This window comes from Plastoroseomonas arctica, assembly GCF_018128965.1.
Taxonomy (GTDB): domain Bacteria; phylum Pseudomonadota; class Alphaproteobacteria; order Acetobacterales; family Acetobacteraceae; genus Plastoroseomonas; species Plastoroseomonas arctica.
The window spans coordinates 55401-276179 of the sequence record NZ_JAAEDH010000002.1 but is presented as its reverse complement, the minus strand read 5'-3'; the positions used below and the strand labels follow the sequence as shown (position 1 = coordinate 276179).

Here is a 220779-nt window from a genome sequence, read left to right as displayed (position 1 = left end):
CGCGTGTTCGACGCCATGCGCTTGCCCTCGAGGTCGCGCCCCGAGGCGATGCCGGAGCCCTTGCGCGCGAGCACGGCCATCGAATCGGGCGGCACCGGGCCGGAGCCGGCGGCGCCGCTGATGAAGCGGAACTCCAGCCCCTCGCGGATGCCGAGCATGATGGAGACGCAGTTGGAGAACACCACGCGGAACTGCCCCGCGACCAGGCCCGGCAGGCCGGTGGCACCACCCGCCGTCGTCGAGGTGTCGATCTCGATCCCCTCGGCGGTGAAATACCCCTCGCGAATGGCGGCGTGCAGCGGGGCCACGTCGAGCACGGGAATGACGCTGACGCGCAGCCGCGTCGGCGCCTGAGCAAGCAGGGCGGGGGCGGCAAGTCCGGCGGTGGCGCCCAGTGCGATGCGGCGGGTGATGCTCACGAAAATCCTCCTCTACGGGCGGTTGGCGGGCTGCCAGTGCAGCGCGCGGCGTTCTGCGATGAGGAATAGCGTGTTCAGCGCCAGCCCGACCACCGCCAGAATGACCAGCCACGCATACATCAGCCGCACCTGGAAGCTGCGCTGCATGTCGAGGATGAGGAAGCCCAGGCCCCCCTGGCCGGACAGCATCTCCGACAGGACCGCGAGCACGAGCGCGAGGCCGAGCGCGACGCGCATGCCAGCCAGGATGAAGGGCAGCGCCGCGGGCAGCACCAGGTGCCGCAGCACATGCGCCGTGCCCCAGCCATGCGTGCGCGCACCGTCGAGGATCACCCGGTCCACCCCCCGCACGCCCTGCAGCGTGTTGATCAGTACGGGGAAGAACACCGCGAGCGCGACCGAGGTGATCTTCATCGCCTCGCCAATGCCCAGGAACAGCATCAGGGCGGGAACCAGCGCCGCCTTGGGGATGGGGCGCAGCAACTCCACCAAGGGTTCGAGCAGCCGGTAGGCCGCGGGCCACCAGCCCATCGCGACGCCCGCCGCGATGCCGAGCGCGCTGCCGATGGCGAACCCCGCGAAGACAAGGCGCAGCGTCGCGAACAAGGGTTCGACGAAGTCCCCGCTGGCGAGCAGGTCCCAAAGCGCATCACCGATCGCGCTGGGCGGCGGCATCAGCGCGCGGCGGATCATCCCGGCATTCACCGCCCATTCGAGCCCCGCGACCAGCAAAACCAGCAGCGCGATGCCCGGGAGCCAACGCAGGGCGCTACGCATCGGGGCGCGCGAGGAGCTTCTGCAGCAGCGTCTGGCGCAGCTCCAGGAATTGGGGCAGCGCGCGGGTGGTGATCGGGTCGCGCGGGCGCGGCAGGCCGACCTCGAAGATCTCGGAAATGCTCGACGGGCGATAGGTCAGCAGGGCGATCCGGTCGGCAAGGTAGATCGCCTCCTCCACGTCATGCGTGACCAGCATCACGGTGAGCTTGCGCCGGCTCCAGATGTCGAGGAACAGCGCGTGCAGGTCGAGCCGGGTGAGCGCATCGACCGCGCTGAACGGCTCGTCGAGCAGCAGGATGGCGGGTTCGGCGGCCAGGGCCCGGGCGATGGCGACGCGCTGCTGCATGCCGCCCGAGAGCTGCCAGGGAAAGTGGTCGCCGAAGCCCGAGAGGCCGACCTGGGCGAGCGTCTCCTCGGCGATGGCGCGGGCGCGGCGCTTGCCCAGCCGGTGCTCCGTGGCGAAGGCGACGTTGTCGCGCACGCTGCGCCAGGGCAGTAGGGAGCGGGTGTATTGCTGGAAGACATAGACCGCCTCGGGCGGCGGCGCGGTGATGGCCCGGCCGGCGATGCGGACGGTGCCCGCGCTCGGCGGCAGCAGCCCGGCGGCGATCTGGAGCAGGGTGGATTTGCCACAGCCCGAAGGCCCGAGCACCGCCATGAACTCGCCCTCGCGCACGGCGAGCGTCGCGTCGCGCATGACCGGGACGCCGGCGAAGGATTTGTTGATGGCATCCAGCGAGAGGAAGGACATCAGAAAGCGCCGGGAGAAAGAATTCTCCCGGACCCTCTTCTTTTATTTTTATCCTTGGGTGCGGTTGCGGGCGCGCGGATCATCCTGGGGGCGTAACACGGGCGGCAGGGGATCGGGAGAGGGACCGGCCTAGAAGCCAAGCGCGGCAGCGGCCTCGGCATAGGCGGCGCGGCGCGCCAGCGGCAGCGGGTGGCGCGCGGCGGCGCGTTCCAGCAGCAGCACCGCGTCCGGGCGGCGGCCGGCGCGAATCGCGCTGTCCAGGAAGAGCTGGGCCAGGACATCCTGCTGCGCGTGGCTGCCGCCCAGTCTCGGCAGGGCGCCGAGCGCGGGGCGCAGCGCCTCGACCGCGGCAGCATGCGCGCCGCGCGCGCGGTGCAGCACCGCGGCGCAGGCCGGCAGCGCGGCCTCGCGCAGCGTCACGCCCGGACCGTGCGGCGTGGCGGCGGCGGCATCGCGCAGCGCATCCAGCATCCGTTCTGCGGCGGCGAAGCGGCCGGCGCCGGCGAGCGCCATCATCCAGTGCGGCAGGGTGAAGGCGGAGGCGGTGTCGCCGATGCGCGCCTCGGCGCGGTCGGCCAGCTCCTCCCACCGGGCGCCGGCGTCAACGCCGCGCAGCTGCAGGCGGAACAGCATGGAGCACGCATTCTGCACGTCGATGTAGAGATCCGGCAGGGCCGCCGTCAGCGGGCTCGCCAGGTCGCGGAAGCCCGTGTCGTAGAGCGCGAGCACGCGCCCATGGTCGCCCTGCTCCAGCGCGTAGAGCGCCTCATGCCACCACAGATGGTGCTTGAGGTTGTTGCCGGCCGCCCAGTGCGGCTGCAGGCGCACGATCCATGCGGTGCCCTCGGCCCGCCTGCCCTGCATCTCGAAGACATGCGCGACGGCATGGGCCGCCCAGAGGTCGCCGGGCGACGCGTCGATCGCCGCGCGGCCGTATTCCTCGGCCGTGGTGTAGAGGCCGGCTTCCTCATGGGCGAAGGCGCGGCAGCCGAGCAGCAGGGCGGCGCCGGGCATGGCCGGGTCGATGCGTGGCAGCACCTGTTCGGCATTCGCCAGCATCCGCGCGCCGGCGCCGCTCCAGAAGGCGACGAAATGGTGAAGACGGAAGGCCAGGATATCCTGCGGATGAGTGGCCAGGATCGCCTCCCAGCGGGCGAGCGCCTGCTCCGGCGCGCCGCCCGCCCAGGCGGTCAGCGCCGCGGCATGGGCCTGCTCGCGCGCGGTGCCTGGCAGCGCCGCGGCGCGAGCGGCGGCGGCCGCGGCGCCTGGGACGGCATCGGCACGGAAGGCGAGCATGGCGAAACTGCCGGCCAGCACCTGCGCCATCGGTGCCGCGGGGTCGGCCTCCAGCAAGGGCTTGATCCGCGTCCCGGCATCGGCCGCGTAGCGGAGGTAGCCCTCCACCGCATGGTCATAGGCGCCCGCCGCCGCGGCGGAGGCGGTGGTGAGCGGCAGGCCCTGGGCATCGCGGTGCATGGTGCGGCTTCGCCTCCGCCGAGCGGGTGGTTAGGTCGTGCCGGTGGAGCCGAAGCCGCCCGCGCCGCGTTCGGTCGGCAGGGAGAACTCCTCCACCACCGCGAAGCGTGGCCGCAGGATCGGCACGAACACCATCTGCGCGAAACGCTCGCCGGGTTCGAGAATGACCGGCTCCGAGCCCGGCGCACCGCGGTTCCAGGCGCTGACCATGACCGGGCCGGTATAGTCCGGGTCGATCAGCCCCACGAGATTGCCCAGCACCAGCCCCTTGCGATGGCCGAGCCCCGAGCGCGGCAGCACCAGCGCCGCCATCCCGGGCTCGGCCATGTGCACGGCGATGCCGGTGGAGATCAGCGTCGGCGCGGCGCCCGCGGCAATGGTGAGCGGCGCGTCGATGCAGGCGTGCAGGTCGATCGCGGCGGCCATGGCGGATTGATAGCGCGGCAGGCCCCAGCCATGCAGGCGCGGATCGAGCACCTTCAGTTCCACGGCGAGATCGGTCATGCGCAAGCGCCCCCCTGAAGCGCCGCTTTAGCCGAAGCCCGGGGCGCTTGGCGAGGACAGTCAGGGGGCGAGACGTCGCTGCCCCTGCGTCAGGGCCGAGAAGAAATGCAGGTCCTCGGCCACCAGTTCGTTCACCAGCCCGCTGCCCTTTTCGGTCAGGGCGAGGCAGACGCGCCGGCGATCATGGCCGTGCAGGTAGCGGCGCACGAGCCCGGCGGCCTCCAGCGCGGCGAGCTTGCGCAGCGCGGTGCTCTGCGGCGCACCGGAGGAGATGCAGATCGCCGAGACGGAGACGTGCTTGCCCTCCGCGGTGACGGTCGCGAGGTCGAGCAGCATGTCCCAGGCCGGCCATTCGAGGAAGCTGCCGACCGACGAATTGCGTCGGCGCGCGCGCAGGCGGAGCAGCAGCTTCAAGGCATCCGGCTCGGGCGCCGCAATCCCGCCTGCTGGCATGGCAGAGGCTGGCTTCGGGCCACCGCGATCCCGGTACAACTCCGAGAGCAGCGAGGACAGATTGCTGCTGGCTTCTTGTATGCGGAGATAAATCTCACGATTGGACGCCGTGCTCACATTCGCCGAATCCATCTGGTTCTCCTGCTTGCACAACGCGTGCCGGACGCAAACCGAGCGGCCTCGGCCGCCCCGGCCCGAACATCCGTTTTTGTTTTCGGGTTAAGGATGATTTTCGAGATAATGGGTCTCCGCCGCCCAAGGGAAGCGCGTAAACTCGGATCGTCGTCACATCGGTGTGAAATGCGGCCGCGGCTGCGCTTCGCTGGCCACACGACATTGGGATGCCGATGACGCGGCAAGCGAAGCCGCGACATGCTAGTGCGACACCGCCGCGCATTGGAGCAGCGGATGCAGGAGGTTGTAGTCCCGCTTCCGAACCATGCTGCATCCGGCGCCATGCCGATCATCGCCATCGGTGCGTCCGCCGGCGGGCTGGAGGCGTGCCGCCTGTTCCTCGCCAGGCTGCCCGATCCTGCCGGCTTCGCGTTCATCCTCGTGCAGCATCTCGACCCGCACCATGACAGCCAGCTGGTCGCGCTTCTTGCGACGCACACGAAGCTCGTGGTGATGCCGGCCATCGACGGCACGCTCATGACAGCGGAGCACCTCTACGTCATAGCGCCGGGCACCGCGCTGACGGTCCAGGCCGGACGCCTCGTGGTCTCGACGCCGGACGAACCGCACGGCGCGCGGCTCCCCTTCGATCGGCTGTTGCAATCGCTCGCGTCGGGCCGCGACCCGGCGCGCGCCATGGCCGTCGTGCTCTCCGGCACCGGTCAGGACGGCACGCAGGGCGCGCTTGCCCTGCGCGCGGCCGGCGGCTTCGTCATCGCCCAGCTGCCGGCCGAAGCGGGGTTCGAGGGCATGCCGAGCGCTGCCATCGCGGCCGGCGCCGTCGACCTCATCCTGCCGGCCGCCGCGATGCCGGCCGCACTTCTGCATCGCGCGCGCGAGCCCCGGCAGGCCGGCGACCATGATCTGGCCGGGATCGTGACGCTGCTGCGCAACACCACCGCGACGGATTTCAGCCTCTACAAGCCCGGCACGCTGCGCCGGCGCATCGAGCGACGCGTCGGCATGACCGGGACCGCGGGGCTTGCAGGATACCTGGCCCTGCTGAAGGTGGACGCGACGGAAGCGACCCAGCTGGCCAAGGACCTGCTGATCCACGTGACCGGCTTCTTCCGCGATCCGGAGGTCTTCGCCCTGCTCGCCGAGCGGGTCATTCCGGGCATCCTCGCCGCCCACCCCGAAGGCCGCCCGGTGCGCATCTGGGTCGCCGGCTGCAGCACCGGCGAGGAGACCTGGTCCCTGGCGATGCTGTTCCAGGAAGCCCTGGTCGCCCGGGGCGACGCCATCCGGTTGCAGATCTTCGCCTCCGACAAGGACGCCGAGGCGGTCGCGACGGCGCGCCACGCGCACTACCCCGCCGGCATCGAGTCTGCGGTCTCCGCCGCGCGGCTCGGGCGCTTCTTCACGCGCGAAGGCGAGGGCTGGCAGGTGAAGTCGGAACTCCGCGCCCTGGTCGTCTTCACCGTGCAGGACATCCTCGCCGACCCGCCCTTCTCCCGGCTGGACTTCATTTCCTGCCGCAACCTGCTCATCTATCTGAAGCCGCAAGCGCAGGCGCAGGTAGCGGCGATGTTCCGCTGCGCCCTGCGCCCCGGCGGCGTGCTGCTGCTTGGCGCGTCGGAGACCCTGGGACCAGCCGAGGCGGCGTTCTCCGTGGTCGCGAAGTCCGAACGCATCTGGCGGCGTCGCGATACCGAAACTCCGTTCGCGGCTGCCGCCATCACGGCGGCGATCCCGGCGTCGCGCGCCATCCTGCCTGCACGCCCGGCACGGCTGGCCGAGCTGTGCCGCCGCCTGGTGGAGCTGCATCACGCGCCCGCCGCGGTGCTGGTGGATGCACAGGACCGCTGCCTGCACTCGCTTGGTCCCACCGACCGCTACCTGCTGCACGCGGCGGGTGCGGCCACGCAGGATATCCTCGCCGTGGCACGGCCGGCCTTGCGCGCGCGGCTTCGCCGCGCGCTGGCCGCATCCCGCGCATCCGGACACGTGCTCACGCGCGATGTCGAGGGCGTTCCGCATCTGGAGGTGCGCCAGGTGACCGAGGAGGGCGAGGCGCTGCTCCTCGTCTGCTTCATCGAGGCACCCGCTGCCGCCGCCGCGCCCGCGCGCCCGTCGAATGCCGGGGACCGCCCCCGCATCGCCAGTCTCGAACGTGAGCTCGAGACCACGCGTGCCGAGCTGCACGCCTCCCTCCAGGACCTCGAACGCGCGGCCGAGGAACAGCGTGCGGTCAACGAGGAGGCGCTCTCGGTCAACGAGGAATACCAGTCCACCAACGAGGAACTGCTCACCTCGAAGGAGGAGCTGCAATCGCTGAACGAGGACCTGACCGTGCTGAACGGCCAGCTGCAGGAAACGCTGGAGCACGCGCGCACCACCTCGGACGACCTGCAGAACGTGCTCTACAGCACCGACGAGGCGACCATCTTCCTCGACCCGCAGCTGCGCATCCGCTTCTTCACGCCGGTGACGCGGGCGGTGTTCTCGGTGCTGCCCGGGGATGTCGGGCGGCCGCTCGCCGACCTGCGCTCGCTCGCCGCGGATCCGACGCTGCTCGCGGATGCGGCCACGGTGCTGGCCGGCGCCGCGCCACGCCTGCAGGATATCGCGACCGCCGAGGGCGCCTGGTTCAGCCGCCGCGTCATGCCGTACCGGACACGCGATGGCGCGGTCGCCGGCGTCGTCATCACCTTCGTCGACATCACCGCGCGGCTTGAGACCAAGGCGGCGCTGCGCGAGGCCATGCATCGCGCGGAGCAGGCCAGCGCGGCCAAGTCCCGCTTCCTCTCCGCCGCCAGCCATGACCTGCGCCAACCCTTGCAGACGCTGACGCTGCTGCGCGACCTGTTGGAAAAACTCGTCGAGGGGGAGGAGGCCCGCAAGCTGGTGGCGATGCAGGAGCCGACGCTGGCCGCGATGTCGGGCATGCTGGACACGCTGCTCGACATCAACCAGATCGAGACCGGCACGCTCAAGGCGGAGCTGGCGAATTTCCCGGTCGGTCCGCTGCTGGCGCGCCTGCATGAGGAGTTCGGCTATCTCGCGGCCGGCAAGGGGCTCGATCTGCGGGTGATGCCCTGCGGCGGCGCCATCCGCAGCGATCCCCGGCTGCTGGAACAGATGCTGCGCAACCTGTTTTCGAACGCACTGAAATACACCCGCGAGGGGCGCATCCTGGTCGGCTGCCGGCGGCAGGGGGCCATGCTGCGCATCGAAGTCTGGGACACCGGCATCGGCATCGCGGAGGCGGACACCACGGCCATCTTCGAAGAGTACCACCAGCTCGACAACGCGGCGCGCGAGCGCGAGGGCGGGCTGGGGCTTGGGCTGTCGATCGTCCAGCGCCTGGCGGGGCTGCTCGGGCATGGGGTGTCGGTGCGTTCGCAGCCTCACCAGGGTTCGGTCTTCTCGATCACGGTGCCGCTCGGCCCGCCGTGCAACGCCGACGCGGCGCGGGCGACGCCCGCCGCCAGCACTCACCGTGCCGGCGCGATCCTGGTCATCGAGGATGATCCCGACGTGCGCGACCTGCTGGTGCGCGTGCTGACTGCGGAGGGACATTGCGCGATCGCCGCCGCGGATGGCGAGGCGGCGCTGGCGCTGGTCGCGCGCGGCGCCATCCGTCCCGAGATCATCCTGGCGGATTTCAACCTGCCCAAGGGCATGAACGGGCTGCGCCTGGGCGACCTGCTGCGCGAGCGGCTGGGTCTTGCCGTGCCGGTGGTCATCCTCACCGGCGACATCTCGACCGAGACGCTGCGCGACATCGCCGCGCGCCATTGCCAGCGCCTGCACAAGCCGGTGCGCGCCGCCGACCTCGCCGCGCTCATGCAGCGCCTGCTGGCGGAAACGCTCGCGCCGCCGGCGACGGCGCCGGGCGGGACGACCACCATCCATGTGGTCGAGGATGACGCGCAGGCGCGGGCGGTCCTGCTCGATGTGCTGCAAAGCGAGGGCCGCGCGGTGATCGGGCACGCCAGCGCCGAAGCCTTCCTCGATGCCTACCGGGCCGGCGGCGAGACCTGCCTGCTGGTGGACGCGCGGCTGCCGGGGATGAGCGGCTTCGACCTGCTGGCCCGGCTGCGCGAACAGGGCGACCCTCTGCCCGCCATCATGGTCACGGGCCTGAGCGATGTGGGGGCGGCGGTGCAGGCGATGCGGGCGGGCGCGTCCGACTTCATCGAGAAGCCGGTGCGCGCGGCGACCCTTCGCGCCGCGATCGACCGCGCCATGGCGCAGTCGCGCGATGTCGGCAAGCTGGTCGCCTGGCGTCAGGAGGCGGCCGACAGCATGACGAGCCTGACGCTGCGCCAGCGCGAGGTGATGACCCGCGTGCTGGCCGGCGATCCGAGCAAGAACATCGCCGCCGATCTCGGCATCAGCCAGCGCACCGTCGAGACGCACCGCGCCGAGATCATGCGCCGCACCGGCGCGAAATCGCTCCCCGCCTTGGCGCGCCTGGCGCTCGCGGCCGAGTCCGGGACCGGCTGAGGGCGACGCGCCCTGCGTGTTTCCCGAGGCTTCCGGAAGACGACCGGCGCGCGCAGGAGGGAAGGGTTCCGCACAGCCCACTTCCGAGGATGATTGCCCATGACGCGCGCCGTCGAAGCCCGTTCCGCCGACGCCCTGTTCGAGCCGGTGCCACTCGGCGCGCTGCGTCTCGCCAACCGGATCGTCATGGCACCGCTCACACGCAACCGCGCCGGGCCCGGCCTGGTGCCGGGGCCGTTCGCGGCGGAGTACTATGCGCAGCGCGCGACGGCCGGGCTGATCATCGCCGAGGCGACCCAGGTCAGCGCCCAGGCGCAGGGCTATGCCGACACGCCGGGCTGCTACACCGCCGACCAGATCCGCGGCTGGCGCCAGGTGACGGACGCCGTGCACACGAAGGGCGGGCGCATCTTCGTCCAGCTCTGGCACACCGGCCGCGTCTCCCACACCAGCTTCCAGGCCGATGGCGGCGCACCGGTCGGGCCTTCCGCGATCCGCGCCAAGACCAAGACCTTCATCGCCGGCGAAGGCTTCGTCGATGTCTCGATGCCGCGCGCGCTCAGGCTTTCCGAACTGCCCGGCATCGTCGAGGATTTCCGCCACGCCGCCTGCTGCGCCATCGAGGCCGGCTTCGATGGCGTGGAGCTGCACGGCGCGCATGGCTACCTGCTCGACGCCTTCCTGCGCGACGGCACCAACCACCGCGACGACGTCTATGGCGGGTCGATCGAGAACCGGGCGCGGCTGCTGATGGAGGTCACCAAGGCTTGTGCGGATGCCATTGGCGCCTGGCGGCTCGGCGTGCGGTTGTCGCCGGTCTCCACCGCGGGTGACTCGCATGATTCCGACCCGCAGGCGCTGTTCGACCATGTCGTCACGGGTCTCAACGCCTTCGGCCTCGTCTACCTTCACGTCGTCGAAGGTGAGACAGGCGGCGCGCGCGACAGCATCGCCTTCGACTATGCCGCGCTGCGTGCGCGCTTCGACGGCGCCTGGATGGCGAACAACGGCTATGACCGCGCGATGGCGATGCGAATGGTTGCCGATGGCGCGGCCGATTTCGTTTCCTTTGGCCGCCTGTTCATCGCCAACCCTGATTTGGTCGCGCGATGGCGCGCCGACGCGCCGCTGAACCCGCTGATGCCGCAATCGACCTTCTACGGTGGCGGCGCGCATGGCTATACGGACTACCCGACGCTGCCGGCAGCGCCTCGGTAGTTTCCGAACCTGTTCGGCGATACGCCGCGGCGCCTAGCCTACGGCCAACGAGCAGGAGCACACGCCATGGCCAAGCCAATCGCGATCGTCCCCGTGGCATGAAGCGCCGCTTGGCCCTGGCCGGCGCCGGCGGTGTCGTGGCACTTGGCGCCGCGGCGTTCACCGCGCGCGCGATGGGCGGCATGGACGCATACGAACGCGACGCCGCATCACTGCGTGCGCCGCTTCCGGTGCCATCCGGCATGGCGGACCTGGTCCGGCACGCGACGCTCGCACCCAACGGGCACAACACGCAGCCCTGGCGATTCCGGCTGCGCGCGGATGGCGTCGACATGCTGCCCGACCTCACGCGGCGCACAGCGGTGGTCGACCCCGACGACCACCATCTCTTCGTGAGCCTCGGCTGCGCCGCGGAGAACCTCGCACTCGCGGCCGGGGCGAGCGGCCGGCCCGGCCAGGTGCGCTTCGATCCAGCCGAGGGCGGTTCCATCGCCTTCCGCTTCGGCGATGCGCCCGTGTCCGCGCACGAGCTCGCCGCTGCCATCACCCGGCGCCAATCCACGCGGGCGGAGTTCGACGGCAGCACCGTCGTCGGCGCCGATCTCGCCACCCTCGCCGCCGCCGCGGCCGAGCCTGGTGTGGACCTGGTGCTGCTCACCGACCGTCCGCGCATCGACCAGCTGCGCGACCTGGTCGTGGCCGGCAACACAGCCCAGCTCGGCGATCCCGCCTTCATGGACGAGCTCACCCACTGGCTTCGGTTCAACCCGCGCGCGGCGATGGCGCATGGCGACGGGCTGTTCAGCGGGGCGAGCGGGCGCCCCGCGCTTCCCTCCTGGCTCGGGCCGACGCTGTTCCGTACCCTGACCAGTGCTGCGTCGGACAACGACAGCTACGCGCGGCAGATCCGCTCCTCCGCCGGCGTCGCGGTCTTCGTCGGCGCGCGCGCCGATCCCGAACACTGGGTCCGCGTCGGGCGGGCCTGCCAGCGTTTCGCATTGCAGGCCACGGCGCTCGGGCTGAGATGCGCCTTCATCAACCAGCCGGTCGAGGTCGCGGCGTTGCGCCCGGCGCTCGCCGGCATCCTGGGTCTGCCCGGGCGACGGCCGGACATCGTGCTGCGCTTCGGGCGCGGGCCGGTGCTGCCCTATTCGCTGCGCCGGCCGGTCGCGGACGTCGTGCTCGCCTAGCCTCAGGCCATCACGTGCTGGCCGGAATCGACCGGGATGACGGTGCCGCTGATCCGCCGCGCGGCGTCGCTGACCAGGTAAGCGGCGAGCGCGCCGACATCGTCGATATCGACCAGCTCGTGCTCGGGCGCGGCGGCGGCGGCGGTGGCCAGCAGCTCATCGAACCGGTCGATTCCGCTCGCGGCGCGCGTGCGGATCGGGCCAGGAGAGATCGCATTGGCGCGGATGCCCTGGGCGCCAAGTTCGGCGGCGACATAACGCACGGCACTCTCCAGCGCGGCCTTGACCGGGCCCATCAGGTTGTAGTGCGCGACCACGCGCTCGGAGCCATAGAAGGTGACGGTGAGCAGGGAGCCGCCGGCGGCCATCAAGGGCTCCGCCAGGCGTGCCATGCGCAGGAAGGAATGCACCGAGACGTCCATGGCCATGGCGAAGCCGGCCGCGGAGCAATCCACCACGCGGCCATGCAGATCCTCGTGCGGGGCGAAGGCGATGGCGTGCAGCAGGAAGTCGAGCCGGCCCCATTCGGCGGTGAGCTTCGCGAACACCGCCTCCAGCTCGCCCGCCACGCGCACGTCGCAGGGCAGCAACTGCGAGCAGCCGAGCGGCTCGGTCACGGCGCGCACATTCGGCAGCGCCTTGTCGTTGAGGTAGGTCGCGGCGACCTCCGCGCCGGCGGCGGCGAAGGCGCGTGCGCACCCTGCGGCGATGCTCGCATCATTGGCGATGCCGATGATGAGGCCGCGCTTGCCGGCGAGGCTGGGGCTGAGTGTCATGGGGGATCCTTCCAGGCGATGACCGCGCGCGTGTGTTGCGCGACCATCGCTTCCTCGTCCGTGGCGATGACATGGATGGCGACGCGGCTTGCCTCGTTGCTGACCATCGGTGCCCCCGCTGCATTCGCTTCCGCATCGAGGCCGAGGCCAAGCCAGGCCAGGCGCTCGCAGACCGCGGCGCGCACCGGTGCGGCGTGCTCGCCGATCCCGGCCGTGAAGACCAGCCCGTCGATGCCGCCGAGCGCCGTCGCCATGCCCGCGACGTCGAGTGCGATACGGTAGGTGAAGAGCTCGATCGCCTCGCGCGCTTCCGGCGCGGCGGAGGCCATCAGCACGCGGATGTCGCCGCTGATGCCGGACACGCCGAGCAGGCCGCATTGGTGGTAGAGCAGCGCCTCGATCTCGGCGAAGGTTTTCCCCGCTCGGCCGAGATGCAGGATCACGCCGGGGTCGAGGCTGCCGCAGCGTGTCGCCATCAGCAGCCCGTCGAGCGCGCTGAACCCGGTCGTGGTTGCGATGGAGCGCCCGTCGCGCAGTGCGCAGAGGCTGGCACCGGAGCCGAGATGCGCGACGACCACGCGGCGCAGGCCGGGCGCCACCTTCGCGAGTTGCCGAGCGATGTATTCGTAGGAGAGGCCGTGGAAGCCGTAGCGGCGCAGCCCGGCCTCGGTCATCGCGCGCGGCAGGCCGAAGCGTTGCGCCACCGGCGGCAGGGTGTGGTGGAAGGCGGTGTCGAAGCACGCGACCTGCGGCAGCGCGGGGTGGCGCGCCGCCAGCGCCGCGATGGGGGCGAGGTTGCGCGGCATGTGCAGCGGGTCGAGCGGGGCGAGCGTGTGCAGCGCGCGCAGGAGTGCCGGCGTCACGGCTTCCGGTGCGATGTGATCCGCGCCGCCATGCACCACGCGATGCCCCACGGCCCGCAGGGTCAGCTCTGGCGCGCGCCGCGCCACATCCGCCAGAATGTTATCGAGTGAGATCCCCATCGCACCGCCCTCGTCACCGGTCTCGATCTCGCCGCGCAACATGGCCGGGCCGTCGCCCGCATCGCCGAACAGACCAAACTTCACGCTCGATGACCCGGCATTGATCGTGAGGATCGCGCCGCTCACGCCGGGACGGCCGCACGCGCGATCAGCACCGCGAGCGCGCAGGAGGCGAGGCGCGTCGCCGCATTGTCCGCGCGGCTGGTCAGCACGATCGGCACGCTGGCACCCAGCACAACCCCGGCGGCCGCCGCGCCCGAGAGGAAGGTCAACTGCTTGGCCAGCATGTTGCCGGCCTCGAGGTCGGGCACCACCAGGATATCGGCGTGCCCGGCGACCTCGGAGACGATGTGCTTTTCGGCCGCAGCACCCGCGTCGATCGCGTTGTCGAGCGCGAGCGGACCGTCGAGCAGGGCGCCGGTGATCTGCCCGCGATCGGCCATCTTGCACAACGCGGCGGCGTCGAGCGTCGCCGGCATGCGCGCATTGACCACCTCGACCGCGGCGAGGATCGCCACGCGCGGCCGCGCGATGCCCAGCACATGCGCGAGGTCGATGGCGTTCTGCACGATCCCGGCCTTGGCCGCGAGGCCAGGTGTGATGTTGATCGCGGCATCGGTCAGCAGCAGCGGGCGGGGGAATTCGGGCACGTCCATCACGTAGACATGGCTGATCTGCCGGGCGGTGCGCAGGCCGCAGCCGGTGGCCACCACCGCATGCATCAGCACGTCGGTGTGCAGGTCGCCCTTCATCAGCGCGGCGACCTCGCCGGCGCAGGCCAGTGTTACCCCCGCCAAGGCGGATGCGGCGGCGTCCGGCGTGTCGATCACGCGCAGGCCCGCGATATCGGCGGCGATGGATTGCGCCACCGCCGCGATCACCGCCGCCGGGCCGATTAGCACGGGCAGGATGAACCCCGCCGCGGCCGCCGCCAGCGCACCGGAGAGCGACGCGGCGTCCACCGGATGGACGATGCCCATCGACACCGGTGCGCCGCCAGCCGCGCGCTGCAGTAGGGCCACCATCGCCGGATGCCGGCCGATTCGGATCTCCGGCAGTGCCACGCGCGGCAGGCGCAGTTTTTCGCGCGGCGCCCGCGCCTCGGCAGTGCCGCTGATCACCACCTTGCCCGCCTGGTTCGTGCAGACGCAGTCGAGCGTCACGTCGCCCTTCTCGGCGCGTTTCTCGCTGATGGTGAGTGTCGCGGTGATGGTGTCGCCGATCGCCACGGGGTGGCGGAAGCGCAGCGCCTGGCCGAGGTAGATCGTCCCCGGCCCCGGCAGCCTGGTGCCGAGCACGGCGGAGATCAGCCCCGCGCCCCAGATGCCGTGGATGATGATGTGGTGGAACATGTCGCCCGCCGCGTAGACGGGGTCGACATGGGCCGGGTTCACGTCGCCGGTGACGGTCGCGAAGAGGTCGATGTCGCGCTGCGTCACGCGATGCGAGAGGCTGGCGGTCTCGCCGACCGTCAGCTCGTCGAAGGTGCGGTTCTCGATGAAGTCCATGCGCCTAGTGCTCCCGCACATAGGCGCCGGGCGCATCGGCGAGTGCGGCGCCCATGGCCGGCGGCGCGACAGGCGGGCCGGACTGCGCCGCAAGCCAGTCACCCCACGCAAGCCACCAGGAGCCATCCTGCGGTGCGGTCTCCGCGCGCCACTCATCCGGGCCCGGGCTGCGCCCGTCATGCGCGCGCAGGCGCATCCGGAAACTCCGCCGCGGATGGCCGGGCTCGCTGACGATGCCCGCATTGTGCCCGCCCGAGGTCAGCACGAAGGTGAGCGCGCTGTCGTTGAGCAGATGCAGCTTGAACACCGAACGCCAGGGCGCGATGTGGTCGCGCTCCGTCCCCACGGCGAAGATCGGCAGGCGGATATCGGCCAACGCCACGGGCCGGTCGCCGACACGGAACCGCCCTTCGGCGAGGTCGTTGTGCAGGAACAGCCCGCGCAGGTATTCCATGTGCATCCGCGCCGGCAGTCGGGTGCCGTCGGCGTTCCAGGCCATCAGGTCGTTCGGCGCGTCGTGCTTGCCGAGCAGGTAGTCGTGGATGCCGCGCGACCAGACCAGGTCGTTGGCGCGCAGCATCTGGAAGGCGCCGCCCATCTGGTTCGCGCTGAGAAAACCCTGCGCGCCCATGACGTCGCCGAGGAAATCGAGCTGGTCGTCGGTGATGAACAGCTGCAGCTCGCCGGCCTCGGTGAAATCGGTCTGCGCCGCGAGCAGCGTGAGGCTCGCGAGCTGCGCATCGCCGTCGCGCGCCATCGCGGCGGCAGCGATCGCGAGCAGCGTGCCGCCCAGGCAATACCCTGCGGCGTGAACCTTCGCCGGACCGCAGATCGCCTGCACCGCATCGAGTGCCGCCATGATCCCGATGCTGCGATAGTCATCGAGCGTGGTGTCGCGCATCGACGCGTCCGGGTTGCGCCAGGAGATGGCGAACACCGTCCGCCCCTGGCCGACCAGCCAGCGGATCATCGAATTCCCCGGCGACAGATCGAGGATGTAGTACTTCATGATCCAGGCCGGCACGATCAGCACCGGCTCGGCACCCACCATCGGCGTGGTGGGCGTGTACTGGATCAGCTCCATCAGCGCGTTGCGCAGCACCACCTTGCCCGGCGTCGCCGCGACATCGATACCCAAGCGGAAATGCGGGTCGTCCTGCGCCGGACCGCGCGCCGCGGCCTTGTCGGCGAGCAGATTGGAAAAACCTTCGATCAGGTTTCGCCCCCCGGTGGCGCGCGTCGCCGCGACGACCTCGGGGTTGAACCAGGGCCAGTTCGAGGGCGAGACCATGTCGAGGAACTGGCGCGTGTTGAAGCCCATGATCCGGCGGTTGCCGGGGTCCATCCCGTCGGGGGACTGCACCAGGCTCTCGCACCACTGCTCGCCCAGCAGCACGGCCTGCACGACGAGCTTGTAGGGATGCTGCGACCAGGCCGGGTCGGCGAAGCGGCGGTCGCCCTCGGGCAGCGGCAGCAGCGCCTCGGTGCCCAGCGCGATGCGCGCGAGGCGCTGCCAATGCTCGACGGCGGTGCGCCCGAATTCGGCCGTCTCGAACGGCGCGTTAAGCGCGTGCGCCGCCCAGTCGAGGAAGGCGAGGCTCGCCGTGCTCGGCGAGTGGCCGCCGGTGAAGCGGCTCTGCCAGGCGTGCAGCAGCCGGTCGAGATCGGCGGCACTCGTCCTCTGCGGCCCCGGGGGCGCTGCGGGCTGTGTGGCCGCGCGGATCGGAACGACGGTCTGGGGCACGTCGATCACGCCGCGCCCAAGGCGATCACCTCGGGCAGCGCGCCATAGCTGTCCAGGCGCGTGGGCTTGACGGTGCCCAGGATCGCCTTGGCGCGGGCGACCTCCTCGGCGGTGCCGTGCGCCATGACCAGGAAGCCGTCGGCCTTCACCGCGGCCTCGTATTCCAGCACGCTGTTCTTCGGAATGCCGACGCTGAACAGCGCAGCCCCAAGCGCGGACAGCCCGCCCAGCAACACCGCATTCTCGATCGCCACGATTGCGACGGTCGCGACCGCGCCCAGCATGACCAGCGGCCCCGTCACCGGGATGGTGATGAACAGCCCGCCGAAGAACAGTCCCCACAGCCCGCCCCACACCGCGCCGCGCGTGCCCCAGAAGCGCATCCGGTCGCCGGTGTTGTAGAAGCCCACCACCTTCTCCTCGGTGTGGTAGCCCTTGCCTACGACGGAGAGCTGCTGCATCGCGAAGCCGGCATCGGCGAGGTGCTTGACGGCGCTCTCCGCCTCGGCGTGGTCGTTGAAGACGGCAATGACGGTGTCGGTCTTGTCCATGGAAAGCTCCTGACGGATGGGTTCGCGCGCGATCGCCGCGCCGCCCGGTGGGGCAGCGCGGCGCGGCGTGGATCAGACGACGCGCAGGTCGTTCTCGACGGCGGTCGCACCGGGCGCGGCCCATGCCGTGGTCGCGGCCACCTGGCGCTCATAGGGCGAGCGCACCGTGCCGGTCAGGCGGATGTGGCCGCCGGTGGCGCTCACGTTGATTGTCTTGGCGTCGAACAGCCAGGAGCGATGCAGCGCATGGGTGATGTCGTCGCTGATCCTGCCGGTATCGGGCCGCACCTTGATGCTGATCTGGTTGGAGACGCCGACCACGCCCAGCAGCCAGGCGATCTCGCGCTCGGCGGCGGATTTCTGGAAGTACCACTCGACCTCGCCGGTCAGCGTCACCCAGCCCTTCTCCACGCGCACCTTCACGGCATCGCGCGGGATTGAGGCATCCCAGCCCAGCCGGTCGATGACCGCAGCCGCGATGTCGTCATCGCCGCGCTCGGTCTGGAAGGGCAGCCTGACCTCGATCTCCTCGGCGATGGCCGAGACACCCTTCACGCGGCGCGCCGCGGCCTCGGCGGCCTGCTTCTGGCCGTAGGTGGCGACATGGCCCATCAGGGTCACGACGCCATCCTTGGCGGTGACACCGATATGGGCGGAATCGATGCTGGGCTCCCAGTTCAATTCCGAAAGAACGGCCTGCTTCAGCTGAGCGTCGTGCGACATGGTGATTTCCTTGTTCGGCGATGAGCGGCGGATCGGTCGCTCATTCGCCGGCACCCTAGGCGCCACCGGCGCGGCGGCGGCAGCGTCGGAAACTACGCAGACGCCGCGCCGCGCCGACGCCATCAATGCATCATCAGCACGGGCATCGGCGCGCCGCCGAGCACGCTGCGGGTGAAGCCGCCGAACACCATCTCGCGCAGCTCGCCATGCCCATAGGCGCCCATGACCAGCAGCGTCGCGCGCGCCTCGCTCGCCGCCGCGAGCAGCGCCTCGGCACCCTCGCCGTCGCCGGCTGGCACATGCCAGGCGCTCACCGCCGAGTTGTGGCGCGTGAGCGTTTCGACCAGCCTGGCCGCGGAGGCAGCGCCCGGCTCACCCGGATCGCCCGCCTCGCCGATGGTGACCACCAGCACGCGCCCGGCGCGTGCGATGAAGGGCATGGCGGCACTGACGGCGCGTGCCGCCTCCGCGCTGTCCTTCCAGGCGATCACGACGGTGTCCAGCAGCGCCGCGGGTCCATGCGGCGCTGCGACCAGCAGCGGCCGCCCGATGCCGGCCAACACCGCCTGCATGCGGCCGAGCGACACTTCCTCGCCGCCATGTGCGCGCCCGATCACGACGAGGTCCGCGGTGCGGCCATGCGCGACGAGGGCGTCTTCCTCCACGCCGGTCTCCACGGTGAGCGTGGCGCTGCCCTGCCCCGCCATGGGCATCGCATTGGCCAGCCCGCTTTCCGACCGGAACGCGGCGAAGGCGGCGCGCGCCGCATCCTCGGCGGCGACCGTCTCCTGCTCGATGGTGTCGATCATCCGGCCGGCGCCGTAGCCGCCGTAGACGCCGAGGCCGGCCATGTCGATGGCGGCGGTCACCAGGTCCTGGCGGACATGCAGCACGCCGAAATGCACCGGCAAACCCAGGCCGGCGGCGAGGGCCGTGGCATAGACGACGGCGTCGGCAGGCTCGCCGGTGGCGGGCAGCAGGATGTGCTGGAACATGGTGGGGTCCGATCGGGCAGCGCGCCGCGCGAGGTCGCGTGACGCGGGCCGAACCGTCGGTCTACCGCCGCCACAGCCGGGCCGTGCAGCCTCGGAATCTACGCAGCATCACGCCAGCGCGAGGGCCTCGTGGCGCCGTAGTTTCCGCCCCTGCCGCGGCGTGGCGCTGGCGCCTAGCGGTTGCCTTGTACGGCCAACGCCGATGAGAGGCTCCCCTCGATGAAGCAGCAGATACTCGCGGCGATCGGCGAGGCCGACCTCCGGCCCGGCGCCGCCGTGAACGCGGCGCTGGCCGCGAATGACCGGCTGAAATACGCCTTCTCGCTGCTGCAACTGGCGATGGACCAGGCGCAGCATCCACAGCCGCCGGCGGGCAGCCTCAAGGCCGAGCGCATCGCTTGTGGTATCGACGCGGCGGAACTCGACGCGGTGATCGCCGGCGCCGTGATGGCCGGAAAGGATTGCCGCATCCCGCAGGCGGCCGGAATCTGCGCGCGCATCGCCGCGGACCTGCGCGCCATGGCCTCCCCGGTGCTGCCCACCGGCAAGCCGGCGGGGCTGGCAAAGCGGGTGGATGCGGTGCTCGCCGCGCTGCCGGCCGCGGCGGATGGGCTGCTCTCGCCCGCCGCCATCGCAGCGATCACCCAGGCCGGCCATGACAGCCCGCACCAGCTGGTGATGGATCTGCACAAGCGGCTGAACGCGATGCAGGCCGACCTTGCAGAGGAGATCCTCGACGGTGCGGCGGTGTATGGCATCACCGCCGCGGACCGGCCGCTGGTCGCCGCCTTCATGGCGGGGCTGCACCGCACCGCGCCGCTGAAGTTCGACCATCCCGGCCTCGACACCACGGCGACCCGCGCTGGCGCGCGCCTGTCGATCCAGAACGACATCGGCACCACCGACGCGCATGTGCTCGTCGTCCATGTCGAGGCGCTGACCGTCAGCGTCATCTACAGCGACGTGCACACCGAGCGTCTGGCCTTTTTCCAGCAGCTGCTGGCCCCGCGCGGCGTCGCCTGGAGTGCGGCGCGCAGCGCGAGCCTGGCCAGCGGCAGCGCCTTCACCCTGGCCACCGGAACAATCACGGCGAAGGATGCGGCGGGGTGCCGCGACTATCTCGATTTCCTCGGCTCACGGCTGGTCTTCCTGATCGACTGGAACCGCGCCCGCAAGGCGCTGCGCGGCTTCTTGCGCGGGCCGGACCGCATCGCGCTCCTCGCCTGGGCGGCCGAACAGGATATCGGCCATCGCGGCTTCCTCGAGCTCGGCGGCTCGCAGGTGGTGAACCGCGCCATCGAGGCGACCGCCGGTTCGGCGATGCGCTTCGGCGACCGGCTGTGCGACGTGCTGGGCGATGCGGAGAGCGTCGCTTTCCTGCAGGGCGTGCTGCGCACGGCGAGCGAGGGGTTGCGCGCCGGCCAGTCGCCGGGGCTGCTGCGTGACCGCATCCGCGTCGCACTCGCAGGGCATTTCTCCAAGGAGGAGCGCCGGCTGCTGCTTCTCGCGGCCGACCATGCCGGCCTGATCCTCGAACTCGCCGGCCTGGTGCGCGACCGGCTGCGCGACCAGGCCCATGACGGCAAGCGCGCCCATCGCGCCGCCCGCTTCGAACACGAGGCCGACCTGCTGGTGATCGAGGCGCGCGAAGCCGCGCGGCGCCGGCCCGAGCAGCTGGTCTTCCGCACGTTGCTGGAAGCCGCCGACAACGCCGCGGACGCGCTGGAGGATGCGGTGTTCCTGCTCGAGCTCGACCCGCTTGAAGGCCATGCGCTTGCGGCGCTGCAGGACCTCGCGCGTCTGCTGGTCGACGCGGCAGGGGAATGGATCAAGGCGGTCGGACACGCCGCGCAGATCGGCCCCGCGGCGGGGACCGCGGAAACCGGGGATTTCCTCGCGGCCCTCGATGGCGTCTCGGCCGCCGAGCACGCGGCGGACGCAGCGCAGCGAAGCCTCGCTGCCAGCGCCCTCAAGCACGCGAAGGATTTCCGCCAGCTGCATTTGTTCATCACGACGGGCGACCACCTCGAAGCCGCCGCCGATGCGCTGAAGCGCGCGAGCCTGATCCTGCGCGACCACGTGCTGGTGGAGGTGATCGGTGGCTGATCGCTACATCATCGCGCCGGGCACCGCGCTCGCCCCCGGCGGCGCGGCGGAGGTCGGCAACAAGGCATGGAACCTGATGCGCATGGCGCGCGCGGGCCTGCCGGTGCCGCCGGCCTTCGTCCTGCCCACCGGCTGGAGCGCACGTCGCGCACCCGCCGAGGATCCCGCGCTACGGGCCGCGCTGCTGACCGGCATCACCGAGGTCGAGGCCGCTTCGGGCCTGGGCTTCGGTGCGGCGCGTCGGCCGCTGCTGGTATCGGTGCGTTCGGGGGCCGCGGTGTCGATGCCGGGGATGATGGAGACGGTGCTCGATGTCGGGCTGAACGCCACGACGGTCGAGGGGCTGGTCAACCTCACCGGCAATCCACGCCTCGCCTGGGACAGCTTTCGCCGACTGGTCCAGGGATTTTTCGAAGTGGTGGCCGGCCAGGATACGGCGCCCTTCGATGCGTTGATCGCGGCGGCGCTTGTGACCGCCGAGGTCGAGAGCGAGACTGATCTGGATTTCCTCGCCCTGCGCAGCCTCACCCGCGCCTTGCTGGACTGCTACCGCGATTGCGTCGGCAGCCCATTCCCCACCGACCCGCACGAACAGCTGCACGCGGCGATGACGGCCGTGTTCCGCTCCTGGGATGCGCCCAAGGCCGCGAGCTATCGCCGCCTGAACACGCTCGACGATGCCGCGGGCACCGCGGTGACGGTGCAGACCATGGTCTATGGCAATGCCGGCGGCAGCTCCGGCGCGGGTGTCGGCTTCACTCGCAACCCGGCTTCTGGCGCGCGCGAATTCTACTATGATTTCCGCTTCAACGCGCAGGGCGAGGATGTCGTCGCCGGCCGCCAGGCGCTGCACGACAATGACCGGTTGCGCACCGACCTGCCCGCGGTGTGGACGCAGCTCGAAACGGTCTGCCGCACGCTGGAAACCCTGTTCGGCGACGCGCAGGATTTCGAGTTTACCGTGCAGCAGGGCAAGCTGTTCCTGCTGCAGGCGCGCCGCGCCAAGCGCACCGACTGGGCCGCACTCGCCATCGCCGTGGACCTCGTCGCAGAGGGGCTGCTGGCGCCGGCGGCCGGGCTGAAGCTGCTCGATGGCATCGCGCTCGATGCCGTGGTGCACACCAGCTTCGCACCGCCGCTGCCCGCGACCTTGGCTGTAGCGCAGGTGGCGAGCCAGGGCGTGGCCTGCGGCGCGCTCGCGTTCGACAGTGCGGCGGTGCAGCGCTTCCACGCGGCCGGCGAGGCGAGCATCCTGGTGCGCCACGACACCGTGACCAGTGATATCGAGGGCATGGCGCTGGCGGAGGGCATCCTCACCGCCACGGGGGGGCGCACGTCGCACGCCGCAGTGGTGGCGCGCCAGCTCGGCAAGGTCTGCCTGGTGGGATGCCCGACGCTGGAGATCGATCTCGGGTCACGCACCTGCCGCATCGGCGGCACGGAGTTGCATGAGGGGGACGCCATCTCGCTCGACGGCAATGGCGGCGCGGTCTGCGCCGGGATCCTGACGCCGGTCACCGAACGCCCCGAGGCCTTGCTCGCGACGATCGCGCTCTGGCGCAAGGGGACCGCCGCATGAACTGCACCGCATTCGCGCTGGCGCATCCCGAACAGGTGCGGGTAGCCGCGGCAACCGCGCCGCTGGAGATCGCGGTCCGCGGGCTGTATAAAAGCCAATAACGGCAAAGAGTTCATGCGCGGCATATGGTGGAGCTGAGGGGAATCGAACCCCTGACCTCCTCATTGCGAACGAGGCGCTCTACCAACTGAGCTACAGCCCCATATCGCCGCGAGCCGCCGCCTATGCATCTGGCCTCGCGCGAAGTCAAGGCGGGTGCCGTGCGACGCGCCACGGTTTGGGTCGCCTTGCCGCTCAGGGTCGCCGCCGATAGGGTGCGCCGCCATTGCCCAAGGCGGAGATCCATGTTCCTCGACGCGGTGTTCTATGTGCTGCAGGCGCTGCTCGACCTCGCCTGGTGGGCGGTGATCCTGGCGGTCATCATGCAGTTGCTGCTGCAGTTCAACGTGCTCGACACGCGCAACCGCATCGTCTGGACGATCGCGGACCTGCTCTACCGTGTCACCGACCCGCTGTTCCGCCGGGTGCGCCGCGTGCTGCCGAATTTTGGGCCGCTCGACCTCTCGCCCGTCGTGGTCCTCATCGCCATCACCGCCATCGGCATATTGCTGGGCGCGACGCGGCGCTACCTCGTCGTCAACGGGCTGTATTTTTGAGCGCCTGGAACGCCGCGCCCGATGGTGTCGCGCTGCGCGTGAAGGCGCAGCCGCGTGCCCGCCGCCCTGGTGTGGGCGGTCTGGCGCCTGGGGCTGACGGGCCACGGCTGCGCGTCGCCGTCACCGAGGCGGCCGAAGATGGGCAGGCCAATGCGGCAGTGCGCAGCGCCCTGGCCGAGGCGCTTCATGTGCCGCAGAGCGCGGTCGCGCTGCGCCAGGGAGCCTCGTCGCGCCAGAAATCCTTTCATGTGGCGGGCGACGCCGCTGCCCTGATCGCTCGGCTTGAGGCTCTGGCATGAGCGCGCGGGTCATCGACGGCAAGGCGGTCGCCGAGGGGCTGCGTGCCACGCTGGCCGCCCGCGTTCAGGCGCTGCCCTTCCGCCCCGGCCTGCGCGTGGTGCGGGTGGGCGAGGACCCGGCCTCGGGCGTCTACGTGCGCAACAAGGATCGCGCCGCGGCCGCGGCCGGGTTCGACAGCGCGACCATCCACCTGCCGGCCGAGACCAGCCAGGATGCGCTGCTCGCCCAGGTCGCGGCGCTGAACGCAGATCCGGCGGTGGACGGCATCCTGGTCCAGCTGCCCTTGCCGCCGCAGATCGACGCGCAGTCGGTGATCGCCGCGATCGACCCGGCGAAGGACGTCGATGGCTTCCACCCGATCAATGCCGGGCGCCTCGCCAATGGCCAGCCGGGCCTCGTGCCCTGCACGCCCAAGGGCGTGATGTACCTGCTGCGCGATGCCGGCGTCACCCTGGCCGGCGCGCGGGCCCTGGTGCTGGGCCGCAGCACGATCGTGGGCAAGCCGATGGCGCAACTGCTGCTCGCCGCCGACTGCACCGTCACCATCGCGCATTCGCGGACGCGGGACCTGCCCGCCGAATGCCGCCGCGCCGAGATCCTGGTCGCAGCCGTCGGCCGTCCCGAGATGGTGCGGGGCGACTGGATCGCGCCCGGTGCGGCGGTCATCGATGTCGGCATCAACCGCCTGGCCGATGGCCGTCTCGTCGGGGACGTCGCCTTCGCAGAGGCGGCCGCGGTCGCCGGCTGCATCACGCCCGTCCCCGGCGGGGTCGGGCCCATGACCATCGCGTGCCTGTTGGAGAATACCCTCGACGCTGCTCTCGCGCGCCGGGCCTGACAGCAAGGAAAGGGTGCGGGCATCGCCCCGCACGGGTGCCATGGCCGCTGGCCTGCTGTTCGTCCTGATCTGGGCTTCGGCCTTCACCTCCGCCCGGTTCATCGTCCTGGAATGGTCGCCGCTTGGGGCGCTCGCGCTGCGCTTCGTCATCGCTGCACCGCTGATCGCCATCGTCGTGTGGGCGATGGGCCGGCTGACATGGCCCTCGCGCGCCGATGCGCTGCGCCTCGCGGCGATGGGCGTGTTTGGCTCCGGCGGCTATCTCGCCTGCGCCTGGCTGGCGATGGCGACGACGCCATCGGGTCTGGTCGCGCTGATCTCGGCCGTCGCGCCGCTGTTCATCGCGCTCGGCGAGCGGATCTTCTACGGCCGGCGCCTGGGGCTGCGCGCCTGGGGCGGGCTCGGCCTGGGCTGGGCCGGCGTGGCGCTGCTGGGCGTGAGCCGCGTCGGCGACGGTCTTGCGTCGGTCGAGCTCGGCGGCATCCTGCTCGCGCTGGGGGGCGCGATGTCGCAGGCGGTGGGGGTGCTGTGCTTCGCCCCCGCACGCGGCCGGGTGGATGCCTGGACCGCCAATCTGGGGCAGACGCTCGGGGCAGGGGCGATGCTGTCGCTGCTGGCCCTCCTGCTCGGCATCCCATGGCCCGACACGCTCAGCCTGCACACTGGCCTGGCACTCGCCTGGACCATCCTCGTGGTGGGGCTGGCAGGCTATGCGCTGTACTTCCTGATGCTGCGGCGGCTGCCGCCGGCGACCGCCTCGGCCCTGCAGCTGCTGGCCCCGCCGGTCGCGGCACTGCTCGGATGGGCGCTGCTGGATGAGCGGCTGCTGGTCTCCGACCTCGCCGGCGGCGCGGTGACGCTCGCGGGCCTCGCCTTGCTGTTCTCGGCCCGTCAGGCCGGGGTCCCCCCGGTGACCAAGCCCGGCTGAGGCTCAGGCGGCCTTCGCCACCTGCATGAGCAGGCGGCGCAGCCAGGTGTGCCCGGCATCGGCCTCGAAGCGGCGATGGAAGATCAGCGAGAGGCGCGTGTGCTCGATGGCGATGGGGCATTCTCGCACGACCAGCGTCTGCGCCGCCGCCATCCCGCGGGCGAGCCGGGCCGAGAGCGTCATCACCATGTCGGTGTTCTGCAGGATCGCCGGCACCGCGCCGAGATGCGCCACCACCGCGCCGAGGCGCCGCGGGTAGCCTGCCTCGCGCAAGGGCCCGTCCAGCGCGCCGCTGCGCGAGCCGTTGGGCGAATGCAGCAGATGCGGGTAGCGGGTGAAGCGCTCCAGCGTCATCTCGCCCAAGGCCAGTGGATGGTCGCGGCGCATCAGGGTGAGGAAATCCTCCGCCATCAGCATCACCCGGGTGTAGATCGCCGCCGGCTCGCGCAGCACCGCGACCGCGAGCAGCGCCTCCCCGCTTTCGAGCAGCGCATCGGAATTGGTGCGGTCGGCGTGGCGGATGGCGAGCCGGCAGCCGGGCGCCACCTGCGCCATGCGCGCGAGCAGGGGCGGGGCCAGCGTCACCTCGGCGTATTCGGAGAAGGCGACGCTGAAGACGCGGTCGCTGCTCGCAGGGTCGAAGGGCGCGTGCGAGGCCAGCGTCTCGCGCAGGCGCCCGAGCATCTCGCCGACCGGGGCGATCAACGACAGGGCGAGCGCGGTGGGCTCGACGCCGCCCGGCCGGCGGAGGAACAGCTCGTCGCCAAGGGCGGCGCGCAACCGTGCCAGCGCGTTGGACACGGCCGATTGCGACAGGTTCAGCCGCGCGGCCGCGCGGGTGACGTGGCGTTCGCGCGCCACGGCATCGAACACGCGCAGCAGGTTGAGGTCGAGCTTTTCCGGATCCGTCATTCGCGACGGTGATGATGGTCGTTTTGAGCCGGCGTTGGAAGCGGCGCCCGCGCCGGAGGAAAGTGGATCCACATTGATCAAGGAGTTGTTCGCGATGTTCCCCACTGTTTCCCAGACCACGCCCTATGCCGCGCTGCTGCTGCGCGTCAGCCTCGGCACGCTGTTCGTCCTGCATGGCGGGTTGCTCAAGCTCGGCACCTTCGGCCTCGCTGGCACGATGGCGTATTTCGGCCAGCTCGGTTACCCGCCGGTGTTCGGCGCGATCATCGCCTACGCCGAGCTGCTGGGCGGCATCGCGCTGATCCTGGGCGTCTGGACGCGGCTGGTGTCGCTGCTGTTCATCCCGATCATGATCGGCGCCACGCTGCAGCACCTGCCGAATGGCCGGATGTTCGCCTCGCCGCGCGGCGGCTTCGAGTTCCCGGTCCTGTGGACGGTGCTGATGCTGGTCCAGGCCGGCCTCGGCGCCGGCGCCCTCGCGCTGGACCCCGGCCGCCTGTTCGGCGCCCGCCGCGTCGCCACCGCCTGATCCGCCGCACTCAATCACAAAAATAAAAGAAACGGGTCCGGGGGAATTCTTTCCCCCGGCCTTGTCTTGGCGGCCTATCGCCGCGGCGGCTAGACTCGCTGGCAAGAGCAATTGCGAGGAAACGCCCATGATCACCCGCCGGCATCTCGCCGGGCTGGCCGCGTCCAGCCTCGCCGCGCCCGCCCTGGCCCAGGCGCCCTGGTCGCCCACCCGCAGCATCCGGGTCCTGGTCGGCTTCACGGCGGGTGGCGGCACCGACGTCACGACGCGCATCGTCGCGGGCAAGATGCAGACGCTGCTCGGCCAGCCCATCGTGGTCGAGAACCGTCCGGGCGGCGCCGGCAACATCGCCTCCGAGGCGACCGTCACCGCGGCGCCCGACGGCCACACGCTGATGATGGGGACCATCGCCTCGCTGGTGATGAACCCGCTCATCTCGCGCCTGTCCTTCGACATGATGACCGACCTCACGCCGATCGGGCGCTCCGTCGATGTCACGAACTTCCTCGTGGTGCCGGCGGATCGGCCCTGGCGCGACCTTCCCGCGCTGATTGCCGCGGCGCGCGCGCAGCCGGAGGCGGTCGCCTATGGCAGCTCCGGCGTCGGCAGTGCCGGGCATCTCGCCGGCGCGCTGCTGGAACAGCGCTGCGGCATCCGCACCGTGCACGTGCCCTATCGCGGCGGCGGGCAGCTCATCACGGATATTCTTTCGGGCAAGGTCGACTATGCGGTCGCGACCGCGGCGACGACCTTGCAGCATGTGGAGGCCGGGCGCCTGCGTGCGCTCGGCGTGCCGACCCCCGCGCGCAGCGCGCTGGCCCCGGATGTGCCCACCATCGCCGAAGCCGCCGGTCTGCCGGGCTACGAGGTCGCCAACTGGTACGCGCTGATGGGCCCGCGCGCGATGCCCGAGCCCATCGTGACGCGCCTGAACGACGCGCTGGTCGAGGCGCTGCGCGACCCGGAGGTCGCCGCCGGGCTCAGCCGCCACGGTCTGGAGCCGGCGCCGAGCAGCGCCGCCGATCTCGGCCGCTTCATGCGCGAGGAGACCGCGCGTTGGGGCCCGGTGCTGCGCGAGGCCGGCGCCAGCGCGAACTGATCGCGCCGGCTTGCCCGTCTCGCGCGCCGCGCGCACCCTGCGGGCAATGCGACGCGGAGGATGATCCATGAACGGTGCTGAAAGCCTGGTCCACACGCTGCTCAAGGGCGGCGTCGATGTGTGCTTCTCCAACCCAGGCACTAGCGAGATGCATTTCGTCGCCGCACTCGACCGCATCCCGGGCATGAAATGCGTGCTCGGCCTGCAGGAGAATGTGGTGACCGGCATGGCGGATGGCTATTTCCGCATGGCGGAGAAGCCGGCCTGCACGCTGCTGCATTGCGGGCCCGGCCTCGCGAACGGCCTCGCGAACCTGCACAATGCGCGCCGCGCGCGCTCGGGCATCGTCAACATCGTGGGCGACCAGGCGACCTATCACCGCCCGTATGACGCGCCGCTGACCGCCGACACTGAGGGCTGGGCGCGCGGCGTCTCCGCCTGGGTGCGGACCAGCGCGCATGCCACCGAGGTCGGTGCCGATGCGGCCGTGGCGACGCAGGCCGCGCGCACCTCCCCGGGGCAGATCGCGACGATGATCCTGCCCTCCGACACCTGCTGGGATCCGGGCGGGGTCGTGGCAGAGCCGCTGCCGGTGCCCGCCACCCCGCAGGCCGATCCGCACGCCATACGCAATGCCGCGCGCGTGCTGCGCGAGCAGCGCAACGTGCTGGTCCTGCTCGGCGGCCCGGCGCTGCGCGAGGGCGCGCAGAAGCTGGCCCACCGCATCGAGGCCGCGACCGGCTGCCGGCTGCTCGCCGAGGGTTCCAACGCGCGCGTGCAGCGCGGACGAGGGCGGCTGCCGCTCGAGCGCGTGCCCTATCCGGTGGACCAGGCGGTGGCCGCGCTTGCCAGCGTCGAGCACATCATCCTTGTGAACGCGAAGGCGCCGATCGGCTTCTTTGGCTATCCGGGCAAACCCTCCAAGCACTATCCGGAAAACGCCGGCGTGCACGTGCTGACCCGCTACGAACAGGATGCGGAGGTCGCACTCCGCGCTTTGGTCGAGGAGCTCGGCGCGCCCGACGCCGCCATCGCCGATCCCGGCCCGCGCCCCGAACCCGCCCGCGGTGCACCGACGCCCGAGGGCCTCGCGCGCACCATCGCCGCGCTGATGCCGGAGGGCTGCGTCATCGCCGATGAGAGCGTCAGCTTCGGGCGCGGCTTCTACAAGGAAACCTTCGCCGCCCCGCAGCATGACTGGCTGCACATCACCGGCGGCGCGATCGGCTGCGGCTTCCCGCTCGCCACCGGTGCCGCGATGGGCGCGCCAGGCCGGCGTGTTATCGGCCTGCAGGCGGATGGCAGCGGCATGTACACGCTGCAGGCGCTGTGGACCCAGGCGCGGGAGAAACTGCCCGTCACCACCATCATCCTGTCCAACCGCAAATACGCGATCCTGCTCGGCGAATACCAGGGCGTGGGTGCGAACCCCGGCCGCACCGCGATGGACATGCTCGACCTCGGCAACCCCGATATCGGCTGGGTGCAGCTTGCGAACGGCATGGGCGTGGAAGCGGCGCAGGCCACCACGCTCGAACAGGTGGGCGACCTGCTCGCGCAATCCTGCGCGCGGCCCGGACCCTTCCTCATCGAGATGGTGATCTGACCATGGACATGGAGTTGCGCTTCAAGCGCGCGCTCGTCACCGGTGCCTCGAAGGGCATCGGCCTCGCCTGCGCCGAGGCCTTCGCGGCCGAGGGCTGCGACCTCATCATGGTCTCGCGCAACGCCGAGGCCCTCGAAGCCGCCGCCGCCGGTATCCGCCAGCGCCACAATGTCGGCGTCGCGATCCACGCCGCCGACCTCTCCGACGGCGCCGCCCGCAGCGCGCTTGCCGAGGCGCACCCGGCCATCGACATCCTGGTGAACAACGCCGGCGCCATTCCCGGTGGCCGCCTGGCCGACATCAGCATGGAGCGTTGGTCCAGTGCCTGGGCGCTGAAGGTGATGGGCTACATCCACCTGTGCCAGCTCTACCTGCCGCAGATGGAAGCCGCGGCTTCGGGCGCCATCGTCAACATCATCGGCATGGCCGGCCAGGCGCCGCGGGCCGACTACATCTGCGGCGCAGCCGGCAACGCGGCGCTGATCGCCTTCACCCGCGCGCTCGGCGGCGCATCGCCCGCCCACAACGTCCGGGTCACCGGCATCAACCCCGCCGCCACCCGCACCGACCGCATCGTCACGCTCTCCAGGAACCGCGCCCAGCAGAAGTTCGGCGATGAGTCGCGCTGGGAGGAAATGCTGGCCGACCTGCCCTTCGGACGCCCTGCGGAGCCCGAGGAGATTGCCTGGCTCAGCGTATTCCTCGCCTCGGCGCGCGGCGCCTACCTGAGCGGCACGGTGGTGGACGTGGATGGGGGCAACCTGTTCCGGAAGTGAGCAAGCGGGACGCTCCGCTCGTTTCTTGAATTGTGAGGGTTGAGGCTCGCCAGAGAGGCGCCGGGTTGGGGAAGGAGCGCGCCGCGGTTTCTCCTCAAGCCGGAACATCACGACGGCGGTCGACGGATTGGTTCCATCGCCGCCATCGCTGCCGATCCTGCGTCCACGGAAGATCGCAAACCTCGGCGATTCAGCACAGCCGGCGGCGGGGCCGCCGGCTGTCGTTCATTCGACGAAGACTCAGCCCAGCACGCCGTCATCCACCGCGACGCGACCCTCGGCCCGCCCATAGGCAAGAAAGTGCGCCAGCGGGTTGATGTTCGCCGCGGCCACATCCGGGTTCGCCGCGAGATACGCGTCGCCATCGAAATTGGTCGAGGGATCGCGGCCCTCGCGCCAACCATAGATCAGGTAGTGATCAACGGGATTGAGGCCGGACGCCGCAACGTCGCCATAGGTGGCGAGATAGGCCGATGTGTCGAAGTAGGCGTTCGGATCACGCCCCTCGAATCGGCCATAGGTGTCGTAGTGCATCTCCGCATCCATGCCCGCGGTGAAGACGTCCGCGTTCCGGCTCAGATAGAAGAAGTTGTCGACCAGGCCCGCGAGGCTCGTCGGCGCGATTGTGCCGTCGGCGAAGCGCATCGATTCGACGCCATAGGCATAGGTGACGTTGGCGCCGCTGCTGACCGAGGAGAATGCCCCGAGGTTCGAGGCCGTGTAGCTCGCCAAGGTGCCCGAGAAGACCACCACGTCGCTGCCCTCGCCGCCGATCACCACGTCGGTGCCGAGCGTCGCGTGGATCTCGTCATTGCCGCCGCGACCCTGGATGAGGTTGTTCGCCCCGTTGCCGGTCAGCAGGTCGTTGCCGTCGCCGCCGGTGGCGTTCTCGATGACGACGCCATTGGCGATGGTGTAGCCGCCGCCGATGAACGCCGCATAGCTGAGCACGCCATAGCCCGTCTCGCTCATGTCGAGCGTGGCGGCGGTCAGGTCGATGATCGCGTTGGCCTTGCCGGCCACCACGTTGCCGGAGGCGTCGGTCACGTCATAGCGGATCTCGTCGATGCCGCCGGCGTCCCAGAGGCACTCCCAGTAGGCCGTGTCCGGCTGGTAGATGATGGTTTCCTGTTCGCCCACCTCATTGACTGGGCCGCGCACGAACGGGTGCGGGTCATTGCTGTCGGGCAGGATGTAGACGTTGTCGGCGGTGCGATAGGTGGTGTTCGCCCCGTACATGTATTGGATGGCGGCGATGTCGTAGGCCATCGGCGTCGCGGCGAAGCCGTGGTCGAGGAAGAAGTCGTCGGCCACCGGGCGCTGCCGCGTGGCGACAAGGTCGATGCGGCCCTGGTCGTCGAACTCGTAGCCGTGCAGGTAGGACATGACCGAGCCGAACATATGGTTCAGTTCGAGCACGCCGAGGCTGCGCTGACGCACCGCCGCGTCATCCGTCGGGTCGATGCCTGGGAAGAAGTTCGGGTTGAACGCGCCGCTGCCGCTGTCGTGGGGGTGCTTCAGGCCAAGCCCGTGACCGGTCTCGTGGATGAAGGTGCGGTAGAAATTGCCGCCCGGCTCCAGCATGTCCGCGGACCACTGGCGAACGTTCACCGCCTCGAAATTGTACGTCCCTTGCGATTGCGACGACAGGTTCGCCGAGGGAAGGCTGTGCGATGCGGAGACCGTGCCGCCGGCGGTCGCCTGGTTTTCCAGCCGCTCGACGAACAGCGCGTCCGCCTGCAGCTCGACCCGGACGAAGTCGACATTGGCGACGTTCTCCCAACCCTTCACGGCCTTTTCCCAGGCCGCCGTCTCGAACGGGCGCCAGGAATAGGGCACGCCGACGCCGGTGACAGGATTGCCCGGACCGGTGAGCTGTCCGAAATAGTAGTTGATCTGGACCGGGCCCGTGACGCCGGTCGGGTTCACGTAGTGCCGGCCATTGTTAATGAAGGCATCCACGAATTCATTACCGGATTCGCCAATCGATGCTGTCGGTGGACGTCCTACGGCACCGGGTGCAACGGTTCCTGACATGCTTTCTCTTTCCCTTGATCTTGCACACGAAGCACCAAGAAATGGTGCTCCGCCGTCGCGCACTCGCGCGATGGTCGATGCTAGAAAGCGACTGAAACGCGGTGTAGGGCCGAACGACCCACTTTCGTGTGATGTCCGTTACATGACGGTATCGTTATCATATGATGAATCGAGTTACCGGGGATGCAGGTAAGGGTGACATGACCGCCTCGGCACGAGGGCCGAACGCCGAGGTCGAGGCCGCTTTGCGGGAGGGTCTGGCGCATCTTCGTGCGGGACGCCTCGAGGAGGCGGAGACGCAGTTCCGCGCGGCGGCCGCCGCTGACCCGGACAACGCGCCGGCGCATGCGACGCTCGGCACGATCATCGCGGCGCGCGGTCGCACCGCGGAGGCGGAGCCGCATCTGCGCACCGCGCTTCGACTGCAGCCGAATGATCCCGATGCACTCGGCAATCTCGGCAACGCGCTGCGCCAGCTGTGCCGGATGGATGAGGCCGAAGCGTCATTGCGCTCCGCACTTCGTTTGCGGCCAGCCTACCCCTCGGCGCTCGCCAACCTGGCGCTGGTGCTGCGCGATACGGGCCGTGTGCCCGAGGCCGAGGTCTGCCTGCGACAGGCGCTGCATCTGCAGCCGGATTTCGCTACGGCACGGGCCGATCTCGGCGCGTTGCTCCTTGCTGCCGGACGCCTCGCCGAGGCCGAGCCGGAACTCCGCCAAGCGACACGGCTGCAGCCGCAGGACCCGATCGCCTGGCTGGGGTTGGCGACCGTGCTGCGCAAACTCGGCCGCCTCGCTGAGGCCGAAGCGCCCCTGCGCGAGGCGCTGCGTCTGGCGCCGATGGACGATGCGGCGCGGATCGAGTGCGGGAACCTGCTGTATGAACTCGGACAGCCCGACGCAGCGCGGAACGCCTATCTGGCGGCGCTTGAGGTCGCGCCGATGGCGGAAGCCGCGCTGGTCGGCCTGGGCGTGGTCGAGACACAGCGCGGCGCGCACGACGCGGCCGAGGCGGCGCTGCGCGCTGCGCTGCTCCGCCGCCCCGCCATGCCGGAGGCCCTGGTGGCGCTCGGCGACACGCTGCGCAATGCGGGACGCCTCGATGAGGCGGAAACGGCCCTGCGCCAGGCCTTGCGTCTCAGGCCCGGCGATGCCGATGCCGAGGTGAACCTTGCCTTTACCTTGTTGCAGGCTGGCCGCCACGAGGAGGGCTGGGCCGCGCATGAGGCACGCTTTGGCGCGCACGCCTGGCGCGGCCGGGTGCGGCGCTTCGATGTGCCGCGCTGGGATGGCGGCCCGCTCGAAGGCCGCCGGTTGCTCATCCATGCCGAGCAGGGGCTCGGCGATACGATCCAGTTCTGCCGCTATCTTGCATCGCTGCCGTCGGCGGCCGCCATCGGGCTGCAGGTGCAGCCGCCGCTCGTGTCCTTGCTCCGGGGCCAGTTCGCAGGCGTCGCGCTGGTGGCGGAGGGCGCGGACATGCGGGGCTTCGACCTCGAATGCCCGTTGCTGAGCCTGCCGCATCGCCTCGGCGGCGACGCGACGCGCGACGCGTATCTGCGCGCCGACGAGGCACGCGTGGCGCGCTGGCGCGACTGGCTGCGGCCACTGCCCGGCCTGCGCGTCGGTCTCGTCTGGGCGGGGAGCCCGGGACTGGGTGCGGACCGTCGGCGATCGATGCCCCTCGCGTCGCTGCTGCCGCTCGCCGCGATCGACGGCGTCAGCCTGGTCTCGCTGCAGCTCGGCGCCGCCGCACTCGATGCGCCGGTCGCTGGCATTGCCGACCCAACCGCGGCGCTCGTTGATTTCGCGGAGACCGCGGGCCTGGTGGCGGCACTTGACCTGGTCATCGGCGTGGATACCGCCGTCATCCATCTGGCCGGCGCCCTGGGCCAGCCAGCCTGGCTGCTTAATCGGGCGGATACGTGCTGGCGCTGGGGCGCGGCGCCCGATGCGGCGCGTCTGTATCCTTCGTTGCGCGAATTCCGCCAGCCGCACCCCGGCGCATGGTCAGCCGTGCTGGAGGCGGTCGAGCGTGCACTCCGGACTCATGTGGCCTGCATGAAGACGTAGAGCTGGTAGGGATCCTCAAGCGATCGGTCGATGCGGCGGATCGCATAGCCCGGGGCCGCGCGCGCCAGCCAGTCCAGCGTCATGCTCGTGTCGCCATAGGTCAGCTCGCCCTCAACCGGCGGCAGGTCGTGCGGGTGGAAGGCGAAGCCGTCCGTGTCATGCAGCACGCGCATGCGCGCACGGTCCTCCGGACCCGCACCGGAGACATCGAGCGACCAGTATTCCGGCGGGCGGATGGTGATGGCGAGGACTCCGCCGGTGGCAAGTCGCGCGCGGATGGCGGCGAGCGCCAGCCGAGCGGCGTGCTCGGAGAGATGGGTGAAAACGGAGAAGGCGTAGGCAAGCTCGAACGAGCCGGAGACTGGCAGCGACCGGGGCAGGTACGCCGAAAGGGTGAAATTCGGCCCCAACCCGGCGGCCGCGCATTCCTCGATGGAGCGATGCCACGGATCGACGCCGTGCAGATCCTCGGGATCCACGAAGTAGTACATCAGGCGCGCCAGGCGCCCATACCCACAACCATAGTCGAGCACGCGCAGGCGGGTCGCGACGGCCCCGCTGACAAGCGCATGGTTGTAGACGAGCGAGCGGATGAAGTTGCAGCTCTGCCTGAGCAGGACCTCCCCATGGTTCCCGGTCCACTGCATCTGCACGTCGGGCGATGCCATGGCCGGCAGAAGCGCGCTCAACTTCGGGAAATCGGCGTGCGGCATGGCGAGGAGCACCTGGCCGAAATCATCCAATCCGAGCTGCCGCAGGGCCTGGATCGCCGCATTACGCGAGGCCACGCGAGGGTCGTGTTCTGCCGCCGACAGGAGTGCTGCGATATGTGCGAACATCACCGTCAGCCGGCGCCGCGCCGTGAGCGGCCGTCCTGGGCCAGTGCGCTGTGCACGGAGGCGAGCCAGCCTCGCCCGAAATCGCGGTCGGGTTCAAGGCAGGTCCCTTCCGCCCACTCGTTCCAGGCATTGACGAAGATGAGCCGTTCCTGGGCGGGCTGTCGTGCCTGCTCCTCGCGCACCAGCGCGCGCAGCCAGCGGCGGAAATGGTTGGGCGTGGCGCCGTGGAACACATGCGCCGCCGTGCCTCGGCGGGCGGTGTTGTCCCAACCCATCATCGCCGCCCGGTGCGGCGGCGACGCGCCATCGGGGGAACCAAGCCGGGCAAGCACGGCGTCGACCGTCTTGGCGTAGTCGTAGAGCTTGTTCGACATCTCGGCCGGCCGGGCGGTGGCCGGCATCTCGATAGTCGGCATTCCGTGCGGCGGGAACTCGAAAAAGGAATCCAGGCCAAGCGCCTCCGGCCGATCCGGCCGTGGCGGATCCGGATGCATGGCGACGAGCCCGGCCGAGATGTGCACCCGCCCGATGCCGCAATCATCGAGCGCCGCGCGGAGTTCCGCCATCGCCCTTGCCGGGTCGGGCAGATGCATGATGCGGTAGATCATCAACATGGGCGGACCATCGGCGCCGCCGAGCCTGATGTAGCGCCGGTCACGCAGAAGCGGCGCCACGTCCCGTGCGAAGGCGGTCGGCCAGCCCGCCGGATAATCCTGCGCCACCAGGACCTCGCGCTCGGCGCCATCCCAGTTGCGGCTCCAGGGCTCATTCGCCCAGCAGATCATGAAGGGGAAATCCGGCGTGCCGCTCGTCAGCACTTCATCGAGTGGCCGTTGCAGAAGGCGCCGGCCGTCGCCGAACCAGTAGTGATAGTAGCAGAAGCCGGAGACACCATGGGCTCGGGCCAGCTCCGCCTGCGCAGCGCGTGTCTCCGCCAGACGCAGGTCGGTGAAGCCGAGTTCCCCCGGCAAACGCGGCTGCCGATGGCCAGGGAACAAGGGCCGCGCACGCGTGACATTGGTCCATTCAGTGAACCCCGCACCCCACCAGCGGTCATTCTCCGGGATCGGATGGAACTGCGGCAGGTAGAAGGCGATGATGCGCGGGGCGGTCGCGGCCTCCGGCCGCGTCGATGACGCGCTTGCGCCCGACAGGACCGTCGACGTCTGCTCGATCCGCATCCCCGCCGAGTGGCAGGCAACGCTGAACAGGCGCTCGAAGGCGTGGGCCAGCGCGCCATCATTGCCGATCGGCTCGGGCTCGAACGCGTCAGGGTCGATCTTCAGGCCGACGAGGTCGTGCAGCAGGGAAGCGCGCAGCCAGAAGATCGATCCGCCGGCGAACGGCAGATCGACCGCATCCTCCACCGTTCGGCCGAGCAGGGGAAGCAGGTTGCCGAGGTGCGGCAGGTTGGAGAGCCAGAACTCGGGACCGCTGAACACCTGCCCGTCGGCGACGACGAGGCCGAGCTCCGGGTCGGCGGCGAAAGCACCGATCAATGCGCCCGCGCCTTCACGGTCCGGCAGCACGCTCGTCACCAGGTGTTGGCGCCAGACGTCGCCGTCCGGGCGATGCGGGCTGCGCTTGGTGTGAAGCTTGCAGATCAGCTCATGGTCGCGGAATGCGCCGGCCGTTGCGAGCGCCAGGAAAGGGAGGATGTCGCGCCCGCGATTGGGGAAGACCCAGATCTGCGCCTCAGGCATCCGGTCCAGGATATCCGCGCGAAGCATGTCGGAGTGACCTTCGACCAATGTCACGAACAGGTCGAAGGGTTCATCGATGCGTTGCGCGGCCGTCAGCAGTTCGTCGCAGAGCTCGGGGTAGAAGATGTGGGCGACGACCGCGATCCGGGCCTTCGTCGTCCGACCGCGAAGGGCGAACAGATCGGGCATGACGATCGGCCAGCGCTTCGCCGTGCCCGGCTCCACGAGGGTCGGACGTGGCGGTTCATAGACTAGAGGCTGTTCCGTCGCCAACGCCGCCGGTGCCGCAGGCGCAGGCGGCGAGACGGGAGCGGGGCGCTCGCGCCGCAGGAGCCGCGTGATGCGGCGCAGCGGGCCGGTGACGCGCCAGGAGCTGCTGGTGCGGATGGCCGCCAGCGCCGCCTCGAGATGCCTGATCTCTTCGCCTTGCCGTTCCAGCAAGGCGTCGCGCTCAGCGCCCGCCGTGAGGAGGGCGTTCGATCGCCGGACATCGTCCTCGATGCGCGTCAGCTTCATCGCAATCTCGGCCGAACGACGGAGCGCACGTTCTTGTTCCTCGCTCCGGTCGGCCTGCGCGCGCTCGTGGTTGGCGCGTTCGGCGGCGACGGCCGCCGCGCTCGCCTGCACCACCGCGTCGATCTCCGACCGGGCGATCTGGGCTTCCAGGCGCTGGACGGCGGTCGCGCCGCGCGAGGCGAAAAATGCGCGAATGGGCGTCTCCAGCGCTTCGTTGCTGCTGGCATCGAACAAGGCCGTCAGCGGTTCGGGCAGGTTGCTCCCCATGCCCAGGACGCCCAGGCCGTAGGAATGGATGAACTCGAAGCTTGGCCGGTCTCGCGACAGCTCCTCCCAGAGCTTCCACACGCCGAACGGTGCCCGGCGCACATTGGTGTCGTGGAACAGGACCACCGCGCGATCCGAGAGAGCCGGGCGCCAGTTCTCGAAATCATGCTTGACGGCCTCATAGGTGTGGGTGCCGTCGATATGCAGCAGGTCGATCGAGCCCTCCGGGAACACCGTTCGCGCGGCATCGAAATCCGCGCGGAGGAGCGCGGAGAAATGGCCGTATCGCGGATCGTGGTAGGCGGAGAGTTCCTCGAACAGGCCATCCTCGCGTGCCATGTGCGGATCGCCTTCCCAGGTGTCCACCGCATAGGCGCGGGTGCCGCAGCGCTCCGCCTCGATGGCCTGGCAGAAGGCGAGGTAGGAGTTGCCGCGATGGGTGCCCAGCTCGACGAAGACACGCGGACGCAGCTTTGCGGTCAACCAGAAGGCGAACGGGATGTGTCCGACCCAATGCTCGAACGGCTTGAGACGCAGCGGTTCGGCGAGCGTCTCCTCTCCGGCGGCAATCACCGAAAGCGCTTCGCCGAGCGAGACGCGGGCGGACCCTGAAGCACGACGGAACTCTAGTGTATGTGTCATGTCTGCCTCCACTCGCGCGGGTGACCTGTTACGCGAAAGACGTCCAACCTGAAACCCCTGGGATCGCGTCCGTGCTGCGGGAGTTCTGGCGCTCTTCCGCAACGATGATGACCGGTTGGGCAACAGCGTCCGATGCCAATCGACCATTTGAATGGCGGCGACTTGGTCGACACCTCGGCTAGTGTCTTTTCCAGGCCTTGGACAAAAACCCGCAAGCCAATGTCCGACGAGGCTGGGGTCCAAGCGTCGCCGAAATCGGTGATCAGCCGGTCGCGCTCAAACGCCGAAGGCCCCGGCCTTGCCTCCTCCGAACAGCCTGCCACTATCCGCCTCAAGCGCCGGGAAGACACGGTGCGCGGGGGGCGATCGGATGCGGGTGACGCGGCGGGCTTTGGCGTTGGGTGTGGTGCCGTTGGTGGCACGGGCGCAATCCGCCTGGTCGCCGGAGCGGTCGGTGACGATGATCGTGGCGTTTGCCGCGGGCGGGGGTACGGACGTCGCGGCGCGGACCTTGGGGCGCGCGATGGAGAAGGATCTTGGGCAGTCGGTGGTGATCGTCAATCGCGCCGGCGCGGGCGGCGAGATCGGCTGGGGCGAGCTGGCGCGCGCGCGGCCGGATGGCTACACGATCGGGTTCATCAACACGCCGAACATCGTCACCATCCCGATCGAGCGGCGGGCGCGCTACCGGCTGGAGGATTTCTCGCCCATCGCGAACATCGTCGATGACCCCTGCGGCTATTGGGTGAATGGGGACAGTGCGATCCGCACGCTCGATGATCTGGTAAGGGCGGCGCGGGCGGCGCCGGGGACGATCGCCTATGGCACGACGGGCGTGGGCTCGGACGACCATCTCGCCACGCTGGCCTTCGAGCGCATCGCCGGCATTCAGCTGTTGCATGTGCCGTTCGCCGGTTCGTCGCAGGTGCGCAATGCGATCCTGTCGCGCACCATCCAGCTGGCGGCGATGAACATCGCGGAAGGGCTGCCAGACCAACGAGCGGGGCTGTTGCGCGCGCTCGGGCAGATGCGCGATGGACGCTGGAGCGCGGTGCCGGAATTGCCAACGTTTCGCGAGCTGGGGTTCGACATCGTGCAGAGCTCGATGCGTGGCGTCGCCGCACCCGCGGGGATGCCGGCGCCGGTGCTGGCGCGGCTGGCCGGCGCGGTGGAGTTCGCCCTGCGCGACGAGGAGTTTCTGCGCTCCGCGGCGCAGCAGGATCTGCCGCTGCGCTACCTGGGGCCGGACGCCTACCTCACCGCGCTGCGCGCGATGCGGGACGAGTATGCGGCGCTGTGGGCGCAGCATCCCTGGCGGGATTAGAGATACATCGACCGCACGTCGGCGCTGCTCTCTCGCCCGAGCTTGTCGAAGTTGGCCTTGATCCAGCGATCCGCCGCCTCGCGCCCGTACTGGCGCAGCGTGGCGAGGAATTCCCAGTCGCCGTTGAACTTGGTCGAGAGCTTGAAGCCGCGCATGCGGTCCTCATCCTCGACCACATGGATGAATAGGCGCCGGTAGCGCGGCTGTTCGAGGCGTCCGGTGTCGAGCAGGCGCTGCACGAAATCGATTGCCCGCATCTCCGCCATCAGGGAGCCGTTGAAGGTGATCTCGTTCAGCCGGTTCACGATATCGGAGGCGTTGGTGGGGATCTCGTCGCGCACCAACGGGTTGAGCATCACCAGCATCAGGTCCGGCGGGCCGCCCTGCTCATATAGCGGCCACAGCGCGGGGTTGCCGAGGTAGCCGCCGTCCCAATACGGGTCGCCGTCGATCTCCACCGCCTTGAACACCTGCGGCAGGCAGGCCGAGGCGAGCAGCGCATCGGGCGTGATCTCGCGCCGCGAGAAGATGCGCGGCTTGCCGGTGCGCACGTTGGTGGCAGAGACGAACAGCCGCGGCGCCTTCACCGTGCTCTGCAGCATGGTGAAGTCGATGTGCCTCTCCAGCGCCTGGCGCAGCGGGTTCCAGTCGAAGGGGAAGGGGTTCATCTGATAGGGCGAGAGCATCCGCGCCATCACGTCGAAGGTGCGGTAGGCGAGCGAATAGGTGAGGTCGTAGCCCCAGATCGCCTTCTCCAGCGGCGTCGATTGCAACGGGCTCATCGCCAGGCCCGCCCCGATCGCGCGCCAGAATTTGTCGAGCAGCGCGATCGCCCCCGGCGCCCCACCCTCGATCAGGCCCTGGACCACCAACGTTGCGTTGATCGCGCCGGCGGAGGTGCCGGAAACGCCGTCGATCTCCAGGCGCTCCTCCTCCAGCAGGCGCTCGAGCACGCCCCAGGTGAAGGCACCATGCGTGCCGCCACCCTGGAGTGCGAGACTGACGCGCTTCTTCGGCCCCGGCGTCTCGCTCACGCGCCCATCCTCACGCTGAGGTCCAGCCTCCGTCGATGGACAGCGCCGTGCCGGTCACGCCGCCGGAGCCCGGGCCGCACAGGTACAGCGCCATCTGCGCCACCTCGTCGACCTCGATCCAGCGCTTGGAGGGCTGCTTCTCCAGCAGGTAGTCGCGCAGCGCGACCTCCTCGCTGACGCCATGCTCCTTTGCCAGCGGGGCGAGCTGCGCCTCGGCAAGCGGGGTGCGCACGAAGCCGGGGCAGATCGCGTTCACCGTGATCGGCGTCTGCGCGACCTCCTGGGCGACGACCTTGGTCATGCCGACGACGGCGTGCTTGGCCATCACGTAGGCGACCTTGTGGGGGCTGCCGCGCAGGCCGTGGGCGGAGGCGATGTTGATGATGCGGCCCCAGTCGCGCGCCTTCATGCCCGGCAGCGCCGCCTTGATCGCGTGGAAATTGCTGCTCATGTTGATCGCGATGATCGCGTCGAACTTGTCGTCGGGGAATTCCTCGATCGGGGCGACGACCTGGATGCCGGCATTGTTCACCAGGATGTCAAGCGTGCCAAGCGCGGCCTCGGCGTCCTTGATCATCTGGCGCACGGCTTCGGGCTTTGACAGGTCGGCGGCGGAGTAGGGCGCCTCGGCCACGCCCATCAGCGAACCGACCTCGGCGCGGGCCTTCGCGATCTCATCGGGCTTGCCGAAGCCGTTGAGCATGACCTTCGCGCCGGCCTTGGCGAGCAGCAACGCAATGCCGTGGCCGATGCCGCTGGTCGACCCGGTGACGAGCGCGCCGCGGCCGTCGAGGAATTTGTCCATGGTCCTGTTCCTTCAAGCGGGATTGCGATCGGGCGCGATCCGGTCGGGTGACCGCATGCTGTTTGCCCATGGCAGGCCCAGTTCTTGGCGGCCGCCTGCGCGGGCGCGCCAATGCCTTAACGCAGAACCGCGCCGAATGGCTACACGGCCCCAATCGAGGTGCCCTCTCACTCGACCAGGCGGCCGTCGCGGAACACGATCCGGTAGGGATCGATCTCCACGCTCGCGAAGCACCCGGCCAGCGCGAAGGGGTCCTCCGCGCAGAGCCGTTCCGCCGCCGGCCGGTTCTCCGCCTCGACCAGGCGCACCGAGCCGATGGAATTGCCCTCGGCATCCATCACCGGGCCGGCCAGCACCAGCATGGCGGCATGGGCGGAAAGATAGGCGATATGGGCGTCCCGGACGCCGCGCCTGGTGGCGCCCATGCCGGGCTTGTCGGTGATTCGGACGGCGAACAGCATGGGGGACCTTCAAGGATTACGCGGAAGCCCCTAGTTTGACCGCGTGGACGCCAGGACCCAAGACCCAACAGTGACTTCGGCACCCCCGCGCGGCGGCGGGCTGCACCGATTCGCCAATCCGGGCCGCTTCCTGCGCACGACCGGCAAGGTGATGCCCTGGCTTTGGGGAGCCACGGTCTTGGTCCTCGGTATCGGCCTAGCCTGGGGCCTCGCCTTCTCGCCGCCGGACTGGCAGCAGGGCGAGACGGTCCGGATCATGTACGTGCACGTCCCCATGGCCTGGCTTGCGATGGGCGGCTACACGGGGCTAGTCATCGCCTCGCTGATGTCGCTCATCTGGCGCCACCCGCTGGCCGACCTTGCCGCGCGCGAGATGTCGCCGGTGGGTGCTGCCGCCACCGCGCTGTGTCTGGCGACGGGAAGCCTCTGGGGCAAGCCGATGTGGGGCACCTGGTGGGTCTGGGATGCACGTCTCACCTCGGTGCTGATCCTGTTCTTCCTCTGGCTCGGCCACGCCGCCCTGGTGCGCGCCTTCGACGACCCCGAGCGCGGGGCGCGGGCCGGCGCCATCCTCGCGCTGGTCGGGGCGGTCAACGTGCCGATCATCAAATTCTCGGTCGACTGGTGGAACACGCTGCACCAGCCGGCCAGCGTCACACGCCTCGCCGCACCCGGCCTGCACGTGGACATCCTCTATCCGCTGCTCACCTGTGCGCTCGGCTTCACGCTGCTGTTCACGGCGCTGATCCTCGCGCGCACTCGCAGCGCCGTGATGGAACGGCGCATCCGCGGCCTCGAACTCGCCAGCGCCCGTCGCCACGAGGCCGCCCGCGCATGACACTCCATTGGTGGCACGTGACGATCAGCTACGCCCTCGTCGCCTTAGTCTTCGGCAGCCTCGCACTCGGCACAGCCCTCCGCCACCGCGCCGCCCGCGCCCGCCTCGCCGAGCTGGACCCCCGCGCATGACCCGCAAACGCCGCCGCCTGATGATCGTGGGCCTCTGCGCGCTCGGCATCGGCAGCGCCACCGCCCTCACGCTCACCGCGTTCCAGGACAATCTGGTCTTCTTCAAATCCCCCTCCGACATCGTACGCGAAACCCCGCCCGGCGGCCGCGCCTTCCGCCTCGGCGGCCTTGTCGAAACCGGCAGCGTCACACGCGCCCTCGGCACCGACGGACGCCCCGCCGCGACCTTCCGCGTCACCGACGGCGCCAACACCATCCCCGTCACCTACACCGGAGTCCTCCCCGACCTGTTCCGCGAAGGCCAAGGCGTCGTCACCCTCGGGCGCCTCTCCCCCGACGGCACCTTCCGCGCCTCCGAAGTCCTGGCGCGCCACGACGAAGCCTACATGCCCCCCGAAGTGGCGGACGCGCTGCGCCGGAGCGGCCACTGGAACCCCACCCAAGGCCCCGCCCCAGCGGCCAGCACGTGGAACACGCGGAGCGGGTCGTGAGGGGAGGCAAGCAAGGCGGGGGGCTCCGCCCCCTCGACCCCCGCCAGGAGCCTGTGGCCCCTGGACCCCCCTTTGTTGGTCCTGGGTTTGGGGAGGGTGTTGAGCCTCGCCGAAGGCGTGCCGGGTTGGGGAGGGGGCGCGTGGATCGCCCTACGACGAAGCGCGCGCCCTTGATGCGCCCCCTCCCCAACCCGGCCCATCACCGCAAGCACACACTTCCCAATCTCAACAACCAACAAATGGAGGTCGAGGATCGACACGATCCTCGCGGGGTCCAGGGGCGGAGCCCCTGGCCTTGCTTCCTCCCTCACGAAAGCCGCGCCGCATGATCCCCGAGCTTGGCCATTTTGCGTTGGCGTTGGCGTGTGCGCTGGCGTTGTTTCAGGCGGTGGTGCCGGTGTGGGGCGCGCATGTGGGGGCTTCGCGCGCAATGGCGGCGGCGCCGGCGTTGGCGGTGGGGCAGTTGATTGCGGTTGGGGCGGCGTTTGGGGCGTTGTTGTGGTGTTTCGCGGTGAACGACACGACGGTGTCGAACGTGGTGGCGAACAGTCATTCGGCGAAGCCGTTGCTGTACAAGTTGAGTGGGGCTTGGGGGAACCATGAGGGGTCGATGGTTCTGTGGGTCCTGATCCTGGCGTTGTGTGGTGGGGCGGTGGCGGGGTTTGGGCGGAACTTGCCGACGTCGTTGCAGGCGCGGGTGATTGGGGTGTTGGGGTTTATTGCGCTGGGATTTTTGGCGTTCATCATTTTCACGTCGAATCCGTTTGATCGGGTGTGGCCCGCGGCGGTGGATGGGAATGGGTTGAATCCCATTTTGCAGGATCCGGGCTTGGCGTTTCATCCGCCGCTGCTTTACCTCGGCTATGTCGGGTATGCGGTGACGTTTGCCTTTGCGGTGGCGGCCTTGCTCGAGGGGCGGGTGGATGCGGCGTGGGGGCGCTGGGTCCGGCCCTGGGCGCTGGCGGCGTGGTCGTTTCTGACGCTCGGGATCGCGCTGGGGTCTTGGTGGGCTTATTATGAGTTGGGGTGGGGCGGGTTCTGGTTCTGGGATCCGGTGGAGAATGCGTCGCTGCTGCCGTGGTTGGCCGGGGCGGCGTTGCTGCATTCGGCGATCGTGGTCGAGAAGCGCGAGGCGCTGAAGACCTGGACGGTGCTGCTGGCGATTTTGGCCTTTGCGATGTCGCTGTTGGGGACGTTTCTGGTGCGATCGGGGGTGCTGAATTCGGTGCATTCCTTTGCGAGTGATCCGTCGCGCGGCGTGTTCATTCTGGCGCTGTTGATGGTGTATGTCGGGGGCGCGTTTGCGCTGTTTGCCTGGCGCGCGGGGCGGTTGTCGCCGATCGGGATTTTCGCGCCGGTGTCGCGTGAGGGCGCGCTGGTGCTGAACAATCTGCTGCTGTGCTCGATTTTGGCGGTGGTGCTGGTGGGTACGCTGTATCCGATGTTCGCGGATTTGATTCTGGGCGTGAAGATTTCCGTGGGGCCGCCTTTCTTCAACACGGCGACGGCGCCGCTGGCGGCTCCGCTGATCGCGGCGATGGCGGTGGGGCCGATGCTGTCGTGGAAGCGCGCGGGGCTGTGGGGCGCGTTGCAGCGGCTGTGGTGGGCGATGCTGGGCGCGTTCGGCGTGTGGCTGGTCGCGCAGATCGTGCTGGGTGCGCCGGTGTGGCCGGCGATCGGGTTTGGCGCGGCGGCGTGGCTGCTGCTCGGCGCGGTGGCCGATGTGACGGATCGGGTGGGCGTGTTCCGCACCAGCGCGCGCAATGCGTTCAACCGCGCGCGCAATCTGCCGCGCGCGGCCTGGGGCGCGGCGCTCGGGCATGCGGGGTTGGGCGTGACGATCGCGGGGCTGGCGGGGATGGGGCTTGCGACCGATGCGCTTGTCTCGCTGAGGCCTGGGGAGACGCATCGCCTGGCCGGGTATGAATGGCGGCTCGATGAGGTGCGCGACGTGGTCGGGCCGAACTGGTCGGCGCGGCGCGCGACGGTGACCATTTCGCGCGACGGCGCTGTCGTGACGGTGCTGGAGCCGGAGCGGCGCTGGTTCCCGGTGGCGCGCATGAACACGACCGAGGCCGCGATCCACACCAACGTGTTCCAGGATCTCTATGCGGTGATGGGGGATGAGCGCGATGGCGCGGCGGTGCTGCGGCTGCACCGCAACCCGATGGCGCCGTGGATCTGGATCGGCGCGCTGGTGATGGCGCTGGGCGGCGGGCTGTCGCTGTCGGATCGGCGCACGCGCGTCTCGGCACCCGCACCCAAGGGGGCGACGTCGCCCGCATGAGCGAGGTCGCGAAGACGTCGCGCCGGAAGTGGCTATTGTTCGCGCCGCTCGGCGTCGCGGCCGGGTGCGGCGTTGGGTTCTACGCCATGCTGAACGGCATGCGCACGGGCAGCTTTGATCCCCGCGGCGTGCCCTCGACGCTGGTCGGCCGCCCGGTGCCGGATTTTTCCTTGCCGGCGATGGAGGGCATCGACAAGCCGGCGCTTGCGGCCGCCGACCTGCGCGGTCTCGGCCGGGCGGCCGTGGTGAATTTCTGGGCGAGCTGGTGCGTGCCCTGCATCGTCGAGCATCCGCAGCTCATGCGCCTCGCGCGCCAGGGCGTGCCGGTCTTCGGCGTGAACTACAAGGACCAGCTGCCCGGCGCGCAGGCCTTCCTCACGCGCCACGGCAATCCGTTCACGCGATTGGGCGTCGATGCGCCGGGCCGCGTCGCCATCGACTGGGGTGTGTATGGCGTGCCCGAGACCTACTTCCTCGACAAGGAGGGCCTGGTGCGCTGGCGCTGGGCGGGCCCGATCACGCCCGAGGTCTTCGACCAGGACCTCACGCCCCTGCTGCGTCGCTACGCATGATCCGCGCGCTGATCATCCTGCTGCTGTTCACCACGCCCGCACTCGCGGCGGTCGGCAATCCCGAGGACCGGCTGCGCGACCCGGCGCAGGAGGAACGGGCGCAGACCATCGGGCGCGACCTGCGCTGCCTCGTCTGCCAGAACCAGTCCATCGAGGATTCCGACGCGGCCGTCGCCGCCGACCTCCGCCGCATCGTACGCGAACGCGTGGTCGCGGGCGATGACGACGCCCGCATCATCGAATTCGTGCATGCCCGCTACGGGGATTTCGTGCTGCTGCGCCCGCCGGTGAACGCCGCGACCGCGCTGCTCTGGGCAACGCCCGCCCTGGCCCTGCTCGGCGGCATCCTCGCCATCCGCACCATGCGCCGCCGCGCCGCCGCGGCCCCCGAACCCGCACCCCTTACCGAGGCCGAACGCCGGCGCCTCGCGCAATTGGACGAGACGCCGCGGGCATGACCTGGCTGTTGATTCTGGGCCTCGCCGTGGTGGCGCTGGCGCCGCTCGCCTGGGCGCTGCTGCGCCCCGCGAGCACCCGCGGTCGCGCCGAGGCGGACCGCGCTCTCTTCACCGCCCAGCGCGCCGAGATCGACCGTGAGCTGGCCGAGGGCCGCATGGACGCGGCCGCCCATCGCGGCGCCCTGCTGGAACTGCAGCGCCGCCTGCTCGCCGCTCCTGCCGAGGACACCGGCGCCGCGCGCGCTGGCGCATCGCGGCCGCTGGTCGCCGCCATCCTGCTGGTGCCGCTGCTGTCGCTCACGCTGTACCTGTTCGGCGGCTTCCCCGAGATGCCCTCCGCCCCCTACGCCGAGCGCCGCGTGCAGCTGGAGCAGGAGGATGCGCTGGTCGCGACCCTGCGCGACCGTCTTGCCCGCCTGCCGGCCGGCGGCGCGGAGCTGCGGCAGGGCCTGGTACTGCTCGGCAATGCGGAAAGCGCCCGCGGGCGCTTCGCCCAGGCCGCGGAGGCCTGGACCCAGGCGCTGGCGATCCGCTTCGATGCCGGCATCGCCGCCGATGTCGCGGAGATCGAGATCGAGCGCGGCCAGATCGCCGCCGCGGCACGGCTGTTGCAACGCGCTCTCGCCGAACGGCCGGGCGAGGCTCGGCTGCGCTTCCTCGATGGACTCGCAGCCGCGCGCGGCGGCCGGCCGGAGGTGGCGCGCGCAACCTGGCAACGCCTGCTGGCCGATGCGCCGCCGAATGCGCCTTGGCGAAGCGCCGTCGAGGGCCAATTGCAGGCGCTGCCGTAGCCGCGGCCGCGCCACTGAAAGGCTGCCGTTTGTCCCGCCCGCCCGGCATCGAGATCCTTCCCTGGCTCGCCATGGCCGGCTTCGCCTCCGGCTGCGGCATGCGCATGCTGGACCCACTGCTGCCGATGGTGGGTGCGGAGTTCGGCGTGAGCATCGCCGCGGTCTCGGTCGTGATCGCCACCTTCTCCATTGCCTATGGCGCCGGCCAGATCGTGGTCGGGCCGGTCGGTGATCGGCATGGCAAGCTGCGCGTCATCTGCCTCGCGGTCGTGCTCTACGCCATCCTCACGGCGGCGACCGTGCTTGCCAGCAGCCTGAGCCTGATGGCCGCGCTGCGCGCCCTCACCGGGCTCGCCGCCGGCGCCATCATCCCGCTGGCGCTCGCCTGGATCGGCGACACTGTCGCCTACGAAAACCGCCAGGCGGTGCTGGGTCGCTTCCTCACCGGCATGGTGATGGCGCAGCTGCTGGCCGGCCCTGCGGCGGGCGTGGTGGGCGAGTTCTTCGGCTGGCGCGCCGCCTTCGTCCTGCTCGGCGTGTTGTCCTTCGGCTGCGTCGTTCCACTCGCGCTGCGTCTCGGCCCCGACCTGTGGCGGCGGCCGGAGGGGCCCTCGCCGCGCGGGTTCGGCCTGTCGGGCTTTCTGAACATCCTTCGCCGCAAGGCCGGCCGGCGCCTGCTGCTGGCCGCGACACTCGACGGGTTTCTGCTGTTCGGCGGCGCCTTCCCCTTCATCGGCGCCTTCCTCATCGAGGATTTTCACCTCTCCCCCGCCGAGGCCGGGCTCGGCGTCGCGGGGTTCGGCGTCGGGGCCTTCGCCTATACCCGCGCCGCGCCCTGGCTCGTCGCGCGGCTCGGCGAGGGCGGGCTGGTCCTCGCCGGCGGGCTGCTGCTGGCCGCCATCATGCTGGGCTTCGCGGTGGCGCCGCATTGGGGGGTGGTCGCGGCGCTGCAGGTGATCGCCGGGCTCGCCTTCTTCATGTTCCACGGCGTGCTGCAGGCGCGCGCGACCGAGGCGCTGCCCGAAGCGCGCGCCACCGCGGTTTCCGCCTTCGCCATGGCCCTGTTCTTCGGCCAGAGCCTGGGGTCGCTGCTGTTCGGTGCGGTGATCGGCCGCGCCGGCTATCCGGCGGGCTTCATCCTGGCCGCCGTGCTGGTAGCGGCGCTGTCCGTCTGGATCAAGGCGCGGCTGCTCAGGCCTGGGGCTTGAACGCCTCGAAGAAGCCGGTGGGCTTCAGGATGCGGTTCTCCATGTGCTGGATTGCACCCAGCTGCGCCGCCTTGGCGAGGTAGGCCTGCCATTCGGGCGAGGCCGCCATGGCCGAGCGCCGCTTTTCGCGGTCGCCCTGGTCCGCATAGCCCCACAGGTGCACCACGGAGTTCAGCGCGCCTTCCACCGTCGTGTACCAGCCCAGGCAATTGCCCAGATACTGCTTCTGGATCGGCCAGGCCTCGGCCTCGTACAGCGCGACGAACTCGCCCATGCGGTTCGGGATGCAGGTGTAGATCCGCAGGTCGACGATCATGCCGCGCCCACGAAGGCGGTATCGAGGTTGGCGAGCACCGCCTCCTCGGCGGCGGAAACCTTGCCGCCCAGGCCCAGGAAGCCGCCGGTGGCTTCGGCCACGCGCCGCGCGCGACCCAGGATCTCGCGCCGGAGGCTGTCGCGCTCGGTGACCGACATGGTTGCCGCGATCGCCTGCACGTAGCCGCGCCAGGCGACCAACAGCGAGGGCGGCGGCGGGGCGGCGAGCCATGCGTCGAGCAGGCCGCGGGCCTCGGGGTGTTCGTCGAGCCCGCCTTCCTTGGCGCCGGCCAGCACCGCCTCGCGTTCCCGCGCATCGAGGCTGCCATCGGCCCAGGCGATCAGGACCAGCGGCACATAGGCGATGGCGGCCAGCATCTCGGGCCCGATCTTCATCTCGGCGAGCTTGTCCAGCAGCGCCTCGTCGGTGATGCCCGAGGCCGCGGCGATGGCGGCGCGGCGGGTCTTCGCCTGGTCCTCATCGCGCAGCTTCTGCACCAGCGCCTGGTTGTGGCGTGCGAAGAACGCGTCCTCGAGCGCCTTCTCGCGCTCACCCAGAATATGTCCGCCCATGGCTGCTCTCCTCGTGTTGCGGGCAGCTTATCACCGATCCTGCCGCGCGCCTCCAGGGGCATATGGAAGACACCCGGCCCCTTGCCGCGCGGCGTCGCGCGCGCCATTCAAGGCGGGTACAATCCGGATGTCCCCCGTGTCCCTCGACGCCGACCTGCTGACCGACCGTCGCCGCATCAAGCGCCGCCTGTCCTTCTGGCGTGCCCTTGCCATCGTCGCGGTGCTCGGCGCGATCGCCGTGGCTTCCCTGTCCGGGCGCGGCCTCATGGCCGGGGCGCGCGGCGGCGAGCATGTGGCGCGGCTCACCGTCGCCGGCACCATCGGCGATGATCGCCGCGTGATCGAGGCGATCGACCGCGCCGCGCGCGACACGAACGTCCGTGCCTTGATCCTTGAGATCAACAGCCCCGGCGGGTCGATGTCCGGGGGCGAGGCGCTGCACGGTGCCATCGCGCGCTTTGCCGAAACGAAGCCGGTGATCGCCACCATGGGCGGCCTCGCGGCATCGGCCGGCTACATGATCGCGATGCCGGCGCATCGGGTTCTGGCGCGCGAGGCAACGATCACCGGCTCGATCGGGGTGATCCTGCAGAGCTTCAACGTCGTCGAGCTTATGTCCCGTCTCGGCGTGCAGCCGGAGGTGATCGCCTCGGGCCCGCTGAAGGACCAGCCGAGCCCATTCCGCGCCCTCTCCCCCGAGGGTCGTGCCGCGATGGAACGGCTGATCGGGGAGCTGCACGGCCAGTTCATCCGCATGGTCGCGACCGGGCGCCACATGGATGAGGCGCGCGTGCGCGAGCTGGCCGATGGCCGCGTGGTGACGGGGCGCGAGGCGGTGGGCCTTGGGCTGGTGGACGCGATCGGTGGCGAGCGCGAGGCGCGCGCCTGGCTGGCAGCCGAACGCCAAGTGCCGGACAGCCTGCCGATCCGCGCCATCGAGACCCGCAGCCGCACCGAGCGCTGGTTTCAGAGCACCATCGGGTTTGTCGTAAAAAGCCTTTTTTCTGAATGGCTTGGCGTTGACGGACCGCGCGCCATCTGGCAGCCTTTGCTCTGACGCGAGGGGACTGGCCGGATGACCAAATCGGAGTTGATCGCGCAGCTGGCGGCGGAGAACCCGCATCTGCGGCAGCAGGATATCGACCTGATCGTGGCCACCATCTTCGAGGAGGTGACCGCGGCGCTGGCCCGCGGCCAACGGGTGGAGCTGCGCGGTTTTGGCGCCTTCTCGACCAAGCGGCGTGACCCGCGCCTGGGGCGCAACCCACGCACCGGGGAGGCCGTTGAGGTCTCGGCCAAGGCGGTGCCCTATTTCAAGCCGGGCAAGGAATTGCGCGAGCGGGTGAATGAGGGGACCAAGCCCCGCCCGGCCGCTGCGCGCCGCGCGGCGGTGCCCGCCTGAGGGAGGTTTTGTCATGCTGCGCTGGTTGCTGATCGGGCCCTTCGTGCTGGTCATCGTGCTGTTCGCGCTGAGCAATTCCGCGCCGGTGGCGCTGCGGCTGTGGCCCTTCGACCTGGCGTGGCAGGTGCCGCTGTCGCTCGCGGTGCTGATCATCGCCGGGGTGTTCTTCCTCCTCGGTGCGATCATCGCCTGGCTCGCTTCGCTGCCCGCGCGCGGTCGCGCCCGCGACCTGCGCGGGCAGGTCCAGACGCTGGAGATGGAACTGGCGCGCTATCGCGCCGAGGCCGAGACCGAACGGCAGCGGGACGTGAACGGGGCCTCGCGCGCGCTCCGCCCTGTGGCGTGATCGCGCGGCCGCGCAGCGCCCAAGCGAGGATCATCGCGGCTATTGATACCGGGGAAGCTGCACGAGCGGATGCGCTGTCGGCCATGCTCGCGCCCTGCTGTGGGCTGCTGAAGGTCGGGCTGGAGCTGTTCTGCGCGCTGGGGCCGGCGAAGGTCGCGCGCCCACTGCCAGTGTTTTTGGACCTCAAGCTGCACGACATCCCGAACACGGTGGCGGGCGCGGTACGCAGCCTGCTGCCGCTCGCACCCGCGATGCTGACGCTGCACGCCGCGGGCGGTGCGGCGATGATTGCCGCCGCGCGGGAGGCGGCGGAACGCGCCGGCGGCCTACGGCCGATGCTGCTCGCGGTCACGGTGCTCACCAGCATGGATGACGCGGCGCTGCGGCAGACGGGCATCGCCGACGACCCCGCCGCGCAGGTGCTGCGTCTCGCTCGGATGGCCATGGCGGCTGGTGCCGATGGGCTGGTCTGCTCGCCGCGCGAGGTCGCGATGCTGCGCGACGCGCTTGGCGAGGAACCCTTCCTGGTGGTACCCGGCGTGCGCCCGCCCGGCAGTGACGCGGGCGACCAGGCACGCACCGCCACGCCCGCCGAGGCGGTGGCCGCCGGCGCCGACTGGATCGTCGTGGGCCGGCCCATCACCGGCGCGCCGGACCCGGCCGCGGCGGCGCGTGCGATCGAGGCGAGCCTCGCATGATCGTCAAAATCTGCGGCATCAAGGACGCGATCGGCTTCGATGCGGCGTTGGCGAGCGGCGCCGATCTGCTGGGCTTCGTGTTCTTCCCGGCCTCTCCGCGCGCCGTCACGCCGGCCGAAGCGGGCGCGCTGTCCCGGCGCCACGCCGGCGGCCCGGGCCGGGTGGGGCTTTTCGTGGACCCGACCGATGCGGCCATCGCGTCGGTGCTTGATGTCTGCCCGCTCGACCTGATCCAATTGCATGGCGAGGAGGACCCGGCGCGCTGCGCGGCGGTGCGCGCGCGCTTCGGCGTGCCCGTGATGAAGGCGCTGGGCATCGCCGAGGCCGCCGATCTGGATGCCCTGGCCGGCTTCGCGCCAGTGGTGGACCGCTTCCTGCTCGACGCGAAGCCGCCGCCCGGCGCCGCACTCCCCGGCGGCAATGCCGCGCCCTTCGACTGGGGGCTGATGGCGGGGCGCGACGTGCCAAAACCCTGGCTGCTGGCGGGGGGGCTGACGCCTGCCAATGTGGCCGAGGCCATCCGCGCCTCGGGCGCGCCGGGGGTCGATGTCTCCTCCGGGGTCGAGCGCGCGCGGGGCGTGAAGGACCCGCGCCTGATCGCCGATTTCATCCGCGCCGCCCGCGCCGGGTAGCGAAACCGCGCCCGCGACGCTATGTGACGCCTTCGCTGAGGAATCGCCTGTGAACGAAATCCCAAACTCCTTCCGCCAAGGCCCTGACAGCCGCGGCCGCTTCGGCCAGTTCGGCGGCCGCTTCGTCGCCGAGACGCTGATGCCGCTGATCCTCGAGGTCGAGGCCGCCTATGAATCCTCCAAGACCGACCAGGCCTTCCAGGATGAATGGCGCCGACTGCTGACGGACTACGTCGGCCGCCCGAGCCCGCTGTGGTTCGCCGAGCGCGTGACCGCGCATGTCCGAAAGACGGCTGCGCCCGGCAAGGGAGCGAAAATCTACTTCAAGCGCGACGAGCTGAACCATACCGGCGCGCACAAGATCAATGCCGTGCTCGGCCAGATCCTGCTGGCCAAGAAGATGGGCAAGACGCGCATCATCGCCGAGACCGGCGCCGGCCAGCATGGTGTGGCCACCGCCACAGCCTGCGCGCTGTTCGACCTGCCCTGCACCGTCTTCATGGGCGCGACTGATGTCGAGCGGCAGCAGCCCAACGTGTTCCGCATGAAGCTGCTCGGCGCGGAAGTGCGCCCGGTGACCGCCGGCGCCGGCACGCTGAAGGACGCAATGAACGAGGCGCTGCGCTACTGGGTCGCGAACGTCACCGACACCTATTACTGCATCGGCACCGTCGCCGGCCCGCACCCCTATCCGATGATGGTGCGCGATTTCCAGAGCGTGATCGGCGAGGAGACGCGCGTGCAGATGCAGGCCGCCGAGGGACGCCTGCCCGATGCGCTGGTCGCCGCGATCGGCGGCGGGTCCAACGCGATGGGCCTGTTCTATCCGTTCCTCGATGATTCGTCGGTGGAGATGTTCGGCGTCGAGGCCGCAGGGCGCGGTCTGGATACGCATGAGCACGCGGCGTCGCTCTCCAAAGGCCGGCCTGGCGTGCTGCACGGCAACCGCATGTACCTGCTGCAGGATGATGACGGCCAGGTGCAGGAGGCGCATTCGATCAGCGCCGGGCTGGACTATCCCGGCGTCGGCCCGGAGCATTCCTGGCTGCACGAGATCGGCCGCGTCCAATACGTGAGTGCCACCGATGACGACGCGCTGGATGCGTTCCAGTTGTGCTCGCGCCTCGAGGGCATCATCCCCGCCCTGGAACCCGCGCACGCGCTGGCCGCGACGCTGCGCCTCGCCGCGGATATGGATGCGGACAAGATCATCGTGATGAACATGTGCGGCCGCGGCGACAAGGACATCTTCACCGTGGCGAAGCTGCTCGGAGAGCGTCTATGAGCCGCATCGCCGCGCGGTTCGAGAGCCTCAAGGGCAGCCGTGGGGCTCTGGTCACCTACCTCCAGGCCTACGACCCCGACCCCGCGACCTCGCTCGCCATCCTGCGCGGGCTGCCGGGCGCGGGTGCCGATATCCTCGAAATCGGCATGCCCTTCACCGACCCGATGGCCGATGGCCCCTCCATCCAGCTCTCCGCGCAGCGCGCGCTCAAGGCGGGTGCCACGCTGTCGCGCGTGCTTGCGCTCGTGCGCGATTTCCGTGCCGAAGATGCGACGACGCCGGTGGTTCTGATGGGCTACTACAACCCCATTCTCACCTACGGCATCGCGCGGTTCTGCACCGAGGCGGCGTCCTCCGGCGTCGATGGCCTCATCATCGTCGACGTGCCGCCCGAGGAGGCGGATGAGATCGAGCCCGATGCGCGCGCGCATGGCTTGGATCTGATCCGGCTGGTGGCACCCACCACCGATGATGCGCGGCTGCCGCGCGTGCTCGCGGCGACGTCGGGCTTCGTCTACTACGTCGCGATTCTCGGCATCACGGGGACGAAGAGTGCGACGCGTGAATCGCTCACGGCCGAGATTCCGCGCATACGTGCGCATACGGACCTTCCCCTCGTGATCGGCTTTGGCATCCGCACGCCCGCGCAGGCGGCCGAGGCGGCGTCCATCGGCGATGGCGCCGCCGTCGGCACCGCGCTGGTCGATGTGCTGGCCGGCAGCCTCGATGAGCAGGGCCGCGCGAAGCCCGACACCGTGCGGAAGGTGCTGGACGCGGTGCGGGCCCTGGCAGAGGAGATCCGCCGATGAACTGGATCAGCGAATGGGCGCTGCCCAAGATCAAGACGCTGTTCGGCGCGCCGCGGGAGGTGCCGGAGAATCTCTGGCACAAATGCGAAGCCTGCGAGCAGATGATCTTCCATCGCGACCTCGAGCGCGCGCTGCATGTCTGCACGCATTGCGGCCACCACATGCGCATCGGCGCGGCTCGCCGGCTGGAATACACCTTCGACGCCGGCTTCAGCCGCATCGAGCTGCCGCGCGTCCCCACCGACCCGCTGCGCTTCCGCGACCAGCGCCGCTACGCGGATCGGCTGCGCGAGGCGCAGGCGAAATCCGCAATGGATGACGCGATCGCCGTGGCACACGGCACCATCGAGGGCCATCGCGCCGTCGTCGCGGCCTTCGAATTCGCCTTCATGGCCGGCTCGATGGGCGCGGGCGTGGGCGAGGGCATCGTCACCGCCGCGCGCCTCGCCGTGCTTCAGGACGCGCCGCTGATCGTCTTCACCGCCTCGGGTGGCGCGCGCATGCAGGAAGGCGCTGTGAGCCTGATGCAGATGCCGCGCACCGTGATCGCGACGCGGCTGGTGAAGGAGGCCGGGCTGCCCTTCATCGTGGTCATGTGCGACCCGACCACGGGCGGCGTGACGGCGAGCTTCGCCATGCTGGGCGACATCCAGATCGCGGAGCCGGGCGCGCTCATCGGCTTCGCCGGCGCACGGGTCATCGAGCAGACGGTGCGCGAAAAACTGCCCGAGGGATTCCAGCGCGCCGAGTATCTGCTCGAGCACGGCATCCTCGACCTGGTGGTCGCGCGCGGCGCAATGCGCGAGACGCTCGGCCGCATTATTGGCCTTTTGCGTGTGCCGCTGGTGGTGCCGCCCGAGCCCGAGCCGGTGGTCGAGCCGCTGATCGCGCTGCCGCCGCCGGAACCCGCCGCGACCAGCTGACGCGCCATGACCCAGGGCCGCAGCGAGGCCATCCTTGAGCGACTTCACGCGCTGCATCCGCGGCTGATCGACCTCAGCCTGAACCGGATGTGGGGCGTGCTCGCGGCACTCGGTCACCCGGAGCGGCGACTGCCGCCTGTGATCCATGTCGCCGGCACCAACGGCAAGGGCAGCACCTGCGCCTTCCTCCGCGCCATCGCGGAGGCGGCAGGCCTGCGCGTGCACGTCTTCACCTCCCCGCATCTGGTCCGTTTCGCCGAGCGCATCCGGCTCGCTGGTGAGCTGGTGAGCGAGACCGCACTGAGCGACGCCTTCGAGCTGGCGGAACGGGTGAATGCCGGCGCGCCGATCACGATCTTCGAGATCACCACCGCCGCCGCCTTCTGGCTTTTCGCGGAGGTGCCGGCGGATCTGCTGATCCTCGAAGTCGGCCTCGGCGGTCGCTACGACGCGACCAACGTCATCGACACGCCGGTCGCGACCGCCATCACCAGCCTGTCCATGGACCACATGGAATTTCTCGGCGACACGCTCGCAGCCATCGCCTTCGAGAAGGCGGGCATCATCAAGCCCGGCGTGCCCTGCGCCACCGCGCTGCATGCGCCGGACGCCGCCGCCGTGGTCGCGGAGGTCGCGGCGGCACAGGACGCGCCGGTGCTCGCGCGCGGCAGCGCGTGGAGCGCGGAACCCCATAATGGTGGGATGCGCTATCGCGACGCGCGCGCCACTCTGGACCTGCCCGCGCCCGCGCTGCCCGGTCCGCACCAGTTCGAAAATGCCGGCATTGCCATCACGGCCCTGCGTGCCTGGGACCCGCCCTGGCTGACGCAGGTCGAGATCGCGCGCGGGATCGCCTCGGCTACCTGGCCCGCGCGGCTGCAGCGGCTGCACGGGGCGCTCGCGCACATGCTGCCGCCGGGGTGGGAGCTGTGGCTGGATGGCGGACACAATGCCGGGGCGGGCCAGGCGCTCGCCGGGCATCTGCCGGCCTGGCGCGACAGGCCGCTGCACCTCGTCGTCGGCATGAAGAAGGGCAAGGCGAGCGGGGAGTTCCTGCACCCGCTGCTCGGCCTCGCGGACGCGATCTACGCCGTGGCCGAACCCGGGCAGCACCTCGCGATGCCGGTCGAGGATATCGTCGCGGCTTCGGGCGGCGTTGCGCAGGCGGGTCCGCGCATCGCCGATGCGCTGGCGCGCATCGCCGGCCCGCCTGGGCGCGTGCTGATCTGCGGCAGCCTCTATCTCGCCGGCGAGGTGTTGAAGGATGATGCGCAGACGGCCCCGCTGGCGCTCGCCTGAACCGATGAGGCGACGCGCATTCATCGCCGTCGCCGGCGCGCTCTGCACAACGCGCGCCATGGCGCAGGGTGCGGCGATGCAGGACCTGATGCCCGTCTTCTGGGACGTGTTCGACCGGCACGCGGCGGCCGACACCAATGCCCACGCGCTCGCGATCAGGGACGCGTTCTTCGTCCCGCAGATCGCCGCCTATCGCGCGGCGGGGATCGGCCGCGTCGACCTCGCCCAGTGGCTCGTCGCCTTCATGCCGATGGCGCCAGAGGTGCGGCGCCTGTCGCTGGCCTTCCCTTCGCGATGGCGCGCGCATGCGGCGCGCTTCGCGCTGGCGCTGCCGGACGCCGCGCCGGCCTCGGTGACGGTGCTGCCCTCCTTCTTCTGGTTCGATGCGCGGGTGCGCGTCCTGCCCGACGGCCCGGCGCTGTTCATCGGCCCCGACAGCGTGGTGCGTGTGCATGGCCAGAACGCTGACCTCGCGATCCTGCTCGACCATGAATCCTTCCACCTCTACCACCACCAGGTGAATCCCTCCCTGGTGCTGCCCGGCGGCGACCCGTTGTGGCTCGGCATCTGGAAGGAAGGCCTGGCGGTGCAGGCCTGCGCGATGCTGCATCCCGGGGCCTCGCGCCAGGAGGTGCTGTTGGGCGACGCGGCGCTCGCCGCGATTGACGCGGGCCTGCTGCGCCGCGTCGCGCGGGAGGTGCTGCCGCTGCTCGGCGCGACGGGCGGCGAGGCGCGGGCGCGCTATCTCAGCTACGGCTATGTGCGCGATATCCCTGCACGTAGCGGCTATGCGCTGGGCTTCGCCATCGCCGCGCGCCTGGCGGAGCGGCGCGGCCTGGATCTGCCCTCGCTCGCGCGGCTGCCGGCGGCCGAGGTGGAAATCATGCTGCGCGACGAGGCCACCACGCTCGCGGGCTGAGTCCTCGCGGCGCCGCAGCATATGTGTATTCTCGATAGTGAAGAACGGGAGTGCGGCATGGCGATCTGGGTGCGGTATCGGCGCGACGGCGCGGACGGCTTCGGCGTGCTCGACGACGACACCATCGCCGCGCATACCGGGGACCTCTTCGCCGAAGCGGCGCCGACCGGCGAGCAGGTGCCGCTCGCGGATGTGGCGCTGCTGGCACCCGCGCGGCCCCGCCGCTTCGTCGGCCTGTGGAACAATTTCCACGAGGCGGCCGCGAAGAACGGTCTCGCGACGCCTGCCGTGCCGCTGTGGTTCCTGAAGAACCCCGGCTGCGTCGTCGGGCCGGAGGCTACGATCCGCCCGCCCGCCAGCTACGCCGGCCGCGTGGTCTACGAGGGTGAGCTCGGCGTCGTCATCGGCGCGCGCTGCGCCGGCGTGGACGAGGCGAACGCCGAGCGCGCCATCTTCGGCTACACCTGCGTGAACGACGTCACCGCGCTCGACCTGCTGACCGAGGACGCGTCTTTTCCGCAATGGGCGCGCGCCAAGGGCTGCGAGACATTCGGGCCGCTTGGGCCGGGGATCGCGACGAATCTCGATTGGCTGACCGCGCGGGTGCGCGTCGCCATCAATGGGCGCGTTCGGCAGGATTATCCGCTGGCGGACATGATCATTCGGCCTGCGCGCATCATCGCGCTCATCTCGCGCGAGATGGCGCTGGAAGCCGGCGACGTCATCGCCTGCGGCACATCGCTGGGTGCGGTGTCGATGAAGCCCGGCAGCGTGGTGGAAGTCTCCATCGACGGTATCGGCACGCTGCGCAACCGCTTCGAAGCGGCGGCGTGACGGTCAGCCCGGCGGCGGCCCGGGCATCCAGAACACCTCGATGATGTGCCCGTCGGGGTCCGCAAATCCGTGGCTGTACATGAAGCCCATGTCCTTCGCCTCGGCATAGGTCGCGCCGCCGGCGGCCAGCGCCTTGTCGACCATCGCATCCACCGCCTCGCGGCTTTCGCAATCCAGGGCCAGCAGCACCTCGCTCACCTGGTGCGCGTCCGCGATTGGCTTGGGCGTGAAGCCGGCGAAGAAGGGATGCGTCAGCAGCATGATGTAGTTGTGCTCGGACAGCACGATGCTGCTCGCCATCTCGTTGGAGAATTGCGGATTGGTCGGAAATCCGAGCGCATTGTAGAAGGCCGTCGCGCGCGGCAGGTCGGTGACCGGCAGGTTGATGAACACTTTTTGCGTCATGGCATCAGCCTCCGTAGCAGCCGGCGGTGCGGGCGCGCGCGCGCACCAGAGCAAGTGTCGCGGCGCAGATCGGCGCCGACAGACCGGTGAGCTCGGCCAGTTCGATCACGACGCCGAGCAGCGCATCAATCTCCATCGGGCGCCCGCGCTCGAGGTCCTGCAGCATCGAGGTCTTGTGCGCGCCCACCTCGGCGGCACCAGCGATGCGCTTGTCCACATCGACGCCGAAGCGAATGCCCAGCGCCTCGCCGATCGCCTGCGCCTCGATCATCATCGCGCGCGCGACGCCGCGCTGGCCGGGATCGGCGGTGAGCACGTCGAGCGTGGCGCCGGTGAGCGCGCTGATCGGGTTGAAGGCGAGGTTGCCCCAGAGCTTCACCCACATCTCGTCGCGGATCTTTGGGCGGATTGGCGCCTTGAAGCCGGCGGCGATCAGCGCCTCGGAGAGCGCCACGATGCGCGGCGTTCGGGTGCCATCGGGCTCGCCCAGCGTGAACCGGTCGCCATAGGTGTGCTCGATCACGCCGGGTTCCGGCACGTCGGCCGCGGGATAGACGATGCAGCCGATGGCACGCTCGGGCGGGAGCAGCGACCACACCGTGCCATCGGGATCGACGCTGTGCAGGCGATGCCCCGCATGGGGGCCGGGATGAGCGTGGAAATACCACCACGGGATGCCGTTGACCGCGCTCACGATCGCGGTCTCCGGCCCGATCAGCCCCTGCATCTGCGGCGCAGCACCGGGCAGCGCATGCGCCTTGAGCGTGATCAGCACATAATCCTGCGGCCCGGCCTCCTCCGCCGTTGCGACGCAGCGCGGATGGGTCACGATCTCTTGCCCCTCGGAGCGCAGGGTCAGGCCGTTTTCCTGCATCGCCGCGAGGTGCGGGCCGCGCGCGATGACGGTGACCTCCACGTCGCCCTTCGCCGCGAGCTTTGCCGCCATCAGCCCGCCGATCGCGCCGGCGCCGAACACACAAAGCTTCATGACCGTTGCTGCCCGAAATAGAGGATGTGCCCCTGGTCGTCGGTCGCGATCATCTCGCGCATGCCCCAGGGCGTGTCGTGCGGCGGCTCGACGATCGCGACGTTGCGCGCGGCGATCGCATCGAGATCATCGACGGAGACGTAGAGATGGAAATGACTGCCGCGGCGACTTGCTTGATGCTGGGACCGGGTTCCGCGACGTGCTTGATGTGCACCATCTGCCCCGCCGCCTCGATTGCCGCATACCCATCGCCGAAGCGCCAGGCGAGCGCCCAGCCCATGCGCTGCGTGTAGAAGCGGATCGAGGCTTCGCGGTCGGTTGCGCGCAGCTGAGCGACGATGGCGCGCACGCTCATCGCGACGCGAGGCCCAGCTTTTCGGCCAGACCGATGCGCATGAGCTTGCCCGTCGCCCCCTTGGGAATTTCGGCAAGGAACACGATGGTCTTCGGCACCTTGAAATCGGCCAGGTATTTTGAGGCGAAATCGCGCAGCTCGCGCTCGCTCGGCGCGTGACCGTCGCGCAGCACCACCGCCGCGCCGACCTCCTCGCCGAGCTTGTCGTGCGGGATGGCAAAGGTGAGGCACTGCGCGACCGCCGGATGATCGCTGAGGATGCCGTCGACCTCGAGGGGGGACACCTTCTCGCCGCCGCGGTTGATGATTTCCTTCAGGCGCCCTGTCAGCAGCAGGAAGCCATCCTCGTCCAATAGCCCCTGGTCGCCGGTGCGGAACCAACCCTGGTAAAATGCCTTCGCGTTCGCATCCGGATTGGCCTCGTAGCCGAGCGTCACGTTCGGGCCACGGATCACCACCTCGCCGATCTCGCCCTGCGGCAGCAGCGTGCCGTCATCGGCCATGATGCCGACCTCCGGCCCGGCGGCGATTCCGACGAGGCCAGGCTTGCGCGGCCCCGCGAGCGGGTTGGACGCCATCTGGTGCGCGGCCTCGGTCATGCCATAGCTCTCGACCAGCGGGCAGCCGAACACCTCCTCCATCTGGCGCATCACGGGGCCGGGCATCGAGGCGGAGGATGAGCGGATGAAGCGCAGCCGCCGGCGCACGATCACCTCCGCATTGCGTGGCGCGCGCGCGAGGATGGTCTGGTGCATCGTCGGCACCGCCGTGTACCAGCTCGGCGCTTCCTCATCGAGCCAGCGGAAGAACTTCAGCGCGTCGAACCCTGGCGTGCAGACCACCGCACCCCCGGCCGCGATGGAGGACAGCACCGCCGCGATCAGGCCGTGGATATGGAACAGCGGCATCACGTTCAGGCAGGCATCGGCGGGCGACAGCGCCAGCGTCTCGCCGATATGCCGCGCGGAGGCGGTGATGTTGGTCTGCGTCAGCGGCACGATTTTGGGCCGCGCCGTGGTGCCGGAGGTGTGCAGCACGAGCGCGATGTCGCCCGGCTCCGCGGGACCGGGCAGCGCGGCCGCGCCCGGCGTGCCGCCCGCAAGCGTGAAGGCGCCCGCCTCCGGCCCTGCCGTGAGCTCCACGACGGGCACGCCCAGGCGCGCGGCAGCTTCCCGCGCCGGGGTCTCGTGGCCGGCGGCGACGACCAGCGCGCGGGCCTTGAGGTCGGCGATGTAGAATTCGAACTCTTCCGCCCGATAAGCCGGGTTGAGCGGCGCGGTGGTGGCGTAGGCCGCGATGGAGAGGAAGGCCGTCGCCATCTCCGGCCCGTTCGGCAGCACGATCGCGACACGGTCCTGCCGGCCGATGCCATGCGCGTTCAGCCAGGCGCCGGTCTGCCCCGTCAGCGCGCGCAGCCCGGCATAGGTGAGCGCGGCGCGGCCTTCCGGGGCGCGGATTGCGGCGGCATCGGCGGCGCCGGCGGCGAGGAGCGCGGTGACGGTGTTGGCGGACATGGGGGCGGGTTCCTCGGGTATTTTCCGGATCATCGCGGAAACGGGGGGAGGCGCAAGATCAGGACTCGCCAATGGTTACTCTGGTGGGATGGTCACGTCGAACCGGACGGTTGGAGGGATGCCACCCTCGATGACGATTTCATGGATCGGTGTGCGCGGAGCCCAACCATCGGTGAGCCGGTAATCCTCGTAATGGCGCAGCCGGCGTCCATCGGGCGGGCTCCGATCGATGAAGCCGTTGTTAAAACGGCAGAAGCGCAAAACGCATCCGGCCTGCCGCAGCGCCGATGTGGTGAAGGCGATGATCGTCTGCGCGCGCGCAGGCTCGGCCCTTAGGAGATCGAGCGCCGCCTTTCGCGTCGGGAACAGGAAGACCTGGGCGTTGATGAAGCGGCGCCAGGCATCGAGCGTGATGCTAGGGTCGAGCCGGGACCGCAGCGCAGCATCGGACATGCCCTGACGTCGCAGGGTGGCGCGACCAACCGGCGTGTCCAGCATGCACCAGCGACGGCGGTTCTCGCCAAGATCGGCGTGGGCGCCAAGCAACCCGCACAGGCGTTCGGCCGAAATCAGGCCATGCTGCGTGATGCCAGCGAGCGCGGCGCAGTCGGTCACATGGAACAGGGTGGGAAACCGGCTGTCGAAGGTGGTCATGACGGTTCCTGCTCAGAACGTGCACATCCGTGGGGTGCGGCATCGGCGGTCGTGACGTATGGGTGGCTAATGTCCCGGTCCAGCCCTCGACCGCGCCTTTGTCCGACGGCGCTGGCCCTCATGCTCCTCGCGACACCCCTCGCGGCGCAGCCCAACCTGGTCGCGCCGCTATCGCCCGCCTGCATCTCCTCACCCTTCGGCGCGCGCGGACCGGGCGGGCCGCGCGCGTCGCGGCTACACAGCGGCATGGACATCCCCGCACCCGCGGGCGCCTGGGTGCGCGCCGCCGCCGCCGGGCGCATCGCCTGGGTGCGCCGTCGTGGCGCCGCGGGTCTGGAGGTGGAGGTGGTCCATCCCGGCGGCCTCGCCACCCGCTACGCGCATCTCGGCACAGTGGCGCCCACCATCGCGTCGGGCCGGCGCGACGTGGCGCAGGGCGAGGCGCTCGGCCGCGTCGGGCGCACCGGCGTCACCTACGGCACGCACCTGCATTTCGAGGCGCTGGTCGGCGGCGTCCGGGTGGACCCCGCGACGCTGCTGCCGCTGCCGGCCTGCGTGCGCTAGGACACCGGCTCCGGCACGGTCGCATTCGGGAAGAACAGCTGCTCGCCGTTGATCTGGTAGCCCGCGATCGCCGCCTGGCCGGCGGGGGCCACGATCCAGTCGATGAAGCGCTGCGCCTCGGCCACCTTTACATGCAGGTGGCGCTGCGGGTTCACCAGCATCACGCCATACTGGTTGAACAGCCGCGCATCGCCTTCGACCACGATCCGGAGATCCTGGCGATTGCGGAAGGCCAGCCAAGTGCCGCGATCGGCCAGGATATAGGCGCCCTGCGCCGCGGCGGTGTTCAACGCCGGACCCATCCCCTGGCCAACCTCCCGATACCAGGCGCCGCGCCCGGCGACAGGATCCACGCCCGCCTGCTGCCACAGCCGCAGCTCCGCCGCATGGGTGCCGGAGCGGTCCCCGCGCGAGACGAAGGGCGCGCGCGCGGCGGCGATCCGGCGCAGCGCCTCGGCCGTGTCGCGCTGACCCGCAATGCCGGCCGGGTCGGCGGCCGGGCCGATGAGGACGAAGTCATTGAACATCACGTGCAGGCGCGGACCGCCCGCACCTTCGGCCACGAAGCGTTCCTCGGCCGGCCGGTCATGCACGAAGACCAGGTCGGCATCGCCGCGCCGCCCCACATCCAGCGCTTGTCCGGTGCCGAGTGCCACGACCCGCACCGCAATGCCCGTCTCGCGCGTGAAAATCGGCAGCAGGTGGCCGAACAGGCCGGATTGCTCGGTGCTGGTGGTGCTGGCAATGGTGATGCTGCGCTCCTGAGCCAAAGCGGGCAGGGACAGCAGGGCGACCAGGGCTGCGGCAAGGAAGCGGCGGTGCATCGGTACTCTCCTCAAGCGTTCACCACACCAGAGCGCCGGCAAGAAACGCGGCGGCTTCGGGGGTGGCAGGGTGAGCGAAGAATTGCGCGGCCGGCGACTGCTCCAGCAGCCGCCCGCGATGGAGGAACAGCGCCTCACCGGCGAGGCGGCGCGCCTGCGCAAGGTCATGCGTCGTCATCACGATCTTTGTGCCCGCGGCGGAGAGTTGCGCAATGATCGCCTCCACCGCCTGAGTCGCGGCGGGGTCGAGGCTGGCGCAGGGCTCGTCCAGGAACAGGATCTCCGGCCGCAACGCGGCGGCGCGGCCTAGGGCGAGGCGCTGCTGCTCGCCGACCGACAGCGTGCGGGCGGGACGGTCGGCCAGCGCCGCCAGGCCCACCAGCTCCAGCGCGGCGCGGGCGCGCGCGTCGCGCTCCCCGCGCGCCAGTCCGGCGAGGCCCAGCGGATATGTTGTGTTGGCCAGCACCGAGCGGCGCAGCAGCACCGGCCGCTGGAACACCATCGCCTGGCGCGGCCGCGGATCGGCGATGCCGGACCAGTGGATGCGCCCGGCGCTCGGCGCCAGCAGCCCGTGCAGCAGCCGCAGCAGCACGCTCTTCCCCGCACCGTTTGGACCGATGATGACCGAGGGCGGCCCAGCCTCGATGGTCAGCGACACGTCGTGCAGGATCGGCTGCCCGCCATGGGCGAAGCCCAGGGCCTCCGTCGTCAGCGGCAGGATGGTGTCGGGCGCCCGCATCAGCCGGCCCAGCGCGTGGCGGCGCCACGCAGCGTCTGGGCAGCCGCGTTCACGCCAAGCACGATCGCCATCAGCACCATGCCCAGCGCGAGGGCCAGCGGCAGGTCCCCCTTGCTGGTTTCCAGCGCGATGGCCGTGGTCATCACGCGCGTAAAGCCCTCGATGTTGCCGCCCACGATCATCACCGCGCCGACCTCGGCACTCGCCCGCCCGAAGCCGGCCAGCAGCACGGTGAGCAGCGCGAAGCGCCCGTCCCACAGCAGAGTGGGGATGGCGCGCCAGGGACCGGCGCCGAAGGAGCGCAGCTGCTCGGCATATTCCTCCCAGTAGCTCTCCAGCACCTGCCGCGTCAGCGCCGCGAGGATCGGTGCGATCAGCACCGCCTGCGCGGCGATCATCGCGCCGGGCGTGAACAGCAGCCCGAGCGAGCCCAGCGGGCCGGAGCGCGACAGCAGCAGGTAGACCAGCAGCCCGCACACCACTGGCGGCAGGCCCATGAGCGCATTCAACGTCACGATCAGCGCGCCGCGCCCGGGAAACCGCGCGACGGCCAGCAGCGCGCCGAGTGGGAGCCCGACCAGAGCCGCAATCACGACGGCGGAGAGGCTGACCCGCAGCGACAGCCCGATGATGCCCAGCACGGCGGGGTCGCCACCCGCAAGCAGGCCCGCGGCGGCGGCAAAGGCGGCACTGAGGTCGTTCAAGGCGCACTCCCGGTTGCGCGGAAGCTGATGCCGGCGCCAAAGTCGGTCAATGACGGATTGCGCCGGGACGTCGTCATGATTTGCTGGTATCTGCCGATGCATGCCGGATGTGCTGACCCTGCGTGAAGCGGCCACCTATCTCCGCCTGTCCGAACGGACGCTCTATGACCTCGCGCGAGCGCGGCGCGTGCCGGCGGCGCAACTCGGCGGCAAATGGCTGTTTCCGCGCAGTCGGCTGGAGGCCTGGCTTGCCGCGCAGGCCGATGCCGCGCCGCCGCTCTCCCCACCGCCCATCCTGGCCGGCAGCCACGACCCGCTGCTTGACTGGGCCGTGCGCCAATCCGGCTGCGGCCTGGCCTTGCGCGCCGGCGGCAGCCTCGACGGGCTCGCGGCGCTGGCCGCCGGCGAGGCCATCGCGGCGGGCGCGCACCTGCTGGACCCCGACAGCGGCGCCTTCAACGAGCCCGCAACGCGCGACCTGCTGGCCGGGCGCGGCGTCGTCGGCATCACCTGGGCCTGGCGCGAGCAGGGGCTGCTGGTCGCACCGGGCAATCCCATGGCGCTGGCCGGCGTGACCGATCTCGCGCGTCCAGGGCTGCGGGTGATCGGGCGGCAACCGCGCGCCGGCAGCCATATCCTGCTCGGCCATCTTCTGGCGGAGGCGGGCGTGCGCCTCGCGCAGGTGGGGTTCCTGCCGGCGCCGGCGCTCGCCGAGGATGAGGTCGCCGCCGCGGTGGCGGAAGGCCGCGCCGATGCCGGCTTCGGCATCCGCGCCGAGGCCGCCGCGCGCGGCCTCGACTTCGTGCCGCTGATCCGCGAACGCTTCGACCTGATCATGGAGCGTCGCCAGTATTTTGGGGCGCCGCTGCAGACGCTGCTGGCCTTCGCGCGCTCGGCGCCTTTCCACGAGCGTGCCGCGCGAATGGGGGGATACGACGTCGCGGCGAACGGCGCCGTCGCGTTCAGCCTTTAGGGCGCGACGCCTTCGGGCACTTCGCTGCCGGTGCGGAAGCGGTGCGTCGAGGCGCCAAAGGCCACCATGCGCCCCTCCGGATCGAACACCTCCGTGCGGGCGAAGAAGATGCTGCGACCGGCGGAAGCGACGCGGCCTTCCGCGCTGAGCACGCCGCCGGCGATCTGGCCGGTGAAGCGGCAATCAAGATCCACCGTCACCGCGCGCCGCACATGTCCCGGCACGGTGCAGAACAGCCCCGAGAACGCCGCCGCCTGGTCGATCAACGCGAGGATCACGCCGCCATGCACGATGCCCGATCGGTTCATGTGCTGCGGCCCGATGCGGCAGATCATGCGCGCGAAGCCGGCCCGCCACTCCGCCAGCTCGAGCCCGAGCAGGTCATGAAAGGGCGAGGCGGTGAAGGGGAAGGGGTCGTGGTCCATGGTCGCTTTGCTTGTGGCGGTCGGTGCGAAAGGTCAAGCGATCTGCAGGTCCTGCAACGCCTGCTCGAGTTCCAGGAAACTCGGCATGTAGTTGCTCGGCACTGCCTTGCGCCCGGTCTCGACGGCGACCTGAGGGGCATTGCCGTGCAAATGCGCCACGACCACGGAGGCGATCACCTGGAAGTACTTGCCCTCCTCGTCGTAGATGCCCTTCAGCCGCGCGGCCAGCGGCCCCATCAGCCCATAGGCCAGCAGCACGCCGAGGAAGGTGCCGACCAGCGCGCCGCCGATCATCCCGCCGAGCACCGCGGGGGGCTGGTTGATCGAGGCCATGGTCTTGATCACGCCGAGCACCGCCGCGACGATGCCGAGCGCGGGCAGCGCGTCGGCGATGTTCTGCATGGCGTGGCTTGCATGCATCTCCTCGTGATGGATCTTCTTCAGCTCCTTGGACATGATGTCCTCGATCTGGTGGGAATCGTCGGAGTTCATCCCCACCATGCGCAGGTAGTCGCAGATGAGGCTGGTCGCGTGGTGGTCCGCCGCGAGGCGGGGGAATTTCTGGAAGGCCGCGCTCTCCTCGGGTTTCTCGATGTGCGGTTCCAGCGCCATCGGGCCCTTGGTCTGCGCCAGGCGCACGAGGAAATACAACAGGCTCAGCAGGTCCATGTAGTCGGACTTGTGGTACTTCGCGCCCTTGAGGATCTTCCCGAAGCCGCCGAGCGTGTGCTTCACGTCATGCATGCTGTTGGACATGATGAAGGCGCCGATTGCCGCACCGCCGATCTGCATGCCCTCGAAGGGCAGGGCATGCAGGATGATGTCGAAATGCCCGCCGGCGAGCACGTAGCCGCCGAACACCGTCGCCATCAGGAAGACGAAGCCACCGATCGAGGTCATCGGGTGGGCGCATCCGGCGGCACCTGCCGGATCAGGGTGATCGACACGCGCCGGTTGCCCGGGTTGGTCGGCTGGTCGCGGATCAGCAGGTCGCGGTCGGCCTGGCCGGAGACGCTGCGCATCCGCGCCTCGCCCACGCCCGCCTCGGTCAGCAGGCGGCGGGTGGCATTGGCGCGATCGGCCGAGAGGTCCCAGTTGCTCCCGGTGCCGCGGAACGGCGTCGCGTCGGTGTGTCCGGCGATGGCGATGGCATTGGGCAGGCGCTGGATCACCTGCGCGACGCGCGTCATCAGCGCCCGCGCGCGCTCGTTGAGCACGGTGCCGCCGAGGGCGAACATCGGCTGCCGCTCGGCGTCGAGCAGCTGGATGCGCAGGCCCTCGGGCACCTGCTCGACCATCAGCTGCCGCGCCATGTCGGCGAGTGCGGGGTCGGTCTCGACCGCCTGGCGCAGCTGCTCGGCGGCCTGTTCGAAGGCGGCCTGCTCGCGCCGCGCGAGCTCGGCGCGGAGTTCGGACTCGCGCAGCTGCTCGGGGTCGGGGCGTTCGGCGGGGTGGGCGGCGGGGGCCTCGCGCGGCGGGGCGGGGCCGGCGCGGGCGCCCTCGGGGGTCGCCAGGGTGCGGCGCGCCTCGGTCTCGGTTTCGCCCAGCGGGCCATCGTGGCGGGTCATCGGCGTGGCCGGGGTGGTGCTGTCATCCTCCTCGATGTCGAGCACGGTGACCGGGCCGACCTGTACCTCCGGCCGGCCGGTGGAGGCGGTCATCGGGCCGGGATCGTGCGGCGTGCGCCCGCCGAAGGGCTGGCCGGAGCCCGAGGTGCTCTGCGCCATCAAGTTGGCCATCGAGAAGTAGTCGGCGAGGCCGCGGCGCTTTTCCTCGTCCGTCGCGTTGAGCAGCCACATCAGCAGGAAGAATGCCATCATCGCGGTGACGAAATCCGCATAGGCGACCTTCCACGCGCCGCCATGGTGGCCGTGCGCGGCCTCCTCGATCCGCTTGATGATGATGGTGCCGCCCTTGCGGCCATTTCTCGCGCTCATGCGCGGCAGGATGCGGCAGCGACGTTTAAGCGCCCGCTAATGCGCCCCGAGCAAAGCCGCGAGCGCGGGCGAAAGCCCCGCCTGCGGCGCCTGCGCCACGCCGGCCGTGGCCTGCGCGCCCGCCTCGGCGGCGCGGAGCAGGGCGCAGTCCAGGCTGTCGAGGACAGGCACGGGCACCGCATCCGAGAGGCGCTGCGCGAGCCCGGCGAGGCCGGCGCCGCCGAGTACCACCGCGCCGCAGCCCTCCGCCGCCGCGGCGCGGGTCGCCTCGGCCAGCAGCGCGAGCGCCGCCTCGGGGTTGGCCGCGATCATGTCGCCCGTCGGCGCCACGGCGTGCACCAGGACCCGATCCGCCCCCAGGCCGCGCGCGAGACAGAACTCCTCCAGCATCGGCACCCAGCCGGCACCGCCGGTGAGGAAGGCGATACGCGGCGCGATCCGGTGCCCGATGGCGAGGCTCGCCTCCGCCATGCCCTGCACCGGGATGGGCAGGATCTCCCGCGCCGCCTCCAGCCCCGGCTCGCCGAAGCAGGCGATGATGGCGCCGGCATGGTCGGGCCGCAGGTTCGTGGCCAGCGCGTCGAGCACGGCGTGGCCGGCGATGGCGACCGCCGCGCGGGTCGCGATGTAGCGCGCGCCGAACCGCGCGGTCACCGCCTCAAGCCGCAGATGCCCCAGCCCAAGCCGGGGCAGGGCGGCCTGGGCGCGGCCCAGGATCAGCGCGGTGATCGCCGGGTCCGTGTTGCCGTTGATCAGGAGAAGCTTCATTGCGTTGCAAAATGCCTTTCCGCTGGGCAGGCCAGGACAGCCGATCACGCGCTTAGCGCGCGCGGCGCCGTGGGACGGAGCCGTGGCACGCGCCTTGCGAACCCCATGCCGTCAGCACCCCGGCCGCGGCGCGCCTGGCGCCCGAATCCCGGCGATCGCTGTTCGTGAGGTTGCCATGATCCTCTATCTCGTCCGCCGCATCCTCTATGCCGTGCCGATCGCGCTCGCGGTCGGGTTCTTCTGCTTCATGCTGGTGCAGATCGCCCCGGGCGACCCGATCAACGCCATCGTCCCGCCCGACGCGCCGGGCGACGTGGTGGAGCAGGTGCGCCGCGACTATGGCCTGGACAAGCCGCTGCCGGTGCAATTCGGCCTGTGGCTGATGAAGGTGGTGCAGGGCGACCTGGGCCGCTCGCTCGCCACCGGCCGCCCGGTGTGGTCCGACCTTCAGACGGCCATCGGCAATACGCTGACGCTGGCGGTCTGCGCCGCCCTGCTGGGCTTCATCATCGGCTGCATCCTGGGCGGGCTGGCCGGCACGTTCCGCGGCACCATCCTCGACCGCGTGGCCACGACCTTCGCCGTCGCCGGCGTCTCCGTGCCGCATTACTGGCTCGGGATGGTGATGGTGGTGATCTTCTCGGTGCAGCTGAACTGGCTTCCGGCAATGGGCGCGGGCCCCGGCGGCAGCTCCGACTGGTCATGGAACTGGGAGCATATGCAGCACCTGGTGCTCCCGGCGATCACCCTGTCGGTCATCCCGATGGGCATCGTCACACGCACGGTGCGCGGCATCGTCTCGGAGATCATGAACCAGGAATTCGTCACGGCCTTGCGCGGCAAAGGGCTGCGGCGCTTCGACGTGTTCCTCCATGTCGTGAAGAACGCCGCACCCAACGCGCTGGCGATCATGGGGCTGCAGCTGGGCTACCTGATGGGTGGCTCGATCCTGGTGGAGACGGTGTTCTCCTGGCCGGGGACGGGGCTGCTGCTGAACTCCGCCATCTTCCAGCGCGACCTGCCGGTGCTGCAGGGCACGATCCTGGTGCTCGCGATGTTTTTTGTCGCACTCAACCTGGCGGTGGATCTGATGCAGACCGCGCTCGACCCGAGGATCAAGCGCGCATGAGCGCGCTCGATCCTCGGACACCTTTTGTCTCGCCTCCGGCAAGATGGATCAAGCGCGCATGAGCAGCACGACCCCCACCGCCGCCGAAGCGGAACTCGCGGTCCAGGCGCGCCAGGGCGCGGCGCGGTCCGATGGCTATTGGTCCGGCGTTCTCAAGCGGCTCAAGCGCGATCCGGTGACGCTGTTCTGCCTCGCCATCCTGTTCACCATGCTGATGGTGATCGTCTTCGCGCCCTTCGTCGCACCGGCGGATCCCTACCAGGGCAGCATGATTCGCCGCCTGCGCGGGTTGGGCACCCCGAACTACCCGCTCGGCACCGATGAGCTCGGCCGCGACATGCTCACGCGCCTGATCTATGGCGGGCGTCTGTCGTGGTTCATGGGCATCGTGCCGGTGATCTTCGCCTTCGTCATCGGCACGACGCTGGGCGTGCTCGCGGGCTTTGCCGGCGGCAAGATCAACATGGCCATCATGCGTGTGACGGACGTGTTCTACGCCTTTCCCTCGGTGCTCCTCGCGGTCGCCATTTCCGGCGCGCTGGGGGCGGGCATCTTCAACGCCATCCTCGCGCTGACCATGGTGTTCGTCCCGCAGATCATCCGCGTGGCGGAGAGTGTGACCACCTCCGTGCGCAACCTCGACTTTGTCGATGCGGCGCGGGCCTCGGGCGCCTCGGCCTTCACCATCGTGCGGGTGCATGTGCTGGGCAATGTGCTGGGGCCGATCTTCGTCTATGCGACATCGCTGATCTCGGTGTGCATGATCCTGTCCTCGGGCCTGTCCTTCCTGGGTCTCGGCACCAAGCCTCCGGAGCCGGAATGGGGGCTGATGCTGAACACGCTGCGCACCGCGATCTATGTGCAGCCCTGGGTGGCGGTGCTGCCGGGGGCGTGCATCTTCGTCACCTCGATCTGCTTCAACATGGTCAGCGACGGGCTGCGCCAGGCGATGGACGTGAAGGGCTGAGGCTTCGCGTCCTGAATGCCTGGCGCGGTGCTCAGCGCGCCGGCGGCGGGTAGTGGATGCCGCCTTCACTCCATAGCCGGTTGATGCCGCGCGCGAGGCCCAGCGGCGCGACGTTGCGGTCCCAGGATTCCTGGTAGTTCCCGACCTGGCGGATGATCTGGAACGCCCAGTCGTCCTGCACGCCCAGCATGGTGCCGAAGCCGCCGGTGCGCCCGAGGAAGCGCTGCACCTCGGGATCGGGATCGTTCAGCCGCGCTGCGACATTCTCGGAGGTGATGCCGAATTCCTCGGCGAGCAGCGGCACGAAGCCGGCCCAGCGCACCAAGTCGAACCAGCGCTGGTCACCCTTGCGGATGACCGGGCCGAGCGGCTCCTTGCTGATCAGCTCGGGCAGCAGCATGAAGTCTTCGCCTTGCGCGCCGAGGCCGGCCCGGAACGCGGTAAGCGCCGCGGTGCCGATCGTGTAGGCGTCGCAGCGGCCGCTGGTGATCGCGCCGCGCAGCTCCTCGACATTGTCGATGACCAGCGGGTTCAGCCGCATCCCCCGCCGGCGGAAGTAATCGGCGAGGTTCAGCTCCGTGGTCGTGCCCGGCTGCACGCAGATCGTCGCACCGTCGAGCTGACGGGCCGAGGTCACCCCGAGCGATCGGCGGACCAAGAAACCCTGCCCGTCATAGAAGGTCACCCCGGTGAATTGCAGGCCGAGACTCGCCTCGCGCGTCAGCGTCCAAGTCGTGTTCGAGACGAGGATGTCGATCTCCCCGGCCTGCAGCATCGGCAGGCGGTTCTGCAGCGTGGTGGCGACAAACCGCACGCGCGTCGCATCGCCGAACATCGCCGCAGCCACGGCGCGGCAGCCATCGACGTAGAGGCCACGCCACTCGCCGCGGCTGTCGACCGCGGCGAAGCCTGCGAGGTTCGGCGCCGTTCCGCAGACCACGTGGCCCCTTGCACGCACAGCATCGAAGGTGGCGGAGGAGGAGGCCGGCTGCGCAAGCGCCGCCCCCATGCCGCCGGCCAGCAACGCGAAGGCGGTCAGCAAGCGCTTCATGGCCTGTCTCCTTGTCTGTCGGTGCATCGGGGTCACAGCCCCATCGCGTCGGCCAGCGCGGCGAGCGATGGCACGCGGGCCAGCGGCACGGCGGCGTTAGAAATCGTCGCACCCGTCCCGACGCGGCCGTAGCGCCGGTCCACCCAGACTGTGGGGATGTCGAAGCGCGAGGCGGGGTCGACGTCGTGGTGGCGGCTCTGCGCGACGTGCAGGATGGCGTCCTTCGGGTAGCCCTTGGCCGCCAGCTCCGCGATCGCAGCTTCGAAATGCGGTGCGCCGGGCTTGTAGGAGCCGACCCGCTCGGCGGTGACGGTCAGGATGAAGGGCACCTCCAGCAGCCGCAGGCTGCGCGCGAGCGACGCCTCGTCCACATTCGAGAGGATCGCGAGCGCGAAGCGGGATGCCAGCCGGCGCAGCGCCGCCACCGTGTCCGGGAAGGGCGGCCAATCGCCAGCGGAGGCCGCGAATTCCGCCCGCTGCCCGGCATCATCGGGCAGCCCGAAGGTGGCCTGCACGTCGCCCCAGCTGCGCGAGAGCACCTCCGGGTAGAGCAGCGCCGGGCGCGGCTGCTGGTGGCGCGCCTGGTGCAGCGCGAAGGCGGTCAGCACCAGGTCGTCGGGGATTTCGGCGCGCCCCGCCGCGGCAAGCCAAGGGCGGACGAGGGTAAGGATGCCACTTTCCCAGTCGATCAGCGTGCCGTAGCAATCGAAGGTAAGGACACGCTTGCCGTCAGCGTCCACATGGGTGTCGAACATCACGCCCTCTCCTGTTGTGCGAGCCAGGCGGCGACGCGCTCGCGCGCCTGTTCGATCTGCGTGGCGTTGCGGTCCGCGGCCTTGGCCGCCTCGCCTCGCACCGCCAGCGTCAGCAGCTCGCGATGCGACGCGACCCAGCCGATGGACAGCCCGACCGCCGTCCAGGCCGGCAGCAGGTAGCGCGAGACGGCGATGTGCAGGCTCTCGATCTGCGCCAGCACGCGGGGGCGCTCGGCCCGGCGCAGCAGGGCGCGATGGAACTGCCAGTGAAGATCGGCCTGGAGCGCGGTGTCCGGCGGCGCGGCCTCGGCTTCGTTCAGGACGGCGGCTGCTTCGGCTAGGTCGGTCGCGGTCAGCGATGGCACGGACAGGCGCAACGCGTGGCCTTCGAGCAGGGCGCGCAGCTCGGTGATTTCCGTCAGGTCGGCCGCGTTGGCGGGCGCGACGGCAATGCCCCGGTGCCGCGTCGCGATCAGGAGGCCCTCCCCCGCCAAGGTGTGCAAGGCCTCGCGTACCGGAGCGTGGCTGGTGCCGAAATGGCGCGCGAGATGGCCTTGCTTCAGCTGAGTCCCGGCGGGCAGCAGCCCGGTGAGGATGCCTTCGCGCAGGGCCTCTGCGACCGCTGCGGGAATCGAGCGTGTGGCTGCGAGGTGCCGCGTGGCGATGGGGGTCATGGCTTCAGAATTCAGCATGACACCTTCTACGCCATCTTCTCGATTATCGAAAATCGATAATTGTGGAGCTCAGCCGCTGAGGGCGTCGCGATACCCCTCGACGCGCCAGCTATTCCGAGTGTCCGTTAAACATGGGCATTGGCAGGACTCAGAGGGGTGGCGGAGAAGAGCAAGGATAGGGCGGGATCAAAGACACACCGGATCCCCGCGCCTCGTCGCGCGGCGATCCTCATTGCAGCCGGTTGGGGGTGTTCAGCCGGCCGGGCCGCGCTCACCCTGTGGGCCGGGCGGTCCCATGGGCCCCTGCGGTCCGATAGCACCGGCAGGGCCGGCTGGCCCCGGCGCCCCGACATTGCCGGCCGGGCCCGGCGGCCCCGCAGGACCAGCCGGACCGATGGCCCCGGCGGGCCCCGCGGGGCCGGGTTGGCCCGCCGGTCCGACCGCGCCTGCAGGCCCCGAAGGACCGGGCTGGCCAGCCGGCCCGACTGCGCCGGCCTGCCCGGCAGGGCCTGCTGGGCCCACCGCACCTGGCGGTCCGACCGGCCCCGGCCCGCGCATGCTTCCCAAGACGACGCTCGTCAGCAGCGCCGTCACGAACGCCACCACGACCACCCCCGTCACCGGGTTGGCCGCCATCCACACCTTGAACCTGTCCATGCTGATCTCTCTGAGGCCAGACTGGATGGAACCCCAGATCGGGCAATCCCCGCAAGCGCGCCCACGCTTTTCCTGCCTGCATCCTGAGCCTATGCGATGGGCCGCCGGCGGTCACGCCAGCCGCGTGCTTTTTACCGAGCGCGAACGCCACACATGTGCGGACTTGTCATCGAACGGAGATTGTCGGAAGCGATGCGATAGCGATGTGGTGAGGTCGTCGCAAAGGCTGCAAAGCCCCTCGACAAAGCCTGATCGTTACGTTAATGCTTCAATTCTGGGTTTGCAGCATGCTTCAGCCCGGACCCCTCCGAACCGCGCTTTGAAGGACAAGCCACCATGACACTCATGCTCGACTACGAAGGCGTTCCCGGCGAATCCACGATCCAGGGTTACGAGAAGTGGATCCCGATCTCCTCCTGCCAGTTCGGCGTCGGCCGCGGCATCTCGTCGGCCTACGGCAACTCGACCCGTGAAGGCTCGATCGTGTCCGTGAGCGAGATCACCGTCTCCAAGCTGACCGATGGCGCGACCATCAAGCTGCTCGAAGAAGCCCTGCACGGCAAGCTGAACAAGATCGTCAAGATCGCGTTCCTGCGCACCGGCTCGGGCGCCGCCCAGGAATACCTGTCGTTCGAGCTGAACGGCACGGGCCTTTCAGGCTACTCGCTGTCGTCGGGCGGCGACCGCCCCTCCGAGAGCCTGTCGCTGAACTTCGACAAGTTCATCCTGAAGTACAACCCGATCGGCGACGACTTCTCGGGCAGCCCGGCGACCGTCGGCTGGGACCTGGCCAAGGCGATCAAGGTCTGACGCGACGGGCCGGCCCTGCGCCGGCCCGCTCGACGTGCCTGGAACCCGTGCGGCGCCGCCGCACGGGTTTTCCTTTGCCTTCGGGTCGGCCGGCGCCGCTACTTGGTCGAGCGGCCCTCGCGGCCGGCGACGGCGGAGAGCTCCCCCACCCAGCCCGGACGGGTGTTGCGCCAGGAGCCATCGACCGCCGACCAGAGCGTCACCTCTTCGAGCTCGAGCAGCAGGCGGGCCACCTCCGCGGGCGAACGGGCGGACTGCGCCTCCGCCACCCATCCGGCGCGGCGGCCGCGCCAGCTGCGCTGCACCGCTTCCCAGGTGATGGAGGCCTCGAGCTGCATCATGAGGCCGCTCACCTGCGCGGCACTCGACGCGTTGGCGACCTGCTGCACCCAACCGGGGCGAATACCGCGCCAATCGGGGCCGACCGCCGCCCAGGTCACGGCTGCCTCGAACTGCATCAGCGCGGCCGCGACCGGGCCGCGCTGCGCCTGCGCAGGCAAAGCCGAGCCGAGGAGCAGGAGAGCGGCGATCACGCCACGGCGGAAGGGGCTCACGGGACTACCTCCTTGCGAAAACGGGAACCTTGCGAGGATGGCACGCCGCGAGGCGGCGGTCACGCGGCTGCGAGGAGATGCACGCGTGGCGGGGGGGAACAGTATGGTCCGCAGGAACGGAGAGGGTGGGATTCGAACCCACGGTACGCTTGCACGTACTTCGGTTTTCGAGACCGACGCGATCGACCACTCTGCCACCTCTCCGCGGCCAGGTCCCACGCGATAGCCGGCGCGGGCCCCGCCCTATAGGCAAGCCGCGCGGCTTGCGCAACCATGTCGCAGGTCTTTCGTGCGCCGCCCGCGTCGCCATCCCTTGACGCGGCGGGACCGGCGCCGCTATACGCTCGCCCTTCCGGCGGCCCACCATCGCGGCCGGCGATCGCGCATGCGGTCGCCGCGTGCGGAAAGCCCTGGAACCCGATCCGCTCTCACGCCGCGACTGTCGCGGCAGCCGCTCCGATGAAGGCCCTTATGACCTACGCAGTGATCCGCACCGGCGGCAAGCAGTACCGCGTGACCCCCGACCTGACGCTGGTTGTCGAGCGTCTGGAGGCCGAGCTCGGCTCGACCATCACCTTCCACGACGTGCTCGCCATCGGCGGCGAAGCGGGCCTGACCATCGGTGCCCCCACGGTGCCTGGCGCGACCGTGACGGCGACCGTCGTCGAGCATGACCGCGGCGACAAGGTCATCATCTTCAAGAAGCGCCGCCGCCAGAACAGCCGGCGCAAGAACGGCCATCGCCAGCACCAGACGGTGCTGAAGATCGCTTCGATCACCGCAGCCTGAGACAGGGAGAACAGCCATGGCCCACAAGAAAGCAGGCGGTTCGTCCCGCAACGGTCGCGACAGCGAGGGCCGCCGCCTTGGCGTGAAGCTGTTCGGCGGCCAGGTCGTGCGCGCCGGCAACATCATCGTGACGCAGCGCGGCACCAAGATGATCCCCGGCCTCAACGTCTATGCCGGTCGCCAGCACAGCCTGCACGCCCGCGTCGATGGCCGGGTGAAGTTCGTCCGTCGCGCCGAAGGCCGCGTGCACGTCACGGTCGAGCCGGTCGCACTCGCCGCCGAGTAAACGCCTGCCCCGTTAGGAAGACTGCCGCGCGGGGGCCTTTCGGCCCCCGTTCGCATTGAAGGCCCCGATGAAATTCCTCGATGAAGCCAAGGTGTTCGTGAAGGCCGGCGATGGCGGTGACGGCGTCATCGCCTTCCGGCGCGAGAAGTACATCGAGTTCGGCGGCCCCGATGGCGGCAATGGCGGCCGTGGCGGTGACGTCATCATCGAGGCCGTGGACGGCCTGAACACCCTGATCGACTACCGCTACGCCCAGCATTTCAAGGCGCGCAAAGGCGGCAACGGCTCAGGCTCTGATCGCTCCGGCGCCGCCTCCGACAGCGTGACCATGAAGGTCCCCGTCGGCACCCAGATCCTGGCCGAGGACAAGGAAACGCTGCTGGCCGACCTCGACGAGCCCGGCAAGCGCGCCATCATCGCCACCGGCGGCGATGGCGGCCACGGCAACGCCCATTTCAAGACCGCCACCAACCGTTCCCCCCGCCGCGCCGACAAGGGCTGGCCGGGCGAGGAGCGTTGGATTTGGCTGCGCCTCAAATTGATCGCCGATGCCGGCCTGGTCGGCCTGCCCAACGCCGGCAAATCCACCTTCCTCGCCGCCTCCTCCTCGGCCCGGCCCAAGATTGCCGACTATCCCTTTACCACGCTGCACCCCCAACTCGGCGTCGTCCGCCTCTCCCATGCCGAGGAATTCGTCCTCGCCGACATCCCCGGCCTGATCGAGGGCGCCGCCGAGGGCGCCGGCCTCGGCACTCGGTTCCTGGGTCATGTCGAACGCTGCGCCGTGCTGCTGCACCTGATCGACGGCACCCAGCCCGACCCTGGCGCGGCCTATGCCATGGTGCGGGAGGAGCTGCTCGCCTATGGCGGCGGCCTCGCGGACAAGCCCGAGATCGTGGCGTTGAACAAGCTCGACGCGATGACGCCGCAGGCGAAGGCGGCCCGGCTGAAGGCGCTGGAGCGGGCCTGCGGCGGGCCTGTGCTTCTGATCAGCGGCGTGACCGGCGCCGGCGTGCCCGAGGCGCTGCGGGCATTGGCGGATCGTATCGTCGAGGCGCGCGAAAGCGTCGCCTGAGCCGACCGTCACCATTCGTTATTGAAGAAAACCGTCCGGCCGGTATAGTAGCGGAGTCATGTCCTCCGCCCTTTCCGACCGACCCGGCCCCGATGTCCACAACCGCATCCTCGATGCGGCGGAAACCCTTGTGCAGACCCGAGGCGTGGCGGGGCTGACCCTTGAGGCCGCGGCCAGGCTCGCCGGCGTCTCCAAAGGCGGGCTGCTCTACCACTTCGCCTCGAAGGAGGCGTTGCTCGACGCCGCGCTCAAGCGCCTGTCCGAATATTTCCGCACCGAGTTCGAGACCTGCGTCGCCGCCCAGCCCGAGGGCCCCGGCCGCGTCGCCCGCTCCATGATCGCCTGGGCTTTCGGCGAGGACGAGATGGCCTGCGACGAGCGCGACGAGCGCGCCGCCGCCGTCTACCTCGCCGCCTTCCACCACGACCCGGCCCTGCTCGACCCGATCCGCGCCGTCTACGTGACGCTGCGCCAGGCGGTGCTGGCCGATGGCCTGCCGCCGGGTGCGGGGGCGGCCATCATGGCGGCCGGCGACGGCGCCTTCATGTCGCGCATCTTCCAACTCTACGCCATGAGCCCGGAGGAGCGGCGCGCCATCGCTGCGGCTCTCTCCCGCCTGCTGGAGCCGCTGCCATGACGCGTCGCGGAAAGATCCTGCTCGGCATCGCCGCGCTGGCTGTCATCGGCGGCGGCTTCGCCTATCTCTCCGGCGGCAAGGCCGCGCCCGAGGCGCCGCCGCGCCCGATCGGCGCGCTGCCCGCCGCCGCGCGTGAGGCCGGCGTCGGCGCCCTGGGTCGCGTGGAGCCGCTGAGCCGCATCCTGAAGCTCACCCATTCCGCCGGGCCGATGGCCGGGGTGCGCATCGAGCGCCTGCTGGTCGAGGAAGGCCAGCGCGTTGAGGCCGGCGCGCTGATCGCCACCTTCTCCGACGCCGAGCAGAAGGACGCGACGCTGGCGCAGGCCGAAGCCAATGTCGCGCAGATGCAGGCGAGCCTCGCGCGCATCCGCGCCGCCGGCCGGCCCGAGGAGATCAACGCCCAGCGCGCCCGCATCGCGAGCCTGGCCGCGGCGGCGGAGATCAGCCGCCGCGACACGGTGCGTGCGGAACAGCTCGTCCCCTCCGGCGCCGGCGGTGTGGCGGCCGCGGAGCGCGCCCGCTTCGCCACCACCCGCGCCCTGGCCGACATGGCCGAGGCCGAGGCGACGCTGGCTCGGCTGCTGGTGGCCCGCCCCGAAGACCTCGCCGTCGCCGAGGCCGAACTCGCCGCCGCCGTCGCCGCGCGCGACAAGGCGCGCGCCGATGCGGCCCTCTCGCGCCTCACCGCGCCAATCGCCGGCACAATCCTGCGCGTCATCGCGCGCACCGGTGAGCGCATCGGCGATGACGGCGTTGTCGAGATGGCCGATCTCTCGCGCCTCGACATCGTCGCCGATGTCTATGAGACCGATCTGGCGCGCCTCGCGGTGGGTGCCACCGCCGAGATCATCGTTCCCGGCGAGCCGCGCCGCTTCACCGCGGTGCTGCGCGAGATCGGCTGGCAGGTGCGCCGCGCGCCGCAATCCACGACGGACCCGGTCGCCGCTATCGACAGCCGCACCGTCGCTGTGCGCCTCGCACTCGACGAGGCCGGCGTCGCCGCACTCGCGCGGCGCTCCAACATGCAGGTGCAGGTGGCCATCCGGCCATGAACGAGACGACGCGCCTGCTGCCCTGGGCACCGGAACGCACGGGCGAGGCGGCGCCGGTTACGCCAGCACCCATCACCAAACCGCCGAAGCCGGCGCGCCCGGGGCTGGGCGCGCTGCTCTATTTGCCGCTCCGCCTCGCCTGGCGGCAGCTCCGCGCCGAGCGCGCGCGCCTGCTCTCCGCCATGGCCGGCGTCATGTTCGCCTGCGTGCTGGTCTTCATGCAGCTGGGCTTCCGCGCCGCGCTGTTCGAGAGTGCCACCGCCCTGCTTGGCGGCATGCGCGCCGACATCTTCCTGATGCACCCGCTCACCACCGCGAGCTTCCGCCCCGAAGGCTTCCCGCGCAGCCGCGCCTACCAGACGCTCGCCGACCCCGACGTGGTCGAAGCGGTGCCGATCTACCTGGCCCAGACCACCTGGCGGAACCCGGCGGATGGCTCGCGCCGCTCCATCCAGCTAGTGGGGTTCGACTCCGACGCGGGCGCCTTGCGCTTCGACGGCATCGAAGCCGTGGCCGACGCCCTCAAGCGCCCCGACACCATCGCCTTCGACCGCCGCTCTCGCCCCGAATTCGGCCCCGCCGCAGCGATGTTCGAAGCGCAAGGCCCCTTCGACGTGCAGCTCGGCGGCCGTATGATGGAACTCGCGGGCCTCGTCAGCATCGGCGCCAGTTTTGGTGCCGACGGCAATGCCGTGCTGTCAGAGACCAACTTCCGCCGCATCATGCTCAACCGCTCGGCCTCGGTCATCGACCTTGCCGCACTGAAGGTGCGCGCGGGCGCCGACATCCCCACCGTCGTCGCGCGCCTGCGCGCCACGCTGCCGCCGGACGTGATGGTGATGTCGCGCCCCGAGCTCGTCGCGCATGAGCGCGCCTACTGGGAGAACGCGACGCCGATCGGCTTCATCTTCGCCTTCGGCAGCCTGATGGGACTGATCGTGGGGATGGTGATCGTCTACCAGATCCTGTTCTCCGACATCGCCAACCACATCCGCGAATACGCAACGCTCAAGGCCATCGGCTATTCCAACGGCTTCCTCTCGCGCGTGGTGATGGGGGCGGCGCTGATCCTCGCCATCATCGGCTTCATCCCGGGGATCATCATGTCCACCTGGCTCTATGGCGTGGTGGGCGGGGCGACCTTCCTACCGCTGCGCATGGAGCTGGAGCGCGGCCTGACCGTCTTCGGGCTGATCTTCGGCATGTGCGTGATCGCGGGCTTGCTCGCAATGCGCAAGCTGCGCGACGCCGATCCGGCGGACATGTTCTGATGCTCGCCCCGGTGGCGCTCCACGGCATCACCTTCGCCTATGGCGAGGGCGAACTGCGCCGCCCGGTCCTGCGCGACGTGCAGCTCGACGTCGCCCCCGGCGAGATCGTGCTGCTCACCGGGCCCTCGGGCAGCGGCAAGACGACGCTGCTGACGCTGATCGGCGCGCTGCGCGCCATGCAGGAGGGCTCGGCCCGCGTGCTCGGCCTGGAACTGGCCGGGGCAGGGGAGGGCGCGCGCGTCGCCCTTCGGCGGCGGATCGGCTTCATCTTCCAGAACCACAACCTGCTCGGCTTCCTCACCGCGCGGCAGAACGTGGCGATGGCGCTGGAGATGCAGGGCACGCTGGACGAGGCCGACCGCCTTGCCCGCGCCGGGGAGTTGCTGGCCTCGGTGGGCCTCGCCGACCACACCGAGAAGCTGCCGGCGAAACTCTCGGGCGGGCAGCGCCAGCGCGTCGCCGTGGCGCGCGCGCTCGCCGCCGACCCGGGCCTGGTGCTGGCCGACGAACCGACCGCCGCACTCGACAAGCAGTCGGGGTCCGAGGTGGTGCACCTGCTGCGCGACCTCGCGAAGAAGCGCGGTGCGCCGATCCTGATGGTGACGCATGACCCACGCATCCTCGACATCGCCGACCGCATCGTGACGATGGAGGACGGCCGCATCGTGAGTGCCGCGGCGTAGCTGATTGCCCCTCCTTCGCCCGATGATGCTGCGCCCGGCCGGCGGGCGCGCGTCAAGGCCGAGCGGCTTCGCCGGCGCTGCGCGCGCCTTGACCCGCACCCGCCGGCCGGAACAAGGCTTGGGGTCGAAGAAAGGGTTGGGCTGCACCATCCGGCTTGCTTCGATTGCAGCCTTCCTGCCCGGCGGGGGGCCGGCTCACGAGCGCCGCCGGCGCGCGCGAAACTTGAACCGGCCCGCGCCCGGCCAGACGATCAGCAATCAAGGCAGACCAGGCAAAAGCTTCTTGGCAGGATCAGTCCCTGCGCTTGCTGCGCTCGAAGATGGCCAGCTGCGCGGCGAAGGCCCGTTGATACGCCGGCCGCGCCTCACCCCGGCCGACATAGGCGGCGAGCTTCGGATACGCCTGCAACAGCCCCGACCGGTACAGCCGGCGCAGCACCGTCACCATCAGCAGGTCGCCGGCACAGAATTCGCCCTCGAGCCAGTCGGCGGCGCCGAGCCGGTTAGACAGCGCCTCCAGCACCGTGCGCACCCGCGCTTCAAGCACCGGCTGGCGTTCTGCGAACCACGGCTTGTCGCGCTCCAGGATCGTGGCGAGGCTGAGCTCGACGACCGGTGGCTCCACGGTGTTGAGCGCGGCGAACATCCACCCGATCGCGCGCGCCCGGGCTTGCGCGTCCGTCGGCAGCAGCCCCGTATGGCGCTCGGCGATGTGCAGCGTGATGGCGCCCGACTCGAACAGGGCGAGGTCGCCATCCTCAAAGGTGGGGATCTGGCCGAACGGATGCAGCGCCCGATGCGCGGGTTCCTTCATATCGGCGAAGGACAGCAGCCGCACCTCGTAAGGCTGGCCCACCTCCTCCAGCGCCCAACGGACGCGCATGTCCCGCGCCAGGCCCTGCCCGCGGTCGGGCGAAATCTCGAAGGCGGTGATGGTCGGGCGCATTGGCAGGCTCCTCGTGATCACGGATCTCCATCCTGCGTCACGCCGGCGCCGGGGAGGGAATCATCTAGTGGCGATGGCGCGCCGGCGCCTGCCTAGATCTCCCGCCGGAACGCCACCACGAAGCGCCAGCCCTCGCCCGGCACCGTCCGTGGCTCCACGATCGCGCGCGCCGCCTCCAGCGTCAGGAACAGGTTGCGCGCCACGGTGATGTTGGTCCCGAACCCCGCCGAGGCGGCCCGGTCCCCGCGCGGCGCCGGCACCGGCCGGTGCGCCAGGGTGCGGCCATAATCAACGAAGCCGTAGATCTCGGACCGGCGCAGCACCTCGACCACGGACCCCGCCTCGGGCAGAAAGCTCAGCGGCAGGGCGAGCGCGAGGGATCCCGCGTAGCCGGTGTCGCCCGCGATCGACCCAGCGCTGAAGGCACGCCCGAATTGCACGCCACCCACGGTGAACAGCTCCGAGGATGGCAGCCGCTCGCCCGTCAACTGCCCGGCCGCCCGCACCCGCAGCACCAGCGTGCCGTCGAACAGCGCCTGGTTGAAGGCGAAGACCGCAGTGGCCTTGGTGAAGCTCGGGTCGCCATAGAAGAATTCCAGCCGCTGCCGGGCGCCGGCGATGTCGAGCCCCTGGCTCACCACCAGGCTCACCGCGCCGGCCCGCGTCGCGCCGTCGCTGAGCGAATAGGTGGCCCCGGCGCGCAGCACGCGCGTTGCCTCCTTGGCCGCGATCAGGCCGGTCAGCAGCTGGTCGGTCTCGAGCACGTCGAGGCCCGCGCTCACAGTGAGATTCTCATCGGCGGTGCGGATCACCGGGTAGGAGAACAGCACGCTCGCCGTCAGCGCCTCGCCCTCCAGCGAGGAACGCCGCGTCTCATGCGTCTGCAGGTGGTTGGCGCTGACGGTGACGCTCGCGCCGTCGGTGCCGATCGGGGCGCGGTGCGAGGCGGTGAAGAAGGTGAAGCGGCGGAAGTCGGTGGGGAAGCCGTAGCCGATGCGGGTGCTGTCCCCCTCGCCGAACAGTGCGTTCAGGCCGAGGCTGACGAAGCCCTGCACATTGCCCAGCGAGCGATTGCCGAGATTGTCGATGCCGAAGCCGTAGACGATGTTGATGCGCTCGACCGTGAGCACGAGCCGCGCGGCGCCGGCGGCGCCTCCCATCGGGTCAAGCCGCCCGATCACGCGCCGCCCAGGGATGTCGTTCATCAGCAGCAGGTAGCGCTCGAGCGTGACGCGGCGCAGCGGGCGCTCGGCGGCCATGCGCTGCGCATAGGCCTGGATGAGCGAGAGGTCGGCGCCCTCGGTATCGCCCTGGATGACGATGTCGCCGACGGTCCCCTCCACCGCCTGCAGCCGCAGCACGCCGTCATCGCCCTGGCGCGGCACCAGTAGGGCGAAGATGGCGAGGCCGCCCTCCTCGTACTGGCCGCCCACCTCGGTCGCCAGGCGCTGCAGCTCCTCGCGGCCCAGCCGGCGCCCGAGATAGGGGCGCACCACGCCCTGCACGCGGAGGGCATCGAGGCTGCCGCCGCCGCTGATCTCGACGCGGGTGAACGGCCCGGCCTCGCGGTCCTCGGCGACCACGGCCGGGGCGATGGGCGTGGCGGGCGCCCGCTCGCCCAGGCGCGGTGCGCGGGTGTCCAGGCGGTTGGTGTCGAAGACGCGCGGGCCGAGCTGGGCGCGGACCGGTGCGGCGGCGAGGAGGATGGCCGCGGCAATCAGCGTGGCGGCGTGGCGCAGGCTCGGGACGATCATCGTGGCGGCGTTCCGTCAGGGTGATGCGGTTGGGTCCGGTCTTGGTCGCTGGACCCGGGCGGGCGGCAAGCCGCCACCCGCCCGGGCTGCGCCAGGATCAGCGGCGCGTGAGGCTGGTCGCGGTCGCCACCACGCTGCCCTGCACGGCGACGGCCGCGGTCGTGGTCGTCACGCCGCGCACCACCGGCGCCACGGTATTGCCCACCAAACCGGTCACGGCACCGGTGCCGCCGGAGGCCGGCGCGCCCGCGGTGCTGCCGACCGTCGCCAGTACCGGCGAGGCCACGCTGGCCACTTGCGTCACCGCGCCACCGGCGACGCGGGTGACCGGCGCGACGGCGGTCGATGCGGTATTGAGCACGCCGCCCGGCACCGTGCCCGCACCGGTCTGCCCGGTGACCACGGCGACGGTGTTGGTCGCGAGGCCGGTGACCGGCGCGAGCGGGCCGGCCGTGGTGCCGGTCAGCAGGTTGGCGGTGATGGGCGCGTTGGGCTGCGCGGTCGGCGACAGCGCGCCGACGCTGATGAGCGGCGTCTGGCCATTGGCCCCGCCGACCAGCTGTGCGCCGGCGACGTTGACCCGCACCAGGCCGCCGACGAGCCCGTCGGTCGCGCCCACCAGGCCGGTCTGGGCAGGGGCGGCCGTGGGCGTGCCCGAGAGCACGCTCACCGAGACCGGGCCGGACCCGGCCGCGGTGGGCGAGAGGATGGCGACCTGGGCCGGGCCACCGCCGGGGGTGCCGTTGCCGATCAGGGTCACACCGGCGACGTTGACGTCGCCGACCGCCTCGAGGTTGTTGCCGAGCACGCGGCCGGCGACGCTCGGGGTGGTCGTGCCGGTGCCGCCGGTGCCGCCGGTGCCACCGGTACCGCCGGTGCCACCCGTGCCGCCGGTCCCGGCGGTTCCGCCGCCGCCATTGCCGCCATTGCCGCCGGCACCGCCCGCCATGGCCGTGCCTCCAGTGGAGGCGGTGGTCGTCGTGGAACTCGTCGTGCCGGCTTCACCCGAGGCGCCGGTGCCGACAGCGGTGCCGGAATCCGAGACGGTCTCTGAGCGATGCGAGCAGGCGATGAGGCTGGTGCTCATCAGCAGCGCCGCCATCAGCGGAGCGATCCCTTTGTTCATGGTCCAATCTCCCTGGTTGTGTGAGAGCGTTCGTTTCTCTCGCAGACATGACGGAGAAGCTGGACCGGCAGATGCAGGGTAAGTCATTGATCTGAATGGCATTCGACTGCATACAAACATTCGAGACGGCCGTGTTGTTATTCAATTTTTTAGCAAATGCTAAGATTCGAGTTGCAACAGCGCTTCAAGGTTCAAGTCTGTTCTTGTGTCGGTTCGTGCGAATCGGTTCGGAAGTCGTTTCGACTCTTCGAATGGTGGTACCGAAGCGTTTACTGCAACCGCGAAAGATCCAGCCTCTCAGCGACTAGCTCATAAATAGAAATGAGATTCTGCGTTAAATTGATCGGCAACGGGATGTAGGCGCGACCCGATCGCACACTGATTCGTTATCGGTTCATTTGCAATGCCGCTGCATCCGATCGCGGAGATGGTGCGAGCGCCTTCGTTCGGATGCGCTCCAGCGGACCAGTGCGATGCGGCTCATCCGTCCGTCGAAGGCGCGGTCACCTTGTGCGCGTGCATTGCCACGGACGAGCAGCCTACGCGGAGATGGAGATGTCGCGCCTGCCACGCGGCTCCTGCGATGTTGCGGAGGGGACTCGCCGCCATCTCAGCGCACGAGCGGGCAGCCGCCGCTTTCCATCGGGCGGAACGCATCCTCGGCGGCAATGCGCGAGACCACGTCGCACAGGTCCCACTCCCCGCGCGAAGTGCCAGGCGCCTTGATGCGCATCATGTAGACCTCCCGCATCACGCGGCCGTCGACCCGCAGCGACCCGTTGGTGGTCATGAAATCGTTGATGGGCAGCTCGCGCATCTTGGCCATCACCGCCGGCGCGGCATCCGTCCCCGCCGCCTGGACCGCCTTGAGGTAGTGCATGACCGCGCCGTAGGAGCTCGCCTGGAAGGCGGTGGGCGGCCGTCCGTGCAGCCGCGCGAAGCGGGCGGAGAAGGCGCGCGTCTCGGGCGTCTGGTCCCAGTAGTAGCTCTCCGCATAGACGATGCCCTGCCCGGTCTCGAGCCCCACCGAGCGTACGGAGGTGAGCGACCAGTTCAGCGCCGCGGGCGTGATGCCGCGCCGGAACAGCCCGAACTCGCCCATCTGCTTGGCGATGTTGATGGCGTCCGCCCCACCCGCACAGATGCCCACCACCTGTGCGCCCGAGGCCGCCGCGCGCACCAGGTAGGAGGAGTAGTCGGTCTCGCCCAGCGGCGCGCGCACCGCGCCCACCACCGTGCCGCCGAGCCCGGCCAGGATCTCGCGCGCATTGGCTTCCAGCGAATGGCCGAAGGCGTAGTCGGTGACAATCAGGTACCAGCGCTTCTTGTCCTGCTGCACCAGGGCGGTGACCGGCCCCTTCGCCGCCGAGTAGTTGTCGTAGACCCAATGGATTCCGAAGGGCGAGCATTGCGCACCCGTCAGGTCCGTGGTGCCGGCCGAGATCGACAGGTTCACCCGCTGCCGCTCGCGCGACAGCCCCTGCACCGCGAGTGCGACCGCCGAATTCCCCAGCCCGAAGATCGCGTCGACCTTCTCCTGGTCGTACCAGCGCCGCGCGATCGCCATGCCGACATCGGCGCGGTTGAGCAAATCGCCATGGGTGAGCTCGATCGGGGCACCCAGCACGCGCGGCCCGAAATCCTCCACCGCCAGGCGCGCGGCGACGACCTCGCCCATGCCCTGCTGGTCGGAGAAGACGCCGGTCATGTCGTTGAGGATGCCGATCTTCACCACGCCATCGGAAATGGCGCCCTGCGCGCGGCCGGGCAGGATCTGGAACATCGGCAGCGCGGCGGCGCCCGCCATCAACGACCTGCGGTGCATGGTGTCTCTCCCCTTGTTCGTTGCGGCGAGGCTAGACCGGGTCGCGGCGGTTTGACCACTCGGCATCGGATGGGCTTCCCTGCGCGCCAAGCGCGCCCGATCCACGAGGCGGCAAGGAGGAACAGACATGAAGCCCTGGATCATGGTGCTGGCCGCGATGCTCGCCGCCGCGCCGGTGCGCGCGCAGGACAGTGCGGCGCGGCCCATCAGCATGATCGTGGTCTTCGCCCCTGGCGGCGCGACCGACGTGCTCGCGCGCATCGTTGCCGACCACATGGCGCGCACGCTGAACCAGCGCATCGTGGTGGAGAATGTCTCGGGCGCCGGCGGCACCATCGGCGGCGCGCGCGGCGCCCAGGCCGCACCCGATGGCTACACGCTGACGGTCGGCAGCCTCGGCAGCCATTCGGCGGCACCCTCGATCTACCGCTCCATCGCCTATGATCCGCGCGCGCTGGCTCCGGTGGGGCTGATCGGCGGCACGCCGCTCTATTTGGTCGTGCGCAACGGGCTGGCGGCGGCAAATTTCGCGGAGTTCGCCGCACTCGCGCGCGCGCCCAACGGCGTGTCCAACGGCCATGCAGGCGTCGGGTCCACCAACCACCTCGCCTGCGAGTTGCTGCGCCACGTCACCGGCGTGCCGTTGAACTTCATCCCCTATCGTGGCGAGGGCCCGGCGATGAACGACGTCGTCGCGGGGCAGATCGACAGCGCCTGCCTGCTCGCCCCCGCCGCGATACCGCAAATACAGGCCGGCACGATGCGCGGGCTGCTGATCGCCGGCACCACGCGCGGCGCCCAGGCACCCAATGTCCCGACCGCGGCCGAGGCCGGCGCGCCGGAGTTCATCTTCCAGGGCTGGAACGCCATCTTCGCGCCGCGCGGCACGCCGGAACCTGTGGTCCGCCGCCTGGCCGATGCGCTGAACCTCGCACTCGAGGACGCGGCCCTCCGCGCGCGCATCGAGGCGCTGGGCTCCATCCCCGCCGCGCCCGACCAGCGCGGTCCTGCCGCCCTGCAGCGCCTGGTGGAGGCGGAGGTGGCGCGCTGGGCCGTGGTGATCCGCGCCGCCGGCGTTACCCAGGAGTGAGCGGCGCCATGACCCGACACGGGAACACATCCATGCTCCGCCGGATCATCGTCATGCTCGCCGCCGGGCTGCTCGCCCTGCCGGCCGCGGCGCATGGCTGGGTGCCCGACCGGCCCGTGCGGATCATCGTGCCGTTTCCGCCGGGCGGCGCATCCGACCTGGTCGCACGCATCCTCGCCGACCGCGCGAGCCGCGGCACGCCCTACCCCTGGGTGGTCGAGAACCGGTCCGGCGCCAACGGCAATATCGGCATGGAGGCCGTGGCGCGCACCGCGCCCGATGGCTACACGCTGGGCCAATGCACGATCGGCAACTGCGCGATCAACCCCGCCATCTACGCGCGCATGCCCTACGTCATCGAACGCGACCTCGTGCCGGTGTACTGGAGCGGCAGCGTGATGAACGCGCTGGCCATCCACCCCTCGATCCCCGTCAACACGCTGCAGGAGTTCATCGGGTGGGCGCGGGCCAACCAAGGGCGGGTGAACTACGGCTCCTCGGGCTTCGGCTCCTCGAACCACCTGACGCCGGAACTGCTGAACGGCCGGTTGGGCCTGGGCCTGGTGCATGTGCCCTTCCGCGGCGGCGCGCCGGCGTTGCAGGCACTGCTCGCGAACCAGGTGCAGGTGATGATCGAGAACGTGCCCACGAAGATCGCCGCCATCCGCGCCGGCCTGATCCGCGCCATCGCGGTGACGGGGCGCGAGCGCGATCCCGCCCTGCCGGACGTCCCCACATTCGCCGAGGCCGGCGTGCCGGACATCGTCGTCGAGCCCTGGTTCGGCTTCATGGCGCCGGCCGGGACGCCGGTGGCTGCGGTCAACGGGCTCAACCGAATCTTGAACGAGGCGAACGCCGACGCCGAGGTGCAGCGACGCCTGCGCGACCTGGGCGTGCGGCCGGAGGGTGGGTCGGCGGAGCGCTTCGCCAGCCATGTGCGTGCCGAGGTCGCCCGCTGGCAGGAGGTGGTGGAGCGGAACAACATCGAGCGGTTGAATTGAACGTTGTGCGCGGCCGCTACCCGATGGACTTGCGCACTTCCTCGCGGATGTCGCCCATCAGCCGCGCCTTGAGGGCCGCGAACTCCACCGTGGTCTTCACCGTCCATTCGCGCGGATAGGGCAGCGGCACCACGACCTCGGACTTGATGCCGCCCGGTCGCGCCGACATCACCAGCACGCGCGAGGCGAGGAAGATCGCCTCGTCGATGTCGTGCGTGACGAACAGCACCGTCTTCCGGTCCGCCTGCCAGATCTCCAGCAGCAGCTCCTGCATCAGCTCCCGCGTCTGGTGATCCAGCGCGCCGAAGGGCTCGTCGAGCAGCAGGATCTCCGGATCGTTGGCCAGCGCGCGGGCCAGGGCGCAGCGCTGCTGCATCCCACCCGAAAGCTGCTTCGGCCAGTGATCCTCGAACCCGGCGAGCCCGGTGCGCGCGATGAAGCGCGCGACGATGGCGCGCTGCTCTGCCCTGGGCAGCCCGCGCTCGCGCAGCCCATAGGCGATGTTCTCGGCGACCGTCAGCCACGGGAACAGCGTGTAGGATTGGAACACCATCCCGCGTTCTGCCCCCGGCCCGCGAATGGGCGTGGCATCGAGCGCGAGGGTGCCGCCGCTCGGTGTATCGAGCCCGGCCACGATCCGCAGCAGCGTCGACTTCCCGCACCCCGACGGCCCCAGGATCGCCACGAATTCGCCCGGCGCGACGGTGAGGTCGGTGGGCCGCAGAGCCAGCGTCGGCGCGCCCTTTCCCTGCGCGGGGAAGCTGCGCGTCACGCCGTGGATGTGCAGCGTCTGCCGGCTCACGGCGCGCGGCGCCAGACATCGGCGCAGACCGGCGCATCGGCGTAGCAGATCCAGATCGCCACCCGATTGCCCGCGCGCCCCACCGCGCCCGGTGGATCATTCACTGGCGGCCCGTCATCGCCGCGCACATGCACCAGCGCCGGCGCCACGCCGAGCCGCACCAGCTCCGCCGCCACCGCCCGCGCGCGTGACTGCGCGAGGTCCCGTCCCTCCGGCGCCGGGCGCGAGGCGTCGGCGTAGCCCGCGGCGACATACCAACGCCCGTTCGGTGGGTCGGCCGCGATCGTCGCCAGCGTGGCGCGCGCGGCCGCGTCCAGCCGCGCGTGCCAGCCGTCGAAATACACCTGCCGCACGGGTGTCGGCGTCAACGCATCGGCTCCTTGCGCCAGGCCGAGCACCAGCAGCGCCGCGAGCCCCAGGCGCTTCACAATGCGGCCCAGGGGAACAGCGCCCGGTTCATCGCCTTGAACAGCATGTCCGTCACCAGCCCGATCACGCCGATCACCGCGATGCCGAAGATCATCTGCCCGGTATCGAGCAGCCTCTGGCTGTCCATGATCATGTGCCCGATGCCCGACTGCGCGCCGATCAGTTCCGCCACGATCACGTAGGTCCAGGCCCAGCCCAGCACCAGGCGCAGCGTTTCCATCACCTGCGGTGCCGCCGCCGGCACGATCACGCGGCGCACGATTCCCGCCGGGCGAGACCCCAGCGTGTACGCCGCCTCCACCAGATCCCGCCGCGTCGCACTCGCGATGACCGAGACCATGATGATCAGCTGGAACACGCTGCCGATGACGATGACGGACAGCTTCTGCTTCTCATCCACCCCCGCCCACAGGATCAGCAGCGGGATGAAGGCCGAGGCCGGCAGATAGCGTGCGAACGACACGAAGGGCTCGAAGAACGCCTCGACCGGCTTGAACGCCCCCATTGCCAGGCCGAGCGGCACCGCGATGACCGCCGCGATCAGGAAGCCGCCGACCACGCGGAACAGGGTGATGGCGATGTCGCCGGCAAAGCCGAATTCGGTGAAGAGCGACCAGCCCGCCACCAGCGTCTTGCCTGGGGAGGCGAGGAAGAGCGGGGGGACGTAGCCGCCATAGGTGGCCAAGGCCCAGGCGGCGATGAAGGCCGCGAAGAATGCCGCGCCCAGGAACAAGCGGGCGGCGCGAGATATGGGCTTGAGAGGGTGCATCGGTCGACAGATCGGGGGAAAGAATTCCCCCGAACCCTCATCTTCTATTTTTATCTATTGGTACGCGTTGGCAGCCCGCACCAATAAATCAAAAATAAAAGAATGGGGTCCGGGGAAATTCTTTTCCCCGGCCTTTCTTAGCCGATGAACGACGTGTTCAGCAGCGGCCCCAACGGCACATCCGCCCGCACCACCCCCGTCTCGCGCTGCACGGTGTGCGCCTTGGTCATGAACTCCGGCAGCCCCGCGCCCACGTATTCCCGGTTCTTCGCCTGATCCAGCCACTCGATATACTGTGCGCTGGCCTTGAAGGCCTCACCGGTCTGGTTCACGCGCCGGCCCATGATCTCGTAGGACCGGTCGGGCTCCGCCGCGATCATCGCCAGCGCGTCGTACCAGCTCTTCACCACCCGCCGCACGGCTTCGGGGTTCGCCGCGATGAAGGCCGGCTGGAAGGCCAGCGTGTCCACCACGCAGGCGTGGTCCACGGTGGTGGCTAGGATCTTTCCCGTCGCCCCCATCGCGCGCACCTGGCTCAGATAGGGCTCATAGGTGGAGCAGCCGTCGAACTGCCCGGCCACGAAAGCCTGGGCGGCCGGCTGCGGGGCGAGGGTGGCGGTGGAGACGTCGCGGATGCTCATCCCGTTCTCGCCCATCATGTAGGCGAGCACGAAATAGGGCGTGGTGCCGGCGCCATCGACCGCGATGGTCTTGCCGCGCAGATCGGCAAAGCCGCTGATGGCGGGACGCACCGCGATACCGTCACCGCCTCGCGAGCGATCCAGCACCAGCACCTGCTGCAGGGGCGCGGCCGAGGCCCACAGGATCATGGTGTCGACCGTGGTCACCACGCAGTTCAGCGCGCCGCCGACGAGCGCCAGGTTGCGCTCGCGCTGCGGGACGAAGCGGGTTTCGACCTCGATGCCGTTGGCGCGGAAGATCCCGGCGCCCTCGGCCAGGGTCAGCGGCGCGAAGCCCGTCCAGCCCGACATGCCGATCGTGATCTTCGGCAGCGCCTGGGCGCGCACGAGCGCGGGGGCGGCGAGGGCGCCGGCGGCGGCGCCGAGCATGGTCCTGCGAAGCATTGGCTGAGTCTCTCCCGGGCGGTTGCGCCGCTGAGCCTAGCGACGCCTCAAGCGCACGCAAGCGCCATGCCGCTCAGCCGGCGCGGCGTGCCGCGAGCATCCCGGCCAGCAGCTCCACATTCGCCATCGCCGCCCGCGCCTGCCGCGCCACCTCGGCCGGCGCCGCGACGCGCGCGCGCGCGACCAGTTCGCCCGGGGTGAAATTGGCGAAGTCGAGCGAGAGCGTCTCGGCGTCTGCGAGCGACGGCAGCCCATGGCGCATCAGGTAGCCGATCTTGGTGTCCGGCTTGCAGACCGGCACGATGGCGCAGCCGGCGAGTGCCGCGAAGATCACGCCATGGAAGCGCGAGGCGATGACCAGTCGTGCGGAGCCATACAGTGCCAGCGTCGCGCGCGTGCCGATATCGACCAGGCGCTGCACCCGCGCGCCGGTGATCTCGGCGACGCGCGCATAGAACGGCGCGTCATCGTCCGAATGCAGCGCCAGCAAGACCTCATGGGTCGTGGCGAGATGTCGCACCAGCGAGGCCACGCAATCCTCCAGCGTGCGACCATCGGCGGGGAGCGTCGTCTCGGTGAAGGCGCCGAAGGCGATGATCGCGAGCGGACGCTCCGCCAGCGGGATCGGCGACGGCGGGTCGGGGTCGAGCGCGGCGAGGGCGAAGGCGAGGTCCGCCGAAAGCCGCACCGGCCGCTCGGGGGCCAAGCCCTCCAGCACCGCCACATCCATCGGGTCGCGCGCGGTGATCACATCGGCATCGTGCAGCGCGCGCGCGAAGGCCGCCTGGCCGAGCGGTGTCGCGATGGATTGCGTGCCGACGCCCAGAACGGCGGTCGCCTTGCCCATCTCCCGCCCATAGCGCAGCGGTGCGGTGTAGTTGGCGACGTTCTCCACCTCCGGCGCGTCGCGGAAGCTGATGTCGTAGAAGATCCCGCCGCCGCCCACGATGACCAGCTCGGCCGCGTCGATCTCGGCGGCGAGTGCACCAGGTCCGAGCGCCCGCCAGCGCGTCATTCCCGCCCGCAACGCGATCTCGCCGGCGGCGACCGTTACCGCGTCATCGCCGATATTGCCGCAGCCATGCGCCGAGACGATCACCGCGAGGCCCGGCTCCGACGCCGCCGGGAGCAGGGTGCGATTGCGGGCGCTGTCCAACAGCGGGCCCAGATGCGCGAGCGCCCCGGGCGGCGCCGGCGGCGCCTGCTTCGCGAGCAGCACGTAGACCTCGTTCGCGGCGGCGACGGGCAGCCGCGCGATGGCGTTGGCCAGCACATGCCGGTCCAGGTGGTGCAGCAGGCCCTTGTGCAGCAGCAGCACGTCCGGCAGGGCCGGCAGCAGGTCGCGCAGCGCGAAATGCGGCAGGATCTCCGCGTGGGGCAACATGGTCGCGCAGACATGCGCCGCCATGGCCGGCACGCCGACCTGCCGCCCCGGCAGGCCGCGCATCGCCTCGAGCATGGTGGCCAGCTTGTCGTCGACCGCCGGGTGGCTGGCGTGTTCGCTGAGTTGCATCAATGACTTGCCAAGCAATTGCATCGTCTTGACCTCGTGCAGTGGGGTGCCGGGCGACGCTGGTATCGTCTCAGCCAGCAGAAAGGGTCTTGCTTTTGACGTGCATACCATGATTTGAATACACGCGATACGTGTATTCAAACCGCGTTCCGCACGTACCCCATTTTTCCCATGCCCCAGAACGGAGCCCCTATGGACGTCCTCCACATGGACCACGACACCGCCGCGACCATCGAGGCGCTGCGTCACGATGTCGCGCGGCTCGCCGCCCGGCTGGAGGATGTCGCCGGCGTGGTGACCGCCGGCTACCACGAGAACCTGTTCTGGCTGCGCCGCATCCACAACAGCAGCGCGATCTACCTGGGCGGGCACGTTGCGCTGACCCACCTCAGCAATGGCTGCCGCGCCTACATCGACACGCGCAGCAAGGATGTGGGCGTGCATATCCTCCAGACCGGCACCTGGGAGACGCCCTACACCGAGGCGTTCAAGTCGCTGCTGCGCCCCGGTGCCCGCGTGGTCGATGTGGGCGCGAATCTCGGCTGGTACGCGCTGGTCGCCGCCCCGATCGTCGGGCGCGAGGGCCGCGTCTATGCCGTGGAGCCGAACCCTGAGCTCGCGCGCATGGTCTACTGGTCGCTGCGGACCAACGGCTTCGGCGCCTTCTCCAAGGTGTTCGACGTGGCAGTCGGCGATGTGCCGGACGTGGTGGACCTGGTCTCCCGCCCGGACATGCCGGGCGGCGGCTACATCCGCCCCACCGTCCACGCCGTGGAGGACCCGGCGCCCAGCACCACCCGTGTGGCCTCCGTCCCGCTCGATACGCTGCTGGCCGAGGAAGCGGCCCCCATCGATGTGCTCAAGATGGATGTGGAGGGTTGGGAGGGCATGGCCCTGCGCGGGATGCGCGCGACGATGGACCGCTCACCGGGGCTGCGCATGCTGATCGAGTGGAGCACGCAGCAGGACGGCTCGCCGGCGCCGCGCCGCGAAATGGCGGAGACCCTGGAAGGGCGCGGCTACACGCCCCACCGAATCGACGGCCAAGGCAAGCTGATTCGTGCCGAATGGGGGGCGCTGCTGGAGGAAACGGCGCTGATCAACCTGGTGCTGCTGCCTGCCGGGGATGCGATGCTGGAGGGGTAAGCCAGCAAGCATGGGGGAAAAGAATTTCCCCCAGACCCCCAATCTTTTATTTTTATGAATTGGATGCACTGCAAAGGCAGTGCTTATGCATCGAGGCCAGTGCTACTTGGCGACGCGAACCAATTAACCAAAAAAGAAAGAATGGGGGTTTGGGGGAAATTCATTTCCCCCATGCTGTCGACCGAATCGATCTACCCCGCCTCAGGACGCGCGGCGTTGGCGGCCCTTCGCCTTCTTCGGATCATACCCACCGCCTCCAGGCCCCATCGGCTTGGGCTTCCACTCCGCCCGCCGGGCGGAATCGCGCCGGCTTCGCCCGGCGAGCTGCGGTTCCAGGCCCAGTTCCAGCGCTTCCAGCCGCTTGATTTCGTCGCGCAGGCGGGCGGCGGTTTCGAACTCCAATTCGGCGGCGGCGGCGCGCATCTTCTTCTCCATCTCGACGATGGCGCTGCGCAGGTCCTTCCCGACGAATTGCGCGGTGGCGTCGCCTTCGACCGCTTCGACGGTGACGTAGTCCTGTTCGTAGACGGACTGCATGACGTCTGCGATCTGGCGCTTGATGGAGGTGGGCGTGATGCCGTGCGCGTCGTTCCAGGCGATCTGTTTTTCGCGCCGGCGCGACGTCTCGCCGAGTGCCTTGACCATGCTGTCGGTCATGCGGTCGGCGTAGAGGATGACGCGGCCTTCGGCGTTGCGCGCGGCGCGGCCGATGGTCTGGATGAGGGAGGTGGTGGAGCGCAGGAAGCCTTCCTTGTCGGCATCGAGGATGGCAACAAGGGCGCATTCGGGAATGTCGAGGCCCTCGCGCAGCAGGTTGATGCCGACGAGCACGTCGAACACCCCGCGCCGAAGGTCGCGGATGATCTCGATGCGCTCCAGCGTGTCCACGTCGGAGTGCAGGTAGCGCACCTTGATGCCGGCCTCGGTCATGTAGTCGGTGAGGTCCTCGGCCATGCGCTTGGTCAGCACGGTGACCAGGATGCGCCCGCCCTGGGAGACGACGGTGCGGCATTCGGCGAGGAGGTCATCGACTTGCTTCTCTACCGGGCGAATCTCCGTCGGAGGGTCGATCAGCCCGGTCGGGCGGATCACCTGTTCGATGAAGGCGCCCCCGGTGCGCTCCATCTCCCACGCGCCGGGTGTCGCGCTGACGAACACCGTGGTCGGGCGGTACGCTTCCCACTCCTCGAACTTCAGCGGGCGGTTGTCGGTGCAGGATGGCAGGCGGAAGCCGAACTCGTTCAGCACGGTCTTGCGCGCGAAGTCGCCGCGATACATGCCGCCGATCTGCGGCACGGTGACGTGGCTTTCATCCACCACCAGCAGAGCGTTTTCCGGCAGGTATTCGAACAGCGTCGGCGGCGGCTCGCCGGGCTTCCGGCCGGTGAGATAGCGGGAGTAGTTCTCGATCCCCTTGCACACGCCGGTCGTCTCAAGCATCTCGATGTCGAAGGTCGTCCGCTGATCCAGCCGCTGCGCTTCCAGCAGCCGCCCCGCCGCGTGCAGCTCCTCCAGCCGCGCCTTCAGTTCCACCTTGATGTCCTTGATCGCCTGCTGCAGCGTGGGTCGCGGCGTCACGTAGTGGCTGTTCGCGTAGATGCTCACGCGCTCCAGCTCGCCGGTGATTTCTCCCGTCAGCGGGTCGAATTCGCGGATGGCCTCGATCTCGTCGCCAAACAGCGAGACGCGCCAGCCGCGATCCTCGAGGTGGGAGGGCCAGACATCCACCACCTCGCCGCGGATGCGGAAGGTGCCGCGCGCGAAGGCGGTGTCGTTGCGCCGGTATTGCTGCTCGACCAGGCCCTTCACCAGCAGGTCGCGCTCGATGCGCCCGCCGCGCTCAAGCTTAACCACCATGCGGCCATAGGTCTCGACCGAGCCGATGCCGTAGATGCAGGAGACGGAGGCGACGATGATGACATCGTTGCGCTCCAGCAGCGCCTGCGTCGCGGAGTGCCGCATGCGGTCGATCTGCTCATTGATCTGCGAATCTTTTTCGATGTAGGTGTCGGTCCGCGGCACATAGGCCTCGGGCTGGAAGTAGTCGTAGTAGCTGACGAAATACTCCACGGCATTTTCGGGGAAAAAGGACTTCATTTCCCCATAGAGCTGCGCCGCCAGCGTCTTGTTGGGCGCGAGGATCAGCGTCGGCCGCTGCACCGCCTCGATCACCTTGGCCATGGTGAAGGTCTTGCCCGATCCCGTGACGCCGAGCAGCACCTGGTCTCGCTCCCCCTGAGCAAGCCCCGCAAGCAGGTCGCGGATCGCGGCCGGCTGGTCGCCATTGGGCTCGAAGGGGGAAGTGACGGTCAGCCGGCGCTCAAGCGCGGGTGCCGGGCGCTTGGCGGGAAAGAAGGTCACCGGCGAGAGGATGTTCATGCGCGTGAAATTAGGGTGTCGGAGCCTGGGATCAAAGCCCCAAGGGTTGGCGGGGCGCGCGCCGCCCGGCATGATCCGCCGCCGAAAGAAACCGGGGGATGCCATGAAGCGCGCACTGCTGTTCCTGACCTTGCCGATCCTGGCGTTCGCCGGCTGCTCCTCGCCGCCGCCGCCCTGGGCGTTCAACTGCCCGACACCCAACACGCTGGTGCGCTATGACGATACTCGGTCTATCCGCGCGGTGCGCCGCGACGGCAATGCCTGCATCTACAACGACGCTGCCAATGTCGAGCGCCGCTTCGTCTGGGGCATGATCGAAGAGGGCGGGCTGGAAGGCCGCGGCCACCTGGCCGGCCTCGACGGCTTCTTCCCTGCAGCGCCGGCCTCCCAGGGGCAGTACACGGCCACCGTCGTCTCCGAAGGCAGCGGCATCCGCTATGATTTCCCGACCATGTGGAACGTGGCGCAGGTGCTGGAATCGGTCACAACACCGGCCGGCACCTTCCAGGCGACGGTTCTGGTGCGAAGGGTGCGCGCCTCGCCGCCCAACGACCAGATGTTCGTGGTGCGCTATTGGATCGACCGGGTCAGCAATGTCGTGGTCAAGCGAACCGTCGAGGCGGAACGCGGCAACACCCTGCTGCGCTCCTACCAGGCGACCGCGCTGGAGCGCCCTGCGACGCCCACGCCCCGGCAGCAGTAGTCGAGGCGAAGCCTCGGCCCGCCCCGCGGGCGGCAAGGCCGAAAGGCCGCTAGCGCGGCGAGCCAAGCCGCGGAAGGCGGCGCCCGGCGCTTGCCGCTAATGAAGCAGCATCGGCTCCATCTCGTGCTCGATGATGGCGGCGATCGCGAGCCGCGCATCCGGCGCGGCGCCGATCGGCGTGCCGTCGGCGGCGTGGATCGCGACCGCCGCGGCCCCGTTGACCATCATCGGGCGGATATAAGCGATCTGCTCGGTCCCGAACCGCGCCCAGTCGCGCAGCGAGATCTGGCGGATGTCGAAGGCGGCGTCGTCCTTGGTCTGCATGGCGATAAACTCCCTGCGGTGCGCCCGGATGGGCCGCACCTGAAAAGATTCAGTCCTGATCGCGGCGTTTGGTTTCAATCGCCTGCCGCGTGGGCGCGGCACCCGCCTTGGTGATGTGGATCGTCTTCACCCGCACCTCGGGCTGCGGACGCTGCAACTCGACATGCAGCAAACCATTGTCGAGCCAAGCCCCCTCGACATCGATGCCCTCTGCCAGAACGAAGGCCCGCTGGAACTGACGCGCCGCGATGCCGCGATGAATGAACACCCGGCCCTCGGAATCATCCTTCTGCTTGCCGCGGATCACCAGCTGGTTGTCCTCCTGCGTGATCTGGAGGTCATCCATCGAGAAGCCCGCGACGGCGAGCGTGATACGCAGCCGGTTATCTCCGGTCTGCTCGATATTGTAGGGGGGATAGCCTTCCGAATTCTTGGCGACGCGGTCGAGCATCTGCTCGAGGTGGTCAAACCCCAGGAACAACGGAGAGCCGAACAGGTTGGAACGAGACATAACGCGCAAGTGCCTCCTCGATGGAGCGAAGCGGCCGGAACCCGAAGCATTCCGGCCCGCCTGATTTTGGCCGCCCCAGGCGCCGTTGCAAGGGGGCGCGCGCGGCGCTAATGGCCCATCACCATGTCAGATGCCGAAAAACTTCCCATCCTGCTCGTTCCCGACGCTCGTCTGCGGCAGAAATCGCGCCCCGTGGCCCAGAGCGACGCGGCCTCGGTGCGCCCGCTGATCGAGCGCATGTTCCACACCATGTACGAGGCGCCCGGCATCGGCCTGGCCGCCCCGCAGGTGGGCAGTCTGCTGCGTGTGGTCGTCATCGACCTCCAGCGCGACGAAACCCGCACTCCCCTCGCGCTCATCAACCCCGAAATCGTGGCGGCGAGCCCCGAGCTCGCCACCCGCGAGGAAGGCTGCCTCTCCCTGCCCGGCCAGTACGCGGACGTCACCCGCCCGGCACGGGTGCGCGTGCGATACCTCGACGACACCGGCGCCAAGAAGGAGGTGGAGGGCGAGGACCTGCTCGCCGCCTGCCTGCAGCACGAGATCGACCACCTCGATGGGGTGCTGTTCGTGGACCACATCAGCGTACTGAAGCGGAACATGCTGCTGCGGAAGCTGGCCAAGGAACTGAAGCTCAAAGCGCGGGAGTAAAGATTGGGGGAAAAGAATTTCCCCCAAACCCCCAATCTTTTATTTTTATCTATTGGTGCTGTCTGTGGGCTCAGCACCAAAAAATCAAAGATAAAAAGAATGAGGTCCGGGGAAATTCCTTTCCCCGGCCTTCTTGAAAGGCCCACCATGCTCCGCCTCGCCTTCATGGGCAGTCCCGATTTCGCCGTGCCAGCGCTCCGCGCGCTGCATGCCGCGCATCAGGTCGTCGCCGTCTACTGCCAGCCGCCTCGCCCGGCCGGGCGAGGGCAGCGCGAGACCTCATGCCCCGTCCATCGCGCCGCTTTGGAGCTTGGCCTCACCGTGCGCACGCCCGCGCGGGTGAAGCGTGATCCCGCGGAGCATGCGGGCTTCGCGGCGCTTGGTCTCGATGTCGCCGTGGTCGCCGCCTATGGCCTCATCCTGCCGCCGGCGATGCTGGAGGCGCCACGGCGTGGCTGCCTCAACATCCACGCCTCGCTGCTGCCGCGCTGGCGCGGGGCGAGCCCGATCCAGTCCGCGATCCTCGCGGGCGATGCGGAGAGCGGCGTGACGATCATGCGCATGGAGGAGGGGCTGGACACCGGGCCCATGCTGCTGCGCGAAGCCGTCCCGATCACGCCGCGCATGACGGCCGGCGCGCTGCATGATGCGCTGGCGCCGGTGGGCGCGCGCCTGGTGCTGCGCGCTCTGGACGAGGATCCGGCGTCCATCACGCAGCCGGAGGACGGCGTGACCTACGCGCCGAAGATCACGCGCGAGGATGGGCGCATCGACTGGCGCCAGGACGCTGTGACACTCGACCGGCGCATCCGCGCGCTACCCTGCTTCTTCACCCATGGCGCGGAAACGCTGCGGCTGCTGGAGGCCGAGCCGGCGGAGGGCGAGGGTCCGCCGGGCGCCATCCTCGACACCCAGCCGCGCATCGCATGCGGCACCGGCGCACTGCGCCTGCTGCGGTTGCAGCGCGCGGGGGGCAAGCCGCTGCCGGCTACCGATTTTCTTCGTGGCTACAAGCTGCCGCCTGGCGAGACCCTGCCCTGATGCCGCGCTACGCGCTCATGGTGGAATATGACGGCGCCCCCTTCCATGGCTGGCAGCGTCAGGCCGATGGCCTGCCCTCCGTCCAGCAGGTCATCGAGGAAGCGGCTGCGCATCTCAACGCCGGCGTGGTGCCGGTGGTGGGCGCGGCGGGCCGCACCGATGCCGGCGTGCATGCCGAGGCCCAGGTGGCCGAACTCGACCTCGAGGCTGACTACGCGCCCGAACGCGTGCGCGAGGCGCTGAACTTCCACACCCGCCCGCACCCCGTCTCCATCCTGCGTGCTGCGCGCGCGCCGGAGGATTGGTCGGCGCGGTTTGCCTGCATCGGGCGCGCCTATCGCTACCGCATCCTCAACCGCCGTCCGCGTCCGGCGCTGGAGGCGGGGCGCGTGTGGCACGTGCAGGCGCGCCTCGATGCAGATGCGATGCATGAAGCGGCGCAGATGCTGCTCGGCAAGCATGATTTCTCCGCCTATCGCGCGGCGTCGTGCCAGGCGAAGGATGCGCTGCGCACGCTCGATCGGCTGGACGTGTCGCGCTATGCCGATGCCGTGGAGTTCCATGTCGAGGCGCGCAGCTTCCTGCATCACCAGGTGCGCAACCTGGTCGGCACGCTGGTGCAGGTGGGGCAGGGCAAGCGCCCCATAACCTGGCCGCGCAGCGTGCTCGACAGCCGCGACCGCGCGCGCGCCGGACAGACGGCACCGCCGGAGGGGCTGACCTTCCTCGCCGCCCGCTACGCGGAGCCGCTGGACTGGGTGTAGGTTGCCGCCAAAGACGCAACGGGAGCCACGCCATGATGATCCGCCGCAATCTTCTCGCCTTCGCCGGCCTGCTCGCCGCCGTGCCCGCCTTCGCGCAGGCACCGCTTTCGGCGGCCGCGCGGGCGGAACTCGCACCCACCGGCACGCTCCGGGCGGCGATCAACTTCGGCAACACCGTGCTGGTGCAGCGCGGCCCGACCGAGAACGACCCGCGCGGCGTCTCGCCTGCGCTGGCGCGTGCGCTGGCCGCGCGCCTCGGCGTGCCGCTGACCATCGTGCCCTTCGACGCCGCGGGCCGCGTGACCGAGGCGAACCGCGCGAGCGGCGGTACTGCCTGGGACATCGCCTTCCTCGCGGTCGACCCGGTGCGCGGGGAGGGCATGGCCTTCACCGCGCCCTATGTGGTGATCGAGGGCATCTACGCCGTGCCCGCGACGTCGGCCATCCGCAGCAATGAGGATGTGGACCGCGCGGGCGTGCGCATCGCGGTCGGCCGTGGCAGCGCCTACGACCTGTTCCTCACTCGCGCGATCCGCAACGCGACGCTGGTGCGCACCGACACCTCCGAGCGTGCCATTACCGAATTCGCGGCAGGCGGGATGGACGTGATCGCCGGCGTCGGCCAGCCGATCCGCGAATTCGCGGCCACGCGCCCGGATATGCGCGTTCTGCCGGGCCGCTTCATGGTGATCGAGCAGGCGATGGCGGTACCGCGCGGCCGCGACGCTGCCCTCGCCGCGCTGCGCGATTTCGTGGAGGAAGCAAAGGCCTCCGGCTTCGTCGCCCGCGCCCTGGCCGAGAGCAACCAGCCGGATGCGGCGGTGGCACCGCTGGCGCGGTAAAACGGCCTATCCTTCGAGCACGTTCGTCTTGAACTCGGCAGGCGAGGTGATCTCGATCAACTCCAGATCATCGGAATGCGCGATCTCGCGGTGCCGCACATGCGGCGCCTGATGGACGCAATCGCCCGGCCGCAGCTCGACCTCGCCGATATCCTCGTATTCGAAGCGCACCCAGCCCTTGAGGATATAGACCATCTGGAAGTCCAGCTCGTGATTGTGCCAGTTGGGCTTGGCACCCTCGCCGGGCACCGCCTTGATGACATGGGCGCCGAAGCTGCCCTTGGTCGCCTCGCGGATGCCGAGGTCGCGATAGGCAAAGAAGGCGCGCAGCCCCGCGTCGAATTCGGCGCCCTCGCCGCGGCGGAGCGTGGTGCGGGCCGGTGTGTCCAGCATGGTCGTATCCTCCCTGTTCAGCTCATGGGCACGGCAAGGTATTTGGCGTAGCCGGGGCGTGCGGCGAGCCGCTCATGCCAGGCCTCGAAGGCCGGCATCGGCGGCCGTTCGATCGGCAGCGCGAACCAACGGTGCAAGTAGGGGCCGAGCGCGATGTCCGCGATGGTGAGGTCATCGCCCGCGACGAAGGCGTGCTTCGCAACGCGCGCGTCGACCATGCGCCACAGCGCTTCCGCCCGGTCGCGCGCGGCGTTCGTCGCGGCTGCGTCGCGCTTCTCCTCGGGCGTGCGGACGTAGTTGAAGAAGATGGTCACCATCGGCGCGTTGATGGAGGCGAGCTGCCAATCCATCCAGCGGTCCACATCGGCGCGTGCGCGCGGTTCGGAGGGGTGCAAGGCCGTGCCCGGCGCGCGCGTGGCGCAGAGATAGCGCAGGATGGAATTGCTCTCCCACAGGGAGAAGCCGTCGGGCTCCACGATGGTGGGGATCGTGGCATTGGGGTTCATTGCCAGGTAGTCGGGGTCCTTGGTGCGGCCAAAGGCGCCGCCGGCGTCGATCCGCTCGAAGGGCAGGCCCAGCTCCTCGCACAGCCAGAGCACCTTCATCACGTTGCTCGACGTGGTTCGGCCCCAGATGGTGATCGGTGTCATGCACGTTCCCCCAGTTCCTCCCGAGGCTACGCCCGGGGCGCGGCGCGGGTCCAGTTGCGGCGAAGCGCATTCGGCGCGATCTAGGCGCCATGCCGATCCTGCTCGCCGTCCTCGCCGCCGCCGCACCCCTGTTTGCCATGGCGAGCGAATCCTGGGGGCTCGCGCCCTGCGCGCTGTGCCTGTGGCAGCGCTGGCCCTATTGGGTCGCGGTAGTGCTGGCGGTGCTGGCGGCGCTCATTCCCCGGGCGCGGACGCCGCTGCTGGCCGGGGCGATCCTCGCGATCCTGGCCTCCGGCGCGATCGGGGTGCTGCATGCGGGGGTGGAGTTCGGCTGGTGGCCCTCTCCCTTGCCCTCCTGCCGCGCCGCCAATGCCGGCGTCGCGGGGGCGAGCGTCGAGGACCTGCTGCGCAACATGGCCCGCACCCCGGACAAGCCGTGCGACGAGCCCACCTTCCTCATCCCCGGCCTGCCGGTCTCGATGGCGGCGATGAATGTGCTCTACGCCCTTGCCCTGGCCGCCTTCGGGGCGACATTCCTGCGCAAAGGAGCCCGCCCATGACCCGTCCCCCGCTGCCTGGCGACCCGACCCCGCGCGAGGCCATTGCGCGCATGATCCGCGTGGACCATGCCGGCGAATACGGCGCCCAGCGCATCTACCAGGGCCAGCTGGCGGTGCTGAAGGGCACGAAGCACGAGCCGGTGCTGCGCCACATGCAGGCGCAGGAGCAGGTCCACCTGGACACCTTCGCGAAGCTGATCGCCGAACGCCGGGTGCGCCCGACCGCCATGCTCCCGCTCTGGCATGTCGCCGGCTTCGCGCTGGGTGCCGCGACCGCGCTGCTCGGCGCGCGGGGTGCGATGGCCTGCACCGTCGCCGTCGAGGAAGCGATCGACGAGCACTATCGCGACCAGCAGGCCGAACTGGGCGACGAGGAAGCACCGCTGCGCGACACCATTGAGCGCTTCCGCCAGGAGGAGCTGGAACACCGCGACATCGGCCTGGAGAACGAGGCTGAACTCGCCCCCGCCTATCGCCCGCTGTACGCCGTGATCAAGGCCGGCTGCAAGATCGCGATCAAGATCAGCGAGCGGGTTTGATGGCCCTGCCGCTTCCCATTGCCGATGAAGCGCTGACGGCCACGCTGCGCGACTGGCTGGACCGGTTCTCCACGCATGTGCGTGCGGTGAACTACGCCGCCGCGCGCCCCTTCTGGCACGAGGACATCGTGATCTTCGGCACCTTCCAGGAGCTGGTGCGCAGCCGGGCCGCCTGGCAGGCGACGCAATGGGACAATGTCTGGCCGCGCACCGCGGATTTCGCCTTCGACCTGGCGAACACGCTGATCATGGCATCGCCCGATGGGGCGCTCGCGATCGCCATCGCACCCTGGACCAGCACCGGCTTCGCGCAGGACGGCACGCCGTTCCCGCGCCCTGGGCGCGCCACCATCACGCTGGCGAAGGAGGCAGACGGCACCTGGCTCGGCGTGCATTCGCACATGTCGCTCGGCAAGGGCGTGCCGCAGGACAGTTTTGGGACGCGCCCCGTCACCGCGCCCTAGTCGGCGAGTTCGCGCATCACGCGGATCAGGTCCGACTTACCCTCGAACCCGATGCCCGGAAGTTCCGGCATGGTTATGTGGCCGGCCTCCACGCGCACGCCGTCCGGGAAGCCGCCATAGGGCTGGAACAGATCCGGGTAGCTTTCATTGCCGCCGAGGCCCAGGCCGGCGGCGATGTTGAGCGACATCTGGTGCCCGCCATGCGGGATGCAGCGCGTGGGTGACCAGCCGGAGTCGCGCAGCATCGCGAGCGTGCGCAGGTATTCCACCAGCCCGTAGGAGAGCGCGCAGTCGAATTGCAGCCAGTCACGATCGGGACGCATGCCGCCATGGCGGATGAGGTTGCGCGCATCCTGCATGGAGAACAGGTTCTCGCCTGTCGCCATCGGGTTGGCATAATGCTCGGCGAGGGCGGCCTGCAGCGCGTAGTCCAGGGGGTCGCCGGCTTCCTCGTACCAGAACAGGTGGTAGGGCATCAGCGCCTTGGCGTAGGCGATGGCGGTCGGCAGGTCGAAGCGGCCATTCGCATCCACCGCGAGGCGGCAGCCCGGCGGCAGCATGCGCAGAACCGCCTCGATGCGTGCGCAATCCTCGGCGAGGGTGGCGCCGCCGATCTTCATCTTCACCACCGTGTAGCCGCGGTCGAGGTAGCTGCGCATCTCGTCCGTCAGCCCCTCCAACCCCTTGCCCGGGTAGTAGTAGCCGCCCGCCGCATAGACGAAGACGCGCGGATCGGCGGCCACACCATGCCGCTCCGCGAGCAGCCGGAACAGCGGCTTGCCCTCGATCTTCGCCACCGCGTCCCACACCGCCATGTCGATGGTACCCATCGCCACGGAGCGCTCGCCATGCCCGCCCGGCTTCTCGTTGCGGAACATCGTGGCCCAGATTCTTTCGGGGTCGAGATTGTCGCCCTCCGCATTCAGCAGCGACGCCGCGTCGGCCTCCGCGATGCGCGGCAGGAAGCGTTCGCGCATCAGCGCGCCCTGGCCGTAGCGCCCGTTGGAATTGAACCCGTAGCCCACCACGCGGCGACCGTCGCGCACCGCATCGGTCACCACCGCGACCAGGCTCAGCGTCATCTTGGAGAAATCGATATAGGCGTTGGCGATGGGAGAGGCGATCGGCTTCGTCACCTCGCGGACTTCCAGGATACGGACGGACACGGTGGTCACTCCTTGCGTTCGTGTAGCGCGCGCCAGCCGATGTCGCGGCGGCAGAACCCCTCGGGCCAGTCGATGGCGTCGATCGCGGCATAGGCGGCGTCACGCGCATCGTGCAGCGTCGCTCCGCTGCCCTGTACGGCGAGCACCCGGCCGCCATTGGCCAGCATCTCACCGCCCTGGGCCACCGTGCCGGCGTGGAAGATGCGCACGCCGGGCTGCCGCGCCGCGACGGGCAGGCCATGGATGACGCTTCCCTTGCCATAGGCGCCGGGGTAGCCGCGCGTCGCCATCACCACCACCATCGAATGATCCTCGCGCCAGGATAGCCGCGTCTGCGCCAGCCCGCCGGTCGCGGCCGCGTGCAGTGCCTCAAGCAGGTCCGAGGCGAGGCGCGGGATCAGCGCCTCGCATTCCGGGTCGCCGAAGCGGACATTGTATTCGATCAGCTTCGGCCCAGCGGGCGTCAGCATCAGCCCCGCGAACAGCACGCCGCGGAAGGGCGCGCCGCGCCGCGCCATCTCGGCGAGTGTTGGTTCGATGAAGCGCGCCATCACCTCGTCACGCACCGCATCGGTGAACGCTGGCGCGGGCGAATAGGCGCCCATTCCGCCAGTGTTTGGGCCCTGGTCGCCGTCGAAGGCGCGCTTGTGGTCCTGCGCCGCGCCGAAGGCCAGGGCGTGGGTGCCGTCGCACAATGCGAAGAAGGACACCTCCTCCCCCACCAGGCATTCCTCGATCACCACCGCCGCGCCGGCCGGGCCATGGATGCGATCTTCCATGATGTCGGCGATGGCGGCCTCCGCCTCCGCGATGGAGGCCGCGACCACCACGCCCTTGCCGGCGGCAAGGCCATCGGCCTTCACCACGATCGGCGCGCCTTGCGTCCGCACGTAGTCCCGCGCTGCTCCTGCATCCTCGAAGCGCGCCCAGGCCGCGGTCGGCACGCCGGCGGCATCCGCCACCTGCTTGGTGAAGGTCTTGCTGCCTTCGAGCTGGGCCGCCGCCGCACTCGGGCCGAAGCAGGCGATGCCCGCTTCGGCGCAGGCATCGGCGAGACCCAGCGTCAGCGGCGCCTCGGGCCCCACCACCATCAGGTCGATGGCATTGGCGCGCGCGAAGGCGACCAGCCCGGCCACGTCCTCGGCGGCGATGGGGATGCATTCGGCGAGCGTGGCGATGCCCGCATTGCCCGGCGCGCAGAAAAGCTTTCGCAGAAGGGGCGATGCCGCGATCCCGCTGGCGAGTGCGTGTTCGCGCCCGCCGCCGCCGACCAGCAAGACCCGCATCGCACCGCACCCCCTGCCACCTGTCGCGCTCCTAGCATAGCATGCCGTCATGGACACCCCGACCACGACGAACATTCCCGAATACGCGGTCTCCGACCTCAACCAGGCGATCAAGCGCACGCTGGAGGGCAGCTTCGGCCGCGTGCGGGTGAAGGGCGAGATCACCGAGCTGAAGCGGCACACCTCCGGCCATGTGTACCTGGCACTCAAGGACGAGACCGCGAAGATCGAGGCGGTGATCTGGAAGGGCACGGTGCGCAGCCTGGGCACGCAGCCGGAGAACGGCGCGGAGGTCATCGCGACCGGCAAGCTCACCACCTATGCGGACCGGTCGAAGTACCAGCTCATCATCGACAAGCTGGAATATGCCGGTGCCGGCGCGCTGCTCGCGCGCATCGAGGCGCTGCGCCAGAAGCTGGTCGGCGAGGGGCTGTTCGCGGCCGAGCGCAAGCGCGCGCTGCCGCGCCTGCCGCTGGTGGTGGGCGTGGTGACGTCGGCCTCGGGCGCGGTGATCCAGGATATCCGCACCACCATCCTGCGGCGGTTTCCGCGGCACATCCTGATCTGGCCGGTTGCGGTGCAGGGGGCGGGCAGCGCCGAGCAGATCGCGCGCGCCATCGCGGGGTTTTCCGCGATCCCGCTGGGCGGGCGGATCCCCCGCCCGGATGTGGTGATCGTCGCACGCGGCGGCGGCAGCCTCGAGGACCTGATGGCGTTCAACGAGGAGGTGGTGGTGCGCGCGGCGGCGGCCTCGCTGATCCCGCTGATCTCGGCGGTGGGGCATGAGACGGACACGACGCTGATCGATTTCGCCTCCGACCGCCGCGCGCCGACGCCGACTGCTGCCGCCGAATTGGCGGTGCCGGCGCGGGCAGACCTGATGGCGGATCTCGCCCAGACTGGCGCGCGCCTGCAGGCGACGGCGCGGCGCGTGCTGAACGATGCACGGATGGTGTTGTTGCGCGTGGAGCGGCGCCTGCCGGATGTCCCGGGGCGGATCGAGCAGGCCCGGCTGCGCCTGGATGATTATGGGGAGAGGTTGCCACGCGGCGTGGTGGCGCTGGTGGCGCGGAGGCGCGAGCGGCTGGCGGCGCTGCGGGTGCCGCATCCGCGCGAGGCGATCGTGGCGCGGCGTCGGCACCTGGTCTCGCTCATCGCACAGGGAAATTCCGGCATGGCGCAGACGCTCGCCGCCAAGCGCGATGCGCGCGCGCTGGCGCGGTTCAGCGTCGCGCCGGTCGACGGCATGCTGCGCCAGCGCCGCACGGCGCTCGAGGGTCTTTGGGCGCGGCTGGAGAGCGCGTCCTACCAGGCCGTCCTCGCGCGTGGTTTTGTGCTCGTGCGCGATGCGGAGGGTGCGCCGCTCACGCGCGCGGAAGCGATGAGGCCGGCGCAGAAGATCACCCTGGTGTTCGGCGACGGCGAGGTGGGCGCGACCACGGAAGGCGCGAAGCCACGTCGCGCGAAGCCCGGGACCGAGCAGGGGGCGCTGCTGTGAAGCGCCGCATCCTGCTCGCGGCCCCCGCGCTGTTGCTGGCGCATCGCGCATCCGCCACGCAGAGCTTCCTCCAGCAGGGCGGCCTGGTCGTCGGCCGTGTCGCCCCCGGCACCCGGCTCACGCTCGATGGTCGCGCGCTGCGTGTCTCGCCCGCCGGCGACTACGCCTTCGGCTTCGGCCGCGACCATGGCGAGAGCGCGGTGCTGAGCACCAACGGGCGCGAGGAACGCCTCACCGTCGCGCGGCGTCCATGGAGCGTGCAGGCGATCTCCGGCCTCCCGCCGGCGCAGGTGACGCCCGATGCGGCCGCGCTCGCGCGCATCAATGCGGAGCGCGAGCAGCTCGGCCGGGCGCGCGCAACCGACTCCACGCTCACCGGCTTCACCGAGACGTTCGCGCGCCCGGCCGAGGGGCGGATCAGCGGCGTCTTCGGCAGCCAGCGGGTGCTGAACGGGCAGCCGCGGCAGCCGCATTTCGGGTTTGACATCGCGGCACCCACCGGATCCCCGCTGCTCGCGGCGGCGTCGGGACGGGTGGTGCTGTCGCAGAGCTTCTTCTTCTTCGGCGAGCTGCTGGTGGTCGACCACGGTCATGGGATCAACACCCTCTATGCGCATCTGTCGCGGCGGGACGTGGCGGAGGGGGATGTGGTGGCACGGGGCCAGCGGATGGGGGCGACGGGCGCGACGGGGCGGGTGACCGGCCCGCACCTGCATTTCTCGCTGTCGTGGTTTCAGGTCTGGCTGGATCCGCAGCCGGTGCTGGGGCTGTGAAAGCTTGTCCCCAGGGCCGGATCACGATATAGGAAGAAAATCCAAACCGCGGATTACGTCCGAAAGACGCGCGAGGCAGGTAAGCAAAGCCGAAAAGCGGAATACCTTACGGGAGAGCCTATCGGATCAAGGGCTTGGCTCGAAGCCATCGGTAAGGCCGTCAGGCCTCGCGACGATCAGCGCCAAGGGCGCGGCACCTTGAAGGGCAGCATCGCGAACATCGCCGGCGAGCGGAACCGGTCGAGCGAGAGGCTCTCATGCACCGCCGTCGCTTCCTGCCCCAGCAGATGGGTGCGGATGACCGAGCGCGAATAGAAGGGCGTGTCCTCCAGCGTGCGGACCACCTGCGCGTCGCCGTTCTCGGCGCGGGTGGGGCGGGGAATGCGCCACAGGGTTCGTGGCAGGTCCACCGGGGTTGGTGGTTCGATATCCTCGACCGCGCCGTCATTGCCGATGCGCAGCGCCAGGGATTGGCGGGAGCCATCGCGGCGCTCGGCATTGTAGAGCACGGCGGAGGCGTCGCGCATCGGCGCGCGGCACCAGTCCCATTGGACGAAATCCTGCTCCAGCGGGGCGCTGCCCTCGTTGGTGTCGAAATACGCCGGGCCGGACCAGCTCAGCGCAGGGGAGGACAGCGCTACCTCGACTCGGGAGCGTGCCGCGATCGGGAACCACCGGTGCCGGCCATCGGCGTCGAGCTGGAAAGCGCGGGTGGACAGCGCCTGCGGGCGCAGGGTGACGGTGCCCGAGAGGCGCGAGGGGATGGGCGCGGTGGTCTCCTCGATGGTGATGGTCAGGGATTCGCCATCCCAGTCGAGCCGGCTGGGGCCGATCGCCAGGTGGTCGGCGCCGCGGTCCAGGGCGGGGCGGCGGCGGTCCGTCATCGCCCAGCGATGCGGGCGGCCGTAGAGGGCGACGTTGAGGCAGACATGGTTTTCCGGGTCGCCGCCGGTGCCGCCCCCGACGCGGCGGGCCAGCGCATACCATGGGGAAAACACCGTGCCGATGAAGGCGATGATGGTGATGCCATGGGCGCCGTCGTCGCTCAACGCGTCGACATACCACCAGGCATAGCCGCGCTTGGGGACGGGGCGGTCGAATTCCCAACCTCTCATGGGCGATCCTCGAGTGCGGCGGCGGCGGCGAGACGGCCGGACAGGGCTGCCATCGCGACGCCGGCGCCGGGGTGTGTGCCGCCGCCGGCGAGCAGGAAACCGGGCAGTGCGGTGCGGGCGCCGGGCCGCTGGAAGGTGGCCTGCCAGCCATGCACCGCCTGGCCGTAGAGCGCGCCGCCGGTCCCTGGATAACGGCGCGCGAAATCGGCGGGGGTGGTGATTCGGGCCTGTTCGGGCGTCGCGTCGAGGTCGAGGCCGCATGCGCGCAGGCGGGCGAAGGCGGCGTCTCCGCAGGCGGCGATGGCGGCAGCGTCGAGCGGGCGCTGATCCTCCCGCGCGGGGGCGCTGACCAAAGCCAGCAGGCGCTCGGGGCCGTCGGGTGCGGCGCCGGAATCGTCGCGATCCGGGGCGGAGAGATGCACGCTGGAGATCGCGGGCAGCCGGCCGCGGTGATGGATCTGCGCGAATTCGGCAGTGGGGTCTGGGGCGAGGAACACGCTCTCGCGCGCCAGGGGAAAGCCGGAGGTGCGGGTGTGCATGGCCCAGGTGATGGCGGAGAAGGAGCGCCGATTGGCGGGCAGGGCAGGGACGGCGCGGGCGGCCGCGTCCCCCAGCCGCCCGGCACCGATCGCGGCAGCATCGGCATTGGCGATGACGGCGTCAGCGGCAATCTGCTCGCCCCCGGCCAGGACCACGCCGGCGGCGCGCCCCTGCTCGACGCGGATATCGGTCACCTCGGCGCCGTAGCGAAGTGTCGCGCCGGCCTCGGCGGCAAGGGCGGCCATCGCCTCGACCAGCCGCATGATGCCGCCGCGGATGCGCCAGACGCCCTGCCGCTCGACATCGGCCACCAGCATCAGCGTGGCGGGTGCCAAAAGCGGCGAGGAGCCAACATAGCTGGCGTAGCGGGCGAAGAGCTGGCGCAGGCGAGGATCGGCGAAGTGGTCGCCCAAAGCGTCCCACAGCGTGGCGAAGGGCGAGGTTGCGAGCAGGCGCGTCACGCCTGCCTTGGCCATGAGCCCCATCGCGGTCGGGCGCTGTGCGCGGATGTAGTGCTGCTCCAGCGCCGCATAGGTGCGCCGGGCGCGCTCGACGAAGACGAGATAGCCGCGCGCCTCGGCCGGGCCGGCGAAGGCGCCGATTGCGTCGGCCGAGGCCTTGGGGTCTGCGAACAGGTCCAGATGGGCGCCGGGTCCCCAGCTGTGGCGGGCGAGCAGTGCTGCCGGCTCCAGCGTGACATGCGCGTCGAGGCTGCTGCCGGCCTCGTCGAACAGTGCGTCGAACACCCAGCGCAGGGTGATCGCCGAAGCGCCGGAGTCGAGCGTCGCGGTCGGCAAGCGAGTTTCGCTGACCTTGCCGCCTGGGCCGGGCGCACTCTCAAGCAGGGTCACCGCGACGCCGCGCCCGGCAAGGTCGATGGCGGCGGCGAGCCCACCCATGCCGGCGCCGATGATCGCGATGGTTTTCGGGTGCCACGGCATGGGCGAGATAAGGGCGAGCGCGCCAAAACTGTCAAGAATGTTAGACAGATTGTTGGAGGCGCCCTGTGCAACTGGTTGATATGATTGGCTCGATAGCGGTAACCGGTATGACACGCAAAGTGTCTAATTCAGATGACAGTCATGATGGGCGTTGCTAGCCTATCCCTCCAAGCGCGAGGGGAGGCTCCCGGAATGGACGCAGCGAAACGCATCGAGAAGGCGCTGGCTGCGGCGTTGGCGATGGGCGGCGGCACGTCCGGCCCACCCCGCCTCGCCCGCGCCATGCAGCACGCGGTCTTCCCCGGGGGCGCCCGGGTGCGCCCGCGCCTGTGCCTGGCCACCGCCGCCGCCTGCGGTGCCGAGCCGGGCCTGGCCGATGCCGCGGCCGTCGCGATCGAGCTGCTGCACTGCGCCTCGCTCGTGCATGACGACATGCCCTGCTTCGATGATGCCGCCACCCGCCGCGGCCGACCCTCGGTCCACCGCGCTCATGGCGAACCGCTGGCGCTGCTCGCCGGCGACGGGCTGATCGTGCTCGCCTTCCAGCAGCTGGCCCTGGCCACGAAGCGGGCGCCGGCGCGCGGCATCGCGCTGATCCGCATCGTGGCCGAGGCCGTGGGCTCCCCCAACGGCATCGTCGCCGGCCAGGCCTGGGAATGCGAGGATGTGGCCGACCTTGCGCAGTACCAGCGCGCCAAGACGGCCGCGCTCTTCTCCGCCGCCACTGCCGCGGGTGCGGCCGCCGCCGGCCTCGACGACGCCCCCTGGATGCTGCTCGGCGAGCGGCTGGGCGAGGCCTACCAGGTGGCCGACGATATCGGCGACGCCTTCGGTAGCGCCGACGTGCTGGGCAAGCCGACCGGCCAGGACGAAAAACTGCACCGCCCCAGTGCCGTGCGCGAGCTCGGCCTGCATGGGGCGATGGCGCGGCTTGAAGGCCTCACCCGCGCCGCCATCGCCGCCATTCCGCCCTGCCCGGGTGCCGGCGATCTCCGCGCCCTGATCGCGCTGGAGGCCAAGCGCCTGGTGCCCAAGGAATTGGCGGCCAGCGCCGCGTGAGTGCCGCCGCCGACACCGGGCCCGTGCCGCTGGAGGAGAGCGCGACGCTGCGCGACCGCTTTCTCGCCTGGCGCGACCGGGTGGTGGCGCGTCCGGGATTCCGCCAGGCGGTGGCGCGCTTTCCGCTGACGCGCGGCGTCGCCCGCGCCCAGGCGCGCGGCCTGTTCGACCTGATCGCGGGCTTCGTCTATTCGCAGGTGATGCTCGCCTCGGTGCGGCTGGGTCTTTTTGACCTGCTCGCTGCGGGGCCGCTCGCCACCGCCGAGATCGCGCGGCGGGTGGACCTTCCCGAGGATGCGGCGGAACAGCTTCTCTCCGCCGGCGCCGCACTCGGTCTGTACGGCCAGCGCAGCGGCGGCCGCTGGGGCCTCGGCCTGCGCGGCGCGGTGATGGTCGGCAATGCCGCGCTGGCCGGCATGGTCGAGCACCACGCCATGCTCTACGCCGACCTGACCGACCCCGTGGCGATGCTGCGCGGCGCGCGCGGCGGGCAATCGCTCGCGGGCTACTGGGCCTATGCCCAGTCCGAAACGCCCGGCGCGCTCGGCAAGAACAAGGTCGCGGCCTATTCAGGCCTGATGGCGGCGTCGCAGCCGCTAGTCGCGGCCGAAGTGCTCGATGCGCTGGACATCCGCCGCTTCGCCTGCCTGCTCGATGTGGGCGGCGGCGAGGGCGCCTTCCTGATCGCCGCCGCCGCCCGAGCCCCCGCGCTGCGCCTGATGCTGTTCGACCTGCCGGGCGTCGCGGAGCGCGCCCGCGCCCGATTCGCAGCGGCCGGGCTGGCGGCGCGCACATCCACCTTCGGCGGGGATTTCCGCGCCGATGCCCTGCCCGAAGGTGCCGACGCGATCTCCCTGGTGCGGGTGATCCACGACCATGACGACGCCGCCGTGCGGCTGATCCTGGCCGCCGCGCACCGCGCGCTGCCGCCGGGCGGGACGCTGATCCTGGCCGAGCCGATGGCCGGCACGCGCGGCGCCGAGGCGATGGGCGATGCCTATTTCGGCTTCTATCTGCGCGCCATGGGCAGCGGCCGGCCGCGCCGCGCCGCGGAGCTTTTGGCCATGCTGCGCGACGCCGGCTTCGTGTCAGGTCGCCAGATCACGACCGCAACGCCCTTGGTCACCGGCCTTCTCGTCGCTGAAAAATTGAAAGCCTGACAGAATGCGTCAGTTTCGTTTGACACATTGGACTGTCCGTTTAGACTGACATACCGAGGCGCAGAAAGGCCCAGATGAATACCGTTGCCGTCGTTTTGAGGGAGCCCGAACAGCTCGAACTCGCCCGCGTCACGCTCGCCGAACCCGGTGCGGCGGATGTCGTGGTCGATGTCGAGTGGAGCGGCATCAGCACCGGAACGGAGCGGCTGCTCTGGACCGGCAAGATGCCGATGTTCCCCGGCATGGGCTACCCGCTGGTGCCCGGCTACGAGACGGTCGGCCGGGTGCGCGAGGCCGGCAGCGATTCGGGCCGCCAGGTGGGCGAGCGCGTCTTCGTCCCCGGCTCCAAGGGTTTTTCGGATGTGCGCGGCTTGTTCGGCGGCGCGGCGCAGCGGGTGATCCTGCCCGGCGCGCGGGCGACGCCCATCGCCGAGTCGCTCGGCGATGCCGGCGTGCTGCTCGCACTCGCCGCGACAGCGCAGCACGCGATCGCGCCGGGTATGCCGGACCTCATCGTGGGCCACGGCGTGCTCGGCCGCCTGATCGCGCGCTTGGTCGTCGCCCATGGCGCCCCGGCACCCACCGTTTGGGAAGTGAACCCGGCGCGCGCCGAGGGTGCCATCGGCTACAGCGTGATCGACCCTGCCAAGGATGAGCGCCGCAACTACCGCTGCATCTGCGACGTGAGCGGTTCGCCCGATGCGCTCGACACCCAGATCGCGCGGCTCGCGCCCGGCGGCGAGATCATCCTCGCGGGCTTCTATTCCGCGCCGCTCAGCTTCTCGTTCCCGCCCGCCTTCATGCGCGAGGCGCGCATCCGCATCGCCGCCGAATGGCAGCCCGCCGACCTGGTCACGGTGACGGCGCTGCTCGACCGCGGAGCCCTCTCGCTCGATGGCCTGATCACGCATCGCGTGCCGGCCTCCGACGCCGCCGGCGCCTACCGCACCGCCTTCGAAGACCCCGCCTGCCTGAAGATGATCCTGGATTGGAGAGACATGCCATGAACGCGATTCCGGGACAGAATTCCATGCAGGATGCGTTGCGCGCCGAGGCCTCGATCGAGCCCGACGCCGTGCACACGGGTCCGGTGAAGAAAGAGACCCAGGTCATCGCCATCTACGGCAAGGGCGGCATCGGCAAGTCCTTCACGCTCGCCAACCTCAGCTACATGATGGCGCAGCAGGGCAAGCGCGTGCTGCTCATCGGCTGCGACCCGAAATCCGACACGACCTCGCTGCTGTTCGGCGGCCGCTCCTGCCCCACCATCATCGAGACCTCCTCGAAGAAGAAGGCCGCCGGCGAGCAGGTGCAGATCGGCGATGTCTGCTTCAAGCGCGACGGCGTCTTCGCGATGGAGCTGGGTGGCCCGGAAGTGGGCCGCGGCTGCGGCGGGCGCGGCATCATCCATGGCTTCGAGCTGCTCGAGAAGCTGGGCTTCCACGAGTGGGGGTTCGATTACGTCCTGCTCGACTTCCTGGGCGACGTGGTCTGCGGCGGCTTCGGCCTGCCGATCGCGCGGGACATGTGCCAGAAGGTGATCGTGGTCGCCTCCAACGACCTGCAATCGCTCTATGTCGCGAACAACGTCTGCTCGGCGGTCGAGTATTTCAAGAAGCTGGGCGGCAATGTCGGCGTGGCGGGGATGGTCATCAACAAGGATGACGGCACCGGCGAGGCGCACGCTTTCGCCGAAGCTGTCGGCATCCCGATCCTCTCCGCGATCCCCGCCGATGACGACATCCGCCGCAAGAGTGCGAATTACGAAATCATCGGAACGCCTGGCAGCCCCTGGGCGAGCGTGTTCGAGGAGCTGGCGGAGCAGGTCGCCATCGCCCCGCCGGTGCGGCCGAAGCCGCTGACGCACGACAATCTCCTCGGCCTGTTCAAGGGCGATGCGGTCGGCCGGGGCGTGGTGCTCGACCCCGCGACGATGGAAGACATGTGCGCCGGCGTGGTGATCACGAAGCCCACGCTCGAAGTGCAGTACGAGGGCGCGTGATGGACGGGGCCCTCCCTCCGCCCGATACCGGCGCCGGCTGCCATGGCGGCCGCGAGACGATGGACGCGGCCGCGCGTGCGGCGGGCAAATCCGCGACGATGGATCGGCTGACCAAGGATTATCCGCGCGGCCCGCATGACCAGCCGCAATCCATGTGCCCGGCCTTCGGATCGCTGCGCGTGGGCCTGCGGATGCGGCGCGTGGCGACGATCCTCTCGGGCTCGGCCTGCTGCGTCTATGGGCTGACCTTCACCTCCCACTTCTACGGCGCGAAACGCAGCGTCGGCTACGTGCCCTTCAACTCCGAGACGCTCGTCACCGGGAAGCTGTTCGAGGATATCCGCGAGGCGGTGCAGCTCACCGCCAAGCCCGAGGATTACGACGCCGTCGTCGTCATCAATCTCTGCGTCCCGACCGCATCAGGTGTCCCGCTGGACCTGCTGCCCAAGCAGATCGACGGCGTGCGCATCATCGGCATCGACGTGCCGGGCTTTGGCGTGCCGACTCATGCCGAGGCCAAGGATGTGCTTGCGGGTGCGATGCTCCGCTACGCGCGCACCGAGGCGGAATCCGGCCCCGTCGCGCGGCCCACGAAATATGTCGAAGGCGAGCGCAGCATCGCCCTGGTCGGTGAACTCTTCCCCGCCGATCCGGTCGGCATCGGCATGCTGCTCGCACCGATGGGTCTCACCGTCGCGCCGCAGACGCCGGCGCGCGAATGGCGCGACCTCTACGCCGCGCTGGACTGCGTGACGGTTGCCGCCGTGCACCCCTTCTACACCGCGAGCCTGCGCGAATTCACCGCCGCCGGCCGCCCGATCGTGGGCTCCGGCCCGGTGGGCGTCGAAGGCACTGCCGCCTGGCTGGATGCCATCGGCCGCTCCGCCGGTGTCTCGTCGGACCTCATCGACGCCGCCAAGGCGCGCGCGCTGCCGGCCATCGCCGCTGCCATGGCGGCGAACCCGATCAAGGCGCGGATCACCGTCTCCGGCTATGAGGGCAGCGAGCTTCTGGTCGCGCGCCTGCTCATCGAGGCCGGCGCGGAGGTGCCTTATGTCGGCACCGCCTGCCCGCGCACGGAATGGAGCAACGCGGATCGCGAATGGCTCGAAGCGAGGGGGACGCATGTGCAGTACCGCGCCTCGCTCGAGCAGGATTGCGCGGCGATGATGGATGCGAAGCCGGACCTCGCACTCGGCACCACGCCGCTGGTGCAGAAGGCGAAGGAGCTCGGCATTCCCGCGCTCTACTTCACGAACATGGTCAGCGCGCGGCCGCTGTTCGGGATGATGGGTGCCGGCTCCATGGCAGCGATCGTCGCGGCGCAGACGAAGGGCCGCGAGCGCTTCTCGCGCATGGTCAGCTTTTTCAGCGGCGTCGGCACGCCCGATGGCGCCGGCTATGGTTTTGCCGGCAAGCCCGTCGATCCGCCCGGCTTCCGCGAGCGCCAGAAGAAGCTGCGCGCGGCACAGGCAAAAGCCCTCGAAGCGGTGGGGACCTAGATGCTCGTCGTCGACCACGATCGCGCGGGTGGCTACTGGGGTGCGGTCTACGCCTTCTCGGCGGTGCGCGGCCTGCGTGTCGTCATCGACGGGCCGGTGGGCTGCGAGAACCTGCCGGTCACCGCCGTGCTGCACTACACCGACGCGCTGCCGCCGCATGAGCTGCCCATCGTGGTCACGGGCCTGGATGAGGACAGCCTGTCGAAGACTGGCACCGAGGGCTCGATGAAGCGCGCCTCCGGCACCCAGGATCCGGAGCTTCCGGCGGTGGTCGTCACCGGCTCCATCGCCGAGATGATCGGCGGCGGCGTGACGCCGGAGGGCACCAACCTCCAGCGCTTCATCCCGCGCACCATCGACGAGGACCAGTGGCAGGCCGCCGACCGCGCGATCAACTGGCTGTGGACGGAATTCGGCGCCAAGCGCGCCAAGATCAAGCCCCGCCCCGCGCGCGCCGAGGGCGTGAAGCCCCGCGTGAACATCATCGGGCCGATCTACGGCACCTTCAACATGCCCTCGGACCTCGCCGAGATCCGCCGCCTGGTCGAGGGGATCGGCTGCGAGATCAACATGGTCTTCCCGCTGGGCAGCCATGTGGACGACATCACGCGCCTGCCCGATGCCGATGTGAACATCTGCATGTATCGCGAATTCGGCCGCAAACTCTGCGAGGCGCTGGACCGGCCCTATCTGATGGCGCCGCTGGGCATCTTCGCGACGACCAATTTCCTCGAGAAGCTGGGCGAGCTCACCGGCATCGACCCGCAGCCCTTCATCGAGCGCGAGAAGCACACCACGATCAAGCCGATCTGGGATCTGTGGCGCTCCGTCACACAGGATTTCTTCGCCACAGCCTCGTTCGGGATCGTGGCCGTTGAGACCCATGCGCGCGGCATCCGCCGCTTCTTCGAAGATGAGCTCGGCATCGCCTGCGCCTTCGCCTTCAGCCGCAAGCCCGGCGAGAAGCCGGACAACGCCGCCATCCGCGAGGCGATCGCCAAGACGCCGCCGCTGGTGCTGTTCGGCTCCTTCAACGAGCGCATGTACGCGCAGGAATCGAAGTGCCGCGCCGTCTTCGTCCCGGCGAGTTTTCCCGGCGCCATCATCCGCCGCGCCACCGGCACGCCCTTCATGGGCTATGCCGGCGCGACCTACCTCATCCAGGAATACTGCAACGCGCTGTTCGACGCGCTGTTCCACATCATCCCGCTCGGCACCGACCTCGACAAGGTCGCCGCCACGCCCGCGCGCGCGGGCCTCGCCTGGGATGATGCGGCCGTCGCACTGATGGATGCCGAGGTAGAGCGCGAGCCCTTCCTCGTGCGCATCTCGGCGGCCAAACGCCTGCGCGAACGCATCGAGCGCGATGCGCGCGACGCGGCCGAGACGCGGGTCGATGTCGCACGTGTGCGCAATACCCTGGGCGCGAGGGAGTTCGCGTGACGCGCGCCCCGACGCCCCCAACAGAATGCCCGGCATCGCCGGACCACACCTCGATCGTGGCGCTCCGTGCCATGGCGATCCCTGCCGCGCGGGACGTGCGCGGTAACGGCCGAAAGGTCAATTCGGAGATACCTGATGTCCGAACATCGTAGCTCGCGCACGGGGCTGACTGAACCCGAAGCGCGGGAGATCAATGAGATGCTCATCAAGGGCTGGGCCTTCGCGGTCTTCGCCTCGATGGGTGCGCATATCCTGGTGTGGCTGTGGCGGCCGTTGGTTTACGGCAACCAGATCGTGCCGCCGGACTGGCGCATGTTCTGATCGCGGCCGGGCGCAAGGCTCCGCCGAGCGCCCGGGCAACCTGTAGAACTGGAGGAAAGAATGCATAAGATTTGGATGGTGTTCGACCCCAAGCGGGCCCTCGTGCTCGCGGCCATCGGGGTCATTCTCGTCGCCACGGTGCTGCATTTCGTGGTGATGAGCTCGCCCCGCTACTGCGACCATTGGGGCTGGTGCGCGGGTCCGGCGCCGACCTACACGCCTGGCCAACCTGTCAACCGCCCGGCCGTGCCGGCGCGCTGACGACCGCTCGCGAGAGCCAGATAGCGGCAGCGATGTTCGCATCGCTGCCGCTGGTCACGGCGCGGCACATGCTGGCCGATGCCCGGCGATGTTTTCGAGAGGATGGGAGGGCCAAGCAATGTCGATGCTGACGTTTGAAAGAAAATACCGCGTCCGCGGCGGAACGCTCGTCGGAGGCGATCTTTTCGACTTCTGGGTCGGACCCTTCTGGGTCGGATTCTTCGGCGTCACGACGCTGTTTTTCACAGCCCTCGGAACCGCCCTCATCCTGTTCGGCGCTGCAATCGGCGGCACCTGGAACATCTGGCTGATCAACATCGCCCCGCCCGATATCTCCTACGGCCTGCGCCTCGCGCCAATGCACCAGGGCGGCCTGTGGCAGGTGATCACCATCTGCGCCATCGGGGCCTTCGTGTCATGGGCGCTGCGGCAATGGGAGATCGCTCGGAAGCTGGGCATGGGGATGCACATCCCGGTCGCCTTCAGCGTCGCGATCTTCGCCTACATCACGCTCGTCGTGGTCCGCCCGGTGCTGCTCGGCGCCTGGGGACATGGCTTCCCCTACGGCATTTTCAGCCACCTCGATTGGGTGAGCAACGTCGGCTACCAATACCTGCACTTCCACTACAACCCGGCGCACATGCTCGCGGTGAGCTTCTTCTTCACCACGGTCTTCGCGCTGTCGCTGCATGCCTCGCTGGTGCTCGCCGCCATCAACCCCGGCGAGGGCGAGACGGTGAAGGGTGCGGAGCACGAGAACACCTTCTATCGCGACTTCATCGGCTACTCGATCGGCACGCTCGGCATTCACCGGCTGGGGCTGTTCGTCGCGCTGTCCGCCGGTTTCTGGAGCGCGGTGTGCATCGTGATCAGCGGCCCGTTCTGGACGCGCGGCTGGCCCGAATGGTGGACCTGGTGGCTCAAACTGCCGATCTGGCGCTGAGGGGAGGCAAGAAAAATGGCCGAATATCAATACCTTTTCACCCGCCTGCAGGTCCGTGGGCCTGCCTATCCCGGCGTGCCGATCGCAGCCGATGAATCGCAGCGATCGGGCAAGCCCGGTTTCTCCTACCTGCTCGGCCTGATCGGCGACGCGCAGATCGGACCGATCCGCCTGGGCATGACCGGCTTCCTGTCGCTGGTCTTCGGCGTGCTCGCCTTCGAGATCATCGGCTTCACCATGCTGGCCTCGGTGAACTGGAATCTCGGGCAGTTCGTCCGCCAGCTCTTCTGGCTGGCGCTGGAGCCGCCCAAGCCCGAATACGGGCTGCGCATCCCGCCGCTGCACGAAGGCGGCTGGTGGATCTTCGCCGGCGCCTGCCTCACCCTCTCGCTCATCCTGTGGAATATCCGCGTCTATCTCCGCTCCAAGGCGCTCGGGATCGGGCCACACACTGCCTACGCCTTCGCCGCGGCGATCTGGCTCTACCTGGTGCTGGGCTTCATCCGCCCGGTGCTGATGGGCAGCTGGAGCGAGGCGGTGCCGTTCGGCATCTTCCCGCACCTCGATTGGACGGCTGCGTTCTCCATCCGCTACGGGAACCTGTTCTACAACCCGTTCCACGCGCTCTCGATCGTGTTCCTCTACGGCTCGACGCTGCTGTTTGCGATGCACGGTGCCACCATCCTCGCCGTCGGCCGCTTCGGCGGCGAGCGCGAAGTGGAGCACGCGGTGGACCGCGGCACGGCGGCGGAACGCGCGGGCCTGTTCTGGCGCTGGACCATGGGCTTCAACGCCACCTACGAGAGCATCCATCGCTGGGCCTGGTGGTTCGCGGTGCTCTGCCCGATCACCGGCGGCATCGGCATCCTGCTGACCGGCACCGTGGTTGATAACTGGTATCTCTGGGCGCAGCAGCACGGCTTCGCGCCGGTCTATCCGCAGCTCAATCCCGGCATCGTCGATCCAGCGATCAGCGCAGGAGCACGCCCATGAGGTTCTATGCGTTCATCGCCGCGGTGGCGATCGGCCTCGCCGGCACCGTGGCCGCGCTGTTCTCGCTGGAACGACCGGGCATGCTGACCGCACAGCTCGGCTATCGCGGCACCGGGATCGAGGCCGTGGTCAATCCGCGTCTCATCGCGGCCAATGCGCCGCGCCACGTCGCACCGCCGGCGATCGACCCCGCCGACCCCAGCGGCGACCGGGCATCGACCATCTATGAAAACGTTCCCGTGCTCGGGCATCTGAGCATCGAGCAATTCGGCCGCATCATGCAGGCGATGTCGGAGTGGATCTATCCCGGCGAGGGCGAGAACCAGGGCTGCAATGGCTGCCACGTGCCGGGCAATTTCGCGGCCGAGGACATGTACCAGAAGACGGTCGCGCGGCGCATGCTGCAGATGGTGCAGGCGATCAACACGCAGCAGACCGCCCATGTCGGCGCGACGGGCGTCACCTGCTACACCTGCCACCGCGGCCTTGCGGTTCCCGCCGAAGTGTGGTCGGCGACGCCCAACACGGCGAGCTCGGCGCTCGCCGGCCAGGCCGCGGGGCAGAACACGCCGCTGCCGCGCACCGGCTACGCCTCGCTGCCGTTCGACACCTTCACGCCCTACCTGGTCGGCAATGCGCCGATCCGCGTGCAGGACACCGTGGCGCGGTCCGCGCCCACGGCGGCAACGATGCAGCAGACCGAGTGGAGCTACGGCCTGATGATGCACATGTCGACCGGGCTCGGCGTGAACTGCGTCTTCTGCCACAACAGCCGCGCCTTCTCGGACTGGGAGCAGAGCCAGCCGCAGCGGGTCGTCGCCTGGCATGGCATCCGCATGGTGCGGGTGATCAACACCGAGTACATCAACCCGCTGCAGCCGAGCTTCCCGCCGCACCGGCTGGGGCCGGCAGGCGATCCGCTGAAGGTCAACTGCGCCACCTGCCACCAGGGCGTGAACCGGCCACTCAACGGGGCGCAAATGCTGCGCGATTATCCTGAGCTGATGCCACCCGCGCCCGAACGACGAGCCGAGGCAACGCCGCGCTGAGGATCACGGGGCGCCTCTCCGCAAGGGAGGCGCCCTTTCCTTGTCCACCGGCTGCACGACGTGCCCAAAGCCGGGTCGAAAACCGGCGCGCGGCCCCAGTTGCCGCGGCCCGCAAGGTTGACCACCGGCCTATCGCGCCGGAAGCTGCGCCACATGCAGCAGGAGCGCGCGCCTTGTCCTCTCTGACGCCGACCAACTCGGCCATCGTCGCGGCCTATGTCGAGGCGACTCCCGGATCGGCCGCCCTGCATGAGGCGGCCTCCACCGTGCTGCCCAGCGGCATCGTGCACGACAGCCGCCACACCGACCCCTACCCGATCTATTCGAAGCGCGCGCTCGGCGCCCGCAAATGGGATGTCGACGGGCGCGAGATGGTGGATTTCTACGGCGGCCATGGCGCGCTGATCCTGGGCCACTGCCACCCGGGCGTGACCGCGGCGGCGGTGGAACAACTCGCGCTGGGCACGCATTTCGGCACCTGCCATGCGCTCGAGATCGCCTGGGCGCAGCTCATCCAGCAGATGGTGCCCTGCGCCGAGCGGGTGCGCTTCACCTCCTCGGGCACCGAGGCCACGCACATGGCCGTGCGCCTCGCGCGCGCCTTCACGGGTCGGCCGAAGATCATGCGGTTCCAGCGCCACTTCCACGGCTGGCATGACCACATGGCCTTCGGCGTGGATGGACACTTCGACGGCTCGCCGACGCCGGGCGTGCTGCCCGAGGTGGCGGCCGGGATCGTGCTTCTGCCCCCGGGCGACCTCGGCGCGGTCGAGCGCGCCTTCGCGCAGGATGATGGCATCGCTGGCGTGATCCTCGAGCCGACCGGCGCCTCCACCGGCATGGTACCGGTGAGCGTGGATTTCCTGCGCGGCCTGCGCGACATCACCACGCGATACGGCGCGGTGCTGATCTTCGACGAGGTCGTCACCGGCTTCCGCGTCGCCCCCGGCGGCGCGCAGCAGGCGCTGGGCGTGACGCCGGATCTCTGCACCCTGGCGAAGATCGTGGCGGGTGGTCTGCCCGGCGGCGCGGTGGCCGGGCGCAAGGACATCATCGACTGGCTTGATTTCGACATCGCGGCCGACCGCAAGCGCGAGAAGATCAAGCACCAGGGCACCTACAACGCCAACCCGGTCTCCGCGAGCGCAGGCATCGCCGCGCTTACGCTGATCCGCGACACCGACGTCTGTGCCCGCGCCAATGAAGCCGCGGCCACGATGCGGGACGCCTTCAACCGGGTCCTCGCCGAGGAGGATGTGCCCTGGGCGGTGTATGGCGACCACTCGGTGCTGCATTTCTTCACCAACCCCCAGGGGATCGACCTCGACCCCGTTCGCTGGGACGCCAATGCGCAACCCGTCTCCGTCTTCACCGGTGATCCGCGCAAGGCGCTGATGAGCAAGCTCTATCTGGCGCTGGTCGTGGCGGGGATCGATCCGAAGGGTGCGCGAGGGGCGATCGTCTCGGCCGTGCACGGGCCCGAGGAGATCGCCTGGGCGACCGAGAGCTGGCGGCGCGCGCTGCGCATGCTGAAGGCGGAGGGGGAGCTCGGCCCAAACTAGGCCGCCGGATCCGGCGAGCCGTTCAGTCGAGCCGCACGCCAGACACCTCGACCAGCCCCTTCCACACCGCATCCTGGACGCGGATGAACTCGGTCAGCGCCGCCGGCGACGCGTCCGTAACGGCGTTGAAGCCGAGTGGGCGCAGCCGTTCCGCGTAGGCGGGGCTGCTTGCCGCCGCCACGATGGCCTGGTGCAGGCGTGCGATCATCTCGCCCGGCGTCGCGGCGGGGGCGGACAGGCAGTACCAGAACTCCATGTCCATGTCGGTGCCGGGGATGAGCTCGGCCATGCCGGGGACCGATTCGAGACCTGGCACGTAGGTCACGCGCTGCGCGCTGCCGACGCCGAGCGCGCGCAGCCGACCTTCGCGCACATGCGGGATGATGGCGGGAATGCCGTCGAAGATCAGGTCCAGCGTGCCGGCGATCAGGTCGTTCAGCGAGGGCGCGAGGCCGCGATAGGGGATCTGGTTCACCTCGAACCCCGCGGCGCGGCCCATCTTGGCGATGGAGAGGTTGCTGATCGTGCCCCAGCCGGAATTTCCCGCGCTGATCGTGCGCGGCGCCTCGCGCGCGGCCTGCGCCATCTGGGAAAAATTCTGCCAGGGGCGGTCGGCGCGCGTGACCAGCAGCGTGGTGCCGACCGAGACGCGCGAGATGTGGGCGAAGTCGCGCATGCTGTCGAAGGGCATCGCGCCGCGATAGAGGTAGCGGTTCGCGCAGAAGATGGTCGCACCGCCGAGAAACAGCGTCAGGCCGTCGGGTGCCGCGCGCGCGGTCGCCTCGGCCGCGATGTTGCCGCCGGCGCCGGGACGGTTCTCGATCACCACCGGCTGGCCGAGCATCGGAGCCATCTGTTCGGCCAGCAGACGCGCGGTGATGTCGGCGGCACCGCCGGGCGGGAAGGGCACCAGGATGCGGATGGCGCGGGACTGCGCCAGCGCCGGCGTCGCAAGGAGTGGCGCGGCAAGGAGGGCGCGGCGCTTCATGCGTTGGGCTCCAGGTGCAGCTGCACGGCGATGCCTTCGAGGCCGGGGACGGCGGGGTAGCGCGCCATCACCGCCGGATCATGGCCGGGCACGATGTGCTTCGGGCTGGGCGCGAGGGCGCGCAGCCGGTCGAAGCCCTCGAGCATGTCGCCGACATGGAAGGCGGTGGTGAAGGGGCGGCCGCTGTCCATGTTCTCATAGAAATGCGTAACGTCGGAGGCCAGCACCACCGTGCCACGAGCGGTGTTCACGGTGACGCATTGCAGCCCGGCCGAATGCCCGCCCACTGCGTGCAGCGTGATGCCCGGCGCGATCGTCGCGTCGCCATTGTGGAAGACGACGCGCTCCGCATAATTCATGCGCACGATGCCGACCACGTCCTCGACCTCGAAGGAGTGGCGCAGCTTCTCGTGCTTCATGTAGCGGCCGGTCGCGTAGTGCATCTCCGGCTCCTGCAGATGGAAGCGCGCGCGGGCGAATTTGTGGAAGCTGCCGACATGGTCGTAGTGCAGGTGGGAGATGATGACGTCGTCCACCGTGTCGGGCTCGATGTCGAGCAGGCGCAGGCTCTCGACCGGGCAGCGAAGCCAGGTACGCTTGCGCCGCGCGGCCACCTCCGCGGTAAAGCCGGTGTCGAGGATGAAGGCGCGGCCATCGGCGACGGCGGCCCAGACGAAGTAGTCCATCGGCATCGGGGCGTCATGCGGGTCGCCACCGATGAAGTGCTCGTGACGCATCGCGTCGCGCATCGCGTAGCGGAGCGCGTAGACCGAGTATTCCGGCGTCATGCGGGTAGCCTTTCGTCGAGGGCGAGGGCGGTCATGGAAGCATCGCGGAGGACGGAGAGGAAATCGCCGGGCTGGTTGGCATCGCCGATCAGTGTGAAGGGGATCGCGGTGGCTTCGACCTCGGCCAGCACCGCGCGATCGGGCACGGCGCCGATCGCGGCCACGACGGCATCCACTTCGGTCGTGCGTGGCGCGCCGGCTTCGCTGAAGTGCAGGACAGTGCCTTCGACGCGCGACGCCGTCGCGCTGGTATGGAACGCGGTGCCGGCGACGCGCAGGCGCAGCATCAGGTCGGTGCGGTTGTTGCGCGCCATCTGCGGGGCGAGGGTCTTCTGCGCCTCCAGGATTGTGACGCGGCGGCCGCGCAAGGTGAGGATCTCGGCGACTTCGAGGCCGACGATGCCGCCGCCGATGACCGCGACGCGCGCACCCTTCGGGACAAGTCCCGGCTCGGCGATCACGTCCCACGCCTGCAGCGGCGTCGCGCCATCAAGCGCCAGCGGTCGCGGGCGCGCGCCGGTCGCGACCAGGATGTGGTCGGGGCGGTGGTCGCGCATCGACGCGGCCGTTGCCGCTACGCCGCAGCGCACTCGGGCGCCGAGTGCGAGTGCCTGGTCGTGGCGCCAGCTCCAGGCGGGGCGCACCTCCTCCTTGTCCGGGGCGGCGACGGCCAGGTGGATCTGCCCGCCGGGGCGGTCCGACTTTTCCCAAACCTCGACATCATGGCCGCGCGCGGCCGCCATGCGCGCCGCCTCCATCCCCGCCATGCCGGCGCCGAGGATCAGGATGCGGCGCGGCGTCGCGCGATCCGGCGCCAGCTGCGGTTCGGCGCGATGCAGTTCTTCGAACTCGGTGCCCAGCATCGGGTTGGTAACGCAGGAAACGTCGCGCTCCAGTGTCAGCCGCTCGAAACAGACGTTGCAGGAGATGCAGGCGCGGATCGGCGTCGCGATATCGCCGAACGCCTTGCGCGGCCAGAAGGCGTCGGCGGTCAGCGCTCGGCCGAGCGAGATGAAGTCCGCGCTGCCATTGGCCAGCACCGCCTCGCCATCCTCCGGCGCGATGATGCGGCCGGCGAGGATGGTGGGGATGCCGACGGCCTCGGTGATCGGCCGGGCGTGTTGCTCCAGCGTGCGGCGCGGCATCGAGGGCGGCTGGATGCAGAAGCGCGATAGCTCCGGACTTTCATTGGTGCCGCCGGAAAGGTCGAGCGCGACCACGCCAGCCGCCTCCAGCATCTTCGCCACCGCGACCATGTCCTCGATCGGGTAGCCGTCCTCGCAATACTCGGTGCAGGAAATGCGCACCCACAAGGCGAAATCCGGCAGCGCGTCCTTGATGCGATGAACGGTCTCCAGCAGCAGCCGGGCGCGATTTTCGATGCTGCCGCCGTATTCGTCGGTGCGCTTGTTGATGCGTGGCGTCAGGAATTGCTGGAACAGGTAGCCATTGGCGGCATGCAGTTCCACCGCGTCATAGCCGGCCTGGTATAGGCGACGCGCGGCGGTGACGAAGTCGCGCTGGATGGCGGTGATCTCGTCGCGCTCCAGCGCGCGCACCGCATCGCCGGTGTTGGGGTTGTGCCAGGGCGACGGCCCGACCGGCTCCATGTTCAGCACCAGGCGGCGCAGCAGCGCGCCGCGATGGTTGAGCTGGCCGATGCTCAGGCAATCATGCCGACGAATGCTGTCCACCAGTCGCGCCAAGCCAGGGATGAAGCGGTCATGGTAGATCCACAGGGAGTTGTTGTGCGCGCGCCCGCCCTCGGACACGGCCATTGCCTCGGTGACGATAGCGGCGACGCCGCCCTCGGCGCGCAGCGCGTAGTAGGCGCGGTCGCGTTCGGTGGAGAGCCCGTCGGAGGTGCCGAAGTTCGTCCCCATCGGCGCCATGATCAGGCGGTTCTTCAGCCGATGCGGACCGATCTGCCCCGGCGCACGCAGCAGAGGGGTCATCCCTTGTCGGCCGCAAGGATCGCCTTGATCGCCGCCGGGTCGCAGCCCATCGAGACCCCCGCGCGCTCGCTCTGCAGCGTCATCGTCACGCGGGAATCCCGGTGCCCCCAGCCGCGGTTCAGCGCCTCGTTCATCTCCTCGAGCGTGAGCTGGCAGAAGCGCATCGGCACGCCGAGTTCGCGCCCCAGCGACGTCGCCAGCGTGACATCCTTGTGCGCGAGCTTCAGCGAGAAGGACGGCGGATCATACTTGTCGATCAGGTACTGGTCCGCGATGCGGTCGAACATCCGCCGCCGCCCCAGCGCGCCCTGGCGCACCGCCTTCCACAGATCGAGCGGGTCCATCCCCGCCTTCACGCCCATGGTGAAGACCTCCGCCATGACCGTCTGCACGGCGTAGCCGGCCATGTTGTGCACCAGCTTCGCGACCGTCGCGGTGCCGATCGGGCCGATATAGGCGGCCTGGTCGCCGATCGCGTCGAGGATCGGCTTGTGCTGGTCATACACCGCCTTGTCGCCGCCGACCCAGATTGCGAGCTTGCCGGACTCCGCACCCACCGGACCGCCTGAGACCGGCGCGTCAAAGCCATGCGCGCCCTTCTCGGCGAGGGCCGCGTGCACGCGCCGCATCATCGTCTGGCTGTTCGTGGACAGGTCGAAATACGCCATCCCCGCATGCGCGCCGGCGAGCAGCCCATTCTCTCCGAACACCACCGCCTCGACCTCGTTCGGGCCGGGCAGGGAGGTGAAGACCACGTCGCAGGCGGCCGCGATCTCACGCGGTGTCGCGGCCCACTCCGCGCCGCGCTCGAGATGCGCGGCGGCGGCGGCGGGGTTGATGTCGGTGACGATGAGCTTGTGCTGCGACTTCTGCAGATTGGTCGCCATGAAGGCGCCCATGGTGCCCAGGCCGATGAACCCGATCTTCATGCGCTCAGCCCTTCTTGTCGGCGGCTTCGAAGACATCGACGGCGACGTGCGACGCGGTCATGGCCGCGGGCCAGCCGGCATACATCGACAGGTGCGTGATGATCTCCGCGATCTCCTCGCGCGAGAGACCGTTCGCGAGGCCGCGCCCGATATGGCTGTTGAGCTGGTCCTGCCAGCCGAGGGCGACGAGGGCCGCGATCGTCACCACGCTGCGGTCGCGCTTGGACAGTTCCGGGCGCTCCCACAGATCGCCATAGACATACTCGTGGGTCATCGACACGAGCTTGGGAAAATCCGGATTGATGCGGTCGCGACGCGTCGAGGGAGGGGCTGCCATGGTGGTTCTTCCTGTCAGAGAGTGAGGGGGCGGCGATACTTCGCGCCGACGGTCTCGGGGCGGATCAACCCGCCCGCAAGGGCCATGGTCCAGTAGCCGATGTCGGCCAGATGAACGATCGTGCATTCGAGGCTGCGGATGAGCAGCTCGCCCTCGCCGCTGTGTGCGCCGGCGATGTGCGCGACCTCCTCCGGAAGCCCGGCCGTCAGGCAGAGATGCACGCCATAGGCAGGGTGGCGGATGGACGGCAGGCCGGCCGCGCGCGGTGCCGCTTCCCACCGCGCGCGGTTTTCGGGATCGAACTCCCAGGGCTTGCCGACATCGTGGCAAAGGCCACCGGCGATGACGATGTCGCGCGACAGCGCGATGCCCGGATTGGTCGCGGCCATCTCGTCGGCCATGCGCATCGCGAGGCGCGTGACGCCGCGGATATGATCGGTCTGGTCGCCCTTGATCAGCGTCATCGAGCCCGGATTGCCCGACGGCGGAATGTCGCGGATCGACGCGTAGGAGGAGCGCGTGAGTGCGAGCGCCCAGGCTTCGATGACGCTCGCGCGCAACGTGGCGTCGCGGATGTCGGCCGCTTCGGGCAGCTCTTCGGCGACCTGCGCGCGCAAGGCTGCATCGACGACCCTCTGCATTGCGTTTCCTCCGCCCTTTCGCGCCATGGTGTGCACGGTTAGGCTCCGCTGCAAAGATGGAGGGCGTGGAATGCGACGAGCCGTGATGATGGGATTGGGTGCGGCGTTGCTCGCGCTTCCGGCATTCGCGCAGGCGCCCGCCTTCCCCTCGCGGCCTCTGCGCATGATCGTGCCCTTCGCCGCGGGCGGTGCCGCGGATGTTGTCGCGCGCCTGATGGCACGCGGCATGGGCGACCAGATGGGCCAGCCCGTGACGGTCGAGAACCGCGGCGGCTCGGGTGGCGTCATCGGCTCGGAGGCCGCACTCGCCGCGCCTGCGGATGGCTACACCTTCGTCTTCCACACATTGTCGTCGGCGGTGCTGAATTCGGGCCTCTACCGCAACCTGTCCTTCGACGTCCGGCGCGCCTTCGTACCCGTGTCGCTGGTGGGCGTCGTGCCGAATGTCGTGCTGGTGCGTGCGGCGCTACCGGCGCGCAATCTTACCGAACTCGTCGCGCTGCTGCGCGCCAATCCCGACCGATACTCCTACGCATCCTCCGGCAACGGCACCATCACGCACCTCTCGTCGCACCTTCTGCTCAACCTGATCGGCGCGCGCGCGCTGCACGTGCCCTATCGTGGCTCGGGGCCGGCCCTGCAGGACGTCGCCGCGGGGAATGCGGACATGATGGTCGATACCATGGCCGGCGTGCTTGGCCTGGTGCAGGGCGGGCAGCTACGCGCACTCGCCTTGACCACGCGCGAGCGAAGCCCGGCGCTGCCCGATGTGCCGACGGCCACCGAAGCGGGCCTGCCGGGCTACGAAACCTATAACTGGCACGCGATCTACGCGACGCAGAACACCCCACCCGCCATCGTCGCGCGCCTCGAACAGGCGGCGATGGCGGCGGTCGCGCAACCCACGATCCGCGAGCGGCTGGTCCAGGTGGGCGTCGATCCGGTCGGGGGCGACGGCGCCTCCCTCGGCCGGTTCTGGGACGAGCAGCTTGCGCTATGGATCCCGATCATCCGCGCCGCGGGCGCGACCGCCGACTAAGGTCAGGTGGCCAGCACGATCTTCCCGAAATGCTGGTTGGCCTTCATGTGCTCCAGCGCCTCGGGCGCCTGCGCCAGCGGGAACACCTTGTCGATGGGCAGCGAGAAGGCACCCGCCTCGACCGCGTCCCACAGGTCGCGGCGCATGACGCGGAATTCCTCGCGCACTTCCTCGACACTGCGGGTGCGGTGCGTCACGCCGATATAGGCGATGCGGCGCGTCGCATGCAGGTCGAAGTTGAAGCTGCCCTTGTTGCCGCCGAGCCGCCCGACATTGACGATGCGGCCGAGGATCGCCGTTGCCAACATCGCCTCGTTGATGGTGGCCGCCGAGACCTGGTCCACCACCAGCGCCACGCCCTTGCCGCCCGTGGCCTCCAGCACCTGCTTCGACCAGCCCTCGACGGAGGTATCAACCGCCAGGTCGGCGCCGAATTCCTTGAGCCGCGCGCGGCGCTCGGCATTGGTCGAGGTGCCGATAACCAGCCCGGCGCCGAGATGCTTCGCGATCTGCATCGCCACCAGGCCCACGCCCGACGACGCACCCAGGACCATCACCGCCTCGCCCGCCACGAGACGTCCATTGGTCACCACCGCGTCATGCATCGTGGAGAGCGCGACCGTGAGCGTCGCGGCCTGTTCCCAGGACAGGTTGCGGTCCGGCACCGGCACCACGCGGCCCATATCGGCCAGCGCATATTCGGCATAGGCGCCGGCACCCGAGCACATCACCCGATCGCCCGGCTTCACCTGCGTGACGCCGGCGCCGACAGCGGCGACCTCGCCCGCGAACTCGATACCCATGATGGTGCCCGCACCACCCATCGCGCCATGCGCATGCCCGGCCGCGACGCCGAGGTCCGCGCGGTTCAGCCCCGCCGCGCGGACGCGGACCAGCACCTGCTCCGCCCCTAGCGCGGGGATCGGCACCGTCTTGATCACGACGCCGTTCTCGGTGACGACGGCGGCCTGCATGGTCTGGCTCATGGTGCGTATCTCTCCGGGTGTTTCAGTGGAGAAAGCGCGAAGCCGGGTCTGGCGCAAGCCCCGCTGCTGGCCAGCGCGCCGGCCCGGGTCTAGCCTTCCGCAAAACGCGGAGGAACCATGGCGGTGGACGCCATTGACTGCGACATCCACCCCTGGCTGCCGGGGCTCGCCGCACTTTCGCCCTACCTCGACGATTTCTGGCGCGACCAGATCGTCGAGCGCGGCATGACCCAGCTCGACAGCCAGTCCTACCCGATTAAGGCGCCGCTCAGCGTGCGCGCGGATTGGCGCGGCGCGGACGGCATGCCCCCGCGCGGTGCGGAGGCGCTGGCCGCGCAGGCGCTCGACCGCTGGGGCACGCGCATCGGCATCCTCAATCCGCTCGCCGGCATCCAGCTGCTGCTCAACGTGGACATGGCCACAGCCTTCACCAGCGCGCTGAACGACTGGACGCGCGCCGAGTGGCTGGACCGCGATGCGCGCCTGCGCGCTTCCATCGTGCTGCCGCTGCAATCCGTCGACGCCTGCGTCGCCGAGATCGAGCGGCTCGCGCCTGACCCGCGCTTCGTGCAGGTGCTGGTGCTCGCCATGGGCGAGACGCCGCTCGGCCGCCGGCAGAACTGGCCAATCTGGGAAGCCTGTCTGCGCCACAACCTGCCGCTCGCGATCCATGCCGGCAGCAGCTACCGCAACCCGGTCACCTCGGTTGGCTGGCCGTCCTGGTATCTCGAGGATTACGTCGCCCAGGCGCAGGGATTTTCCTCTACGCTGGCGTCCCTGCTGACCGAGGGTGTGTTCAGCAAGTTCCCAACGCTGAAGGTCGTGCTGCTGGAATCCGGCGTCACCTGGCTGCCCGCCTTCCTCTGGCGCTTGCAAAAAACCTGGAAGGGCGTGCGGTTCGAGATCCCCTGGGTGGATCGCCCGCCCGCCGAGATCATCCGCGACCAGGTGCGCCTGTCCGTTCAGCCGCTCGATGCGCCCGAGGATGCCGGCATCGTCGCCCGCATCATCGACCAGATCGGCTCCGAATACATGCTGCTCTGGGCCAGTGACTTCCCGCATATGCAGTTCGAAGGCGACCAGCACACCCATCCTGGCCTGCCCGAGGCGCTGCACGCCAAACTGCGCTGGGACAACCCGCTCGCCACCTATGACCGCATCCGCACCAGCATTTTGGAAGGGGCCGCCGCATGAACGTCATCGCACCCGCCATCGCACCCGCCATCGCACCCGGCCGCCCGCCGCAGGCGATCCACGGCCTCATCGATGTCGATATCCATCCGCGGCCGCACTCGCTCGCCGCCTACAAGCCGTACCTGTCGACGCGCTGGTGGGAGTACCTCAACACCTACGGCATCCGCGCCCGCCATGGTTTTACGGGTGGCCAGCCGCCCTTCCCGAAGGCCCAGCCGCTCGCCTCCCGCCGCGACGCCTGGCCACCAGGCGGCACCCCCGCCTCGGACCTCGGCTTCCTGCAATCGCAGCTGCTCGACCACCACGGCATCGACCACGGGCTGCTCAACCCGCTCCAGCCCTCCGGCCAGGGCGACCAGAACAACGCCTTCTCCGTCGCCATGGCCAGTGCCGTGAACGACTGGCAGATCGAAACCTGGGTGCGCCCCGAACCGCGCCTCCACGCCTCCATCGTCGTCCCCTACGAGGACGGACCTGCCTCCGCCGCCGAAATCCGCAACCGCGCCCAAGACCCCGGCTTCGCCCAGGTCCTGATGATGAGCCGCACCGCCGAACCCGCCGGCAAGCACCGCTACTGGCCCATCTACGAAGCCGCGCAGGAGGCCAACCTTCCCGTCGCCTTCCACGCCTTCGGCTACTCCGGCTGGCCCATGACCAATGGCGGCTGGCCCAGCTTCTACATCGAGGAAGTTTCCGAACACGCCAACTCCTGCCAACCCCAGGTCACCAGCCTGGTCGTCGAAGGCGTCTTCGAAGCCTTCCCCAAGCTCCGCGTCGTCCTCATCGAATGTGGCTGGGGCTGGCTCCCCGCGCTCGGCTGGCGCCTCGACCGGCACTGGCACACCCTCAGATCCGAAGTCCCACACCTCAAGCGCAAACCTTCCGACACCATCCGCGACCACATCTGGGTCTCCACCCAACCCATGGAGGACCCCGAACGGCCCGAACACCTGCTCGACACCATCGACTGGATCGGCCCCGACAAAATCCTGTTCGCCTCCGACTACCCCCACTGGGACTTCGACGACCCCCGCCACGCCCTGCCGGCCGTCATCCCCCTGCCCACCCGCCGAGCCATCTGGGGCGGCAATGCGCGCGCCTTGTATGGGTTCTGAAGGGGTGGCGGAGAAAGCAAGGTTGAGGGCGCTGCCCTCAAACTCCCGCCGGGGATCGCGCCGATCCCCGGGCCCCTGCATGTGTTGGTCCTTGGGTTTGGTAGGGTTGGGGTTTTCATCTGAAGGTGCCGGGATGGGGAGAGGGGCGCGTCGCGGGGGCTTGCCTGATGGTTGGTGCTCCACGCGCCCCTCTCCCCATCCCGGCTCGCCTACGGCGAAATACCCAACCTACCCATCCCAGGAACCAGCAGATGGAGGTCCAGGATCGACACGATCCTGGTGGGGCTCAGGGGGCAGCGCCCCCAGCCTTGCTTTCTTCTCCACTCCGCTCAGGACCCCATAGATGGCGCGGCATGTTGTCGCCCCGGTGGGCGAGATCGCGCCGGGGGGGCGGCGGTTGGTGGAGGTCTCGGGCCGGCGGATTGTGGTGTTCAATTTGGGCGGCGAGTTTTTTGCGTTGTTGGATCGGTGTCCGCATCAGGGTGGATCGTTGTGTGCGGGGGTGGTGACCGGGCATGTCGAGAGTCCAGGGCCGGGTGAGTATGTTTATGGGCGCCGGGGGGAGATGGTGCGGTGTCCGTGGCATGCGTGGGAGTTCGATATTCGGACGGGAAAGTCGTGGTTCGATCCGCGGCGGATGAAGGTGCGGAGTTTTCCGGTGGCGGTGGAGAGGGGGGCGGCGTTGCAGGAGGGGCCGTTTGTCGCCGAGCGTTTCCCTGTGATGGTGGAGGGCGATTATGTGGTGATAGATGCGTAAGGTGGATTGCTTACTTTTGATAAGAACAAAAAATGTCACTCGCATTTTTGCTTAATTCGAATAAGGATCAGCCATGCGCGATCCATCTCTCGAGACTATTCTGTCCCAGCGTGGTGCGGTGACCCGCATTGCGCAGGGCCTCGGCATATCGACCGCGGCCGTGTCGCAGTGGCGGCGGGTCCCGGATGACCGGGTGGTCGAGGTTGCCCGTATCCTGGCCTTGGCGCCGGAGGAGGTCCGGCCCGACCTGGCGCCGGAGGCCGCCATGCTCGCGGCGGCCGTTCCCGGCCCGCGGCCGGCGGAGCGGCTGACCCATCGCATCGCGCTGCGCCGGCATCGGCGGACGAAGATGATCGCGACGCTGGGGCCGTCATCCGCGACGGTCGAGATCATCGAGCGTTTGTTTCGCGCCGGCGCGGATGTGTTTCGTCTGAATTTCTCGCATGGATCGCATGAGGATCATGCGGCGCGCATCCTGATGATCCGCGAGGTCGAGACCAAGGTCGGCCGCCCGATCGGCATCCTCGCCGATGTGCAGGGGCCGAAGCTGCGGGTGGGGCGCTTCGGCGGCGGGCGGGTGCATCTGCAGACAGGCAAGACGTTCCGGCTCGACCTGAACCCTACGCCGGGCGACGCGCTTCGCGTGCAGTTGCCCCACCCCGAGATCATCGAGGCGGCGCAGATCGGCACCTCGCTGCTGCTTGACGATGGCAAGCTGCGGCTGCGCGTCACGCACAAGCGCCCTGATCACCTGGAGACCGAAATCCTGGTCGGTGGCCCGCTGTCGGACCGCAAGGGCGTGAACGTGCCGGACGTGATCCTGCCGATCCCGGCGCTGACCGAGAAGGACCGCATCGACCTGGCCTTCGTGCTCGACCTCGGCATCGAGTACATCGGGCTGTCCTTCGTGCAGCGGCCCGAGGATGTGGCCGAGGCGAAGGCGATCGCCGCCGGGCGCGCCTGGATCATGGTGAAGATGGAGAAGCCGCAAGCGGTCGAGAACCTCGACGCGATCCTGGCGCTGACGGATTGCGTGATGGTGGCGCGCGGCGACCTCGGCGTGGAGTGCCCGCCCGAGGAAGTGCCGCTGATCCAGAAGCGCATCGTGCGTGCGGCGCGCGCGCTGGGCAAGCCGGTGGTGGTCGCGACACAGATGCTGGAGAGCATGATCACCGCGCCCTCGCCCACGCGGGCCGAGGCGTCCGACGTGGCCACCGCGGTGTTCGACGGTGCGGATGCGGTGATGCTCTCGGCCGAGACCGCGGCCGGGCAGTTTCCCTATGAGGCGGTGAACATGATGGACCGCATCATCGCCAGGGTGGAGCAGGATAGCGACTGGCGCGCGCAGACCGATGCGCGGCGGCCGGCGCCGGAGCATTCCTCCTCCGGCGCGATCGCGACGGCGGCACGCCAGGTGGCGGATACGATCGGGGCGGAGGCGATCGCGACGTTTTCCTCGACCGGGTCCACCACGCTGCGCGTGGCGCGCGAGCGACCGGCCTCGCCGATCCTGGGCCTGACCCCGAGCGAGGCGACGGCGCGGCGGATGGCGGTGATCTGGGGCGTGCATCCGCTGGTGGTCTCGGAGATCCACTCGATGACGGAGATGGTGGCGCGCGCCTGCCGCGCCGCGCAGGCGGAGGGATTCTGCAAGTCGGGCGAGGAAGTGGTGGTGACCGCCGGCGTTCCCTTCGGAACACCGGGCAGCACCAACGCCTTGCGGGTGGCCGTGGTAAAGTAGGCTGCATGAGCACACCCGAACGCCTGCGCCGCTGTCCGATCTGCGGCAAGCCTCCGACTGAGGAATCCCGCCCCTTCTGCTCGACGCGCTGCGCGCAGCGGGACCTGGGCAAGTGGTTGTCAGGCGATTACGCGATCCCGGCGGAGCCGGCGCCGGAGGATGACCCGGAGGCGCGGGACTGAGGGGCGAGGTACATCCCCACCGTACCGCCCGCGGGCTTTCGTCACCCACTCAGCGCGCGGCTTTTCCTGCGCCCGGCTTGGTGCGAGGCTCTGTTCTGAAAGAGAGGCCCCCCATGAGCACCGAGACCGCCATCACCACCTGGCTCGCCGAGCAGCGCAACGCGATGATCGACGCCATCGCCACCATGGTGAACACCGATGGCGGCAGCTACGACAAGCCAGGTGTCGACGCCACGGGCGAACAGGTGAAGGCCTTCATGGCCACCCACGGCATTCCGGTAGAGACGCTGCCCCAGCGCATCCATGGCGACTGCATCCGCGCCACGGTCACGGGCGGGGAGATGCACGCGGGCAACCGGCAGAAGAACATCGTGCTGATGGGCCATCGCGATACGGTCTTTCCCAAGGGCGAACCCACCCGCCGCCCGTTCCGCATCGAGGGCAACATCGCCTATGGCCCGGGTGTGGCCGACATGAAGGCGGGCATCGTGATGAACATGTTCATCCTCGCGGCCTTCCAGAAATTCGGCGGCGCGCCAGGGCCGCTGGTGGGCCTGTTCACCGGCGACGAGGAGATCGGCAGCCCCGAAGGCCGGCCGGTGATCGAGGCCGAGGCGCGCGGCGCGCGGGTGGTGTTCAACTCGGAACCCGGGCGCGCCAATGGCGGCGTGGTGACGGGGCGCAAGGGCGGGGTGTTCAGCGTCGTCGACATCGAGGGCAAGGCCGCGCATTCGGGCGGCAATTTTGAGGCTGGCATCAGCGCCATCGGCGAGATGGCGCACAAGATCATTGCGATCCATGCACTGACCGACCTGGCGCGCAGCGTGACGCTGAACGTGGGCCTGGTGAGCGGCGGGCAGAGCGTGAACACCGTCGCACCCCACGCGCAGCTGCAGATCGACTTGCGGTACATCGAGCCCGCGGATCGCGACGAGATCATGGGGCGCATCCACGACATCGTGGGCCGCGCGAGCGTGCCCGGCACGCGCGCGACACTGACCATCAAGGGCGAGTTCCTGCCGCTGAACCAGACGCCCTCGGGCGCGCGGGTGTTCGACCTCTACAAGTCGGCGGCGGCGGAATCCGGGCTGAGCATCACCGGCGAGTTCTCCGGCGGCTGCGCCGATAGCGGATTTACCAGCGCGATGGGCGCGCCGACGATCTGCTCGGTCGGGCCGGTCGGTGGCAAGGCCCACAGTCCGGAGGAATATCTGGAACTGGATTCCATCGTGCCGCGCGCGCAGGCCACGGCGCGCGCGATTTTGCGGCTCGAAGGGGCGGGGCTGTGACCGCCTAGACCCAATAGGGCGGATACCCCGAATTGCGCTGCTCGGCGGCCAGCAGCCGCAGCAGCGCGTGCCATTCCAGCACGCCATAAGGCCGCCGCACACCGGGCTGGTACAGATGGGCCGTGCCTTCAAGGATCTCCTTCGAAGGCACCGACAGCGTCCCGCCCACCATCGCATCCACCTGCGCGCGGCAGGCGAGTTCCAGCTGGTACATCGTGTTGAACGCCTGCTGGACCGTCGCCCCGCAGGTCAGCAGCCCGTGGTTCTTCATGATCAGCGCGTCATGTTCGCCAAGGTCCGCGACGATCCGCTCGCGCTCCGAAAGGTCCACCGCTGGCCCCTCATAGGCGTGGGTACCGAGATGACCCACGAAGCGCATCGAGGTCTGCGTCAGCGGCAGAAGGCCACACTCCATCGACGCCACCGCCATCCCGGCGCGGGTATGGGTGTGGATTACGGCCGCCACATCCTCGCGCGCCTTGTGGATCGCGCCATGGATCACGTAGCCGGATTTGTTGATCCCATAATCGGTATCGGGCTTCCACAGGATGTTGCCCTCGACGTCGATCTTGGCGAGCGATGTCGCGGTGATCTCGCGGTACAGCAGCCCATAGAGGTTGATGAGCAGATGGTCGGTGCCGGGGATACGCAGGGTGATGTGGTTGTAGATCATGTCCTGCATGCCGAAGGCATCGACCAGGCGGTAGCAGGCCGCGAGGTCGAGCCGCGCCTGCCATTCCTCGGCACTCACCTGGTCCTGGATGGAGGGCCATTCGGTCCCGTAGTTCGGCGCCATGTTGCCCATGTGATTCACTCCCTGGATTGGCGGCGCGCAGTCTGCGCCAATCCGCGCGAGAGGCAAATGGTTCAGCCCCGCGCGGCGCGCACCAGCAGCAGCACAACCACGAAATGGCACGCCGCGCCGGCCATCACCATCGCGTGCCACAGCGCGTTGTGGAAGCGCATCCGGTGCGCCGTATGCGCGACGACGCCTACCGAATAGAGCACGCCTCCGCTCAGCAGCAGCGCGAAGGCCGCGGTCGTCAGCACGTCCCACAGGCGCCCGATCAGCAGGAAGCCGCACCAGCCCAGTGCCAGGTAGGCGGCGATCGCGAAGCGCTCGAAGCGCGGCCCAAGCGCCACCGTCAGCACTGCCCCGCCGAGTGCGCCGGCCCAGACCGCGCCGAGCATGCCAAACCCCATCCCGCCGCCGAGGCCGAGCACCATCATCGGCGTATAGGTGCCGGCGATCATCACGAAGATCGCGGCATGGTCGACGCGGCGCAGCACCGCCTTGGCCGGGCCGCCGCGGACCGCGTTGTAGGCGGCCGAGGACACCAGCATCGCCAGCAGCCCTACGGCGTAGACGGCGAGCGCGGCGACGATGCGCCCTTCCGGTGGCCAGGGCATCTGCCAGGCGAGGGCGACGAACCCCACCAGCGCGGCCGCGATCGCCACCGCGTGGATCGTCGCGTCGACCACGCGCTCGGCGGGGGAGTACTGCACATAGCCATCCATCGCGTATTCCACTCGCTCGGAAGAAATCACCGGTGAAGCCTCACCGGTGCCGGGTGCAAGCCTTGGTCATCGCGCTCCCGGTGATGTGTCCGCCGCCACGCTGTTCCAGGCCCAGGGCCGTGCCCCCCGGTCGCGCGCCTGCCAGTCCAGGATCTCCGCCTGCCGCTTGAGGGTGAGGGCGACGTCGTCGAGCCCTTCCAGCATCGCCTCGCGCCGCCGCGCATCCACGGCGAAAGGCACCTCCCGTCCGGAGGGTGTGACCACCACCTGGCGCGCGAGGTCCACGCGGGTGCGCCCCACCCCCTGGCTGTCCTCGGTCTCGCGCGCGAGCGCGCGGATCTCGGCCTCGGGCAGCACCACGGGCAGCAGGCCGTTCTGGAAGCAATTGGCGAAGAAGATGTCGCCGAAGGAGGGCGCGATCACGCAGGCGATGCCCGCCCCCATCAGCGCCCAGACCGCGCCTTCGCGCGAACTCCCGCAGCCGAAATTGGGACCTGCCAGCAGGATCGGGCTGTTCGCGTAGGCTGGCTTGTTGAGGATGAAATCGGGGTCCGCGCGCAGCTGTTCGAAGGCATGTTGTCCAAGCCCGGTGCGCCCGGTGCCGACCAGGCGCTCGATGCGGATGATCAGGTCGGTGTCGACATTGGCGCGCAGCATGGGAGCGGCCACACCCTCAACGGGTTCGAATTTCTGCATCACGCGACCTCCCGCACGTCGACGATGGCGCCCGCGATGGCCGCCGCCGCCGCCATGGCGGGACTCGCCAGATGCGTGCGCGCGCCCTTGCCCTGACGGCCGACGAAGTTTCGGTTGGAGGTGGAGACGCAGCGCGCCCCGCTCGGCACCGCCTCTCCGTTGGCGGCGACGCAAAGCGCGCAGCCGGGCTCGCGCCAGGCGAAGCCGGCATCGCGGAAGATCTGGTCGAGCCCCTCGGCCTCGGCGTCGCGCTTGACGCGTTCGGAGCCGGCGACGACCCAGGCGGTGACGTGGCTCGCCACGCGCTTCCCGCGCGCGATGGCGGCCGCGGCGCGTAGGTCCTCGATGCGCGAATTGGTGCAGCTGCCGATGAAGACCCAGTCGACCTTCGTGCCCGCGATCGCCGCGCCGGCCGTGAGGCCCATGTAGTCCAGCGCGGCCTGCCAGGCGGCGGCCTTGCTGGCGTCCGGCGCGTCGCTGGGGCTCGGCACGCGCCCACCCACCGCCACCACCTGTTCGGGGCTGGTGCCCCAGGTGATCTGCGGCGCCAGGTCGGCCATGTCGATGACGTGGTCCACCTCGAACACCGCGCCGGGGTCGCTGGGCAGGCCTCGCCAATAGGAGACGGCGGCGTCCCAATCGGCGCCGGTGGGCGCGAAGCGACGGCCCTTGAGCCAGGCGAAGGTGGTCTCGTCGGGGGCCACGAACCCCATCCGCGCGCCCATCTCGATCGACAGATTGCACAGCGTCAGCCGCCCCTCCACCGACAGCGCGCGCACCGCGGCACCGGCATATTCCACCGCATGCCCGGTGCCCGCCGCGGTGCCGTAACGCCCTATGGCGGCGAGGATCATGTCCTTCGGCGTCACACCCGGGGGTGCGCTGCCCTCGAAGCGGATGCGCATGCGCTTGGGCTTCTGGATGCGCAGCGTCTGCGTCGCCAGCACATGGCCGAGCTCCGACGCCCCGATCCCGAAGGCCAGCGCGCCCATGCCGCCATTGGTGCAGGTGTGGCTATCGCCGCAGACGAGCGTCGTGCCCGGCAGCACGATGCCCAGCTCCGGCCCCATCACGTGCACGATGCCCTGGCCGTCCTGGCCCAGGTCGAACAGCCGCACGCCCGTCTCCGCCGCGCGCTGGCGCAGGCCGGCGACCAGGCCGGCGCCGCCCGCAAAAGTCTCCGAGGTGCGGCCGGGGGCGGAGGAGACCGCGTGGTCGGGGGTGGCAAAGACCAGGTCCGGCCGCGCCACCGCATGGCCGGCCTCGCCCACCTCGCGCAGCGCTCGGGCGCCGGAGAGATCGTGCAGCAGCACGCGGTCGATGTGCAGCAGCGACCAGCCCTCGCCGAGGTCGGCCACCACATGCGGGTCGAAGATCTTGTCGAACAATGTCCGCGCCATGCGCGTATTCCTCCCGCGGAGCCCTGCCTTGACGGCGCGCGCGCCGCGACCGCACCGTCAGTGCCCATCGCACGCCCGGCAAGGGCGGCGGTCAAGACAGGGCGGAGGGAAACACACCATGACCGGCATCACGCGACGTGCGGCCATCCTTGCCACTGCCGGCGCCTCCCTCGCGCGCCCCGCCCTCGCGCAGGGCAATTGGCCGGACCGGCCGGTGCGGCTGGTGGTGCCCTATTCCGCCGGCGGCGTCGGCGACACCGTGGTGCGCACGCTGCAGCCCAAGATCGCCGAGCATCTCGGCCAGGCGGTGATCGTGGAAAACCGCACCGGCGCCTCGGGTGCGATTGCGGCCGCCGCGGTCGCCTCGGCCGCCGCGGACGGCACCACGCTGCTGATGGAGGGTGCGACCTTCGTGACCATGCCGATGGTCAACCGCAGCCTGGCCATCGACTACGAGGCGGCCTTCGTCCCGGTCGCGATGGCGACGACGCAGCCCTACTTCCTCGGCGTCCGCCAGAATTTTCCCGCCGAAGACTTTGCGGGCTTCCTCGCCGAAGCGCGCCGACGGCCCGGCGAGATCACCTATGGCACGCCCGGCGTGGCGCATATCGGGCATTTCATGGGCGAGCTGATCCAGTCGGGCGCCAATGTCCGCCTCGAGCACGTGCCCTATCGCGGCGGCGCGGATGCCTCGCGCGAGGTGGGTGCGGGGCGGATCGACGCGGCCGTCATCAGCCATTCGAGCTTCATCCCCGCGCTGCAGGCCGGCCGCGCCCGCCTGATCGGGGTGACCAGCGCGCGGCGCCGCCCCTTGGCACCCGAGGTGCCGTCGATGGGCGAATTCATCCCCGGCTACGACATCACCTCCTGGATCGGGTTCTTCGCGCCGACAGGTTCGCCGCGCGCGGCAACGGAGCGCTTCACCCAGGCCCTGCACCACGCGATCCGCGACCCGGTCACGCGCGAGAGGCTGATCGCGAGCGGCAACGACCCCGAGATCTCCGACAGCACGCAGTTCGCCGCGGTGATCGCGCGCGACCGGGGGATGGCGCGGCGGATCGTCGCGAATGCGCCGAGCTTGCGGGGGTAGCAGGCCTGAGTCGAAGGCTGTGTCTGCGCCGGACGTGTGGCCTGCGCAGGCCCGGTGTTCGGGGCCGCGTGGCTACACCAGCGCCCAGCGTGCCAGCACGGCCGCCACCACCAGCATCTGCGCCATATTGAGGATCACGGAGAGCCGGTGCCCCGCGTCGAAGCCAGGCTTGGCCGACGCATCGCCCGCCTTCACCGCGTCGCTTAGCCGGTTGATCCGCGGCATCAGGCCCTGGCGCAGCCACAGCGTCAGCGCCGCCACCGCCGCCATCACCGCCGCGTCGATCGGCAGGTCGAAGGCGAGGGCCACCGCCGCCAGCGCCGCGTTGATCAGCACGAACAGGTAGTAGACCGGGAAGACCGCGCGGATGAATCCGCCGGCGACCTCGCCCGGCAGCCGCGTGAAGACCAGCGGTGCCAGGATGGCGGCGAAGAACACCATGCCGCCGAACAGCACGGCGAGCGCAAAAAGAGCGATGAGGTCGGCCATGGCGCCCAGATGGCGTCCCCGCCGCGCCCGGCAAGGGCAGATGCGCGGCGCAGGCCCGCCGGCTTGCCCTTCGACAAGCAACCGGATTGTCGTGGAACCGTCATCTGAATGTCATGCAGTCTCCGCTATGCGCTGCACTGCAAAAAGGGGCTTGGCATGCTGGAGCTTCAGGGGCTGACGCGGCGGTTCGGTGCGCGCACGGCCGTGAGCGCCGTGACGCTTGCCATCCCCGCCGGCCAGATGGTGGGCGTGATCGGCCGCTCGGGCGCCGGCAAGTCCACCCTGCTGCGCATGATCAACCGTCTCACCGAGCCCTCCGAGGGCCGCATCGTCGCCGATGGGCGCGACGTGACCGCCATGCGCGGCCGGGCGCTGCGCGGCTGGCGCGCCGAATGCGCGATGATCTTCCAGCAGTTCAACCTGGTCCAGCGTCTCGACGTCCTCACCAACGTCCTCCTCGGCCGGCTTTATCACCGGCCCACCATCTCCTCCCTGTTCAAGCGCTTCACCGCCGAGGAACGCGCCCAGGCGCTCGCGACGCTCGACCGCTTCGATCTGGCCGAGCAGGCCCTGCAGCGCGCCGACACGCTCTCGGGCGGGCAGCAGCAGCGCGTCGCGATCGCGCGCGCCCTGATGCAGAAGCCGCGCATCATGCTGGCCGACGAGCCGATCGCGAGCCTGGATCCGCGCAACGCCACGGTGGTGATGGAGGCGCTCGCGCGGGTGAACCGCGAGGATGGGCTGACCGTCATCGTCAATCTTCATCACCTCGACACGGCGCGGCGCTATTGCGACCGCATCATCGCGATGGATGCTGGCCGCGTCGTGTTCGACGGCCCGCCCGCGGAGCTCACCGCCGAGCGCGTGCGCGACGTCTATGGCGTCGCCGAAGACGAATTCCACGAAGGCGCCGAGACACCCGCCCTCGTCGCCTAACACCCCTGACCACCAGGAGATCAACACTCATGCTGACCCGCCGCACCCTCGCCTCTCTCGTTGGCGCCGCCGCGCTGACGCCCGGCCTTGCGCTCGCGCAGCGCCGTACCCTCGACGCCTCCGGCATCGAAATGCCCGCCGCCGGCGAGCGCGCCTGGAAGGCGCAGATCCCGCAGCTGCGCATCGGCCTGCTCGGCGGCGAGAACGAGGCCGATCGCCTCGGCCGCTTCGGCGCCTACCGCCAGCTGCTGGAAGAGACCTTCCGCGTCCCCGTCCGCCTGTTCCCGGCGTCGGATTATGCCGGCGTTCTGCAGGCCTATTCCGCGGCCCAGATCGAGATGGCCTCGCTCGGCGCCTCCGGCTACGCCGGCGCCTGGCTCGACACCAATGGCGGCATCGAGCCGATCCTGGTGCCCGAGGAAAACGACGGCTCGGTCGCCTATGTCTCTGTAATGGTGACGCGTGCCGACAGCGGCATCACCAGCCTCGAGCAGATGCGCGGCAAGTCGCTCGCCTGGGCGGACCCGAACTCCACCTCGGGCTACCTGATCCCGCGCTTCGCGCTGCGCCGGGCGGGCATCAACCCCGAAAGCGGCCCCTACTTCTCGCGCACCGGCTTCGCGGGTGGGCATGAGCAGGGCGTGGTCGCGGTGCTGCAGCGCCAGTACGACGCCGCCGTCACCTGGGCTTCGGGCCAAGGCGAGGTGTCCCAGGGCTACTCGCGCGGGAACCTGCGCGCGATGGTGGACAAGAACATGCTGAGCATGAACGACATCCGCATCATCTGGACCTCGGACCCGATCCCGAACGGGCCGATCGCGGTGCGCACCGCGCTGCCGGCGGCGTTCAAGGAAGACATGAAGCTGTTCCACCTGGCGCTGCCCAAAACGCATCCGACGATCTACCAGCAGATCGAGCGCGGCGGCGGCACGGGGTATCGTGAGGCGACGCATGCGATGTTCTCGCTCATCGTCGACCTGCGGCGCGAGGAAGCGGCGGAGCGTCGGCGGCGTACGTGAGGATGAAGACTGGGGGAAAAGAATTTCCCCCAGACCCCCTTTCTTTTGTTTTTGGGTTTTTGGTGATGGGTGCGTGGTCGGTCATCAAGTGGTGGAGAGTTGCTGGCTGCGCGGCCAGCACCATGGAAGTGTCCCGGCGCTGCCCTCGCGGCCTGCACCAGCTCGCCGAGCCGGCGCTGCCCACCCAGCCAGCACCAATAGATAAAAATAAAAGAATGGGGTCCGGGGAAATTCTTTTCCCCGGCCTTTCTTGCTCATGAGTGCCGCCTGGGCCACCGCCCAACCCGCCATCATCCGCGGCGAGGAGGCTTTCCAGTCTGCGCGCCGTTCGCGTCGCCGCGCCACGCTGATCGCGCTTGCGGTGGTCAGTGTGTGCCTGTTCGTCTCCGCCTGGGTCAGCGAGGCTTACCCGTCGCGCCTCGCTGCTGGCCTGCCGCGGATCGGCGAGTATTTCGCCAAGATTTTGCCGGACCTGCGCTGGGCGAGCCTCTTCGCCGGAACAGGCACGGAGGGCAGTCTCGCCTTCTGGTTCTACCGCCTGGATGACTGGGCGCTGCTGCTGGCACAGACGGCGAACATGGCCGCGATTGCGACCTTGCTGGGCGCGATCATGGGCGTACCGATGGCGTTCCTGGCCGCGAGCAACACCGCGCCCTCGCGGCTGGTGTTCCATGCGTCGCGGCGGTTCCTCGAGGCGCTGCGCACGGTGCCCGACATCGTCTATGCGCTGATCTTCGTGTGGGCCTTCGGCGTGGGGCCGCTGGCGGGTGTGCTGGCGATCGCGATCCACAGCGCGGGTGCTCTGGGCAAGCAATGCGCGGAGGCGGTCGAGAACATCGACAATGGCCCGCGCGAGGGCATGGTCGCCGCCGGTGCGAACTGGTTCGAGAGCTGCCGCTTCGGCGCGCTGCCCTTGGCGCTGAACCCGATCCTTTCCTACGCGCTGCTGCGCTTCGAAGTGAACCTCCGCTCGGCGAGCGTCATCGGCTTCGTGGGTGCCGGCGGGATCGGCGAGGAGCTCTACAAGGTGATTTCCTTCAACTACTACGAGGAGATCAGCGCCATCATCCTCCTCGTCATCCTCGCCGTCGTGTGCATCGACGTGCTGTCGGAGCGGCTGCGCCGCCGCGTGGCGGGCATGGCATGAGCGGCACGAGTGACATCGCCGCCTGGCGCGCGCGCTATCCGCGGGCCTTCGGGCCGACGCCGATGGGCCGCGCGCTGCGCTATGCGGGTGGGGCGGTGTTCCTCGCCTGGGTCGCGGGGTCCTTCTGGTGGCTCGGCATCACGCCCGAGCGCATCTGGAACGGGCTGTCGGGCCTGGGCGTCATCCTGCGGCTGATGGTGCCGCCTTCGCCGGGCGAGCAGTGGGTCGAGATCCTGGAGGGCATGGCCGAGAGCGTGGCGATGGCATTCCTGGGCACCTTCTGCGCCGCGCTGGTCGCGGTGCCGCTGGGCTTCCTCGGCGCGGGCAACGTGGTGACGGCGACGCTGCTGCGTTTCTCCGTCCGCCGCGTCTTCGACGGCATGCGCGGCGTGGACCAGCTCATCTGGGCGCTGGCCTATGTGCGCGCGGTGGGCCTGGGGCCGCTCGCCGGCGTGCTCGCGATCTTCACCGCCGATATCGCGGTGCTGGCAAAGCTCTATGCCGAGGCGATCGAGACGGCAGAGAAGCGCCAGGTGGAGGGCGTGACGGCGGCGGGCGGCGGTCGGCTCGCTGCGCTGCGCTTTGGCATCCTGCCGCAGGTGGCGCCGCTGATGCTCTCCCACGCGCTGTATTTCTTCGAGAGCAACACCCGCTCGGCGGCGATCCTGGGCGTGGTCGGCGCGGGTGGCATCGGGCTGCAGATCGCCGAGCGCATCCGCGTGCGTCATTGGGACGAGGTGGCCTTCATCATCATCCTGATGATCGTGACCGTCGGCATCATCGACCGGCTGAGTGCGGCGCTGCGCCACCGGCTGATCGGGACGCGCAGGTAGCCGGCGCGTCCGTCCCGGGTTCCGGTCTATGGTCGGCGAGAGGGGGATCGGGGCGGATGGGGTCAGGGCTGTTCTGGTGGCTGGTGTGCATGGGACTGGCGGCGCTGATCACCGCCGCCGTCTCGCGGCGGTGGGTGTGGCGGGCGGCGCTGCTTTACCTCGTCTCGCCCTTGGTTCTGTTCACCGGCTATGCCCTGTGGGCGCTGGTGACTCGGCCGGAGCGGGAGGGCGTGCTCGGCCTGATCCTGGTGTCGCTGGGGCTCGTGAGCGCCATGGCGACCTTGCCCTGGATCCTGACCTGCCTGATCGGCTTCGCGCTCGGGCTGGTGCCGCGGCGCTGGCTGCGGCCGGCGGACAAGACGGCGCCGTTCAACAACTGGCGGCCCATCCATGTCGGTGCCGAAAACGATGCGCTCGTCATCGGTGGGCTTCCGGTCTGGCAGGCGCCATGGCGCCCCACCGGCCTGGCACCGGTGCCGCTGCCGCACCCTGCGCATCCGAGGCAGACCCACGAGTTCTCTGTCTACGAAATTGGAGCGGGCGCGGTGCGGACCCGCTTTGCGGCGGCAGAACTCTCGGCCGGCGTCTGGGGCTTCTACCAGCCCATGGCCACGCCGACGATGACCGCCGTGGAGGTAGGCACGGCGACGCGGCGACCAGTCGCCTGGCGCAGCCTCGTGGCGGTCTCGCTCGGGGCGGCCATCGCCATCGCCGCTGGCAGCTATCTCGCCGAGCGCTTCGCACCGTCCCTGGTGCCGCTGACGCCCATGCCGCGGATGCCCGGCGAAAAATCGTGAGGCTGGGGAACGCCCGCGGCCGAGCTGGTTCCTGGGCAGCCCGCGGACGAACCGAGCCTTACGGGCCCGCGTGCCTCACCGGGCGCGCAGGAACTCGCTCACGCGCAGCAGGATCAACTCGTTGTCGTCGGCCCGCAGCAAGTGGCGGCCGGCGCTGAAGGGCAGGTTGTTGTCGTTGCCGACGATAATGTGGTCGGCATCGACCATCGCCACGTTCTCGATGGTGAAGAAGGGAAAGGTCAGCACGGTGTTCGCCGCACCCGCGGGCCGGTCGCCCCGCTGGCGCGCGAGGTTCTGGGGGTCCTGGATCGCCATCAGGTCGATATGGCCGATCTTGCGGACGTAGCCCTCGGCGTCGAGGTCGCCGAGGTCGATGAGGTAGATACGCTTGAAACGCGCCGGCAGCGGGGTGCAGGGGGCCGCGGCGGTGGATTCCACGCCCTGCGCGCAGGCGAGGCCGGGGTCGCCCTCGCCATTGTCGCGCTCGATCACCAAAGCGCGGCGGTCGTCGATCATGTTGAAGTCGCCGATGTTGGTCGCACCCGCCTCCAGCCGGTAGCGCATGGTCCGGCCGGTCCAGGCGGCGCGCTCGGTGGAGAATTCCAGGATGCGCAGAAAGGCGCCCTCGGGCTGGTCGGAATTGGGCGCGAACAGGGTCTGTTCGAGCAGCGCGTACAGCGTGCGGCCGTCCGGCGAGGCGGCCATGCCCTCATACCCGCCCGAACGGCGCGCACGGAACGCGACCGGGGCGGTGGGCGTGGCGGGCACCTGCAGCGCGGGGTGGTCGGGCGAGCGTATCGGCTGGCCGTCGAGCATGGTCTCGACCACGCGCAGGACGCGGCCCTCGGCATCGACATGCACCAGGAAGGGGCCGAACTCCTCGCCGATCCAGAAGCTGCCATCGGGCATCGGCTGGATGCTCTCCGGGTCGAAATCCGCACCCGTGAGGAACCGCGCCTCCGTCGCGTCGGTCGCGATGGGGAAGGCGATCACGCGGTTGGGGTCGGAGAGGAAGATGGTGCGCTCCACCGCGACCTGGCCGGTGGCGAAGTTGGGACGCACCCGATGGAACATCAGCATCGCGTCGGGGCTGTTGCGGCGCGCGCCGAAGCCGTTGTCGGTCAGCACCCAGTAGCTGCCGTCGCCCACCGGCTTGATGCCGGAGAAGCCCTGCACGGGCTGGCCCTGGAATGGCAGCGACAAGCCGGTGATGCGGCGCCCATAGGTCGGGCCGGTGTCGCCCGGGAGCGAGCCCACGCGGTCGTTGCGGAGGTTGCCCGGGCCGGTAAAGCGGCCGGAGAGGGCGAAGCCCGGCGGAGCCCCGGCGGGGGGCGGGACGAAGGTCGCGGCCGGCAGGATCGCGTGGCCGGCGAGCGTCGCCTCGAAGCGCTGGTCGGCCTGGGCGCCCGCGGTCAACGCGATGGCGGCGGTCGCTGCGAGCAGCAGGGTGCGCATTGGGGCTCGTCTCCGGATGGCGTGAGGGGTTTTCACTAGGCGCGCGCCATTGCACGCGCGTGACGGGCGGATGAAGGATAAGCGGCGCAACTTTCGCCACGGCTAGCCGTGAGCCAGCCCGAGCCCGAGCCCGGAGCCCGGAGCCCGGAGCCCGGAGCCCGGAGCCGTCGGTGCCGCTCTGTCGCAAGTGCCTGGGCGCGGCGAAGGCCGCCGCGCCCAGGTTCGTAATCGCGCCGGATCAGGCGATCAGCGCACTCTGGTCCGCGATGGCCCGGCCTTCATAGACGCCGAAGTTCAGGTAGTGGGTCAGAGGGTTGATTCCGGCGGCGGCCACGTCGGGGTTCGCCGCCAGATAGGCGCTGGTGTCGAAGGCGGCCGAGGGGTCGCGGCCTTCCTTGAATCCGAACAGGTTGTAGTGGGTCATCGGGTCGAGGCCGGACGCCTTCACATCCGCATTGTTCGCGAGGTAGGCGCTGGAGTCGAACAGCACGTTCGGATCACGGCCTTCCTTGCCACCGAAGCGGATGAAGTGCTCGCGCGGGTCGATCCCCGCGGCCGCCACGTCCGCATTGGACAGCAGATAGAACTCGGCATCGAACCCATCCGCCGTCGCCTTGCCGATCGCCGTGTAGGATGCGCGGCCCTCAGCGCGGCCGAAGTTCAGGAAGTGATCCAGCGCGTTGATCCCGGACGAGGCCACGTCCTGGTTGTTCTTCAGGTACAGCCCCGTGTCGAAGTCGACCGAGGTGTCGCGCTGCTCCTTCGCGCCGAACAGGCGGAAGTGTTCGAGCGGGTTGAGGCCCGAGGCCGCCACGTCCTTGTTCGCCGCCAGGTAGCCCGAGGTGTCGAAGAAGGCGTTCGGGTCGCGGCCTTCCTTGGCGCCGAACTGGCGGTAATGGACGATCGGATCGAGGCCCGAATTCGCCACGTCGAGGTTGGCGCGCAGGTAGTAGAGGCTGTCGAACAGGCCGTCGCCATCGTTGAGGTTGATCGTGCGGTCGGCGAAGACCAGCTGCTCGACGTTGCGCAGCGTATCGGTGCCCTCGGGCCCGGTCACAACCAGCTTGGTGCCAGAATTGTCGAACTGCGCCGAGGCGAAGGTGCCGGTGAAGACGACGGTGTCGGTGCCGTCGCCGCCATCGATCATGTCGTTGCCGGCGCCGCCGGTGAAGCGGTCATTTCCGTCATCGCCACCCAGCGTGTCGCCGCCATCGCCGCCGAGGATGGTGTCGTTGCCGGCACCTGCCGCGACCAGGTCATTGCCGCCGGCCGTGTTGAACGACTCGTCGAGGCCGTAGCCGGACAAGGTGTCACCCGCGTCGGTGCCGTTGACCGCGGCGGCCTGGAACACGCCATCGGTGCGGAAGGCGAGGTTCTGGATCCGCGTATCGAGCTGCTGCACCGTCTCGGGATTGTCGAAGGCGGTCCCGGGCGTTGCGAACTTGGCCGCGAAGTAGTCGGCCAGCGCATCCTGCTCGCTGCCCTCGGTCGTGTAGGTGCGCGCACCGGAGGCGACGTTGGTCAGGTCGACGCGGTTGGTGAAGGTCACCGTTACGCCGCCGTTGCCGCCGAGGAAGTTGTCGCCGCCGGTCGGGCCGTTGATGTTGAAGTCGAGCAGCACGGTGCGGAAGGTGCGGTTCGCGTCACCGACGAGCTGGGCGTTCTGGATCAGAGTGTCGAGGATGTTGCCGGCCTCATCGACGACGGCGAGGCTGACAATGCGGTCCCCCGCGGCGCGCGTCGCGTCGAACGAGAAGCGAAGCCCGCCGATATGGGGGAAGCCACCGGGCGTCGCACCCGGGGTCGCGCCACGCAGCGTGTTCTCGAGCAGGTCGGTGAGGCCCTGCGCCGTGAAGCTCACGATCGAGAGCGCGTTGTTGAAGCGCAGCGCGTTTTCGATGTCGAGCTGCGTCACCTTGCCGTCGAGCGGCGCCTCATAGGTCGGGATTGCGCCGTCGCCGACGACGCCGATGCCCTCGCGGATGCCGCCGCCGTTCTTGATCCCGATCAGCACGTTCGGGTCGGTCTGGCGCGCCTTGAAGATGTTGGCATCGACCGACAGGTCGCCGAAGTTGGTCTCCTGCGTGCGCACGAAGGCGCGCTGCCCTTGCAGATACACATCCGAATAGCCAGCGACGACGGAGAGCTTGGCGTCGATGATGGCGCCGACGGCGTCGGTGAGCTGCTTGACCTCGCCACCCTTGGTGCCGTCGGCATAGGGGTTCTCGCCGGCGCCGTAGAGTGCGGCGACGGTCGCGTCATTGGCGACATAGGCGCCCGACACGTTTGCATCGACGCTGCCGGGAATGATGTGGCCGTTGCTGTCGAAGGTGATGACCAGGCGGCCGACGTCGAAATATTCGTTGCCGGTGACGACGATGGCGGTGGAGTTGCCGTCGAGGTCGGTGCGGAACAGCGGGTAGTTCTGCGCGCCGGGGAAGCCGTCCGTCGCATCGGCGAAGGCGGCGTGGCTGCCGCCGGCGAGGATGACGTCGACGCCATGCAGCTTGGTCGCGAGGTCGAGCTCCAGCTGGTACTGCTGCAGGTGCGTCGCGAGGATGATCTTGTTGATGCCCTGCGTGGTCATCTGGTCGATCAGCGGCTGCACGATCGCGGCGAGCTCGGCGGTGTTGTCGGTGCCGCCATCGGCGAAGGGATCCTTCACCTTCACCAGGCCGAGCGAGGAGATGGTCGCGAGCAGCTGGGTCGTGAGGCTGATGACGCCGATCTTCTCGCCATTTTCGGTGATGACGGTCCAGGGCGAGATCTGCTGGTCGGCGGCCTCCGCCGTCACCGCGGCGTCCGAGGCGAAGTCGGCCAAGGTTGTCGCGTAGGTCGATGCGTCGCGCAGCGCGGCGGTGAAGATGCTGTTCAGGTCGGGATCGGAGGAGAAGTCGAGATTGGCGGAGAGGTAGGGGAACTGCGCGCCGATCGACGTGACGCGCCCGGCCCCGGTGGTGGCCCCGACCGCGTTCGCCGTGTTGTCGATGGCGTTGAGGATGGTGCGCGTGCCGAGGTCGTACTCGTGGTTGCCGAAGGCGCTGGCCTGGATGCCGATGGCGTTCAGGATGGCGATGTCGACGCGGCCGAGATCGGTCACGAGGCTCGAGAGGCTGCCGGAGGGCAGGCCGAAATACTGCTCGTAGAAGGCGCGCAGCACGGGGGTCAGCGCGGGGTCGCCCTCGGAGGCGAAGAAGGGCGAGGGAATGTAGTTGTCGCCCGAGGCCAGCGTGATCGAGTTCGCGTAGCTGTCTTCGAGCTTGTCGATGATGGCGGCGAATTTCGGCGCCCGCGTCACCGCCTGCAGGCCGGCCTCGAAGTCGGAGGCGTGCAGGATCTGCAGGGTGAAGGTGGGCTCGGCGACGGTGTCGAGCGCGAAGGCGGAGGTGGTGGTGCTGGTCTCGTTGGAGACGAACAGCTTGCCGGTCGAGCCACCCGGATCGGCGGAGAAGCTGAACACTTCGGGTGCCACGTCGCCGGTGGCGCGGATGGTGCTGGAATAGGTTGCCGTGGGCTTCGCACCGGTCGTGTCGATCGCGAAGCTCAACACCGCATTGTAGCGCTCGAGGCCGACGAAGGCGAAGAGCTGGCCGTCGATGGTGCCGAGTGTCACGCCCTCGGGCTCCGCACCCTTGTTGTCGGCGCGGCCGTCATCATAGAGCGTGGGGAAGTCGCGGGCGATGATGCTGTCCAGCGCGGAGCCGGAATCGAAGACCTGGGTCAGGCCGGTCGCGTCATTGTATTCCCAGATGGAGAAGCTGCGGCTGCCGAACACTTCGAGCTTCTCGAGCGGCACGTCGGCATCGAGGTTGTTGGTGTAGGCGGACACGGTCAGCCGGCCGAGATTGGCGTTGCTCACCAGGGTGGCCGCGTTGGGGAACACCGCGGTGTCGAGCCCAGCATTGGCGACGCGGACTTCCTCGGCGAAGCTGCCCCAGTCGCGCGCGTCGCCCTCGTTGGCGGTGACCAGGTAGGTCTTTCCGTTCGCGGTGAAGGTCGCGATGCCGTCGGGCTGGTACAGCCCCTTCACCGGCGAGGTCGTGGGGAAATAGGCGCCGTTCTGGTCGGCGGCGTCGATGTAGCTGTCGGCCTGGCTGAAATCCTTGAGGCCGAAGGTCTGGATGCGGTCGAAGGTGCCGGTCGCGATGTTCAGCACCGCCAGCGCATTGGCCTCCTGCAGCGTGACATAGGCCTTGGTGCCCGCCGCGTTGATGGCGATGTATTCGGGCTCTAGGTCGGCCGCGGCCGTGGCGGTGAAGGGCGTCACGGTGCGGCCGGTATCGGCCACGCCGTCGCCGTTGAGATCGGTGGGCGCCGAGCCGAACACGCGCACGCCGGCGGCGTTGAGCGTTGCGGCATCGAAGCCGCCGAAGCCCGCGATCTGCATGGCGCCGGTCGAGACATTGATGATGCCGACGCCACCCAGCGGGTCATGCGTGTAGTTCACCGTGGGCTCGCCCTCGATGGCGACGAGCACCTTGGAACCGTCCGGGGTGAAGGTGACCATATCCGGCACGGCGAAGGAGAGCGGGCCGGATGCAGCGCTCTCGTTCGGGCGGATGGTGTGCTCAAGGGTGAAGCCGCTCGCGGTCACCTGGAAGATGGCGACGACGCCGTTCGAGGGGATGGTGCCGCTGGCGACCGTGACGGGCGCACCGTCGAAGGCGACGGCGATGCGGGTGACGCCGCCGGTGGTGTTGACCGCGACCGAGTTGCCGGTGCCGACGGTGGCGGCACCCACACCGAGATCAGCCTTACCGATGGCGTAGACGACCGCGCCGGTCGTGGGGTCCACCACGTCGATGCCCGAGCCACCCAGCACGAACAGCCGGTTCAGCGTGCTGCTGAAGGCGTTGACCTCGGAGCCCTTGGCCGCACCGCCGGTGATCGTCGACTGGTTGGTGGTGAAAATGGACGTCGCGGTGATGTCAGTGCCCGGCATCGTATCCCCGTGTGCTTTGGTGTGTGACCCGGGGGTAACCGCTTCTTAACAACGCATCTTGGTCGTTTTCGTGAAGGATCAATGACTCACGGCGTGTTTGCAGTGCTGTTGGATTCCCTGCCGCCATCTCATGGGATAGATGCAATCAGAAGTTGTCTGATCCTGCGGCTGTGGGCGAAGCGCGGGAGCGCTTCGCCCCGGCGCCTCAGGACGGCCGGTCGCGCCCGAAGATGATCGTTCCCGAGGCACCGAACATCCCGCCCACCCCGTGGCAGACGGAGATGTCGACATCGGGCACCTGCGCGGGGGCGATCCCGCGCACCTGGCGCACGCTCTCCTGCAGGGCGAACATGCCGTACATGCCGGTGTGGGTGTAGGAGAGGCCGCCGCCATTGGTGTTCATCGGCAGCTTGCCGCCGGGGGCGGTGTTGCGGTCCATGATGTAGCGCCCGGCCTCGCCGCGCGGCACGAAGCCGAGGTCTTCAAGGCCGTAGAGCGGCAGATGCGCAAAGGCGTCGTAGATCATCAGGTGGTCGACATCGGCGTGGGCGATGCCGGCCATCTTGAAGGCTTCCGGCCCGGCGACGCGGAAGGCGCGGGAGGAGGTGAAGTCCTCCATCTGCGAGATCATACCCGTCTCCACGCTTTCGCCCGAGCCCAGGATATAAGCCGGCTTGCCCGGAAAATCCTTGGCACGGTCGGCGCTGGTCAGGATCAGCGCGCCGCCGCCATCGGTGACCAGGCAGCACATCAGGATGCGGAAGGGCCAGGCGATCATGCGGCTGTTCAGCACGTCGTCGACGCTGATCGGGTCGCGGAACATCGCACGCGGATTCTTCCCCGCCCATTCGCGCTGCACCACCGCGACGGTCGCGAACATTTCCTCCGTCACGCCATAGGTCTTCATGTAGCGCAGCACGGGGATGGGAAAGAGGGTCGGCGGGCCGAACGGGCCGAAGGGGGCCTCGAACTGGCCGTTGAGCGTGGCGGGCTCCGGCGGTCGCTGGGCGCCGGCGATGCGCGACTTCCCACTTTCGCCGTGGCAGATCAGCGCGGTGTTGCAGTAGCCCGCGGCGATCGCGGCCGCGGCGTGGCGCACGTGGAGCATGAAGGAACACCCGCCCACGGAGGTGCCATCCACCCAGCGCGGCGTGATGCCCAGATACTGCGCGAGCAGCTGCGGGCGCATCGCGCCGACCCAGGCGATGCCGTCGATATCGCCGGGCTTAAGTCCGGCATCGGCCATGGCGTTGAGCGCGGCATCGGCGGCGAGGCCGATCTCGGAAAGGTTCGGCACTGCGCCGAGGTGGGTGGTCTCGGCCGCACCTACGACCGCGACGGAGCCGGGAACGTAGGACATCACTCGACCCCCATGCTGACGCCGGTGCGCCCGGCGGCAGGTGTTGCGGCGGGGCGGAACAGCGGCAGCGAGATGGCGTCATCCATCGGCACGAAGACGACCTCGAGCGCGAGGTCGAGTGGCAGCGCCTCGGGCGTCTGCGGGCAGCCCACGATGTTGGTCATCATGCGCGGGCCTTCCTCCAGTTCCACCACGGCGATCGCGTAGGGTGGGGTGAAGCCGGGCACCGGGCGGTGGTGGATGACGTAGCTGTGCAGCGTGGCGCGCCCGCTCGCCTCGAAGACGGAGACGTTGCGCGTGCCGGTGTAGGGGCTGAACGGGCGCGGCGGGAAATAGGCGCGGCCGGTATCGCCGCAGCGCTGCAGCAGCAGCTTGCCATCCTTCGCGCCGTCCCAGAAGTGCTTGGTCTCCGGTGTCGGCATCGGCTTGGGCCGGCCGGGCTCCAGGGTGATGGTCATGGGCGTATTTCCTTCCCTTCAATCAACGCGCTTGAGGCCGGCGGCAAAGCGTTTCCAGTTGCGCACATAGCCGCTGGCCGAACCGAGGATTTTTGTCGCCACCTCGGCGTCGAGCGTGCGCACCGCCTTGGCCGGCGCGCCGACGATCAGTGAATACTCGGGAAACACCTTGCCCTCGGAGACGAGCGCGTTGGCACCCACGATGGAGTGCGCGCCGATCACTGCCCCGTTCATCACCGTCGCTCCCATGCCGATGAGTGCGCCATCCCCCACCGTGCAGCCATGCAGGATGGCGTGATGGCCCACCGTGACATCCGCGCCGATGGTGAGCGGGAAGCCCATATCTGCGTGCAGCATCGCGCCCTCCTGGATGTTGGTGCGCGCACCGATGACGAGGGGTTCATTGTCGCCGCGCAGCACCGCGCCGAACCAGATGCCGACATCCTCGCCCAGCACGACCTTGCCGATGACATGGGCGTCGGGTGCGACCCAAAAGTGGCCCTCGCCGGGGGTCTCGGGCGCGGCTCCATCGAGGCTGTAGAGCGGCATGGTCGATCCTCCCAATTCTTGCCCGCATTGGGCCATGCCCGGCGCGCGCGCGCCAGAGGGGCGACCGGCGCCTGAGGTCGCTACTCGGGGCGCGCCCTGCGCGCGCACCGCAACAGCGAATGCGCGAACGCCCGTCGCGCGGCGAGCCCAGCGGCCTCGTGCCGACGGCATGCCACCGGCGTGACGGCCGCGATCGCGCCTGAGGTCGCAAACTAATCCAGCTGGATGTTGCCCTCGCGCACGATCGCGCCCCACTTCGCGACCTCGGTCTCCAGGAAGGCGCGGAACCCCTCCGGCGTGGAGCCGACCGGCTCGCTGCCCTCGGCGGCGAGGCGCGCGCGGATCTCGTCGCTCCCCAACGCCTTGCGCATCTCCTCGGACAACCGTGCCAGGATCGGCGCCGGCAGGCGCGCGGGCGCGACCAGGCCGGTCCAGTTCACCAACTCGAGCGGCAGGCCCTGCTCGATCAGCGTCGGCACGTCGGGGAAGGCCGCCGCGCGCGTGGCCGAGGTGACGGCGATGGCGCGGACGTCGCCTGATTCCAGCACGCCCTTCACCGAAAGCGGATTGGCCGAATAGACGTCGAGCCGCCCGGCCAGCAGGTCTGCCACCACGCCGCCGGCGCCGCGATAGGGGACCTGGGTGATGTCGATATTGGCGCGGCGGTTCATCACCTCGCCCTGCAGATGCCCCACCGTGCCATTGCCGGGATGCCCCGCACTCAGCTGGCCCGGCCGCGCGCGCGCCAGCGCGATCAAGTCCGCGAGGTTGCGCACCGGCGAGGACCGCGCGACGACGATGATGTTGGGCTGCCGCGCGACGATCCCGATCGGGGTGAAGTCGCGCAGCGGATCATAGGGCAGGGTGCGGTACAGCGCCGGGTTGATCGCGAGGTTCGAGGTCTGCCCCAACCCGATCGTGTAGCCGTCAGGCGGCGATTTCGCGACGGCGTCGAGCCCGATGCCGCCGCCCGCGCCGGGACGGTTGTCGGCGACGATCGTCCAGCCGGCCGAGGACGCCATGCGGGTGCCGAGGTCGCGCGCGACCGTGTCGGTGCCGCCGCCCGGCGGGAAGGGAACGATCAGGCGGATCGGCCGGTCCGGCCAGCCGGCCTGTGCGCGGGCGATGCGCGGTGCGGCGAGTGCGGCCGTGGCGGCCAGGATCATGCGGCGTTGCATGGGCTTGTCTCCCCTATCGGTCGCGTGGCAGCGCGCCGAGGATTTCGTCATTGTGCTCGCCGATGCGCGGCAAGTCGTGGCGCACGCCCAGGCGATCCGCCCCGAACTGGATAGGCAGCGCCGGCACCTTCACCGATCGCCCATCAGGCAGCGTCACCGGCAGCAACCCGCCCCCGGCGAGAAGGTGCGGGTCCTCGAACAGATCCCAGGGCGTGTTGATGCGCGAGAAGGGCAGTCCTGCTTTCTCGCACATCGCCTCGATGGCGGCGGCGGAGTGCTTCTTCAGCAGTGTGGCGACCAGCGGGATGAGGATCTCGCGATGCGCGGCGCGGGTGTTGTTGGTGGCGTAGCGCGTGTCGTCCAGATCCGGCTCGTTCAGGGCGCGGGTGAACACCTCCCATTGCCGGTCGGTGACGACGCCCACGAACACCTGCACGCCGTCGGCGCTGTCAAAGATGTCGTAGACACCCCAGGCGCGGCGGCCACCCGGCATCGGCGGCGGCGCAGTACCGCTGATCGCCTGCTGCAGCATGTGGGTGGAGACCAGGAAGGCGGAATTCTCGAACAGGCCGGACTGGATGTGCTGGCCCTTGCCGGTCGCCTCGCGCTGACGCAGGGCCGCGAGGATGGCGATGGCGCCGAACATCCCGCCCATCATGTCGTTCACCGAGGCGCCCGCGCGCAGCGGCCGTCCCGGCGGGCCGGTCATGTAGGCGAGGCCCGACTGCATCTGCACCACCTCGTCGAGCGCGGTGCGGTTCTCGTAGGGGCCGGGCAGGTAGCCTTTGAGCGAGCAATAGATCAGCCGCGGGTTGCGCTCAGAGAGCGCGGCATAGCCGAGTCCCTTGGCGTCGAGCCCGCCGGGGCGGAAATTCTCGATCACCACGTCGGCGCCGTCGATCAGGCGCAGCAGCATCGCGAGATCCTCGGGTGCCTCAGTGTCGAGCATCACGGACTTCTTGTTGCGGCAGAAGGCGGCGAAAAAGCCCGCGCCCGAGGCGGTGAGCGCGCGCGTGCGGTCGCCGCCCGGCGGCTCCACCTTGATCACGTCGGCCCCGAGATCGGCCAGCACCAGGCCGCAGGTCGGGCCCATGACCATGTGCGAAAATTCGACGACGCGAACGCCCTCCAGCGGCAGTTTGGTGGGCTTGGCCATGGGCGTGTTCCTCCGGTTGGCATCCGTCATAGAGGCAAATGCGCCGGGGATGAATTCCCCCGCCCTTCCCGAGAGCGTGCGGGCGGGCTTCAATCGCGGCGAAGGGAGGAACAAGGGAGGGAATGCGCGATGCGCGAATTGCTTGTGGTGAAGTCCGGCGGGCCGGCGGCTTTCGTGGAATGGCAGGCGGCCTTCGCCGCTGTGGCGCCGGGGCTTGAGCTTGCGCTCTGGGGCGACCCGGCGCTCGATCCTGCCCGCATCACCCATGCCCTCGTCTGGGACCCCGAGCCAGGCGCGCTGGCGCGGCTGCCGGCCCTGGAGGTGATCTTCGGCGCCGGCGCGGGAGTGGACGCGATCATCGCCGACGCCGAACTGCCGCGGCACATCCCCCTGGTGCGCATGGGGGTGGAGGGGGCGGCGCAGCGCATGGGCGAGTATGTCGCCTGGGCGGCGCTGGGGCTGCTGCGCGACCAGCGGCGGCTGGCCATCGCGCAGGCCGCTTCGCGATGGGATTATTTCGAACCGGAGAACACGGCGCCCGAACGGGTGGTGGGGATCATGGGCCTGGGCGTGATGGGCACGCGCGCGGCGACGATGCTGCAGGGCCTCGGGTTCGGCGTGGTCGGATGGTCGCGCACCGAAAAATTCGTCCCCGGCGTGCGCAGTTTCGTCGGTGATGCGGAACTGGCTGCCTTCCTCGCGGAATCCGACATTCTGGTGGTGCTGTTGCCGGCGACCGAGGCCACGCGCGGCCTGATCGCGGCGCCGCTGCTGGCCTGCGCGAAGCCTGGCGCCGGGCTGATTCTCGCCGGCCGCGGGACGCAGGCGGTGATCCCGGACATCCTCGCCGCGCTCGATGCCGGGCAGCTCTCCGGTGCGGTAATCGACGTCTTCGACCCCGAGCCGCTGGCCGCCGACAGCCCGGTCTGGGCGCACCCCAAGGTGACGGTGACGCCGCACTGCGCGAGCCTGCCGAGCCGGCGGGAACGTGCCGCTTATGTGGCCGAGGTCATGGCGCGGCATCGGCGCGGCGAGGCGCTGCCCAACCTCTATGACCCTTTGCGAGGCTATTGAATGACCTACTCCCTGCTCGCACGCTGCGCCGAGACCGGTGCGTTCGGGGCGGCCGTGACCACGTCCGGCATCGCGGTGGGCGCGCGGGTGGCGTTCTGCGCGGCGGGGGTCGGGGGCGTGCTGACGCAGCACCGCACCGACCCGCGCCTGGGCCCGCGCGGGCTCGACCTATTGCGCTCCGGCTGCACCGCCGAGGAGACCATCGCGGGGCTGGTCGGCTCCACGCCGCACCATCGCTACCGCCAGTTGGCGGCGATCGATGTCACGGGCGCGACCGCGCATTTCGACGGCGCGTTGGTCAAGCCCGAGCGCGGCGTCGCGCATGGGCTCGACGTCGTCGCGATCGGCAATATCCTCGCGAGCAGCGCGGTGCCGCAGGCCATGGCAGAGGCTTTCCTTGCCAGCGCTGGCGAATTGCTCGCCGAACGGCTGCTGCGCGCGCTCGAAGCCGGGGAGGCTGCGGGTGGCGAACACGGCGCGGTCCGCTCGGCGCATCTGCTGGTGGTGGAAAGGGAGAGCTTCGCCCTCGTCGACCTCCGGATTGACTGGGCGGAGGCGCCGCTGCCGGCAATGCGCGCGCTTTGGGAGGAATACCGCCCCGAGCTGCGCGACTACGTCATGCGCGCCCTGGATCCGGAGAACTGCGTGCCGCAGGTGCCGCGTTGAGTCGCCAGATGGAGAAATTCAGGCAACCGGCAATCGTCACCCAAAGAAGATAGGGTGCAAGGAGCCAGGTGGCGATCGGCTCGATGGGGTAGAACATGACCATCGTGGCCAGGATCGACGCCCAGAGCAGTAGCAACTCGAGCATTGCAAGCCCGATCCGGTGCATGCCGAAAAAGATGGCGGACCAGCCAGCGTTGATCACCAGCTGTGCCCCGTAGACACCGAGCGCCGGAGTCCAGCCGCCTGCACGCCAGACGAGCCAGCCGGACACCGAGATCATGATGAACAAAATTGTCCAGACCACGGGGAACGCCCATTTCGGCGGGTTCCACCAGGGCTTGGCCAGCCCGTCGTACCAAGCCCCCGGCTTGAACACGGCGCCGCTGCTCGCAGCGAGAAAGTTCGCTGCGAAGAATCCGGCGAGTCCGAGCCAAACCGAGAGTTCCATCATGCCATCATTGCGGCGTGGAGCTGCGCTGCAGGAAGGCGATCACGTCCGCCACCTGCTGCGGCTGGCGCAGGCCCGGGAAGGACATGGCGCCCTGCGGCAGGACGTCCTTCGGATTGGTCAGGTAGCGCGTCAGGGTCGCGTCGTTCCAGGTGAGGCCCGCCGCCGCCTGCTCACGCAGGTTGGCGGAGTAACGGAAATTCTCGCGCTGGCCGGCGGCACGGTTGTAGATGCCGTTCAGGTTCGGGCCGACGCCGTTGCGGCCGCCGGCTTCGATGGTGTGGCAGGCGCGGCACTGGTTGAAGATGCGCTGGCCGGAATCGGCATCGCCGCCCTCGGCGAAGGCACCGGCGGCGGGCAGCATCAGAGCCATTGCGGCCAAGACAGTCGAAATACGCATCCCGTTGTTTCTCCCTGACGGACGATCCAGTAGCAACACGCAACTTCGGTGCGAAGGGAAACGCGTCAACCCCGTCGGGGTTCCGCGCTCCGTGACATCTCGACAGCGCACCGGGCAACCGGACATGCCTTGCCCAAGTGCCATACGATGTTGGTCAAACAATGGAAACCCGGCATGGGTTTCAGCGTCCCGTGCCGGTGACCAAAGCTTCATCTTCGTGTCAGACGAGCGTCGCCCAATGCGCGGCGATATCGCGCCGGCGCGCCACCCAGATGCCGCTGCGCTTGGCGACGTGTTCGAGAATGGCCTCCAACCCGCCGATCCGCGCCGGACGGCCGATGAACCGCAGATGCAGCCCAATCGAGAGCATCTTCGGCGCGCTCGCCCCCTCCTTCAGCAGCCGCTCGATCGCGCGGATGCAGTATTCGGAGAAGTCGCGCGCCTGCACGAAGCCGCCACCCGGTCCGAAGCGCATGTCGTTGGTGTCGAAGGCGTAGGGCAGGATGACGTGCGGGCGCGGTGCGGCCTGGTGCATGCGCGGGACGTCGTCATCGTAGCAGTCGCTGTCGTAGAGGAAGCCGCCCTCCTCCATCAGCAGCCGGCGCGTGTTGACCGAGGCGGAGGATTTCGTGTGCCAGCCCACCGGGCGCTGGCCACAGGCCTTCTCGATGGCTGCGACGGTCGCCGCGATCACTGCGCGTTCGCGCGCTTCCTCCATCCCGGCGTGGCTTTCCCAGCGCCAGCCATGCGCGCTGATTTCATGCCCGCGCCGCGCCGGCTCGGCCGCGAGGCTGGGTGTGGCCGCGATGCAGCGACCGCACGAGGAGAAGGTGGCCTTGAAGCCATGCGCGTCGAAGGCGTCCATCACCCGCCAGATGCCAACGCGCGCGCCATAGGCGAAGTGGCTTTCCATGCACAGGTCCGGCGCGCCCACCACCTCCCGGTTCACCTCGTACACCGCCTCGTTCCGCTCGTCGCCGGAGGCGAGCGACATCTCCGCCCCTTCCTCGACATTCACGACGAAGGACAGCGCCAACCGCGCATCGCCTGGCCATTGCGGAAAGGGCGATAGCGCCCGTCCCACCAGGTCGCGCGAGGCGGGCGGCATGCCGCCGGGGAGGAGGTCGCTCATGGCATCCCCTTCACAATCCGAGACAATCCAATGTGTGCCCGATCACCTTGGCCTCGTCGAACAGCGCGCGCGCCCGCTGCCGCCCGGCCTCGCCCATCCGCGCCCGAAGCGCCGGGTCCGCCGCCAGCCGCGCCAGCGCCGCGGCCAGTGGCGCATCCTGCGCCGGCGGCACCAGCAGCCCCGTCTCCTCGGCCACGACCTGCTCGCGCGGCCCGCGCACATCCGTCGCGACCACCGGCAGACCCGTCAGCATGGCCTCGATGATCGACATCGGCAGCCCCTCGAAATGCGAGGGCAGGGTGAAGACATCCGCCGCCGCCAGCAGCCGCGCCACGTCATGGCGGTAGCCCAGGCGTTTGAGCCGCGGGCCGAGCGCGGCCTCGGCACGCGCGAAATCGGCGTCCAACGACTGCCCATGGTCGGAGGGCAGGCGCTCGCCCACCACCCAGAGCGTGGCATCCGGGACGGCCTCCATGGCGCGCAACAGTTCCGGGTAGCCCTTGTGCCGCACCAGGCGCGAGACGGCGATCACCACGCAATCCCCATCTGCTGCGCCCAGCTCCGCCCGCAACGCCGCGCGCGCCGCCGGATCCGGGCGGAACACCGCCGGGTCGCGCCCGTTGAGCACCGCCTCCGCCCCCGCATGAATATGCAGCCGGCGCGCATCCGCCGCCTCCTCCGCACTCACCGTCAGGAAGCGATCCGTCACCCGCCCCGCCAGCCACTCCAGCCCGAAGGACAACCCGCGCCGCCACCAGGGGCCGGGTTGGTTGAACAGGAAGCCGTGGCATGTGTACGCAATGCGGGGCACGCCCGCCCGCCACGCCGCCATGCGCGCGAGAAACCCCGAAATCGGCATGTGCGCATGCACCATGTCCGGTCGCTCGGCGCGGAACAGCGAGAGCAGCGCGCGGTAGGCGCGCCATTGCGCGACGGGGCTGAGGCTGCGCGCCATCGGCGGTGTCACGATACGAAAACCATCCGCGCGCGCGGTGTCGAGCAGCGGCCCCTCCGCGCAGACGCCGATCACCTCATGGCCGCGCGCCCGGGCGCCGCACATCAGCGGCAGGACGAAATGGCGCAGCGCGAAATCGACGTTGGCGACCTCGATGACCTTCATCGGCGGGGACCGGCGCGGGGCGTTCTCGCTCGACGTTGCGAACAACGCTCCCTTGCGCAACCCCGCGGCCATCCATTCCTGTACCCGCATCCACGGGTCGGGCGAAGCCGTAGAGCAGCGGACGCACCGGTCAGCATCAGGAGCAAGGCATGCATCGCAGGACGATTATGGCCCTCACCGCCGGCGCCCTCGCCGCCCCCGCCCTGCCCCGGGCGACACGGGCGCAGTCGGCGAGCCTGCTGCGCTTCGTGCCGGCCTCAGACCTCTCGATCCTCGATCCCATCCTCACCTCGACCTACATCACCCGCAATCACGGCTATATGATCTTCGACCAGCTCTATGGCCAGGACGAGGCCTTCCGCCCGCAGCCGCAGATGGCCGAGGGCCACAGCATCGAGGAGGATGGCCGCCGCGTCACCATCCGCCTCCGCCCCGGCCTGGTCTTCCATGATGGCGAGCCGGTGCGCGCACGCGACGCCGTCGCCTCGATCCGCCGCTGGGCGGCGCGCGACCAGCTCGGCCAGACCATCATGGCGCTGACGGATGAGCTGGCGGCGAACGGGGACCGGGACATCGTGTTCCGGCTGAAGCGACCCTTCCCGATGCTGTTCGCGGCGCTGGCGAAAACCTCGCCACCGGTGGCCTTCATGATGCCCGAGCGCGTCGCCGCCACGCCGCCCGACCGCGCCATCACCGAGATGGTGGGCAGCGGCCCGTTCCGCTTCCTCGCGGCCGAACGTGTGCCCGGCGCGCGCAACGTCTATGCCAAATTCGATCGCTACGTGCCGCGCGGCGAGGCCGCCAGCAGCACCGCCGGCGGCAAGGTGGTGCATTTCGACCGCGTCGAATGGCGCACCATCCCCGACGCCGCGACCTCGGCCGCCGCGATCCAGACCGGCGAGGTGGATGCGTGGGAATACCCCGCGACCGACCTGCTGCCGCTGCTGCGCCGCAACCGCGACATCCTGGTGGAAAACCCCGACCCCACCGGCTTCATCGCGCTGCTGCGCTTCAACCACCTCACGCCCCCCTTCAACGACCCAGCGATGCGCCGCGCGCTGCTCTCCGCGGTCGCGCAGCCGGACTACATGCGCGCGGTCGCCGGTACCGACACGGCGATGTGGAATGCGGGAATCGGCTTCTTCCCGCCCGCCTCGCCGATGGCGAGCGATGCGGGGATGGCCGCGCTCACCGGCCCGCGCGACCTGGCCGCCGCGCGCGCGGTGCTGGCGGGCCAGCGGGTGAAGCTGATCGGGCCGGCCGACTACCCGCAGGTGCAGGCGCTGACCGAAGTCGCCGCCGACATGCTGCGCCGCACCGGCGTGGAGCTCGACTACACGCCGAGCGACTGGGGCACGGTGCTGCAGAGCCGCGCCAATCGCGGGCCGGCGGCGCAGGGCGGGTGGAACCTGTTCTGCACCTTCCTCTCGGGCCTCGACCTGATGAATCCGGGCGTGAACTTCTTCCTCCGCGCGCATGGCGCCGCCGCCTTCGCCGGCTGGCCGGAGTCGCCCGCACTGGAGGGGATGCGCGAGGAATGGCTGCAGGCGCCGGACCTCGCCGCGCAGCGCGCGATTGCGACGCGCATCCAGGCCCAGGCCTTCACCGACCTGCCCTACATCCCGCTCGGCCAGTTCTTCCAGCCGACGGCCTGGCGGCGCAGCGTGCAGGGCGTGCTCAAGGGGCCGACGCTGTTCTGGAACATCCGGCGCGTCTCGGCATGACCAGCACTACCCCGGAAGCCACCGCCGCCGACCCCGCGCTGCACCTTGCCGCCACCTACCGGCGCGAGGTCGGCGCGAGCGTGGACCGCATCTTCGAGAACGTGTTCGACTGGGAGCACCTTCCCGCGCTGCACGACAGCTATTTCACGGCCGTCGAGCGCCTCGATAGCGGCGACTGGGGCTGGCGCATCCGGCTCTCGCGGCCGCCCAGCACGCCCGATCGCGAACAGGTGCTGCGCCTGGAGGTGGATCGCGCGCGCCACCGCTACACCGCAATCTTCGAGGAGGGCATCGGCGCCGGCACCCGCTTCTGGACGCTGATGACGCCGCTGGACGCGCACCGTACCGCGGTCGAGGTGCGCTATTACCTGCCGGAGATGCGCCCTGAGAAACTCGCCGTCCTCGGCGGAAAATACATGGCGAGCTGCGAGCGCCTCTGGTCCGAGGATGAGGCGATGATGCAGCATCGCGAGATGGCCGAGGCCCGCGCCCGCGCCTGGGCCGCCGCACCCCGCCCGAAGCCCGAGCCGGTGGAGCTCGGCCCGGTCGCGGCGCTGCTGCCGCGCCTGCCGCTGGTGGTGGCTTTCGCCGAGCGCCCCTTCCGCGTGGTGGCGCTGGAGGATGGCGCGCTGGTCGCGCATTCCACCATCTGCCCGCATTGGCTCGGGCCGCTGGAGGATGCCCCCGTCGAGGATGGCTGCGCGATCCGCTGCCCCTGGCATGGCTGGCGCTTCGACGCGCGGACCGGTGCGAGCCTCGATGGCCACCGCGCCCGCCTGGCACCGGCGCCGCGCGTGGCGGTGGCCGCCGACGGCATGGTCACGCTCGTCCCCGCCGATGGCTGAGCCGGGCCTCGCGGCCAGGCTGCACGATCTCGGTCTGGAGCCGGCCGAGGCCGGCCGCTGGCGCATCCCGCTGCCCGAACACGCCAACATCACCGCCGACACGCTGGGCCTGCACGCCACCGGGCCGCGCGCGCATCGCGTCGCGGTGCGCTTCGAGGCGGCGGATGGCGCCATCACCGACATCACCTATGCGGGTCTCGACGATGCGGTGCGGCGCCTGGCCACGCTGCTCACCGGGTTGGGCGTCGGGCGCGGCGACCGCGTCGCCATCCACACCGATGCGCGGATCGAGACGGTGATGGCGCACCTGGCCACCTACCGCCTGGGCGCGATCGCGACGACGCTGTCGCAGCGCTACGGGCCGGACACGCTGCGCCACGCACTGCGTGACAGCGGCGCGACCGTCCTGCTCACCGAGGCCGAGGCCTGGCGCCCCGTGGCCTTCCTCCGCGCGGACTGCCCGGACCTGCGACACGTGCTGGTCATCGGCGACACCGCGCAGGGCGAGATGGCCTTCAACACCTGGCGCGACGCCGCGCCAGCGACCGGCCCGTGCGTCACGACGCGCGCCGATGAGCCCGCGCTGCTGGTCTACACCTCCGGCTCCACCGGCCAGCCCAAGGGCGTGCTGCACGCGCACAGCCTGCCGCACGCCTATCGCCCGACGATCGAACTCTTCTACGACCTCTCGCTCGACATGCCCGACGCGGTGCTGTGGACGCCGGCCGACTGGGGCTGGCTCGCTGCCCTCGTGGACACGATCTACCCCGCGCTCCAGGCCGGCCAGATGCTGGTGTGCAGCAACCACCGCTTCGACCCGGACTGGGCGCTGAATTTCATGGCGCGGCACGGCGTGACCCACACGCTGCTGCTGCCGACCGGCCTGAACCGCATGGCGCAGATCGCCCACCCGCGGCAGGGCCGCGCCTTTCGCCTGCGCTGCATCTTCACCGGCGGGGAACCCCTGCCCGTCCGCACCATCCGCTGGGTGGAAGAGGCGCTCGGCACCGTGCTGAACGAGGGCTACGGCATGTCCGAGGTCAACCACATGATCGGCAATTGCCGCGCGCTGCGCCCCATCCGCCATGGCTCGATGGGCTGGGAATACCCAGGCCACGTCGCCGCCCTTGTCGACGAAGCGGGTGTCGAGATCGCCGATGGCGAGGTGGGCGAGATCGTCACCGTGCCCACCACGCCCACGCTCTTCCTCGGCTACTGGAACCGGCCCGACCTCACCGCGGCCATGCGCCTCGGCCCCTGGATCCGCACCGGCGACCTCGCGGTCCGCGACGCCGATGGCTACTACTGGTACCGCGGCCGCGGCGACGACCTCATCAAGGCCGGCGGCGCGCGCATCGGGCCGACTGAAATCGAGGATGTGCTGATGGCGCATCCGGCGGTGGCCGAGGCCGCGGTGATCGGCGTGCCCGACGCCGAGCGCGGCCAAGCGGTGCAGGCCTGCATCCGCTTGGCCGCGGGCGTCACGGCCGACGCGGCCCTCGAAGATGCGCTGCGCCAGCATGTCCGCGAACGCCTCGGCGGATACAAGGCGCCGCGCCACTTCGCCTTCCTCACAGAGATGCCGGTGACAAGCTCGGGCAAGGTGTCGCGCTCGGCACTGCGCCGGATGGCGGCGCAGTAAGGCCAGGGGCTCTGCCCCTGGACCCCGCGAGGATCGTGTCGATCCTCGACCTCCATTTGTTGGTTCTTGGTTTTGGGAGGGTGGTTCTGGGGTCTGTCCGGAATGCCTGTCATCGGGAGAGGGTGGCCGTCACGCGCTCTCATCTGGTGATCGCTCCCGGCCACCCTCTCCCGATGACAGGCCCTGATAAAAGTCCAGGACCCACCTTCCAAACCCAGGACCAACACACGCCAGGGTCCAGGGATCGGCGCGATCCCTGGCGGGGGTCGAGGGGGCGGAGCCCCCCGCCTTCACGGCGCCGGCAGGCTCACGCGGCTGATGGCCCATTGCACTAGCCCGGTGTCGCCGGTGGCGAACAGCGCGATCTGCTGGCTCCGTTTGGCGTCAGAGCCGAGGTGCACGCTTTCTTCGATCGCCACGCGCGCGCCATTGGCGCGCAGGCGCCACCCGATGCCCGACGGCAGGCGGAGCAGGACGGCGGTCTCGTCCTGTTGGGCGGAGGCGGTGACGCCGGGGTGCAGGTGAAAGCGCACGGCGAAGCCGGGGAGCGGTTTGCCTTCGGCCATTTCGACGCGGTCGTGGCCGCGCAGATCGTCGCCGGATTCCGAGAGATAGAGTCGGCGGCGGTGGATGGCGCCGAAGGCGCGGGCGTAGCCGTCATGGCTGAGTTCGAGGAGTTGGCCGCCCGAGGCTTCCTGCCGTTCGGATTCGACGCGTTCGGGGCGCCGGCCGAGGCCTGAATCGCGCAGTTCGGCGCTGTTGGTGTCCGACAGCGTGAGGGTGGAGTGTGCGGCGGTGGCGCGGAGTGCGTCGCGCCAGCCAGCCTCGGCGGCGGGGGCGGCGCCGCAATTGACGATCATGCGTTCGCGCCCGACGGACATTTCGAAGGCGAGGGTGCCGGCGTGCGCCAAGCGGTCGGCGCCGCGGGGGATGCCTCCCGGTCCGGTGGCGCCGGCGCGCTGGGACGGGGGGGCGCCGCAATCGATGATGACAAGGGTACGGCCGGCCTGCAGGCGCTGGAAGCCGGTCTCGGGCAGGACCAGCGGGGCGCGGCTGCGGGCCTGGCCTTGCGTCAGGACCAGGTCGACCATGGCGGAGTTCTCGTCGCGCGTGCCGTTGAACAGCGCGAGCCCACCGTCGCCGTGGCGGAGCGAGCGCAGCGCGGGGGCGGCGCGGTCGAGTGCGACGGTGAGGTGGGGCGGGGCTTCGATCTCGACGCCGTGCAGCAGGTTGCGGATCTCGATGAGGTCCTTCAGGGCCTCCATCTGCTGGGCGGGGCTGCGTTCGATATGGCCGCCATCGGGGTGGAACTGGCGCTCCAGCTCGGGGGGCAGGAAGCGCACGCAGCGCTGCAGGAAGGCGTCGTCATCCAGGGCGACGGCGGCGGCCAGCGCGCCCTTGAGCGCGACGAGGGCGCCGCGATGCGCGGCCTCGGCGGGCAGGGCGGCGATCAGGTCGCGCGCATCGGTCGCCAGGCGCTGCATGATGGCACGGCGGAAGCCGTCCTCGGCGGTGGCGGCGAAGAAATCCCAGTTGCCGAGCCAGGAGGAGATGCGGGCGCCGACGACCTCGGGGGCGGAGGCGAGCGGGGCGTGGGCGATGGCGAGCCAGTCCGCCGAGAGCGCGCGGGCGCGGATGCGCGCGGCGTCGGAGCCCAGCGTGCGCAGGTCGCGCAGCCAGAAGAAGCTGTGCACGGCGACGCGCCAGGGCGGCGCGCCATCCTGGTCGCCCCAGCCGATCGGCGGCGCGCCGGCCTCGTCGGAGGGCAGCAGCGGGCGGACGGAACCGGCATATTCGAACTCGCCGCGCAGCAGCCGGGCGCCGCGGGCGGCATCGCCGGGCCAGAGGTCGCGGAACGGGCGCGAAGGCGCTTCGGGCGCGCGGACGGGGCGCAGCTTGGTGAAGCTGCGGAGCAGACCCTTCAGCATCCGCGCAGCCCGGCGATGGCGGTGGCGTAGTCGGGCTTGGCGAAGACTGCGGTGCCGGCGACCAGCACATCGGCGCCTGCTTCGACGCAGAGCGGCGCGGTTTCGGTGGTGACGCCGCCATCGACCTCGAGGCGGATGTCGCGGTCGCCGATCAGCGCCTTGAGCGCCGCGATCTTCTGGAGCTGGCTACGAATGAAACTCTGGCCGCCAAAGCCGGGGTTCACGGACATGACGAGGACCAGGTCGAGCAGGTCGATCACTTCCGCGACATGGGCGATGGGTGTGGCGGGGTTGAGCACCACGCCGGCCTTCTTGCCCAGCGCGCGAATCGTCTGGAGCGAGCGGTGCAGATGCGGCCCGGCCTCGGGGTGCAGGCTGATCCAGTCGGCGCCGGCCTCGGCGAATGCGGCCAGGTAGGGGTCGGCGGGGGCGATCATCAGGTGCACGTCGAACGGCATCGCGCTCAACGGGCGCAGCGCTTTGATAAGCCCTGGGCCGAAGCTGATGTTGGGCACGAAGTGGCCGTCCATGATGTCGAGATGTAGCCAGTCCGCGCCCGCCTTCTCGATCGCGGCGACCTCGGCACCGAGGCGCGTGAAATCGGCGGCAAGCAGCGATGGCGCGATTCGGACTGGATTCTTCACCGGCACTTCATAGCGGGCTTCGCCGCACCCGACAGGGTCAAATCGCCAGGATCATATCGGGAGCGCGGTGGTCTCCTTCACGCGCTCCATCGCGAAGCGGGAGGTGACCTTGCGCAGGCTCGGCACCTCGGCGGTGAGGCGGCGGTAGAAGCTGTCGAAGGCCGCCATGTCCGGCACCATGACGTGCAGCAGGTAGTCGACATCGCCGCCAAGGCGCCAGCAGGCCAGCACCTCCGGACGCTTGGCGACCACCTGGGCGAAACGTTCGATCCAGCCTTCGGAATGGTCCCCCGTCTCGATCGCAACGAAGACCGAGACGTCGAGGCCGACCAGGGCGGGGGCGACGAGCGCCACGCGCGCGGTGATAACGCCGGCCTGCTCCATCCGGCGGATGCGCTTCCAGCAGGGGGTGGGGGTCAGCCCGATCTCCTGCGCGATCTCGGCCAGCGAGAGGGTGGCGTCGCGTTGGATCATCCGCAGGATCGCGCGGTCGATGTGGTCCAACTCCGCGCTTGGGCGTTTGGGGGCGATTTCATCGTTCATGGCGGCCTACTTAGCACAATAATCTTCTTCTTGCGCACATTCCATGCGTGTGGAGAAAGACATTCCAAAACTAGCGATGAGCAACCCCATGAACCATACCGTCTCCCGCCGCGCCCTGCTGGGCGCGCTTCCCCTCGCCGCGCTCGCTTCCCGCGCCGGCGCCCAGGCCGCCGCCCAGGCCGGCGTGCTGGCCGGCGCCGCCCGCACCGAGTGGGCGCCCGACCGCGCGGTGCGCATCATCATCCCCGTCGCGCCCGGCGGCAGCCTGGACATCCTCGGCCGCACCATCGCCCGCGCACTCTCGCCCGCGCTCGGCCAGCCGGTGGTGGCGGAGAACCACGCCGGCGCCGGGTCCAACCTCGCCTTCGAGTTGACCGCCCGCGCCCGGCCCGACGGGCTGACGTTGCTGGTCGGCTCCGACCCGCTGACCATCAACCCGGGCCTGTATCCGCGCGTGGGCTACGACCCGGTGCGCGACTTCGCCCCAATCATCGAGATGGTGCGCGCGCCGCAGGTGCTGGTGGTCAACCCAGCGAGCCCGGTGCGCGACCTCGCGGGCTTCGTCGCGGCGGCCCGCGGCGCCGAGGGCGCGATGACGGTGGCAAGCCAGGGCAACGGCTCCATCGGCCATCTCGCGGGCGCCCTGTTCGCGCGCGAGCGCGGGATCGCGTTCACCCATGTGCCCTATCGTGGCGGCGGCCCCGCCGTGTTGGACGTGGTGGCGGGCCATGTCGATGCGCTTTTTGTCACTCTGCCCGCCGCGATCGAGCATATTCGTGGCGGCCGGCTGCGCGCACTCGCCGTTACCTCGGCCGAGCCGAGCCCGGCCCTCCCCGATGTGCCGAGCATCGAGAATTTAGACGTCGTCACCTGGCAGGGGCTGCTCGCCCCCGCCGGCACGCCGGGCCCGATCATCGCCCGCATCGCCGAGGAGACCGGCCGGGCGCTGCGCGATCCGGCGCTGCGCGAGACGCTGACCAGCCAGGGGTTTGCCGTTACGGGGACCGGGCCGGAGGCCTTCGCCGCCCATATCCGCTCCGAGGCGGAGCGCTGGCCGACGCTGGTCCGCGCCGTCGGCGCACGCGTCGAGTGACGCGAAGCGCCTGACGCGGAAACGCCCGGCCTTGCGGCCGGGCGTCCCGGGTCAACCGATGGCCGCATGGGGACCAGCCCCCGGTCGACGCAGGCTCAGTTCACGCGCGGCGCGGCGGGAACGCTGGTCGCCGGCGCGCTCGCCTGCGGCGTCACCGGCCGGATCTCGGCACGGGGCGTCACGACGGTCGCGCTCGGGGCGGGCGACGTGCCGGGGCGAACCTCGGCGCGCGGCGTGGTGACGCTGCCGCTCGGGTTGGCCGGGGTGGCCGGGCGCGTCGCCTGGGTGCTGCTCGCCGCGGCCGGGTGCTGGACCTGGTTGCGGGGCGTGCTCGTCGCATGCGGCGCGGTCGTGGCGTGCGGTGCCGTCGCGGCGGGCGGGGTCGTGGTGGTCGCGCCGGTGGCGGCGGGCGCGGTGGTGCCGGCGGCCATGGCACCGGCCGAGAGGCCGATCATCAGGGCGGACACGGCGAAGGACGTCTTGAGAAGCTGGCGCATTGGGTACCCTCCTTGGTGGGTTGTTGCGCTTTGGCGCAGTCAGGAGTTGGCACCCGCGGCCAGGCCGCCTGATGGCTGCGCGAAGGTCAATTCGCGGCGATTGCGGCGCCGCCGCGCCGGCCGCGGCGAAACGAAGGCGGGTGTGGCGCCCGCCTTGATCGGCGTGCCATCTCGCCAGCCCCGCCGGGAAGTGCGACACGCGCGCAGGGGGACGCGACACGCATGGCCTATGATGTTTTCCTGACGCTGCACGTGCTCGGCCTGGTGCTGCTGCTCGGCAACGTCACCGTGACCTCGATCTGGAAGGTCTTCGCCGATCGCGGCGGCAATCCCGTCATCATCGCCCATGCCCAGCGCCTGGTGACCATCACCGACTGGTTCTGCACGGGTGGCGGGATCGTCCTGCTGTCCGTCGGCGGCTTCGGCGCCGCCTATGTCGCCGGCATGCATCCCTTCGGCGCCGACTGGCTCATCTATGCCGAGCTGCTGTTCGTGATTTCGGGGTGCCTGTGGCTGTTCATCCTGGTGCCCATCCAGGTCCGCCAGGCCCGCATGGCCCGCGGCTTCGCCGATGGCAGCCCGATCCCCGAGGCCTATTGGCGCGAAGCCCGGCGCTGGATCTTCTGGGGCTTGGTCGCGACCGTCCCGCTGGTGGCCGCGACCTGGGTGATGATCGCCAAGCCCTGAGCCGCGCTCAGCACTCTGCGCGCTTGGACTGGTCCGGCTCAACCGACACATCCACCTCGAGCCCGAGCGAATCGCGCTCGCCGCCGACGAAGCCGCCACCCACCGGGATCGCCTGCTCCGGCGTGCGCGTCACCGCCACGCGGATGAGGTTCGCGCCCGCGATCAGCCCGTTGGTCGGGTCGTATTCCACCCAGCCGGCACCGGGCAGGTAGATCGAGCACCAGGCATGCGTCGCGCCGCCGCCATGTGTCTCGACATCGTCCTCTTCATAGAGGTAGCCGGTGACGAAGCGGGCCGCGAAGCCGAGCGCGCGCGCCGCCTCCATCATCAGCAGCGCGAAGTCACGGCAGGTGCCGACCCCGGTCGCCAGCGTGACGGTGGCCGGGTTGGTGCCCTCCTCCTCGCGCGCCTCGTACTTGAACTCGTCATGGATGGTCCGCGTCATCGCGGCGAGCATGTCGAGGGTACGGCTCTCGCCCTTGTCGCCGAGGAAGCGCCGCGCCCAGGCGTCGACGACACGCGCCTCGTCCGGCAGGTGCCGCTCGCGCAGCCGCGCGACGTCGGCCGCCTCGTCGGAGGCATAGGAGAAGGGGTAGAGCTCCGCGCCCGGGTCGAGCGTCGCGGCCGGCAACCCGCTGCCACCAGGAAAATGCTGCAACGCGAGTGTGGAGGTGATGTCGAGCCGCTCGGTCCGCGCATCCTCGTCCCAGTTGAGCAGGCAGATCGAATTGCCGAACACGTCATGCGCCCAGCGCGTCGATTCAGGGGCAGGGGCGATATCCAGCGTCGCTTCCAGCAGGCGCAGATCATGGCTGTCCTGCGGACGCACCATCAGCCGATGCTGCAGCAGCCGGACCGGCCGCGCATAGCGATACGTCGTCCGATGGGTGACGCGGATGCGATTCACGAAAGAACATCCTTCTGCGCGGAGCCCGCACGGTAGGCGAACACCACAGACGGCGCGCAGTTGCCCTCAGTGTGCGTCGTTCAGATGGCACGCACTGATGCGGCCCGGCGCGATCTCGCGCAAGGCCGGCCGCTCCTCGCGGCACCGCGCCATGACATGTGGGCAGCGCGGATGGAAATGACATCCCGACGGCGGATTAAGCGGCGAGGGAATTTCCCCCGTCACCACCTTGAAGGCGCGCTTGCGCGCCTCGATCCGCGGCACCGCGGCCAGCAGCGACTGCGTGTAGGGATGGTTCGGACTACCGAACACCTCGACCGCCGGTGCCGATTCCACCACCCGCCCGAGATACATGATCACCACCCGATCCGAGAGATGCTCCACCACGCCCAGATCATGGCTGATGAACAGGTAGGTGAGATCCAGCTCCCGCCGCAGCTTCATGAACAAATTGAGGATCTGCGCCTGGATCGACACGTCCAGCGCCGCCACCGCCTCGTCACACACCAGCACGTCGGGCTTCACCGCCAGCGCACGCGCAATCCCGATCCGCTGCCGCTGCCCGCCCGAGAACTGATGCGGATACCGCGCCTTCAACGCCGGATCCAACCCCGCCCGCCGCAGCTGATCATCGACGTAATCCGCGCAATCCGCGCGCGAGACGATGCCATGCACCCGTGGCGCCTCGCCCACGATCTCCGCCACCTTCATGCGCGGATTCAGGGACGCGTACGGATTCTGGAAAATCATCTGCGTGCGCAGCTTCGCCTCGCGCGCCGCGGCCGGCGCCAGACCCGCAATGTCGCGCCCCTGCCGCATCACCGTGCCCGAGCTGGGCGGCAAAATCCCCGCCACCATCCGCCCCAAGGTGGACTTCCCACACCCGGACTCACCCACCAACCCCACCACCTCGCCCTTCGCAATCACGAGGTCCACACCATCCACGGCATGCACCACCTCCTCTCGGATGGGCGCGCCCAATCGCTTCAACACCTTCCCGGCGAAATCGAGCTTCTTCTCGAACCGCCGGGACACACCACGCAATTCGATCATCGGCGTCATCCGTGTGGGGCTGAAGAAAGCATGGGGGCGCTGCCCCCAAACCCCCGCCGGGGATCGCGCCGATCCCCGGGCCCCTGCGTGTGTTGGTCCTGGGTTTGGGAGGGGTGTGTTTGCGGTGATGCGCCGGGTTGGGGAGGGGGTGCGTCGAGGGTGTGCCTTCGATCGAGGGCGCTCGCTGCACCCCCTCCCCAACCCGGCTCGCCTTCGGCGAAACTCCCCTCCCAAGACCAAGAACCAACAGATGGAGGTCCAGGATCGACACGATCCTTGTGGGGGGTTTGGGGGGCAAAGCCCCCCATGCTTTCTTCACGCCCCCTCATAGGTGAGGCCGATGGCAGCGTACCTGGCGTCCCGGCAGGATCGTGCGGAGCTCGGGTTCGACGAGGCACTCGTCAGCGGCGCGGGGGCAGCGGGCGCGGAAGGCGCAGCCTTGCGGCAGGGCGAGCATGGAGGGGGTCATACCGGGAATTTGGCGCAGGGGTTCGCCGCGTTTGTTGCGCGACGGCACGCTGCCGATGAGGCCGTGGGTGTAGGGGTGGAGAGGGCGGTCGAGGACCTCGTCCACCAGGCCGTGTTCGACGACGCGGCCGGCGTACATCACCGCAATATCGTCGGCGAGGCCGGCGACGACGGAGAGGTCGTGGGTGATCCAGATCAGCGCGGTGCCGGTGTTGGCGGCGAGCTTTTGGACCTCGGCGAGGATCTGGCCCTGGATGGTGACGTCGAGCGCGGTGGTGGGTTCGTCGGCGACGATGAGGTCGGGGCGGTGGAGGAGGGCGATCGCGATGGCGACGCGTTGTCGCATGCCGCCGGAGAACTGGTGCGGATAGGATTTGAGGCGCTCGTCTGGCGAGGCGATGCCGACCATGCCGAGTGCGTCGCGGGAGCGTTGGCGGGCTTCCTCACGAGAGGTCTTTTCGTGCGCCTGGACGGTCTCGATCATCTGCGTGTCGATGCGGAGCACCGGGTTCAGCGTCATCATCGGGTCTTGGAAGATCATGGCGATGCGGTTGCCGCGGAGGTGGCGCATCTCCTCTTCCGACAGCGTCGCGAGGTCGCGGCCCTGGAACAGGATGGATCCGCCGGTGATGCGGCCGGGTTCGTCGACCATGCCGAGGATCGAGAAGCCGGTGACGGTCTTTCCCGACCCGGACTCGCCGACCAGGCCCAGGACCTTGCCGCGCGCGACGGTGAAGGAGACGCCGTCCACGGCTTTCACCACGCCGGCGCGGGTGAAGAAATGGGTGCGCAGGTCGCGGACTTCGAGCGTGAGGCTCACGTCTTGAGGCTCACTTCTTTAGCCTGGGGTTCAGCACGTCGCGCAGCTGGTCGCCCACCAGGTTGATGGAGACGATGGTGATGAGCAGCGCGATGCCCGGGTAGAAGCTGATCCAGTACTTGCCGGACAGCATGTACTCGTAGCCGTTGGCGATCAGCAGCCCGAGCGAGGGTTCGGTGATCGGCACGCCCAGGCCGAGGAAGGACAGCGTGGCCTCCAGCGCGATGGCGCGCGCGACCTGCATGGTGCCGACCACGATCAGGGGAGGCAGGCAGTTCGGCAGCAGGTGGCGGAACAGGATGCGGTGCGTGGGCAGGGCCAGGCATTGCGCGGCCTCGATGTATTCGCGGCGGCGCTCGACGAGCGCAGTGCCGCGCACGGTGCGCGCGTAGTAGGCCCATTCGACGATGACCAGCGCGATGACGACGTTCAGCACGCCCTTGCCGAGGAAGGCGAGGATCATCAGCGCGGCGAGGATTGCGGGGAAGGACAGCTGCAGGTCGACCAGGCGCATGATGGCGCCATCGGTGCGGCCACCAGCATAGGCCGCGAGCAGGCCGAGCGAGGCGCCGACAAGGCAAGCGATGATGGCCGAACCCGCACCCACGATCAGAGAGATGCGCAGCCCGTAGATGATGCCCGAGAGCATGTCGCGGCCCTGGTCGTCGGTGCCGAGCCAATGGGTGATGCCCGTGGCCCCGACGCTGCCCGGTTCCAGCCTGCCGTCCATGATGTCGAGCACGCCGAGGTCGTAGGGGTCCTGCGGCGAGATCCAGGGCGCGAAGATGGCGGCGAGCGCGATCAGCGTGAACACGACCAGCGCGCCGAGCGCGACCTTCGATTCACAGAATTCAGAGACGAAGCGGCGGAACGGCGTCTCGACGCGCGGCGGCGCGGGCGCCGGCGCCGGCAGGGCGGTGGTGCTCATCCCTTGCTCTCCAGCCTGACGCGCGGATCGAGGAAGGAGTAGGTCAGGTCCACGATCAGGTTGATTGTGATGAACATCAGCACGATGGTCATCAGGTAGGCGACGATCACCGGGCGGTCGAGCACGTTGATGCTGTCGATGATGAGCTTGCCCATCCCCGGCCAGGCGAAGACGGATTCCGTCACCACCGAGAAGGCGATGGTGGAGCCGAGTTCCAGCCCCACCACGGTGACCACCGGGATCAGGATATTCTTGAAGACATGCACGAAGGTGACCCGCGCGGGCGAGAGGCCCTTGGCGCGCGCGAACTTCACGTAATCCATCAGCATCGTCTCGCGCACGCCGGCTCGGGTGAGGCGGATCACCAGCGATATCTTGAACAGCGCGAGGTTGGTCGCGGGCATGATGAGATGCGCTAGGCCGTCTTGCGTGAGGAAACTCCAACGCAGGCCGAACAGCATCGCCGTCTCGCCGCGCCCGGTCGAGGGCAGCCAGCCCAGCTGCACCGCGAAGACCATGATGAGCATCAGTCCGACCCAGAAGGTCGGCAGCGAAAAGCCCAGGATGGAGATCGCCAGGATCGCTTTGCTGATCGCCCCGTTCGGCCGCAGGCCCGCATAGAGCCCGAGCGGCAACCCGATGATGATCGCCATGATGGTGGCGCCGAGGGCCAGTTCCAACGTCGCCGGCATCCGCCCCATGATCAGCTGCAGCGCCGGTTCGTTGAACACGAAGCTGCGCCCGAGATCGCCGCGCAGCGCATTGCCCAGGAAGACCAGGTATTGCATCCACAGCGGCTTATCCAGGCCGAGCGCGATGATCGCGCGCTCGCGCTCGATCTGGTCCGCGTCGGGCGCGATCAGGATGTCGACCGGATCGCCGATGGCGAAGACGCCGAGGAACACGATCAGCGACATCACCGCCATCACGCCGACCGCCTGGATCAGCCGCCGCAGCAGATAGAGACTCATGCGCCTGGCCTACCGCGCCGCGGCCGGGCGCACATCCTGGGCACGGGTCAGCTCGTCGGCGCGCGCCGCGATGGTGAGGCCGCGGCGCGTCGCCCAGATGTTGGTCTGAATGTGCAGCGGGATCACGCCCACGTCGTCGGCGGCCAGGCGCTGTGCCTGGATCAGGATCTGCTCGCGGCGCGCATCGTTGAGCTCGCTCAGCGATTGCAGGGTGAGCTCGTCGACGCGCGCATTGGAATAGCGGCCGCGGTTGGAGGCCCCCCAGCCGCGGTCGCGGTTGACCGTGGCGAGGATGTTGCGCAGCGGATGCGAGCCGTCGGGGTTGCTGCCCCAGCCGATCAGGAAGGCGGAGAAATCGGCACGCCCGGCGCGGGCGACGAAGGTGGTCCAGGGCTGCGCCTCGACCGTCGTACGCACGCCGATGCGGGTCCACATCTGACCCACCGCCTGGATGATGCGGGCATCGTTGATGTAGCGGTCATTGGGGCCGGCGAGCGTGATGCGGAAGCCCTGCGGATAGCCGGCCTCGGCGAGCAGGCGACGCGCGCCGTCGGCGTCATAGGCGGTGGGCGGCATGTCGGGGACGTGGCTGTAGGTGCCCTCGGGCAGGAACTGCGAGGCGGGGACGGCGGCCCCTTCCATCACGCGCTCGACGATGGCGCGGCGGTCGATCGCCATGGACAGTGCTCGGCGCACGCGCACGTCCTGCAGCGGGTTGCGACCAAGCGGCTGTCCATTGTTGTCGGTGACGAAGGGCGAATTCTCGCCGGCGGGGCGGGCGAAATCCAGGCCCAGGAAGATCAGCCGCAAGCCGACGATCTCGCTCAGCGTCACGCGCTGGTCGGTGCGCAGCCGCGCGAGGTCCGAGGTCGGCACCTGGTCGATGACATCGACGTCGCCGGCGAGAAGGGCCGCGGTACGCGACGCGTCATTGGTGATCATGCGGTAGTTCACGCGGCCGAAGGCCGGGCGCTCGCCCCAATAGGTGTCGTTGCGCTCGAGCTCGATGCGGTCGCCCATGCGGTGGCTGACGACGCGATACGGACCGGTGCCGATCGCCGCGCGGCCGGCGTTGAAATCATCGGTGGTGGAGCGCTCATGCGTCGCGCGGTTGAGGATGCGCACGTTTGTCATGTCGAGCGGCAGCAGCGGGTAGGGCTCGGTGGTGCGGAAGCGCACGGTCAGCGGATCGACGACCTCGACCGCGGTGATCGGCCGCGCATAGATCGCGTAGGAAGACGGGCTGTTGGGCACATTGGGCAGGCGCGCGATGGTGAAGGCGACGTCCTCGGCGACGAAGGGATTGCCGTTGTGGAAGCGCACATTCGGCCGCAGCTTGAACTCCCACACATTCGGCTCGACCGTCGTCCAGGACAGCGCGAGGCCGGGGATGTTGCGGCTGCGCGAATCGGTATCGACCAGCCGGTCGAAGATCATGTCCGAGGCGGCGTTGTTGGGCGACAGCTGATGGTAATGCGGGTCGAGCGAGGTGACCGGCGCGCCGACGGCCATGGTGAGATTCTGGGCGCGGGCCTCGGCGCACAGCAAGCCGAAACACGCAGCCACCGCCATGATCGGCTTCATCATCATCAACCCCTCACGCATCCCGGACCCAAGCTGTAGCAGCGCGCGAAATGCCCGGCTAGCGCCGGCTACGCCATGGCGCGGCGGCATCGCGCCGCGCTGCTGGAACTCGCGCCACGCGAGCAATCGGCGCACAAGATAGCGGCACGCAAAGCTGTGCGGTCCGCTCAATGACCCGCATGCAGCCCTTCGACGAGCGTGGTGTTGCGATCGAGCACGATGCGGCGGCGCACCTTCATGGTGGGCGTCAGAGTACCGTCCTCGACCGAGAAGGGCGCGACGGTCGCGTAGCGGCGAATGCGCTCGATGTTGGACAGCCGGCCATTCACCCGGTCCACCGCGGATTTCACCGCCGCCTCATGCCCCTCGGCCGGCACCACCAGCGCCACGATGGCGGGCTTGCCCTCGCCGGCGATCACCGCCTGGGCGATTTCCGGTTCCGCCATCAGCAGGCCCTCGACCTTCGCCGGGCTCACCATGTCGCCACCCAGCGTCTTGATGAAGTCGCGCTTGCGGTCGGTGATGCGCAGAAAGCCGTCATCGATGGCGCCGACATCGCCGGTGTGCAGCCACAGCCTGCCCTCGGCATCGGCTTGCAGCGCCTGCGCGGTCAATTCCGGTGCGCCCCAATATCCCTGCATCACCAGGTCGCCATGGATCAGCACCTCGCCGTCGCCGGCGATGCGGGTCTGCACGCCGGCCATGGGCGGGCCGACCGTTTCCCGCCGGTTTGCCCAGGGCAGGTTGCAGCTGATGACCGGCCCGGCCTCGCTCTGCCCATAGCCCTGCAGCACCGGCAGGCCCAAGGCGAGGAAGAAGCCGCTGAGATCGGGGTCCAGCCGCGCACTGCCGGAGACAAAGGCGAGCAGCTTGCCGCCGAAGCGCGCGCGAACCTTGCGCCGCACCAGCCGGTCCAGCACCGCATCCTCGATGCGCTCGACCAGGCCGAGCCGCGGCCCGTCCAGCCGGCGGAGGCCCAGCGCGATGGCGCGGTCGAACAGCCGCCGCGCGGTGGGCGATTGCTTCTCGCGCTGGGCGAGCATGCGCGCGCGCATCACCTCGAACAGGCGCGGCACGGCGGTGACGACGGCGGGACCGATCTCGGCGAATTCGCTCGCGATCCGGTCGGCGCCGCGCGAATAGACGATCTCCATGCCCACCGATGGCAGCAGGAAGCCGCCCACCGTGTGCTCATAGCTGTGCGAGAGCGGCAGGAACGACAGGTATGAGTTGCCGGAAAAGCCCAGCCGCTCGGCCAGCGGGACCAGCCCCTCGCGGTTCGCCAGCAAGGCGCGGTGCGGCAGCATCACGCCCTTTGGCGTGCCGCCGGTGCCCGAGGTGTAGATCAGGCAGGCGAGTGCCTCGCGGCTTGCTTCACGGCATTCGGCTTCAAGCATCGCCACGTCAGCCGGGGTCGCGATGGCGTCTGCCCAATCCGGGCTGTCCATGGTCATCAGCAGATCGAGCCCGGCCTCGCCGGCCGCCTGGGTGATGCGGGCGGCGAGGCGCGCATTGGCGGTGATAGCGGCACGCGCGCCGGAATCGCGCAGGATATAGGCGTGGTCGGCCGCGGTGTTGGTGACGTAGGTCGGCACCGTGATGGCGCCGATCGCCATGATCGCGCAATCGGAGATGGGGAATTCCGGCCGGTTCTCGGAGACGAGGAGGACCCGGTCACCGGGAGCGATGCCGCGGGCCCGCAGATACGCGGCCAGGGACGCGACGCGCCCGGCGAACTCGCCCCAGCTGAGCCGTTGCCATCCTCCATCACGCCAGAAACGGAACAGCGGCCGTGCATGCCATTCGCGGGCCCGGCCCAGCATCATGGCCGGCAGCGTGGGCCAGGCCCCCGGTGAGTACGGCATCTTGTCCTCGTGTAACGTTTCGACCCTGCCCCGGGTCTAGGGCAGGACGGCGCGCATTGCCACAGCGGCGTGATCAGTCTCTCAGCGCGGTAATGCGGGCGAGCGCCGCCTCGCCCAGGCGCCCCTTCGCGATGGCGGCCGCGGCGTGCTCGAACTCCGCCTGCGTGGCGGTGCCGACGAGGACCAGGCTGATGCCGGCGGGGCCGATCGCGAAGCGCAGCGCCGCTTCGACGAGGTCGCCGACATGGCCTTCCTCGACCAGCGGCAGGAAGCGGCGCGCGGCCGCGACATCGGCGGCGTAGCTGGCGCCCGAGGCGATGGGCGCGACGTCGCGCGCCGCGACCGGGTGGCGCGCCTCGCTGCCGCTGAGCGCGCCGCCGGCGAGGATGCGTATGCCGATCACGCCGACATCGTGTTCGGCAGCGTGGTCGATGATGCGGCCGAGATCGGGCATCCCGGGCAGCGCCGGCGCGGCGGCGCTCGGGTTGAGCAGGTTGTAGGGGATCTGCGCCGTCGCGAAGCCGCCTTCGGCCAGGACATGGCGCAGGGCGGCGGCGTCGCCAATGCCGGTGATGCCGTAGTGGCGCAGCTTGCCGGCCGCCTGCAGCCGCTGTAGCGCCGGGACGGCCTGTTCGAGGATTTCGGCATCGGTGAAGCTCGGCGCGCGGCCGTCCACGGTGATGGGGTTGTGCAGCTGGAACAGGTCCACGCTCTCGCGCCCCAATCGTTTGAGGCTGCCTTCGAGTGACGCCGCGATCCTGCCGGCGACGTCGCTGCGCCCGTCATCGTAGATGCGTACCTTGGTGCCGACGGTCGGGTTGGCGCCGAGTGTCTTCAGCGCGCGACCGAGATTGGTCTCCGACGCGCCATCGCCATAGGCGGTGTCGAAATAGGTGACCCCAAGGTCAAGCGCGCGGCCGATGGCGCGCTCCTGCTCGGCGGGTTCGCCACGCACCATGAGGCCGCCGATGGCGCCGCACCCATAGCCGAGCACCGAGACCGTGAGCCCGGTGCGCCCGAGCCGTCGCTGTTCCATGGCGAATTCCCCTTCAGGCCGTGAGCTGCGCGTAGAGCTCGGGGTCGGTCGCGCCCTCGGTGCCGAACAGCAGCACGCGGCTGTCCGGCTCCAGGCCCAGCACAGCACGCCCGAAGGTGTCGCGCGCGGCGAGCAGCAGCCCCGCCAACCCGGCGACGCCGCTCTCGCCGGCGACGATGCCCTGGGCCGCGAGCAGCTTCATGCAGGGTGCGACCGCCGCGTCCGGGATGGCCATGAAGGCGTAGGCGCTGCGGCTCAATTCCTGCCAGGCGAGCAGGCTCACCTCGCCGCACGCAAGCCCGGCCATGACGGTGTCGAGCGCGCCGCCGATCACCTGGGGCTCGCCGGCCTCCGCACTCGCGAGCAGGCAAGCGGCCTTGTCGGGCTCGACAACGATCACGCGCGGCCCATCGCCGTAGCGGGCGCGCATCTGGATGGCGACCGCGGCCGCGACGCCGCCGACGCCGCCCTGGACGAACACGTGGGTGGGCGGCGCGGGCAGTTGGCCGGCCGCCTCGTCGGCCATCAGGCGGTAGCCCTGCATGACGTCGCGCGGGACCTCCGTGTAGCCGGGATAGGAGGTGTCGGAGACCACGAACCAGCCCTTCGCCTCGGCCACGCGCGCGGCCTCGCGCACGGAATCGTCGTAATTGCCGGGCACCTCGCGGATCTCGGCGCCGAAGCCGGCGATGGCGTCCCGCCGCGCCTGGGTGACGCCGTGGTGGACGAAGATCACGCAGTGCGCATGGCAGCGCGCGGCGCCCCAGGCGACGGAGCGGCCGTGATTGCCATCCGTCGCGCAGGTCACGGTGATGTCGCGTGTTGCCTCGGCGAACTCGCCGGCCATGATCGCGGCCGAGGGCGCATTGGGTGCGATGTCGCGGCGGGCGAGCTCGACGACCAGCAGCTTCAGCACGGCATAGGCGCCGCCGAGCGCCTTGAAGCTGGCGAGGCCGAAGCGGGATGCCTCGTCCTTGTAGTGCACCGAGGCGACACGCGCGGCGGTGGCGACGCCATCGAAGGTGCGTAGCGGCGTGACCGCATAGCCGGGCCAGCTGGTGATCTCGGCCTTGGCGCGGCGGAAGCCGCCCTCGGGCAGCACGATGATGCCGGGGGTGCCGTGGGCACGGTTGGCGAGCAGGCGGTAGGGCAGGGAAGGGATCATGGGTTGCAGTATTGCGCCCTGCCCCGGCCGGCGCCAAACCATGGGGCGGGAGGGCCTCGGTCCATGCACATCACGATCCTCGGCGGCGGCGGGTTCCTGGGGCGCAAGCTGGCGCAGCGCCTGGTGGCGGATGGTGCGCTGGGCGGGCGCGCGATCAGCGGGATGACCCTGTTCGACCTGGCCGCGCCGGCACCGCTGGACGCGCCCTTCCCGGTGCGGACGCAGGCCGGGGACCTTGGCGATGCCGTGGCGCTGGCAATCGCGATCCCAGAGGATACCGGGGTGATCTTTCACCTGGCGGCGGTGGTCTCGGCCGCGGCGGAGGCGGATTACGACCTCGGCGTTCGGGTGAACCTGCTGGGTACGCTGGCGGTGGTGAACCGCTGCCGCGCGCTGCCGGCGGCACCGAGGGCGGTGTTTCCCTCCTCCGTCGCGTCCTTTGGCGGCGGGCAGGATGCGCGGGTCGCCGATGATGCGCGGCAGGTGCCGACCAATTCCTACGGCGCGCAGAAGGCGATGGCGGAGCTGCTGCTGGCCGATGCGTCCCGGCGCGGCTTCCTCGACGCGGCGTGCATAAGGCTTCCCACGGTGGTGGTGCGGCCCGGTCGGCCGAACAAGGCGGCCTCGTCCTTCGCCTCGGCCATCCTGCGCGAGCCTCTGCTGGGGCTGGCCACGAATTCTCCGGTCTTCCCGGATTTCCGGCTGTGGATCTGCTCGCCGCGCAGCGCCACCGGCTGGTTCCTGCACGCGGCCACGATGGATACGGCCCCGCTGGGCTTGGAGCGCGGCGTCAACCCGCCGGGCATGACCGCAAGTGTCGCCGAGATGCTGGACGCGCTGGAGCGTGTGGCGGGGATCGAGGCCCGACGCCTGGTGCAGATCGTGCCGGATACGGTGGTGCAGGATATCGTGCGCGGCTGGCCCTCGGGCTTCGTGCCGGACCGGGCGCTGGCGCTCGGCTTCGCGCCGCACGAGAGCCTCGATGAGGTGGTGCGCGCCTTCGTGGCGGAGGATCTGGAGGCGACGCGGGCGGAGCGGGCGCCGGTCTGAGCGGCTACTTCCGCTCGTCCTCATCCTGACGGAGCAGGTCCTCGGCGTTCACGCGTTCCTCGCGCAGCACCCACCAGCCCTTGGTCACAACCTGCATGGCGGGTGCGGGCCGCGGCACATGGGCGGGAACCGGGCGCGGCGCCGACGATGACGCCGCCAGGGTTGGATGCTGCTGCATCTCAATAGCTTTCCTAGCGTGTTCTTGGAACATAATACCCGAATGTTGCTGCAACAAGGAAAAGGGTGAGCACGACGGAGAGGAGCGTGGCCAGTCCGGCGATGGAACGCAAGCGTTCGCGGAACTTGTTGATCGTGCGGTTGTGCTGCGCACCGATCGCATATTGCAATGCGAGCGTCTCCTTCAAGCTCACCAGCGCGCTGAACCCGGCCCCGGACGCCTGATCCGCCTCATCCTGGATGAGCAGCCTGGCGTGGTTCAGCAGGTCCTCGTCGGGCGCCAGGTAGCGGAATTTCTGCGGGTAGATGCAGGCCGCGAGGAAGCCCAGCGCCACCAGCGTGGCGATGGCCGAGAGGGTGAGGAACCCTACCGCGATCCAGCCGCCCCAGCTCGACAGCGGCGGCAGGCGCTCGACCAGCTGGAACAGGGCGGCGAGCTGCAGCGCCAGCGTTGCGGCGAAGAAGGGCAGGGAGCGCCAGATGTTCTCCTCCTGGTCGATCTCCTTGCGATAGGCCTCGGCGAGCGTGCGCTCGATATGCGCAAGCGCCGCCGGTTCCTCGGGCGGCTTGGCCCCGCTCACTCCGCGCGCGCCCCCTGGGCGATGATCGCATCGCGCATCGCCTCGGGGATGGCGGCCTTCACCGGGCCCTGCGTCACCACGATGATGCCCTTGGCCGAGCAGCACACCCCATCCGCGCGCCACATCGCGTATTCATGCACGAAGCTCGACCGCCGCACTGAGAGGGTGCGCGCGCCGAGCAGCACCTCGTCGCCGAAGGCGGCGGGCTTGAGGTAGCGAACCTCCAGCGTGCCGACGACGGGGCCGATCTCGCCCGGACCGAAGCCGCCGCCGAGGGCTTCCCAGAAAGCCACGCGCAGATCCTCGAACAGGGTCAGGTAGGCGGTGTGGTTCACATGTGCGTAGAGGTCGCATTCGGCCCAGCGGATGCGGTGGCGCCGCAGCAGCGGCCAATGCCCTTCGACCGGAAATCCATCCATTACGAAACCCCTTCGGCTGATGGCGCGATGATGCGGCGGCTGCGGCGATGCGGAAACCCTTCCACTCGCGGCCGGATTCGGGGCAGGCTCGCCGCAAGGAAAAAAGGGGAGGATCGAACCATGCCCACACGCCGCAGCCTGGCCGCGCTGGCCGGCCTCGCCATGCCCAATATTGCCCGCGCACAGGCGGCATGGCCCAACGAAAAGGTGGTGGAGGTGGTGGTGCCGTTCCCGGCCGGCGGCGGGGTGGATGTGATGACGCGCCTCATCATGCCGCTGGTCGCGCAGCGCATTCCTGGCCTGCGGCCGGTGGTGCTGAACCGCACGGGTGCGGCCGGCCAGATCGGGCTGGAGGTGACTTTCAACGCGGCGCCCGATGGCTACACGCTGGGGGCAACGACCTTGCCGGCGGTGAATTCCATCGCGCTGGAGCGACAGGTCCGGTTCCGCCCGATGGAGTTCACCTACCTGGCCAATATCGTCGAGGACGGGAACTGCTTCTACGTGCGCCAGGAGAGCCCGATCCGCGACGTGGCGCACCTGATCGAGCTGGCGCGCGCCCGGCCGGGCCAGTTGACCTATGCCACCACCGGCATCGGGTCGGACGACCACATCTTCATGGTGGGGTTCGAGGCGGCGACGGGCATCCCGCCGATGATCCACATTCCCTTCGCGGGGGCGGCGCCGCTGATCCCGCAGATGCTGGGCGGGCATTTCGACGTCGCGGCCATGAATGTGGGCGATTGCCTGGCGCTCAAGCGCGAGGGCAAGGCGCGCTGCCTGGCCCAGGCAAACCGTACGCGCTGGAGCGAGGCCGCGGATGTGCCGACCTTCCGCGAGCTGGGGATGGACGTGGTCTATGGGGCTTCGCGCGGCATCGTGGGTCCGCCGGGCCTGCCGCGCGCCATCGCGGAGCGGCTGGAGAACGCGCTGCGCGAGGCGGTGGCGGACCCGGCCTTCACGCGCGAGGCGGAGCGCCAGCTGATGCCCTTGCGCCCCGTCTTCGGCCGCGAATACGCCGCCATGGCGATGGAGATCGACCAGCGCGTCCAGGCCCTGTGGCACGCCCGCCCCTGGCGCGGTTAGCGCCGCCTTCGACGCCCGCCCCAGTAGCCAAAAATAAAAGAATGGGGTTCGGGGAAATTCTTTTCCCCGATCTTCCTTGCTTAGCGCGGTTAGCCCCCTATCGTGACGTGGATCGTTCGGGGGTGCCATTTGGCCTACGCGTTGCAACAGCTCATCAACGGCATCTCCCTCGGCATGATCTATGGCCTGATCGCCGTGGGCTACACGATGGTCTACGGCATCATCGGCATGATCAATTTTGCCCATGGCGACGTGTTCATGATCGGCGCCTTCACCGCCTTGATCACCATTGTGCTGCTGCTCTCGGGCGGCATGATGGAAGGCCCTGGCGCCATCCTGCTGGTGCTGCTGGTCTCGATGAGCGTGACGGCGCTGTATGGCTGGACGGTGGAGCGGCTGGCGTATCGGCCATTGCGCGGCAGTTTCCGGCTGGCGCCGCTGATCAGCGCGATCGGCATGTCGATCCTGCTGCAGAACTACGTGCAGGTGAGCCAGGGCGCGCGGGTGAAGCCGCTGGAGCCGATCGTGCGCGGCGGTTTCGAGGTGATGCGCGAGGGCGGCTTCGTGGTGCAGCTCAGCACCATCCAGATCATGATCGTGAGCATCACGCTGAGCGTGCTCGCGGTGTTCACCTGGCTGGTGACGCGCACGCCGCTGGGCCGTGCGATGCGCGCCTGCGAGCAGGACCGCAAGATGGCGGCACTGCTGGGTGTGGACACCGACCGCACCATCAGCCTGACCTTCGTGATCGGCGCGGCGTTGGCCGCCGTGGCGGGGTCTCTGTACCTGATCCGCTATGGAGTGATTGATTTCTACATCGGCTTCCTGGTGGGGGTGAAGGCGTTCACGGCCGCGGTGCTGGGGGGCATCGGATCGTTGCCGGGCGCGGTGCTGGGGGGCCTGCTGATCGGGCTGATCGAGACATTCTGGAGCGCGTATTTCTCCGTGCAGTACAAGGATGTCGCGGCTTTCGCGGTGCTGGTGATGGTGCTGATCTTCATGCCCACCGGCCTGCTCGGCCGGCAGGAGGTCGAGAAGGTATGAGGGTGGCCGCCGCGCTGCGCGACGCCGCCATCACAGGCCTGGTTGCAGCTGGGCTGTTCCTGCCGCTGGTGGCGTTGCGCACGGACGTCTCGCCATCGGGCGCGCTGTTCATCCGCACGCGGTGGAGCGATGCGGCGATCCTCATCGCGCTCGCGGTCGTCGGGCGGTTTGCGCTGGTGCTGTGGCTCGGGCGGAAGATCCCGGTGGCGTCGACGGAAAGTGCGTGGTGGGAGGAGCCGCTGCGCCGCGCGGGAAAATTCTTCACGCCGGTGCTGCTGCTCGTCGCGGTCGCACTCCCCTGGTTGCCGGGTACCGGGCGCTATGAGCTGGACCTCGGCATCCTGGTGCTGACCTACGTGATGCTGGGCTGGGGGTTGAACATCGTGGTCGGCCTCGCGGGGCTGCTCGACCTTGGCTATGTCGCCTTCTATGCGGTCGGCGCCTATTCTTACGCGCTGCTCGCGCAGTATTTCGGGCTGTCCTTCTGGTTGTGCCTGCCGTTGGCAGGCATCCTCGCGGCGTTCTGGGGCGTGCTGCTGGGATTTCCTGTGCTGAGGCTGCGGGGCGATTACCTGGCAATCGTGACCCTGGCGTTCGGCGAGATCATCCGCGTGGTGCTGATCAACTGGGCGTCGTTCACGGGCGGGCCGAACGGCATCGGCGGCATTCCGCGGCCGTCCTTCTTCGGGCTGCCGTTTTCCATGGGCGGGGAGGCGGGCAGCTTCGCGCACACGTTTGGGCTGGAGCCCTCGCCGCTGCACCGAGTGGTGTTCCTGTACTATCTGATCCTCGGCCTCGCGCTGCTGACCAACTGGGTGAGCATCCGCCTGCGCCGCCAGCCGCTCGGCCGCGCTTGGGAGGCGCTGCGCGAGGATGAGACGGCCTGCCGCGCGCTGGGGATCAATATCACCACCACGAAGCTCACCGCCTTCGCGCTGGGGGCGATGTTCGCGGGTGTCGCGGGCAGCTTCTTCGCCACGCGCCAGGGGTTCATCAGCCCAGAAAGCTTCACCTTCATCGAGAGCGCGATCATCCTCGCCATCGTGGTGCTCGGGGGGATGGGCAGCCAGATCGGCATCGCGCTCGCGGCCCTGATCATGATCGGCGGGTTCGAGGTGTTCCGCGGGCTGGAGGAGTGGCGGATGCTGGTCTTCGGCATCGCGATGGTGGTGATCATGGTGCTGCGGCCGCGCGGCCTCGTGTCGTCGCGCACGCCGACGGTGGCGCTGGGCGAGCGCCGCGCGATCAGTGGTGCCCTGGTGGGCGAGGGCAGGGGTTGAGCCAGGCGGCGATCCTCAGCGTCGAGGCCGTGACCATGCGGTTCGGCGGGCTGACCGCGGTGAACGCGGTGTCCTTCGCGGCCGAGCGCGGCGCGATCACCGCCATCATCGGCCCGAACGGTGCGGGCAAGACCACGCTGTTCAACTGCATCACCGGCTTCTATCGCCCGAGCGAGGGCGCGATCACGCTGCATCATGAGGGCCGCGACACCGCGCTTCACCGGCTGGCGGGCCACAAGATCGCGCGCGCGGGCGTGGCCCGCACCTTCCAGAACATCCGGCTTTTCCAGGGGATGACGGCGCTGGAGAACCTGCTCGTCGCGCAGCATAACCGCCTGATGGCGGCGACCGGTTTCGGGATCGGCGCCGTGCTCGGCCTGTCGCGCTACCCCGCCGCCGAGCGAGATGCGATCGACCGCGCGCGGCATTGGCTGGAGATGACGGCGCTGCTCGACCGTGCCGACGACCCCGCCGGCAGCCTGCCCTATGGCGCGCAGCGGCGGCTCGAGATCGCGCGTGCCATGTGCACCGAGCCCGCCTTGCTGTGCCTGGACGAGCCCGCCGCCGGCCTGAATCCGCGCGAGAGCGAGGCACTCTCGGCGCTGCTGCGCAGCATCCGCGATGGCGGCTGCTCCCTGCTGCTGATCGAGCACGACATGAGCGTGGTGATGGGCATCTCGGACCGCATCGTGGTGTTGGACCATGGCGCCAAGATCGCCGACGCAGCGCCCGCGGTGATCCGCGCCGACGCACGCGTCATCGCCGCCTACCTGGGCGAGGGAGACGAGGAGTGACCTCTGCCACCAGCGCCAAAAACCCAAAAATACAAGATTGGGGGTCCGGGGGAAATTCTTTTCCCCCGGTCTTGCTTCCTTGATCCTCGAACTCGAAACCGTCTCCGCCGGCTACGGCGCCGTCCAGGCGCTCACCGACGTCTCCCTGCACGTCGCCGAGGGCGAGATCGTCACCCTCATCGGCGCGAATGGCGCCGGCAAATCCACCTTGCTGATGACCATCTGCGGCGACCCGCGCGCTCGGGCCGGCCGCATTACCTTCGATGGCCAGGACATCACGGCGTTGCCGACCCACGCCATCATGCGCGGCGGAATCGCGCAGTCCCCGGAAGGCCGCCGCGTCTTCCCGCGCATGACCGTGCTCGACAACCTCATCATGGGCGCCGAGGTCGCCGGCCACGACCCGGGGCGCGACCTGGAGCGCGTCTACACGCTGTTCCCGCGCCTGAAGGAGCGCGCGGCCCAGCGCGGCGGCACGCTTTCGGGCGGCGAGCAGCAGATGCTCGCGATCGGTCGCGCCCTGATGGCGCGCCCGCGCCTGCTGCTGCTGGACGAGCCATCGCTCGGCCTCGCACCGCTGATTGCGCGGCAGATCTTTTCCGCCATCCGGGAGTTGAATGCGCGCGAGGGCTTGTCCGTGCTGCTGGTCGAGCAGAATGCGAACCAGGCGCTGCGCCTGGCCCATCGCGGCTACGTGCTGGTCACCGGGCGCATCACGCTGGAAGGGCCGGGGCGGGCGCTGCTCGACCGGCCGGAAATCCGCGATGCTTACCTGGGCACGGGGGCCTGAAGGCCGGGGTCAGGACGCGGCGGTGAAGCAGTTCTGGCTGGCGGCGCGAAGCCTGGCGCAGAACTGAACCGCCTCGGCGCTGCTGGCGAAACCGCCAAGGCGCAGCCGATAGAAGACGCGGTCGCCGCGATCGAACCGGGTGATGACGGATTCACGGCCTTCGAGAAGCGATGCGTGGCGCGACGAGACCGTTTCCCAGAGGCGCTGCGCCTCCGCCTCGCTGCCCAGTGCGGCGACCTGGACCTGGTAGCCGCCGCCGCCAGTGCCGGCCGGCGCTGCCGGCGCGGGCGCTGGCACGGAGGCGATGGCCTCGCGCGGTGGCGGAAGCGGCGGCGCCGCGGCGTGCACCGGCGCGAGCTCAGGAACCGGCTCCATGGCGCGGGCCGGTTCCGGAACGCTTGCCGCTGCGACAACCGGGGCGCGCACCGGCTCGGGCGGCGTTGATGGCGGTGCCATCGCGAAGCCGGAGGGTTCGGATGCTGCGGCGGCGGGCGCGGCCGCGCCGCGACGGCCGCGTGGCGGGCGGACAAAGCCCGGGTCGCCTGGGCTGCTGATGGGTTCCATGGCGCGCACATCGGCGCCGACGGGCGCGGGCGTGGTCGCCATCGGCGACGACGGCGGGTTATAGGCGCGCGACGCGCTTGGGGGTTCGTAAGCGCTCGGCGCGCTCGGCGGATCGTAGGCGCGAGGCGCGGCAGGGGGATCGTAGCTGCGCGCAGGTGGCGCCGCGGCGGTGAGCGGCGTGGGCGGCGGCGGCAGGATGGCATCGGGGCGGTCGGCCAGCAGCCGGGGCGGGTCCCGGCGGCTGGCGCCCGCCCACTGCGCGAAGGATTGGTAGTCCCGCATCATCGCATCGGCCTGGGAGGGGCCCATGTCGTTGCGCAGGATCCGCGCGGCACGGTCGGTCTGGCCATCGGCGGCGAGCAGCAGGGCCAGGTTGTGCCGCGCCCGGCGTGGTGCGGAGCTGTCGCCCTCGGCGCTCCCGATCACGCGAATGCCGTCTGCCGGCCGTCCGGCGAACATCAGCGACAGGGCGAGGTTGCCGCGCAGGCCCCAATCCTGCGGTGCGAGCGCGACGGCGCGGCGATGCGCCGCCTCGGCCGACGCGGTGTCGCCGTTCATGTCATAGGCGAGCCCGAGTCCGCCGAGCACGGCGGGGTTCGGTGGCCCCGCCACTTCGGCCGCGCGGAACGCCTCGATCGCGCCATCGGCATTGCCGGCGCGGATTTCGGCGCGGCCGATATCGAGCAGCCGGGTCTGCGTCGGACCCGCGATGAGTGCGGCGCGCCGCATGGCGGTTGCGGCATCGGCCGGCAGACCCGCCGCCAGCGCCGCCTGCGCAAAGCGATCCTGGATGACGACGCTGTTCGGGTTCTGCTGCGCCTGCTGACGCAGCACCTCGATGGTGAGCTGGTCCGGGGCATCGGGGTTGTTCCGGTCCGCGGCCTCGGTCAGGCGCAGGCGCGCGGCTTCCGAGAGGGAGCGGCCGCCCGTGGGCGTGTCGCAGCCGGCGAGGACGCCGAGCCCAAGGAAGCTTAGGAGGGCGATCGCAAGGGATCGGGTGGGTGCGGCGAATCGGCGCGCATCGGGGGGTGCCATCGGCATGCGGCGGAGGATCGTCAAACGCCCCGTTGTCGTCAACATCTAGTGGTGATTAACAAAGGATGACACGAGTGATTGTGGCGCCGACGCCACGAGGCCTAACGGTGTTGCCGTGCCAGTGCGCAGCCGCAGCAAAGCTGTTGGCGGAAAATCGACCGGTGGTTGGTATTCGCTACGCCGTGCTTTGTGGCCGGAAGTATCGTCGATGGGCCACAAAGCTCACCATCAGCAACGCGCGCGCGGTTGACGAATGCCCGTTCGTGCGCGCGGCGGACCTTTCAGGGGGGCGCCGACCAATCGCTGTCAATGTGCGGCAGCGCAGGCCTACGGCCGTGCCGTCGGACGCGGCACGGATTCGCGATCTCCAGAGACGAAGCCTTGCGTTCTACGCGACCGGCTCAGCGCACCAGGCGCACGCGCGCGACGCGGTTGGCTATGGAGACGAAGGCGCTGTTGAGTGCTGCCGAGTTCGCAGCGTCGTAGTAGTCGGATGTCGAGTTCGCGCACGCCGTCAGAAGCGCGCGGACAGTCGCCGCATTGCCGCCCGCACTGGTGATATCGAAGCCCACCACATAGATCTCGATGCCTGCTGCCTTGATGACGGTGCAGAGCCGCGCGACGCGGCGGTCGAGTTCCGCCGTGGTGGTGGGATCATTGGCGTCAGTCAGCGGGGTCGCGGTGGGCACACCGTTGTTGGTGACCACGAGATTGCCCGCGGACCAGCGTCCATACGGGCCATAACCTGTCGTCGTGGTATAGCCGGGGTTATTGCTCGTTGGGCAACCGACGGGGTGGCGTGGATTGCGGACATTGTCGTCGCCGCAGACGGCGGGCGCGCCGCGGCTATAGTCCCGGCCGCTGATGCGGACGGAGATGTCGCCGAGCGTGTTCACGCCATCGGTCATCAGCAAGATGGCCTTGATCCCTGCATTGGCCATCGACAGGGGCAGCGGGACCGTTTGCGGCGTGTCGGACCATAGGCCCTGCCAATTCGGGCTGATCGTGGTCCAGGCCGCGTGCAGCCCGACATGAACCGATGTGCCACCCATCCAGACCGCGCTCGTGCCGGTATTCCACATGTGATAGAGCCAAGGGTCGGGGTAGAGGCCGGCGATGCGGTTGTTGATCGTCGTGCGTTCCGCCGTCAGCGGAAGGATGGCGTAACGACTATGCAGCAGGCACCCGAGGTTGGGGCCGGTGATATCCAGCGGGTTCATCGTCGCGCCGGCTCCGGTGACGACGTCCGCCCCGCGACTGGTGTCCTGGTTCAGCGCCCATTCATTGATGGCTCGGTTGTTCACCGCGGGGTTGCCGACGATGTAGGACGTCCATTCATTGTCGCCGGCGACATCGACGGTGCGCGTTCCACCGTTTTGCCGGTAGTAAAGCGACCTGACCGTCGGCGTGGTCTCCAGTGAACTCGGGTAGAACCAGGCCCGGTAGCGCGTCGCGTCCGAAGTCGGCGGCGTGTCCGTCATATCCCCCGTGGTGCCGCCCATTGCCTGTGCACGCACCTCGACGCAGCCCGGCCAGCGAACCTGGTTGCCGCGCGTATCCACCAGAGGCAGCCCGCCGGGCAGGAACAGGTTGCGCGACGCAGCGGTGACCATGTTCTGCGCATATGCGGAGTTGCCAATATTAACATGGGTCGTATAGGGCACGACCGACACCCAAAGCCGTTCACGGGTCTCCGCGCCGGAGAAGATGGTCGTCACGAAGCTCTGCCCGGCGGCCCGCAGCGCCTCGATCTTGGTTTGGCTATCGCCAGACGGGGTCGGGGACATCGAGCCGGTGACGTCGAGCGCCATCGCCACTTCGAGCGAGGCGACAACGCGCGTCGCCGCGGCCGCGGCGGTGAATGTGGGCAGGGCGTTGATGCCGAGCACGCGCAGGAATGTCGTGTTGAGCGTGGCGCGCGCCGTGACCGTCAGGATGCTGTTCGTGGTGGTAAGGTCGGGATTCGTCGCACTGGCGCCGATGTAGCCGGTGCTGAAGGTGGTCGTGTCGAGCGACCCGGCGGAGGACACGCAGGGGTTCGCGCCGGCGCGCCCGAAATTCGCCCAGAACACGTTGCAGGCGTCGGTCTTGATCTGGTTCAGCTGCGTCGCCGTGGCGCCCACGGAGTAGCTGCGCGCCGCGACCAGCGCGGCCGCGTCCAGCGCGGTGGCGAGGCGGGAGCGCACCATCCATGCCCGGGTGGCGTCGATGGCGAGCCCGACCGAGCCGAACAGCACCACCGCGATCGCGGCGGTGAGGATCAGGACGTTCGCGCGACGGTCTCGGAACAGCGATCGCTTCATCATGGCAGGGTCCCGGTCAAGGTCGCCGTCCGCGGCTGGGCCACGGCCAGGGCATAGATGGCAGGGGAGGTGGAGCCGCCGGTCAGCACGCGGGTGATGCCGGAGGTCCAGCGCGTGCGCTGCGACAGCACCTCGACCGCGAGGACCTGCGCGCCGGCCGGCACGATCACGTTCGCCGGTAGCACGGGTGTCGTGGAAAGCCGCGAGACCACGAGGCCGGAAGGCGAGCCGCTTGCGTAGTTGTTGCGCGTCCATAGCCGCGTATTCGCGGTGGCGCTGCTGCGCTGGATGGCGGTGACATGGATGGCGCCGTCATTGGTGGCGCCGGTGTTGTCCTGGGTCGCGACGGAGCTGCCGCCGATCGAAGGCGCGGCACTGAGGATCGCCGTCAGCTGCGCCTGGGTCAGCGGATCCACCTGCGCAAGCGCGTTGAGGATCTCTGCCGCCATGCGCTCGACGCGATAGACCGTGCGCATGTGCAGGATGAGGTCGGCCATCGCCAGCACGAGCAACAGCAGCATCGGCATGACGAGGGCGAATTCCGTCGCCGCAAGCCCGCGACGGCCGAGCCGCCGGAGGAGGCTAATACGGCTCATTCTGCACCACGAAGAAGGTCCGGTGGGTGAAGATGCTTCCGGTCGGAAGCATGAGCCGGGCATAGGGCGTGAAGGCCCGCGACTGGTAGATGATGCAGTAGCGGATGACGCCACTGCTGACGCCGGTTGTCGTGGTCGTGCCGGAGGTGGCGCATTGCTTCACCCCGGTCGCCGCGTTGTTGCCGAATTGCGGGGCGGCCGCGAGCGCGGTGTAGCCGGAGAATTGCTCCGCCGTCATAGTGGCGGTGCCCCAGGCGCGCAGCGGCAGCCCGGTGCGGTCGAGCACCCGGTCCACCAGCGCCGCCTGGGTGGTGACGGCCCCGCTGACGGAAGGACCCAGGGCAGCCTGGCGGCTCGCCTCGCGCGCACCGTGGTTGAGCGCCATGTCGATCGCCATCTGGAACGCCGTCTCCAGCGTCAGCAGCAGCACGATCAGGAGGATGTTGAAGACGAGCGCGAACTCGATCAGGTAGCTGCCGCGCCGGTCCCGCCGCAGCTTCCGTGCGCCGCGTGTCAGCGCGCCCCAGATGCGCTGCGTGAACGCCACGCCTACCATAGCTTCATCACCTGGATGGCCGCCGGCCCGCCGACCACGAGGAACAGCGTGGGCAGGATGAAGAACACCATCGGCAGGGTCAGCAGTACAGGCAGGCGGGCGGCGCGCGCCTCGAAGCGAAGCAGCTGCTCCTGGCGCAGCTCGGAGGCGAGCATGCGCAGCGCCTGCGACATGGGCGTGCCGAACTGCAGGCTCTGCACCAGCGACTGCGCCAGGCGCTGCAGCGCCTCGACCTTGGTGCGCGTCCCCATGCGGGCGAGCGCCTCGCGCCGATCGGTCAGGATGCGCAGCTCATAGAGGGTGAGGTTCAGCTCGGCCGCGACCGCGGAATTCACCGGCCCGATCTCGTCGGAAACGCGCTGCATGGCCGGCTGCAGCGACAGCCCCGCCTCGGCGCAGATGACCAGCAGGTCGAGCGCGTCCGGCAGCCCCTTCTCCAGGCGCTTGAGATAGGCCTTGCGCAGCGAATTCGCGACCATGTCGGGCAGCAGCAGGCCGACCACGGCACCGCCCAGCGTCGCGAGCAGCACCTGCCGGCCGTCGATGCCCATGAGAAAGGCGGTGATGCCGGTCGCGACCGGCATCACCAGCAGCAGGACGATCTTGGCGCCGAGGAACAGGCCGAGCGCGCGCTCGCCGCGGAAGCCGGCCGCGCGAAGGGTCTGCTGCAGCCCCTCGACCGTGGAGGGCGAAAGCAGCCTGCCGCGCAGCACCGAGGTGCCGAGCCCGGCGACGCGGCCGAGCGCGGCGCTGCGCGCGCCGGGCGTCGCTTCGACGAAGCCGCCCGGCTGGATCGCGCGCAGCCGCTGCTCGAGGCGCTGCCCGCGCGCCATCTCGCGCAGCAGCACCACGCTCATGAGCACCATGACCACGACGGCCATCGCGAGCCCGGCGACCATCTGCGTGCTCATGCGAGCGACTTCTTGATGATCGTGCGCATGGTGAACATGCCCAGGCACAGCAGCGTGATGGAGGCGCCGAGGATCTGTCGGCCGGTGTTGTCGGTGAACAGCAGCGACATGTAGTCGAAGTCGATCACGAGCAGCAGCAGCGCGGTCGCGACGGGCAGGATGGCCAGCACCACCGCACTCGACCGCGCCTGGCTCGCCAGCGCCTTGCCGCGTTCCTGCAGCGCCACGCGCTTGCGGATCACGTCGGCCAGGTTGTCGAGCGCTTCTGTGGGCGAGCCGCCGGTGCTCGCCTGCAGCGCGATGGCGGTCGCGAAGAACCGGTATTCGGCAACGCCGTTGCGCAACGCCGTGTCGGTCACCGCTTCCTGGATCTGCATGCCGATCGCGATGCGGTCGCTCATGCCCTGGAATTCGCGCGCGGTCGGCTGCGGGCTCTCCCGCCCGGCGCCGGCGATGGCGTCGGTCAGCGGGATACCGACGCGGACGGCACGCACCACCATCGCCAAGGCGTCGGGGAATTGCCGGAACAGCGTGATGCGCCGGCGCTCCTCCGCCCAGGAAAAGAAGGTGCGCGAGGCGAAGATCCAGATCAGCGGCGTGGCGAAGACGAACCAGTCGCCGATGATGGTGGAGGCGAGCCCCGCCACCAGGCGCGACAGCGGCAGGGCGACGATGATCACCACGTACCAGCGCACCGGGTAGTCGACCGCGCGTTCCAGGTGAACGCCGAAGATATCGACAATGCGCTGCTTGGCCGTCTTCTTTTCCGGCTGCAGCTTCGCAAACACGCCGCCGGTGAAGAGGGGTTCGATCGTGCCGGGAACGCTGCCCAGCACGTTGGACATGCGCGCCGTCAGTTTTTCCTGCCTGGACATGGCGCGCAGGATGAAGACGCAGGTCACCATCAGCGCCACGGCGGCGATGGCCGCGCCGATCAGCAGCGGCATGCGGGCTGCGCCGCCGATCACGCCGACAAATCCTGCAGGGTCGCGGACCAGGCTTCCGATTGGCCGAAATAGGAAAGCCGTTCGTCGAAGCTCGGCCGCGCCATGGAGATGCGGTAGCGGGTGCGCAGCTGGCCGTCCTCACCCTCGCCCATCTGTTCGAGCATGGCAATGTCGTTGAGCGTGAAGACGTCGCCCTCCATGCCGACCAGCTCGGTCAGCTGGATCAGCCGGCGGCCGCCATCGCGCTGGCGCTCGACCTGGACGATGAGGTCGATGGCACTCGCGATCTGGGTGCGGATGGCCTTCGAGGGCAGGCCGAATGCGCCCATCAGCACCATGTTCTCGATGCGGGTGAGCGCGTCGCGCGAGGTGTTGGCGTGGACGGTGGACATGGAGCCGTCATGGCCGGTGTTCATCGCCTGGAGCATGTCGAAGGCCTCGGCCCCGCGGCACTCGCCCAGGATGATGCGGTCGGGGCGCATGCGCAGCGCGTTGCGCACGAGGTCGCGCTGGGTGATCTCGCCCTTGCCCTCGAGCGAGGGCGGGCGCGTTTCCAGGCGCACGACGTGGGGTTGCTGCAGCTGCAGCTCGGCCGCGTCCTCGACGGTGACGATGCGCTCGGCCGGATCGATCAGCTGGGACAGGGCATTGAGCAGCGTCGTCTTGCCCGAACCGGTACCGCCGGAGATCACCACGTTGAGCCGGCAGCGCGAGGCGATCTGCAGCAGGCGGGAGACCTGGCGCGACATCGACCCGAAGCCAACCAGCTTGTCGAAATCGATCCGCTTGCGCGCGAATTTCCGGATCGAGATGCACGGCCCGTCGAGCGCGAGGGGCGGAAAGATGATGTTGACGCGGCTGCCATCGGCGAGGCGCGCATCGCACATCGGGCTCGATTCATCGACGCGGCGGCCGACGCCGGCGGCGATGCGCTGCGCGACATTGGCCACGTGCTGGAGGTCGCGGAACTGCACCGGGCTCAGGGTGAGCCGGCCGCGCTGCTCGACGAACACCCGGTGCGGACCGTTGACCATGATGTCGGTGATGGTCTCGTCCTCGAGCAGCGGCTCGAGAGGGCCGAGGCCCAGCATGTCGTCCACGAGGTCGAGGGCGAGCTGGCGCTGTTCGCGGGCATTGAGCTGCAGGCGCTGCTCGGTCGCGATGGTCGCGACCAGGCGCTCGAGCTCAGTGGCCAAGCGGTCCGGCGGCAGGCCGGCCACGGTCGCCGGGTCCATGCGCGCGAGGCAGATCGAGCGCAGCGCGGTAAGCGAGGTGCCGCCGCTTGCCGGTACCGCGGTGCTGGGCGCGGCCGACGCCTCAGTGGGGGGCTTCGCACCGGGGATGGCGGCCGGGAGCTGCGAGCCGGTGACCTCCGGTTCCTGGCGCCGACGCCCGAAGAATGGGGTGAGAGCGCCGCCGCTCATCGACGCAGGAACCCGAACAGACCTCGGCGCTTCGCCTTCGGGCTGACCGCGCCGCAGGCCTGGGCGATCTGCTCAATCGCGGCCCGGAAGCCACCCGCACGCGCGGCCGCGGGCTCGCCCATGGTCTCCGCACCTTCGATCCTGGCACCACCCTCGGGCACCACGATGTCGGGCGGGGTACCGAGTGACTCGGTGATCTGCTTGATGGTGAGCGCGCCCTTGCGGCGGCCGCGATTGACCACGATCAGAGGCCGATGCACCTGGCCTGCGCCGGCGGGGAGCTTCAAAAGCCGCAACGCGTCGCGCAACGCCGGGAGGTAGGGCTCCATGACGATGATGCGCTGCTGGGCGATTTCATTGAGATCCCGCGCGAAGGCGAAATCGCTGAAAGGAACGTCGGCCACGATATAGTTATAACGCCGTCGCAATGTCGAGACAAGTCGCATTGTTGCGCCAGGCGTATAACCCGGCTGCTCGTCCAGCGGCTCCTCCGCGGCGAGTACGTGCAGCCGTTCGCTGACGAACTGGGCAGTGCGCTCGACGAACAGCTCGTCGACGCGGTCGGGGTATTCGAGGGCGGCGCGCAGCCCGTGATCGGTCCGCGCGCCGAGCAGAAGGGCTGCGGTGCCACGATGGAGGTCGGCGTCGAGAAGGATCGAGTGGCGCTGCGCGATATTGGCGAGGTACCAGGCGAGGTTCGCCGAAATCGTCGAGGCACCGGAACCGCCGCGCGCGCCGGTCACGGTGATGAGGCGACCGCCACGCGCCATCGGCTCGGCCGCGCGCTTGCGCGAGAGGAGGGGGGCGAAATTTTCGGCGATCATCGTGGCCGAGATCGGCTTGTACAGGTAGTCGGCGACGCCGAGGCCGCGGGTCAGATGGCGATAGAAGCCCAGATCCTGGCGATCGCCCACCACCAGGACGCGGACATCCGGCTCCACCACGTTGGAGAGGTCATCCAGCGCCGCAAGCGGCTGCGGATGGCCCGCGACATCGACCACGAGCACCATCGGCGTCGCGATCCGGCGCATGGCCGCGATGGCGGAGGTGATGTCGCCGCGGCGCACATCGGGCGCCTCTTGGGTCGGGTCGGCGAGGCCATCGCGCAGCGCGGCCTCGGTCTCGGCGTCGGCGGCGAAGCAGAGCACGCGCTTGCGCTCGCCCCGGTTGCTCATGGGGGAAGAGGCGCCCGCACCCGGGGCTGCCGCCGTGTCGGGGGGGGACATCAGTTTGTCCCTCCACCGACACCGCCGGCGGAGGAGACGGCCGGCAAGGCGGTTTCCCGCGCGCCTGTCGTCGAGCTTCGCGCACTGCGGAAGCGTGACAGCGCATCGGTGGCAAGCTGGGCATCCGAGCCGCGCTCGGCGACACCCTGCTGGTAGTCGCGCGGATCGGCCACCATCAGGCGCAGATTGGCCTCGTTCGCGCCGCTCGGGCGCCAGTTGCCGTCGCGCGTGTAAGGATCGAGCCCACAGCCCGACAATGCGAGAAGCGCGACCCCGAGGATCGCGCCGCTTCGCCGGCTTTTCGCTTGAAACGACTCGGTCATGGCAGGCTGAACCCCGCTTCCCCAGGCATGTTCGGTGGCCGGCCGCGCGTGCGCGCCACCTGCCGCAACAGCAGATAGCGATCGACGTCGTCCGGGATCGGCGCCGAGGCGGTCGGCTCCCTCAGGGCGTTGGGATCGCTGACCGGGCGCACCAGGTACGGCGTGATGATGATCACGAGCTCGGTCTCGTTCCGCTGGTAGCGGTCGGAGCGGAGCAGCGCGCCCAGGATCGGGATCTCGCCAAGCCAGGGCAGCGCGCGGCTGGACCGGCGGGAGGTGTCCGAAAGCAGCCCGGCGATCGCGAAGCTCTGGCCGGAACCGACCTCGACCGTCGTCTCGGCGCGGCGGATGGTCAGGCCCGGGACCGTCGTGCTGGTCGAAGTGGAGCCATTGCTGATGGTGAAGGAGCCGACATCGCTGATCTCGCTGACCTCCGGGCGCACCCGCAACAGGATGCGCCCCTGGCTCAGCACGGTCGGCACGAAGGCGAGCGAAATGCCGTAGCTGCGATAGGTCACCGTCACCGTATTGTTGGTGGTGCCGCCGCCGGCAACCGGAATGGGGAATTCGCCGCCGACCAGGAAGGAGGCGGATTCGCCGCTCATCGCAGTGAGCGTCGGCTCAGCCAGGACCCGCGCCAGCTGGTCCTCGGCGAGCGCGCTGATCAGCGCGTCGAGGTTGAAGCCATTGCCTGCGAAGGTGCCGCGAATGAGATTGGCGGTGGTGGAGCCGAAGCCGGTCGCCGTGGTGGCGCCGATGGCCAGTCGGCCGATGGTGCCGACATTGGTCCAGTCGATCCCGAGTTGCCGCGTCACTTGGCGCGACACCTCGGCGATGCGCACCCGCAGCGTCACCTGCGTCTGGCCGAGGATCGTGAGGCGGTTCTCGACGCCGCCGGTGGGCGAGATCGCGGTGTTGGTCGCCGCCGCGCCGCCGGGCGGGGTGGTGCCGGACGAGCCGACGTAGCCACGGGCGATACGCACCGCCTGCTCGGCCTCGTTTGCATTGGCGACCTCGCCGTACAGCGCCAGCCCGTCGCCACGCTGCTCGACGCGCACGCGACGGCCGGGCAGGGCGCGCGCGATCGCGGCCGCCGCTTCGCCCGCGCCATAGGCGGAGGGCCGCACGGTCACTTCGAACTGCGCGATCGGCACGCCGGCGGAATCGAGCGCGGCGACCGTGGTGCGGCCCGGACCGGTGCCGAGGATGAACAACGTCGTCGGGCTCGCGGCGCGGACCTCGGCGACCGCGGGGTCGGCGGCGAAGACGCTGGTCGCCGCGCGCGGCAGCTGCACCACCCGCCCGATCCCGGCATTGAGTGCGACTGGCTGGCCGGCGCGCTGGACCAGCGAGCGCGCGTCGACCACCGGCTGGGCGTTGACCGGCACCGGGCTGACCATCTGCCCATGCGCGGTGCCCGCCAGGGACAAGGTGAGCGCCAGGGCGGGAACAGACGCGGCGTGGCGCGCCCAGCGGCTCACGAACATGATCATCAGAAGCGCGTCTCCTCACGTGGGCGGACGCCCATGAATATGTGAAGGACGGAGGCAGGTCCGGGTATCGTTTGCGTCTGGCGCAGCGCCGAGGAGGCATCGCCGCCCCAGACCACGCTCGACTCGCTCTGCGCAACATCCTCGGACGCATCCTGGGCCGGACGCAGGATGAGGGAAAGCAAACCGAGCCGACGGGCCACCGAAAGCCGCTCGGCCTGCGGTACCGAAACCTCGAGCGTGACGACGCGCGCCGCGCGGAAGCCTTCGGCGGCGTCGCCGATGGCGCCCTGCACCAGGTTCTGGTCGACCGCGATCACGCGCGCATCCTGAGCCACGACCTCGCCGGAGGTGCGCCGTGCGAGCAGAGCGGCTTCCTCGCGCGGGAGTTGCTGCGTCAGCATCACATCGACCCGGTCACCCGGCCAGATCAGGCCGGCCGCGCCGCTTACCTGGTCCACCGCGATCGGCATGGCGCGCATGTTGGGCGAGAGCGAGGCGGCCAGATAGCCGCGGTCACCGGGCAGCACCACGTCCTGGTCGAGGATGATGTCGCCCTCGCGCAGCGAGCGGCGCAGCAGCGCGCCCTGGATTCCGGACCGGTTTTCGCGGGTTTCGAGGCGTGCATCGCTCGGGACGTTGGTCGCGAGCATGCTGACGCCCATCAGGTCTTCGGGGCGGAGCAGCGAGCCGGCGCGCAGCGTGCGCGACGCGACGAGGACCAACACCCGCTGGGGCGGTGCCGGCGGCGGTGGCGTGGGAGCGGCCGCGACCTGAGGCTCTGGAACGGCCTCCGGCTGGAGGCTGATCCAGGCCACGGCGCCGATGCCGACGAAACCGACCAGCATCACAATCATCAATAGAGCGCGGAGCATGTAGCCACCCTGATCCTGGCCGCTTGGAGCATTACGCGGGCCTGCCTATCCAGCGGCGTACCAGGCAGGCATCGAAGCCGAGGCGTTCGCCGGAACCCCGCGCCATCCGCGCATTCGCGACGAATCTTGCGTCCGGCATTCCTGCAAAGACCACCAAAAGCGACCGTCAAAACGAGACGAACTTTGGTACTTTAGAGCAAAAAAAGAACGAATGCCAGGAGCATCTGGCACTAGTCTGTATCATCGGTACGGAGAGTAGAAAAAACTCCGCACCAAACCTTTAAGATAAAGCCACCAGACCGATTTATCCGATCCAATGAGTAGAAACCCCTTGCTAATTCTAAGAAACAATAATCAAAAACTTTAGATTGTATAAAAAATGTCACTTAAGGCAGCGATGCAAACGGCTTGTTGAAGCCACCTTTGCTATCCATCAAAATTTTACGCAGAGCAGCTTGATCGGGCTTTTAGAAATATTGTTCTTTACCAAGCAGAACCTTGGCAAAAAGCGTTCGGCCGGGTCGTTGCTCACCTAGTCTCACAATCGGCACCCATGCTTTCGTGGCAGCGCCGGTAAGCAAGCCACCCAATGATCAAAGCGAGCTGGCGACCAGGTTGAAGCTGTTGGCAAGCTTGTTCCCGACCAGCGTGATGCCCGCGATGATGCCGACCACGATCAGTGAGGCCAGAAGGCTGTACTCGAGCGCGGTAATGCCCCTTTTGTCCTTGAGGGAAGCGACGATGACGTTGAACGTCGACATGGTCTTCTCCGTCTCAGAATCGGCGCGCCGAAATCCTTTCTAATGCCGGTCCGGCGGCTTCGCGGCTGATGGGTGAGGAGAAAAAACTCCGCCGCGCATGGCAGAACGTCCGAGCGGACTTGGACATTCACGCCATGCGCAGCGAAAGCGTTATGCCGCGGCGCAGCAGCGCCGCAGCATCGTCGGCCCCTTAGAGAGAGCTGGCGATCGTGTTGAAGGTGTTCTTCAGCTTGTTGCCGATCAGCGAGATGCCGGTGATGATGCCGACAACGATCAGCGAGGCCAGCAGGCCGTATTCGAGAGCGGTGATGGCCTTGCGGTCCTTGATGACGGCGCGGAGGGTCTTGATCACGTACATGGTTACAATCCTTACGATGCCGCACGCGGCGGCGTTACCCCCGGAATCCTGACCACCCACAGGGGCGGGCGGGCGATCCAGGCGCGTTCCGGGGAGAGCGCACCCAGCCTGTCTCGGCTCACGTGGAACCGTTTGACCTCTGAAAACGAACGCAGCGGTCCGGCATCAATTTGATGGCAGATCGTTGCCACTTCGTTAATTCGGCGTCCATCGCTATCATTGCGTCCGTAAATACACAATCCTGTGATCAACCATAAGGTGATTTTTTTCAGGGCAGCATTCCGGCGCCCCATGTCACCCATAGAGTTCCCGCAGCGATCGCAACGGCGTAGGGCAGCGGTCCGCCGCGACGGATGCGCCTTGCTTCCATGCGCCAGATGCGCGCCAAGCCCCGGCGCGGTTGGCCTGTCACCCGCGAGGGCGCCGGCACGATGCGGCGCAGCAAGATGAAGAGAAGCGCAAGAGCGCCGCCCGCCAGAGCGATGGCGGCGATCAGGGCGGCCACATCCCAGGCTGGCACGAGCGTTGTCACGGCGGCGAGAAGCTTGACGTCGCCGCCGCCGAGCAGGGCGAAACGCCAGGCCATCACGCAGAGGGCGAACACCATCACCGCCGCAAAAAGCGACCAGGCCCAGTCCCCTGCACCGATCCTCAAGACCAAGCCCAGACACAAAATTGCTACGGATAGCCAGTTGGGTATCAATCGAACCACAATATCGTGTAACGCCGCTATGATCAGCAGCACCAAAGCAAGCGGCATGATCAGCGGAAGAAGAGTGAGCATCATGCATCACCAAGGGTAAAGGGATGGCATCATGCGTAAGGACCGGCATCATGTTCGTCACAACGGCAAGCAAACAGACCGATACGACGACTGTATCCCTAGACCGGCCAATGTCGGTTGAAGGAAAAACAAGAGAACTCCCCCTCGCGCAGACATCAAGACAGCCGACGATACGGCTCTCATTGCGAGGCCAGTCCAAATTGATCTCGCTGGCGGAACTTGACGTCAGTTAAAGATATACACAAGCAGAAAATTGCATGCGGCTTCGCCGCTGGTAAAATTACAACTTGAAAGTGTGAGGAGAACGCTCATACTTGCCATAAAATTTAGATAATCTTCATTCGGTGAGTTTGCCTCAGCGGAAGCGGATTTTCAACCTTCTGGCGTCGACCGCATTGCAACCTCGGATGCGCGAGCTGATGGGAAACGGTAGCAGGGTACTGGAGCTGTGCCATCCATCTTAAAAGTAAGTGGTTTCCTGTTGAGTAATAATGACATCAACATCTATCGATACTCTGCAGATACCACAGTAGTAACGTTTGTCATCCGATCCAATCGAGTTGCGCTTGTTCACCTCTTGCACGGATCGGTGACGTCAATACGGCTCGACACTACCCAGCCACGCCGGAATAATTGCTGCATTGCAGCGAAATCGGTCGCCCTAGCGGCGCCGCCCCATCACGATGATCACCGGCAGGCCGGGACGTGTTGGCAAAGTCGCCGGTAGTACGGGCGACGGACCAACCACGCGCAGATCGGCGGGCGCGTTGGATGGAGATCGCCGGCGCGGCGTCGGACCCTCGACGCGCACGAGCGCAGCGGCCGGCGAGAGCATCACCGTGTACCAATCCCGCACCGGCGCCGCCCCGCCCCCCGCGGGGATCGGCCGGCCCGCCATGGCGGCGAGCACCCGTTCCCGATAGGGCTGCGCCCGCTCTGCCGTGGCCGAGTGGTAGCGACCGATTGCCGCGTCCCAGCCCACCTGCGCCTGCAGCTGGCGCAGGAAGCGCGCCGCGTAGCGGGCATTGGCGAGCGGATCGAATGCCTCCGCCAGGCTTGCGAAGGCCAGAGGGTGGTGCATCAGGTTGATCTGCATGCAGCCGACATCGACGGAGCGCACACCGCGCGCGGCGTATTCCTGCACCAGGATGATGGCCTCCGCCTGACTGTTGGCATAGCGCCCCTCGCCGCCGGCATTGATCGCCCAGGGCCAGGGTTCGACGCGCCCTGAGAGCGGCTCGCGGCGGCCGCTTTCCACGCGTGCGATCGCCGCCATCATGCCTGCCGGGATCCCGGCCTCGTTCGAAGCCTGCTCGATCGCCGGGCGGCAGATGGACCAGGGATCAACCGGCTGCGCCGCTGCCCCGCCCGAAACCAGTGCCAGCGCGATCAGGAATGCTCGAGGCGCTGCACGTTGCATGCGGGCACCGTAACGATGGCGGAGCGCGGTTCAAGCCATTCGTTCCGCGCGGCCGGATGCCGCAGGGGCAGCGCTATCCGGCGCGCGCCTGCTTGATGATGGATTTGAAGCGCGCGATCACGTTGGGCAGGCCTTCGAAAATGCTCTGCCCGATCAGGAAGTGGCCGATGCTGACCTCGGAGATCTCGGGGAAGGCGGCAACCGGCGGCAGCGTGTCGTAGCTCAGCCCGTGACCCGCATGGACGATGAGGCCGGCGGTTGCCGCGACGCGCGCACCCTCCGCAAGCCGCGCCAGATGGGCCGGCGTGGGGTCGTCGGCATAGGCGCCGGTGTGCAGCTCGATGGCCTGGGCGCCGATGGCGCGCGCCGCCTCGATCTGCCCGGCATCGGCCTCGATGAAGATCGCGACTTCGATGCCCGCCCCGGCCAGGCGCGCGACCGCTTCGCGCAAGGGCGCGCCGGCGGCGAGGATGTCGAGCCCGCCTTCAGTCGTGAGCTCCGCGCGCTTTTCGGGGACGATGCAGCAGGCCGGCGGCCGCAGCTTGAGCGCGAGGGCAATCATCTCCTCGGTCGCGGCCATTTCGAAGTTGAGGCGGCCATCGACCTCGGCGGCAACGCGCGCGAGGTCATTGTCGCGGATGTGGCGGCGGTCTTCACGCAGGTGGATGGTGATGCCGTCGGCACCCGCCTGCATCGCGAGCTTCGCCGCCTTGACCGGGCAGGGGTGAGAGCCGCCGCGGGCATTCCGCAGCGTTGCCACATGGTCGATGTTCACCGAGAGGGCGAGGGGGTTCATGCGTTGCGCCTTTGCGCGATCTCGGCGGCGAGCCGGATGGCGGCGATGAGGGAGGAGGCGTCCGCGCGGCCGGTCCCTGCGATATCGAGCGCGGTGCCGTGGTCCGGGCTGGTGCGCACGATGGACAGGCCGAGGGTGACGTTCACGCCGCCATCCATGTCCAGCGCCTTGATCGGGATCAGCGCCTGGTCGTGATAGAGGCAGATCGCGGCGTCGTAGCCAGGTCGGGCTTTCGCAGTGAACATCGTGTCGGGCGGCATCGGGCCGCGCGCGTCGATGCCCTCGGCGCGCAGCGCCGCGACCGCGGGGGCGACGATGTCGATCTCCTCGCGGCCAAGCGTGCCGGCTTCACCCGCGTGCGGATTGAGGCCGGCGATGGCCAGGCGCGGTCTTGCGATGCCGAAGTCGCGGATCAGCGCGGCGTGCGCGATGCGGGCATGGGTGATGATGAGCTCGGGCGTGAGGCGCGCGATGGCCTGGGCGAGGGGTTCGTGCACCGTGATCGGCACGACGCGCAGCATGGGTGAGGCGAGCATCATCACGGCCGGCACGCCGGTGCCGGCGATCTCGCCGAGGAACTCCGTATGGCCGGGATGGCGGAAGCCGGCCGCGTAGAGCGACGCCTTCTGGATGGGATTGGTGACGACGGCGCCCGCGCGTCCGGCCTTGGCGAGCATCACCGCTTCTTCAATGGATGCGATGATGGCGGGCGCATGCGCCTGGCTGGGGTGGCCGGGGGTAACCTGGGTGGGTAGGGGGCGATGCAAGATGGGCAGCGCCTCGGCGAAGGCGGCGGCGGCCTGTTCGGGTGCGGTGATTTCCTCGACCGGGACGCCGCGGATGCCGCTGATGTCACCGATGAGGAAGAAGGGCGTCGTTCCCTCGCGCAGCGTGGACCAGGCGGCGCCCGCGATCTCGAAGCCGATGCCGGCGGGTTCGCCCATGGTGAGTGCGAGGGGGGTCATGCGGGGATGGTGGGGGGTGTTGCTGGGACGGGCAAGGTTTAGCGTTGCCTCAGCCGCGCAACCAGAAAGCCAAAAATTAGGAGAAGGGGGTGCAGGGGAATTCTCTCCCCCGCCGCTTGCTGGTTCAGACCGGGATATTCAGCAACCGCGCCGCTGTCCCCCCCAGCACCGCCACCATCTGCTCCGGCGTCAGCGATTCACACGCCAGCACATGATCCACCGGTCGCATCTGCCACGGGAACGGATAATCGCTCCCGAGCACGATCTGCGCTGCCCCCACCTGCGCCGCCAGATGCCGGATCGCTTCGGGCGAAAACACCAGGCTGTCGAACCAGATCTGGTTCAGGTACTCGGAGGGACGCTTGCGCAGCGTGATCGCCGCGTTGCACCCGGAGGGATTCACCATGCAGGCGTGGTCGGACCGGTCCGCGTAGCTCGGCAGGAAGCCGCCGCCATGGGCCGCGATGATCTTCAGCCCCGGGTGCCGGTCGAGCGTGCCTTCGAAGATCAGGTGCGACAGAGCGATGGTGGTGTCGAGCGGGTTGCCGATGGTGTTGCCCAGCCAGCCATTGCCGGCGAAGCGGCGGTTCAATTCGGGTGTGCCCATCGGGTGGATGAACAGCACCGCGCCCAGCTCCTCCGCCTTGGCCCAGACGGGGGCGAAGCGCGGGTCGGAGAACTCCACGCCATCCACATTGGCGGCGATGGCGGCGCCCTTGAGCCCCTGGCGGCGAAACGCCGTCTCCAGTTCCTGCACGGCGAGTGCCGGGTCCTGCAGGGTCAGCGAGCAGAATCCGGCGAAGCGGTCCGGATGGGCGGCGCAGAGCTCCGCCATCTTCTCGTTGTTAATGCGCACGATGCCGGCGGCCAGGTCGCGCGGCTTGTTGTACCAGTAGGGGTTGACCGAGAGCACTTCCATGTCGACGCGCTGGGCATCCATGGCGGCGAAGCGCTGGGCGAGGGTGATGACCGTCTCGTCATTGCCGCGCACGGGGGAATTGGGGGGCGCCGCCTCGGCGCCGAGCTGGGCCGCGGCCTCGGCGAAGACGCAATGCGCGTGCACGTCGATGGTCTTCACCCGGCGGCCGCCCACGGCCACCGCCTCGCGCGGCGTCGTGCCGGTCTGGCCATGGGCGGCGTCGAGCAACCCGCAGGAGCAGAAGGCGACGCCGGCGAAAGCACCAAGGAGATTGCGGCGTGACGGCATGATCGGTTCCCCCTTATATTTTTACGGAGCGTGGCGCGTTTCCGCGCGGCGCGCCAGCCCGGCGATGCCGCCTCACTCCGCCCGCAGCACCACCAGGACACGCCGGCCGACGCCGGGGGACTGTTCCACCCTGAATTCGACGATGAAGGCGGCGTTGTCCTGCGTCGTTAGCCGGTAGCGAGCGCGCAGGCTGGGCGGGGGCAGGCCGCGCGGCACCGTCTCCTCGAACACCTGGTAGACCGCGCGGTGCAGCCGCCGGAGCATGCGGTCAATGGCGTCGAACAGGCCGCTTTCCTCGACGCCCACCAGGTCCATCAGGCAGGCGGCATCCTCGCGCCGGGCGATCAGCAGAACGCGGCCGGTATGGAGCAGGCTCCAGGCGCGGGCCGGGCCGCCGGGCATTATCCGCGCGACCAGCGCGGGATCGAGCACGGGGGTAAGGCCCAGCACCCTTGCGCCGTCACTCTGGTCTTCCGCCGGGAGGAACAGGCAGACCATGCCGAAGATCACCGAGGCGAGTTCGGCGAATTCGGCCTCGCCGGTCTGCGCCGCCGCCGGACGCGGCGCGGCCGACGCGGCGAGCAGCAGCAGGACGAGGCAGAAGCCGCGGGCGTGGCGAAGGGCGCGGGGCATGCGACTCTCCTGTGGCGTCGGATTGCGGCTAGGATGGAGCAGCCGCCAGGGACACGCAAAGCCGAACGGCCAGCGCCAGGACGCGTGAGGGAGACCAGCCATGCACGGTTTCGAACTGCCCGAGGAAACGCTTGCCCTGCAGGCCGTCGCCCGCGATTTCGCCCGCGACGTGCTGGTACCCAGCGCCATCGCCTGGGACGCGGCGCGGCACTTCCCGGTGGCCGAGATGCGGCAGGCGGCGGCCCTGGGCATGGCCGCGCTGTATGTGCGGGAGGCGTCCGGCGGCGCCGGTCTCACGCGCCTCGATGCCGCTGTGGTGTTCGAGGCGCTGGCGACCGGCTGTCCCACGATCTCGGCGTTCCTGTCCATCCACAATATGGTCGCCTGGATGGTGGACCGCTTCGGGAATGACGCGCAGCGCGCGGCCCTGCTGCCTGCGCTCATCACCATGGACCACATCGCCAGCTATGCGCTGACCGAGCCCGGTGCCGGCAGCGATGCGGCCGCACTGTCGACGCGCGCGCGGCGGGAGGGGGACGACTACATCCTCGACGGCACCAAGCAGTTCATCTCCGGGGCCGGCGTGTCGGACCTCTATCTCACCATGGTGCGCACCGGTGGCGAGGGTGCCGGCGGCGTCTCCGCATTTCTGGTGCCCAAGGAGACGCCGGGGCTGAGTTTTGGGGCGAATGAGAAGAAGATGGGCTGGAACGCGCAGCCGACGCGCCAGCTCATCTTCGAAGGCGCGCGGGTGCCAGCCTCGGCGCTGCTCGGCGCGGAAGGGCAGGGGTTCCGCTTCGCCATGGCGGGCCTCGATGGCGGCCGGGTGAACGTCGCGGCCTGCTCGCTCGGTGGCGCGGAAGCGGCGCTGGCGATCGCGCTGGACTACGTGAAGGAGCGGCGCGCCTTCGGGCGTCCGGTGGCGGATTTCCAGGCCACGCAGTTCCGCCTGGCCGACATGCGGACGGAGCTTGAGGCCGCGCGCGCGCTGCTGTGGCGTGCCGCAGGGAAGCTCGATGCGGGCGCGCCGGATGCGACGCCGTTCTGCGCCATGGCCAAGCGCTTCGTCACCGATACCGGGCACCAGGTGGCGGACCAAGCGCTGCAGCTGCTCGGCGGCTATGGATACCTGGCCGATTACGGGGTGGAGAAGATCGTGCGGGACCTGCGCGTGCACCGCATCCTGGAGGGCACCAACGAGATCATGCGGGTGATCATATCGCGCGCGATGCTCACCTAGCTCTTGCGACCAAAGGGTGAAATGCTGCTATTCATTTCACCCATGCGCATCATCGCCCCCGTCCTTGCCGTGCTGCTGCCCTGGACGGTGCAAGCACAGGCGCTCCGCCAGCAGGTCGTGCCGTCCGGCGATGTTGTCGCGATCGCACCCCGGGGTGTCCGTGCGCCGTCGCAGCCTGCCGTCGAGGTTGCCATCGCCGACCCCGCGGCCACCGGCGCGCGCATCGGCGCCGCCCCGCCCGGTTGGGTGCCGCCGCCCCGCCCGCTCTCCTTCGGGCGCAGTTTTTCGGGGTTTTCGGGCGAGGCGGATGGTCTTGGCGGCGCCGCGCTGCAGGCCGCACCCACCCTGCTGGGCCTAGCGGCGGTCGCGGCGCTGACCACGCTGTTCGGTGGCCGGCCCAGCGGCAACAGCGGTACCGGCAGCGGCGGCTCCGGCACCACCACCGCCACCACCTCCGGCATCGCGGCGCCGACCAGTACCCGTTGAGGCTGGACCGCGCGCCCGGGCGCGCTCAAACTCCCGTCCCGTCGCAAGCACTGGACCCTCCCCATGGCCACCCGCCAGGGCGCACTCGACCGCGCCGCCGCCCATTTCGACGATGGCAGCTTCAAAGCCCTGCTCACGGATCTGGTGGCCTTCCCCTCCACCAGCCAGGAAGCCGGCGCCGAGGACGCGCTGCACAGCTACCTCACTGACGCCATCACGCCCTGGGTCGAGCGCCTGGGTTTCACCGCCGTGATCCACGCCAACCCGCTGGACGGCTTCGGGCCGATCCTGACGGCCACGCGCATCGAGGACCCGGCGCTGCCGACCGTGCTGCTCTACGGCCATGGCGACACCGTGCGCGGACTGCCCGAGCAATGGCGCGCCGGGCTCGACCCCTGGACACTCACCGAGGAAGGCGACCGCTGGTACGGCCGCGGCACCGCCGACAACAAGGGCCAGCACGCGCTGAACCTCGCCGCCCTGGAAGCCGTGATCGCGGAACGCGGCGGCGAACTCGGCTTCAACGTGAAGCTGGTGCTGGAGATGGCGGAGGAGCGCGGCTCCAAAGGCCTGAAAGATTTCGTCGCGCAGAATGCCGAGCTGCTCGCCGCCGATGTTCTGATCGCCTCGGACGGTCCGCGCGTGGACCCCGGCACGCCCACCATTGCCGTCGGCACGCGCGGCACCTTCCATTTCGACCTGGTCGTGAAGCTGCGCGAGGGCGGGGTTCATTCCGGCCACTGGGGCGGGCTCACCCGTGACCCCGCGATCATCCTCGCCCATGCGCTGGCCTCCATGATGGACCGCAACGGCAAGGTCCTGGTGCGCGGCATCCTGCCGCCCTCGCTGCCCAATTCCGTGCGCGCCGTGCTCGATGGCTGCCCGCTGGGCGGTGGCGGCGACGCGGCGAAGATCGACCCCGGCTGGGGCGAGCCGGGCCTGTCGCCGGCCGAGAAGATCTATGGCTGGAACAGCCTCATCGTGCTGTCGATGATCTCCGGCCGGCCGGAAAACCCGGTCAATGCTGTCGCCCCCGATGCCCGCGCCCATTGCCAGATCCGCTACACGGTGGATTCCGATCCCGCCCTGTTCACCGATGCCATCCGCACCCATCTTGACGGCGCCGGCTTCCCCGAGGTCGCCGTCGAGGCCTCCTTCATCCGCATGCCGGCAAGCCGGACCGATGTGGACCACCCCTGGGTGCGCTGGGCGCAGGCGAGCCTGGCGGAGAGCCTGGGCAAGCGCGTGCAGATCATCCCCAACTCCTCAGGCGGGCTGCCGGGCGATGTCTTCGTGGACCATCTGGGCGTGCCGCTGGTCTGGGTGCCGCACAGCTACAATGGATGCAAGCAGCACGGGCCGGACGAACACCTGCTGATCGCGCCGGCGCGCGAGGGGCTGCTGGGGTTCGCCGGCATGTGGTGGGACCTGGGCGAAGGCGGGACCCCCGGGCGCGTCTGAACGGCACCGCCCGTTACCGTTTTTCACCGCCGGCGCAATGTGTTTGTTACAGCCTTGGTCCATGATCCGCCCATGAACAACAATCAGGGTAGATCAATGCGCAAGACTGCCACCATCGGCCTGCTCGCGGGCGTCATCGGCCTCGGCCTCGCGGGCGCCGCCGTCGCTCAGCACCGCCACGGCGGTCCGCGCGGCGAGGGCGGCTTCGCCGCCGGCGAGGCCTTCGCCCGCGCCGACGCCAACAATGATGGCCGCGTCACGATCGACGAGGGCCGCAGCTGGCTGCAGGCGCGCTTCGCCGAGGCGGATGCCGACCGCGATGGCGGCGTCACGATCGACGAGCTGGTCGCCTTCATGCAGACCCGCCGCGCCGCCGGCCGGCCGGCGCCGAGCGAGGAGATGCAGGTCCGCATCCGCGAGGGCCTGTCGCGCGGCTTCCGCTTCGTCGATGCCAATGGCGACGGCAAGGTGAGCCTGGCCGAGCTGACGCCCGTCGCCGAGGCGATGTTCCGCGCTGCGGACCGCAATGGGGATGGGGCGCTGGCGCGAGACGAGGTGCAGCCGCGGCGGGGACCGCGCGCGCCGCGCCCTGGGCCGGAGGCTGCGCCACCGGCGCGGTGACGCGACAAGGCGCTGGCCGCGAGGCCAGCGCCGAGGCGCTCAGTCGAGCACTTGGCCCTCATTCGCGATGGCGTAGAGGCGATCCAGCTCGGCATCGAATTCGCGCCAGAGCGGCTCGCCCTCCTCGGGCGGCAGCATCGTGTAGCCGGAGCGGAACGCGTTGTCGGCGGCCACGGCCTGGAGCATGTCGGTCCAGGGCATCGTCTCCGCCCCGCGCACCAGCGCGAGGAGGCGGTGCAGCCGCGCGCGAACCATGTCGAGAACTTCGGGCGGCACCGGGGGCGGCGGCTCCGGGGCGGCGGCGAAAAGGTCAGGCTGGGCGGCGGACATGGGAGGTGGGTAGCATCGCGCTCCGAGTCGGGGGTAGTGGGGATGGTGTGGCGGCGCGAAAGACTGCCGGAGATCGTGCGCGCCATGGCCGGGCGGCCGCGCCACGAGGCGCTGCGCGGGCTGATGACGGAATTGCTGCGCTCCGGCTTCGATGCGCCCTACGAAGAAATCAGCCATGAGGTGTACCTGACCAACCGCTCCGGGCGCATCGACACGATGTGGGGTGCGGCGGTGATCGAGCTGAAGTCGGACCTGCGCCGCGAATTGCCTGACGTGCTGGCGCGGCTGCCGGACTACCTGGCCGACGCCCAGGCCCGCGCGCCGGGCGGCCGGCCGCCAACCGGCATCGCGACCGATGGCGCGTTGTTCCTCGCCTATGGAACCGCCCAAGGCGGCGGCTTGCGCGAGCTGGCGCGGTTCGAGACCGATGCCGAGCAGCCCGAGGCGCTAATGGCCTGGCTGGAGCCGCTATTGTCCGAACGGCCGGACCTCGCGCCCGAACCCCGCGCGGTGGCGCAGGCCTTCGGGCGGACAAGCATGCTGTTCGGCGCCGCGAAGCTGGAACTGGACGTGATGTGGGCGCGGCTCCAGCACGACCCGGAGGTGCGGCTCAAGCGGGAGCTGTGGGACCGGCTTCTGGCGGAGGCCTATGGCGAGGCGGTGGGCGAGGATGCGCTGTTCCTCCAGCACACCTACCTGGTCACCGTGGTGAAGGCGATCGCGGCGCGGGTGCTCGACCTGCCGGTCGATGACCCGGCCGCGCTGCTCTCGGGCAAGGCGCTGGCCGATGAGGGCATCGCCGGCGCGGTGGAGGCGGATTTCTTCGACTGGCCGCTGCGTGCGCCCGAGGGGGCCGCGCTGGTCACGCGCATCGCGGCCCAGGCGGCGCGGTTCCGGCTACGCGATGTCGAGGCGGATGTGCTCAAGACGCTGTACGAGAGCCTGGTCGATCCGGACCAGCGGCATGATCTGGGCGAATACTACACGCCCGATTGGCTGGCCGGGCGGGTGGTGGCGGCGGCGGTGGCCGCACCGCTGAGCGAACGTGTGCTGGATCCCGCCTGCGGCTCGGGCACCTTCCTGTTCCATGCGCTGCGCCGGCTGATCGCGGCGGGGCAGGCGGCGGGCTGGGCGGGGCCGCGGATTCTCGAAGCCTGCGCGGACCAGGTGCGCGGGCTCGATGTGCATCCCGTGGCGGTCACGCTCGCGCGGGTGACCTGGCTGCTGGCGCTGGGCCGGCTGATCCTGGACCGGCCGGCGCGGCTGACCGTGCCGGTGTTCCTGGGCGATGCGATGCAGTGGAACCTGCGCCGCTACCTCGACCGCGCCGATGTGCTGGTGGAGGTGCCGGGCGACCCGCCCTTGCAGATCCCGGCCGGTTTCGCCGAGGACCAGGCGGCCTTCGAGCAGGGGCTGGACGTGCTGAACCGGGGGCTGCGCGAGGAGGCGAGTCCGGCGACGGTGGGGCGGCGCCTCGCGCGCATCGCCGGCGCCGTGCCCGCGGATGCCGCGGCGATGGCCGAGACCTTCGCGCGCTTGCAGGGGCTGTATCGCGCCGGGCGCAACGGCATCTGGACGTTTGTGTTTCGCAACCTCGTGCGGCCGGTGTGGCTGTCGCGGCCGGAGCAGCGGGCGGATGTGCTGGTGGGGAACCCGCCCTGGATCGTCTACCGGCACCTGAGCCCGGCGATGAAGGACCGGGTGCGGGAGGGGCTTGGCGAATATGGGCTGTGGGTGGGGGGCAACCTGGCCACGCAGCAGGACATGTTCGCGCTGTTCTGGGCGCGCGGGGCGGAGCGGTATCTGAAACCGGGCGGGCGCATCGGCTTCGTGCTGCCCTATGCGGTGCTGAACGCGAAGGTGTTTGCCGGGCTGCGGGCGGGGCTGATGCGCAGCGTGCAGGTGCGGGTGACGGGGGGCTGGGCGCTGGAACGGGTCTGGCCGATTTTCGGGGCGCAGTCGGGCAGCAGCACGACCAGCACCTGCGTGCTGTTCGGCGAGCGGGACGCGGCGGGCGGGGCGCCGGCGCAGATGGATCGCTGGGTGGGGCATCTGCCGCGCCGTGATGCGGGCGAGGCGGAGGCGGCGGCGGTGCTGGCGCATGCGCGCGTCGCCTGGCCGCGGGCGCGGACGCTGGAAGGGGTCTCGCCCTATCGGGCGCGGTTCCGGCAGGGGGCGACGCTGGTGCCGCGGCGGTTCTTCCTGGTGGAGATGGAGGCGGTGGGGCGGCTCGGCGGGCGGCGGGATGCACCGCGGGTGCGGGGCCGGGTTGGGGCCTTGGACAAGGCCCCTTGGACGTTGGTGGAGCCGCCGCGCGGGCCGGTGGAGGTGGCGTTCCTGCGGCAGGTGGCGCTGGGGGAAAGCGTGGCGCCGTTCCGGATGCTGGAGACGGTGACGACGGTGATTCCGATGGAAGATGGGCGCGTACTGGACGCGGCGGCGGCGCGGGAGGCTGGGCACGTCAATCTGGCGGCGTGGCTATCGGATGCCGAGGCGAAGTGGGCGGCGAATAGCAACAAAGCGACGGATGGTGGGCCGCGCATGACGCTGCGGGAGCGGATCAATCATCAGAGGCTGCTCGCCGTGCAGACGGAACCGGCATCCATGCGCGTCCTCTGCACCAAGGCGGGCACCAGGCTCAGCGCGGTCATCCTCGCGGAGAAAAACGCTGTGATCGACCACAAGGCGTATTGGGCGGCGGCCCGCTCGGTCGGTGAGGCAAGGTATCTCACGACGCTGCTGAACAGCGCGGCGGTGCTGGCGAAAATCACGGACCTCCAGCCGCACGGCCAGCGGGACAAGCGCGACTTCGACAACCTCGTCTGGACGCTGCCCATCCCCGAATTCGATGAATCCGACACCCTGCACCGCGATCTGGCCGCAGCCGCGGAGCGCGCCGAGCAGGTCGCAGCACAGGTCCCGCTGGAGGGGCACCGCCATTTCACCGCCAAGCGCCGGGCCATCCGCGCGGCGCTCATCGCCGACGGGATCGCGGCGGAGATGGAAGCCCTGGTGGACGCGCTGCTGCCGCCATGACGGCCAAGCCCTTCGGGCGCAACTGGTGGGTGCGACAGGGATTGAACCTGTGACCCTTGCCGTGTGAAGGCAATGCTCTACCGCTGAGCTACGCACCCGCAGCGACACGGTCGCCGGGGCGCCTCGGATACGGCGCGCTCCCGGGAGTGTCAAGCAGATCAGGGCTGGCCGATCGGCTGGCCTCGACCACATAACCATTCATGCGCAGTCTCTTCATCCTCCTGCTTCTTTTCGCGGTCCCGGCGCGCGGCGCGCCGGTCGACGTGACCTATACCCTCACCGCCCTGGGCATGAACGTGTTGGAGATCACCGCCCGGCTCGACGTCTCCGATCGTGGCTATCGGGTGGAGGCGCATTCGCAGACCACCGGTGCCGCCGCGCTGTTCGTCCGCGGCGGCCAGACGACCATCAGCGAAGGACAATGGCGCGGCGCCGAGGCCGTTCCGCTGCGCTATCGCGCGGATGGCGTCTGGCGGGGCGAGCAGCGCCGCACCCACCTCGACTTCGAGGGCAGCAGGCCGGTGCTGCGGAGCCTGCTGCCGGTGATGGAGCCGGAACGCGAGGCGGTGCCTCCGGCCCGCCTCACCGGCGCGATGGACACCCTCTCCGCCCTGATCTGGATGGCGCGGCTCGCCGGTCTCGGCGACCGCTGCGACGGCCGGACGATGACCTTCGACGGCCGGCGCTTGCAGGAATGGACGGCGCGTACCGAGGGCCGCCAGGAACTCGTGGCCGTTGGCGGCGCCTACCGCGCGCCGGCGCTGCGCTGCGCCATCACCACGCAGCTCATCGCCGGCTTCCGCAGCGATGAATCGCGCGAAACCACGGGCCGGGTGATCCCGGGCACCGTCTGGCTGGGGCTTGTCAGCCCGCATCTGCCGCCCATCCCGCTCCGCGTCGACATGGAGACCCGGATGTTCGGCACGGTCCGCGTCGACTTGGTGCGCGTCACCAACCCGCCCTGAGCCGCAGCGTCGCGACAAGCGGCGGGACTGCTGCCGGTTCCGGCGCGACTGGGGCGTCGCCCGCCATCGACGGGGGACCGTAGCCCCAGCCCGCGAAGATCGCCGGCAACCCGGCGCCGGCGGCGGCGACCACATCATTGGCGTGGTCACCGAGCATGATCGCGCGCGCGGCGTCGCCCCCGGCCATGACGAGCGTCGCCAGCAGATGACCCGGATCGGGCTTGCGCATGGGGAAGCTGTCGCCGCCGCCTATGCCATCAAGCAGCGGCATCAGCCCGAGGGTGTCGAGCATGGCGCGCGCCGGCGCCTCGGGTTTGTTGGTGCAGACCGCCAGCCGCCAGCCATCCGCGCGCAGCGCCGCCAGCATCTCCCGCACTCCTGGGAAGGGTCGCGTGAGCTCGGCGGCGCGCGGTGCGTAGTCATTGAGGAATTCACCCACGGCGCCAGGCGGCACCGCAAGGCCGCGGGCCGCGAAGCCGCGCTCGATCAGGGCGGCGACGCCATCGCCCACGAAGCCGGCGACGGTCGCATGCGCAAACCCCTCCTGGCCATGCGCGGCCATGAGTTGGTTCAGCGCCCGGGCAAGATCGGGCACGCTGTCCACCAAGGTGCCGTCCAGGTCGAGCAGGATCATCGGCGATGTCATGTGCTTCAAGTGTCCTCGACCAGCCTTGCGGACACCATGTCGGCCCTCAAAGCCTTCAACATGTCAAAATATTGTAGCATGGTCGCCGAGAGCCAGGCGCATTCGGTCTCACTCCGTACGCTCGACGAGGACGCGCCGCCGCCGCTTGCACACTACCCGGACCCGGCCTTCGTCGCCGCGTTCCTCGCCGGAATGCCAGTGGAGGTGGCGGCGAGTTTCTCCGCGCGCCAGCTCTTCGCAATCCAGCAGGCATTCGGTGCCCCCGACGCGCAACGGCGCCGCAAGCGTTGGCGCGCCTCGGTGCCGACGCCATGGGCGACCTACACGATGTCGCTGGCCTGGGACCGGGGCTGACGCCGCAGGCCGGAGCGCCGCAACGCCTGGCAATGCGATGTGACCGTCACGCCGCTTGCTCCGGCGCGGGCCAACGGGCTACGCCCCGATGATGCGCGCTGCCATCATCCTCGCCGCCGGCCTGGGCACCCGCATGGTCTCGCGCCAACCCAAGGCGCTGCATGCCATCGCGGGGCGGCCCATGCTCGGCCATCTGATCGATGCCTGCGCGGGCCTGTTCGACCGGATCATCGTCGTCGTGGGGCCGGGGATGGAGAGCCTGTCGGCAATCGCCGCCCCGCATGCCGTGGTGGTGCAGCAGGACCGTCTCGGCACCGGCCACGCCGCGGCGCAGGCGGCGCCGCTG

The 220779-nt window shown here is 69.6% G+C and carries 221 protein-coding genes and 3 tRNA genes (2 of these 224 running past the window's edge); 105 read left to right on the top strand and 119 right to left on the bottom strand.

Annotation, left to right across the window (positions count from 1 at the left end; translation table 11 throughout):
• The 6 genes from GXW79_RS03540 to GXW79_RS03515 form a co-directional block, all read right to left on the bottom strand.
• Positions 1-419, bottom strand: partial view of an ABC transporter substrate-binding protein gene (locus tag GXW79_RS03540; RefSeq protein ID WP_211872925.1) — the 5' portion only. It extends 541 nt beyond the left edge of the window; the window shows 419 of its 960 coding nt (coding positions 1-419); the start codon lies at positions 417-419; the stop codon falls past the left edge of the window.
• Positions 420-431: 12 nt separating this feature from the next.
• The gene (locus GXW79_RS03535) at positions 432-1196 is read right to left on the bottom strand and encodes an ABC transporter permease (protein ID WP_211872923.1); all 765 of its coding nucleotides are present in this window, start codon (positions 1194-1196) and stop codon (positions 432-434) included.
• Complete coding sequence (locus tag GXW79_RS03530; RefSeq protein ID WP_211872921.1) at positions 1189-1947, bottom strand: ABC transporter ATP-binding protein; 759 nt, start codon at positions 1945-1947, stop codon at positions 1189-1191. Before GXW79_RS03530 ends, GXW79_RS03535 begins: the two co-directional genes overlap by 8 nt.
• A 129-nt stretch (positions 1948-2076) precedes the next feature.
• Complete coding sequence (locus GXW79_RS03525) at positions 2077-3423, bottom strand: hypothetical protein (RefSeq protein ID WP_211872920.1); 1347 nt, start codon at positions 3421-3423, stop codon at positions 2077-2079.
• Between the two features lie 30 nt (positions 3424-3453).
• Positions 3454-3927 carry a dUTP diphosphatase gene (dut, locus tag GXW79_RS03520; protein ID WP_211872919.1) on the bottom strand — a complete coding sequence of 158 codons (474 nt, stop codon included), beginning with the start codon at positions 3925-3927 and terminating at the stop codon, positions 3454-3456.
• A 60-nt stretch (positions 3928-3987) separates the two neighbouring features.
• The gene (locus tag GXW79_RS03515; RefSeq protein ID WP_211872918.1) at positions 3988-4341 is read right to left on the bottom strand and encodes a winged helix DNA-binding protein; all 354 of its coding nucleotides are present in this window, start codon (positions 4339-4341) and stop codon (positions 3988-3990) included.
• Between the two features lie 495 nt (positions 4342-4836).
• Here GXW79_RS03515 and GXW79_RS03510 point away from each other — a divergent pair, with 495 nt between their 5' ends.
• From GXW79_RS03510 to GXW79_RS03500, 3 genes are all read left to right on the top strand, one after another.
• Complete coding sequence (locus GXW79_RS03510; protein ID WP_211872916.1) at positions 4837-9006, top strand: CheR family methyltransferase; 4170 nt, start codon at positions 4837-4839, stop codon at positions 9004-9006.
• A 99-nt stretch (positions 9007-9105) separates the two neighbouring features.
• Positions 9106-10224, top strand: coding sequence for an alkene reductase (locus GXW79_RS03505; RefSeq protein WP_211872914.1), 1119 nt, complete (start codon positions 9106-9108; stop codon positions 10222-10224).
• A gap of 98 nt (positions 10225-10322) precedes the next feature.
• On the top strand, positions 10323-11414 hold the full coding sequence (locus tag GXW79_RS03500) for an Acg family FMN-binding oxidoreductase (protein WP_211872912.1): 1092 nt from the start codon (positions 10323-10325) through the stop codon (positions 11412-11414).
• A gap of 2 nt (positions 11415-11416) precedes the next feature.
• Here GXW79_RS03500 and fabI read toward each other — a convergent pair whose 3' ends face one another.
• The 7 genes from fabI to GXW79_RS03465 form a co-directional block, all read right to left on the bottom strand.
• Complete coding sequence (gene fabI / locus GXW79_RS03495; protein WP_211872910.1) at positions 11417-12190, bottom strand: enoyl-ACP reductase FabI; 774 nt, start codon at positions 12188-12190, stop codon at positions 11417-11419.
• Positions 12187-13299: an acetate/propionate family kinase gene (locus GXW79_RS03490; protein WP_367614788.1), complete on the bottom strand. Its 1113-nt coding sequence runs from the start codon at positions 13297-13299 to the stop codon at positions 12187-12189. Before GXW79_RS03490 ends, fabI begins: the two co-directional genes overlap by 4 nt.
• Positions 13296-14681 carry a bifunctional enoyl-CoA hydratase/phosphate acetyltransferase gene (locus GXW79_RS03485; protein ID WP_246503665.1) on the bottom strand — a complete coding sequence of 462 codons (1386 nt, stop codon included), beginning with the start codon at positions 14679-14681 and terminating at the stop codon, positions 13296-13298. Before GXW79_RS03485 ends, GXW79_RS03490 begins: the two co-directional genes overlap by 4 nt.
• Before the next feature lie 4 nt (positions 14682-14685).
• Entirely contained in the window at positions 14686-16425 is a 1740-nt protein-coding gene (locus tag GXW79_RS03480) for a PHA/PHB synthase family protein (RefSeq protein WP_367614787.1), read from the bottom strand.
• A gap of 5 nt (positions 16426-16430) precedes the next feature.
• Positions 16431-16976 carry a general stress protein gene (locus GXW79_RS03475; RefSeq protein ID WP_211872906.1) on the bottom strand — a complete coding sequence of 182 codons (546 nt, stop codon included), beginning with the start codon at positions 16974-16976 and terminating at the stop codon, positions 16431-16433.
• Between the two features lie 72 nt (positions 16977-17048).
• On the bottom strand, positions 17049-17699 hold the full coding sequence (locus GXW79_RS03470; RefSeq protein ID WP_211872904.1) for a BON domain-containing protein: 651 nt from the start codon (positions 17697-17699) through the stop codon (positions 17049-17051).
• A gap of 122 nt (positions 17700-17821) precedes the next feature.
• Positions 17822-18694, bottom strand: a complete 873-nt coding sequence (locus tag GXW79_RS03465) for a universal stress protein (protein WP_211872902.1) — start codon at positions 18692-18694, stop codon at positions 17822-17824.
• Positions 18695-18913: 219 nt separating this feature from the next.
• Between GXW79_RS03465 and GXW79_RS03460 the strand changes: the two genes are divergently transcribed.
• Positions 18914-20800, top strand: a complete 1887-nt coding sequence (locus GXW79_RS03460) for a hypothetical protein (RefSeq protein ID WP_211872900.1) — start codon at positions 18914-18916, stop codon at positions 20798-20800.
• The gene (locus tag GXW79_RS03455; RefSeq protein WP_367614786.1) at positions 20793-22379 is read left to right on the top strand and encodes a PEP/pyruvate-binding domain-containing protein; all 1587 of its coding nucleotides are present in this window, start codon (positions 20793-20795) and stop codon (positions 22377-22379) included. The genes GXW79_RS03460 and GXW79_RS03455 overlap by 8 nt, the downstream gene beginning before the upstream one ends.
• A gap of 126 nt (positions 22380-22505) precedes the next feature.
• On the opposite strand, the gene GXW79_RS03450 is transcribed toward GXW79_RS03455, so the two are convergent.
• Positions 22506-22581, bottom strand: a tRNA-Ala gene (locus GXW79_RS03450).
• 142 nt (positions 22582-22723) lie between these two features.
• Here GXW79_RS03450 and GXW79_RS03445 point away from each other — a divergent pair.
• From GXW79_RS03445 to GXW79_RS03430, 4 genes are read left to right on the top strand one after another with little or no spacing between them, the layout of a single operon-like run.
• Positions 22724-23035, top strand: a complete 312-nt coding sequence (locus tag GXW79_RS03445; protein ID WP_211872899.1) for a YggT family protein — start codon at positions 22724-22726, stop codon at positions 23033-23035.
• Entirely contained in the window at positions 23032-23334 is a 303-nt protein-coding gene (locus tag GXW79_RS03440; RefSeq protein ID WP_211872897.1) for a DUF167 domain-containing protein, read from the top strand. Before GXW79_RS03445 ends, GXW79_RS03440 begins: the two co-directional genes overlap by 4 nt.
• Positions 23331-24173: a bifunctional methylenetetrahydrofolate dehydrogenase/methenyltetrahydrofolate cyclohydrolase FolD gene (folD, locus tag GXW79_RS03435; protein ID WP_211872895.1), complete on the top strand. Its 843-nt coding sequence runs from the start codon at positions 23331-23333 to the stop codon at positions 24171-24173. Before GXW79_RS03440 ends, folD begins: the two co-directional genes overlap by 4 nt.
• A gap of 40 nt (positions 24174-24213) precedes the next feature.
• Positions 24214-25101 (top strand): DMT family transporter, encoded by an 888-nt coding sequence (locus GXW79_RS03430; RefSeq protein ID WP_211872893.1) that lies wholly within the window; start codon positions 24214-24216, stop codon positions 25099-25101.
• 3 nt (positions 25102-25104) lie between these two features.
• On the opposite strand, the gene GXW79_RS03425 is transcribed toward GXW79_RS03430, so the two are convergent.
• Complete coding sequence (locus GXW79_RS03425) at positions 25105-26013, bottom strand: LysR family transcriptional regulator (protein WP_211872891.1); 909 nt, start codon at positions 26011-26013, stop codon at positions 25105-25107.
• A gap of 94 nt (positions 26014-26107) precedes the next feature.
• Between GXW79_RS03425 and GXW79_RS03420 the strand changes: the two genes are divergently transcribed.
• The 4 genes from GXW79_RS03420 (at position 26108) to GXW79_RS03405 (ending at position 30023) form a co-directional block, all read left to right on the top strand.
• A complete protein-coding gene (locus GXW79_RS03420) occupies positions 26108-26542 on the top strand; it encodes a DoxX family protein (RefSeq protein WP_211872889.1) in 435 nt (144 codons plus the stop codon).
• 127 nt (positions 26543-26669) lie between these two features.
• Positions 26670-27641, top strand: coding sequence for a Bug family tripartite tricarboxylate transporter substrate binding protein (locus GXW79_RS03415; protein ID WP_211872887.1), 972 nt, complete (start codon positions 26670-26672; stop codon positions 27639-27641).
• Positions 27642-27708: 67 nt separating this feature from the next.
• Entirely contained in the window at positions 27709-29247 is a 1539-nt protein-coding gene (locus GXW79_RS03410; protein WP_211872885.1) for an acetolactate synthase large subunit, read from the top strand.
• A 2-nt stretch (positions 29248-29249) separates the two neighbouring features.
• A complete protein-coding gene (locus GXW79_RS03405; RefSeq protein ID WP_211872883.1) occupies positions 29250-30023 on the top strand; it encodes a short-chain dehydrogenase/reductase in 774 nt (257 codons plus the stop codon).
• A 240-nt stretch (positions 30024-30263) separates the two neighbouring features.
• Here GXW79_RS03405 and GXW79_RS03400 read toward each other — a convergent pair whose 3' ends face one another.
• Positions 30264-31985, bottom strand: a complete 1722-nt coding sequence (locus GXW79_RS03400; RefSeq protein WP_211872881.1) for a matrixin family metalloprotease — start codon at positions 31983-31985, stop codon at positions 30264-30266.
• Between the two features lie 275 nt (positions 31986-32260).
• On the opposite strand from GXW79_RS03400, the gene GXW79_RS03395 reads away from it, so the two are divergent.
• Positions 32261-34132: a tetratricopeptide repeat protein gene (locus tag GXW79_RS03395; RefSeq protein WP_211872879.1), complete on the top strand. Its 1872-nt coding sequence runs from the start codon at positions 32261-32263 to the stop codon at positions 34130-34132.
• Here the strand turns inward: GXW79_RS03395 and GXW79_RS03390 are convergent.
• Positions 34108-34971 carry a class I SAM-dependent methyltransferase gene (locus GXW79_RS03390; protein WP_211872877.1) on the bottom strand — a complete coding sequence of 288 codons (864 nt, stop codon included), beginning with the start codon at positions 34969-34971 and terminating at the stop codon, positions 34108-34110. The two genes, GXW79_RS03395 and GXW79_RS03390, sit on opposite strands and share 25 nt — an antisense overlap.
• 5 nt (positions 34972-34976) lie before the next feature.
• Positions 34977-38099, bottom strand: a complete 3123-nt coding sequence (locus GXW79_RS03385; protein ID WP_211872875.1) for a glycoside hydrolase family 99-like domain-containing protein — start codon at positions 38097-38099, stop codon at positions 34977-34979.
• Positions 38100-38469: 370 nt separating this feature from the next.
• On the opposite strand from GXW79_RS03385, the gene GXW79_RS03380 reads away from it, so the two are divergent.
• Positions 38470-39423 (top strand): tripartite tricarboxylate transporter substrate binding protein, encoded by a 954-nt coding sequence (locus GXW79_RS03380; RefSeq protein WP_211872873.1) that lies wholly within the window; start codon positions 38470-38472, stop codon positions 39421-39423.
• Here GXW79_RS03380 and GXW79_RS03375 read toward each other — a convergent pair.
• From GXW79_RS03375 to GXW79_RS03365, 3 genes are all read right to left on the bottom strand, one after another.
• Positions 39420-40457: a patatin-like phospholipase family protein gene (locus GXW79_RS03375; RefSeq protein WP_211872871.1), complete on the bottom strand. Its 1038-nt coding sequence runs from the start codon at positions 40455-40457 to the stop codon at positions 39420-39422. The genes GXW79_RS03380 and GXW79_RS03375 overlap by 4 nt on opposite strands.
• Positions 40458-40467: 10 nt before the next feature.
• Positions 40468-41262 (bottom strand): 3-hydroxybutyrate dehydrogenase, encoded by a 795-nt coding sequence (locus tag GXW79_RS03370; protein ID WP_211872870.1) that lies wholly within the window; start codon positions 41260-41262, stop codon positions 40468-40470.
• Positions 41263-41429: 167 nt separating this feature from the next.
• The gene (locus GXW79_RS03365; RefSeq protein WP_211872868.1) at positions 41430-41723 is read right to left on the bottom strand and encodes a YciI family protein; all 294 of its coding nucleotides are present in this window, start codon (positions 41721-41723) and stop codon (positions 41430-41432) included.
• Between the two features lie 70 nt (positions 41724-41793).
• Here GXW79_RS03365 and GXW79_RS03360 point away from each other — a divergent pair, with 70 nt between their 5' ends.
• The 8 genes from GXW79_RS03360 (at position 41794) to GXW79_RS03325 (ending at position 48499) form a co-directional block, all read left to right on the top strand.
• Positions 41794-42561, top strand: coding sequence for a heme ABC transporter permease (locus GXW79_RS03360; RefSeq protein ID WP_367614785.1), 768 nt, complete (start codon positions 41794-41796; stop codon positions 42559-42561).
• A complete protein-coding gene (gene ccmD, locus GXW79_RS03355; RefSeq protein WP_211872866.1) occupies positions 42558-42692 on the top strand; it encodes a heme exporter protein CcmD in 135 nt (44 codons plus the stop codon). The genes GXW79_RS03360 and ccmD overlap by 4 nt, the downstream gene beginning before the upstream one ends.
• Positions 42689-43183 carry a cytochrome c maturation protein CcmE gene (gene ccmE / locus GXW79_RS03350; protein WP_211872864.1) on the top strand — a complete coding sequence of 165 codons (495 nt, stop codon included), beginning with the start codon at positions 42689-42691 and terminating at the stop codon, positions 43181-43183. The genes ccmD and ccmE overlap by 4 nt, the downstream gene beginning before the upstream one ends.
• Before the next feature lie 325 nt (positions 43184-43508).
• Complete coding sequence (locus GXW79_RS03345; RefSeq protein WP_211872862.1) at positions 43509-45470, top strand: heme lyase CcmF/NrfE family subunit; 1962 nt, start codon at positions 43509-43511, stop codon at positions 45468-45470.
• A complete protein-coding gene (locus GXW79_RS03340; protein ID WP_211872860.1) occupies positions 45467-46042 on the top strand; it encodes a DsbE family thiol:disulfide interchange protein in 576 nt (191 codons plus the stop codon). Before GXW79_RS03345 ends, GXW79_RS03340 begins: the two co-directional genes overlap by 4 nt.
• Positions 46039-46500: a cytochrome c-type biogenesis protein gene (locus GXW79_RS03335; protein ID WP_211872858.1), complete on the top strand. Its 462-nt coding sequence runs from the start codon at positions 46039-46041 to the stop codon at positions 46498-46500. The genes GXW79_RS03340 and GXW79_RS03335 overlap by 4 nt, the downstream gene beginning before the upstream one ends.
• The gene (ccmI, locus tag GXW79_RS03330) at positions 46497-47291 is read left to right on the top strand and encodes a c-type cytochrome biogenesis protein CcmI (protein ID WP_211872850.1); all 795 of its coding nucleotides are present in this window, start codon (positions 46497-46499) and stop codon (positions 47289-47291) included. Before GXW79_RS03335 ends, ccmI begins: the two co-directional genes overlap by 4 nt.
• Before the next feature lie 29 nt (positions 47292-47320).
• The gene (locus tag GXW79_RS03325; RefSeq protein WP_211872840.1) at positions 47321-48499 is read left to right on the top strand and encodes an MFS transporter; all 1179 of its coding nucleotides are present in this window, start codon (positions 47321-47323) and stop codon (positions 48497-48499) included.
• On the opposite strand, the gene GXW79_RS03320 is transcribed toward GXW79_RS03325, so the two are convergent.
• Complete coding sequence (locus GXW79_RS03320; RefSeq protein ID WP_211872838.1) at positions 48483-48815, bottom strand: NIPSNAP family protein; 333 nt, start codon at positions 48813-48815, stop codon at positions 48483-48485. The two genes, GXW79_RS03325 and GXW79_RS03320, sit on opposite strands and share 17 nt — an antisense overlap.
• On the bottom strand, positions 48812-49387 hold the full coding sequence (locus GXW79_RS03315; protein WP_211872836.1) for a tellurite resistance TerB family protein: 576 nt from the start codon (positions 49385-49387) through the stop codon (positions 48812-48814). Before GXW79_RS03315 ends, GXW79_RS03320 begins: the two co-directional genes overlap by 4 nt.
• A gap of 127 nt (positions 49388-49514) precedes the next feature.
• On the opposite strand from GXW79_RS03315, the gene sppA reads away from it, so the two are divergent.
• Genes sppA through GXW79_RS03260 form a run of 11 tightly spaced genes read left to right on the top strand, consistent with a single transcriptional unit; the run spans position 49515 to position 58534 of the window.
• Positions 49515-50444 (top strand): signal peptide peptidase SppA, encoded by a 930-nt coding sequence (gene sppA, locus GXW79_RS03310; RefSeq protein ID WP_211872834.1) that lies wholly within the window; start codon positions 49515-49517, stop codon positions 50442-50444.
• Between the two features lie 18 nt (positions 50445-50462).
• Positions 50463-50789, top strand: a complete 327-nt coding sequence (locus tag GXW79_RS03305; RefSeq protein ID WP_211872832.1) for an integration host factor subunit beta — start codon at positions 50463-50465, stop codon at positions 50787-50789.
• Positions 50790-50802: 13 nt separating this feature from the next.
• Positions 50803-51135, top strand: coding sequence for a LapA family protein (locus GXW79_RS03300; protein WP_211872830.1), 333 nt, complete (start codon positions 50803-50805; stop codon positions 51133-51135).
• Positions 51135-51833: an orotidine-5'-phosphate decarboxylase gene (gene pyrF, locus GXW79_RS03295; RefSeq protein WP_367614796.1), complete on the top strand. Its 699-nt coding sequence runs from the start codon at positions 51135-51137 to the stop codon at positions 51831-51833. Before GXW79_RS03300 ends, pyrF begins: the two co-directional genes overlap by 1 nt.
• The gene (locus tag GXW79_RS03290) at positions 51830-52465 is read left to right on the top strand and encodes a phosphoribosylanthranilate isomerase (RefSeq protein WP_211872826.1); all 636 of its coding nucleotides are present in this window, start codon (positions 51830-51832) and stop codon (positions 52463-52465) included. The genes pyrF and GXW79_RS03290 overlap by 4 nt, the downstream gene beginning before the upstream one ends.
• A 49-nt stretch (positions 52466-52514) precedes the next feature.
• Positions 52515-53750, top strand: coding sequence for a tryptophan synthase subunit beta (trpB, locus tag GXW79_RS03285; RefSeq protein ID WP_211872824.1), 1236 nt, complete (start codon positions 52515-52517; stop codon positions 53748-53750).
• Positions 53747-54559, top strand: coding sequence for a tryptophan synthase subunit alpha (gene trpA / locus GXW79_RS03280; RefSeq protein ID WP_211872822.1), 813 nt, complete (start codon positions 53747-53749; stop codon positions 54557-54559). The genes trpB and trpA overlap by 4 nt, the downstream gene beginning before the upstream one ends.
• Positions 54556-55482 (top strand): acetyl-CoA carboxylase, carboxyltransferase subunit beta, encoded by a 927-nt coding sequence (gene accD, locus GXW79_RS03275; RefSeq protein WP_211872820.1) that lies wholly within the window; start codon positions 54556-54558, stop codon positions 55480-55482. The genes trpA and accD overlap by 4 nt, the downstream gene beginning before the upstream one ends.
• A 6-nt stretch (positions 55483-55488) precedes the next feature.
• Complete coding sequence (locus GXW79_RS03270) at positions 55489-56781, top strand: bifunctional folylpolyglutamate synthase/dihydrofolate synthase (protein ID WP_211872815.1); 1293 nt, start codon at positions 55489-55491, stop codon at positions 56779-56781.
• A 4-nt stretch (positions 56782-56785) separates the two neighbouring features.
• Complete coding sequence (locus tag GXW79_RS03265) at positions 56786-57700, top strand: hypothetical protein (protein ID WP_211872813.1); 915 nt, start codon at positions 56786-56788, stop codon at positions 57698-57700.
• Between the two features lie 57 nt (positions 57701-57757).
• The gene (locus tag GXW79_RS03260; protein ID WP_211872811.1) at positions 57758-58534 is read left to right on the top strand and encodes a fumarylacetoacetate hydrolase family protein; all 777 of its coding nucleotides are present in this window, start codon (positions 57758-57760) and stop codon (positions 58532-58534) included.
• A gap of 3 nt (positions 58535-58537) precedes the next feature.
• Here GXW79_RS03260 and GXW79_RS03255 read toward each other — a convergent pair whose 3' ends face one another.
• The 5 genes from GXW79_RS03255 to GXW79_RS03235 all read right to left on the bottom strand — a co-directional run bounded on the left by GXW79_RS03255 (position 58538) and on the right by GXW79_RS03235 (position 62450).
• Positions 58538-58939 (bottom strand): VOC family protein, encoded by a 402-nt coding sequence (locus tag GXW79_RS03255; protein WP_211872809.1) that lies wholly within the window; start codon positions 58937-58939, stop codon positions 58538-58540.
• 4 nt (positions 58940-58943) lie between these two features.
• Entirely contained in the window at positions 58944-59927 is a 984-nt protein-coding gene (locus GXW79_RS03250) for a 2-dehydropantoate 2-reductase (protein ID WP_211872807.1), read from the bottom strand.
• A complete protein-coding gene (locus tag GXW79_RS03245) occupies positions 59924-60358 on the bottom strand; it encodes a VOC family protein (protein WP_367614784.1) in 435 nt (144 codons plus the stop codon). The genes GXW79_RS03250 and GXW79_RS03245 overlap by 4 nt, the downstream gene beginning before the upstream one ends.
• Positions 60279-61796, bottom strand: coding sequence for an acyl--CoA ligase (locus GXW79_RS03240; RefSeq protein ID WP_211872804.1), 1518 nt, complete (start codon positions 61794-61796; stop codon positions 60279-60281). Before GXW79_RS03240 ends, GXW79_RS03245 begins: the two co-directional genes overlap by 80 nt.
• A gap of 75 nt (positions 61797-61871) precedes the next feature.
• A complete protein-coding gene (locus GXW79_RS03235) occupies positions 61872-62450 on the bottom strand; it encodes a DUF7002 family protein (RefSeq protein WP_211872802.1) in 579 nt (192 codons plus the stop codon).
• 120 nt (positions 62451-62570) lie between these two features.
• Between GXW79_RS03235 and GXW79_RS03230 the strand changes: the two genes are divergently transcribed.
• A complete protein-coding gene (locus GXW79_RS03230) occupies positions 62571-63014 on the top strand; it encodes a M23 family metallopeptidase (RefSeq protein ID WP_211872800.1) in 444 nt (147 codons plus the stop codon).
• On the opposite strand, the gene GXW79_RS03225 is transcribed toward GXW79_RS03230, so the two are convergent.
• Genes GXW79_RS03225 through GXW79_RS03215 form a run of 3 tightly spaced genes read right to left on the bottom strand, consistent with a single transcriptional unit; the run spans position 63011 to position 65281 of the window.
• A complete protein-coding gene (locus GXW79_RS03225) occupies positions 63011-63838 on the bottom strand; it encodes a substrate-binding domain-containing protein (RefSeq protein ID WP_211872798.1) in 828 nt (275 codons plus the stop codon). The genes GXW79_RS03230 and GXW79_RS03225 overlap by 4 nt on opposite strands.
• A 19-nt stretch (positions 63839-63857) precedes the next feature.
• On the bottom strand, positions 63858-64577 hold the full coding sequence (locus GXW79_RS03220; RefSeq protein ID WP_211872796.1) for an ATP-binding cassette domain-containing protein: 720 nt from the start codon (positions 64575-64577) through the stop codon (positions 63858-63860).
• On the bottom strand, positions 64577-65281 hold the full coding sequence (locus GXW79_RS03215; RefSeq protein WP_246503663.1) for an ABC transporter permease: 705 nt from the start codon (positions 65279-65281) through the stop codon (positions 64577-64579). Before GXW79_RS03215 ends, GXW79_RS03220 begins: the two co-directional genes overlap by 1 nt.
• 100 nt (positions 65282-65381) lie before the next feature.
• Between GXW79_RS03215 and GXW79_RS03210 the strand changes: the two genes are divergently transcribed.
• The gene (locus tag GXW79_RS03210; RefSeq protein WP_211872792.1) at positions 65382-66254 is read left to right on the top strand and encodes a helix-turn-helix transcriptional regulator; all 873 of its coding nucleotides are present in this window, start codon (positions 65382-65384) and stop codon (positions 66252-66254) included.
• On the opposite strand, the gene GXW79_RS03205 is transcribed toward GXW79_RS03210, so the two are convergent.
• Genes GXW79_RS03205 through GXW79_RS03190 form a run of 4 tightly spaced genes read right to left on the bottom strand, consistent with a single transcriptional unit; the run spans position 66251 to position 69384 of the window.
• Positions 66251-66679: a PaaI family thioesterase gene (locus tag GXW79_RS03205; RefSeq protein WP_211872790.1), complete on the bottom strand. Its 429-nt coding sequence runs from the start codon at positions 66677-66679 to the stop codon at positions 66251-66253. The genes GXW79_RS03210 and GXW79_RS03205 overlap by 4 nt on opposite strands.
• A 33-nt stretch (positions 66680-66712) precedes the next feature.
• Positions 66713-67579, bottom strand: a complete 867-nt coding sequence (gene motA, locus GXW79_RS03200; protein WP_211872789.1) for a flagellar motor stator protein MotA — start codon at positions 67577-67579, stop codon at positions 66713-66715.
• Positions 67576-68616: a flagellar motor protein MotB gene (locus GXW79_RS03195; RefSeq protein WP_211872787.1), complete on the bottom strand. Its 1041-nt coding sequence runs from the start codon at positions 68614-68616 to the stop codon at positions 67576-67578. The genes motA and GXW79_RS03195 overlap by 4 nt, the downstream gene beginning before the upstream one ends.
• Positions 68617-68652: 36 nt before the next feature.
• Entirely contained in the window at positions 68653-69384 is a 732-nt protein-coding gene (locus GXW79_RS03190) for an aspartate/glutamate racemase family protein (RefSeq protein ID WP_211872785.1), read from the bottom strand.
• Between the two features lie 175 nt (positions 69385-69559).
• On the opposite strand from GXW79_RS03190, the gene GXW79_RS03185 reads away from it, so the two are divergent.
• Both GXW79_RS03185 and GXW79_RS03180 read left to right on the top strand, forming a co-directional pair.
• On the top strand, positions 69560-70513 hold the full coding sequence (locus tag GXW79_RS03185; RefSeq protein ID WP_211872783.1) for an ABC transporter permease: 954 nt from the start codon (positions 69560-69562) through the stop codon (positions 70511-70513).
• A gap of 58 nt (positions 70514-70571) precedes the next feature.
• Positions 70572-71480 carry an ABC transporter permease gene (locus GXW79_RS03180; RefSeq protein WP_211872782.1) on the top strand — a complete coding sequence of 303 codons (909 nt, stop codon included), beginning with the start codon at positions 70572-70574 and terminating at the stop codon, positions 71478-71480.
• Between the two features lie 31 nt (positions 71481-71511).
• On the opposite strand, the gene GXW79_RS03175 is transcribed toward GXW79_RS03180, so the two are convergent.
• The 3 genes from GXW79_RS03175 to GXW79_RS03165 are packed head-to-tail and all read right to left on the bottom strand — an operon-like array spanning position 71512 to position 73960.
• On the bottom strand, positions 71512-72531 hold the full coding sequence (locus GXW79_RS03175) for an amino acid ABC transporter substrate-binding protein (protein ID WP_211872780.1): 1020 nt from the start codon (positions 72529-72531) through the stop codon (positions 71512-71514).
• 32 nt (positions 72532-72563) lie between these two features.
• Positions 72564-73286 carry an HAD-IA family hydrolase gene (locus tag GXW79_RS03170; RefSeq protein WP_211872778.1) on the bottom strand — a complete coding sequence of 241 codons (723 nt, stop codon included), beginning with the start codon at positions 73284-73286 and terminating at the stop codon, positions 72564-72566.
• A complete protein-coding gene (locus GXW79_RS03165) occupies positions 73286-73960 on the bottom strand; it encodes a GntR family transcriptional regulator (protein ID WP_211872776.1) in 675 nt (224 codons plus the stop codon). Before GXW79_RS03165 ends, GXW79_RS03170 begins: the two co-directional genes overlap by 1 nt.
• Positions 73961-74953: 993 nt before the next feature.
• On the opposite strand from GXW79_RS03165, the gene GXW79_RS03155 reads away from it, so the two are divergent.
• On the top strand, positions 74954-75427 hold the full coding sequence (locus GXW79_RS03155) for an Hcp family type VI secretion system effector (protein WP_211872772.1): 474 nt from the start codon (positions 74954-74956) through the stop codon (positions 75425-75427).
• Between the two features lie 98 nt (positions 75428-75525).
• Here GXW79_RS03155 and GXW79_RS03150 read toward each other — a convergent pair whose 3' ends face one another.
• Together GXW79_RS03150 and GXW79_RS03145 are read right to left on the bottom strand one after the other, a co-directional pair.
• Positions 75526-75981: a hypothetical protein gene (locus tag GXW79_RS03150; protein WP_211872770.1), complete on the bottom strand. Its 456-nt coding sequence runs from the start codon at positions 75979-75981 to the stop codon at positions 75526-75528.
• 117 nt (positions 75982-76098) lie between these two features.
• Positions 76099-76185: transfer RNA gene (locus GXW79_RS03145), tRNA-Ser, on the bottom strand.
• A 267-nt stretch (positions 76186-76452) separates the two neighbouring features.
• Between GXW79_RS03145 and rplU the strand changes: the two genes are divergently transcribed.
• From rplU to GXW79_RS03110, 7 genes are all read left to right on the top strand, one after another.
• A complete protein-coding gene (gene rplU, locus GXW79_RS03140; protein ID WP_211872768.1) occupies positions 76453-76770 on the top strand; it encodes a 50S ribosomal protein L21 in 318 nt (105 codons plus the stop codon).
• Between the two features lie 16 nt (positions 76771-76786).
• A complete protein-coding gene (rpmA, locus tag GXW79_RS03135) occupies positions 76787-77056 on the top strand; it encodes a 50S ribosomal protein L27 (protein ID WP_211872766.1) in 270 nt (89 codons plus the stop codon).
• 67 nt (positions 77057-77123) lie between these two features.
• On the top strand, positions 77124-78131 hold the full coding sequence (gene obgE / locus GXW79_RS03130) for a GTPase ObgE (protein WP_211872765.1): 1008 nt from the start codon (positions 77124-77126) through the stop codon (positions 78129-78131).
• Positions 78132-78189: 58 nt separating this feature from the next.
• Positions 78190-78768 carry a TetR/AcrR family transcriptional regulator gene (locus GXW79_RS03125; protein ID WP_211872763.1) on the top strand — a complete coding sequence of 193 codons (579 nt, stop codon included), beginning with the start codon at positions 78190-78192 and terminating at the stop codon, positions 78766-78768.
• Positions 78765-79820: an efflux RND transporter periplasmic adaptor subunit gene (locus GXW79_RS03120; protein WP_211872762.1), complete on the top strand. Its 1056-nt coding sequence runs from the start codon at positions 78765-78767 to the stop codon at positions 79818-79820. The genes GXW79_RS03125 and GXW79_RS03120 overlap by 4 nt, the downstream gene beginning before the upstream one ends.
• The gene (gene devC / locus GXW79_RS03115) at positions 79817-81091 is read left to right on the top strand and encodes an ABC transporter permease DevC (RefSeq protein WP_211872761.1); all 1275 of its coding nucleotides are present in this window, start codon (positions 79817-79819) and stop codon (positions 81089-81091) included. The genes GXW79_RS03120 and devC overlap by 4 nt, the downstream gene beginning before the upstream one ends.
• Positions 81091-81774, top strand: coding sequence for an ATP-binding cassette domain-containing protein (locus GXW79_RS03110; RefSeq protein WP_211872760.1), 684 nt, complete (start codon positions 81091-81093; stop codon positions 81772-81774). Before devC ends, GXW79_RS03110 begins: the two co-directional genes overlap by 1 nt.
• 292 nt (positions 81775-82066) lie before the next feature.
• Here the strand turns inward: GXW79_RS03110 and GXW79_RS03105 are convergent, their stop codons facing one another.
• The 4 genes from GXW79_RS03105 to GXW79_RS03090 all read right to left on the bottom strand — a co-directional run bounded on the left by GXW79_RS03105 (position 82067) and on the right by GXW79_RS03090 (position 87425).
• Positions 82067-82720, bottom strand: a complete 654-nt coding sequence (locus GXW79_RS03105; RefSeq protein WP_211872759.1) for a glutathione S-transferase family protein — start codon at positions 82718-82720, stop codon at positions 82067-82069.
• 92 nt (positions 82721-82812) lie between these two features.
• Positions 82813-84474: a ShlB/FhaC/HecB family hemolysin secretion/activation protein gene (locus tag GXW79_RS03100; protein ID WP_211872758.1), complete on the bottom strand. Its 1662-nt coding sequence runs from the start codon at positions 84472-84474 to the stop codon at positions 82813-82815.
• Between the two features lie 97 nt (positions 84475-84571).
• Positions 84572-85600: a hypothetical protein gene (locus tag GXW79_RS03095; RefSeq protein ID WP_211872757.1), complete on the bottom strand. Its 1029-nt coding sequence runs from the start codon at positions 85598-85600 to the stop codon at positions 84572-84574.
• Positions 85601-86210: 610 nt separating this feature from the next.
• Positions 86211-87425 carry an ABC transporter substrate-binding protein gene (locus GXW79_RS03090; protein ID WP_211872756.1) on the bottom strand — a complete coding sequence of 405 codons (1215 nt, stop codon included), beginning with the start codon at positions 87423-87425 and terminating at the stop codon, positions 86211-86213.
• Positions 87426-87552: 127 nt separating this feature from the next.
• Between GXW79_RS03090 and GXW79_RS03085 the strand changes: the two genes are divergently transcribed.
• Both GXW79_RS03085 and GXW79_RS03080 read left to right on the top strand, forming a co-directional pair.
• Complete coding sequence (locus GXW79_RS03085) at positions 87553-88515, top strand: tripartite tricarboxylate transporter substrate-binding protein (RefSeq protein WP_211872755.1); 963 nt, start codon at positions 87553-87555, stop codon at positions 88513-88515.
• 32 nt (positions 88516-88547) lie between these two features.
• Positions 88548-89516, top strand: coding sequence for a Bug family tripartite tricarboxylate transporter substrate binding protein (locus tag GXW79_RS03080; RefSeq protein WP_211872754.1), 969 nt, complete (start codon positions 88548-88550; stop codon positions 89514-89516).
• Between the two features lie 16 nt (positions 89517-89532).
• Here GXW79_RS03080 and GXW79_RS03075 read toward each other — a convergent pair whose 3' ends face one another.
• The 5 genes from GXW79_RS03075 to GXW79_RS03055 all read right to left on the bottom strand — a co-directional run bounded on the left by GXW79_RS03075 (position 89533) and on the right by GXW79_RS03055 (position 94114).
• Positions 89533-90318 carry an ABC transporter ATP-binding protein gene (locus GXW79_RS03075; protein ID WP_367614783.1) on the bottom strand — a complete coding sequence of 262 codons (786 nt, stop codon included), beginning with the start codon at positions 90316-90318 and terminating at the stop codon, positions 89533-89535.
• A complete protein-coding gene (locus GXW79_RS03070; RefSeq protein ID WP_211872753.1) occupies positions 90315-90746 on the bottom strand; it encodes an OmpA family protein in 432 nt (143 codons plus the stop codon). The genes GXW79_RS03075 and GXW79_RS03070 overlap by 4 nt, the downstream gene beginning before the upstream one ends.
• Entirely contained in the window at positions 90743-91516 is a 774-nt protein-coding gene (locus GXW79_RS03065) for an ABC transporter permease (protein WP_211872752.1), read from the bottom strand. The genes GXW79_RS03070 and GXW79_RS03065 overlap by 4 nt, the downstream gene beginning before the upstream one ends.
• A 137-nt stretch (positions 91517-91653) precedes the next feature.
• Entirely contained in the window at positions 91654-92601 is a 948-nt protein-coding gene (locus GXW79_RS03060) for an ABC transporter substrate-binding protein (RefSeq protein ID WP_211872751.1), read from the bottom strand.
• Positions 92602-92674: 73 nt separating this feature from the next.
• The gene (locus tag GXW79_RS03055; RefSeq protein ID WP_211872750.1) at positions 92675-94114 is read right to left on the bottom strand and encodes a polysaccharide pyruvyl transferase family protein; all 1440 of its coding nucleotides are present in this window, start codon (positions 94112-94114) and stop codon (positions 92675-92677) included.
• A 192-nt stretch (positions 94115-94306) separates the two neighbouring features.
• Here GXW79_RS03055 and GXW79_RS03050 point away from each other — a divergent pair, with 192 nt between their 5' ends.
• Complete coding sequence (locus GXW79_RS03050; RefSeq protein WP_211872749.1) at positions 94307-95260, top strand: FkbM family methyltransferase; 954 nt, start codon at positions 94307-94309, stop codon at positions 95258-95260.
• A gap of 201 nt (positions 95261-95461) precedes the next feature.
• Here GXW79_RS03050 and uvrB read toward each other — a convergent pair whose 3' ends face one another.
• Positions 95462-97639: an excinuclease ABC subunit UvrB gene (gene uvrB, locus GXW79_RS03045; RefSeq protein WP_211872748.1), complete on the bottom strand. Its 2178-nt coding sequence runs from the start codon at positions 97637-97639 to the stop codon at positions 95462-95464.
• Between the two features lie 103 nt (positions 97640-97742).
• On the opposite strand from uvrB, the gene GXW79_RS03040 reads away from it, so the two are divergent.
• Positions 97743-98342 (top strand): hypothetical protein, encoded by a 600-nt coding sequence (locus GXW79_RS03040; protein ID WP_211872747.1) that lies wholly within the window; start codon positions 97743-97745, stop codon positions 98340-98342.
• Between the two features lie 96 nt (positions 98343-98438).
• Here the strand turns inward: GXW79_RS03040 and GXW79_RS03035 are convergent, their stop codons facing one another.
• Both GXW79_RS03035 and GXW79_RS03030 read right to left on the bottom strand, forming a co-directional pair.
• The gene (locus tag GXW79_RS03035) at positions 98439-98666 is read right to left on the bottom strand and encodes a DUF1150 family protein (protein WP_211872746.1); all 228 of its coding nucleotides are present in this window, start codon (positions 98664-98666) and stop codon (positions 98439-98441) included.
• 49 nt (positions 98667-98715) lie between these two features.
• Positions 98716-99177 carry an Hsp20 family protein gene (locus tag GXW79_RS03030; protein ID WP_211872745.1) on the bottom strand — a complete coding sequence of 154 codons (462 nt, stop codon included), beginning with the start codon at positions 99175-99177 and terminating at the stop codon, positions 98716-98718.
• A gap of 123 nt (positions 99178-99300) precedes the next feature.
• Between GXW79_RS03030 and def the strand changes: the two genes are divergently transcribed.
• The 4 genes from def (at position 99301) to GXW79_RS03010 (ending at position 102475) form a co-directional block, all read left to right on the top strand.
• Positions 99301-99828 carry a peptide deformylase gene (gene def / locus GXW79_RS03025; RefSeq protein WP_211872744.1) on the top strand — a complete coding sequence of 176 codons (528 nt, stop codon included), beginning with the start codon at positions 99301-99303 and terminating at the stop codon, positions 99826-99828.
• Between the two features lie 147 nt (positions 99829-99975).
• Positions 99976-100869 carry a methionyl-tRNA formyltransferase gene (gene fmt, locus GXW79_RS03020; protein ID WP_211872743.1) on the top strand — a complete coding sequence of 298 codons (894 nt, stop codon included), beginning with the start codon at positions 99976-99978 and terminating at the stop codon, positions 100867-100869.
• Complete coding sequence (truA, locus tag GXW79_RS03015; RefSeq protein ID WP_211872742.1) at positions 100869-101633, top strand: tRNA pseudouridine(38-40) synthase TruA; 765 nt, start codon at positions 100869-100871, stop codon at positions 101631-101633. Before fmt ends, truA begins: the two co-directional genes overlap by 1 nt.
• A 32-nt stretch (positions 101634-101665) precedes the next feature.
• Positions 101666-102475, top strand: a complete 810-nt coding sequence (locus GXW79_RS03010; protein WP_246503662.1) for a transporter substrate-binding domain-containing protein — start codon at positions 101666-101668, stop codon at positions 102473-102475.
• Positions 102476-102481: 6 nt separating this feature from the next.
• Here the strand turns inward: GXW79_RS03010 and GXW79_RS03005 are convergent, their stop codons facing one another.
• Both GXW79_RS03005 and GXW79_RS03000 read right to left on the bottom strand, forming a co-directional pair.
• Entirely contained in the window at positions 102482-102868 is a 387-nt protein-coding gene (locus GXW79_RS03005) for a cupin domain-containing protein (protein WP_211872741.1), read from the bottom strand.
• Between the two features lie 17 nt (positions 102869-102885).
• Entirely contained in the window at positions 102886-103518 is a 633-nt protein-coding gene (locus GXW79_RS03000; protein WP_211872740.1) for a glutathione S-transferase family protein, read from the bottom strand.
• Positions 103519-103607: 89 nt separating this feature from the next.
• On the opposite strand from GXW79_RS03000, the gene GXW79_RS02995 reads away from it, so the two are divergent.
• From GXW79_RS02995 to GXW79_RS02985, 3 genes are read left to right on the top strand one after another with little or no spacing between them, the layout of a single operon-like run.
• Positions 103608-104078 carry a disulfide bond formation protein B gene (locus GXW79_RS02995; protein WP_211872739.1) on the top strand — a complete coding sequence of 157 codons (471 nt, stop codon included), beginning with the start codon at positions 103608-103610 and terminating at the stop codon, positions 104076-104078.
• Positions 104075-104617, top strand: coding sequence for a demethoxyubiquinone hydroxylase family protein (locus GXW79_RS02990; RefSeq protein WP_211872738.1), 543 nt, complete (start codon positions 104075-104077; stop codon positions 104615-104617). The genes GXW79_RS02995 and GXW79_RS02990 overlap by 4 nt, the downstream gene beginning before the upstream one ends.
• Positions 104617-105081, top strand: coding sequence for a YybH family protein (locus GXW79_RS02985; protein WP_211872737.1), 465 nt, complete (start codon positions 104617-104619; stop codon positions 105079-105081). The genes GXW79_RS02990 and GXW79_RS02985 overlap by 1 nt, the downstream gene beginning before the upstream one ends.
• On the opposite strand, the gene GXW79_RS02980 is transcribed toward GXW79_RS02985, so the two are convergent.
• Both GXW79_RS02980 and purD read right to left on the bottom strand, forming a co-directional pair.
• A complete protein-coding gene (locus tag GXW79_RS02980; protein ID WP_211872736.1) occupies positions 105078-106247 on the bottom strand; it encodes a mandelate racemase/muconate lactonizing enzyme family protein in 1170 nt (389 codons plus the stop codon). The genes GXW79_RS02985 and GXW79_RS02980 overlap by 4 nt on opposite strands.
• 5 nt (positions 106248-106252) lie before the next feature.
• Entirely contained in the window at positions 106253-107533 is a 1281-nt protein-coding gene (gene purD / locus GXW79_RS02975; RefSeq protein ID WP_211872735.1) for a phosphoribosylamine--glycine ligase, read from the bottom strand.
• Positions 107534-107582: 49 nt separating this feature from the next.
• Here purD and xseA point away from each other — a divergent pair, with 49 nt between their 5' ends.
• On the top strand, positions 107583-109031 hold the full coding sequence (xseA, locus tag GXW79_RS02970) for an exodeoxyribonuclease VII large subunit (RefSeq protein WP_211872734.1): 1449 nt from the start codon (positions 107583-107585) through the stop codon (positions 109029-109031).
• Positions 109028-109804, top strand: a complete 777-nt coding sequence (locus GXW79_RS02965; protein WP_211872733.1) for a M23 family metallopeptidase — start codon at positions 109028-109030, stop codon at positions 109802-109804. Before xseA ends, GXW79_RS02965 begins: the two co-directional genes overlap by 4 nt.
• 176 nt (positions 109805-109980) lie before the next feature.
• Here the strand turns inward: GXW79_RS02965 and GXW79_RS02960 are convergent, their stop codons facing one another.
• Positions 109981-110919 (bottom strand): carotenoid 1,2-hydratase, encoded by a 939-nt coding sequence (locus GXW79_RS02960; protein ID WP_211872732.1) that lies wholly within the window; start codon positions 110917-110919, stop codon positions 109981-109983.
• The gene (gene crtD, locus GXW79_RS02955; RefSeq protein WP_211872731.1) at positions 110916-112400 is read right to left on the bottom strand and encodes a 1-hydroxycarotenoid 3,4-desaturase CrtD; all 1485 of its coding nucleotides are present in this window, start codon (positions 112398-112400) and stop codon (positions 110916-110918) included. Before crtD ends, GXW79_RS02960 begins: the two co-directional genes overlap by 4 nt.
• A gap of 192 nt (positions 112401-112592) precedes the next feature.
• On the opposite strand from crtD, the gene GXW79_RS02950 reads away from it, so the two are divergent.
• From GXW79_RS02950 to GXW79_RS02895, 12 genes are all read left to right on the top strand, one after another.
• Positions 112593-113459 carry a polyprenyl synthetase family protein gene (locus GXW79_RS02950; protein ID WP_211872730.1) on the top strand — a complete coding sequence of 289 codons (867 nt, stop codon included), beginning with the start codon at positions 112593-112595 and terminating at the stop codon, positions 113457-113459.
• Positions 113456-114619 (top strand): methyltransferase, encoded by a 1164-nt coding sequence (locus tag GXW79_RS02945; protein WP_211872729.1) that lies wholly within the window; start codon positions 113456-113458, stop codon positions 114617-114619. Before GXW79_RS02950 ends, GXW79_RS02945 begins: the two co-directional genes overlap by 4 nt.
• Before the next feature lie 74 nt (positions 114620-114693).
• Positions 114694-115626 carry a chlorophyll synthesis pathway protein BchC gene (bchC, locus tag GXW79_RS02940; RefSeq protein WP_211872728.1) on the top strand — a complete coding sequence of 311 codons (933 nt, stop codon included), beginning with the start codon at positions 114694-114696 and terminating at the stop codon, positions 115624-115626.
• A complete protein-coding gene (locus GXW79_RS02935) occupies positions 115623-116621 on the top strand; it encodes a chlorophyllide a reductase iron protein subunit X (RefSeq protein ID WP_246503661.1) in 999 nt (332 codons plus the stop codon). The genes bchC and GXW79_RS02935 overlap by 4 nt, the downstream gene beginning before the upstream one ends.
• Positions 116621-118123: a chlorophyllide a reductase subunit Y gene (bchY, locus tag GXW79_RS02930; protein WP_211872727.1), complete on the top strand. Its 1503-nt coding sequence runs from the start codon at positions 116621-116623 to the stop codon at positions 118121-118123. The genes GXW79_RS02935 and bchY overlap by 1 nt, the downstream gene beginning before the upstream one ends.
• Positions 118124-119566 carry a chlorophyllide a reductase subunit Z gene (gene bchZ, locus GXW79_RS02925; protein ID WP_211872726.1) on the top strand — a complete coding sequence of 481 codons (1443 nt, stop codon included), beginning with the start codon at positions 118124-118126 and terminating at the stop codon, positions 119564-119566.
• Positions 119567-119701: 135 nt separating this feature from the next.
• Positions 119702-119887: a M14 family metallopeptidase gene (locus tag GXW79_RS02920; protein WP_211872725.1), complete on the top strand. Its 186-nt coding sequence runs from the start codon at positions 119702-119704 to the stop codon at positions 119885-119887.
• A gap of 60 nt (positions 119888-119947) precedes the next feature.
• On the top strand, positions 119948-120148 hold the full coding sequence (gene pufA, locus GXW79_RS02915) for a light-harvesting antenna LH1, alpha subunit (protein WP_211872724.1): 201 nt from the start codon (positions 119948-119950) through the stop codon (positions 120146-120148).
• Positions 120149-120266: 118 nt separating this feature from the next.
• A complete protein-coding gene (gene pufL / locus GXW79_RS02910) occupies positions 120267-121091 on the top strand; it encodes a photosynthetic reaction center subunit L (protein ID WP_211872723.1) in 825 nt (274 codons plus the stop codon).
• 15 nt (positions 121092-121106) lie between these two features.
• The gene (pufM, locus tag GXW79_RS02905) at positions 121107-122084 is read left to right on the top strand and encodes a photosynthetic reaction center subunit M (protein WP_211872722.1); all 978 of its coding nucleotides are present in this window, start codon (positions 121107-121109) and stop codon (positions 122082-122084) included.
• Positions 122081-123133, top strand: coding sequence for a photosynthetic reaction center cytochrome PufC (gene pufC, locus GXW79_RS02900; protein WP_211872721.1), 1053 nt, complete (start codon positions 122081-122083; stop codon positions 123131-123133). Before pufM ends, pufC begins: the two co-directional genes overlap by 4 nt.
• A gap of 173 nt (positions 123134-123306) precedes the next feature.
• Complete coding sequence (locus tag GXW79_RS02895; protein ID WP_211872720.1) at positions 123307-124695, top strand: aspartate aminotransferase family protein; 1389 nt, start codon at positions 123307-123309, stop codon at positions 124693-124695.
• 22 nt (positions 124696-124717) lie between these two features.
• Here GXW79_RS02895 and GXW79_RS02890 read toward each other — a convergent pair whose 3' ends face one another.
• Genes GXW79_RS02890 through GXW79_RS02865 form a run of 6 tightly spaced genes read right to left on the bottom strand, consistent with a single transcriptional unit; the run spans position 124718 to position 130333 of the window.
• On the bottom strand, positions 124718-125683 hold the full coding sequence (locus GXW79_RS02890) for a Bug family tripartite tricarboxylate transporter substrate binding protein (protein ID WP_211872719.1): 966 nt from the start codon (positions 125681-125683) through the stop codon (positions 124718-124720).
• Positions 125680-126471, bottom strand: coding sequence for an N-acyl homoserine lactonase family protein (locus GXW79_RS02885; protein ID WP_211872718.1), 792 nt, complete (start codon positions 126469-126471; stop codon positions 125680-125682). Before GXW79_RS02885 ends, GXW79_RS02890 begins: the two co-directional genes overlap by 4 nt.
• Positions 126468-128426 carry an oxidoreductase gene (locus tag GXW79_RS02880; RefSeq protein WP_211872717.1) on the bottom strand — a complete coding sequence of 653 codons (1959 nt, stop codon included), beginning with the start codon at positions 128424-128426 and terminating at the stop codon, positions 126468-126470. The genes GXW79_RS02885 and GXW79_RS02880 overlap by 4 nt, the downstream gene beginning before the upstream one ends.
• Entirely contained in the window at positions 128423-129355 is a 933-nt protein-coding gene (locus tag GXW79_RS02875) for an NAD(P)-dependent oxidoreductase (protein ID WP_211872716.1), read from the bottom strand. The genes GXW79_RS02880 and GXW79_RS02875 overlap by 4 nt, the downstream gene beginning before the upstream one ends.
• Positions 129356-129359: 4 nt before the next feature.
• Complete coding sequence (locus tag GXW79_RS02870; RefSeq protein ID WP_211872715.1) at positions 129360-129692, bottom strand: carboxymuconolactone decarboxylase family protein; 333 nt, start codon at positions 129690-129692, stop codon at positions 129360-129362.
• A 14-nt stretch (positions 129693-129706) separates the two neighbouring features.
• Positions 129707-130333: an HD domain-containing protein gene (locus GXW79_RS02865; RefSeq protein ID WP_246503660.1), complete on the bottom strand. Its 627-nt coding sequence runs from the start codon at positions 130331-130333 to the stop codon at positions 129707-129709.
• Between the two features lie 70 nt (positions 130334-130403).
• Between GXW79_RS02865 and GXW79_RS02860 the strand changes: the two genes are divergently transcribed.
• Positions 130404-131372, top strand: coding sequence for a Bug family tripartite tricarboxylate transporter substrate binding protein (locus tag GXW79_RS02860; protein ID WP_211872714.1), 969 nt, complete (start codon positions 130404-130406; stop codon positions 131370-131372).
• Positions 131373-131374: 2 nt separating this feature from the next.
• Here GXW79_RS02860 and GXW79_RS02855 read toward each other — a convergent pair whose 3' ends face one another.
• Positions 131375-132358 (bottom strand): zinc-binding dehydrogenase, encoded by a 984-nt coding sequence (locus tag GXW79_RS02855; protein WP_211872713.1) that lies wholly within the window; start codon positions 132356-132358, stop codon positions 131375-131377.
• Between the two features lie 123 nt (positions 132359-132481).
• Here GXW79_RS02855 and GXW79_RS02850 point away from each other — a divergent pair, with 123 nt between their 5' ends.
• The 6 genes from GXW79_RS02850 (at position 132482) to GXW79_RS02825 (ending at position 138636) form a co-directional block, all read left to right on the top strand.
• On the top strand, positions 132482-133552 hold the full coding sequence (locus tag GXW79_RS02850) for an amidohydrolase family protein (protein ID WP_211872712.1): 1071 nt from the start codon (positions 132482-132484) through the stop codon (positions 133550-133552).
• Positions 133549-134667, top strand: a complete 1119-nt coding sequence (locus GXW79_RS02845) for an amidohydrolase family protein (protein ID WP_211872711.1) — start codon at positions 133549-133551, stop codon at positions 134665-134667. Before GXW79_RS02850 ends, GXW79_RS02845 begins: the two co-directional genes overlap by 4 nt.
• Positions 134668-135010: 343 nt before the next feature.
• Positions 135011-135424 carry a Rieske (2Fe-2S) protein gene (locus GXW79_RS02840; protein ID WP_211872710.1) on the top strand — a complete coding sequence of 138 codons (414 nt, stop codon included), beginning with the start codon at positions 135011-135013 and terminating at the stop codon, positions 135422-135424.
• A 265-nt stretch (positions 135425-135689) separates the two neighbouring features.
• The gene (gene pyk, locus GXW79_RS02835) at positions 135690-137165 is read left to right on the top strand and encodes a pyruvate kinase (protein WP_211873062.1); all 1476 of its coding nucleotides are present in this window, start codon (positions 135690-135692) and stop codon (positions 137163-137165) included.
• Positions 137166-137170: 5 nt separating this feature from the next.
• Complete coding sequence (locus GXW79_RS02830) at positions 137171-137347, top strand: DNA gyrase inhibitor YacG (protein ID WP_211872709.1); 177 nt, start codon at positions 137171-137173, stop codon at positions 137345-137347.
• A gap of 113 nt (positions 137348-137460) precedes the next feature.
• Positions 137461-138636 (top strand): M20 family metallopeptidase, encoded by a 1176-nt coding sequence (locus tag GXW79_RS02825; protein ID WP_211872708.1) that lies wholly within the window; start codon positions 137461-137463, stop codon positions 138634-138636.
• Positions 138637-138640: 4 nt separating this feature from the next.
• Here GXW79_RS02825 and GXW79_RS02820 read toward each other — a convergent pair whose 3' ends face one another.
• The 4 genes from GXW79_RS02820 to leuC form a co-directional block, all read right to left on the bottom strand.
• The gene (locus tag GXW79_RS02820; protein ID WP_246503658.1) at positions 138641-139441 is read right to left on the bottom strand and encodes a class II aldolase/adducin family protein; all 801 of its coding nucleotides are present in this window, start codon (positions 139439-139441) and stop codon (positions 138641-138643) included.
• Positions 139442-139503: 62 nt separating this feature from the next.
• Positions 139504-140154, bottom strand: a complete 651-nt coding sequence (gene trhA / locus GXW79_RS02815; RefSeq protein ID WP_211872707.1) for a PAQR family membrane homeostasis protein TrhA — start codon at positions 140152-140154, stop codon at positions 139504-139506.
• A gap of 66 nt (positions 140155-140220) precedes the next feature.
• Positions 140221-140850: a 3-isopropylmalate dehydratase small subunit gene (gene leuD, locus GXW79_RS02810; protein WP_211872706.1), complete on the bottom strand. Its 630-nt coding sequence runs from the start codon at positions 140848-140850 to the stop codon at positions 140221-140223.
• Positions 140850-142250 carry a 3-isopropylmalate dehydratase large subunit gene (gene leuC / locus GXW79_RS02805; protein ID WP_211872705.1) on the bottom strand — a complete coding sequence of 467 codons (1401 nt, stop codon included), beginning with the start codon at positions 142248-142250 and terminating at the stop codon, positions 140850-140852. Before leuC ends, leuD begins: the two co-directional genes overlap by 1 nt.
• A gap of 118 nt (positions 142251-142368) precedes the next feature.
• Here leuC and GXW79_RS02800 point away from each other — a divergent pair, with 118 nt between their 5' ends.
• Positions 142369-143340, top strand: coding sequence for a Bug family tripartite tricarboxylate transporter substrate binding protein (locus GXW79_RS02800; protein WP_211872704.1), 972 nt, complete (start codon positions 142369-142371; stop codon positions 143338-143340).
• 72 nt (positions 143341-143412) lie between these two features.
• Here GXW79_RS02800 and GXW79_RS02795 read toward each other — a convergent pair whose 3' ends face one another.
• The gene (locus GXW79_RS02795; protein ID WP_211872703.1) at positions 143413-143829 is read right to left on the bottom strand and encodes a DUF4149 domain-containing protein; all 417 of its coding nucleotides are present in this window, start codon (positions 143827-143829) and stop codon (positions 143413-143415) included.
• A gap of 156 nt (positions 143830-143985) precedes the next feature.
• Here GXW79_RS02795 and phnC point away from each other — a divergent pair, with 156 nt between their 5' ends.
• The 5 genes from phnC to GXW79_RS02770 all read left to right on the top strand — a co-directional run bounded on the left by phnC (position 143986) and on the right by GXW79_RS02770 (position 148561).
• Positions 143986-144765, top strand: coding sequence for a phosphonate ABC transporter ATP-binding protein (phnC, locus tag GXW79_RS02790; protein ID WP_211872702.1), 780 nt, complete (start codon positions 143986-143988; stop codon positions 144763-144765).
• A gap of 29 nt (positions 144766-144794) precedes the next feature.
• Positions 144795-145784, top strand: a complete 990-nt coding sequence (phnD, locus tag GXW79_RS02785) for a phosphate/phosphite/phosphonate ABC transporter substrate-binding protein (protein ID WP_211872701.1) — start codon at positions 144795-144797, stop codon at positions 145782-145784.
• A 256-nt stretch (positions 145785-146040) separates the two neighbouring features.
• Entirely contained in the window at positions 146041-146931 is an 891-nt protein-coding gene (gene phnE, locus GXW79_RS02780) for a phosphonate ABC transporter, permease protein PhnE (RefSeq protein ID WP_211872700.1), read from the top strand.
• Complete coding sequence (gene phnE, locus GXW79_RS02775; protein WP_211872699.1) at positions 146928-147764, top strand: phosphonate ABC transporter, permease protein PhnE; 837 nt, start codon at positions 146928-146930, stop codon at positions 147762-147764. Before phnE (GXW79_RS02780) ends, phnE (GXW79_RS02775) begins: the two co-directional genes overlap by 4 nt.
• A gap of 56 nt (positions 147765-147820) precedes the next feature.
• Positions 147821-148561 carry a hypothetical protein gene (locus tag GXW79_RS02770; protein WP_211872698.1) on the top strand — a complete coding sequence of 247 codons (741 nt, stop codon included), beginning with the start codon at positions 147821-147823 and terminating at the stop codon, positions 148559-148561.
• Positions 148562-148636: 75 nt separating this feature from the next.
• On the opposite strand, the gene GXW79_RS02765 is transcribed toward GXW79_RS02770, so the two are convergent.
• The 7 genes from GXW79_RS02765 to GXW79_RS02735 form a co-directional block, all read right to left on the bottom strand.
• On the bottom strand, positions 148637-150016 hold the full coding sequence (locus GXW79_RS02765) for an esterase-like activity of phytase family protein (protein ID WP_211872697.1): 1380 nt from the start codon (positions 150014-150016) through the stop codon (positions 148637-148639).
• 238 nt (positions 150017-150254) lie between these two features.
• A complete protein-coding gene (locus GXW79_RS02760) occupies positions 150255-154958 on the bottom strand; it encodes a choice-of-anchor I family protein (RefSeq protein ID WP_211872696.1) in 4704 nt (1567 codons plus the stop codon).
• A 205-nt stretch (positions 154959-155163) separates the two neighbouring features.
• Entirely contained in the window at positions 155164-156318 is a 1155-nt protein-coding gene (locus GXW79_RS02755; RefSeq protein ID WP_211872695.1) for a thiolase C-terminal domain-containing protein, read from the bottom strand.
• Positions 156318-156776: a Zn-ribbon domain-containing OB-fold protein gene (locus GXW79_RS02750; RefSeq protein WP_211872694.1), complete on the bottom strand. Its 459-nt coding sequence runs from the start codon at positions 156774-156776 to the stop codon at positions 156318-156320. Before GXW79_RS02750 ends, GXW79_RS02755 begins: the two co-directional genes overlap by 1 nt.
• 18 nt (positions 156777-156794) lie before the next feature.
• Positions 156795-157325 (bottom strand): gamma carbonic anhydrase family protein, encoded by a 531-nt coding sequence (locus GXW79_RS02745; protein ID WP_211872693.1) that lies wholly within the window; start codon positions 157323-157325, stop codon positions 156795-156797.
• A gap of 212 nt (positions 157326-157537) precedes the next feature.
• Positions 157538-158503: a Bug family tripartite tricarboxylate transporter substrate binding protein gene (locus tag GXW79_RS02740; protein WP_211872692.1), complete on the bottom strand. Its 966-nt coding sequence runs from the start codon at positions 158501-158503 to the stop codon at positions 157538-157540.
• 13 nt (positions 158504-158516) lie between these two features.
• Positions 158517-159659: a CaiB/BaiF CoA transferase family protein gene (locus tag GXW79_RS02735; RefSeq protein ID WP_211872691.1), complete on the bottom strand. Its 1143-nt coding sequence runs from the start codon at positions 159657-159659 to the stop codon at positions 158517-158519.
• A 129-nt stretch (positions 159660-159788) separates the two neighbouring features.
• On the opposite strand from GXW79_RS02735, the gene GXW79_RS02730 reads away from it, so the two are divergent.
• Both GXW79_RS02730 and GXW79_RS02725 read left to right on the top strand, forming a co-directional pair.
• A complete protein-coding gene (locus tag GXW79_RS02730) occupies positions 159789-160733 on the top strand; it encodes a 2-hydroxyacid dehydrogenase (protein WP_246503657.1) in 945 nt (314 codons plus the stop codon).
• Positions 160734-161399 carry a DUF1028 domain-containing protein gene (locus GXW79_RS02725; RefSeq protein ID WP_211872690.1) on the top strand — a complete coding sequence of 222 codons (666 nt, stop codon included), beginning with the start codon at positions 160734-160736 and terminating at the stop codon, positions 161397-161399.
• Here GXW79_RS02725 and GXW79_RS02720 read toward each other — a convergent pair.
• From GXW79_RS02720 to GXW79_RS02705, 4 genes are all read right to left on the bottom strand, one after another.
• A complete protein-coding gene (locus GXW79_RS02720) occupies positions 161350-161850 on the bottom strand; it encodes a TspO/MBR family protein (protein ID WP_246503656.1) in 501 nt (166 codons plus the stop codon). The two genes, GXW79_RS02725 and GXW79_RS02720, sit on opposite strands and share 50 nt — an antisense overlap.
• A 4-nt stretch (positions 161851-161854) precedes the next feature.
• Entirely contained in the window at positions 161855-162247 is a 393-nt protein-coding gene (locus tag GXW79_RS02715; protein ID WP_246503655.1) for a c-type cytochrome, read from the bottom strand.
• Positions 162248-162467: 220 nt separating this feature from the next.
• On the bottom strand, positions 162468-163379 hold the full coding sequence (locus GXW79_RS02710) for a polysaccharide deacetylase family protein (RefSeq protein ID WP_211872689.1): 912 nt from the start codon (positions 163377-163379) through the stop codon (positions 162468-162470).
• 10 nt (positions 163380-163389) lie between these two features.
• Positions 163390-164499 (bottom strand): glycosyltransferase family 4 protein, encoded by a 1110-nt coding sequence (locus GXW79_RS02705; protein WP_211872688.1) that lies wholly within the window; start codon positions 164497-164499, stop codon positions 163390-163392.
• A 149-nt stretch (positions 164500-164648) separates the two neighbouring features.
• Here GXW79_RS02705 and GXW79_RS02700 point away from each other — a divergent pair, with 149 nt between their 5' ends.
• From GXW79_RS02700 to GXW79_RS02690, 3 genes are read left to right on the top strand one after another with little or no spacing between them, the layout of a single operon-like run.
• Complete coding sequence (locus GXW79_RS02700) at positions 164649-166223, top strand: ABC transporter substrate-binding protein (RefSeq protein WP_211872687.1); 1575 nt, start codon at positions 164649-164651, stop codon at positions 166221-166223.
• Complete coding sequence (locus GXW79_RS02695; protein ID WP_211872686.1) at positions 166220-167068, top strand: Rieske (2Fe-2S) protein; 849 nt, start codon at positions 166220-166222, stop codon at positions 167066-167068. The genes GXW79_RS02700 and GXW79_RS02695 overlap by 4 nt, the downstream gene beginning before the upstream one ends.
• Positions 167061-168710, top strand: coding sequence for an acyl-CoA synthetase (locus GXW79_RS02690; RefSeq protein WP_211872685.1), 1650 nt, complete (start codon positions 167061-167063; stop codon positions 168708-168710). The genes GXW79_RS02695 and GXW79_RS02690 overlap by 8 nt, the downstream gene beginning before the upstream one ends.
• 290 nt (positions 168711-169000) lie before the next feature.
• Here the strand turns inward: GXW79_RS02690 and GXW79_RS02685 are convergent, their stop codons facing one another.
• From GXW79_RS02685 to GXW79_RS02675, 3 genes are read right to left on the bottom strand one after another with little or no spacing between them, the layout of a single operon-like run.
• A complete protein-coding gene (locus GXW79_RS02685; RefSeq protein WP_211872684.1) occupies positions 169001-170638 on the bottom strand; it encodes a heparinase II/III family protein in 1638 nt (545 codons plus the stop codon).
• Complete coding sequence (rpe, locus tag GXW79_RS02680) at positions 170632-171282, bottom strand: ribulose-phosphate 3-epimerase (protein ID WP_211872683.1); 651 nt, start codon at positions 171280-171282, stop codon at positions 170632-170634. Before rpe ends, GXW79_RS02685 begins: the two co-directional genes overlap by 7 nt.
• A 51-nt stretch (positions 171283-171333) precedes the next feature.
• Positions 171334-171825: an Lrp/AsnC family transcriptional regulator gene (locus GXW79_RS02675; RefSeq protein WP_211872682.1), complete on the bottom strand. Its 492-nt coding sequence runs from the start codon at positions 171823-171825 to the stop codon at positions 171334-171336.
• 88 nt (positions 171826-171913) lie between these two features.
• On the opposite strand from GXW79_RS02675, the gene GXW79_RS02670 reads away from it, so the two are divergent.
• Entirely contained in the window at positions 171914-172918 is a 1005-nt protein-coding gene (locus GXW79_RS02670) for a tripartite tricarboxylate transporter substrate binding protein (protein ID WP_211872681.1), read from the top strand.
• A gap of 95 nt (positions 172919-173013) precedes the next feature.
• On the opposite strand, the gene GXW79_RS02665 is transcribed toward GXW79_RS02670, so the two are convergent.
• On the bottom strand, positions 173014-173415 hold the full coding sequence (locus GXW79_RS02665) for a hypothetical protein (RefSeq protein ID WP_211872680.1): 402 nt from the start codon (positions 173413-173415) through the stop codon (positions 173014-173016).
• A gap of 222 nt (positions 173416-173637) precedes the next feature.
• On the opposite strand from GXW79_RS02665, the gene GXW79_RS02660 reads away from it, so the two are divergent.
• A complete protein-coding gene (locus GXW79_RS02660; protein ID WP_211872679.1) occupies positions 173638-174102 on the top strand; it encodes a DUF2269 family protein in 465 nt (154 codons plus the stop codon).
• Positions 174103-174109: 7 nt separating this feature from the next.
• Here the strand turns inward: GXW79_RS02660 and GXW79_RS02655 are convergent, their stop codons facing one another.
• The 9 genes from GXW79_RS02655 to GXW79_RS02615 all read right to left on the bottom strand — a co-directional run bounded on the left by GXW79_RS02655 (position 174110) and on the right by GXW79_RS02615 (position 184899).
• Positions 174110-175009, bottom strand: coding sequence for a transglutaminase family protein (locus GXW79_RS02655; RefSeq protein ID WP_211872678.1), 900 nt, complete (start codon positions 175007-175009; stop codon positions 174110-174112).
• A 66-nt stretch (positions 175010-175075) separates the two neighbouring features.
• Positions 175076-176071, bottom strand: coding sequence for an ABC transporter ATP-binding protein (locus GXW79_RS02650; protein ID WP_211872677.1), 996 nt, complete (start codon positions 176069-176071; stop codon positions 175076-175078).
• Positions 176072-176387: 316 nt separating this feature from the next.
• Positions 176388-177350, bottom strand: a complete 963-nt coding sequence (locus GXW79_RS02645; RefSeq protein ID WP_211872676.1) for an ABC transporter ATP-binding protein — start codon at positions 177348-177350, stop codon at positions 176388-176390.
• Between the two features lie 10 nt (positions 177351-177360).
• On the bottom strand, positions 177361-178278 hold the full coding sequence (locus tag GXW79_RS02640) for an ABC transporter permease (protein ID WP_211872675.1): 918 nt from the start codon (positions 178276-178278) through the stop codon (positions 177361-177363).
• Complete coding sequence (locus tag GXW79_RS02635) at positions 178275-179249, bottom strand: ABC transporter permease (RefSeq protein ID WP_211872674.1); 975 nt, start codon at positions 179247-179249, stop codon at positions 178275-178277. The genes GXW79_RS02640 and GXW79_RS02635 overlap by 4 nt, the downstream gene beginning before the upstream one ends.
• Positions 179250-179258: 9 nt before the next feature.
• Complete coding sequence (locus GXW79_RS02630; protein WP_367614782.1) at positions 179259-180839, bottom strand: ABC transporter substrate-binding protein; 1581 nt, start codon at positions 180837-180839, stop codon at positions 179259-179261.
• Between the two features lie 161 nt (positions 180840-181000).
• A complete protein-coding gene (locus GXW79_RS02625; RefSeq protein ID WP_211872673.1) occupies positions 181001-182698 on the bottom strand; it encodes an AMP-dependent synthetase/ligase in 1698 nt (565 codons plus the stop codon).
• A 73-nt stretch (positions 182699-182771) separates the two neighbouring features.
• Complete coding sequence (locus GXW79_RS02620) at positions 182772-183734, bottom strand: aldo/keto reductase (RefSeq protein ID WP_211872672.1); 963 nt, start codon at positions 183732-183734, stop codon at positions 182772-182774.
• Between the two features lie 13 nt (positions 183735-183747).
• A complete protein-coding gene (locus GXW79_RS02615) occupies positions 183748-184899 on the bottom strand; it encodes a diaminopropionate ammonia-lyase (protein WP_211872671.1) in 1152 nt (383 codons plus the stop codon).
• A 63-nt stretch (positions 184900-184962) separates the two neighbouring features.
• Here GXW79_RS02615 and denD point away from each other — a divergent pair, with 63 nt between their 5' ends.
• Positions 184963-185949: a D-erythronate dehydrogenase gene (denD, locus tag GXW79_RS02610; protein WP_211872670.1), complete on the top strand. Its 987-nt coding sequence runs from the start codon at positions 184963-184965 to the stop codon at positions 185947-185949.
• 4 nt (positions 185950-185953) lie between these two features.
• Here the strand turns inward: denD and GXW79_RS02605 are convergent, their stop codons facing one another.
• The 3 genes from GXW79_RS02605 to GXW79_RS02595 are packed head-to-tail and all read right to left on the bottom strand — an operon-like array spanning position 185954 to position 187126.
• Positions 185954-186127: a hypothetical protein gene (locus GXW79_RS02605; protein ID WP_211872669.1), complete on the bottom strand. Its 174-nt coding sequence runs from the start codon at positions 186125-186127 to the stop codon at positions 185954-185956.
• 13 nt (positions 186128-186140) lie between these two features.
• A complete protein-coding gene (locus GXW79_RS02600; protein ID WP_211872668.1) occupies positions 186141-186707 on the bottom strand; it encodes a hypothetical protein in 567 nt (188 codons plus the stop codon).
• Positions 186704-187126, bottom strand: a complete 423-nt coding sequence (locus GXW79_RS02595) for an acyl-CoA thioesterase (RefSeq protein WP_211872667.1) — start codon at positions 187124-187126, stop codon at positions 186704-186706. The genes GXW79_RS02600 and GXW79_RS02595 overlap by 4 nt, the downstream gene beginning before the upstream one ends.
• Positions 187127-187246: 120 nt before the next feature.
• Here GXW79_RS02595 and GXW79_RS02590 point away from each other — a divergent pair, with 120 nt between their 5' ends.
• The 5 genes from GXW79_RS02590 to GXW79_RS02570 all read left to right on the top strand — a co-directional run bounded on the left by GXW79_RS02590 (position 187247) and on the right by GXW79_RS02570 (position 192120).
• The gene (locus tag GXW79_RS02590) at positions 187247-188212 is read left to right on the top strand and encodes a Bug family tripartite tricarboxylate transporter substrate binding protein (protein WP_211872666.1); all 966 of its coding nucleotides are present in this window, start codon (positions 187247-187249) and stop codon (positions 188210-188212) included.
• 129 nt (positions 188213-188341) lie between these two features.
• On the top strand, positions 188342-189256 hold the full coding sequence (locus GXW79_RS02585; protein ID WP_211872665.1) for an ABC transporter permease subunit: 915 nt from the start codon (positions 188342-188344) through the stop codon (positions 189254-189256).
• Positions 189253-190536, top strand: coding sequence for a high-affinity branched-chain amino acid ABC transporter permease LivM (gene livM, locus GXW79_RS02580; protein ID WP_211872664.1), 1284 nt, complete (start codon positions 189253-189255; stop codon positions 190534-190536). Before GXW79_RS02585 ends, livM begins: the two co-directional genes overlap by 4 nt.
• Entirely contained in the window at positions 190533-191330 is a 798-nt protein-coding gene (locus tag GXW79_RS02575; protein WP_211872663.1) for an ABC transporter ATP-binding protein, read from the top strand. The genes livM and GXW79_RS02575 overlap by 4 nt, the downstream gene beginning before the upstream one ends.
• An 82-nt stretch (positions 191331-191412) precedes the next feature.
• Complete coding sequence (locus tag GXW79_RS02570; RefSeq protein ID WP_211873056.1) at positions 191413-192120, top strand: ABC transporter ATP-binding protein; 708 nt, start codon at positions 191413-191415, stop codon at positions 192118-192120.
• A 9-nt stretch (positions 192121-192129) separates the two neighbouring features.
• Here GXW79_RS02570 and GXW79_RS02565 read toward each other — a convergent pair whose 3' ends face one another.
• The 19 genes from GXW79_RS02565 to GXW79_RS02475 form a co-directional block, all read right to left on the bottom strand.
• Entirely contained in the window at positions 192130-193725 is a 1596-nt protein-coding gene (locus tag GXW79_RS02565; protein WP_211872662.1) for an SPOR domain-containing protein, read from the bottom strand.
• A gap of 395 nt (positions 193726-194120) precedes the next feature.
• Complete coding sequence (locus GXW79_RS02560) at positions 194121-196025, bottom strand: pilus assembly protein TadG-related protein (RefSeq protein ID WP_211872661.1); 1905 nt, start codon at positions 196023-196025, stop codon at positions 194121-194123.
• Positions 196022-196618 carry a TadE/TadG family type IV pilus assembly protein gene (locus GXW79_RS02555; RefSeq protein WP_211872660.1) on the bottom strand — a complete coding sequence of 199 codons (597 nt, stop codon included), beginning with the start codon at positions 196616-196618 and terminating at the stop codon, positions 196022-196024. The genes GXW79_RS02560 and GXW79_RS02555 overlap by 4 nt, the downstream gene beginning before the upstream one ends.
• Positions 196605-197165, bottom strand: coding sequence for a TadE/TadG family type IV pilus assembly protein (locus GXW79_RS02550; RefSeq protein ID WP_211872659.1), 561 nt, complete (start codon positions 197163-197165; stop codon positions 196605-196607). Before GXW79_RS02550 ends, GXW79_RS02555 begins: the two co-directional genes overlap by 14 nt.
• A gap of 2 nt (positions 197166-197167) precedes the next feature.
• Positions 197168-198085, bottom strand: a complete 918-nt coding sequence (locus GXW79_RS02545; protein ID WP_211872658.1) for a type II secretion system F family protein — start codon at positions 198083-198085, stop codon at positions 197168-197170.
• Positions 198082-199053, bottom strand: a complete 972-nt coding sequence (locus tag GXW79_RS21730; RefSeq protein WP_211872657.1) for a type II secretion system F family protein — start codon at positions 199051-199053, stop codon at positions 198082-198084. Before GXW79_RS21730 ends, GXW79_RS02545 begins: the two co-directional genes overlap by 4 nt.
• Positions 199050-200456 (bottom strand): CpaF family protein, encoded by a 1407-nt coding sequence (locus GXW79_RS02535; RefSeq protein ID WP_211872656.1) that lies wholly within the window; start codon positions 200454-200456, stop codon positions 199050-199052. Before GXW79_RS02535 ends, GXW79_RS21730 begins: the two co-directional genes overlap by 4 nt.
• A complete protein-coding gene (locus GXW79_RS02530; RefSeq protein ID WP_211872655.1) occupies positions 200453-201631 on the bottom strand; it encodes an AAA family ATPase in 1179 nt (392 codons plus the stop codon). The genes GXW79_RS02535 and GXW79_RS02530 overlap by 4 nt, the downstream gene beginning before the upstream one ends.
• 50 nt (positions 201632-201681) lie before the next feature.
• Entirely contained in the window at positions 201682-202005 is a 324-nt protein-coding gene (locus GXW79_RS02525) for a hypothetical protein (protein WP_211872654.1), read from the bottom strand.
• Positions 202002-203498: a type II and III secretion system protein family protein gene (locus tag GXW79_RS02520; RefSeq protein ID WP_211872653.1), complete on the bottom strand. Its 1497-nt coding sequence runs from the start codon at positions 203496-203498 to the stop codon at positions 202002-202004. Before GXW79_RS02520 ends, GXW79_RS02525 begins: the two co-directional genes overlap by 4 nt.
• Entirely contained in the window at positions 203498-204343 is an 846-nt protein-coding gene (gene cpaB, locus GXW79_RS02515; protein ID WP_211872652.1) for a Flp pilus assembly protein CpaB, read from the bottom strand. Before cpaB ends, GXW79_RS02520 begins: the two co-directional genes overlap by 1 nt.
• Before the next feature lie 620 nt (positions 204344-204963).
• The gene (locus GXW79_RS02510) at positions 204964-205131 is read right to left on the bottom strand and encodes a Flp family type IVb pilin (RefSeq protein ID WP_211872651.1); all 168 of its coding nucleotides are present in this window, start codon (positions 205129-205131) and stop codon (positions 204964-204966) included.
• A gap of 190 nt (positions 205132-205321) precedes the next feature.
• Complete coding sequence (locus GXW79_RS02505) at positions 205322-205489, bottom strand: Flp family type IVb pilin (protein ID WP_211872650.1); 168 nt, start codon at positions 205487-205489, stop codon at positions 205322-205324.
• Positions 205490-205757: 268 nt separating this feature from the next.
• Entirely contained in the window at positions 205758-206276 is a 519-nt protein-coding gene (locus GXW79_RS02500) for an A24 family peptidase (protein WP_211872649.1), read from the bottom strand.
• Between the two features lie 658 nt (positions 206277-206934).
• Positions 206935-207693 carry a lytic transglycosylase domain-containing protein gene (locus GXW79_RS02495; RefSeq protein ID WP_211872648.1) on the bottom strand — a complete coding sequence of 253 codons (759 nt, stop codon included), beginning with the start codon at positions 207691-207693 and terminating at the stop codon, positions 206935-206937.
• A gap of 73 nt (positions 207694-207766) precedes the next feature.
• Entirely contained in the window at positions 207767-208489 is a 723-nt protein-coding gene (locus tag GXW79_RS02490; RefSeq protein WP_211872647.1) for a pyridoxine 5'-phosphate synthase, read from the bottom strand.
• Entirely contained in the window at positions 208486-209454 is a 969-nt protein-coding gene (gene pdxA, locus GXW79_RS02485) for a 4-hydroxythreonine-4-phosphate dehydrogenase PdxA (protein WP_211872646.1), read from the bottom strand. Before pdxA ends, GXW79_RS02490 begins: the two co-directional genes overlap by 4 nt.
• Positions 209455-209578: 124 nt before the next feature.
• A complete protein-coding gene (locus GXW79_RS02480; RefSeq protein WP_211872645.1) occupies positions 209579-210661 on the bottom strand; it encodes an amidohydrolase family protein in 1083 nt (360 codons plus the stop codon).
• Between the two features lie 72 nt (positions 210662-210733).
• Positions 210734-211294, bottom strand: coding sequence for a hypothetical protein (locus GXW79_RS02475; RefSeq protein ID WP_211872644.1), 561 nt, complete (start codon positions 211292-211294; stop codon positions 210734-210736).
• Positions 211295-211394: 100 nt separating this feature from the next.
• Here GXW79_RS02475 and GXW79_RS02470 point away from each other — a divergent pair, with 100 nt between their 5' ends.
• The 4 genes from GXW79_RS02470 to GXW79_RS02455 all read left to right on the top strand — a co-directional run bounded on the left by GXW79_RS02470 (position 211395) and on the right by GXW79_RS02455 (position 215102).
• Positions 211395-212534, top strand: coding sequence for an acyl-CoA dehydrogenase family protein (locus GXW79_RS02470; protein WP_211872643.1), 1140 nt, complete (start codon positions 211395-211397; stop codon positions 212532-212534).
• A gap of 42 nt (positions 212535-212576) precedes the next feature.
• A complete protein-coding gene (locus GXW79_RS02465; protein ID WP_211872642.1) occupies positions 212577-213020 on the top strand; it encodes a hypothetical protein in 444 nt (147 codons plus the stop codon).
• Positions 213021-213083: 63 nt separating this feature from the next.
• Positions 213084-214481 (top strand): M20 family metallopeptidase, encoded by a 1398-nt coding sequence (locus GXW79_RS02460; RefSeq protein ID WP_211872641.1) that lies wholly within the window; start codon positions 213084-213086, stop codon positions 214479-214481.
• Positions 214482-214577: 96 nt separating this feature from the next.
• On the top strand, positions 214578-215102 hold the full coding sequence (locus tag GXW79_RS02455; RefSeq protein ID WP_211872640.1) for an EF-hand domain-containing protein: 525 nt from the start codon (positions 214578-214580) through the stop codon (positions 215100-215102).
• 39 nt (positions 215103-215141) lie between these two features.
• Here GXW79_RS02455 and GXW79_RS02450 read toward each other — a convergent pair whose 3' ends face one another.
• The gene (locus tag GXW79_RS02450; protein WP_211872639.1) at positions 215142-215432 is read right to left on the bottom strand and encodes a hypothetical protein; all 291 of its coding nucleotides are present in this window, start codon (positions 215430-215432) and stop codon (positions 215142-215144) included.
• 84 nt (positions 215433-215516) lie between these two features.
• Here GXW79_RS02450 and GXW79_RS02445 point away from each other — a divergent pair, with 84 nt between their 5' ends.
• Positions 215517-218468: a class I SAM-dependent methyltransferase gene (locus GXW79_RS02445; RefSeq protein WP_246503685.1), complete on the top strand. Its 2952-nt coding sequence runs from the start codon at positions 215517-215519 to the stop codon at positions 218466-218468.
• Positions 218469-218491: 23 nt separating this feature from the next.
• Here the strand turns inward: GXW79_RS02445 and GXW79_RS02440 are convergent.
• Positions 218492-218566: transfer RNA gene (locus tag GXW79_RS02440), tRNA-Val, on the bottom strand.
• Between the two features lie 102 nt (positions 218567-218668).
• On the opposite strand from GXW79_RS02440, the gene GXW79_RS02435 reads away from it, so the two are divergent.
• Entirely contained in the window at positions 218669-219433 is a 765-nt protein-coding gene (locus tag GXW79_RS02435) for a DUF3108 domain-containing protein (protein WP_211872637.1), read from the top strand.
• Here the strand turns inward: GXW79_RS02435 and GXW79_RS02430 are convergent.
• A complete protein-coding gene (locus GXW79_RS02430) occupies positions 219417-220079 on the bottom strand; it encodes an HAD hydrolase-like protein (RefSeq protein WP_211872636.1) in 663 nt (220 codons plus the stop codon). The two genes, GXW79_RS02435 and GXW79_RS02430, sit on opposite strands and share 17 nt — an antisense overlap.
• A gap of 78 nt (positions 220080-220157) precedes the next feature.
• On the opposite strand from GXW79_RS02430, the gene GXW79_RS02425 reads away from it, so the two are divergent.
• Both GXW79_RS02425 and glmU read left to right on the top strand, forming a co-directional pair.
• On the top strand, positions 220158-220433 hold the full coding sequence (locus GXW79_RS02425; RefSeq protein WP_211872635.1) for a hypothetical protein: 276 nt from the start codon (positions 220158-220160) through the stop codon (positions 220431-220433).
• 88 nt (positions 220434-220521) lie between these two features.
• A protein-coding gene (glmU, locus tag GXW79_RS02420) for a bifunctional UDP-N-acetylglucosamine diphosphorylase/glucosamine-1-phosphate N-acetyltransferase GlmU (protein WP_211872634.1) crosses the window boundary here: on the top strand, positions 220522-220779 show its start. The gene runs 1044 nt beyond the window's last position; 258 of the gene's 1302 nt are visible here — the first part of the coding sequence; it begins with the start codon at positions 220522-220524; its stop codon lies off the right edge, out of view.

Excerpts from the sequence above, each read along its gene's own strand:
- GXW79_RS03535 (WP_211872923.1), bottom strand. The coding sequence starts at position 1,196 with ATGCGTAGCGCCCTGCGTTGGCTCCCGGGCATCGCGCTGCTGGTTTTG.
- GXW79_RS03530 (WP_211872921.1), bottom strand. The coding sequence starts at position 1,947 with ATGTCCTTCCTCTCGCTGGATGCCATCAACAAATCCTTCGCCGGCGTC.
- GXW79_RS03525 (WP_211872920.1), bottom strand. The coding sequence starts at position 3,423 with ATGCACCGCGATGCCCAGGGCCTGCCGCTCACCACCGCCTCCGCCGCG.
- dut (WP_211872919.1), bottom strand. The coding sequence starts at position 3,927 with ATGACCGATCTCGCCGTGGAACTGAAGGTGCTCGATCCGCGCCTGCAT.
- GXW79_RS03510 (WP_211872916.1), top strand. The coding sequence starts at position 4,837 with ATGCCGATCATCGCCATCGGTGCGTCCGCCGGCGGGCTGGAGGCGTGC.
- GXW79_RS03505 (WP_211872914.1), top strand. The coding sequence starts at position 9,106 with ATGACGCGCGCCGTCGAAGCCCGTTCCGCCGACGCCCTGTTCGAGCCG.
- GXW79_RS03500 (WP_211872912.1), top strand. The coding sequence starts at position 10,323 with ATGAAGCGCCGCTTGGCCCTGGCCGGCGCCGGCGGTGTCGTGGCACTT.
- fabI (WP_211872910.1), bottom strand. The coding sequence starts at position 12,190 with ATGACACTCAGCCCCAGCCTCGCCGGCAAGCGCGGCCTCATCATCGGC.
- GXW79_RS03485 (WP_246503665.1), bottom strand. The coding sequence starts at position 14,681 with ATGGACTTCATCGAGAACCGCACCTTCGACGAGCTGACGGTCGGCGAG.
- GXW79_RS03475 (WP_211872906.1), bottom strand. The coding sequence starts at position 16,976 with ATGGACAAGACCGACACCGTCATTGCCGTCTTCAACGACCACGCCGAG.
- GXW79_RS03470 (WP_211872904.1), bottom strand. The coding sequence starts at position 17,699 with ATGTCGCACGACGCTCAGCTGAAGCAGGCCGTTCTTTCGGAATTGAAC.
- GXW79_RS03465 (WP_211872902.1), bottom strand. The coding sequence starts at position 18,694 with ATGTTCCAGCACATCCTGCTGCCCGCCACCGGCGAGCCTGCCGACGCC.
- GXW79_RS03460 (WP_211872900.1), top strand. The coding sequence starts at position 18,914 with ATGAAGCAGCAGATACTCGCGGCGATCGGCGAGGCCGACCTCCGGCCC.
- GXW79_RS03445 (WP_211872899.1), top strand. The coding sequence starts at position 22,724 with ATGTTCCTCGACGCGGTGTTCTATGTGCTGCAGGCGCTGCTCGACCTC.
- folD (WP_211872895.1), top strand. The coding sequence starts at position 23,331 with ATGAGCGCGCGGGTCATCGACGGCAAGGCGGTCGCCGAGGGGCTGCGT.
- GXW79_RS03430 (WP_211872893.1), top strand. The coding sequence starts at position 24,214 with ATGGCCGCTGGCCTGCTGTTCGTCCTGATCTGGGCTTCGGCCTTCACC.
- GXW79_RS03425 (WP_211872891.1), bottom strand. The coding sequence starts at position 26,013 with ATGACGGATCCGGAAAAGCTCGACCTCAACCTGCTGCGCGTGTTCGAT.
- GXW79_RS03420 (WP_211872889.1), top strand. The coding sequence starts at position 26,108 with ATGTTCCCCACTGTTTCCCAGACCACGCCCTATGCCGCGCTGCTGCTG.
- GXW79_RS03415 (WP_211872887.1), top strand. The coding sequence starts at position 26,670 with ATGATCACCCGCCGGCATCTCGCCGGGCTGGCCGCGTCCAGCCTCGCC.
- GXW79_RS03410 (WP_211872885.1), top strand. The coding sequence starts at position 27,709 with ATGAACGGTGCTGAAAGCCTGGTCCACACGCTGCTCAAGGGCGGCGTC.
- GXW79_RS03405 (WP_211872883.1), top strand. The coding sequence starts at position 29,250 with ATGGACATGGAGTTGCGCTTCAAGCGCGCGCTCGTCACCGGTGCCTCG.
- GXW79_RS03395 (WP_211872879.1), top strand. The coding sequence starts at position 32,261 with ATGACCGCCTCGGCACGAGGGCCGAACGCCGAGGTCGAGGCCGCTTTG.
- GXW79_RS03390 (WP_211872877.1), bottom strand. The coding sequence starts at position 34,971 with ATGTTCGCACATATCGCAGCACTCCTGTCGGCGGCAGAACACGACCCT.
- GXW79_RS03385 (WP_211872875.1), bottom strand. The coding sequence starts at position 38,099 with ATGACACATACACTAGAGTTCCGTCGTGCTTCAGGGTCCGCCCGCGTC.
- GXW79_RS03380 (WP_211872873.1), top strand. The coding sequence starts at position 38,470 with ATGCGGGTGACGCGGCGGGCTTTGGCGTTGGGTGTGGTGCCGTTGGTG.
- GXW79_RS03370 (WP_211872870.1), bottom strand. The coding sequence starts at position 41,262 with ATGGACAAATTCCTCGACGGCCGCGGCGCGCTCGTCACCGGGTCGACC.
- GXW79_RS03365 (WP_211872868.1), bottom strand. The coding sequence starts at position 41,723 with ATGCTGTTCGCCGTCCGAATCACCGACAAGCCCGGCATGGGCGCCACC.
- ccmD (WP_211872866.1), top strand. The coding sequence starts at position 42,558 with ATGACACTCCATTGGTGGCACGTGACGATCAGCTACGCCCTCGTCGCC.
- ccmE (WP_211872864.1), top strand. The coding sequence starts at position 42,689 with ATGACCCGCAAACGCCGCCGCCTGATGATCGTGGGCCTCTGCGCGCTC.
- GXW79_RS03345 (WP_211872862.1), top strand. The coding sequence starts at position 43,509 with ATGATCCCCGAGCTTGGCCATTTTGCGTTGGCGTTGGCGTGTGCGCTG.
- GXW79_RS03340 (WP_211872860.1), top strand. The coding sequence starts at position 45,467 with ATGAGCGAGGTCGCGAAGACGTCGCGCCGGAAGTGGCTATTGTTCGCG.
- GXW79_RS03335 (WP_211872858.1), top strand. The coding sequence starts at position 46,039 with ATGATCCGCGCGCTGATCATCCTGCTGCTGTTCACCACGCCCGCACTC.
- ccmI (WP_211872850.1), top strand. The coding sequence starts at position 46,497 with ATGACCTGGCTGTTGATTCTGGGCCTCGCCGTGGTGGCGCTGGCGCCG.
- GXW79_RS03320 (WP_211872838.1), bottom strand. The coding sequence starts at position 48,815 with ATGATCGTCGACCTGCGGATCTACACCTGCATCCCGAACCGCATGGGC.
- GXW79_RS03315 (WP_211872836.1), bottom strand. The coding sequence starts at position 49,387 with ATGGGCGGACATATTCTGGGTGAGCGCGAGAAGGCGCTCGAGGACGCG.
- sppA (WP_211872834.1), top strand. The coding sequence starts at position 49,515 with ATGTCCCCCGTGTCCCTCGACGCCGACCTGCTGACCGACCGTCGCCGC.
- GXW79_RS03305 (WP_211872832.1), top strand. The coding sequence starts at position 50,463 with ATGACCAAATCGGAGTTGATCGCGCAGCTGGCGGCGGAGAACCCGCAT.
- GXW79_RS03300 (WP_211872830.1), top strand. The coding sequence starts at position 50,803 with ATGCTGCGCTGGTTGCTGATCGGGCCCTTCGTGCTGGTCATCGTGCTG.
- GXW79_RS03290 (WP_211872826.1), top strand. The coding sequence starts at position 51,830 with ATGATCGTCAAAATCTGCGGCATCAAGGACGCGATCGGCTTCGATGCG.
- trpA (WP_211872822.1), top strand. The coding sequence starts at position 53,747 with ATGAGCCGCATCGCCGCGCGGTTCGAGAGCCTCAAGGGCAGCCGTGGG.
- accD (WP_211872820.1), top strand. The coding sequence starts at position 54,556 with ATGAACTGGATCAGCGAATGGGCGCTGCCCAAGATCAAGACGCTGTTC.
- GXW79_RS03270 (WP_211872815.1), top strand. The coding sequence starts at position 55,489 with ATGACCCAGGGCCGCAGCGAGGCCATCCTTGAGCGACTTCACGCGCTG.
- GXW79_RS03265 (WP_211872813.1), top strand. The coding sequence starts at position 56,786 with ATGAGGCGACGCGCATTCATCGCCGTCGCCGGCGCGCTCTGCACAACG.
- GXW79_RS03260 (WP_211872811.1), top strand. The coding sequence starts at position 57,758 with ATGGCGATCTGGGTGCGGTATCGGCGCGACGGCGCGGACGGCTTCGGC.
- GXW79_RS03255 (WP_211872809.1), bottom strand. The coding sequence starts at position 58,939 with ATGACGCAAAAAGTGTTCATCAACCTGCCGGTCACCGACCTGCCGCGC.
- GXW79_RS03250 (WP_211872807.1), bottom strand. The coding sequence starts at position 59,927 with ATGAAGCTTTGTGTGTTCGGCGCCGGCGCGATCGGCGGGCTGATGGCG.
- GXW79_RS03240 (WP_211872804.1), bottom strand. The coding sequence starts at position 61,796 with ATGTCCGCCAACACCGTCACCGCGCTCCTCGCCGCCGGCGCCGCCGAT.
- GXW79_RS03235 (WP_211872802.1), bottom strand. The coding sequence starts at position 62,450 with ATGACCACCTTCGACAGCCGGTTTCCCACCCTGTTCCATGTGACCGAC.
- GXW79_RS03230 (WP_211872800.1), top strand. The coding sequence starts at position 62,571 with ATGCTCCTCGCGACACCCCTCGCGGCGCAGCCCAACCTGGTCGCGCCG.
- GXW79_RS03225 (WP_211872798.1), bottom strand. The coding sequence starts at position 63,838 with ATGCACCGCCGCTTCCTTGCCGCAGCCCTGGTCGCCCTGCTGTCCCTG.
- GXW79_RS03220 (WP_211872796.1), bottom strand. The coding sequence starts at position 64,577 with ATGCGGGCGCCCGACACCATCCTGCCGCTGACGACGGAGGCCCTGGGC.
- GXW79_RS03210 (WP_211872792.1), top strand. The coding sequence starts at position 65,382 with ATGCCGGATGTGCTGACCCTGCGTGAAGCGGCCACCTATCTCCGCCTG.
- GXW79_RS03205 (WP_211872790.1), bottom strand. The coding sequence starts at position 66,679 with ATGGACCACGACCCCTTCCCCTTCACCGCCTCGCCCTTTCATGACCTG.
- motA (WP_211872789.1), bottom strand. The coding sequence starts at position 67,579 with ATGACCTCGATCGGTGGCTTCGTCTTCCTGATGGCGACGGTGTTCGGC.
- GXW79_RS03195 (WP_211872787.1), bottom strand. The coding sequence starts at position 68,616 with ATGAGCGCGAGAAATGGCCGCAAGGGCGGCACCATCATCATCAAGCGG.
- GXW79_RS03190 (WP_211872785.1), bottom strand. The coding sequence starts at position 69,384 with ATGAAGCTTCTCCTGATCAACGGCAACACGGACCCGGCGATCACCGCG.
- GXW79_RS03185 (WP_211872783.1), top strand. The coding sequence starts at position 69,560 with ATGATCCTCTATCTCGTCCGCCGCATCCTCTATGCCGTGCCGATCGCG.
- GXW79_RS03180 (WP_211872782.1), top strand. The coding sequence starts at position 70,572 with ATGAGCAGCACGACCCCCACCGCCGCCGAAGCGGAACTCGCGGTCCAG.
- GXW79_RS03175 (WP_211872780.1), bottom strand. The coding sequence starts at position 72,531 with ATGAAGCGCTTGCTGACCGCCTTCGCGTTGCTGGCCGGCGGCATGGGG.
- GXW79_RS03170 (WP_211872778.1), bottom strand. The coding sequence starts at position 73,286 with ATGTTCGACACCCATGTGGACGCTGACGGCAAGCGTGTCCTTACCTTC.
- GXW79_RS03165 (WP_211872776.1), bottom strand. The coding sequence starts at position 73,960 with ATGACCCCCATCGCCACGCGGCACCTCGCAGCCACACGCTCGATTCCC.
- GXW79_RS03155 (WP_211872772.1), top strand. The coding sequence starts at position 74,954 with ATGACACTCATGCTCGACTACGAAGGCGTTCCCGGCGAATCCACGATC.
- rplU (WP_211872768.1), top strand. The coding sequence starts at position 76,453 with ATGACCTACGCAGTGATCCGCACCGGCGGCAAGCAGTACCGCGTGACC.
- rpmA (WP_211872766.1), top strand. The coding sequence starts at position 76,787 with ATGGCCCACAAGAAAGCAGGCGGTTCGTCCCGCAACGGTCGCGACAGC.
- obgE (WP_211872765.1), top strand. The coding sequence starts at position 77,124 with ATGAAATTCCTCGATGAAGCCAAGGTGTTCGTGAAGGCCGGCGATGGC.
- GXW79_RS03125 (WP_211872763.1), top strand. The coding sequence starts at position 78,190 with ATGTCCTCCGCCCTTTCCGACCGACCCGGCCCCGATGTCCACAACCGC.
- GXW79_RS03120 (WP_211872762.1), top strand. The coding sequence starts at position 78,765 with ATGACGCGTCGCGGAAAGATCCTGCTCGGCATCGCCGCGCTGGCTGTC.
- devC (WP_211872761.1), top strand. The coding sequence starts at position 79,817 with ATGAACGAGACGACGCGCCTGCTGCCCTGGGCACCGGAACGCACGGGC.
- GXW79_RS03110 (WP_211872760.1), top strand. The coding sequence starts at position 81,091 with ATGCTCGCCCCGGTGGCGCTCCACGGCATCACCTTCGCCTATGGCGAG.
- GXW79_RS03105 (WP_211872759.1), bottom strand. The coding sequence starts at position 82,720 with ATGCGCCCGACCATCACCGCCTTCGAGATTTCGCCCGACCGCGGGCAG.
- GXW79_RS03100 (WP_211872758.1), bottom strand. The coding sequence starts at position 84,474 with ATGATCGTCCCGAGCCTGCGCCACGCCGCCACGCTGATTGCCGCGGCC.
- GXW79_RS03095 (WP_211872757.1), bottom strand. The coding sequence starts at position 85,600 with ATGAACAAAGGGATCGCTCCGCTGATGGCGGCGCTGCTGATGAGCACC.
- GXW79_RS03090 (WP_211872756.1), bottom strand. The coding sequence starts at position 87,425 with ATGCACCGCAGGTCGTTGATGGCGGGCGCCGCCGCGCTGCCGATGTTC.
- GXW79_RS03085 (WP_211872755.1), top strand. The coding sequence starts at position 87,553 with ATGAAGCCCTGGATCATGGTGCTGGCCGCGATGCTCGCCGCCGCGCCG.
- GXW79_RS03080 (WP_211872754.1), top strand. The coding sequence starts at position 88,548 with ATGCTCCGCCGGATCATCGTCATGCTCGCCGCCGGGCTGCTCGCCCTG.
- GXW79_RS03065 (WP_211872752.1), bottom strand. The coding sequence starts at position 91,516 with ATGCACCCTCTCAAGCCCATATCTCGCGCCGCCCGCTTGTTCCTGGGC.
- GXW79_RS03060 (WP_211872751.1), bottom strand. The coding sequence starts at position 92,601 with ATGCTTCGCAGGACCATGCTCGGCGCCGCCGCCGGCGCCCTCGCCGCC.
- GXW79_RS03055 (WP_211872750.1), bottom strand. The coding sequence starts at position 94,114 with ATGCAACTCAGCGAACACGCCAGCCACCCGGCGGTCGACGACAAGCTG.
- GXW79_RS03050 (WP_211872749.1), top strand. The coding sequence starts at position 94,307 with ATGGACGTCCTCCACATGGACCACGACACCGCCGCGACCATCGAGGCG.
- uvrB (WP_211872748.1), bottom strand. The coding sequence starts at position 97,639 with ATGAACATCCTCTCGCCGGTGACCTTCTTTCCCGCCAAGCGCCCGGCA.
- GXW79_RS03040 (WP_211872747.1), top strand. The coding sequence starts at position 97,743 with ATGAAGCGCGCACTGCTGTTCCTGACCTTGCCGATCCTGGCGTTCGCC.
- GXW79_RS03035 (WP_211872746.1), bottom strand. The coding sequence starts at position 98,666 with ATGCAGACCAAGGACGACGCCGCCTTCGACATCCGCCAGATCTCGCTG.
- GXW79_RS03030 (WP_211872745.1), bottom strand. The coding sequence starts at position 99,177 with ATGTCTCGTTCCAACCTGTTCGGCTCTCCGTTGTTCCTGGGGTTTGAC.
- def (WP_211872744.1), top strand. The coding sequence starts at position 99,301 with ATGTCAGATGCCGAAAAACTTCCCATCCTGCTCGTTCCCGACGCTCGT.
- fmt (WP_211872743.1), top strand. The coding sequence starts at position 99,976 with ATGCTCCGCCTCGCCTTCATGGGCAGTCCCGATTTCGCCGTGCCAGCG.
- truA (WP_211872742.1), top strand. The coding sequence starts at position 100,869 with ATGCCGCGCTACGCGCTCATGGTGGAATATGACGGCGCCCCCTTCCAT.
- GXW79_RS03010 (WP_246503662.1), top strand. The coding sequence starts at position 101,666 with ATGATGATCCGCCGCAATCTTCTCGCCTTCGCCGGCCTGCTCGCCGCC.
- GXW79_RS03005 (WP_211872741.1), bottom strand. The coding sequence starts at position 102,868 with ATGCTGGACACACCGGCCCGCACCACGCTCCGCCGCGGCGAGGGCGCC.
- GXW79_RS03000 (WP_211872740.1), bottom strand. The coding sequence starts at position 103,518 with ATGACACCGATCACCATCTGGGGCCGAACCACGTCGAGCAACGTGATG.
- GXW79_RS02995 (WP_211872739.1), top strand. The coding sequence starts at position 103,608 with ATGCCGATCCTGCTCGCCGTCCTCGCCGCCGCCGCACCCCTGTTTGCC.
- GXW79_RS02990 (WP_211872738.1), top strand. The coding sequence starts at position 104,075 with ATGACCCGTCCCCCGCTGCCTGGCGACCCGACCCCGCGCGAGGCCATT.
- GXW79_RS02985 (WP_211872737.1), top strand. The coding sequence starts at position 104,617 with ATGGCCCTGCCGCTTCCCATTGCCGATGAAGCGCTGACGGCCACGCTG.
- purD (WP_211872735.1), bottom strand. The coding sequence starts at position 107,533 with ATGCGGGTCTTGCTGGTCGGCGGCGGCGGGCGCGAACACGCACTCGCC.
- xseA (WP_211872734.1), top strand. The coding sequence starts at position 107,583 with ATGGACACCCCGACCACGACGAACATTCCCGAATACGCGGTCTCCGAC.
- GXW79_RS02960 (WP_211872732.1), bottom strand. The coding sequence starts at position 110,919 with ATGAGAGGTTGGGAATTCGACCGCCCCGTCCCCAAGCGCGGCTATGCC.
- crtD (WP_211872731.1), bottom strand. The coding sequence starts at position 112,400 with ATGCCGTGGCACCCGAAAACCATCGCGATCATCGGCGCCGGCATGGGT.
- GXW79_RS02950 (WP_211872730.1), top strand. The coding sequence starts at position 112,593 with ATGGACGCAGCGAAACGCATCGAGAAGGCGCTGGCTGCGGCGTTGGCG.
- bchC (WP_211872728.1), top strand. The coding sequence starts at position 114,694 with ATGAATACCGTTGCCGTCGTTTTGAGGGAGCCCGAACAGCTCGAACTC.
- GXW79_RS02935 (WP_246503661.1), top strand. The coding sequence starts at position 115,623 with ATGAACGCGATTCCGGGACAGAATTCCATGCAGGATGCGTTGCGCGCC.
- bchY (WP_211872727.1), top strand. The coding sequence starts at position 116,621 with ATGGACGGGGCCCTCCCTCCGCCCGATACCGGCGCCGGCTGCCATGGC.
- bchZ (WP_211872726.1), top strand. The coding sequence starts at position 118,124 with ATGCTCGTCGTCGACCACGATCGCGCGGGTGGCTACTGGGGTGCGGTC.
- GXW79_RS02920 (WP_211872725.1), top strand. The coding sequence starts at position 119,702 with ATGTCCGAACATCGTAGCTCGCGCACGGGGCTGACTGAACCCGAAGCG.
- pufA (WP_211872724.1), top strand. The coding sequence starts at position 119,948 with ATGCATAAGATTTGGATGGTGTTCGACCCCAAGCGGGCCCTCGTGCTC.
- pufL (WP_211872723.1), top strand. The coding sequence starts at position 120,267 with ATGTCGATGCTGACGTTTGAAAGAAAATACCGCGTCCGCGGCGGAACG.
- pufM (WP_211872722.1), top strand. The coding sequence starts at position 121,107 with ATGGCCGAATATCAATACCTTTTCACCCGCCTGCAGGTCCGTGGGCCT.
- pufC (WP_211872721.1), top strand. The coding sequence starts at position 122,081 with ATGAGGTTCTATGCGTTCATCGCCGCGGTGGCGATCGGCCTCGCCGGC.
- GXW79_RS02890 (WP_211872719.1), bottom strand. The coding sequence starts at position 125,683 with ATGAAGCGCCGCGCCCTCCTTGCCGCGCCACTCCTTGCGACGCCGGCG.
- GXW79_RS02885 (WP_211872718.1), bottom strand. The coding sequence starts at position 126,471 with ATGACGCCGGAATACTCGGTCTACGCGCTCCGCTACGCGATGCGCGAC.
- GXW79_RS02880 (WP_211872717.1), bottom strand. The coding sequence starts at position 128,426 with ATGACCCCTCTGCTGCGTGCGCCGGGGCAGATCGGTCCGCATCGGCTG.
- GXW79_RS02875 (WP_211872716.1), bottom strand. The coding sequence starts at position 129,355 with ATGAAGATCGGGTTCATCGGCCTGGGCACCATGGGCGCCTTCATGGCG.
- GXW79_RS02870 (WP_211872715.1), bottom strand. The coding sequence starts at position 129,692 with ATGGCAGCCCCTCCCTCGACGCGTCGCGACCGCATCAATCCGGATTTT.
- GXW79_RS02865 (WP_246503660.1), bottom strand. The coding sequence starts at position 130,333 with ATGCAGAGGGTCGTCGATGCAGCCTTGCGCGCGCAGGTCGCCGAAGAG.
- GXW79_RS02860 (WP_211872714.1), top strand. The coding sequence starts at position 130,404 with ATGCGACGAGCCGTGATGATGGGATTGGGTGCGGCGTTGCTCGCGCTT.
- GXW79_RS02855 (WP_211872713.1), bottom strand. The coding sequence starts at position 132,358 with ATGAGCCAGACCATGCAGGCCGCCGTCGTCACCGAGAACGGCGTCGTG.
- GXW79_RS02845 (WP_211872711.1), top strand. The coding sequence starts at position 133,549 with ATGAACGTCATCGCACCCGCCATCGCACCCGCCATCGCACCCGGCCGC.
- GXW79_RS02840 (WP_211872710.1), top strand. The coding sequence starts at position 135,011 with ATGGCGCGGCATGTTGTCGCCCCGGTGGGCGAGATCGCGCCGGGGGGG.
- pyk (WP_211873062.1), top strand. The coding sequence starts at position 135,690 with ATGCTCGCGGCGGCCGTTCCCGGCCCGCGGCCGGCGGAGCGGCTGACC.
- GXW79_RS02830 (WP_211872709.1), top strand. The coding sequence starts at position 137,171 with ATGAGCACACCCGAACGCCTGCGCCGCTGTCCGATCTGCGGCAAGCCT.
- GXW79_RS02825 (WP_211872708.1), top strand. The coding sequence starts at position 137,461 with ATGAGCACCGAGACCGCCATCACCACCTGGCTCGCCGAGCAGCGCAAC.
- GXW79_RS02820 (WP_246503658.1), bottom strand. The coding sequence starts at position 139,441 with ATGGGCAACATGGCGCCGAACTACGGGACCGAATGGCCCTCCATCCAG.
- trhA (WP_211872707.1), bottom strand. The coding sequence starts at position 140,154 with ATGGATGGCTATGTGCAGTACTCCCCCGCCGAGCGCGTGGTCGACGCG.
- leuD (WP_211872706.1), bottom strand. The coding sequence starts at position 140,850 with ATGCAGAAATTCGAACCCGTTGAGGGTGTGGCCGCTCCCATGCTGCGC.
- leuC (WP_211872705.1), bottom strand. The coding sequence starts at position 142,250 with ATGGCGCGGACATTGTTCGACAAGATCTTCGACCCGCATGTGGTGGCC.
- GXW79_RS02800 (WP_211872704.1), top strand. The coding sequence starts at position 142,369 with ATGACCGGCATCACGCGACGTGCGGCCATCCTTGCCACTGCCGGCGCC.
- GXW79_RS02795 (WP_211872703.1), bottom strand. The coding sequence starts at position 143,829 with ATGGCCGACCTCATCGCTCTTTTTGCGCTCGCCGTGCTGTTCGGCGGC.
- phnC (WP_211872702.1), top strand. The coding sequence starts at position 143,986 with ATGCTGGAGCTTCAGGGGCTGACGCGGCGGTTCGGTGCGCGCACGGCC.
- phnD (WP_211872701.1), top strand. The coding sequence starts at position 144,795 with ATGCTGACCCGCCGCACCCTCGCCTCTCTCGTTGGCGCCGCCGCGCTG.
- phnE (WP_211872700.1), top strand. The coding sequence starts at position 146,041 with ATGAGTGCCGCCTGGGCCACCGCCCAACCCGCCATCATCCGCGGCGAG.
- phnE (WP_211872699.1), top strand. The coding sequence starts at position 146,928 with ATGAGCGGCACGAGTGACATCGCCGCCTGGCGCGCGCGCTATCCGCGG.
- GXW79_RS02770 (WP_211872698.1), top strand. The coding sequence starts at position 147,821 with ATGGGGTCAGGGCTGTTCTGGTGGCTGGTGTGCATGGGACTGGCGGCG.
- GXW79_RS02765 (WP_211872697.1), bottom strand. The coding sequence starts at position 150,016 with ATGCGCACCCTGCTGCTCGCAGCGACCGCCGCCATCGCGTTGACCGCG.
- GXW79_RS02760 (WP_211872696.1), bottom strand. The coding sequence starts at position 154,958 with ATGCCGGGCACTGACATCACCGCGACGTCCATTTTCACCACCAACCAG.
- GXW79_RS02755 (WP_211872695.1), bottom strand. The coding sequence starts at position 156,318 with ATGTCCTACGTTCCCGGCTCCGTCGCGGTCGTAGGTGCGGCCGAGACC.
- GXW79_RS02750 (WP_211872694.1), bottom strand. The coding sequence starts at position 156,776 with ATGACCATCACCCTGGAGCCCGGCCGGCCCAAGCCGATGCCGACACCG.
- GXW79_RS02745 (WP_211872693.1), bottom strand. The coding sequence starts at position 157,325 with ATGCCGCTCTACAGCCTCGATGGAGCCGCGCCCGAGACCCCCGGCGAG.
- GXW79_RS02740 (WP_211872692.1), bottom strand. The coding sequence starts at position 158,503 with ATGCAACGCCGCATGATCCTGGCCGCCACGGCCGCACTCGCCGCACCG.
- GXW79_RS02735 (WP_211872691.1), bottom strand. The coding sequence starts at position 159,659 with ATGGCCAAGCCCACCAAACTGCCGCTGGAGGGCGTTCGCGTCGTCGAA.
- GXW79_RS02730 (WP_246503657.1), top strand. The coding sequence starts at position 159,789 with ATGCGCGAATTGCTTGTGGTGAAGTCCGGCGGGCCGGCGGCTTTCGTG.
- GXW79_RS02725 (WP_211872690.1), top strand. The coding sequence starts at position 160,734 with ATGACCTACTCCCTGCTCGCACGCTGCGCCGAGACCGGTGCGTTCGGG.
- GXW79_RS02720 (WP_246503656.1), bottom strand. The coding sequence starts at position 161,850 with ATGATGGAACTCTCGGTTTGGCTCGGACTCGCCGGATTCTTCGCAGCG.
- GXW79_RS02715 (WP_246503655.1), bottom strand. The coding sequence starts at position 162,247 with ATGCGTATTTCGACTGTCTTGGCCGCAATGGCTCTGATGCTGCCCGCC.
- GXW79_RS02710 (WP_211872689.1), bottom strand. The coding sequence starts at position 163,379 with ATGAGCGACCTCCTCCCCGGCGGCATGCCGCCCGCCTCGCGCGACCTG.
- GXW79_RS02705 (WP_211872688.1), bottom strand. The coding sequence starts at position 164,499 with ATGAAGGTCATCGAGGTCGCCAACGTCGATTTCGCGCTGCGCCATTTC.
- GXW79_RS02700 (WP_211872687.1), top strand. The coding sequence starts at position 164,649 with ATGCATCGCAGGACGATTATGGCCCTCACCGCCGGCGCCCTCGCCGCC.
- GXW79_RS02695 (WP_211872686.1), top strand. The coding sequence starts at position 166,220 with ATGACCAGCACTACCCCGGAAGCCACCGCCGCCGACCCCGCGCTGCAC.
- GXW79_RS02690 (WP_211872685.1), top strand. The coding sequence starts at position 167,061 with ATGGCTGAGCCGGGCCTCGCGGCCAGGCTGCACGATCTCGGTCTGGAG.
- GXW79_RS02685 (WP_211872684.1), bottom strand. The coding sequence starts at position 170,638 with ATGCTGAAGGGTCTGCTCCGCAGCTTCACCAAGCTGCGCCCCGTCCGC.
- GXW79_RS02675 (WP_211872682.1), bottom strand. The coding sequence starts at position 171,825 with ATGAACGATGAAATCGCCCCCAAACGCCCAAGCGCGGAGTTGGACCAC.
- GXW79_RS02670 (WP_211872681.1), top strand. The coding sequence starts at position 171,914 with ATGAACCATACCGTCTCCCGCCGCGCCCTGCTGGGCGCGCTTCCCCTC.
- GXW79_RS02665 (WP_211872680.1), bottom strand. The coding sequence starts at position 173,415 with ATGCGCCAGCTTCTCAAGACGTCCTTCGCCGTGTCCGCCCTGATGATC.
- GXW79_RS02660 (WP_211872679.1), top strand. The coding sequence starts at position 173,638 with ATGGCCTATGATGTTTTCCTGACGCTGCACGTGCTCGGCCTGGTGCTG.
- GXW79_RS02650 (WP_211872677.1), bottom strand. The coding sequence starts at position 176,071 with ATGACGCCGATGATCGAATTGCGTGGTGTGTCCCGGCGGTTCGAGAAG.
- GXW79_RS02640 (WP_211872675.1), bottom strand. The coding sequence starts at position 178,278 with ATGAGCACCACCGCCCTGCCGGCGCCGGCGCCCGCGCCGCCGCGCGTC.
- GXW79_RS02635 (WP_211872674.1), bottom strand. The coding sequence starts at position 179,249 with ATGAGTCTCTATCTGCTGCGGCGGCTGATCCAGGCGGTCGGCGTGATG.
- GXW79_RS02630 (WP_367614782.1), bottom strand. The coding sequence starts at position 180,839 with ATGATGATGAAGCCGATCATGGCGGTGGCTGCGTGTTTCGGCTTGCTG.
- GXW79_RS02625 (WP_211872673.1), bottom strand. The coding sequence starts at position 182,698 with ATGCCGTACTCACCGGGGGCCTGGCCCACGCTGCCGGCCATGATGCTG.
- GXW79_RS02620 (WP_211872672.1), bottom strand. The coding sequence starts at position 183,734 with ATGGAACAGCGACGGCTCGGGCGCACCGGGCTCACGGTCTCGGTGCTC.
- GXW79_RS02615 (WP_211872671.1), bottom strand. The coding sequence starts at position 184,899 with ATGATCCCTTCCCTGCCCTACCGCCTGCTCGCCAACCGTGCCCACGGC.
- denD (WP_211872670.1), top strand. The coding sequence starts at position 184,963 with ATGCACATCACGATCCTCGGCGGCGGCGGGTTCCTGGGGCGCAAGCTG.
- GXW79_RS02605 (WP_211872669.1), bottom strand. The coding sequence starts at position 186,127 with ATGCAGCAGCATCCAACCCTGGCGGCGTCATCGTCGGCGCCGCGCCCG.
- GXW79_RS02595 (WP_211872667.1), bottom strand. The coding sequence starts at position 187,126 with ATGGATGGATTTCCGGTCGAAGGGCATTGGCCGCTGCTGCGGCGCCAC.
- GXW79_RS02590 (WP_211872666.1), top strand. The coding sequence starts at position 187,247 with ATGCCCACACGCCGCAGCCTGGCCGCGCTGGCCGGCCTCGCCATGCCC.
- livM (WP_211872664.1), top strand. The coding sequence starts at position 189,253 with ATGAGGGTGGCCGCCGCGCTGCGCGACGCCGCCATCACAGGCCTGGTT.
- GXW79_RS02565 (WP_211872662.1), bottom strand. The coding sequence starts at position 193,725 with ATGCCGATGGCACCCCCCGATGCGCGCCGATTCGCCGCACCCACCCGA.
- GXW79_RS02560 (WP_211872661.1), bottom strand. The coding sequence starts at position 196,025 with ATGATGAAGCGATCGCTGTTCCGAGACCGTCGCGCGAACGTCCTGATC.
- GXW79_RS02555 (WP_211872660.1), bottom strand. The coding sequence starts at position 196,618 with ATGAGCCGTATTAGCCTCCTCCGGCGGCTCGGCCGTCGCGGGCTTGCG.
- GXW79_RS02545 (WP_211872658.1), bottom strand. The coding sequence starts at position 198,085 with ATGAGCACGCAGATGGTCGCCGGGCTCGCGATGGCCGTCGTGGTCATG.
- GXW79_RS02535 (WP_211872656.1), bottom strand. The coding sequence starts at position 200,456 with ATGAGCGGCGGCGCTCTCACCCCATTCTTCGGGCGTCGGCGCCAGGAA.
- GXW79_RS02530 (WP_211872655.1), bottom strand. The coding sequence starts at position 201,631 with ATGAGCAACCGGGGCGAGCGCAAGCGCGTGCTCTGCTTCGCCGCCGAC.
- GXW79_RS02525 (WP_211872654.1), bottom strand. The coding sequence starts at position 202,005 with ATGACCGAGTCGTTTCAAGCGAAAAGCCGGCGAAGCGGCGCGATCCTC.
- GXW79_RS02520 (WP_211872653.1), bottom strand. The coding sequence starts at position 203,498 with ATGATCATGTTCGTGAGCCGCTGGGCGCGCCACGCCGCGTCTGTTCCC.
- cpaB (WP_211872652.1), bottom strand. The coding sequence starts at position 204,343 with ATGCTGGTCGGTTTCGTCGGCATCGGCGCCGTGGCCTGGATCAGCCTC.
- GXW79_RS02510 (WP_211872651.1), bottom strand. The coding sequence starts at position 205,131 with ATGTCGACGTTCAACGTCATCGTCGCTTCCCTCAAGGACAAAAGGGGC.
- GXW79_RS02505 (WP_211872650.1), bottom strand. The coding sequence starts at position 205,489 with ATGTACGTGATCAAGACCCTCCGCGCCGTCATCAAGGACCGCAAGGCC.
- GXW79_RS02500 (WP_211872649.1), bottom strand. The coding sequence starts at position 206,276 with ATGATGCTCACTCTTCTTCCGCTGATCATGCCGCTTGCTTTGGTGCTG.
- GXW79_RS02495 (WP_211872648.1), bottom strand. The coding sequence starts at position 207,693 with ATGCAACGTGCAGCGCCTCGAGCATTCCTGATCGCGCTGGCACTGGTT.
- GXW79_RS02490 (WP_211872647.1), bottom strand. The coding sequence starts at position 208,489 with ATGAACCCCCTCGCCCTCTCGGTGAACATCGACCATGTGGCAACGCTG.
- pdxA (WP_211872646.1), bottom strand. The coding sequence starts at position 209,454 with ATGACCCCCCTCGCACTCACCATGGGCGAACCCGCCGGCATCGGCTTC.
- GXW79_RS02480 (WP_211872645.1), bottom strand. The coding sequence starts at position 210,661 with ATGCCGTCACGCCGCAATCTCCTTGGTGCTTTCGCCGGCGTCGCCTTC.
- GXW79_RS02475 (WP_211872644.1), bottom strand. The coding sequence starts at position 211,294 with ATGCCCCGCGCCCTTCGCCACGCCCGCGGCTTCTGCCTCGTCCTGCTG.
- GXW79_RS02470 (WP_211872643.1), top strand. The coding sequence starts at position 211,395 with ATGCACGGTTTCGAACTGCCCGAGGAAACGCTTGCCCTGCAGGCCGTC.
- GXW79_RS02465 (WP_211872642.1), top strand. The coding sequence starts at position 212,577 with ATGCGCATCATCGCCCCCGTCCTTGCCGTGCTGCTGCCCTGGACGGTG.
- GXW79_RS02460 (WP_211872641.1), top strand. The coding sequence starts at position 213,084 with ATGGCCACCCGCCAGGGCGCACTCGACCGCGCCGCCGCCCATTTCGAC.
- GXW79_RS02455 (WP_211872640.1), top strand. The coding sequence starts at position 214,578 with ATGCGCAAGACTGCCACCATCGGCCTGCTCGCGGGCGTCATCGGCCTC.
- GXW79_RS02450 (WP_211872639.1), bottom strand. The coding sequence starts at position 215,432 with ATGTCCGCCGCCCAGCCTGACCTTTTCGCCGCCGCCCCGGAGCCGCCG.
- GXW79_RS02445 (WP_246503685.1), top strand. The coding sequence starts at position 215,517 with ATGGCCGGGCGGCCGCGCCACGAGGCGCTGCGCGGGCTGATGACGGAA.
- GXW79_RS02435 (WP_211872637.1), top strand. The coding sequence starts at position 218,669 with ATGCGCAGTCTCTTCATCCTCCTGCTTCTTTTCGCGGTCCCGGCGCGC.
- GXW79_RS02430 (WP_211872636.1), bottom strand. The coding sequence starts at position 220,079 with ATGACATCGCCGATGATCCTGCTCGACCTGGACGGCACCTTGGTGGAC.
- GXW79_RS02425 (WP_211872635.1), top strand. The coding sequence starts at position 220,158 with ATGGTCGCCGAGAGCCAGGCGCATTCGGTCTCACTCCGTACGCTCGAC.